Raw genomic sequence first — 222692 nt, 5'->3', positions numbered from 1 at the left:
ACAGGGAAACATCGACCAGATACCCGAAGTGGACGTCACCGAGGAGGATCTCGCGCAGACGGGCGAGGAGCCGACCAACTGGCTCATCATGGGCGGCTCGTACGAAGCCCAGCGCCACACGACGGCCGACGTGATAACGCCGGAGAACGTCGATCAGCTCGAGGCCGAGTATCGACTCGAGGTTGCGGACGATCCGAACGACTTCCAGGGCTCGCCGATCGTCGTGGACGGCGACCCGCCGACCATGTACACGACGGTCGGCCCGGACATGCTGTACGCGATCAACGCGCGAACGGGGGAACTCCTGTGGACGCACTTCTACGAACCCCTCGTGGGTGCGTCCGACGCGACGCCGCCCGCTGAACGTGGGCCCGCGGTCCTCGGAGACACGGTCTACAAGAGCACGCTCGATCTGGGCGTCATCGCGATCAATCGGTACACCGGCGAAGAGCAGTGGTATTACAACGGCGCGGCCGCCTATCGCGGCGAAGTCGCCGATGATCTCATGCACGAGGAACTGATGTGGGAGCGATCCCGGGGGACCACGTCGTCGTTCCCGCCGCTGATCTACGACGGCATGCTCATGAAGGGCAGCTTCGGCGGCGAGTTCGGCGTCAGCGGCTTCTTCGACGCGATCAGCCTCGAGGACGGGAGCCCGCAGTGGCGCGTCAACATGACGCCGGAACACGAGTGGGTCGGCGACTCGTGGCAACACGGCGGTGCGACCGCCTGGGCGTCGGGCGCGATCGATCCTGACGCCGGATCGGTCGTTATCCCGTCGGCGAATCCGGGACCGTGGTACGGCACCGTTCGACCGGGATACAACCCCTACTCCTGTGGCAAAGTCGCCGTCAACGCCGCGGACGGCGAGTATCAGTGGCACCATCAGGACTCCCCCCACGACTGGTGGGACTACGACTCGCCGAGTCCGCCGGTCGTCTTCGAGGCGGACGTCGACGGCGAGACGCGAAAATTCGCGACGTGGCCCGGCAAGACGGGCTGGGTGTACACGGTCGATATGGAGACCGGGCAGCTCCACCAGCGTAGCGACGAGTACGTCCAGCACCTCAATATGTACAGTCTGCCGCCGTACGACGACCTCGAGAGCGCGCCCTGGATCATGCCGGATCTCATCGGCGGGACCAATCCGCAGCCCAGCGCGTACGATCCCGAGACGCAGACGTTAGTCGTCAAAGGGACCAACTACCCGATCAAGTTCTCCTGGTTCGAGGTGGAGTACGAGGCGGGAGAGACCTACATCGGGATGGACACCGTGCGGCGGACGGAACCGGTTAACGTGGGAGAGGAAGACCCGGAGGACACCACGGACGTCGCCGAAGAGGGCGAACAGCGGGAGAGCGGTGCAGCACCCGGCGAGGAAGACGGCGAGAACGGGGTTGAAGTCGGCGAGCAGCGAGAAGGCGACGAGACGCCCGGAAACGAGACGGCAGCGATCGGTAACGAAACGGCGGCCGTCGGTAACGAAACGGACGGCGACGCTGGCGACGAATTACACGAGGCACGGGAACGGGATGACGGAGACGACGAAGACGAAGAGGCGGCCGAAGAAGAGGAAGCGGCCGAAGACGAGGACGCACAGGAGGAGGTGCTACCGCAGTTCGACGACGAACCGGTGGAGGAGTGGAATCAGATGGCCGGCGTCGTCGCCGGAATCGATCCGATCACCGGCGAGGTGAAGTGGCAGAACTGGTTCAGCTGGGAGGCCGGGCCGCCGTGGGGCGGCTCGCTGACGACCGCGACGGGCGTGACCTTCGCCGGCGGTCCGCTTGGCCACCTCCACGCCTTCGATACCGAGACGGGCGAACGGCTGGCCGCGCTCACGGTCGGCGATCACGGCGTCGACGGTGCACCGATGAGCTGGTACGACCCGACCGAAGGGAAACAGTACGTCGCGATTCCCGGCGGTGGCGGGAATCAGGTCGAAGAAGAGGGCAATACGATCGCCGTCTTCTCGCTCGAGGAGTAACGCTGTCGAACCGCCGAGAGAAATTTTTTGCGTCGAACGCCGCCACGGGAAGCGTTCGGATCCGAGTCCGAGACCGTCACGGTCAGAGTCAGCGGCCCGAGAGCCGGCGGCGAGGCGGTTACTCCCCGGCCGTCTCGTTGCCGTCCGCTGCTCCGTCGCTAACCGTTTCGTTATCAACCGCCGCCGTCTTGTTGTCGGCGGCTGCCGCCCCATCGTCGGTCGTTTCGTTGCCGGCAGCCGTCTCGTTGCCCGTTTCCGCGTCGGCTTCGGCCGCCATTTCGCCGCCGTCGCCGTCCTCGGCCGGGACGAGCCGGTGGACCGCACCGTCGCCCTCCACCGTCGACGTGGTGGTGGTGAGAACGTAAATCTCGCCGTCAGCGCCCTCGCCGAAGGCGTAGACGAATCCGGACGGACGACCGTTCTCTGCGGCCTCGCCCTGGAGTTGGATCTGTGCGATTGGCCACAGCCCCCGCTGGGTAGTTCCCTGAGCGCCGTCGCTGTCCCCGCCATCGCCGTCGGTCTCGTTTCCGTCGCCTTCATCGTCACCGTCCGTCGGTGGATCGAGGAAGAGGTCCTCGGGACCACCGCCGTCGGCGTCCTCGGGCCAGCTCTCGGGCGGACGGGCGAGGAAGACCGTGCCCGGACTCTCGCCGTCGAGGCTCCAGTCGCCGAAGATATACGCCCCCTCGAGTGCGTCTATTTCGCCGCCCTCGTAGAGGTAGCCGCCGGTGATCGAGACGCCGATCTGGTCGCCGACGACGCCGCCGTTGGCGCGAGTTCCGTTGACTGCCGTTTCGTTGCCGCCATCGCCACCGCCCTCAGTCATATTGCCGCCAGCGTTGCTATCGTCTTCGGTCATTTCGGTGGTGGTATTGCCGCCGTTCTCGGTCGTATTTCCGGCGCCGTCACCACCGTTGGTCCCGTTCCCGGCGGCGTCGTTCGGGGACTGGATGATCCCGAGCTCGTGAGGATACTCCAGCACCGGGTCGAGCAACGGTTCGCCCCCGCGGACGTCGTCCGGAGTGGTGTTCGGGCACTCGTCCGGCGGTGTCGTCGGCGTTTCCGTGCTGAAGCAGTAGGTTCCCTCCTTGACGTTCCAGCTGTAGTTGCCACCCGCCCGGACGTGGTTGACGCTCTCGATGAGGTTCTGACCGACGTCAGCAGCGAGGAGTTCGCCGTCGTCCGTGAACGACATTCCCCAGGGGTTCCGGAAGCCCCAGGCGTAGTGTTCGCCGCGGTGGCCCTCCTGATCGACGAGCGGGTTGTCGTCGGGAATCCCGTACGGTTGCTCGTCTGACTCCACGTCGATGTCGAGTCGCAGGATTCCGCCGAGGAGGTTCTCCTCCGTATCCTGCCCGTTGCCGCCGTCGTTGTCGTCGTACCAGTCGTCGACGTGACCCAATCCGGTGTCGTTCGCACCGCCGCCGTCGCCGGATCCCACGTAGAGGTAGCCGTCGGGACCGAAAGCGATCGAACCGGAGTTGTGATTGAACTGCGGCTCCGGAATCTCGAGGATCCGCCGCTCGGACTCGGGATCGGCCGTCTCGTTGTCGTCGCTCGCGGTCCGGAACTCCGAGAGGACGAACGTGTGATCGTAGTCCTCCGGCATGTCCTCCTGTAACGGCGCGCTGTAGCGGACGAAGAACCGTCCGTTCTCCTCGAAATCGGGGTGGAAGGCGAGCCCGAGCAGTCCGCGTTCGTCGAACTCCATGAGCTCGACGATCCGGTCCGAAATGTCGAGGAACGGCTCATCCTGAAGGCCGTCCGGGCCGTGGACATAGATCTGCCCCGTCTGATCGGTGACGAACCGTCGGTCGGCGTCCTCGTCGGGAACCGTGAGGCTCGTCGGCGCAGTTAGTTCCCCTTCAGCGACCGTCTCGAGGCCGACGGTCGGTCCTTCGCCGATGTATTGCCCGGGTTGCTCGGCACCGCCGGCGGCCGTCTCGTCGACGAACTCGATGTCGCCGCGCATCGAGACCGGATGCGGGCCGCAGTAGTACTGCGCCATCCCTTCCTGCGCCTCGAACTCGACCGTCTGCGTCTCGCCGCTCTGCGAGACGATCTCGGTCGAGACGAACTGCTCGTCGCCGCCCTCGCTCTCGATGTTGAAGTTGTGGGGTGCACCGTCGAGGTTCTCCCACGTGAGCGTGTAGGTCTCGCCCTGCTCGAGCTGGAGGGTCGGATTTCGTTCGTCCGCGATGGCGTCCGGCGCGAGCCCGACCCAGGCGCTTATTCGCCCTCCGAGTTCGATCTCGCCGGTGATGGTGTCTTCCTGGGCCGTCGCCGGCAGCGCGAGGCCCGCGACGGAGAGCGCCGCGGTCGAGCGGAGGATCGTCCGCCTCGATGTCGCCGTTTTGGAGTCGTCGTTCCGTGTCATAGTGGTCCAGTACGCCGTGTCGGACCGCGGGGACCACGGTTCGGTTCGCCACGCGAATCCGCCCGCGTACTGGATAGCGTCGTGTCGATATATCGCAATAAACTGACTCGATCGTTCCCCGCGCAAGATCAACTTGGTCTATAGCCCGACGGATAATCCCCCGTTAGTACGTCCTAAGGACGTTTTTCCACACGGATTATCGATCCGTACCGCTCGAATCCCCCGCTCGATTCATTTCGAACCCATGGGTCAATTTCCCTCGAGTCAGAGAGACTGGGTTCCATCCGCGAACCGACTCGAGACGGGACTATCGTCGTTGGCTACAGGTAGTTTGCAACCCAGTAGGCGATATAGAGTCCGAACAGGGCGACACCGCCGACCCGGGTGACACGGCCTCGCGCGAGCATGAGCGTCACGACGAGCACGCAGCCGGCGAGAAACGGCCAGTGAACCGCCAGGACGTCCCCGCCCGTACTGATCGGATGGAGCAATGCGATGATCCCGACGTTGGCCGTCATGTAGAAGACCGTGCTCCCGACGACGTTCCCGATGGCGAGTTCCGGTTGATTCCGTCGAACCGGTTCGACGGTGAGGGCCAGTTCCTCGATCGAGGCGATGAAACTCAGTACCGTGGCACCGAACGCGAGCCCCGAGATACCGAACGCGACGAAAATTCCTTCGGCGCTGACCACCGTGATACCCGAGCCGATCGTCAGTCCGATCACGGCGAGGACGGCGATGCCGAGATTGAAGAGCCCGCTTCGATGCTCGAACGATGGCACGAACTCGTCGATATCGAGGTCGAAATCCGGGCCGTTCGATCGGTCTCCGCGCGCTCTCGAGTCGTCGCCGTTCGATGTGGCCGGACTCCGATCCGTACTCGCGTCCGGTTCGGCATCGAAGTCGACTACTTCCTGCAGTTCCGTCGAAAGCAGATACGTCGTTTCGGCGCGGCGTTCGTGCCAGAAGATGTAGGCGAGCAGCGGGACGAACAGCCCGAGGAGGGCCGCTCCCTCGAGCGGGCCGATCGTTCCTCCGAGCGACAGCGCGAACGCGGGAACGGGTACGAGAACCAGCATCACGAGATAGGTCCGGGGAACGTCCATCCGAAACGGGACGAGGATCCCCGCGAGCCCGACGGCGACGGCGAGGACGAACAGCGACTCCCCGAAGACCGTCCCGAGCGCGAGCCCCGGAAGGTCGACGAACGCCGCGGTGACGCCGAGGACGGCGTTCTCGAGGTCGACGCCGGCCAGTACGACCGCGAGAAAGAAGCCGGAAACGCCGAGCGAGACGGCGCTCTGGGCGACGGCTTCGATGAAGATCTCGACGCACCAGATCACCAGCACGACGCCGACGAGAAACAGGCCGAGGAGGGCCGCCGTCGAACTCGGAACGACCATGTCCGTGAATCTACACCACGGTCGTACTTAATTGTCGACTGCGGTCACGACGAAATGCGACGGAGCGGCTGGAGACGGTCTGCGGGTGGGGAAATCGCCAGTTCAGCGCCCCAATTGCCGTGGTCGTCGTAGCGCTGCCAGCGAAGGCGGTTCCGCGAACTCACCGCGGATCAGCCACTGATCGGAACGCCACCGAAGACGACGATCGCGATCAGCCAGTAGGCGACGTAGAGCCCGCCGAGGAGGAAGCCGTGCCACCGCTTCAGTTTCCCCTGAGAGAGGAAGTACGCGGCGAGGGCGGTCACGACGATCACCGTCGGGAGATGGAACGTGAGCACGGATCGAGAGATCTCGAGGTCGCTGAGGAGCATGATGACGCCGACGTTGCCCGTCACCGAGAAGAGGACGCTCCCGATGACGTTTCCGACGCCGATCTCGGGGACGCCCCGTCGGACCGGCTCGATCGTCAGCATGACGTCTTCGAAGGTGAGGATCACCGTTAGCACTGTCGCCCCGAAAACGGTCTCCTCGAGGCCGAACCCGTCGATAACGACCTCAGACCCGGCCTCGAGCAACATCGACGAGAACACGATGCCGATCAGTGCGAGGACGGAGAGGGAGAGCCAGAGCCACCCGGACGCGGAGCGACCGCCGACGAGTCGGTCCTCGGAGATCTCCGAGAACTCCGCCGGCAACGCGACGCCGCCGTCGGCCTGTATCTCCTCGCCGAGTTCGGTGGTCCGGAACACCGGCGTGTCGCGCTGGTACTCTCGAGCGACGATGTACCCGAACGAGAGGACGAACGCGCCGAGGAGCAGCAGTCCGTGGACGAACGTCAGCGTTCCGACGAGAACGAACGGAATCAACAACAGCGGTGCCAGCGCGAAGAGGGCGATGTAATCGGCCGGAAGATCGACCGGGAAGGGGCTGATGATCGCGGCGAGCGCGAGCGTCACGCCGATGATCGCCAGTCCGGTTCCGAGCGCCGTCCCGAGGGCGGCACCCTCGAGGTCGCCGGCCGACAGAACGAGCGCGAGAATCGTGTCGTCGAACTCGAATCCGGTGAAGAGTATCGCGAGCGCGAACAGCGATATCTTCAGTTTCAGCGCCGCTCGCGTGAGATAACTGATCAGCTTTTCGACGCAGACCGTCAAGAGGACGCCACCGATGACGAGGACGAGCACCGCACCGAGGAGCCCCTGTGCCCCGACGAATCCCTCGATCGTCCCCTCGAGACCGCCTTCGTTCTCCGCCGCGTCGCCGTCTTCACCCGTACTTCCGTCGTCCTGGGCGACTACCGGTGCGACCGGAACTGCGACGAGCATCGCGGTTACCAGGAGAGCGGCGATGATTCGTCGGATCGATCGACGAGAGGGACGGCGTCTCGTACCGATCGAGCGCACCGCAGTCACGACCCTCGGTTGCCGCGAAGCGGTGGCGCTCTCGACGAGGACCTCGAGCATGTGGGTTCCGCATGCGAACCAGTGCCATATAGCTATCAGGCCGGGGGGATCAGTTCAGTGGAAATTTCTACACGGAATCCGTGGGAGATCTCTACACGGGCCTGTTGAATACCACTGTCTGGCCCGCGCACGGACACGATGTGGCTTTCACGACGACTCCGATTCAGACTCGCTCTCGTCGTCGAGCGGATCGGCCTGCAAGACGAACGCTCGCTCCGGCGGCGGGGCGATGCGCAACTCGATGCGCCGAGCGAGTTCGTAGTACTTCCGATTCCCGCGCCTGTAGTGTTCGACCAGCCCGGCGTCCTCGAGCGTCGAGAGGTGGTGGACGGCGGTTTTCCCGTCCATTCCGATCTCCGTTGCGAGTTCCGAGACGTACATCGGTTCCCGCGAGAGTTCCCTGAGAATCGCCAACCGCGTTCCGTTTCCCAGGGCGTCGATCAGTGTCACGCACGTCCGTACGACATCCCGCATCAAGAAGGGTGTCGCCGATTCTCACCGCACTCGCGGCCGAGGCTGGGGGGAAGCATGCCATCGATCCGATCTGTCGAAACGCGTGGACGCAGCTTTATCGGCGTCGTCGTGGGACGACTACTATGAGCGACCGTGTCGACTTCCCCGACGACAGAACCGGCGACCGACGGACGATCACGAGCGGCTTCTTCGAACAGGAGGTGTACCTCTCCAGCGAGGAGACGGCCGCGTTCCTCCACGACCTCGCCGATCAGCTCGAGGCCGGATCGTCGTTTACGATCTCCGCGTCGGAGTGGGAGATCCCCTTCGACTACAGTGATCCCGTCGAGGTCGAGATCGAGTTCTCCGAGCAGCGAGAGCGGGAACTCGAGATCGAACTCGAGTTCACGGAGCCGACGGAGGGCGGTGACCTGTCCGTTCGGTAAGCGGTGGCGAACTCCGTCGACTCGAGATGCGGTTCGTCGCGGTCCGACACGGTAACCGCAGTCCGACGCGGGAGCCGCGAACGGCGGTCCGATCCGGTAGCGGTCGGTATCGGTGCACACGGCTGCAGCTCTCGTGCGTTCAGCGACGACCATCGTCAGGGCGGTCCGATCTCGGCTCGACCGACGTAATGGATCGTGAACGCGAGCCAACACGAATTTTCGCCCCTGAAACTCGCGACAACCGGTCGATTTGGCGGGAAACGGTGTGCGCGATTTACGCGATTTCGGCCGGTCGGTCTCGTCGTCGTAGTCATGACTATTGACAACACGACCGAGCCGACGACCGGTACCGCCTCCCGAGCGAGTGTTTCCCGACGATTCGTCCTGGGGAGCATCGCCGCGGCGAGCACGCTCGCGAGTCTCCCCACGGCCGCGTTCGGACGACAAGACGACACGGTGGGCGACCTCGAGACGGTGGCCGAGTTCGAGCCGCCTGCACTCCCGGAGAATCTCGCGATCGACGAGCGGGGAACCGTCTACCTGAGTATGGGGCCAGCCGGCGAGATTCGTGCCGTCGATTCCGAGGGGAATCAGTCGTCGGTCGCAACGCTCGAGACCGGCGAGCAGGGGCTCCTACTCGGTATTACCGTCCTCGACGGCGTGCTCTACGCCGCGAACGCGTCGGGCCAGCCGGAGACGCACGGCATCTGGCGCGTCGATCCGGACGGTGGCGATCCCGAGCGGATCGCGTCGCTGTCGCCCGACGAATCGACGCCGAACGGGATCATCCCCGATCCGACGACGTCGGACGCGCTGCTCGTCTCCGATCACCTCGGCGGCGCGATCTGGCGCGTGACGATCGGCGGCGAGGCCGAGCCGTGGGTTTCGGATCCGTTGCTCGAGCCGGACATGGACGCCCAGACGCCGGTCGGCGCTGACGGGCTGGCCGTCCACCCGGACGGTGACGTCTACGTCGATAATCTCAACGCGGGATCGGTCATGCGAGTCCCGGTCGCGGACGACGGGAGCGCCGGGCAAGTAGAGCAGGTCGTCCAGGACGAGGGCCTGATCGGCGCGGACGGCATGACGTTCGACGAGGGCGGGACCCTGTACGTCGCGGTGAACGCGGCGAACGAGGTCGTCCGTATCACGGACGATCAGGAGATCGAGACGCTTGCCAGCGGTGACCCCCTCGATTTCCCCGCGGACGTCCACTTCGGCACGACCGAAGAAACCGCGACGTCGCTGTACATCGCGAACTTCGCCTACGGGACCTTCCTCGAGGACGCGGAAGCCGCTGAACCGAGCCTCGCGAGAGTCGATGTCGGAACGGCCGGTTACTTCCCGGAGACCGCCGGCGAAACGCCCGGTACGGCCAAGGAGGACGGCAGCGCTGACGACGATCGGCCCGGAGACGACGCGAACGAGACGGCCAACGACGAGTGACTCCGTAAACGCGCTCGGTCAGTGGTCGATCGAAAGCAGGATTCCTCCCGTCGGCTGACAGGATGTCATCACGGCGGCTGACAGAGCGGCGGCACTCTAGTCCCAACTGCAACGATTTCCACACCGATCGCACAATCAGCGGTTCTCGCTCACGGTGCACTTCGAACTCGAGCGACCAGCGCACGGATATTACGATTGGAAATAACTACAATGAATCAATGCTTCGAAAATTATTAATGGAGTGGTGTGGCGGTAGATTGCAATGGAACAAACCCTCGCGTTCGATACCGACGAGATACACGAGCGGATCGTTACCGGGGTAGCAGCGCTCGAAGGGACCGATCCCATGGAATTACCGCCGCTCTTTGACGCGGTCGATCCCGATGCACTCAACGCAGTGTTCGCAGCCACGGAGTCCGGCGAACGGCGGTCGGGATACGTCGGATTTCCGTACGCCGGTCATCAGGTTCGAGTGGAGTTCGACGAGACCGGGAACCCGGTCGTGACGATCGATTAAGTCGAAACACGCCGTCGTCCATCGGCGAGTTCGTTCTCGCGATTCGATCACACATCCTGACCCGGCAGCGTCCCGTCATCGTTCACGTGGTCCGCGACTGTCGCCACTGACAGCCTGTGGGAACCCGGTCAGATGACGGCTGTGCGATCAGCGCGCACCACGTTTCGGTCGCTAGTATAATGGATCACCGACCGGTACGGTTCACCAATGGCACGACTCGAGGGGCTGCGGGTGTATCCGGTGAAGGGACTCGACGGTATCGATCTCGAGGCGGCCGAGGTACTCGAGGGCGGGACCGTCGCTCACGACCGGGAGTTCGCGCTGTTCGACGCTGACGGCGACGTACTCAACGGGAAGCGGACCGATCGAGTGCACGACCTCGACACGAATTTCGATCCCGAAACGCGTGAGCTTGCGATCGAGACGACCGACGGCGAACGACAGCGATTCGACCTCGAGTCCGATCGCGAGACCGCAGCGGCCTGGTTGAGCGAGTTCTTCGATGTGGAGCTGTCGCTCGAGCGGGATCGATCGCTGGGATTCGTGGATCGACGCGAGATGGGACCGTCGGTGATCAGCACGGCGACGCTTCGCACCGTCGCCGACTGGTTCGACGAATTGACCGTCGAGGGCGTGCGGCGGCGGCTCCGGGCGAACGTCGAGGTCGGCGGCGTGGAGCCGTTCTGGGAGGACCGATTCGTCGGCGCGGACGCGCCGGCGTTCGAAGTCGGCGGGGTCCGGTTCGAGGGAGTGACGCCCTGTGGTAGATGCGTCGTTCCCCAGCGCGATCCCGACACCGGCGACCCGACTCCGGGGTTTCGAGAGCAGTTCGTTCGCCGCCGCGAGGAAACCTTCCCCGACTGGGCGGACGCGGACGCGTTCGACCACTACTATTCGCTAATGCTTATCGCGCGCGTCCCCGAACGCGACCGCGGCGAGACCCTTCGAGTCGACGATCCGGTCGCGATAGTCGACGACTGACGAGAGGGGGATACCGCCGACCGACTCAGTGATCGATTCCGGGCCGCTGAAACGTGGTTTCCGCCCCAGATCGCTCGTCGTCGGATTTCTCCAGCGCCCGTTCGAGTTCCGGCGCGGCCAGCACCTCGTTTCGGTCGGGCTCCTCCGGCCGCCGGAAATAGTACGTCTCCGCACAGCCGGCGACTAACTCCGAAAGCGGTCGGTCTTCGTCGTGGACGATCGAGACGAGATCACCCGTCACTGCGACGAGCACTGCGTCGTCCGGTTTGTACAGGGCGTCCCGGAGTTCGCAGACGGTACAGTCGGCCGGTAACTCGAGGGTGACGCCGTCGACGAGCGCCCATCGCGTCTCCATAGCCGATCCTTCGGGCAAGAGCCTCTATACGGTTGTGCCCGCAGACACATGCCGGCCGAGCGGCCCACCGCTACCGTTCGGATCCTGCGGCTATCGACCAGTCGACCGTCCTTGGCGACGAGACCGCGCCGGCCTCGAGCGGACGGTCGGCCGGCGACCACGTCAGGAAACGCTTAGGGTGTCTCGTCCGAAAATTCGAGTGTGAGCGAGAATCGCGTCGTTCAGGGACGAATGGTGACGGCCAAAAAACTCGCCGAGATCGTCGAGGGCGACTCCGTCATGGAGGTCGACTCGATCGAGGAGGCCGACGAGGAGTGTCCGGCGTGTGGCGGCTCCGTCCTCACGGTGACCTACATGCCGTCGGTGACTGAACTGGTCACCGGTCGGAAGTGCCAGGACTGTGACTGGAGCGAGACGGATCGGGACTGATCGGAATCGGAAGCGTCGTCCGCGTTCGTTTCGAGTCCGTTCTGATCCTCTCGAGTTACGAGGGAACGGGTGGGAGCGTCGCTTCGTCGATCCAGAACGCTTCGACGGCACGACCGAGTTCGGCGAACTCGGCCGGATCGCTCGGCTTGGTGAGATAGGCGTTCGCGCACAGTTCGTAACTCCTGACGATGTCTTCGGTCGCCTCCGAACTCGTGAGGACGATGACCGGGAGCGACGTGAGATTCGACTCGTTTTTGAGCGTCTCGAGCACCTCGAATCCGCTCGTTCTGGGAAGGTTTAGATCGAGTAACATGAGATCCACGTCGGGACCGCCCGCGGACAGCACCTGCTCATAGAGGAAGTCGAGGGCGGATCCACCGTCCGTGAACGTGTGAAAGACCGTCTCGAATCCCGCCGTTTTGAACGCCTCCTCTATCAGGCGAACGTCGCCGGGATTGTCTTCGACGAGAAGGATGGAAACGGGGTCGGGAGAGGACTGATGGGACACTAGATATATCTCGAGAGGGGAGGCGGGGGCTTAAGGCTGATGACAAAGCACGTTGGGTTCGCCTCACCGATCCGTAAAACCGGCCGCTGCTGCGTTGCTACAAGTGAGCGAGCACCGTGAGCGAAAACCGCGGACTGTGCGATCCGTGTGGACTTCGTTGCAGTCGGTACTACAGTCGTTCGACGCGCAGGGTCGGCCGTTACCGCTCGACGAGCGTCCCCCCGGCCAGCCCCTCCCACTCGACGCGATAGCCGAGTTGTGAGAGGATCGCACTAGAGTCGGAGAGATCGACCGCCTCGAGGATCGCTTCGGCGTCCGTGAGTGCTATCCCCGCCTCGATTTCGTCCGCTACCGACTCGAGAACGGCGGGGCGAACCAGCGTCCGACCGACCCATTCGTGGTCGGGGAAGTCCTTGTCCGCGAGCGCGTCCGGGCTCGCGCCGTGACGATCCGCCAGCTCGTCCACCGTGACGGCGTCATCCGCCGGCCGCAGCACATCGGGAAGGCGGGCCGCGCTCTCGGCGACCAGTTGGCGTTCGTACTCCCGGAGGACGTCGGCGACGTCTTTGACCCTGACCGTTCCCGAGTAAGGGATCGCTCGATGGTCGCGGGCGGCGATCTCCTCGCCGACGCCCAGCGATTCGTCGACGGCGACCAGCATGGCCACGTCCTCGAGATCGGCGAGCTGAGCGAGCTTCTTCTCGACGTATTCGGGCGTCCAGAACCCCATGATCTCGAAATAGACGCGGAAATCACCGCGGTCGCCGTCGAACTCGTCCGACGCGTCCCCGCGGGGACGACCCGCGGGAGCGTATTCGAACGCGAAATCGGGGATCATCACCCCCGTTCCCGTCGCGAGGGGCTCGGGTTCGCGGACGAGGTCCCAGTCCAGATCCAGATTCGTAAAGCGAGCCGCGAAATCGGCTTCCACACCGCTGTCGAAGGACACCTCCGCGATCGGCTCCGCGTCGGGTACCCGGACGGGATCCTCGTGGGACAGTTCGAGGGTTCGTTCGGTGCCGCGGTCGTCGATCGTCGCCTCGAGGTGCCACCGATCGGCCGTCGCGACGCTTCGAAGGAGGCGTGCGAAGCGAGTCCCGTACCGCCGGGTCGCGCGAAAGAGGTGGGTCGGGCCCGTGACGACGACCTCGCGGTCGGATATCCCCTCGACTCCGCCTGCGGATTCGGCGTCGACCCGGTGGATCTCGTACATCAGCCGCAACCGCTTGATCGCCGAAATCAACGCCTTCGGATCGCTCGAGCGCACTCGAACCTCGGTCGCGTCGAAGAGCGCCGTCTGCGCGAGCGAGAGGTTGTACTGGGCGATCAGACCGTCCGGGTCCCAACGTGACTCGACCGCGGTCACGACCTGTCGCTCCTCGAGATCGGCGTACAGCGCGGCCTCGAGGTCGTCCGCCGACACGTCGAGCGATTCGCTCGCGCGGATGAACGCCATCGCGCGCTCGTCCTCGGTGACGACGCCGACGGCCTCGGCCGCCTCGAACACCGCCGCCCGGGCCCGCTCGGGCTCGATCGCCGTCTCCGTCTCCGCGACGGTCTCGCGTTCGACCAGCGCCGCGAGGCCGCGTGCGAGTTTGAAGTCCTCGGCCTCGCGCTCGAGTGCGGTCAGCGCGTTCTCGAGCGTCGCCCGCGGTTCGCCGACGTGGCCCTGATACGTGCCGATGATGCGGGCGGCGAGCGGCCGGTGTTCGCGGTCGGCGAACTGGGGGTGGTAGCCGCCGCCGGCCCGCGAGACGCGAAGCAGGTCCTTCGTCAGCATCTGTCTCGAGTCGGCGCGGCATCGTCAAAAGTCACCCGGACGGTGGCAGGTCCGAGTAACGTTCAAGTAGCGCGGCTACAGCCGTCGATCTCCGTCTCGTTACTCCTGTCCGGGTGCCTCGCCGTTCTCACAGTCCGTGATATATCCCTTGGCCTGTGGATGGTCAGGATGGAGCTCTAGGACGGTCTCCATCTTTGCCGTCCCCGTCTCGCAGTCGCCACGCCAGTAGGCCTCGAGGCCGTCTTCGTAGGCACGCTGCATCTCGCCGGTGGTGTTCTCCACGTCGAGTTCGCTCAGGAACCCCTTCGCGACCTCGATCGGGAGACCGAACTGGATGTCCTGAATGTCGACGTTGGGTGGACTGAACGTCGCAACGCCGACGACCTCCCCGTCGCTGTTGTACATGGGGCCGCCGCTGTTGCCGCTATTGATCGCTGCGTCGGTCTGGATCGAATCGACGCCGGAGTTGAGCGTCCGCCGCGCGCTGACGATCCCGGTCGTCATCGTCGGCTCGAGGGTGGTGTTCCTGTCGTCGAACACCTCGTCGATGCCGATGTCGGGATAGCCGATGACGTAGAGTTCCTCGCCGGTACCGACGTCGGTCGCGCTTCCGAGCGTCACCGTCGGGAGGTTCTCACCGTCGATGTCCAGGATCGCGATGTCACGACCCATCGACGGCTCGCCGCCGACCTCCGTGTAGACCGTCCCCTCCGTCTCGATATCCGCGGACCAGCTCTCGACCTCGAGGTCGTCGTCGGGGGTTGCCTTCCCGTTCAGGACGTTCACTTCCTCGGAGACGCTTCCGAGGCTGCCGTTCTCCCGGTAGTAGTCCATGATCTCTTCGTAGAGTATCTGACCGGCCTCGTCTCGCTGCTCTTCGGAGAGGTTCCCGCTCGAGGCCAGCTCTTGTCGGATCGCTTCGCTCTTGTTCACCGCGAACCGCTGAAAGACCGTTTCTTTGGGATTCTGATGCGTTCCGACGACGTGTGCGTTCGTAACGACGGTGCCGTCAGGCGAGACGATGAAGCCAGACCCCATCGCCCCGCTCCGGACAGATTCGCGTTTCGTGGTGCTGTTTTGCTCGCGAACGGCGATCAGACTCTCGGCAGTCTCGATGGGGCCCCGTTGGTCGGATTCCGTCGTTGTCTGTTCGTACGAGCCCTGGTACGCTCCGTTCTGGTAGATCTCGAGAACCGGTCGCGAGCTTTCGGTCTGGATTTGGTAGCCCAGATTCTCCGTGGCTCCCGACTCGTATTCGAGAAAGAGTTGGTTGTCTCGCGTTGCCCATTCGCCGTACTGTGTCCTCGAGGTTTCTAGTACGAACGTACGGTCGGAAGAGAAGTAGACTCGACTGTTCCCCGTTTCCCAGGTACCGAGGAGAGTCGGGTCGACGACGTCAACCCAGCGAGCCGACGGCCACGTCATCGTTCCGTCGACGACGTGGCGAACGTTCGTTATCGCGGCCTTATCCCGCTGGATGATCTGACTCTCGACGTTCGGCGGATCCGGCACTTCTTCCGGTTCCGACTCGCCGTCGTCCGTTTCGTTCCCGTTCGTTTCCTCCCCGTCCGTCTCGCTGTCAGTCCCCGGATCACTCGTCTCCTCAGAAGATCCGCTACAGCCCGCGATGGCGACGGTTCCAGCCGCCGAAGCGGCTTGCAACATTCGACGCCGTGTGACGATTTCGTCCTCCCAATCCATAAGATATGCTGACTTCCGAATTGGGCCATAAGTGTCCTTTGGCCGATGGGTTTGGTCCCTGCTAACACAGATTAGCCGACTGCCTCGAGTCGGTAGCGGTCTCGGTGCGGACTCGGGACTTCACTTTCACCGCGCTACGCGAGCCCTTTTCACCGATCGTCCCCTTCTCGTCACATGGTCCTCGCGAAAAATAGAACGGGACTCACAGTCACAGAAACCGAGACGAGAGCGGCGTCGCGCCCCGGACGCGACCGGAACGAGGTGACCGGCGATGTCGCGTAGTCCGCCGTCCGACGACATCGTCGCCGACCCCGACCACTCCCGGCTGGTGGATGGGCGGACGCTCGAGCGCGTGACGTTCCGGGCCACCGACGAACAGCTCGCCGCCCTCGAATCGCTCGTGGACGCCGACGTCTACCATTCCCGGAGCGAAGCGCTCCGGGCCGGAGTGCAACAGCTTCTCGAGCGGCACCGTTCGTCCGAGATCGATCCCGATGATCAGTAGCTCCGCCCCGAGATCGCACCTTTCGAACGGATCAGGCGTCGGCATCATCGAGCCGGCGGCCCTCGCTAACTACGGTCCCTGTGAATAGAGGACACGGCAGCCGTTGGCCGAGCCGAAGCGACTAATCCGGCTCGGCGACGTGCGTCTGCCATCCAACGATCGTCAGTCACGACGACGACCTGCGATCCGTTCCTCGCCGGTATTTTCGGAGATGACCTCGTAGAGGATCGCTCGTCCGCCGTCGGATTTCGGGCGAAGGATCCGTCCGAGTCGCTGGACGAACTCCCGCTCGCTGCCGCTGCCCGAGAGCACGACCGCCACGTTCGCGTCGGGGACGTCGACCCCCTCGTCTAACACGTTCGAGGTCGCGACCCGGGTGTATCTCCCCTCGCGGAACCGCTCGAGGATCTCCCGGCGCTCCGTCGTGCCGGTCTGGTGGGTGATCGTCGGGATCAGGAACCGTTCGCTGACGTCGTACGCGAGGTCGTTGTGCGCCGTGAAGACGATGATCCGCTCGCCGCGGTGGTCGTCGAGGATGTCCGCGAGCGCCGCGAGCTTCGCCTCGCTCCCGAACATGAGTTCCCGAGCGCGCTGGCGCGCGAGCAGCGCCTCCCGTGCGTCGGGATCGCTGCCCGATCGCTTGACGAGTTCCTGATAGTCCGAGCCGCTGCGCATCTCGATGTTCGAGCGCGCGAGATAGTCCGTGAACACGTCCTGATTCCGCTCGTATTCCTCGCGCTCGTCGGCGGTGAGCGAGACCTCGAGTCGCTTAACGTCGTAGTTCGCGAGATGATCGCCGGCGAGTTCGTCCACGTCGACGCGGTGGATCAGCGGACCGACGATTTCCTCGAGCACCTCGTGTGCGCCGTCGGGCCGCTCGAAGGTCGCAGTGAGCCCCAGCCGCGCGGGTGCGGCCAGCAGCCGCGCGATCTCGCGGTAGCCCTCGCCGCCGAGGTGGTGGACCTCGTCGAAGACCACGAGGCCGAACCGGTCGCCCACCGAATCGGCCTTCAGGTACGCCGAGTCGTAGGTCGAAACGGTGATCGCCTCGAGGCGCTGTTCGCCGCCGCCGAAGCGGCCGATCGGCCGATCGAATTCGCGCTCGAGTTCGCGCTGCCACTGCTCGAGCAGGTCGATCGTCGGTACGACGACGAGCGTCGGGACCGAGAGCCGCTCGATCGCTTTCAGCGCGATGACGGTCTTGCCGCTGCCAGTCGGGAGTTCGAGGACGCCGGCGGGCGCTCGACCGATCGACGCGAGGGTCGGGACGTCGCCCCAGCGATCGGTCTCGAGCCACCTCTCGAGCGCCGTCGTCTGATAGTCGCGCAGTTCGTACGCCGACTCGAGGGCGGGTACTGACTCGAGGTCGAGGACGCGATCGTCGACTGTGACATCCGTTTCCGCCAGCGCTGCACGGAGGGCGGCGTATCGAACGGCCGGGACGCGCCAGCCGTCAGTCCGCTGGTCGGTCTCGAGGTCGGGGACGGCCGTCCGAAGCGACGACGGCGAGATCGACGACTCCTCGAGGCCGTCGATCCGGATCGTCCCGTCCTCGTACCGGAGTTCGATCGCGGACGATTCGTCGGCCAGTGTCGGCGTCACGGGACACAATCGGGTGCAGACCCACATATACGGTCGGGTATTTCGCGACCTCGAGATCGATCGGTATCTATTGCTCGCTGATGTGGGCTCAGTACAGGGCAAAGAGATATCCGTAGTGAATTGAACGCTATTATAATAGATAATCCAAATTCCGCCAACGAGTGTGTTCTTTATCCGTTGGACGCGACCAACGACGAACTCGAAACGATGTGGATTCTCGCCAAGGAGGGAGATTATACCCATCTGGAGGATAGCCAATAAGGAATCAGCATAGAAGGGAAGAAGAGTCGGTGAGACGCAACTATGTATGTTTCAAGCTTATTTTCGTTCCTCACAAAAATTCAAATTCCTCTTCGTCACAATTCGGGCATGATGTGCCGTGATATGATACTGGTTCTGCACCCGGCCCAGCCATGAAGACAAACTCACAGTTCATACATTCAACATACTCTCCCACCATAGCAATCATACGTTCTCTCCCGCCGGCTGTTCGCAGATAATCACCCCGGTACTATCGACTGTTACATCGAAGTCGGCATACTGGAAAGAGACGTGGCACTCCTCTCGGGTTGCGGAGACCATCTGATTTAGAGCATCAGGGTCGATAGCCTGATACAATGGGTCCAGTTCTAGTGGATCCGTTTGGGTGAGAGAGCCGATTGCAGCGACGACAGCATGGCTCGGGTCGTCGAGAGCAAAATCGCATTCGACGCGATAGCGCCCATCATCACAGGGCTCGACATCAAGAGCAGTTGGCAGTGGCCCAGCGACGGAGTCCTCGGCGGGGATATTTTCTTGAGTCACAACATAGATAGGGGCGGAAGGTGAATGAAAATGACTTCTGCCTAGGCAATATCTTTATACGGTCATTCGGATGGCGAATGGATAATAGTACTGGAAACCAACCGCCTCATACCTCGTCGCAGTCGCGAAGCGAATGCTTGGCGGGTGATTCCAAGTTCATCAGCGACCTCATCTTGGGACGCATCCCGGGGAGAATCAAAGTACCCACGAGCGTACGCGAGCGTCAAGGCTTCCCGTTGTGCCTCCGTGAGGTCGTACTCGTTCCCCGAGTGCATCGGGGACAACGCGTGGAGTTGGACGAGTTCAATGGGAATATTGCACTCATTGCAATATGATTGGAAGTCCGAGATATCTTGCTGGTCCTCACCACGGACGTCAAATGTCCATTTATCCTCCTTGCCAATAGCTGACATGAGTGATACACCCGTTTCGAGGATTGCTTTGAGGACACTCTCGTAATCTAAATCCCACTCAATCCGAATAAGTGCCTCGTCCTCAACTCTATCAACTATTTTCAAGTCGTTGAGGCCGGGATGATTGATTCCATCCATAGAAACCTCTGAGCTATTGTCAAGTTGTAACCAAAAGTATGGAATTATTGCATGATTCGTTGGAACGACGCGGTCTAATTCAACTTTGGAGCTAGGGAACTTCTCGAAGACTTCCGCGAGAGGGAACTCGTCATTAGTGGATGTGAACGAGGCCTCAATTGCCATGCCACTATTTCTCGCGAATAGATAAAAACCCCACCTCTCGGGGACCGTGTCCAGTTCAAGAGCGTTTACCTCACAGACCCGTATGAAAAATACCGCTACTTGACCATGTGTAGTTGCTGTTCAGTACAGGCGAAGAACTTACTGCTGCGGTCGGATCGCAATCGTTGCACCCGCGAACGAGCGAAGCGAGTGAGCGGCCTTTTTAGCGTAGATTTTTGCGCCGAGAGGTGAGCGAGCAACGCGAGCGAACCCGAGGCGGAAAAAGGTACGTTCGCAGACGTAGTTATCGAACCGGACGATTCAGTTCGGATCTCACCCTGAATAAAGAAATGGCATTGCCAACTACTGTTATATGGATGGTAGTCCAATCTGGGACATGTTCTCTCATGACATATCAAGGTACCGTCTCTGTGGTCCCTCCGTGCGATTTCCGAACGAACAACTACAGGAAGCGAGGGACAACGCGTGACCAGGAACGCTGACAAACTGCAAAACGTTGCGCTCGGAACCGCTCCGGCCGATCTCGTCGTTACGAACGGGCGAGTACTGTTACCGGAATCCCGACGCATCGTCGATCGTGAGATTGCCGTCGAAACCGACCGGATTGCAGCAGTCACGACCGATGCGAGCGACGTAACGGGCCCGGAGACGACGGTTGTCGACGCCACGGGGAAAGTGGTTACCCCGGGATTCGTCAACGCGCACGTTCACGTCGACTCGTTCCAGCCGTTCGAACGGGCCTATCACCGCGTTCTTGCAACCGGAACCACGGCCGTCGTAACCGAAATCTGTGAATTCGGGAGCTGTTTCGGTGAACCCGGTGTCCGACAACTCCTCGAGGCGACGGCCGACCTCCCGATTCGGGTTTTCGGGACCGTTCCGCCGCAGGCGTTCCTCGATGCATTTAGCGTCGGGTACGACCAGTTCGACGATACCGATCGCGAGGAGCTGTCCGCCCTGCTCCAGGAGGATCGAATCGTCGGCATCGGCGAAATTCCCTGGATACAGCTCGTCGGGCGCTCATCGCCGGCTGAATCACTCGCTGCGCGGGCTCGAGCGCTCGGCAAAACGGTGAGCGGTCACGGAGCCGGTTGTTCGGGTCGTCGATTGACCGCTCTCGCCGCGACGATCACCGACGACCACGAGATGGTTTCGAGCGAGGAGGTCGCCGAGCGCCTCGAGAACGGGATTCACTCGATCGGGCGCTATGGGACGTTTCGCGACGATATCGACGCGCTCGCCGACGCCTACGAGCGGTTCGGGTCGGCGGAACTCTCGCTCTCGACGGACTGGATCTGGCCGACTGATATCGTTACGGAGGGGTACATGGACGCCGTCGTTCGACGGGCCATCGAAGCGGGAATTGACCCGGTCGACGCCGTTCGAATGGCGACGCTCAACCCCGCTCGTCACTTCGGTCTTCCAGATATCGGCTCGCTATCTCCCGGTTCGCGAGCCGATATCATCGTTCTCGACGATCTCGAAGATGTCGCCGTCGAGACGGTTATCAGCGGCGGCGAAATCGTGGTCGACGGCGGCACGCCGATCGTCGAGCCCCGCTCGCACACCTACCCCGAGTGGTTCCGCGATTCGATCTCACTGTCGCTGGACGAAGGGGCGTTGCGAGTCCCGACGGCCGACGGTTCCGACGGGACCGTCAGAGCGATCCACTGCGAGGGCGGAACAGTGACCAGCGAGGCGACCGTCGAACCGGCGATTGCGGACGGGGAATTCGTCGCGACCCCGGACCGCGACGCGCTCAAGGTCGGGCTCTTCGATCGCTCGCCGAGTGGAGTCGGGGATGGCTTTACCGGATTCCTCTCAGGTTTCGGACTCGAGGCGGGCGCGGTCGCGACGTCCCATACGTGGCAGACCCCCGGCGTGATCGCCGTCGGTGCGGACGAAGACGCGATGCGACGATCGATCGCGGACGTGATCGAGATGGGGGGCGGGTGGGCCGTTCGTGGCCACGAGACGACTCGCGTCACGTTCCCAACGCCGATCGGCGCCCGCTGTGCAGGCCGTGATATCTCCGAAACCGCCGAGAAGATGGCCGACGTGAGCTCGGCGCTCCGGGAGTTAGGGGCTCGTCTCGAGGAACCGGCACTCATCCTGCAAGCGCTGTCGTTCACCGGCGTTCCGTCGCTCAGGATGTCGTTTTCCGGCTACGAAGACGTGTTCGCACGAGAAACCGTCGGTACCGATCCGGCGTGTGACCGCTGACAAAATCGGTCAGCCCATTTCACATGGCGAGCGGCTTCGGTCACCCATCGGAACCGGCGCGACGGCACTTCCACCCGTTGAGGCGTGCATTTGTTCGGCTATGCCAGAAGCGCTACCGTTTCGAGGATAACAGGGGATTCGTCACGTCGCGAACCGGATTGTTTACGCCATTCGTTAGGCATTTACACGATATGCCACGGTATTACGAGGATTTGGAGATCGGTGAGACCTACGAGACCGGGGGATACACGGTCACCAAACAAGAGATCATCGAGTTCGCCGAGCAGTTCGACCCGCAGCCGTTCCATCTCGACGAGGAGGCCGCTCAGGATTCGATGTTCGGTGAACTGGTCGCCAGCGGCCTCCACACGCTCTGTTTGTCCGTCCGGTTGTTCGTCACGGAGATCGTCAACGGCGAGGTCGATATCGCAAATATGGGCGGCCTCGGGATGGACGATCTGCGCTGGCACGAGCCGGTCCGCCCCGGTGAGACGCTTCGCGTCCGGGTCGAGGTCGTCGGCAAGACACCCTCGACGAGCCGATCGGATCGCGGTTACGTTGATTTCCATCGCAGCGTCGTCAACGATGCCGATGAAGACGTGATGTCGATCCTCTCGCACAATATCGTCCGCCGAACAGACGCGGCAGACTAGCGTCACCCGCTCGCGTTCTAGCGCTGCCACAACGAGTTATCATTGACTGGCCATCCCGAGTGAGAGCGTCTCCGTTCCTCGTTTGGGATCGCTGCTCCGTCGCTGAGAGGCGCCCAACGGTATATGTGGGTAGCTCGGAATGACTGTGGTATGGGAACGTATGACTGTCTCGAGTACGCTGTAGACGAGGGCGTGGCCCGAATCGCACTGGATCGTCCCGAGGCTCTCAACGCGTTGAATCCGCCGTTACTGCGCGAACTCGAGGACGCGATCGGACGCGCTGCGGGCGCCGATGAGGTTCGAGTCGTCGTCCTGAGCGGCAACGGCCGCGCCTTTTCGTCGGGCTACGATATCAGCGAGGCCGAGACCGAGCAATCGACCGATGATCGCATCCTCGACCAGCGGACTCACCTCGAGGCGATCTTTTCGTCGCGGCTTCCGGTCATCGCGGCGGTCGACGGGCCCGCAGTCGCCGGTGGGTGCAACCTCGCGATCTGCTGTGATCTCACCTTCGCGACGGCGCCCTCCGAATTCGGCTATCCCGACATGCACTTCGGCGAACCCCCGCCGAAGTTCGTGCTGCCGTTCGTAACGAATTCCCTGAAAGACGCCCGGGAACTGCTCTATTCGGGGAAGACCGTCGACGCAGCCACTGCCGCCGAGATGGGACTCGTCAATCGGGCCGTCCCCGAAGGCGAACTGGACGCAACCGTCGAGACGGAAGTGGCCGCGATCAAGAAGACCCCGAGTACGGCCGTTGCTATCGCGAAAGACATGCTCAACGATGTGCAGGAGACGCAGGGGTTCAGACGGTACGGCCGCGTCGACGAGTACGTTGGTGCCCTCACCATGGAATCCACGTCTGCGGAACGGTTTCGCGAAATTCGGAACGAGGAGGGGCTGCAGGCTGCCCTCGAGTGGATGCACGAAACCGACAAAGCCTGAGCGGAGGGAGCGGGACGACCGCCCGTGTCCGCCAGTCGAATACCGAGCAGCAGGTGCTCGGCGTGGCGGCCGGCCGTTGGCGGTCCTGACCGATAAAGCTAGCATCTCAGGCCTGAAGCGTCACTAGTTCACGCTTTTGGACGGCTCAGCACCCGCTTTGAATTTGACCACGTTCTTCGTCGCGATCTTGATTTCCTTCCCTGTCTGCGGGTTGCGCCCCGTTCGGGCAGACCGCTTCGAGATACTGAACGAGCCGAACCCGATCAGCGACACGGTTTTACCCCTATCAGATATTCAAACGGCGGGTAGAATCTTAAGCAATCTATACTTATTTTCTGCACTATATTACATTCGAACTTATATTACTGTCTCTAAACACCAGTCCCCCTGGCGGGTGTGGGTCATCGGCCCACTATGTAATTGGGAGGAATCTCAGCGGTCAGTTCGCATCTGTCGTGATCGGTTCACGGTTTCGCTCCATCCGGCGCGAGTCGCCGTACCTCAACCCTTTTATTACCGCTGTTCGTTGACTGGCACATGAGCGAAGACGAGGGCACGAACACGTCCGCCCAGGGTGTCCCGTCCGAGGAGGAATCCGACGACGGCGAAACGGCCGACGTGGATCCTGACGAGTCGACGGACGGGGAATCGGAACCGGCTCCTGACTCGGACGACGCCGAATCGGAATTTACGGCTACGGACGACGACTCGAGCGCTGACGCGGTCGACGAGACAGCCACAGCGGGGACCGCGACGACCGCGGACGAGGATGCAGCCGAGGCAACAGCGACTGAACCGGCCAGGGAGGATGTCGGCGAAGACGGGGAGGCACCCGAAACGAGCGAGGACGTTCAGCGCATGCTCGATCGGGTCACCGAGTACGACGACGAACTCGCCCACAAGGTCAACTCGATCGTCGAGGAGGCCCGCGACCTCAACGGGACCGTCAAACACCAGCGCGAGGAACTCGAGGATCTCTCCGAGCGCATCGAGTCCCAGGCCGAGACCATCGGCGAACTCCAGACCGAACTCGACGAGTACGAGGCTGCCCTGAACGAGCGCGACGAGCAAATAGCGGAGTACGAGGAGGAGATAGAGGACCTGAAGAGCCGGCTCAAGCGCAAACAGGCGGACTTCCAGAACTACAAGAAACGCGCCAAGAAGCGCCAACAGCAGATCAAGGATCGCGCCGCCGAGGACCTCGTCGAACGGCTCATCGGCGTCCGGGACAACCTCAAACGCGCGCTCGAAGAGGAGAGCGGCGACGTCGAAACGCTCCGAGACGGCGTCGATATGACGCTGCGCGAGTTCGATCGCATTCTCGAGGACGAGAACGTTTCGGAGATCGATCCCGACCCGGGTACCGAGGCCGATCCGCAGCGCCACGAGGTCATGATGCAGGTCGACAGCGACCAGCCCGAGGGGACCATCGCCGACGTCTACACGCCCGGTTACGAGATGGGGGAGAAGGTCATCCAGAGCGCCCAGGTGACAGTCTCGAACGGCGAATTCGCGGATGCGGACGAAGAAGACGGGGCAGACGAGAGCGAGGAGGAGGGAGCAGCCGACGAATCGGACGAGCGACGCGACGCGACTGAGGCTGACGAGGCGGGCGGCGGGTCCGATGCAGATGCCGACACGACCGCAGACGACGAAGCGGCCGAGGCCGACGAGTCGTCGGCGAACGACGCTAATGACGGTGATGAAGCGATCGAACTCGGCGGCGAAGTCGCCGAGGACGACCGCGAGGACACGTCGACGGACGCCGCAGCAAACGAATCGAACGAATAAGGCGAGCGGACCCGCTTGAGCCGTCGGCGAATCACCGGCGGACCGAGACGTGAATCGCCGCTCGAGCCGACGCGGATCGTGTGAGGCCGAATTTGACGCCCGTTTTTACTGGACCCCGACTGTCTCGAGCGAGGCTGAGAGCCGCGGTATCCGGATTTTATTCGGTTCCTCCGTCTGCCTAGTAACCTTTAAAACAAAGTGCGCACAATACCCGGCCACTATGGCAAGCAACAAGATTCTCGGAATCGACCTCGGGACGACGAACAGCGCGTTCGCGGTGATGGAAGGCGGCGATCCGGAGATTATCGTCAACGCCGAAGGCGAACGGACGACGCCCTCCGTCGTCGCCTTCACGGACGACGACGAGCGCCTCGTCGGCAAACCCGCGAAGAATCAGGCGATTCAGAACCCCGAAAAGACGATCGCCTCGATCAAGCGCCACATCGGCGAGGACGACTACACCGTCGAGATCGAGGGCGAGGAGTATACGCCCGAGGAGATCTCGGCGATGATCCTCCAGAAGATCAAACGCGATGCCGAAGACTATCTGGGCGACGAAGTAGAGAAAGCCGTCATCACGGTCCCCGCGTACTTCTCCGACCGACAGCGCCAGGCGACCAAGGACGCCGGCGAGATCGCCGGCTTCGAGGTCGAACGCATCATCAACGAGCCGACGGCTGCGTCGATGGCCTACGGGTTAGACGACGACTCCGACCAGACCGTTCTGGTTTACGACCTCGGCGGCGGCACCTTCGACGTCTCCATTCTCGATCTCGGCGGCGGCGTCTACGAGGTCGTCGCGACCAACGGTGACAACGACCTCGGTGGCGACGACTGGGACGAGGCCATTATCGACTGGCTCGCCGACGAGTTCGAGGAGGAACACGGGATGGACCTCCGCGACGACCGTCAGGCCCTCCAGCGGCTCAAGGACGCCGCCGAGGAGGCCAAGATCGAACTCAGTAGTCGGAAGGAGACCGAGATCAACCTGCCCTTCATCACGGCGACCGACGACGGCCCGATCCACCTCGAGGAGTCCATGACTCGAGCCAAGTTCGAGTCGCTGACGCAGGATCTGATCGATCGCACCGTCGACCCGACAGAGCAGGCGCTCGAGGACGCGGGCTACGATGCAGACGAGATCGACGAAGTCCTCCTCGTCGGCGGCTCGACCCGGATGCCACAGGTCGCCGAGAAGGTCGAAGAGTTGACCGGCAAGGCACCCCAGAAGAACGTCAACCCCGACGAGGCCGTCGCGCTGGGCGCGGCGATCCAGGGCGGCGTACTGGGCGGCGAGGTCGACGATATCGTCCTGCTGGACGTGACGCCTCTCTCGCTGGGTATCGAGGTCAAGGGCGGCCTCTTCGAGCGACTCATCGAGAAGAACACGACGATTCCGACCGAAGAGTCGAAGATCTTCACCACCGCGGCGGACAACCAGACCACGGTGCAGGTCCGGGTCTTCCAGGGCGAGCGCGAACTGGCCGCGGAGAACGAGATGCTCGGCGAGTTCCACCTGACCGGCATCCCGCCGGCCCCCGCCGGAACGCCACAGATCGAAGTCACGTTCTCGATCGACGAGAACGGCATCGTCAACGTGAGCGCGGAGGACAAGGGCAGCGGCACCACCGAGGAGATCACCATCGAGGGCGGTGCCGGGCTCTCCGACTCCGAGATCGAGAAGATGCAGCGCGAAGCCGAGAAACACGCCGAAGAGGACCAGCAAAAGCGCCAGCGCATCGAGGCCCGCAACAACGCCGAGGCCACGATCCAGCGCGCCGAAACGCTGCTCGAGGAGAACGACGAGCAGGTCGACGACGACCTTCGCGCGGACATCGAGGACGCGATCGAGGACCTCGAGGCGACGATCGACGACGACGAAGCCGACGCCGACGACATCGAGGCGGCGACCGAGAACCTGAGCGAAGAACTTCAGGAGATCGGCAAGCAGATCTACCAGGAAGCCGGTGCCGCGGACGCCGGTGCGGCCGGCGGCGCAGCGGGTGCCGGAGCGGCGGGCGCTGGCGGTGCTGCGGGCGCAGGCCCCGGCGGCATGGGCGGCGGTCCGAACCCCGGTCCCGACGCGGGCGCTGCCGGTGACGAGGACGAGGAGTTCGTCGACGCCGACTTCGAGGACGTCGACTTCGAGGAAGACGACGAGGAGTAACGCGAGCAGTCGTCCCCTTGGGCTCGATGGGCGAGCGTAGCGAGTCCATCGTCGTTTCGAAACCGACAGTGATTTTCGAAGTTGGTATTGGGATCCCCTAACAGTGGTCCATATCCCGGTAGCTCTCCTCCACAATTGATCCGAGCGGCGGAGTCCTCGGCTTTCCGTTGGGCTTCATAGACGATGGAAAAGGGACGATCTTCTCGGCAGCCAGACGTTCCGACTTCAAGGTAACTGATGTCGGGACACTCTCTGAGGATTAGATGTGGTGGTTCCAGATGGAAACGCCGAGCGTACTCAACGGTTTGTCGACGAGTACGTCGGAGAGAAATACGGAGACTGGGTCTCTGTCCGATAATGATACTTCAGGAAATTACACAGAGATCGAAGTGAGTCGACAAGAAATATTGAGTCTGGCAAGTGGAAATGCGCCTAGTGATAATGAACTTCCGGAGTGGGTGTCCGAAACATCCGCAAACGAAGTAGAACTCAAATCAGCAGAGCGTATCGATCAACCGTCTGCTAGAGACTATGGAGTCACGACTCAGTCTGCTACCCCTGACGCACAGTGGGGGTTTGACTTCGAATTTAAAGGTAGAGAATTCGAAGCCACGCTATCAATTTACGATCGAGATGATCCGCTCTGTAATTACGGAGTTTCATTTTCGACCGGCGTTTATTCCGCTACTAGGAAACGGATTGACTGTGAAGGATCGAGATCACTCGGTGTTGATCTTGTAGTTGCTAACCTTGAAGTTACTATTGAACCAATCGATGGGATTATGTTCACTAATGGAGTGCATCTGACTGGAGAGGTCTGCGTAGGCGGCTGGCGATTCGAAGAGTGTGGTTCGCTGAGTTATGAATTCGAATACTGAGAATAGATCACCCTGCATATTCACTATCCTCAATCTAAATTTCTAATTTAGTTATTACTTTTTGAAGACAGTAGGTACTGACCGTCTAATTGAGGCTGCCAGTGATGAGAAAGAATACCGATCAGGGATTCTTGTTGAACAATTATACACGCATCACGAGAAATTGCGTGGGTGATCCAGATTACAAAAACCGATGGGGTTCGACCGTACCACAAGATCAGGAGAAATAAAACAATTGATATATAATTTAATACTATTGAGGTATTTATAATAGTTATATTTATATTAGTATATACAATAACAAGTAATTTTAAGTATCATGTCCGACAAGGTATTATTATGCCCTAGTTTCGCTCTATATCGCGAAAAGCCCGACTAGAGCCCCCTACGTGACGGCCCACCCAAACTGAGACACAAGTTGATACCCCGCTCTCTACACGTCATGAACACTCCATCCACTACATCCGACTCAGAACCGATTGACGAACGATCCCTCGGTGGCATCCTCGTTCACCCGCTGGCACTTTTCACCGCGTTCGTCGGTCCCGCGGTCATGTACGCCGTCTCGGACGACGAGTTCACCCGAGAGAACGCTCGCCACGCGTTCAATTGGCACGTCACCGTCGTCGTGCTGGCGGCCATCGCGTTCCCGATAGCCCTCCTCGGTGCCGACGAGGCTACCATCGGCGGAGAATCGATCGATCCGTCGTTGCTTCCCTCACCGCTTGAGCCGGTGTTCATGGTCGTCGGTATACTACTGCTGCTCGTGACGACCATTGCGGTGCTTCTCACGTTCGCGTATGCCATCGTCGCGACCCTGAAAGCGGTCTCCGGATCGGTGTGGTCCTACCCCGGTGCAATCGATATCGTCGGTCGTAATCGGTAGTCACCGGATCCGCCGCAGTCGGTTCCAGCACGTGGCGATTTTCCCCTTTCGCAGCTTTTGAGTTACCGCTGCGGTGAAGGCGAAGCACTGCACCCGCGAGCGACCACCGGGAGCGAGCGGCCTTTTTGGCGTAGATTTTTGCGCCGAGTGGTTCCGAACGAAGTGAGGAATCCCGAGGCGGAAAAGGTACGTCCGGAACGTTCGTTTCAAGTGTCTCAACCGACTATCGGGTGAACAACGAATGAGCGAGGACTTCTACGACGTTCTCGGCGTGAGCTCCGACGCGTCTGCCGAGGAGATCAAACAGGCGTATCGGTCGAAGGCCACCGAGTACCATCCGGACGTCAGCGACGACCCCGATGCCGAGGAGAAGTTCAAAAAGATCCAGAAGGCCAAACAGGTGTTGACCGACGAGGAGAAGCGCGAGGCCTACGATCAGATGGGTCACGACCGCTACGAGCAGGCCGAGAAACACGGCTTCGACGCCGGCGACGCGGGCGGTGCTGGGGGAATGGGCGGCGGCCCGTTCGGCGGGATGGGCGGCGGTGGCATGGGCGGCGGTGGCGGCCTCGGCGACCTCTTCGAGCAGGTCTTCGGCGGCGGTGGCGGCGGTGGACGCGGCCGCCGTCGACCCCGCAAGGGTCGCGACCTGCGAACCGAACTCGAGATCGACCTCGAGGAGGCCTACGAGGGGGCCCAAAAGCAGTTCACCGTCGAGCGGCCCGAGGAGTGCGAGGTCTGCGAGGGCGAGGGCCATCCACCGGAAGCGGACGCCGAAACCTGTCCGCAGTGTCAGGGCCAGGGTCAGGTGACCCAGGTCCAGCAGACGCCGCTGGGCCGGGTCCAGCAGACGACGGCCTGTCCCCGCTGCGAGGGAGAGGGGACGCTGTACTCCGAGACGTGCGGGGAGTGTCGCGGCGAGGGCTACGTCCGAAACGAGGCGACGCTGACCGTCGAGGTCCCGGCCGGCATTCAGGAAGGCCAGACCCTTCGGATGGAAGGCGAGGGCGCACCGAGCCCCGAGGGCGGTCCCCACGGGGACCTGCTGATCGACGTCTCGATCCGCGAGCACGAGGAGTTCGAGCGCGAGGGCGACGACCTCCAGTACCGGCTGCCGATATCGTTCCCGCAGGCCACCTTCGGCGACACCGTCGAAGTGCCGACGCTCGAGGGCGCAGCCGAATTCGAGATTCCGACGGGGACCCAGAGCGGCGAGACGTTCCGCCTCGAGGGGAAGGGCATGCCCCGGCTTCGCGGTCGCGGACAGGGCGACCTCTTCGTGAAGGTACAGGTCGTCACCCCCGAGAGCCTGAACGAGGAGCAACGCGATGCGCTCGAGGAGTTCGCGGCAGCCGGCGGCGACGAAATCGAGGTGAAGGAGGGCTTCTTCGAGAAGATCAAGCGGGCGTTCTAGCGAGCGGGACAGTTCCTTACAGCGGGCACGACCGTTATCTCACCGGTAAATATGGGGCACGCCCCATCAGTCATCGGTGATGAACATCGCTCGAACGTACCAATCTGTGAATCAGGTGCGCAAGCTACTTCGGACGGAACGACGGACCGGGTCGTCGTTCGACCTCCCGGCCCGTCGCCGACTCTGGCGCTTTCACGCGTTCGATCCGGCCGCCGACCCGACGCCACTGACCGACGGTGGAATCGAACTCGAGCACCGGACCGGGTCGGAAACGATGCGGCCGACCGAGGAACCGATCGACTGGCTCGACGACGCTCTCTCGGACGGGGACCGGCTCGTGTTGAAGTGGTTCAGCGGCGGCGGCGGAAACAACGTCCACTTCCTCGAGCGAGTGGACGGCGAGTACCGGTTCGACGGCGAGTTGACGAGCGAGTCCGACCTCGTCGAGACGCTCGCTGGCCTCGAGAACTACCTCGTCTGCGAGTTCATCGAACAGGCCGACTACGCGGACGAGTTGTTCCCCGACACGGCGAACACGCTCCGGGTCCTGACGATGTACGACGAGCGGGCGGGAGAAGCGTTCATCCCGATCGCGATTCACCGGATCGGGACTGGGGACTCCGTCCCCGTGGACAACTTCTCGAACGGTGGACTGAGCGCAGAGATCGATCCCGAGACCGGCGCTCTCAGTGCGGGTGCAGAGTATCCACACGACGGTGTCGTCGACTGGCACGAGAGTCACCCCGAGACCGGCGCTCGTATCGAGGGGACAGCGATTCCCGGCTGGGAGCAAACTCGAGACCGCTTGCTCGAGATCGCGGAGACGCTCTCCCACGTTCCCTACGTCGGCTGGGATCTGGTCGTCACCGACGACGGCGAGTTCCAGATCATCGAGGCCAACAGCTATCCGGGCGTCGCCTCGCTTCAGGTGCACCGACCGCTGCTCGCTGATGGTCGAACGCGACGGTTTTACCGGGATCACGGCGTCATCTGAGGCAACTGACGGCGCTCGAGCAATTCTCCTCAGCGGACACCCATCACGTAATTGCTCTCGAGCAGACGCCTTCAAGCAGACATCCTCGAGCGGTCGCCGGAGCGGTTCGGCTACTGCTATGAGTGTCACGGTATCGTACAGCATAGATTATGGCTGTTGCGACCGAACGGTTAGACGGAGATACCCATGTCAGCACAACAGATACTGCTCCTCGCCGGTGACTTCGTCGAGGACTACGAGATCATGGTCCCGTTTCAGGCGCTCCAGATGGTCGGCCACGAGGTCCATGCCGTCTGCCCCGAAAAGGAGACCGGCGACACCTGTCCGACGGCCATCCACGATTTCGAGGGAGATCAGACGTACACCGAGAAGCCGGGCCACAACTTCGAAGTAAACTACGACTTCGATGCCGTCGATCCCGCCGACTACGACGCGCTCGTCGTTCCGGGCGGGCGCGCACCCGAGTACCTCCGAACGTACGACGAGGTGCTCGAGATAACCCGCCACTTCTTCGAGGCGGACAAACCGGTCGCGGCGCTGTGTCACGGCGTCCAGATCCTCGCTGCCGCGGACGTCCTTGAGGGCCGCACCTGTACCGGCTATCCGGCGCTCGAAGCGGACGTCCGGATCTCGGGGGGCACCTGGAAAGACGGCGTCACGCGCGACGGCAATCTCGTGACGGGCCAGGCGTGGCCGGACCACCCCGAGTGGCTCGCGCAGTTCCTCGAGTGTCTCGGGACGGACATCGACCACGCCGCGCCGGCGGCAGCGGACGACTGATACGGTCTGCTGTAACGATTTACCGTCGCGACCGCAGGTCGGATCACGGTCGCGCCGAAAATGACTTACAGCAGTCCGTATGGACTCACCCCGCCGTATGGCGGGCCACGACGGCGACGCCGGCGATGCGAGTCGGCGTCCTTTTTCCGCCCCGGTTCCCAGTCTCGAGTATGAACGCTGGGACGGTCGACGAGCTGTTTACCCGGGAGCTCCGCGACGACCGGATCGGGCTCGTCGACGCGACGGGTCGGGAGTACGACTACCACTGGCTGTGTACCTCCTCGTGGCAGGCCGGGAACTTCCTGCGCCACGCGGGCGTTCGCGAGGATGTCACCGTCGGCGTCGTCGGTGACGGCCCGCTCGCACTGCTCGCTTTCTTCGGGACGACGCTACTCGAGGGAACCACCCGTTTCGAGCCGCCGACCGACCTCGCGGACGCGGACGACTTTCGGGCCCTCGTCGCACCCGTTTCGGACCTCGAGGAGTACGACCTCCCGCGGGGCGCACAGCGCGTCGGCTACGGCTCGAAACCCGAAGCGCCGGACGTCCACCACTTCGACGCCGGCATCTGGACCGAAAACCCGTCGTTTCCGCCGCTAGCTATCGATCCCGAGACCGCCGTCCTGACCGACGGCGAGCGGACCGTCGCTCACGACGGGCTGCTCGAGGCCGCACGCGAGGTGGTCGCGGAGAACGGCCTCGAAGCGGACGATCGGGTCGTCGTTCGCGCGCCGCTGTCCGATCCGCGAGCCGTCGCGGCCGGCGTGATCGCACCGCTGCTCGTCCGGGGCGTGATCGTGCTTCCGGACGACGAAGACGGGGCCGCGGTCGACCGGGGAACGTCCGCCGTCTCGAGCGAGTCGGTTCCCGAATCGAACCGGATCGATCTCGACGCGGTGTCGCTTCCCTGAAGGCGGTTACTTCTCGCAGTTTTGATTACAACTCTCGGTACAGCAGGCCCTCGACGGCGGGGCCCGACAGTACTTCGCCCTCGTGAGTGAACCGCGAGCCGTGACAGGGACAGTCCCAGGTCTCCTCGGCGTCGTTCCAGCGGACCAGACAGCCCATATGCGGACAGGTCGCCGACACGGCGTGGGTCGTTCCGTCCGCCTCGCGGTAGAGGCCGACCGGCTGGCTCGCGTGTCGAACGACGCGGGCGTCACCGGGCGGAATGTCGGTCGCACCGTCGGCCCCGAGCGCGGCGAGCACCGATTTGATCCGGTCGCCGACGAAACTGCCGCCGACTTTGGCGTTCTCCTCGAGGAAGCTCTTCGCGGACGCGCCGGGCGTGAGCCGCTGGGGATCGAAGATATCGGCCCAGGGGTTCGATCCCTCGACTATCAGATCGGCGAGGATCATCCCCGCAGCGGTCCCGCCGGTCATCCCCCAGCCGTTGAAGCCGGTGCCGACGTAGACGTGCTTCGACAGCGGATCGATCCGTCCGATGAAGGGGACGTCGTCCACGGTCGAGTAGTCCATCGTCGACCAGCGGTACTCGATCGATTCGACGTCGAAGTGCTCGCGGGCGAACGCCTCGCAGCGTCGATACCGTTCGGAGGTCGGCGGGCCATCGATTCCGGGCTTGTGACTCTGGCCACCCACCAGGAGGAGTTCGCCGTCGTCGGAGCCGCCGCCATCGGAACCGCTACCGGCCGACGCGCTCGGCGAATACGTTCGCATCGTCGCCGGCGGCGAATCGGTGCTGTAGAACATCCCCTCGAGGGGCGTTGCCGCGACCCGAACGGCGAGCAGATACGCGCGGTGGGGATGCATCCGCGCGAAGTAGCCGGCGCGGTCGAGGACGGGAAAGTGCGTCGCGACCACCACGTCGTCGGCGACGACCTCGCCGTGCTCGGTTTCGACGCGACACGGCGAGCCGGGATCGACCTCGAGCGCGCGCGTCTCCTCGAACACGTAGCTCCCGTCACCGTGGACCGCTTCTGCGATCGCCAGCAGGTACTTCCGCGGATGGAACTCGGCCTGCTCGTCGAAACGGACCGCGCCGGCGGTGTCGAACGGCAGCGGCGTCTCGTCGACGAGGGAGGCGGGGAGACCGACTTGCTGAGCGGCCGAGACCTCGTCTCGGATCGTCCCCCGGTCGTCCGGCGATGCAGCGTACGTGTACGCTTCCGTCCGCCGAAAGTCGCAGTCGATATTCTCGTTTTCGACGCGCCGTTCGACCGCGTCGATCGCCGCTTCGTTCGCGTCGGCGTACTGTCGCGCCTTCCCCTCGCCGAACTGGGAAACGAGCGTGTCGTAGATCAGTCCGTGCTGGGAGGTGAGTTTGGCCGTCGTGTGACCGGTCGTGCTCTCGACGATCCGATCGGACTCGACGACCGCGACGGATCGTCCCGCCTCCTTCAGTTCGATCGCGGCGGTCAGACCGGTGATACCGCCGCCGACGACCGCAACGTCGACTTCGAGGCCGTCCTCGAGCGGTTCGTACTCGGTCGTCGGCGTCGTGGCCAGCCACAGCGACTCTTCGCGCGGGGATTCGGGTGGGGTGTGGTCCGACATTGGAATCAGCGGCTCTCGCTATCCACGGTCGGGGCAAAAGGCCTCAGGGGTAAGAGTTCCCGAAACGGCCGTTCAGACGCGGCTGTGGCTCAGTAATGCGTGTCTGTCACCACGACTGACGAAATTGAAACTCGTTTGGCTTTATTTGGCATTCGTCGGCGTTCGGGAGGGTGATACCGTCCGACAGCGCCGCACCTGCGTGTTCGGGGCGCACGACTAAGCGACTGGTTGGTGGTAATTCACCCGTATGACAATGAACGATCTCCAGGAGCTGTTCGTCCACAAGCTCGCCCAACAGTACTACGTCGAACGGGAACTCGTCGAGGCGCTCGACGAGATGGCCCGACACACGACCAACGACCGAATGAGTCAGGGCTTCGCCGATCACCGCGAGGAAACGCGCACGCAGGTCCAGCGCCTCGAGGAGGTCTTCGCGGCCCTGGACAGACCCGCGGAAGCGCGAAACTCCTCCGTCCTCGAGGGGCTCGAGGAGGATCGGCGGGAACTCGAGTCCCGGATCGAGGACGACGAACTGCTCAACATGGTCTACCTGAACGCGGGAATGATGACCGAGCGCGTCGAGATGACGGCCTACGAGGGACTGACGACGCTCGGGGAGCAACTCGAACTCGGCAACGACGTCCAGACTCCCCTCGAATCGAACTACGAGGAGGAGAAATCCGCATTCCGCGAACTCGAAACCCTGGCGACCGCGAAGGACTTGAAATCCCTGTGGGAACAGCTGACCCCGTCGTAACTCGCGAGACGTAGCGACACCGGGGAACTCCGGCCGGCGACTACCGCTCGCCTCCCCGCTCTGTCAACAGGAGTCCATCGAACCCACGGCTACAAGAGCGAACGCGTCGAACGTCGCGGTGTGCAACTCGAGTGCGTCTTCTTCGGCCCCTTCCGCGATGCGGTCGGCGAAAAGACGGTTTTCTACGAGACTGACGCCGAAACGGTCGGCGAACTCCTGGTCGAACTCGAGGCCGCGTACCCGCTCGAGGGAGAGCTCGTGGCCGACGACGGCGAAGGGTTGGCTGGAGACACGGTCGTCACCAGGGACACGAAGAACGTCGTCCACATCGACGGCCTCGAGACGGAACTGACGGACGATTCCGTGATTCGGCTGGTTCCGTCAGTCTACGGCGGCTGACCGCACGGTTTCGGTCCGGCCTCGCTCTCTCCCACCTTCAGTCCGCCGACGGTGCGACCGTCTCGAGCGCCACGTCCGGAACCGTTCCGTCGTTGGTCCAGCCCCGCGCCGCGTAGTACTCGTCGATCGCTCCCTCGAGGTCGGGAATCTCGTACGGTAACCCGTCGTCGGCGCGGTCGAAGCCGCGCTGATTGTTGAAGTGACGCTCGAGGCGAACGGTTCGGGCTCCGATTTCCATGAGGTCCGCATAGTCGGCGTCGAACAGCGTCTCGAGTCGGTCGTCGGTGACGTAGTCGCTGCCGAACGCACAGACGATGCCCGTATCACGGAACGCCGCCGCGTTCTCCTCCTGGACGAGCCGCTCGGCCTTCCCGAGGGTGCCCTCCGGATCGAGTTCGCCGCTGTACTCGAGGGTCAACATGCCGGCGTACATGTGGTCCGCGCCGCGATTCGCGACGGCGTAGGAGAGCCCCTGTCCGTGAAGGACGCGTCCGTCGTGGGCGGCGAACTCCATTCCCTTGACGGTGTAGTTGTCGACGCCGAGTTCGTCGTGACAGCGATCGACTCCCTCGGCGAGGGCGTCTCCGATCCCCTCGCGGTACGCGATCCGCTCGGTGACCTCCCGTGCGAGTTCCGCGTTTCCGAACTCGTCCTCGCTCGCGAGGTAGGCCGCGACGGTGACGCCGGCGGAAATGGTGTCCATCCCGAGGGAGTCACAGCACTCGTTCGCCCGCATCACGTCGACGATGTCGCCGACGCCCTGGCTCGAGCCGAACGCGTAGACGGTTTCGAACTCAGGCCCTTCGGTTTCGACGCCGGTCTCCTCGTCCCGCGTCGGGAGCTTGCAGGCGTAGGCGCAGGCCGAGCACGCGCCCTTCTTGTACTTCTTTTCCTCGACGGCGTTGCCGCCGATCCGATCCGCGTGTTCGAACTCGTACTCGCTGAAGTACCGGGTTGGAAGCGCGAAGTTGTCGTTGATGAACTCGGTGCTGCCCGTCGTCCCCTGTCGCCGCATCAGGTCGTCCGACTGCGCCGCCTCCCGGTGGACGTCCATCTCGGGCGGATCCGGAATCTCGACGGTCGGCGCGGCGTCGCCCTCGAAGGTGACGCATTTGACGTTCTTCGATCCCAGGACGGCACCCAGTCCGCCGCGACCGAACGCTCGCGAGTCGAACGTCATCACCGAGGCGAACCGAACCCGATTCTCGCCGGCCGGCCCGATCGCGATGCAGTTGTCCGCGCCGAGGTCGTGGTGTTCGGTCACGTATTCGGAGGTCTCCGGCACCGTCGCCCCCTCGAGCTCCGGCACCGCTTCGAACTCGACGCCCTGATCCGTCACGTGAACGGCCAATAGCTCGTCGCTCTGTCCGACAACCTCGAGGACGCTGATTCCCGTCCCGACGAAGTTCCGCGAGAGGTAGCCCCCCGCGTTGGTCGAGACCAGGCCGTCGGTCAGCGGCGAGAGCCCGGTCATGTTCATTCGACCGGTAAAGGACATGCCGGACTGCTGGAGGGGTCCCGTGGCGAGATACGCGCGATTCTCGGGACCGAACGGATCCGCGTCGAACGGAATTCGTTCGTGGGCCAGCGCGGTCGCGACTGCTCGCCCGCCGACGTTCGTCTCGAGCACGTCGTCGATGGCCGTTTCGGCTGCCGATCGCTCACCGACGTCGACGGTGAGGAGCGGGCCTTCTGCGTGGAGCATGAGGCGGAATAGCACCCGGGGGCCCTTAGCTCTGGGTCCCCGTTCGACGGCAGCTATCGGATTCGCAGTGCCAGCCGACTCGATCAACAGGAGTATGATTCTGCTCGGAAGCCGGAACGTCACTCGTCGCCTCGAGACCGATCGACACTCTGCCCCCGGTCGTCGAGACGGGTGGCAGATTCGTGGTCGCGCTTTTTCCGCCCGCTCGCCGTAGGCTCCGTATGGAACCCGACGATACCTGGACGACCCTCAGAAAACAGTGTGAGGCCCTCGAGCCGGGTGCGGAACTGCTCACGCCGGTCTCCAAACGGCCGTTCGGAATCGAGCGGACCGCCGAGGATCGAATCGTGGTCCGGTTCGGCGACAGCGGCGAGCGGCGGCCGCTCTGGCGCGAGCAGTTCGTCGTCCTCCTCGAGCGACTCGACGAGGGCTCGGTCGCCATCGAGCAACTACAGCCGGGCGTCGAGCCGTACGCCAGCATCGTGACGCTGGCCGACACGTACGCGACCGACGACGAGACGATCGGGTACGACCCCGACGCCGTCGGCGGGGAGACGCCGTTTCTCGTCCCGGCGGCGGACGCGCGGGACCCGCCCGAGCGCGTTCACGACGATGCGATGCTGCTCGCGGCGCTGCTCGAGGAGATCGACGCCGACGGACCGTCGGCGCTCGACACCGACTCGCTGACCGATCTCTACGTGCTCGCGTCGGACGTCCAGCACGGATCCGACAGGCTGCGCCGGTCGGCCCGCGAGCCGCTGCTCGACCGACTCGGTCCCGATCAGCGGCTTCACGGGCGGTACGGCACCGTGAGACGGACGACGCGGGAGCGCCGCCGGCCGAAGGACGCCGAAACCGTGTTCGCCGCCCTCGACGAGCGCGGCATCCCCCGCGAGTGGGTCACCGGCATCGATCGGGACAAGATGGACGTGGTCCTCGCGGTGACCGATCTCGAGGAGAGCGAGGTCTACGACGTCGACGAGGACGTGTACGTGCAGAAGACCGGCGTCGACGAGGACGAGAAGTACTCGCGGCTGCAGGGGATCGCCGACCGGATCGACGACCTCGAGGACGCCGAGGGCGAGGCCCTGCGCGAGGAACTGGACGATATCGAAGACCGGCTCGATGAGGCATTATCGGCCGGGTAAACGGTGGTACCGGTCTCGTACTACGGCGGTCCGTACGTGATACTGGCAACTCACAAACGCTTTTGGCCACACGCCGCCTACGTCGATTCATGTACGTCCGGGACGCGAAAAACAGGGAAGAGGTCTGGTTGCTGGATCACATCGAGTCGATGGGCCTCGACGAGACGGCGTTTCGCTCGCGTGATTACGTCGTCGCGGTCGACGAGGAATCCGGCGAAAAAGCCGGGTTCGGCCGTATCCGCGTCCACAAGCCCGACGAAAGCGAGGACGTCTGCGAACTGACCAGCATCGGCGTCCTCGAGGACTGGCGCGGACAGGGCGTCGGAGCCCACGTCGTCGAACGGCTCGTGGAGTACGCGAGCGACGAGGGGTTCGATACCGTCTACACCCTGACCGGCGAGGGTGCCTATCTCGCGCAGTTCGGCTTCCAGCGGATCGACGAATCCGACCTGCCGTCCGTGCTGCAGGACCGGCTCGCGGCCAAACGCGACGGCGTCGATCCGGATGCGGTGGCGCTTTCGATCGACGTCGCCGAGTTCCGAATGCCCGACCGGCTCCGGGACGCGTTCAAGAACGCCCCGGAGGGGCGCGACGACGCGGACGACGAGGAGTTACCGGAAGACTTCGGCATCGACCCCGAATCGGCGACGTACAAGTACGATACGGGACGCTAACCGTGAGGTCATCGTCACTGCGGTCACCGGTTCGGGCCCGCTCCGGCCGATCGCTCCGGGAAGCCGTGGCGGAACGCAATCCAGCCGATCCCGGAGAGAAACGCCATCGGAGGAACGACGGCAAAGGCCCACAGCGGATCCAGCCCCCAGCGGAGCAAGAGACCGAGATTCACCAGTCCGAGCACGAGAAACGGCGCGACGTAGCGGGCGGCGCGGCGACGATCGCCCGCGTCGTCGGACCCGCCCGTCGGTTCCGTTGCCATGACCGAGGCGTCGACGGCGCGAGACATAAGCGGTTGTTACGGTCGAAGTGATAGTCATGAATTCGAACCAGTCAGATTCGGCTGCTGCACGGATCGATTCCGACGACAGCAATGGCAGCGATGGCAGTGACGACAGCGACGACGGCGAAAGCGACGAGGTCCGCGTCTGGCTCGTCGAGCGAACGTACGGCGACGACGAACTCAATCTCATCATCCTCGTGTACGCGACCGAGGACGGCCGGCGGTACCACCGCCGCGAGCGCGCACTGACGAGCTTTACCGGGCCCGCTCGAGAGACGAAAGCCGGGTTACTCGTCTCGTCCGATGCGCTCGGGAGCGTCGACGATTCGACGACTCGAGAGCGATACGCCGACGAAGCATCGCGGATGGCGGCGCAACACGATCCGACCGATAGCGTTTGAAACGGTCGGAACGCGGGTCTGCTGGACGGACGCGCAAACGCGGCGCGTTCATCAAAGTTCAAGCCCCGTCCGGTCCACGATAACCATAATGTTCGATCCCGACGAACTCGAGGAGATCCGTGCCAGCAAAGCGGAGTGGCACGAGGCGGAAGTCGAACCCGTCCTCGAGCGGTTCGGCGAGCGCAGGGAAACGTTTACCACTGATACGGGCGGTCAGGAGGTCGATCGACTCTACACGCCGGCGGACGTCGACGACCTCGAGTACGAGGCGGATCTGGGGAATCCCGGCGAGCCGCCGTACACGCGCGGTATCTACTCGACCGGCTACCGCGGTCGGCTGTGGACGATGCGCCAGTACGCGGGGTTCTCGACGCCCGAGGACACCAACGAGCGGTATCACTATCTGCTCGACGAGGGCCAGACCGGACTGTCGATGGCCTTCGACCTGCCGACGCAGATGGGGTACGATTCGGACGCGGCGATGGCCGCCGGCGAGGTCGGCAAGGCCGGAGTCGCGATCGACTCGCTCGACGACATGGAGACCGTCTTCGACGGCATCCCGCTCGACGAGGTCTCGACCTCGATGACGATCAACGCGCCGGCATCGGTGCTGCTGGCGATGTACATCGCGGTGGGTGACCAGCAGGGCGTCGACCGCGAGGAACTTCGGGGTACAATCCAGAACGATATTCTGAAGGAGTACATCGCGCGCAACACGTACATCTACCCGCCCGAGCCGTCGATGCGGATCATCACGGACATCTTCGACTTCTGTGCCGAGGAGACGCCCAAGTTCAACACGATCTCGATCTCGGGCTACCACATCCGCGAGGCCGGCTCGACGGCCGCCCAGGAACTCGCCTTCACGCTGGGAGACGGCATCGAGTACGTCGAGACGGCGATCGAGGCCGGCCTCGACGTCGACGACTTTGCACCGCAGCTCTCCTTCTTCTTCAACGGCCACAACAACATCTTCGAGGAGGTCGCCAAGTTCCGCGCGGCCCGCCGGATGTGGCACGACATCATCGACGAGCGCTTCGACGCGGACGATCCGAAGTCCAAACAGCTCAAGTTCCACACTCAGACGGCCGGCTCGATGCTGACCGCTCAGCAGATCGAGAACAACGTCGTCCGCGTCGCCTATCAGGCGCTCGCGGCCGTCCTCGGCGGCACCCAGAGTCTCCACACCAACGGCAAGGACGAGGCCCTCGCGCTGCCGACCGAGGAGTCCGTCCGAACGGCACTGCGCACCCAACAGATCCTCGGCCACGAGTCCGGCGCGGCCGACACCATCGACCCGCTCGCTGGCAGTTACTACGTCGAATCCCTGACCGACGAGGTCGAAGAAGAGGCCTACGAGATCTTAGAGGAGGTCGACGACCGTGGTGGCATGCGCGATGCCGTCGAACAGCAGTGGGTTCAGCGCCAGATTCAGGATACGGCCTTCGACCGCCAGAAGGAGATCGAAGACAAAGAGCGGATCATCGTCGGCGTCAACGAGTTCGAGGTCGACGAAGATCCCCAGATGGACGTCGAAGAGGTCACGGCCGAGGACCAACAGCGCCAGATCGATAGTCTCTCGAACGTCCGCGCGGAGCGCGACGACGAAGCGGTCGACGCGACCCTCGAGGCGCTGCGCGACGCGGCGCGGAGCGACCAGAATCTGATGCCTTACATCATCGACGCGGTCAAGGCGTACGCGACGGTCGGCGAGATCTGCAACGTCATGCGCGACGAGTTCGGAGAGTACCAGCCTGGCGGCGCGATGTGAGCGGTTGAACATCGGATTAGCGTCGGAGAAGATCGTCCATTCGGCTCGAGTAATACCCTTTTACAGCCCTTCCCGTCGGGCGATTCGAAGACAACGTTCGATTGAGCGATGAAATCGGAGGAACGGTCGGATCTGTTTATCCTCGTCTCGGGCAACCGCCTGTCGTGAGCGCACTATGAGCGACCAACCCAACGAGCGATCGACCCCGGTATCGGAGTCGTCCGACAACTATCCATCAGCGTCCCGTCGTCGCGTGCTGCAGGCGGCCGCGGCCGCGGGCGGTGTCGTCGGTCTGAGTGGGATCGGTGCCGCCCAGTTCGATACCCAAACGATCGAACTCGGCGGCGAAACGAGCGGCTGGCAAGGCGTTTCGCCCGAACCGATTTCGGGTGAGACGAACCCGACGCTGGAACTGCAGGAGGGAACGACGTACGAGGTGACGTGGGAGAACCTCGACGGCGCGCCGCACAACTTCGTCATCGAGAGCGAGGAGGGCGAGGAACTCGAGTCGACCGAAATCCTGAGTTCCGAGGGCGAGACGCAGACCCTCGAGTTCGAGGCGACGAGCGAGATGGCAACGTACTTCTGTCAGCCCCACCGCGCGTCGATGAACGGCGACATCGAGGTCGGCGGCGGTGGCGGGGGTCAACAGGAGGCCGCCGGCCAGATGCAGGGCTTCTTCCGCGAGGGGACGGAGATCGGCGTCCAGACGATCGCGGAGGGCATGACCGCGCCGACGGACATGGCGGTCGCCGGCGAGGCGGGCCGGTACTTCGTTACCGACCAGACCGGCGAGCTGTGGGTCGTCACCGGCGACGGGTTGCAGGACGAGCCGTTCCTCGACGTCAGTGATCGGATGGTCGAACTCGGGACCTTCGAGGGCGACTACGCGAGTCAGGGCCAGGACTACGACGAGCGCGGATTGCTCGGCGTCCAGCCCCATCCTGACTATTCCGAAAACGGCCGCTTATTCGTCCACTACAGTAGGCCCCCGAACGACGAGACGCCCGACGGCTGGAGTCACGTCGAGGTCGTCTCCGAGTTCCAGGCCAACGAGGATATGAGCGCCGCCGATCCCGAGTCCGAGCAGGTCATTATGGAGTTCCAGAAGCCCCAGTACAACCACAACTCGGGACCGATGGCGTTCGGACCCGACGGCTACCTCTACGTCCCGATGGGCGACGGCGGCGGTGCCAACGACTCCATGCTGGGACACGTCCAGGACTGGTATAGCGACAACGAAGGCGGCAACGGACAGGACGTCGGCGAGAACCTGCTCGGCAGCATCCTCCGCGTCGACGTCGACAGCGAGGGCGAAGACCGGCCCTACGGCATTCCGGACGACAACCCGCTCGCCGACTCCGACGAGGCGCTGCCCGAACACTACGCGTGGGGCCTCCGGAACCCGTACGGCATCTCGTTCGACAGCGACGGCCGACTGTTCGTCGCAGACCTCGGACAGGACCTCTACGAGGAGGTCAACATCGTCGAGTCGGGCGGCAACTACGGCTGGAACGTCAAGGAGGGCACCCACTGCTTCAGCCCGGAGACGCCGGGCGAGCCGCCCGAGGAGTGCCCGAACTCGGCTCCCGACGAGCCGCCGTACGACGGCCAGGAGTTCCAGGACCCGATCGTCGAGTACCCCCACGTCTATCAGGGTGAGGTCGTCGGCATCGCGGTCGTCGGCGGTCACGTCTACGAGGCCGACGCCGTACAGGAACTGAACGGCAAGTACATCTTCGGCGACTGGACGGCGGACGCGGCGCGGCAGTCTCCCCAGGGGCGGCTCCTCGCCGCAACGGAACCCAGCGGCGGAGCCGGACAGATGGCCGGTAACGGCGGCGGGAACCAGTCGGAAAACGCCAGCCTCGAGAACGTGACTGCCGGCGAGGGCGGTATCGAAGACGAGGGATTCGAGAACGCGACGAACGAGACCAACGCGACGAACGAGACCAACGCGACGAACGAGACCAACGCGACGAACGAGACCAACGCGACGAACGAGAGCGAGGCAGGCGGCGCGGCCGACCTCGAGTCCGAAGGCTTCGAGAACGAGACTGCCGGCAACGCGACGGCCGGCAACGAGACCGCCGCCGACGGCGCGGCAGAGGCCGGCGGTGCCGGTCAGGAGCAAGTCGTCCCGCGGGACGAACTCTGGGAGATGGAAGAGCTTCAGGTCGCAGGCACCGAAGACGGCTCGTTCCCCTACTTCGTCCGGCAGTTCGGCCAGGACTCCAACGGCAACGTGTACGTCCTCGCGAACCAGGTTGGCGTCCCCGAAGGAGACACGGGCGCGGTCATGCAGATCGTTCCACCGGGCGAGGGAGATTCCCTGACTCCGCCCGAAACGGGCGCTGGTATGGCGGAATCGGCTGGCAACGAGACGGCAGGAAACGAAACGGCTGGCAACGAAACCACTGCGAACGCGACGGCCGACAACGAAACCGCTGAGAACGTGACATCTGACGAGAACTGACGACGCGTAACGTCTCGAGCGACGAGACGCTCGACTCGCGGCCATCGACTTTTTTTGGATCCGACGAACCCGTCCAGTCGCTCGTCATTCGCCGGGTCCGGCTTGAATAGCCAGTATCGAACGGTGAGCCGTGAGCACTGATTCCACGAGCGGGACGGTCGTCGCACAGGGAGCTGAGATACCCGTGCTCGGGCTCGGTACCGCTGGTATGATCGGCGACGACTGCCAGCGAGCCGTCGAAACCGCTCGAACTCGACGGTGGGCTTTCGGATCGGCTGGCCGACCAGTTGCATCTGGAGTGTCGGCCGTCGCGAGGCGGTGGGCCCGCTCCTCGAGTGCGACTCGAACACCACGAAAAATCATAACAGTAACACGGCCCCATCGTGCAGTACAATCCGATGCACTTCGACCACGCCGGGATCGCGACCGACGACGCACAGGCTCTCGCAGCGCTGTACGACGACCTCTTCGGTCTCGAGGCGGTCCACGAGGAGGTGTTCGACGGAATGCGCGTCGTCTTCCTCGACTGCGGTGACGGCTACTTCGAGCTGCTCGAACCCATCGAGGACGGAACGATTTCGCGGTATCTCGAGGACAACGGAGCGGGAATTCACCATCTCGCGCTCGCGACCGACGACATCGAGGGGGCCCTCGAGACGATTCGCGACCACGACGTGACGCTAATCGACGAGGAGCCGCGGCCGGGCGCGTGGGGTCACTCGGTTGCGTTCTTGCATCCCAAGGACACCGGTGGTATCCTGATCGAACTCGTCGAACACTGATCGTCTCGACTCTCGTTTTACCCGCCCGTCGAATAATCGTACTCAGCCGCAGTGATCCGCTGACCCTCGTCGCCGGTCTCGTGGTGGACTTCAACGCGCTCCGGATACCGCCCCTCGAGGTCGATCCGAGCCTCGTAATCGACGGTTCCGAGACAGTCGGTACAGGTGTCGCTCTCCTGCTCGCCGACGGCGACGGTGATCGCGAGGACACCTCGTCGCTCGTCGTACTCCGTCTCGGCCAGCGAGAGGCCGTGACACGGTGTTGGCGTCGTGATATCGCCGTCGACGATCACGGTTTCGTCCGCGAACTCGACGGTCGCACCGTCCTCGTCCGTCCCGCCTGCACACTCTCGCTCGCCGACCTCGAGGGACGCGTCTGCAACCGCCGGCGTCGGACAGGATATCGAGGTCGAGGTCGACTCCGTCCGCGTGCCGGTATCGCTAAGTGTCAGAGTCGTTCGAGAGCGGGTGCAGTCGAAGGGGCTGCGGTCGATCCCGTCGGTGACGGTCGCCTCGCTCGTGCCGTCGTCGCTGCTCGTCGTGACGGTGATGACGTACGACCGCGGTTCGAAAAGGACGAGCGTGATCGCATCGCCCGCCGCGAGATCGAGATCGCGCTCGAGTAGCGTGTCGCGATCGCTCCCGTCAGCGTCGTCTCCGTCGCCCTCGTCGGTTCCCTCGGCTCTGACCGTCACGGAGATCGTCCGAGCCGCCTCGCCCTCGTTTCGGAGTTCGAACTCGTGTGGTGGGTGCGCATCGAGGAACGGCACCTCGTCGGGGTCCCCGACCTCGATCGTGTCGTCCGATTGCGATTCGCTGTCGGTCCGATCGGTGTCGGCGCTCGAGTCGGTAGCGGACTCGTCACCGTCGGTACCGGGACGGTCCGACTGGAGTCGGTCGATCGTCGAACCCGTGCAGCCGGCCAGTCCACAGACCGCGCCGGTCGTGCCGGCGAGGAGGTCTCGTCGTCGCATACGCGTTCCCACCACGATATGGAATAAACACCTTTGTCAAGCGCTCTAACCTGTTCACTGGAGCGACAGTCAGCGCTCCCGAAACAGGCAAATGTCACGGTCGGACTGAAACCCGCCGCGCGTATACGCGAGCGTATGAGTATAAGCAAGCTTCTGCAACGCGAGACACAGCGCGACAGTACGAGCGAGACTCGCCGACGGTCGGAGACGGACGCTAGTTCGATAACCGAAAGCGGGCTGTTTCGGATCGCACGCGTCCTGTTCGGTGCCGTCCTCGCGTTCATGGCGACGGACAACCTCCGAAACCTCGAGGGGCGAGTCCAGTACGCCGAGATGAAAAACGCGCCGGCACCGTCGTTTTCGGTTCCAGCGATAAGCGGCGGCCTCCTGTTCGGCGGTATCGGCATCGCGCTGTGGCGGGTGCCGGCCGCCTCCGCCGCCGCGGTCGCCGGATTCTTCGTCACCACCACGCCGCTGATGCACGACTTCTGGAACATCGACGACCCGGAAGCAAAACAACAACAGCTCAACGATTTCTCGAAGAACACCGCCCTGCTGGGAGCGGCGCTCGCGTTCGTGCAACTGGGCCGATCTACGGAATCCGACGCGTGAGTTCGCCGGCCGGCACCTCGAGACCGGCCCCGCGGTCCGCCAGCCAATGACGCCGATCGTCAGCCGAAGTTCTCGATCAACGCTTCATCCGGGTCGCCGCCGGCGTCGTCGATCGCCTCGGCGACGAACGTGACGAAGTCGTCGAAGCCGAACGCGTACAGCTGGCCGTCCTCGCGGTGCGTGGCGATCGCGTCCGTCAGGTCGTCGTCATCGTCCACGTCGACGTACCGAATCGTTGCACCGGCGCTCTCGAGCGCCTCGAGGCGGTCGGTGTGAGCGGGTTCGTCCGCTCGGTAGATTACGACGGCGTCGTGACCCGCGTCGTGGGCCGCTTCGGCGACCGCCACCGAGGGACCGATTCCCGGCCCGCCGGCGACCGCGACGATGTCGCCCGCACCGTCGTACGTAATCCTGCCGAACGGTCCCTCGATGTGGACGGTTTCACCGGCCTCGAGGTCGGCGAGCCACGGCGAGAGGTCGCCGTCGGGATCGATGCCGACCGTGAGTTCGAACGTCGCTCCGACGTCCGGCGACGAGAGCGTGTAGTGACGCGAAAGAACCTCGTCGTCGGGGCTGGCCCGGAGCAAGACGAACTGGCCCGGCAGAGCGTCGAACCCGTCGGGCGTTTCGAGTTCGAGTGCGACGGTGTCCGGACCGACTTCGGTGACCGATGCGACGGTGACTGGCGTCCCTTCCATGATGAGTCCGTTCGGGGGCGGGTCGAAAAGTCGTTCCGTTCCATCGCCGCCGCCGGTTCGACTCGATTCCGGTCCTGATCCGGGATCGTGTTGCGGGCACGGACGGTGAAACTGACCGTGCACTTCGATACCACATTCACTGCGTTACCCGTTTCTTTCCGTTGGTAACCGTCACCGGCGCAATTTGTAACGATTAATGAAAACTGTCCATGGCTATCGAACATATCACCCACCGTTGCGGTTGTCCGGTTGGGGTTTCAGAAGCCTTTTCATTTATGGGGGGCAAGGCTCAGCATAACATGGCTGAGGATCTCAACTGGGCGGTCGGAGGCGAGGCCGGCGACGGTATCGACTCCACGGGTAAAATCTTCGCTCAGGCCCTTTCCCGAGCCGGACGGCACGTATTCACGTCGAAAGACTTCGCGTCCCGGATCCGCGGCGGGTACACTGCCTACAAGATTCGGACGTCGGTCGAGCAGGTCCAGAGCGTCGTCGACCGACTGGACATCCTCGTCGCGCTCACACAGCGGACGATCGACGAGAACCTCGACGAACTACACGAGGGCAGCGCCATCATCTACGACGGCGAGCGCTCGTGGGAAGCCGAGATTCCCGACGAAATGACCGCAGTCGACGTCCCGCTGAAGACGCTGGCCGAGGAGGCCGGCGGCGCGATCATGCGCAACATCGTCGCGCTCGGTGCCGCGTGCGAAATCACCGGCTTCGACGTCGAGTACCTGGACGAAGCCCTCGAGAAGCGCTTCGGCGGGAAGGGCTCGAAGATCGTCGAGAACAACAAGGCGGCCGCCCGGGCGGGGCAGGAGTACGTCCAGGAGAACTACGACCTGGACCACCTCGGCTACAACATCGACACGACCGACAACGACTACGTCTTACTCAACGGCAACGAGGCGATCGGCATGGGTGCCATCGCCGCTGGCTGCCGGTTCTACGCCGGCTATCCGATCACGCCCGCGACGTCGATCATGGAGTATCTGACGGAACGCATCGAAGACTACGGCGGTCACGTCGTGCAGGCGGAAGACGAGTTATCGGCGATCAACATGTCTCTCGGGGCCGCACGTGCCGGTGCCCGATCGATGACCGCGACGTCTGGGGCCGGGATCGACCTCATGACCGAGACCTTCGGCCTGGTCGCGACCAGCGAGACCCCGCTGGTCATCGCCGACGTGCAGCGGTCCGGTCCCTCGACTGGGATGCCGACCAAACAGGAACAGGGAGATCTCGACATGGCGCTGTACGCCGGCCACGGTGAAGTCCCGCGGTTCGTCGTCGCCCCCACGTCGATCACCGAGTGTTTCTGGAAGACCGTCGAGGCGTTCAATCTCGCAGAGAAGTACCAGACGCCGGTCTTCCTGGTCTCCGATCTGGCGATGTCGGTCACCGAACAGACGTTCCCGCCGGAGGTCTTCGACATGGACGACGTCGAGATCGATCGCGGCAAGCTCGTCGACGAAGACGAGGTCGACGAGTGGCTCGACGCACAGGGTCACTTCCGCGCCCACGCCGTCACCGAAGACGGAGTCAGCCCGCGCGCTATCCCCGGGACGACCGATGCCGCACACATGTCCACCGGCCTCGAGCACGACGAGCTCGGCCGCCGGACGGAGGAAGAAGACGAGCGCGTCCACCAGGTCGACAAGCGATACCGCAAGGTCGAGACCGCCCGGAACGAGGAGGAGTGGGACTACCGCGAGTTCGGGAACCCGGACGCCGACAACCTCGTCATCTCGTGGGGGTCCAACGAGGGCGCGCTCATCGAAGCGCTCGACTACCTCGAGGCGGACGGCATCGACGTCCGCGTCATCTCGGTGCCGTACATCTTCCCGCGGCCGGACCTGACCGAGGAGATCGAGGCCGCCGACGAGACGATCGTCGTCGAGTGTAACGCGACCGGACAGTTCGCCGACGTGATCGAACACGACGTGCTTACCCGCGTGAAGCGCATCAACAAGTACACGGGCGTTCGATTCAAGGCCGACGAACTCGCAGACGATATCACCGACAAACTCTCCGAGGAGGTACCAGCATAATGAGCTCCGACGTACGATTCACCGACTTCAAATCCGACAAGCAGCCGACGTGGTGTCCCGGATGCGGCGACTTCGGGACGATGAACGGCATGATGAAAGCCCTCGCGAACACCGGCAACGACCCCGATAACACCTTCGTGGTGGCGGGGATCGGCTGTTCCGGCAAGATCGGGACGTACATGCACAGCTACGCCCTTCACGGGGTCCACGGCCGTGCGCTCCCGGTCGGCACCGGCGTCAAGATGGCCCGTCCCGATATCGAGGTCATGGTCGCCGGCGGCGACGGTGACGGCTACTCGATCGGTGCCGGTCACTTCGTCCACGCCGTTCGCCGGAACGTCGACATGACCTACGTGGTCATGGACAACCGCATCTACGGGCTGACGAAGGGGCAGGCCTCGCCGACCTCGCGGTCGGACTTCGAGACCAGCACGACCCCCGAAGGGCCCAAGCAGCCGCCGGTCAACCCGCTCGCCCTGGCGATGGCCTCCGGCGCGAGCTTCATCGCGCAGTCGTTCAGTTCGGACGCGATGCGCCACGCGGAGATCATCGAGCAGGCCATCGAACACGACGGCTTCGGCTTCGTCAACGTCTTCAGTCCGTGCGTCACGTTCAACGACGTCGACACCTACGACTACTTCCGCGACAGTCTCGTCGACCTGCAGGAGGACGAGGATCACGATCCGAACGACTACGAGGCCGCAAAGAAAGTCATCCTCGACAGCGACAAGGAGTACCAGGGAGTCATGTACCAGAACGAAAACTCCGTGCCGTACCACGAACAACACGGCGTCACCGAGGACATGTCCGAGATCCCCGACGGCGCGCCCGAGGACGCGATGGATCTCGTCCGCGAGTTCTACTGACGCCGCCGTTCGCTGCTCGCTTTCCGTTCTGTGCGCACGACCCCTGCTGTGCGCAGATCGTTTGTACCGATCTCGTTTCGTGTGCTAGCTTCCCACACACTGTTTATCCATACACTCTTCATTCTGTTCACTGTTAGTAAGTCAGCCAGTTTAATCGAAAATGCGGTCGTCTGTAGTTCGGCTAAAACCGGCCGACCCGACCGATTTGTGCCCCGTTCCGTAACTCGAGACTGCGAATCGAACCCTACTCCTCGAAGGGGTGTTCGACGGACTCCATCAGTTTCTCGACGTTCGCGGCTTCGGCAGTGAGCAGCTTCGGGTAAGTCCCGAGCAACACGAGCAGATCGCCCTCGTGCTCGAACGACGTGATCTTGATCTCGATATCGATCGTCTCGCCCTCGAGTTCGCTCTGGCCGACGAACAGGTCGACCTCGCGTCCGTCGCCGAGGATATCGAGACCGAACGAATCCTCGCGTTGAACGTTCGAAATATCGCCGTGATCGCTGGGAACCTCGCTCAGAAACCGCTCGAGGAGTTCCCCGTTCGACATATCGTCGAGCGGGTTGAGCGATCGGCCGGCGACCTTCATGCCGGGAATCGAGACGCCCGCGAAGGCGGCTCCCTCGCGCGTCTCGCCCAGATAGTCGACCTCCTTCGTGTAAACCGAACGCCAGACGCCGGCCCGGACGTCGCGTTCGATGCCGCCCGGGAGGTCGACCGTCCGCTCGATCGCGTCGTTATTGACGCCGCTTTCCTCGTAGCCGGCCTCCTCGAGCGCGCCCTCGGTCGGGGCGACGCGGTCGGATTCGAACTCGAGGGGCCCGTTACCGAGAACGACGTCGAGACAGCCTGCCGTCAGTGCGAGGGCTCCGGTCGCGCCCGCGGCGAGCACCGATCGGCGAGTGAGAGTCATTGAAAGAGAGATTCGCTACGAGCGGCATATCCCTTGTGGCTACTTCAGGACCGCTGACAAGACCGTTTACGGGGCGAGAGGGTTTGGGGTCGAGACGGTTCGGAGTTCGGGACCGTTCGGGCGATGAGCCCGGACCGACGAACACATGAAGAGTTATCGGGATCGGCCGCCCCCATGTAGCCATGACCGACTTCGCAGCGCGAGTCGAGCAGGTGTCGATCAGCGGGATTCGCGAGGTCTTCGAGGCCGCCGGCGACGACGCGATCAACCTCGGCCTCGGCCAACCGGACTTCCCGACGCCCGCCCACGCCCGTCGCGGGGCGATCGAAGCGATCGAGGCCGGGCGGGCCGACGCCTACACCTCGAACAAGGGCACCCCGCAGCTTCGAGAGGCGATTTCGGCGAAGTACGACCGGGACTACGGCCTCGAGATCTACCCCGAAGACGTGATCGCCACCTCCGGCGGCAGCGAGGCGCTCCATCTCGCGCTCGAGGCCCACGTCGATCCCGGCGAGGAAGTGATCTTCCCGGATCCGGGTTTCGTCTCCTACGACGCGCTGACCCACATCGCCGACGGCACGCCGAAGCCCGTTGGGTTGCGAGAGGATCTGACGCTCGATCCCGCGACGGTCGAGGACGCCATTACCCCGGAGACGGCCGCGTTCGTCGTCAATAGCCCCGCGAACCCGACGGGAGCCGTCCAGAGCGAGGACGACATGCGCGAGTTCGCCCGCATCGCGGACGAGCACGACGTGCTCTGCATCTCCGACGAGGTCTACGAGCACATCGTGTTCGAGGGCGAGCACCACTCGCCCCTCGAGTTCGCCGAGACGGACAACGTCCTCGTCGTCAGCGCCTGCTCGAAGACCTACTCGATGACCGGCTGGCGACTCGGCTGGGTCGTCGCATCGAATCGGCGCATCGAGCGCATGCTTCGCGTCCACCAGTACGGGCAGGCCTGTGCCTCCGCGCCCGCACAGTACGCCGCCGAGGCCGCCCTGACGGGGCCCCAGGATCGGGTTCGGGAGATGGTCGACACCTTCGAGCAGCGGCGGGACCTCGTGCTCGACGGGCTCACCGACGCCGGCCTCGAGGTGCCGACCCCCGAAGGGGCCTTCTACGCGATGCCGAAGGTCCCCGACGGCTGGTGTGAAGAGGTGCTCGAGCGCGGCGTCGTCGTCGTCCCCGGCGACGCATTCGGCGCGAACGGCGCGGGCTACGCTCGGCTCTCGTATGCGACCGGAACGGAGGAACTGAAGGAGGCGCTCGAAATTATGGACGACGCGACTCGAGCCGTTCGATAGGTCGCTCTCGAGCCCCTACTGTTGGTACTGCTGTCGCGTCGACCGTATTCCGTTACTCGGGGAGCAGAGGGTCTCTGTGGATCGGTCCTTTCTCGTCGTGTCTTCCATCGAACGAGACGGGGAGACGATCCGTGTTTTCACTTCGGACTCGCGAACCGATATGCGGTGGCGCGCGCTGTCGGCCGAGCGAGCGTCGCGAGGCGCGAACACAGTGAGCGCCTCGGATAGCGAACGGTGACCGCAGGGAACCGTGAGCACAGCGAGAGCGACCGACAAGGCCGTGCGAGGGATGAGGACCGCAGCGACCCGTGGGAGCGAGGACCGCAATCGGCTGGGGAGGGCGAGGCAACTCCGTGCCGCCACGATACGCAGGAACTCCGCGTTGTTCTCCTCGAGTCGAACAGTCCACTTGCGAACGTATCGAAACGGGTTCGGAGACTTTGTTCGATGGATGCACAAACTGAACCGGGTCAAAATTTCGTTTCTAGATAATCGAACCCGCCTCTGTACGTGAGAATATACGAAATGACAGTGGCGAGAAACAGCAGTGGAATCGCATACAGAATCTGTGTGAAGGGGTCTGGTGGGGAAACCACCGCTGAGATCACGATCACGAGTAGCCAGAGAACGACTGTTGTCCTCAAAAAACGAAAGAGTGTTTTATATTCCATAATTTATACTACTTAGTATAAAATATATGTCTTGCGGTACGTCGCATCTTTTCTATCAAACTCCCGATCTCCCGTGAATGCGGCACGCATATTCCCAGATGAACTCGACCTCTTCGGTGCCTTCCGACGCGAGGAAGAGGGCGACGATGGTGTCCTCGAGCAGTTGCTGGTCAGATTCGCTCATACTGAAAGCGAGGGGACTCGTTCGGACGGGGGTTGTACCTGCTGGTGCAAAACGGCCTGACAGCACTCTGATGCGCACGTCCCGCTCGAGTAGCAGAGATACCGCTCCGAGGGAGCCGTCTCCCCTGCCGTCACGTGTACCATTTTACGGCCCCGATCCGTGGTCTCGAACGATATGCGCGCTGTACGCCTCCACGAACACGGCGATGCGGACGTACTACAGGTAGACGAAATCGATCGACCGGAGCCGGCCGCGGACGAACTCCTGATCGAGGTCGCCGCTGCGGGCGTCAACCCCGTCGATACCTACTTCCGGGACGGATCGTACACGCCGGTCGACGTGCCGTTTACGCCCGGCGTCGATTTCTCGGGCGTCGTCGCCGAGGTTGGCGAGTCCGTCGACGGCTTCGCGGAAGGCGACCGCGTCTACGGCACCGGTATCGGCGGGGCCGCCGCGCAGGGTGCCTACGCGGAGTTCGCGACGGTTCCTACCGACCGCGTCGTCCACCTCCCCGACGGCGCGGATCTGACCGAGGCCGGTGGCGCGGGCGTCGCCGCCGTCACCGCCTGGCGCGCGTTGATCGACCACGCCGACCTCGAGCCCGCCGAACACTGCTTAATCCACGGCGGCTCGGGCGGCGTCGGCCACGCGGCCGTTCAGATCGCGGCCGCCGTGAGCGCGCGGGTGATCACGACCGCGTCCGAGGAGTACCACGACGCCCTCGCCGACTACGGAGCCGAAACGGTGCTGGACTACGGCCGCGACGATCTGGCTGACGCCGTGCTCGAGGCGTCCGAGGGCGGCGTCGACGCCGTACTCGATCACCGCCTCGACGACTACCTGCAGTTCGACGCGGACGTGGCCGCAGACGGTGCTCGAGTCGTCGGTATCGGCGAGAACAGTCCCGATCCGGGCTTTACGAACGACGGGGCCGCCCGGTCGAAGGACGTCTCCTACCAGTTCATGAGTATGTTCAATACGCCGGACCTGCGCGTGCCGCTGCGAGGCGTCGCTCACCTCATGACTAGCGAGAGCCTCTCGGTCGACGTAGCGCGGACGTACGACCTCGAGGAGGCAGCCGACGCCCAGCGGGCCGTCATGTCGGATAGCTTCCTCGGAAAACTCGTCATCGAGCCGTAACGAGCAGCCGAATACCGAGCTGCGATCCAATCGTGTGCCGAGCAGGACCGCCCGGCGGTCGACCAGCAGGATCCGACTCCTATCGGAATCCCTGTGGAGCGCCGTCGACGGCTTCTTGCCGGGAGAGCAGCGCCCGTCCGCGATCGCGGAGCGTGACCGTCTCCGTCGCAGTATCGTAGTCGACGACCTCCGCGGCCGCCAACTTCGGGATCTGCGTGTGGTGGAGCGATAGTCGAACGGCGCGTCGATCCCTCGCGGAGAGATCTCCGTGATCCGAGATTGCGTTCGGTTCCGATTTGGCCTCTCGAGTCGCGATCTCCACCGCGAGTTCCGTGAGGGTGGCGGAGCCGCCGCGCTCCTCGAGATACTGCAACACCGCACGCCGTCGGCGATTCGCCAACAGATCCATCGCCGTATCCACGGCGTCGGCGTTCGAATCGCCGAACGCGGTGAGACTCTCGGGTGAATTCAGTAGCGGGATCATACCCCCCGTAGGAGCCAGACGGTATATATGCGACGTGTGAGTCCGATCGAAACACTACCGTGTTTCTCGAGACGAGGTCGTCGCCGACTACGCGAGGTCGGCGACCGCTTCCATCGTCGTCCGCTTGTCGTCCTCGGACATCCCGTTGACGAACCCGAGCCGAACGGCGTCGACGCCCTCGATCTCGCTGTACGCCTCGATCCAGTCGCGAACCTCGCCGGGGGTACCCGCGGGAGCCAACTCGTCGAGCACGTCTTCGGGGAGCGCCTGAGCCATCGCGTCGGTATCTCTCTCCTCCCAGGCGGCGCGGATCTCCTCGACGACGTCGGGATAGCCCTGCTCGGCGACCGAGTTCCCGTAGTAGGGGCCGTACGCCCCGAGCAGGAAGGCGACGGTGCTGCGAGCCTTCGCGCGTGCTTCCTCGCGGTCCTCGGCTGCGATCCCGCGAACGATCGGAGCCACCCGCAGGTCCGAGAGACTCTTCTCCCCTAACTCGGCACCGCGTTCCAGATCCTCGAGGCGGTCTCGAAGCCCGTCTGTCGTGAATAGCTGGGGGGCCCATCCGTCGCCGAAGCGCCCGGCCATCTCGGTGGCCTTGGGTCCGAGGGTCCCGACGTCGATCGGTGGCGGGTTCTCGTGGGGCCCCCGCTCGTAGCCCAATCCGGGAATGTCGAATATTTCGCCGTCGTACGAGGGATTGCCCTCCTCGTAGACGTTTCGCAGCACGTCGATCACTTCGCGGGTCCGGCGCAGCGGTCGGTCGAACTCCTGGCCGTGCCAACGCTCGGTGATCGCGGGCGAACTCGGGCCGATTCCGAATCGGAACCGGCCGTCCGCCACGTCCTGCATCGTGAGCGCCGTCTGGGCGAGCATCGACGGCGTTCGCCCGTACGGCGAAATCACGTCGTTGGAGATACCGAGTTCTTCGGTCCGCTCGGCTGCCAGCGTCAGCGGCGGCACGATGTTCCAGCCGGTCGTCTCGCCGACCGTGATCCGGTCGAAACCCAGTTCCTCGGCCTGAACGGCCCGCTCGGCGACGCCCTGGGGCCGATCGTAGTCGCCGAGTCGCACTAGCAGATCTAGTTCAGCGTTCATAGTGCTCCCCTCCACGTCTGCCGTCGGATCGCTCGTCGTACTGCCATCACCACACACCGCGTCACCCATTCACATAAATTTGTAGCGTTTCCATCTAGTCACCCGGGACGAACGGTTGCCGCGACAATCGGTCGCCGCGGTCACCGATCCAGGATTTCGGTATACGGCTGCCGGACCGCCTCGAGGTGATCGCGCGCCAAGTCGTGAACCGGCTCATCGTCTTCCGCGAGGTGGTGTCGGACGCGTTTGACCCGTTCGACTTCCGCTCCCTTCGAAACGGTGGGAAACGTTGATATCGGTAGTGACTAACGTGGGCGTATGACATACGACTGTGCGTTTCTCGAGACGCTCGATCTCGCAGAGGATCAGCTCTCGTTCGCGAACGGACGACGCGAATCGCACGCTACGGACTTCGGAACGGAGCAAAACGACGGTGGCGGCGTTCTCCCGGACGCCGTCGTCTGGCCCGAGTGTACGGACGACGTCTCGGCCGTGCTCGCCGCTGCGACCGATCGCGGCGTCCCCGTGACACCCTACGCCGCTGGGACGGGACTCGAGGGCAACGCCGTCCCGGCCCACGGCGGCATCAGCCTCGATCTCACGCGGATGGACGCAGTCGCCGACTACCGGCCCGACGACTTCCAGATCGATGTCGGGCCGGGGATCATCGGCTCCGACGTCGACGAGCGCGTCGCCGGTGACGGCCTGTTCTTCCCGCCGTTGCCCTCCTCCGGCGACATCTCGACGATCGGTGGAATGATCGCGACCGACGCCAGCGGCATGCAGACCGTCCGGTACGGCGAGGTCGCCGATTGGGTACTCGGCCTCGAGGCCGTTCTCGCCGACGGCACCGTCGTCCGAACGGGCTCGCGCGCCATCAAAACCTCGAGCGGCTACAACCTGACCGACCTCATCGTCGGCAGCGAGGGGACGCTGGCCGTCGTCACCGAGGCGACGCTGGAACTGGCGGGCCGCCCCGAGCAGATCCGCGGCGGCCGAGCGATCTTCGAGACGCTCGACGACGCGACCGAAGCAGTGTTCGACGCGGTTCGAACAGACGTCGGCGTCGCCCGAATCGAACTCGTCGACGGGCTGAGCGCGACGATGGCCAACGAGTATCTCGGCAGCGAGCTCCCCGACGCGCCGATGGTCTTCCTCGAGTTTCACGCCAATCACGGCATCGAGGAAGAGATCGACCTCTGCCGGACGATCTTCGAAGATCACGACGTCGCCCGATTCGAGATGAGCGACGACGATGACGAGATGGACGCCCTCTGGCGGGCGCGGAGGGAACTGGCCTACGCCGTCGCGAGCTACGATCCCACCCTCGAGCCGCTCCACCCCGGCGACGTGACGGTGCCGATCAGTTCCTATCCGACGGTCGTCCGGGAGGCGAAACGGCTGGCCGACGAGTACGACCTCCTCGTCCCCTGTTTCGGCCACGCGGGCGACGGCAACCTCCACTACAGCGTCCTCGTCGACCCCGACGATCCCGAGCAGGTCGAACGCGGCGAAGAGTGTTATCGAGAGATAGTGGAGCTCGCGATCGAACTGGGCGGAACCGCAACGGGAGAGCACGGTATCGGACAGGGGAAACGGGAATACCTCGAGCCCGAACACGGGGCCGGCGCGGTCGAGGCCATGCGGACGATCAAGCGGGCGCTCGATCCGACCGATACGCTCAACCCCGGGAAGATATTCCCCGAAACGGCCGCCGGCGAACGGATCAACGGTCGGGACCGTTAGACGCGGTCGCCTCGCTCGGCGGTGACCTCGCAGTCAACCGGAATCACGATGTCTGGTCGTTGGCGTGACCGTTGCTGTCGGCCGGAAGGACGATATGAGTGGTCTGTCTTTTCTCTCGGAAGGGATTGCATTCGATCATGACTCCGATGGATCACCGGCGGCCCACACTCGACCGCCGCCGATTTCTCACGTGTGCGTGTACCGCAGTCGCCGGGACGGTCGTCGCATCGGGAGCCGGCTCTGCGGCCGTCGGTGACGGCGATCTGACGATCGAAGTCGTCCGCCACGACTCCGTCGAGCCGACCGACGACGCGCTCGAGTCCGTCTTCGAGGGCGTCGAGCTGTTCGCCGAGGCGTGGAGGGACGCGACGCCGGGGGTAGCCGAGGTGACGACGGACGAATCCTCGGTCGCGACGTTCGACGTGTCTCCGTCGCACGGTGAAACTCTCGATGCGATCGAAACCGACGACGCGCTCCGGTCCGATCGGACGCCGGAAACGGTGACGCTGTTCGTCGTCGAAGACGGAACGACGACCGCGGGTGCGATGCGTGCGTACGCGGGACACGACGGGAGCGAATACGCGGCGCCCGGCGCGTACGGCTACGTCAATACCGAACTCGTCGACCTGCTGGGCTGGCGATTCAGGACGCCGCGGGAACTCGTTCGGAACTTCGCGGCCCACGAGTGCGGGCACGCCGTCATCGGTTGGGCCGACTTTCCGTACTATCCGTCCGACGAACCCGACCGCGACCGCTCACCGGTGGTTCGCGCACACAGCTGTGGCGCTCAGGACCATCCCGCAGCCAGCGGCTGGTTCGTCCGACACGGGATCACGCCGATGGCCACGGGCTACTCGGCGATGGAAAGTCGGAACACGCCGCGAAATCACCAGTTTGCGACCGAAACCGATGCGATCGACGTCTACGCGGATCCCGCCGACGAGGCCTGGTCGTACTTCAACATGGACTATATCGCCGCGTTCTCGGAAACGTCTCGAGCGGCAATGGCCGAACACCACCAGCAGTTCTTTTCGTGACGCCCGTGGACTTCCCCGTTTCTCGGCCGAGGCGGTCTCGAGACACAGTTTTTATTGCTGTACATCGAATCTGTCGGAGGTAGTTACGTTCGGTCGAGCGAGAAGCGCGCCTCGCTTCCACCAGGTTGATATTTAGAATGAGAGGAAGGATTCACGTCGACGTCCGGTCCAGTTTGAGTCTCCTCGGCACGGTGCTGAAGTATCTCTCGCTTTCCCTGCTGTTTCCGACGGCCGTCGCACTGTTCTACCGGGAGAGTCCGCTTCCGTTTCTCGTCGCACTCGTCGTCGCCGTCGCCGTCGGGACGGGTCTCGAGCGCCTCGAGCCCGATCCGGACCTCGAGCACCGCGAAGCGTTCTTGCTCGTCGCACTGACGTGGTTAGTGCTCCCGCTCGTCGGGATGATCCCGTATCTCGTCGCCGGGACGGGGACGATCGCACATCCCGTCAACGCGCTGTTCGAAAGCATGAGCGGGTTCACGACGACCGGCGCGACGGTCATGGGCGAGATTTCCGTCGAGACCCACTCGCGGTCGATCATGCTGTGGCGACAGCTCACCCAGTGGCTCGGCGGGATGGGAATCATCGTGCTCATGGTCGCGATCCTCTCTGAGCTCTCCGTCGGTGGCACGCAGCTCATTCGGGAGGAATCACCGGGGCTACAGGTCGAGAAGTTAACGCCGCGAATCAGGCAAACGGCGCGAGCGCTCTGGCTGATCTACGCCTGGTTCACGCTCGCAGCGGTGGCCGTCTACTACGGGCTCCATCTCGCCGGGCTGGCCCCGAACATGACGTTTTACAACGCCGTCTCCCACGCGCTCACGTCGCTGCCGACCGGCGGGTTCTCGCCGGAGGGACGTAGCGTCGAGGCGTTCGAACCAATCGTCCAGTGGGCGGTCATGGTCTTCATGATCGTCGCCGGGGCGAACTTCGCGCTCTACTGGTACGCCTGGCGCGGCCACCCCGAACGCCTGACGAGCAACGCCGAGTTCCGATCGTATATTCTGTCGATGGGTGTCATCGGCGGTCTCCTCTCCCTGCTCCTCTTTCTCGGAGTCGGCCTCGAGACAGTGCCGGAGAACGTCGCCGCGATTCCGGGAAGTCTCGAGCGCTCGCTGCGCCACGGACTCTTCCAGACGCTCGCGATCGTGACGACGACGGGCTACGCCAGCATGGACTTCAACGCGTGGAGCGAGTCGACGCAGGTGATTCTCCTGTTCGCGATGTTCCTCGGCGGGTCGGCGGGATCCGCGGCCGGATCGATCAAGATCATCCGCTGGTACGTCGTCGGGAAGTCCATTCAGCGAGAACTGTTTACGACCGTCCACCCGCAGGCGATTCGGCCGGTTCGGATGGGTGACACGGGCGACGTTATCGGCGAGGAAGCGATCCACGGCATCTTCGTCTTCGTGCTCCTCTTTCTAACGCTGTTCGCCGTCTCGACCGTCCTGCTCTTTCTCGATGCGCACCGAACACCCGGCCTCTCGCTGTCGGGACTCGAGGCCACGAGCGCGACGATCGCGACGCTCGGGAACATCGGCCCGGGCGTCGGCGTCGTCGGACCGATGAACAGCTACGAGCCGTTCTCGCGGCTCTCGAAGCTGTACATGATCTTCCTGATGTGGATCGGCCGGCTCGAGATCCTCTCCGTGCTGGTGATCCTGACGCCGGCGTACTGGCGTTCGTAGCGGCCGCCGAGGCTCAGTCCTGGACCAGCACGTCCAGCACGTCCGGTCCCTCGCGGGTCAGCGCGTCCTCGAGCGCGCCCTCGATACCGTCCGGCGTCTCGATACGTTCGGCGCGCGCGCCGTGACTTTCGGCGTTTTTCACGAGGTCGACCGCCGGCTCGAAGTCCATTCCAACGAACTCGTAGTCGTCTTCCTCCCCGCCCATGAGGTGGAGCGTATTGTCCTTCAGGATCCGGTAGTTGCGGTTGTCCGAGATGACGACCGTCAGGTCCAGATCGTATCGGGCGGCGCTGTAGATCGAGTGGGGGTAGTACTGGTAGGAGCCGTCGCCGATGAAGCCGACCACGTCCCGCGGATCCTCTCGCTGTTCCTCGGCGACGGCGGCACCGACCGCTGCTGGCAGCCCGTAGCCGAGTCCACCCCCCTTGTTCGACATGTACTGTTCGGGCGCGAGATCCCAGCGCGTTAGCATGGCGTACTTCGAGGTGACGCCCTCGTCGACGATGGCCGCGTCGCCGGCCACGCGCTCCATGGCGTCGACCAGTTCGGCCTTCGACGACCGCGGATCGTCTCCGTCGGCCTCGCCGTAGCCGGCCATCTGGGACTCGACGGTTTCCTTGACCTCGGCGACCGCCTCGAGTCGGTCCGCCACGATATCGTCCGAGAGCTTCCCGCGAACGCGCTCGGTGAGACCCTGCAAAACGAGCCCCGGATCGCCGATCACTGCCGCGTCGGCGGGCTGATTCTTGCCGACCTGCCAGGCGTCGTCGCTCAGGTGGATGCAGGTCGTGTCGGGGTCGACCAGCGCCTCCTCGTGGCGCGTCAGCGTCGTGTTCGTCGAACAGCCCGCGAACATGATCGTATCGGTGTCCATCAACATCGCAGCCAGGCTCTCGCTGGTCGGCAGGTAGGAGACCCACTGCTCGTGATCGGTGGGGAAGTCCACCTCGCAGGAGAGGATCTCCCCGTGGACGCGAGCGCCCGTCGCCTCCGCGAGTTCGACGGCCGCGGCGACGGCGTCGGCTCCGGAGCGGGCGACGTGGTCCCCGACGACCATCACCGGATCCTCTGCGTCGGCCAGCAGGTCGGCGGCGTGCTCGAGTTGTGACGGATCGCCGCTGCCCGCGTTCGGAATCGGGCCGAGTCGTTCCGGCTCGGCGTCGGTTTCCTCGAGCATCACGTCGAGGGGCAGCCCGAGGAAGACGGGGCCGGTCGGGGGCGTCATCGCGATCCGGAACGCCCGGCGGAGCATCGTCGGCAGCGCCGAGACGTCCAGTACCTCGTCGGACCACTTGCAGAACTGGTCGGCCATGTCGACCAGATCGCCCGAGAGGATCGGCTCCTCGTGGCGGAAGTCCGTGCTGTGATTCCCCGCCGTCACGACCAGCGGCGCGCCGGCGATTTTGGCCGCGTAGAGGTTCCCAAGCCCGTGGGCCAGTCCGGGAGCGATGTGGAGGTTCGCCACGCCGACCGGGGTGATCGAGTCGTCGTGGTGGGCGTGGTACCGTCGCCGCTGGGCGTAACCGCCGGCCATCCCCACCGCGATGTCCTCGTGGAGTCCGAGCCGGTACTCGAGATCGCTTCGACTGATCGCGTCCATGATCGGCAGTTCGGTCGTTCCCGGATTGCCGAAGACGTAGTTGACGCCGTACGACTCGAGAGCGTCGGTGAAGAGATCCGCACCCGTATAGCTATCTGCCATGCTCCCTCGTGGCACGCCATCTCACATCAAATTGTGTGTTCCGGCGGGTTGGTTCCAGCTCGTGCGGCCCCGGCCCGGGTATTATACTTCAGTTCGTTGTCGCTCGCATATGGCCCTCGCGAGGGACGCCACCGGAGTCGACGCGACCGCTCGAGCGCTCTGGTCGCAGGTTCATCCCGTCTTCATGACGCCGCCGCTCGCGGCCTCGCTGTTCGGCGCGATCCTCGCCGGAACCGTCGACCCGCTGACCGCGGCGGTTCACGTCGTCGCGATGTTCGCCGCGGTCTACACGGCGCACGTGAAAGACGGCTACGTCGATTTCCACGTCCGCGGCGAGGACGACGACCATCCGTTGACCGAACGCGGCTGTCGGATCGCACTCGGGCTGTCGACGGCGGTGTTCGTGCTGTGTTGCGTGGTCCTGGGAATTCTCGTCGGTCCGGTCGCGGTCGCGCTGGTCGTTCCAACGTGGCTGATCGCCTACCACCACGCGCCGCAACTCGACACGAACCCGGTGACGGCGACGACCGGCTACCCCCTGGGTATCGCCCTCTCCGTGCTCGGGGGGTTCTACGTGCAGGCAGGGACTATCGGGCTCATTCCGCTCGGTTTCGCCGTCGTCTTCCTCACGCTCCTCTCCGGGATCAAGGTGATCGACGACACGCAGGACTACGCGTACGACCGGTCGATCGAGAAACGGACCGTCGCGGTCGCCGTCGGTCCCGACCGGGCCCACGACGTCGCCTACGGGCTGATGATCGCTGCGGTCGTGACCGTCGCCGCGTTGGCCCTCGTTCGCATCTTTCCCCTCACGTCGCTGCTCGCGGCGCTCGCGTTCGCCGCCGTCGCAATCGTCGCGCGACGGGCGGACCCCGAACTCGCGACCATGCTCCTCATCCGCGGCTCCTACGTCTTCCTCGCGGTCCTCGTGGCCGCGGTTCGGTTCGATCCGCTCGGTACTCTGGTGTGAGCGACCCCGGTCCGACGTTCGGGTACTCGAGGCGGCCTACACCGATCGCCGGTAGCCACACCTCGGACAGTACATCGTGCCGTCTTTGATGAGCGTGTGGCTCTCGTCGCAGTGCCCGCATACACAGCCGACGGAGACGCCGACTTCCCGGGCGAGCCCGGCCAGCGTGTTCTGTAACTGCTGCTGGCGACGTTCCGTCGCCTCGAGTCGATCGGTGAGGACGGCCAACTGAGCCGTCGTTCGCTCGCGACGGGGGTCGGGAACGCGGGTTGAACGGGGCGTCATGGTCGGTGTAGGTCGCCAGTGAGCAAATACTCATCTCTACCCGACAGCCGTCGTGAGACTCCTGCCGGCAGGCTATCGGTTTTCGACTGCGATTCCTGCTCCGATATCGGGTAGCGCAACTGAATCCACGTGTTGTCAATGAGTGCAGCGCCGCTATGGGTCCGATAGCAATCGCTCGAGTGTATTACAGAGAGGAGATAGTTCGACAAATACGGTTTTCAGTTGGTGCTCACGATCTTGATCACGTCGCCCTCCTCGAGTTCGTACTCCTCGCTGATCTCTCGATTCGACTTCGCGTTCACCGCGTGCAGGTAGCCGTCGCCGATGTCGGAGTGAACGGTGTACGCCAGATCGACCGGCGTCGATCCGTCGGGCAGGAGGAAGGCGTCCGGCAGGACGTTGCCGCTGCCGTCGGACCACTTCGCGGCGTCCTCGACCGGGTAGGCGGTGAGGTGCTCGAGCAGGTCGTAGACCGCGTAATCGAGCGCCGCCTGAACGCCGGTGCCGTCCCACTCGGCCATGGTATCCGCGAGCCCCTCGAGCGCCTCGCGCTGGGCGTCGTTGACGTCGTCGCCGATCGCGATCGTCTCGTCGCCGGGATCGTACTCGATCAGTCCGTTGTCGGCGGCCCGGCGGAGCGCGAGTTCGCCCTCCGCGGTGGTGGGGATCACCGGTTTGTCAAGCTCGAGCAACCGTTCGACGTTCTCCTCGGGTGCGACGTCGATCTTGTTCGCCGCGACGACGATCGGTTTGGTCCGCTGGCGGACGTCGCGCGCGAGCGCCTCGCGGTGCTCGTCCTCCCACTGGATCGGGTCGTCGGGGTAGTCCAGATCGCGGAGGACGATGGCGATCTGTTTTGGCGACGCGCCGAAGCCCGAGAGCATGTCCGCCAGCACGTCGTCGATGTCGAAATCGGGCGAGCGGGACTTGCGCTCGACGGACTCCCAGTTGTTCTCGATGATGCCGGCCAGCCAGAGGTCCATCTCCTCCTCGACGAAATCGATGTCCTCGAGCGGATCGTGGTCGCCGATGTCGACGGGCTCGCCCTTTTCGTTGGTCCCGCCGGAGGCGTCGACGACGTTGACGATCACGTCCGCGTTCGTGAGTTCGTCGAGGAACTGGTTGCCCAGCCCCTTCCCCTCGTGCGCGCCCGGGACGAGCCCCGCCACGTCCAGGAGTTCGATCGGGACGTAGCGCTTGCCGTCCTCGCAGTTGTCGGCGGTACAGCGCTCGTCGCGCTCGAGGCAGGGACAGTCGGTCCGGACGTAGCTCACCCCGCGGTTGGCGTCGATCGTGGTGAACGGATAGTTGGCGACGTCGACCTCCGCCATCGTCGCCGCTGTGTAGAACGTGGACTTGCCGGCGTTGGGCTTTCCGGCAAGCGCGATCGAAAGCATGGCTCAGCGTAGCAGGGTCCGGGAAAACTACCTTTCGATTCCGTCACTACGGACGGGTGGGAACGAGTCGGCCGTCTCCGCTTCGGGCACCGCGGTGACCGGCGTTCCCCGCGGGGGCTGGATTTCCGGATCCCAGTTCCGGCGTCCCGCATCGCCACCCGAATAGCGGGCGGTCCCGGCTATCTCGTTCCCGGTTCGAACGCCTCGAGGAGGATCGACGCCTCGCGAACCCCCTCTTCGAAGACGGCGTGGTCGGATTCCGAGACGAGATCCGTGTGGGGGTCCCAGTCGATCGCTCGGATCGCCGCCAGTTCCGGGAGGGTAGCGTGTCGGAGCACGGCTGCGACGGCGTCGACGGAATCGTCCGTGTGCGAAGCGACCGCGCGAGCGAGGTCGTCGACCGACCGGGTCTCGCCGTTCCATTCGTGATAGAGCACGGCAAGTGCGACTCGAGCGCGCTCGTTCTGGAGTACGTCGAGGACCGTTTCCGCCGTCGACGGGACGGCTGCCACGGTATCGACGCCCGGATCCCGCGCTGGCAGTGGCGGTGCGTCGGACTCTTCGGACGTTTGGTCCCCGCTCGAATCGACAAAATGTGTCGGATCGCCGGGACCAGCGGCGGTGTCGGCGTCCGGGGAGACGCCAGCACGTGACGGCGTCTCCGCTATTGTCGACGCAGTGCTGGCTGACGGTGCAGTGGTGGCGGCCGACGCAGTGGCGGCTGTCGACGCATCGGTGGCTGTCGACGCACTAGAAGTCGCTGTCTCGTCAGTAGATTCCACCGCGTCCGAAATCCGCTCGTCTGTCGGTGCCGTCGTTTCGGTAGTGGCCGCTGTCGATTCTTCGGCGGTCGATTTCGTATCGGCGGCGGCCGCGGTTGGCGACGGTGCCGACTCCGTGTCTCCGTCGACCGCACAGTCACACATCGAACTGGACTCGTCTGGCAGCGGTTCTTGGATGGCACTGGCGAAGCCGGTCGCACCGCCGACCGCAGCGAGGACCGTCACCAGCGACAGCGGATCCCGGATCGCTCCGCCCTCGAGCGTGACGTAGCCGATCAGCCAGACGCCGAGCGCGCACGCGACGACGATCCCGATCGAGACCCTGGTCGCGGCTCGCCAGCGGACGTCCGGCGAGACGTTCCGACTGGCCAGCCAGTAGCCGCCGGTGGCCAGTCCGGTCGGCACGAGCAGCGAGACGAACAGTTCGAACGCGACGACCGGCTGCGAGACCGGCGTCTCGAGCGTCTGAACGATTCCGGCGACCGCGAGCGCGAGCCCCATCGCGACGATTACGGCGGTCGATTCCCCCCATCCCTCCCACTCGCATTGTGCGGGGGTGGCAAAACGCATACCTCTCCGTTCCAGAGATGGTTATATAAAATGGATTGGTTAGAAAACGACACGTTTTCCGAATCGAACGCGACCGTGGCTACAGATCGACGGCCATCATCACCTCGTCGACGTAGTGGCCGTTGAGTTTGTAGTGATCCTCGCGGACCGCTTCGGTCTCCCAGTCGTGCATCTCGAGGAACGCGATCGCCTCCTCGTTGGTCGACGGCACGCTCTGGTAGACCCGTTCGTAGCCGTTGGAGCCGGCCCACTCGAGACCGCGCGAAAGGAGATGCGAACCGATGCCGTGATCGCGGTACTCCTCGAGAACGCCGACGGTGAGTTCGGCGGTGTGGCTCAACTTCTCTAACTCCGGGGCGTGAAGGTGGACCCAGCCGACGACATCCTGGTCGACCGTGGCGACGAAGAACATCCGGGACTGGAGTTCGTTGTGTCGGAGCAGCGCGCTCTCGTGGTCGATCTCGTCGGCGACGCTCTCCGCTTCGATGTACGTTTTCTCCTCGGCGACCTGCCGGATCGCACCGACGATCCCCGTCAGGTCCTCCTGGCGCGCCGGCCGGATGTGAAACTCGAGCGCTTCGGAGACGTACTCCTCTTCCGCGCCCGCGTCGATCGTGACTCTGAGCGTGCCGTCTTCCTCGTCGATTCGGCCGTCTCGCTTGAGGATCGCGACGTGGTGGCGGAAGCCGCCGGGATCGAGGCCCAGCTGATCTCGAGTCTCTTCGGGCTCGACCGCTCCGCGGCGCTCGACGTACTCGTATATCTCTTTGCGGTCCGCGTGGCCGAACTCGAGCGTTTCTGTCGACTTCATGGGATTAGTTACCACGGGGCGATACTTAATTGTTGGCCGAACGGGTTTCGACCGTACGGTCCACCGCCGGACGACAAGTTAGTCTGAGGGCGGGTCGACCCTTAAGACGGCAACTGGTACAGCCGGACGGCCTTCCACCGGTAGCGCCTCGACTCGGACGCGTGAGACGCCTCCGCTACGGGGGCACCAGCCATGGTATGCATCTCACGCATCCTATGATCGGCACAAACGTGGTGGTTGCTGGCTGTGCGCTCGCCCTCGCGGTCGCGATCGGACTGGTGGCCCACGAGTGGGCACACGCGACGGTTCTTCGACTCGCTCGCGTCGAGTACTCCGTCTCCTATTTCCCCGGCCGTCCCGACGGGATCGTCGCGCTGGTAACGACTCGTCCGTGGGCCGCTGTCCATCCTCGGCCGACCGGGAACGAATCGCCCTGGGCACTGCGCCTCGCCGCACTCGCACCCGCCCTCCTCGCGATCCCGGCCTTCGGACTGGCCGCTGCCGGCTACGTGACGAGCGACACGCCGATCGTCGCCGCCGCGGCCATCGGCTGGCTCGCCTGCGCGCTGCCCAGCCCGCAGGACTTTTCGGTCGCGTTCCACGTCCACCGGCTCCTCGAGCGGTCCCGCGAAACGAACGCGATCGCGCCGTCCCGCGCCGATTGACGGTCGTCGCTCGACCATCGCGTTCGGAGAACACCGGAGCGGTATCGTCGGAACGTACCTGCCGAAACGCTATCGACGGAACGCGCCGGTCGACCACGCGTGTATACCCGTCACGGTGGCGAACGCGACGAGAACGAGTCCCGCACCGACGAGTCCGGAAACCGGAACGATCCCCGCCGCGATGGTCCCGAGAAGTAGCCCACAGAGGGCGATTGTCGCCGCGTACCGTCGCGGCCACCGTTCGGATGACGGGGTCCGATGCGGGGGCTCGAGATAGGGATACAGCCGTGCCACGAGTGGCGTCGGCTCAACCCAACCGCGGTCTTTGTCGTACGTGACGATCCCGTGATTGTCGAGTTTCGGCAAGTGAGATTGATACAGCGAAATATAGACCCGCTGTCGCTCGCTGGAACTCAGGTTCTCGATGGCTGTCTCTTGCTCCCAGGCGGCGACCTGTTCGGCGAGGTCTCGTAACCGGACCCGTCCGCCCTCGTGGTGGAGGTACCGGAGCACGTCCCGACGGCGCTTCGTCTGCAAGAGGTGGTAAATATCGTCGAGTGACAGATCAGCCGGACTGTCGATGGTGTCAGATACGTGCGGTGATTCACCGACGGCATCCGCCTGGCTGCGTTCGATCACTCGAATTCACGACTGACAGTATTATCGTTCGACAGATAAAACTACGCACTCATTGACCTGCAGGATCAGTCGTTCGGCGATGAAAACGGTGTGTGGGTCGTGAGACGACCCGTCACGGATCCGGTACCAGCGCGGTCACACAGCCACGAATGACCGCGCGTCTTGATTGAGCACGGGTGGTTTACCGGCGTCACAGCGCTTCTCGGTGTTTCGGCCGGTCGGCATCACGCCGACACCCTATTGTTTCACTGTCCAATATTAAAGCTATCTATTGGGACAAATACGCCGATATCCGGGTCGGGAAAAGAAGATTATGAGAAATATCCCCGGTATTTGGATAGAAAGACAATAGTATCAATGTGGGGCGATGAATTCACCGCAGTCGTGTACTCGAGCAACGGGCGAACCGATCAGGGATCGATCTCCATCGGTGCAGTTCGCTCGGACAGTTCAGCGCTGACGAGGGCGGCGTGACTCCGCCGGAGCCGTTCGGAGAGCGCCTGGTGTGAGACGTCGAGTTCCGCGGCCAACTCCTTGAGCGTCACCCCCCTCGGGACGTCGAAGTAGCCGAGTTCGTGCGCCTTGCAGATCGTCTCGTACTGCGTTTCGGTCAGGGGTGTTTGCGCGCTCGCGAGATCGTCGATACCGCTGATTCGGGTGACGGCGGCCTGGTACTCGTATTGCTCGAACAACTCGTGACACGCCGACACCGACTCCCGATCGTCGAACAGCAACTTCAGCATCCAACGCCCGTTCGCTCCTCGAGCCGTCAGGATCGCGCCGTCGGTCTCGGTGACGATCTGTTCGAGCAGTTTCACGCCGTCTCCGAATTCGAGTCGGAACAACCAGCGATCGTTCTGACGGGCCGTCACTCCGTCGTCCGCCGAGGACTCATCAGCGTCGTCGGCGATGCTCGCGATCACTTCGACCGACGGATCCGCCTCGAGCGCCTGCTTGACCGTCTCGCGGTCCGGGCCGTTCGTCCAGACGAGCGGCGACGAGCCACCGATCATCCCGCCGACCTGAAACTCGAACGTCGACACTCGATCGAACGTCCGGGCGAAGCCGAGTCGCGCAGCCGGAATCTCGAGTTCGACGACTGTGGTCATCACCGAAGTCCACCACGAAGACGTATAGACGGGTTTGGTTTCCGGTAGCCTTTCCCGCCACCCATTTCCGATGACTGTCAATTCTGTCGGACTCTCTAGCCAACTAATTAGTTGTTGTTGCGGGGAATGCGCGTGTAATCAGTCGATTTCACAACCGTCACGCCCGATTCACGAGACGAGGACTACCGCCTCGGTGCCGAATTTTCGGACCGATGAAACGGTCCAACGGGATCGAGGCGGATTCCGAGAGGATTCTCAGTTCCTGTAATTCCCGGATAGCTACAAGTATCATAGCACCGTCGTTTCACCCGGCCAACGGGAAACGCTGGCCGACAGGGAATGCAGGCTGTCCGGCATTATTCTCCACGTGAGGCGCGCTCTACCGCCGAAGCCGTGCGATAGGAGTGCCACCGTCGCGATCGAACTCGACCAGTCCGTCCGACTCGAGATCGGTTACTATCCCCTCGAGCCACTCCCGTCCGTACTCGCCGTCGGGGGTGTAGTCGACGCGGATGCGGTGACCGAGGGTATCCACCTCGAGTTCGTCGTACTCTCGGAGAGTGGCGATCACGCGGCCGCGGAACTGCCGGCGGCTCCCCTCGAAACTCGGCTGGGTGGGGACGTCCGGAGCGGTGAAGTCGCCGCTCGCGTAGGCCCCACACCACTCGCGCCACGGACAGCCCGCCTCGTCACAGCGGGGTGTCTGCTCGCAAGCGACGCCGCCGAGTTCCATGATCGCGTTGTTCCAGACTCGAGACTTGCCGTCGGGCATGAGTTCGCTCGCGGCCTCCTCGAAGGCCGCGTCGTCGTCCGGGACGTCGAAGGCCCGATAGAGGACGCGTTTGACGTTCGTGTCGACGACCGCGTCGCCGGTATTGAACGCGAAGCTCGCGACCGCATTGGCGGTGTACGGACCGACGCCCATCAGTTCCTGCAGTTCCTCGGGAGTCTCGGGAAAGTCGCCGTCGTACTCTTCTTGAATCTGACCGGCAGCCTCGTGCAGGTACTTCGCCCGGTTGTTGTACCCGAGACTGTGGTCCGTCCAGAAGCCCACGACTTCGGCGCGATCGGCGTCCACCAACTCGGCGGTCGTCGGCCAGCGCTCGAGGAACTCCTCCCAGGCCTCGACGACGCGGCCCAGTTGGGTCTGCTGACTCATCACCTCGCTGACGAGGATTTCGTAGGGATCGTCGGTCCGCCGCCACGGGAAGTCGCGGTAGTCGTCCTCGTACCACCCGATCAGCGCCTCGCGAACGGCCGCTGGATCGTCGGGCAACGCCCACTCCTGGGCCTCTGCTGTCATCGACGGGGGTTATACTGTTGGCTGTAAGTCAGTGTCGCAATTCACCGACGCTCTCGACGGATCCACAACCAGTCACAGTCGACGGTCGCGGGAAGCGATGGAGTATCGACGAGAGGCAAAGCCGAAATTACCCGCATATTTTTCTCCGGAGAGACGATAGTTCGCAATCATGAATTCGGAGTCGCTCGGCCCCACACTGATCGGTGTCGGGTTCGCAGTGATCGTCGTTCCGTTCGTCGTCCTGTTCTTTCTGGCGATCGGCCCCGCCGGATGGGTGATCGTCGGTGGGTCGCTCATCGTGATCGGGATCGCGGTCTCTCTGCGTGCCGCTCCCGGGTACGACGATGGCGCCCATCTCGAGCGGACGAACTGCGTCGATTGCGGTGCGCGAATCGATGCCGACGCTGACGCCTGTGACCACTGCGGAGCCGTCCGCTGAGTGAACGGAGCGGATTCGGAGTGCCAGTTTCCGAGTCGAAGCGACCACGAAAGGTCTATCCGACGCGCTCGAGTCCCCTCCCGTATGAGCCTCGACGACCTCACCGACGAAGTCACGGACTCCTATACGGATATCGGCGACGACCTCACCGTCTCGCTCGATCGCGAAACGCGCAACGAACTCGCACTGCTCGAGACCGCCTTAGAGCCCGAAGAGACGGACGAACTGGTCCGCCGGGCGATCCACATGCTCTTTCAGTCGACCGTCGACACCGGTAAACTCGACTTCCAGCTGCGGTCGGCCTACGACGTGACCTACGACGAGTACCTCTCGGGCATGACGTTCGAGGAGATGACGGGTGCGGATCAGTATCCCTCGATGGACGACGAGCGCCGCTATCAGTTCTGACGGTCCACGGCCGTCTCACTAGGTACGGACCCACCAGCGATCCTAGTACGTGTTCTAGTACCACTGCATTGTTCTACCGTCATAATAGGCGAGCTTATATTCGTCCAGATCTTCGCCTCGAGTATGGCAGTAACCCAACGTTCGCTCGAAACTGACTATCAGTGCCCCGATTGTTCAGGAACGCTCGCGGCCCGGTACGAATCGCTTGTCTGTAACGACTGCGGCTACATGCCGCGCCACGGTGCCGACTGATCTGGCTGTCATAGTGTCGCAGTCGAATCGACGATCGAGCGCCCGCTTTTCACGTTCTATCGGCTCTCGATGAAAAATATGAATTCAAGCGATGCGTCCCCGCCGTCATCCTAACTGCTTGACGAACTGCCGGCCGAGCCGCTCTCGTCCGCTTTCTCGGCCGCCTTCTCGCCGGCCTGTTCGGTTTTTTCGGCCGCGCTCTCGCCCGTCTGCTGGACCTGCTCGCCGGCTTTCTGCGACCCCTCCTCGACGCGATCGGCCATCGTCTCGCCGCCCTCTTGAATCGTATCGGCGGCCTGTTCGGTCATCTGCTTGGTCCGGTCAGCGGTCTCACTCGCCACGCTCTGGAGCTTCTGTGTCGCTTTCTGCGACTTACGGAGCCAGTAGCCGGCCGCGAACGCGCCGCCGATGAGCACCAGTAGCGGGAGCATCTTTCGACCGCTCGACTCGTTCGCCGGCTTGATCTCGACGGTCTTGTCGTTCGATTCCCTGATCGTATCGACCACCGCCTCCTGAACCTGTTCGTCTATGTCGGTCTCCGAGGACCCGAGCGAGCCGCTGAGAAGTGAGCGTTTCATTATGTCCGGATGTACCTAGAACCTCGCTGTCAAAAACAGTTCTACCGGCGTTTGCGGGCAGGGGAACGCTTCCAGAAGAGAGACAGTCCGTTCACGCCAACCGACATCCGACGGAATCCTGCCGAATGTCGGCGCTATCGAGAGGCGATCCACAGCCGATCGCACGACGGCGGTGCGTGATCGCGGTAGACATCGTGTCTCCTCCGAGCGACACTGGATATCGAGTGCTGTTTCGCGCGTCAGCGGTTCCACGGCGCATCGGCGGGATCGACGATGCGTCGGCGCTCCTCGATGGCGTCCAGTGTCGCCACGTCTTCGTCGTCGAGGTCCACGCCGAGACTGAGCCAGTTCTCCCGGAGGTGCGCCGTGCTCGTAGCCCTCGGAACGGCGCTTACCCCCTTCTCGCGGAGCCACGCGAGACTGACCTGTTCGGGGCTCGCCCCGTGCTTGGCAGCCACTTCTCGGATCTCGTCTACGTCCTCGATGGCGCCGCGGGCGAGCGGCGAGTACGCGACGAGCTCCACGTCGATGTCGTCTCGAGCACAGAACGCCTGGAGTTCCTCCTGCGGGAACAGGGGATGCATCTCGACTTGGTTGGCGAAGATCGGTTTTTCGGACACCTCGAGGGCTTCCTCGAGGAGGTCGACGGTGAAGTTACTCACGCCGATCCGTTCGACGAGTCCCTCTTCGTGGAGGGTCCCGAAGGCCGCCAGCGTCTCGGCGGCCTCGTACTCCTCGGTCGGCCAGCGGGGGTACAGTATGTCGACGTACTCCATTCCGAGTCGGTCGAGACTCTCCTCGACGCTGATCCGGATGCGCCTGGCGTCCAGGTCGGCGGGGTCGACTTTCGTTGCCACGAAGAGGTCCTCGCGGTCGACCTCGGCCGCGGCGACGGCGTCGCCGACGGCGGACTCGTTGTGATAGGCTTCGCGCCGGACGGTCGTGTCGATGTGGCGGTAGCCCGTCCGAAGCGCCTGTCGGACGTTCTCGCGGCACTCGTCGTACGACGCGTGGTAGTGGGTACCGACGCCGAGCATCGGCATTCCACGAGCTGTCGGCGCGGAAAGGGAAGTAATTGCCTGCTCAATGTCGGCGATCCCAACATCAGCTGGATTTATGGCCTGGGAAGAGTCTGCCTCTGACTCGTCCGGGGTGCTTTCCGTGGACACTATTCCGTCGATTGGCACCGTAGTAGCAGCTACTTCACTGCGAATAAACGCTTTCCTTTGGCGTACCTGCGACACGATTTCGGCCAGTCCGCCGTGATCGATGTCCGACTTCTCAGCTTCCCCGGCATTGTCGAGTCGCCGCCGGAGCAGATAGCCCGCGATGAACGCAGCTGCGAGAGGTAAGCCCTTCCGCAGCTGGCTGGCGCTTCGGCCTCGTTCGTTCCCCCGTCGGTTGTTAGTCCTCGTCTCTTGTCGGAGCATTCTGCATTGCTATCATCGACGTATCCTTCAACGTTAGGCCTGAAACGCCGGTATACATGCCAATTAGCGGAAAGTGTCGAATCGCGTGAGGGCGAGTTTCAGAATTTCTGCTACCGGCGCCTACATAAACCTCACATGGAGCGGACCGCCAATAGCTACTGGACTATCTCGAGAGACTCTATTGACATCTACTTTTTCAGACATAATTGCGAGCGAACTAGCTGTTCAGGAGACATGCCAACATTTTGCCGAGCGACCGAGCGCTAGCGAGGGAGCGCAGAGCAAAATGTTGATTAAAAACACTCCACCCTCCCCTACGGGTCGGTCGTCGGCCCGCTCGCTCACTCGGTTCGCTCGCGGTGAGTGTACACGTCTCCGCCTGTGCTTATCGCGAGTTATACTGGACCGAATACAGGCGCTTGCTATCGCGATTCGTCAGTCGTCGATCGGGGCCGCACTCGAGAGCGCTTCGTCGATGTCGGCCTCGGCCATCTTCTCGACCAGAGCGTCGATCACTTCCTCGCGCTTCCCGGTGACGAACTTGATCGAGCCGACGACGAGGTGGCCGCCGCCGGAGACGCCGCCGCCCGCGATTTCGGCCTCGAGTTCGGAGACCATGTTCGGAATGTCCAGTCGAACCCCATCGGAGCGCAGGACGGCGAAGTCCGGGCCGTAGCCGACCGTAATGACCGGGTCGCCGGTCTCCTCGATCTTGCGGTCGTGGATCTCGCCCGTGGTCTTCCCCGGTGCAGGGTAGGTAAAGCGGTGGGCGTAGTTCTCGACGTCGATCCGGTAGAGGTGGGCTCCGTTCGCGAGCGTTTCGTGCTCGAGATGGGGCATCGCGGCGTCGAGTTGTTCGTCGACTTCCTCGCGGCCGCGGTCGGCGAAGAAATCGACGAGGTCGCGGTGACGCTGTTCGTCGTCGCTGTCGACCTGTAGCAGGTTCTGGATCAGCTGGTCGCCGGAGTTGTAGCGCAGCCAGAAGGCGGCGTAGTCGAGTGCCTCGCTGACGTCCTGGAGGCGGTCCTCGTCGTAGCCTTCCTCGCCGGCAAGCTCGATGTAGTCGTCCATCGCGTCGGCCTTCGATCGGTCGGAGAGGCCGGCGACGGCGGGGACGTGGCGGAGTTCGTCGCCCAGGTCCGGGTAGATCATCCGCGCGAGTTCGACGCAGAGCATTCCCGTCGTGATCCGATAGTCCTCGTCGTGGAGGTACGGATTGACGTGGGCGTCGAGCAGGTCCTCGACCGCGTCCGGATCGGGGTGGTGGTGGTCGACCGTGACGATCGGGATGTCGTAGTGGGCAAGCGTCTCGTAGGCCGGGACGTCCTCGGCCGTCGAGCCGTTGTCCAGCATGAGGAGAAGCGGCAGTTGCTGGCCGTGTTTCTCGCGGTCCTCGAGCGCGAAGTTCAGGTCCCGCGTGGCGTCTTCCATCTCGTAGAAGGGAGCCTTCGCGGGGAGGCGCTTGATGAGGTGGCGCGGCGCGTTCTCGTCCTCGTGAACCTCGGCGATGAACCGCTGGAGCGCGATCTGGACGGGGACGGCGGCGCACATCCCGTCGCCGTCGGCGTGGTGGCGCACGCGGATCGGACGCCCCTCGAGCACCGTCCGGCGGAGCAGCCGGGCGACTTCCTCGAGGTCGGGCCGGAGTTTCTCGAACGCCGGCCAGTCGATCAGCGGTTCGACGTCGTGGGGTTCGGCGCGGGTTTCGAGGGCGACCTCGAGGCGGTCGCGAGCCTCGGCGGCGTCCTCGCCCTCGAGTTTCGAGAGGCCGTCGACCTCGATCTGGACCGAGCCGTCGCGGTGTTCCGGCGTTCCCGTTACGCGGACGACGTCGCCGACTTCGATGGTGGGATAGGCGCGGACGCCGGCCTCCTCGAAGGCGGCGCAGGGAACGACGCCGTTCTCGTCGGCGACGTGGAAAATCGTCGGTCCGCCGGTCTGTTTGACCTGCGTCACCACGCCCTCGAGGTGGATCTGTTCGCCCACGGTCGCCTCGAGACGGTCGGTTCCGGTCAGGGAGTAGTCGTGAGAGACCGTCTCGAGAGCGTAGTCGTCGATGTCGGCCGGCTCGAAGGCGAGGTCACCGTTCTCGCGGACGCTTTCGAGGGTAACGACGAGTTCATCGCCGACGCCGTAGGTGCCCTCGAGAACCGATTCGTGGACGAGTCCGGAGACTGAGTCAGAGAGATCGACGAAGACGCCGTAGTCGACGATACCGTTGATCTCGGCGAGATAGGAGCGGCCGGTCTCAACGTCTTCGGCGGTACAATCGGGAGCGAGATCGTAAACGACGGAATCCCCGTCGTCTGCGCCGGGTTCCCCGGCGGAGTCACGCGTCATCTTGAGTCGCAGTTTGGGGGTGGTCGCGTATAACCCTTGTCAAGAAGGGATGTCGACTCGAGTCGGTAACCGAGCGCGACGGCTCCGACGACGTGGGGAGTGCAGCGATCTGTGAGAACGAGGGCGGTGCGGTCGTCATGCGAGCCGAGATCGACGGCCGCATTCCGATAGATGCGATTTCGGCCGGCGAATGGGGGTGTACTGGAGGCTCGAGGCGAACCGGTGCATCGGAACGTTTAGCAACCGCAAGGCCGCAGGTGGGTGTATGGGGCTGTTCGACGCGCTGTTCCGCTCGAGCGAGATTCTCGGTATCGCCGAGGAGACCCTCGAGTTCGCCCTCGAGTCCTCGGAGGCGTCCCACCCGAACGAGTATATGGGGTTTCTCCGGGGGACCGAGGCCGAGCGTCTGGATCTGGACCGGGAAGGCCTGGTCATCACGGATATCCTCGTGGTGCCCGGCACCGAGTCCAACAGCGTCAGTGCGACCGTCAAGACGAGCCAGATCCCCAATGACGTGAAGGCGCTGGGGAGCATCCACTCCCACCCGAACGGCGTGATCAGCCCGAGCAACGCGGATCTGGACACGTTCGGTCGCGGGAGCGTCCACGTCATCATCGGGGCGCCCTACCGCCGAACGGACTGGAAGGCGTTCGACTCACAGGGCAAGCCGACGCAGCTCACGGTGATCGACGTCGACCTCCCCGAGACCGAGGACTTCTTCGATTTCACGCAGGCGGATATCGACGAGGAACTTCGACGATGAGACTCGCTATACTCGAGACGATGCAATCAGTGACTACCGCACCGATTACGACGGGATCGACACGGAAGGCGTCCGCCGCCGAACGGGGGGCGCTGGACCGATGACGCGGACGGTCATCGCCCAGGGAACGTTCGACATCCTCCATCCCGGCCACGTCCACTATCTCGAGGCGGCCGCCGAGATGGGCGACGAGCTGTACGTCATCGTCGCCCGCAAGACGAACGTCGATCACAAGGAGGCGCCGATCTGCCCCGCGACGCAACGGCGTGACGTCGTCGGTGCGCTCGAGGCCGTCGACGAAGCGATACTCGGCCACGAGGAGGACATCTTCGTCCCGATCGAGGAGATCGATCCCGACGTGATCGCGCTCGGCCACGACCAGCACCACGACGACGAGGCCATCGCGGCCGAACTCGAGCGCCGCGGGATCGACTGTTCGGTCCGCCGGGCGAGTGCGCTGGAACCGAACGACGACGAGCAACTGCTCTCGACTCGGCTGATCATCGATCGGATTCTCGAACGACGCACGTAAGCGGTCGCTCGAGCGGAATCGGTCGTCCGATCGAACGGGGACGGCCGTCTCGAGTCGCCGCCTGTGCGCCGATCCCGTTCAGTTTTCGAGGATGATCGGCGGCGGGAGACGGAGCGAATCGACCGTGTGTCCCGTCTCCACGAAGTGTTCGATCGCCTTTTCCGAGACCTCCGCTTCCGTGTAGCCGTCGGCGGTGCTGATCTGCCAGTCGCACTCGAGACAGTACTTACTCATTAGTCGGTCTAGCTGGTAATCGATCACAAAGGCGGGAAAGACTCGTGCAGGAAAGCGAAGGGAGTGGTGTCGCGAACCCGTCACCCGGGCGGGTGAGCCGATGCGGCCGGCCGGGCACGTCCCCCGATCAGTCCTCTTTGACGCCGGGGTTGGTCACGGCACCGTTGGCGGCCGACCCGAAGTCACGGCCGAACTTCGCCAGGACGCCGGTCTCGTAGTTGGGTTCGGGCTGCTCCCACTCCTCGCGGCGCGCCTCGAGTTCCTCGTCGCTGACGTCGACCGCGAGGGTGCGATCCGCGATGTCGATGGTGATCACGTCGCCGTCCTCGATGAGACCGATGGGGCCGCCGGCGAACGCTTCGGGGGCGACGTGGCCGATCGAGAATCCGCGCGTCGCGCCGGAGAAGCGACCGTCGGTGATGAGCGCGACGTCTTCGGCGTGGCCCTGACCGGCGACCGCGCTCGTGACGCCCAGCATCTCGCGCATGCCGGGCCCGCCCTGTGGCCCCTCGTTGCGGATGACGATCACGTCGCCGCTCTCGACGCGTCCCTCCTGGACGTACGCCATGGCGTTTTCCTCGTCCTCGAAGACGCGGACCGGTCCCTCGTGGTGGAGTTCGTCGTCGCCGGTGACCTTGAGGACCGAGCCGCCGGGCGCGAGGTTCCCCGTCAGGATCCGAATGGCACCCTGCTCGTTCTTCGGCTCGTCGACGGTGTAGAGGAAGTCGGCGTCGAGGTCCTCGATCGCCGGCGGGTCGATCCGCTCGAGTTCCTCGCCGATCGTGTTCCCCGTGACCGTCAGCGCGTCGCCGTGGAGCAGGTCCGCCTCGTAGAGAGCGTTCAGGACGACCGGGATGCCGCCGACCTCGTGGAGGTCCTGCATGACCCGCGTGCCGCCGGGCTGTAGGTTTGCGATCTTCGGTGTCCGCCGGCTAACCTCGTCGAATTCCTCGATGGAGAGGTCGACGCCGGCTTCGGCGGCCATCGCCAGCAGGTGGAGGACGGCGTTGGTCGAGCCGCCGATGGCGACCTGCAGCGCGATAGCGTTTTCGAACGACTCCTTGCTGAGGAAGTCGGAGGGTTTGCGCTGTGCGTCGACGACTTCGACGGCGAGTTCGCCGGCCTCGCGGGCGACCTCGTAGCGCGCGTCGTCCTCGGCGAGCGGACCGGCACTACCCAGCGGCGCGAACCCGATCGCCTCGGAGATTGAGGCCATCGTGTTGGCGGTGAACATCCCGCCACAGGAGCCGGCGCCGGGACAGGCGTTGCGCTCCATCTCGTCGAGTTCCTCGCTTTCCATCTCGCCGTCCGCCACGGCACCGACGCCCTCGAAGAGGTTCTGGACGGTGATCTCTCGGCCCTCGTGCTCGCCGGGCATGATAGAGCCGCCGTACAGGAAGACGGAGGGCAGATCCGTCCGGATCGAGGCCATCATCATTCCGGGCATGTTCTTGTCACAGCCGCCGATGGTGACCAGCCCGTCCATGCGCTCGCCGAAGGAGACGAGTTCGACGGAGTCGGCGATGAGTTCCCGGGAGATCAGGGATGCCTTCATCCCCTCGGTCCCCATCGAGATGGCGTCGGAGATGGTGATCGTCCCGAACTCGATGGGCATCCCGCCGGCCTCGTCGACGCCCTCGAGCGCCGCACCGGCGACGTCGTCCAGGTGGACGTTACACGGCGTGATGTCGGCCGCCGGATTCGGGACGCCGATCATCGGCGCGCCGAAGTCCTCGTCGTCGAACCCCATGGCCCGGAACATCGCGCGGTGTGGGGCCTTGTCCGGTCCCTCCGTCACTTCCCGACTCCGCAACTGCTCGTCTTTCCCGTAGTCGAACCGATCGTCGCTGCTCATGCCCGTCCCTTGACTCGGAACCCGTATAAGTCGTCCTTTCTCGGTCAATCGTTCGTCCGAGCCCGCGCCGTGCGAACATATTCGCCGACGAACGCCGATAGTCGACCCGAGATGGAGTCCACGCCGCGCGGCAGCGTTCCCCCTCGCCCGAGGTCAGAAGTACTCCCGCGTCGGCGACTGGCCGGGTACCACGTACTTCAGGTAGCCGACGAGATACGTCCAGCAGAGCCGCGCGTAGCCGACTCGCCCCTGCCGGCGAGTCGACGTGTCGACGGGACAGGTGTGGTCGTACGCGACGGTCCCCTCGCGGCGCAATCGCAGCGAGAGGTCCGTGTCCTCGAGAAATTCCAGGGAGTCGTCGAAGCCGCCGACCGACCCGAACGTCGTCCGCCGAACGCTACAGTTACAGCCGGGCTGCTGGACGAAGCCGACCGGCCAACACGCGCGATACCACCAGTCCGAGAGGAGTCGAAAGCACGCTCGGTGTCGGAGTCCGGCCTCGAGCGGCCGGAGCGGTCCGCCGACGCCGACGACAATGGGGGTGGCGTAGTGTCGGTAGTGGCGGCGAACCCACGACGGCGGGACGACCGTATCGGCATCGGTGAACAGGAGGATATCGCCACCAGCGACGGCTGCACCTCGATTTCTGGCCGCCCCGGGCCCCTCCCTGCGGTCGTCGGCGAGCACCCGATCGACGACCGAATGGGCTCGAGCGACCCGAAGCGTCTCCGCACCGCTCGCGACGGTTATCACCTCGAGATCGCCGTCGAACCGTTGGGCGGCGAGCGAGTCCAGGGTTCGCTCGAGCCGCTCCCCTTCGTCGCGGGCGGGGACGACGACCGAGGCGTCGACTGTCCGCATCGTCGGTGACTGTCGGCGGCAACGACATAACCGCTGTGCCCCGTCGACCCGATCGCGTGGGCAGCGGTGACACTGTCGCGACGGTCCCAGTCGTTGCCACCGTCGAAACCCCCTTCCCGGGGGCTTTCGTAGCGATGGATATCATCATGGCGACCGCGACCGTCAGCGCGGGTGCGCGACTCCACGTCGGCTTTCAGAACCTCTCGCTCGCTCGCGAGCGGCTCTACGGCGGCATCGGCGTCGGGCTCGCGACCCCTCGAGTCACCGTCACGGCCGAGCCGGCCCCGACCGTCCGGGCCGACGATTCGCTCGTCCGGACGTACGCGAGCCGCGCCGCCGACGTTCTCGATGTCCCCGGCGTCGCGGTCGACGCCGAGGAGTCCCTGCCGCGCCACGTCGGCCTCGGCAGCGGGACCCAGATCGCACTGGCCGTGCTCGCGGCGACCGCGCGGGCCCACGGCCTCGAGCCTCGAGTTCGGACCCGCGCGCCGGCGATGGGCCGGGGTGGTCGCAGCGGCGTCGGCGTCGCGACTTTCGAGCGCGGCGGGTTCGCCGTCGACGCCGGCCACCCGACGAACCGCTTTACGACCGAGCCGCCGGCGGAAGGCGACTGGACGGTGCCGCCGGTCGTCGCCCGCCACGACCTGCCCGCGAACTGGCGGTTTCTCGTCGTCGTCCCCGACGCGGATCCCGGCCGCAGCGGCGACGACGAGGACGCGAGCATGCGCGCGGTCGTCGAGCGGGCCGATCCCGCTATCGCCGACGAGATCGCCGGCGTCGTCACCCGCAAATTGCTGCCGGCCGCGGCCGCGGGTCGACTCGAGCCGTTCGGCGAGGCCGTCGCCGAAATCGGCCGGAAAAACGGTGCCTGGTACGCCGACGCGCAGGGCGGCGTCTTCCGGCCACCCGCGGGCGAACTCGTCGAAGCCCTCGAGGAGTGTCAGGTCCTCTCCGGCGTCGGCCAGTCGTCGTGGGGACCGGTCGTCTACGGCGTGACCGATACCGGACACGCCGACGAGGCCGAAGCCGCGGCCGAGGACGCGCTCGCCGATCGCGGGCTCGAAGGCCGGGTTATCCTCGCGGAGCCGGCGGAGGGTGGGGCTCGAGTTCGAGTGGACGACGACGACCGGTAGGCGGGAGGATGGCCCACAATACGTAAGCCCCTCGGTCAGAACGGACAGGTATGGAGCGGATGCCGCTCGGAATCTCACGGCTCGACCGAACGATCGGCGGCGGTGCGCCGACCGGGAGCGTCGTCCTCCTGGCCGGCGAATCCGGTGCCGGGGCGCGGGAGTTCTGTTACACGAGCGCCGCGATGAACGGGCTCGTCGACGCCGATCCCGAACTGTTCGACCTCTACTACGGCGACCTCGAGCCGGAGACGACGGTCCCCGAGGCCGTTCACTACGTCTCGTTTACGGACGAGCGAAGCGCCATCGTCAGCGAGATGGAGTTCGTCATGGACGACGAACTCGTCCGGGCGGGGACGGACGACGTCTCGTTCGTCGAACTCGCCGAGGAGTACTTCCAGCTGACGCCGGTACCGACCGCCTGGTACGCCGAGGGGATGGCCGACATCACCGAACTCGGGTCGCACAACGAGCGAACCGACGTCCTCGAGGCGCTGGGCGAGTACCTGACCGAGCACGCGACGGGAAACCTCGTCGTGATCGACTCGCTGACCGACCTGGTCGCGGTGGCCGACGACCGATTCGGGCTGTCGGACCTGACCGTCCTACTGAAGGGACTCAAACGGGCGTCACACCGCTGGGGCGGCGTGATTCTGTTGCTCATCAACTCGGACCTCCTCGAGCCCACGGAGCTCGGCCGAATCAAGGAGGCCACCGACGGCACGCTGCTGTTCGAGTGGGAGAGCGGCGGCTCGGAGCGGGCTCGCACGCTCGTCGTCGAGCAGTTCCGCGGCGTGCTCTCCCGGCTCGAGGACGAGGACATCGTCCGGTTCGAGACCGAGATCCACGACGGCGGGTTCGATATCAGCAACGTCAGGAAGATTCGGTAGCGGTCGACCGGCTCAGCAACTGAGTTCGAACCAACGCTTATCCGACTGATGGCCCTACTACGAGCAGATGTCGAGCCAGGACCACGACGAGGGCGGTTTCTCGTTTCCGCTGCCCCCCGACGTCGACGACTGGCTAACCACTGAGGCGGCTCGACGCGACGAGAGCCGAGACGAGGTCTGTCGCCGGCTGCTGACCGCAGCGCACACCGCCGCGACGGATGACAACTTGGAGGTGGCCGACCCCGACGAGCTGTCGGCCGTCCGGAGCCGACTCGAGACCCAGCGCGAGGAGTTCACGGACCTCCTCGAGGACGTCCGCTCCCGCGTGATTCAGGTCAAACGGGAGGCCGACGGAAAGGCACCGATCGATCACGATCACCCCACCGCCGCGACTGCTGACGATCTCGCGGCGATTCGCGAGGATCTCGCCGCGCTCGAGGAAACCGTCGATCGCGGGTTCGATAACTACGAGGCGATTCTCGAGGGGCTCTTCGAAGACGCCGACGAACTCGAGGACAGATCGACGCTGCTCGCGCGGGCGGTGATCGAACTTCGGGAGCAGCGGGATGCGATCGCGGACGAACGGCGGCAGCGAGCGGCGACCGAGCGACTCCAGCGTACGGCGAACCAGCTGGGAGTTCGAACGGCGACCTGCGCCGACTGTGGCTCGAGCGTCGACCTCGCGCTATTGACCGCCCCCGCGTGTCCGCACTGTAAATGCCTGTTTTCGGACGTCGTGAAACGCTCGTCGATCTTCGGCTCCCACCGGCTCGAGACCGATGAGCCGCCGGCGCTCGAGGGCCGTAGCGAGGGGCTGGTGGACTCGACGACTGACGCAGTCTTCGAGGCGCTCGAGTCGGAGGCGGAATCCGAAATGAGGAACCGTGACGACGGAGACGGGACCGATATGACCGAGACCGACTCCGGAGCGACCGATCGATGACCGACGACGCGAGTCGTGACGAGGGAGACGGCGACGACGCGACCGGAACGGAATTTACCCACGACGAGAACGGAGAGCCGACGATCGACGCCGATGACGACGGGTCTCGAACGGTCGATGCCGGCGAAGAGGGCGACCAGTCGGACGACGACGGCGAGGACGCGAACGGCCGATCGGATCCGCTCGAGGATCTCGCCGCGACGGTCTCCGACGACGACCGCGAGCGCTCGAGTACGCCCGATTTCGACGACCTGTTCGATCGACACGACGCCGCCGATATCGACGGCGACCGCCTCTGGGAGCGACTCGAGGCCGATCGTGCGGAGGTGTCGAGCGGGACGGGCGAGCCGTCCGACTCGGCCGAGTCGGGCGGTGCGCTCCGGCTGGCTGACCGGGAAATACGGGAGGTCGAGAAACGCTCGTACTGCCAGGGGTGCGAGCACTTCACCGAGCCGCCCGACGTCGACTGCACTCGCGACGGAACTGCTATCCTCGCCGTCACGACGATGGGGACGTTCCGGGTCGCGGACTGTCCGTTCGTCCTCGAGGACGAAGCGCTCGAGAACCGGCACTGATACGGTCTGCTGTAAGTCATTTCCGGCGCGACCGCAGGCCGGATCGCGGTCGCGCCGGTAAATCGTTACAGCAAACCGTATGACGACGCGGATCGAGCGAAGTGGTGTCTTTTTGCGTGCCGAGTTCGTAGCCGACTGATATGCAGTTTTGCGACGATTGCGGTTCGATGATGAAAGCCCGCGACGACCGCATGGTCTGTACGAACGACGACTGCGGGGCCTCGAGCGAACGGGACCGCGAGCAGGAAGACGCATTCGTCACGACGGAATCACAGACCGACGGCGACGTGATCGAATCCAGCGAAGAGGCCAACTTCGAGGGGAAACCGAAAGCGACTGACGTCATCTGCGACGAGTGCGGTGCCGAGGAAGCGTGGTACACGCTCAAGCAGACCGCCTCGGCCGACGAGCCGCCGACGCGCTTTTTCAAGTGTACGGAATGCGGGAATCGATGGCGGGAGTATAATTAGACGGGACGAACGTGGAATACGAGCCGTAGTCGGGTCGATACCACGAACTCCCCGTCGGCCGACGTGTCGGTATCCGTCGGATCCGACAGACTATGATGAATATATACTAAACAATAGCACTATTAGCGGAGTACTTGTATTTCTCCTGCTCGGTATCGATTATGTCACGAGCCGGTCTTTTTCGGTTTCCGGTCCGTCACTCCGGTCGCGCTTTCGGAGGTAACGGCGACGACTGCTCGAACGGGAAGCGACAACCGGCCGCTACTGTCTACCCGCGTAGTCACCGTCCCGACGGAAGTTCGGTCCGGTGGTTCGAGGGGAACACAGCGATCCGGTGTGAGGTGATTCTGTGAGCGACAGCGACCTGACGGACCCCGAGTACTACCTGAACCGGGAACTGTCGGAGCTCGCGTTTCAAGAGCGCGTTCTTCGGGAGGGGATGGACGACCGAAATCCACCGCTCGAGCGGCTCCGGTTTCTCGCGTTCTTCACGAAGAACACCGACGAGTTCTTCATGAAGCGCGTCGGCGGGCTCAAACAACAGATCGACGCCGACGTGACCGAGACGACGCCGGACGGTCGGACGCCGAAACAACAGTGGCGCGACGTGCTCGATACCGCACGCCCTCTCTTTCGCCGGCAGTCCGAATACTGGCAAACGACGCTCGAGCCGACGCTTGCGGATGCGGGCATCGAGATCCGTCGCCCCGACGAGCTACCGGCGGACGAGCGCGAGACGTTACGGACGTACTTCGAGGAGTCGATACTCCCGACCCTGACGCCGCTCGCCTTCGATCCGGCCCACCCGTTCCCGTTCATTTCGAACCTCTCGCTTTCCCTCGCCGTGCTTTCGTCGAACGGGACCGACGAGCCGACGTTCACTCGTATCAAAGTGCCCTCGAATCAGCCCCGACTGATAGCGGTCGCCGGCGGGACGGACCAGTACGTCCTCATCGAAGATCTCATCGAGGCCAACCTCGATCTACTGCTTCCGGATCTCGACATTCGCGACGTGTCGAAGTTCAAAGTCACCCGGAACGCCGAGGTACGGCGCGACGAAGAAGTCGCCGAGGACCTCACCGATATGGTCGAAGACGTTCTCGAACAGCGCCGCTTCGCGACGGTCGTCCGACTCGAAGTCGACGCCGACATGCCCGACGAGTCGGTCTCGATCCTGAGAGAGCAACTCGACTTGCACGAGCGGGAAGTGTTCTATCGGGAGGGGCCGATCGATTTCGAGGACTTCTTCGAACTTATCGAGCTCGAGCGTCCCGACCTCAAACCGTCCTCGTGGACGCCCCGCGTCCACCCGCGATTGGGACCGGTGACCGATGACACGAAAGACGGGGCGACGGATATATTCGACGAGATTCGGGAGGGAGACATCCTCGCACACCATCCCTACCACTCCTTCGAGGGGACGGTACAACGGTTCCTCGACGCGGCGGCGAACGACCCTGACGTGCTCGCGGTGAAAGCGGCGATCTATCGGACGGCGAGCGACTCGAAGGTAATTCAGAGCCTCATCGACGCCGCCGACAACGGCAAACAGGTGGCCGTGATGGTCGAACTCAAGGCCCGATTCGACGAGAAGAACAACCTCGAGTGGACTCGTCAGCTCGAGGAGGAGGGGATCCACGTCGCCTACGGGACCGTCGGCCTGAAAACGCACACCAAGACGGCGCTCGTCGTCCGCCAAGAGGATGACGGCGTTCAACTCTACTCACACGTCGGGACGGGAAATTATCATTCGGGGACAGCGAAGGGATACTCCGATCTGGGACTGTTGACCGCCGATCGGGATATCGGCCACGACCTCACGAAGGTATTCAACTTCTTTACGGGGCCGACGCTCGACGACCGTTTCCGGAAGCTCCTCATCGCACCCGTGACGATGCGCGAGCGATTCACGGAGATGGTCAGACGAGAGGCTGAGCACGCCCGTGCCGGTCGCAGTGGGCGGATCATCGTGAAGGTGAATGGGCTCGAAGACCCGTCGATGGTCGAGGAGCTGTACCGTGCCTCGATGGCCGGGGTCGAGATCGATCTGATCGTCCGGGACATCTGCCGACTCCGCCCCGGTATCGAGGGGGTGAGCGAGAACATCACGGTGCATTCGATCGTCGGCCGGTTTCTCGAACACGCTCGAATCTTCTACTTCGAGAACGGCGGCAAACCCGAGTGGTACATCGGATCGGCTGACTGGATGACGCGGAACCTCGACTATCGGGTCGAGGCCGTCACGCCCGTCGAGGCCACACAACTGCGCGAACAGCTCCGGTTCATCCTGGAGGCATCGCTGACGGATACCCGTCGTCGGTGGGTGATGCAACGCGACGGAAGCTACGAGCGAGTCCCGGGTGACGAGCCCGTCCGGGATATCCAGGAGCTACTGATGGCAGCCACGGAGGCAGCCCTCGAGCGCGGCTACGGGCCGGGGATGGTGGTCGATACCGATCTCATCGAGGGAGACCTCCTCGTCGAAGACGTTGCGAAGAACGGCACGGACGACGGGTGCGAGGCGTCGGACGGCGCTGCGGACGCCGATACCGTCGAACTGACCTATTCGAACGGCGGGGATATGTCCGTGTTCGACTCATATTCCGAGCACTGGTACCGTCCTGACAGCGGGACGTACGACTGGGCAGTTCGAACGACTGACGGCGAGCGCAGATACTTCAAGACGCGCGACGGAGCGCGTGATCGCCTTCGATCGGAGTACGAGTGAACCGTCTTCGACTCCTTTCCGATTCCTCGCGATAGTCCCAACTGAAACGGTTTACACACCGATCGCACAGTCCGCGGTGCTCGCTCACGGCTCGCATCCCTGCGGTTCTCGCTCACGGCTCGCTACGCTCACCGTTCGCATCCCCGCGGTTCTCGCTCACTGCGTTCGCTCCGAACCGCGCTCTCGTCGTGCGATCGGATATGCGTTGACTTTCAGTGGCTACAATACTCACTCGGGGCACCGGCGATCACGAGGGACTTTGCAGCGCCGGACTCGACGAGCGCCGAAATCGAGCGACGGGTCTCGCTTCAGATCGGAGTAACGATTTTCGAATCGTCGCGATCCTGATGGGTCGTTGTCTGGTCGACGGTAACAAATTCGTCGCGCCGGTAGTCGTAAGCGGTGAGCGTTCCGCCGTAGACACAGCCGGTGGCGAGGCCGACGGCGTGTTTCCGTTCGACCGGAGAGTCGTGAACGGTGTGACCGAAGAATACGCGGTACGGACCGTCGTACTCGTCGTACCAGAACGGACCGTCGTACCCATCACCGTGTGGTGCACGCATCGTCAATAGCTCTTCGACGGTGTGGTTCTCGAGCGCTCGCTCGGGATCGACGCCACCGTGGACGACGAGCGCGTCTCCGAAGGAGATCGCGACGGGAAGCGACTCGAAATATGCACGGTCCCCGTCGCGGAGCCAATCGGGGTCCTTGTCGCCGCGAACGATTTTTTGCTCGTTGTTCCCACGGACACTGACGAGGCGGTCGTCGTCGCGGACACGGTCGATGACGCCGGGACTGTCCGGTCCCTTTCGCACGAGATCACCGACGAAGACGACGAGGTCGTCGTCGGTTAGCTCGAGGTCAGCGAGGAGCGCCTCGAGAGTGGCCCGGCTTCCGTGGACGTCACCGACGACGTACACCTCACCGTAGTCATCGACGTCGATCCGTTCGTGGCGTGCTTCGATATCGTCGCTGAACTGGGGGGTCGTATTCATACACTAGGTTTTGGAATTCCGCTCTCCTCGAGCGATAGTAACACCCGAAACAATTCACACACCGATCGCACGGCGGCTGTACGATCAGGCGTGTATTGACGTTCGGTGGCTAGTCTAGTACTGGCGTTCAGATGTGGCTACCCCGGAACGAGGTAAAGACGTTTCTAATAGGAAACTATACGGCTATGTATCTCTCGTCACCGATAGACTCCCTCGTAACTGGGTACTCGAGCGATAGTTCGACGATTCGAACGACGTTGCCGGTCATACGAAGGCGGATCCGATCCTCGACTCGTACGGGACGACAGTCCCGACCCGGTCACAGGGAGCCGGAAACACCGGCAGATCGCTCCCTATCTGGTGGCGTTTTCCGGGGTGTCGACCAGGTGATGATGGCCTACGAGCTGTAACCGCTACCGGTGCGGGGCGTCGGCCGACCGCCGAAGCGGGGCGCAACGTTCACATCGGTTCGGACGAATCGATCGATAGACGAATGTCCGACGGGCCGCGGCTACCGGGCGTCGACGGCGAGGACGACGAGGATCGGATCGTCTGCCACGTCGACGCCGACTGCTTCTACGCCTCCTGCGAGCGACTGCGCGAGCCCGAGCTCCGCGGCGAGCCCCTCGTCGTCGGGATGGGCTACGAGGCGGGCGACACCATCGGCGCGGTCGCCACCGCGAGCTACGAGGCCCGCGAGTTCGGCGTCGAGAGCGCCCAGGCCATCTCGACGGCCCTCGAGCGTCTCCCCAGACGCACGGCATACGAGGCCGGCGAAACGGACGACGACGTCGAGCGCGAGGAGACCGGCTACTACCGGCCCGTCGACATGGACTACTACGAGTCGGTCGCAAGCGAGGTCCGGGAGATCCTCCACGATTGCGCCGACACGGTCCGCGAGGTCAGCATCGACGAGGCCTACCTCGACGTGACCGAGCGGACCGCCTGGGAGGTTGCGGACGGCTTCGCTCGCCACATCCGAGACCGCATCCGCCGGGAGATCGGCGTCACCGTCAGCGTCGGCGTCGCACCGACGATGAGCACCGCCAAGATCGCCAGCGATTTCGACAAGCCAGACGGGCTCACGGTCGTCGAACCCGGCGAAATCCGGGAGTTTCTCGCACCGCTCGAGGTCGATCTGCTCCACGGCGTCGGCCCCGTGACCGCGCGCGAGCTTCGGGAGATGGGTCTCGAGACCGCGGGCGACGTCGCCGCGACCGATCCGGAGCCGCTGGTCGAACGATTCGGCGAGCGCGGTCAGGAACTGTACGATCGTGCCCGCGGGGAGGACGACCGCCGTGTCGAGCCGAAAGGCGACCCCAAGAGCTTCTCTCGGGAATCCGCGTTCGCCGAGCCCGTCGAAGCGCCCGATCCGAAGTACGAACTGATCGACACCCTCGCGGCTGCCGTCGCGGATCGCGCACAGCGGGAAGGGGCGCTGTACCGGACCATCGGCGTCAAAGCCGTCACGCCGCCGTACGACGTCAACACGCGCGAACGCTCCCTTTCCGGGCCGATCGACGACCCGGAACTCGTCGACCGCATCGCTCGAGACCTGTTCACCGAGTTCGAGTCCGACCCCGTGCGCAAACTCGGCGTCCGGGTGGCCAACCTCGAGTTCGTCGCCGCCGATCAGGCTAGCCTCGAGAGCTGGGAGCGGAGCGAGGACGGTTCCGAGACCGACGCGAGCGACGAGTTATCCGACGCGGAACCGGACTCGGAACCGGAGCCAGCCGGCGACGAGCGAGCGTCCGGTCAGTCGTCGCTCGCGGATTTCTCGTGAGCCGTCTCTCGTGGTGACGGCCGAAATACCCACGGTACTCGAGCGAGGAAGATTCGGACGGAAACCGGAAAGAACACTGAAATTATAACCCCTCCCCCACAATCCCACTCACAGACGATACCATCTCCACGCTCACATGACAGATGACTTTTACGACCTTCTCGAGATCTCCCCCGACGCCTCCAAGGACGAGATCAAGGACGCGTACCGCGAACAGGTCCGGGTCTACCACCCCGACCTGAACGACGACGACCGCGCGCAGGCCCAGTTCACCGCGGTCAAGACGGCCTACGACATTCTCGGCGATCCGGTCGAGCGCCAGGCCTACGATCGACTCGGTCACAAGGACTACGTCGCGAAACGGACTAGCGGCCTCCCCTCGCCCGACGTCTGGCAGAGCGACGAGGACGACGAGACGGCAGACGGGACGGAGCTGAACTATTCGGAATCGGAGACGGAATCCGCATCCGCGTCGACCGCGTCGTCGGCGACGGCCGGCTCCGAGACGGCCGGTTCGAGCGGGACGGGCTCGAGTCGGTCCTCGGCAACAGCGGGTGCTACCGGGGCGACGTCGACGGCCGGCACGGCCTCGGCTGGGACCGCCGGAAGCGCCTCGAGCGCGACCGGGGCCGGCAGTGCGACGGGAACCGGCACCGGGGCCGGAACGGGTGCGGGAACTCCCGGCGGGAGCGCTTCGGAGACGACGGGTGGAGCCGGTGGAACGGCTCACGGAACCGGTCAGTCGAGCGGAACCGGTCAGTCGAGCGGAACCGGTCAGTCGAGCGGAACCGGGACTGCGTCCGGCTCTCGATCGGAACCGACGGCTCCCAATCCGCTCGTTCGCTGGTGGCGGCGACAGAACTTCTCGCTGCCGTTGATCTGGCTGTCAGTGATCGTCTACACCGTCGGTCTCGGACACTTCGCTCTCGAGAACGGCGAGCCACTCGAATCGCTCTGGGCCGACGTCCGCGCCACGGGCGCGGATCCGTCGGGGATCTGGTCACTGCTTTCGGAGAGCCGCCACGGAATCGAGACGGTGACGACGTTCGTCGGGGGCGTCGAGTTCGTGACTCCGCCGCTCGAGCCGACGCTGTGGTACGGCGCGCTGGCCGGTGTCGTCGCGCTCGCGCTGAGTGCCCTGCTGGTGACTCGCGCCGTCCGCCGGGAGGAGACGTGGGGGGCAGTGACGATCAACGAGACGATCGTCGTCGCCCTCGCGGTAGCAGCCACGACGACGCTAATCGGCGGTCCCCTGCTCGCGGGGGCGGTGCTCATGCCGCTCCTGTTCGCCGTGATCATCCGCCACACGAAGCGCTTGCCCGGCTGGGCACCGTCGTATCTGTACGTGGTTCCCGTGCTCGCGCCGGTCGCCGGCTTCGGCGCTGCGGTGGCCGGTGCTGCCACGCTTCCCGTCGATCTCGCCGCGTTCGTGATCTTGCCGCTGCTCGGCGGACTGGCGCTACCCCTGCGGACGACCGTCCGGAAACACTTCGGCCGGTGAGTTCAGGCCCCGAACGAATTTCTTCGAACGAATCCCCCTCGAGCCGGTACCGTCCGCCATCCCCCGTACCGAACGGTTAAAATGCGCCAGTAGCCAATGTGTCGCATGGCCAAATACTCGACCGGTTCGTCCGGCGGCGGTGGCGGGACGAACTGCGAACTCTGTGGTGCCGAGAGCAACTCGCTCAGGCTCGCGTCGGTCGCCGGGGCCGAACTCGAGGTCTGTCCGGACTGCGCGCCACACGACGATTCGCAGACCCACGGCCGGGATCGGAACCGAGGCGGCGGAAACTCGAGCGGGAGCGGCTCGAGCGGCGGCGGTTCCAGCGGCGGACCCAGCCGCAAACAGAAAGCGGCCCAGAACGTCGCGAAGGCGAACCCGGTCTGGGACGGCGACTCCGAACACTGGGAGAGCGAGGGAGCCAACTACGACGACGATCAGCTGCCGTATCTCGTCTCGGACTACGGCGAGACGCTCGTCGAGGCCCGACGGGACGCCGGTCTCCAGCGCGAGGAACTCGCCGACGAACTCGGCGCACCGGAGAAGGACCTTCTCGCCGTCGAACAGGGACGCGCCACGCAGGCCGGCGTCGGCGGCGGCCTGATCGAGGCCCTCGAGGAGCGACTGGACGTGACGCTCGCAGAGTAATCGATCACGCTTCGAATTCGGCGACCGTCTCGGCGAGCAGACTTTTAGTGGCGGACGACAGACTCCAACCGATGACCGGGCAACGGGCGGCGGCGGAGCCGTACGCCACGCGGTTCGAGACCGAAGTGACGTCGATCGACGGGCGGCGGGTCTGGCTCGAGCGGAGTCACTTCTACGGCGCGAGCGGCGGCCAGCCGGCCGATCGCGGGACTATCGGCGATATCGCCGTGACCGACGTCGAACTGGTCGACGGCGAGCAGGTTCACGTGCTGGCCGAGGAGCCATCGTTTCGGCCGGGCCACCGCGTGCTGTGTTCGGTCGACTGGTCGTTCCGGATGTACTGCATGCGGGCCCACACCGCCAGCCACATCCTCGCGGGGGCCGCGCGGCGCCTGCTCGAGGAGGGTTCCTACGTCGACCTGGATATCGGCCCGGAGACCGTCCGAGTCGACCTCGAAACGAACGCGACCATCGACGACGAGACGCTGATCGAACTGGACGAGACGGTCAACCGCGTCATCTGGGAGTCACGGCCGGTGTCGTGGGACGACGTCCCGATCTCGGAGGCGCGCGAGCGCGATACGCTTGCGTTCAACGCCGAGTCCGACGCGGGTGCCGTCGAGAAGGGCCGGGTTCGAGTGGTCACGATCGAGGACGAGAACGACAACCGAAGCGGGAATCGGCTCTCCGGGATAACCGGTCCGACGAATCCGTGGGACGTGACGGCCTGCGGCGGGACCCACGTCCGGAACACCCGCGAGGTCGGCCCCGTCACCGTGTTGGGTCACTCGAGTCCGTCGGAAGATATCTGCCGGATCGAGTTCGCCGTCGGTCCGCGGGCGATCGATCGTCGAACGGCCGAGAAGCGGGCCGCCTTCGCTGCGACCGCGGCACTGGATGTCGACCTCGAGGACGTGAGCGACGAACTCGAGCGCGCGTAAGGGTGACGGCGATTGGTAATTCTCGCTCGGGCGCGCAATAGTACTTGTTGCAAGCAGCGGGTTCTTTATTCTCGGTTCCGAGTCATTGGCTACGCGCGCGCCGACCCTCGATCACGGAAGGTAGAAACTATTACTATCATTGGAGTGAAAATCATCTCTATGGGAATCGATTACTCACAGCTGCACGATCCGAACGCCGAGTATACGATGCGTGACCTCTCGAGCGAGACGATGGGGGTCACCCGCGAACGCGGCGGCGGCCGGGACGTCGAGATCACCGATATCCAGACGACGATGATCGACGGCAACTTCCCGTGGACCCTCGTCCGAATCTACACCGACGAGGGGATTACCGGCACCGGTGAGGCCTATTGGGGAGCCGGCGTGCCGGAACTGATCGAGCGGATGACGCCCTTCCTGCAGGGCGAGAACCCGCTGGACATCGACCGGCTGACCGAGCACCTCGTCCAGAAGATGTCCGGCGAGGGCTCGATCGGCGGCGTCACGGTCACCGCGATCTCGGGGATCGAGGTCGCGTTGCACGACCTCGCCGGAAAAATCCTCGACGTCCCGGCCTATCAGCTGCTGGGCGGCAAGTACCGAGACGAGGTTCGGGTCTACTGCGATTGTCACACCGAGGAGGAAGCCGATCCCGACGCCTGCGCCGACGAAGCCGAGCGCGTCGTCGAGGAACTGGGGTACGACGCCCTCAAGTTCGATCTCGACGTTCCCAGCGGTCACGAGAAAGACCGCGCGAACCGGCACCTCCGCGACCCCGAGATCGAACACAAGGCCGAAATCGTCGAGAAGGTCACGGAGCGCGTCGGCTCCCGAGCCGACGTCGCCTTCGACTGTCACTGGACCTTCTCCGGCGGCAGCGCGAAGCGACTCGCGAAGCGTCTCGAGGAGTACGATATCTGGTGGCTCGAGGACCCCGTCCCGCCGGAGAACCACGACGTCCAGCGGGAGGTCACGCAGTCGACGTCGACGCCGATCACGGTCGGCGAGAACGTCTACCGGAAACACGGTCAGCGCCGCCTGCTCGAGGAGCAGGCTGTCGACATTATCGCGCCGGACATGCCCAAGGTCGGCGGGATGCGCGAGACGCGGAAGATCGCCGATCTCGCGGACATGTACTACGTCCCGGTCGCGATGCACAACGTCTCCTCGCCGGTCGCGACGGTCGCCAGCGCACACGTCGGCGCGGCCATCCCGAACTCGCTCGCGGTGGAGTACCACTCCTACGAACTCGGTTGGTGGTCGGACCTCGTCGAGGAGGACGTCATCGAGGACGGCTACATCGAGATTCCGGAGGAACCCGGTCTGGGCGTCACGCTCGACATGGACGCCGTCGAGGCGCACATGATCGAGGGTGAGGAGTTGTTCGACGAAGCGTAAGCCGCGTCGAGCCAGCAACTCTCCGATTTACGTCGTTCGGCGAGGTGCGGATCGATGGAGCAGCATTTCAGCACGGCTGACAGTGTGAGCGACCGAGAACCGATCGCGTTCGAACTCGAGGTCGACGGCGACCGGTACACCACCGGCAGCACGGGCGCGTTCCTCGAGGACTACGAGGCGGCGTCCGTCACGATTCGCCCGCTGGAGGAGTGATCGATGCCGCGATTCAGATTATTCCGATTATGAGTGAATTTATGTGTTCCAGGGGCGAACGCTCATCCATGACGGATCGTCTCAGCAGCGGCGGGATCGCGACCGGGGATCGAACGGCGACTGCGGGAGGGTTGCACGGATGACCGAGAAACGGGTCGTCAGGGAACGGATCGTCGACGGCGGCGTCATCGCGGTCCTTCGTGGTATCGATGAGAACCAAATCGTCCCGGTCGCTCGCGCGATTAACGACGCCGGGGTCGACGCGCTCGAGATCACGGCGGACGGGACGCGCGCGGCCGAACAGATCGCGGCCGTCGACCGGGAACTCGCGGATACCGACGCGGTCGTCGGCGCGGGAACCGTCCTCGACGCGCCGACCGCACAGTCGGTGATCGACGCGGGCGCGTCGTTCGTCGTCTCGCCCCACACCGATGCGGACGTGATCAGAACCTGCAACCGACACGGCGTCCTCGTCGCACCCGGTGTGATGACTCCCACCGAGGCCGTGACGGCGATGGAAGCCGGCGCGGCTCTCCTCAAGATGTTCCCCGCGTCGACGGTCGGCCCGGGCCACATCGGTGCGCTCGCGGGGCCGCTCGGCGACGTCGACATCGTTCCGACGGGTGGCGTCTCGCGCGACAACGTCGCGGACTTCTTCGACGCCGGCGCCGTGGCCGTCGGTGCCGGCGGCGCGATCGTGGACGACGCGGCCATCGCCGACGGCGACATGGATCGGGTTCGAGCGACGGCGGCGTCGTTCGTCGACGCGGTCCAGGCGGCGCGCGACGAGTAATCGAACGGTGGCGCTCTCGGCGTGTCGCGTCCCGTGGGCGATCGCAGTACGACCGTCTGAGTGTGCTGGTTACTGTTTTATGCCACTCGTCGGGGTCGCTATGGGCGTGACTCCAGATCAGCGCACGCGTAGACGAGTCCTGCGCACGGTCGGGACCACTGTAGCGATCGGCAGCCTCGGGGTCGGCTCGAGTGCTGCACAGAACGGGCAGGACGGGCAGGAAGGCCAGAACGGGGACGGTGTCGACAGTCCGTATACGGCGACGTATCGCAACACCATCGACTCAGTCGTACTGGTCACCGTCTCCGGTCCTCGCGGCAGTGGCGGACTGGGATCGGGGTTCGTCATCGACGATCAGCACGTCGTAACTAACAACCACGTCATCCAGAGCGCGGCCGAGGGCGGAGTCGAACTGCAGTTCAGTACTGAGGAGTGGCGGACCGCGTCGATCGTCGGCACCGATCCCTACAGCGATCTCGCCGTCCTTCGCGTCGAGGAGATGCCGGACGTTGCGACCGGGTTGTCGATCGTCGATCGAGAGCCCGCTATCGGCCGGGAAGTACTCGTTCTCGGCAATCCGCTCGGGCTGGATGCCTCGATCTCACAGGGAATCGTCAGCGGCGTCGATCGAGTGCTACCCAGTCCGGCCGGCTTCTCGATTCCGGCCGCGATCCAGACAGACGCATCGGTCAATCCCGGCAACAGCGGCGGCCCGCTGGTGAGCCTCGAGGGGGAGGTGTTCGGCGTCGTCTTCGCCGGAGCCGACCAGACGATCGGCTTCGCGATCTCCCCGCGCCTCGCGAATCGGGTCATCCCCGCGCTCATCGAGGACGGCACGTACGAACACCCGTTCATGGGCGTCGCCGTTCAGCCTGTGGGACCGGACATCGCCGAGGCGGTCGGACTCGAGGAGGCCACGGGCGTCCTCGTCACGGAAGTCGTCCCGAACGCGCCCGCCGACGGCGTTCTCCAGCCGGCGGTTCCCACCCAGCCCGGTAGCGGCGACGTGATCGTCGCCATCGACGGCGAGGAAATCCAGAATCAGTCGCAGCTGCTCTCCTATCTCGCGCTCGAGACGTCGCCCGGCGACACGGTCGAACTCACGGTCATCCGGAACGGTGAACGGGGATCGGTCGAAGTGACGCTGGAAGCGCGGCCGGAACTCCAGCTACCACAGACACCGATTCCGGGAAGACCGGGCGAACGACCCCCGATAGGTCCGTAACCGATACCGGCCACTAACAGTTCGCTTCGGGACGAATCGGTTCGGCCGGCTCCATCAATATGCGGAAAGCCAGTTTGCTCGTCGTTCTGCCGAGCGTCGTTAGCGTTCGTCGGACGCTTCTTCTCGCCCCTCGAGGTCCTCGAGATCGTCCGCCTCCTCGCGGGGTGCGTTCTGGGTCCCGAGGTCGTCGCCCTCATCGACCTCCTCGGGGTCGCGGTCGATCCGATCGAGTTCGTCGGTGATCTCTGCTTCCCGTTCCGCCTCGTACTCGTTCGCTCTGTCGGTGTCGTCTTCTGCCATGTTTCCTGATCGGTATTCGAACGGTTTGGGCGTGGGGCCGTCGACTGCAACGCCGCCGCTGGACCCGATCGAATGCTATTTCGACACCGGAACGGGCACGATCCGTCGGCGGACACGAAAGACAGATAAAAGACCCCGCGCTGTGAACAGACAGACATGGACGTTCCGTACGACCTCACCTCGTACGTTCGGGTGTTGAAAATGGCGACGACACCCACTACCGAGGAGTTCCTCCAGGTGTCGAAGATTGCCGGTGCAGGAGTCCTGCTGATCGGGCTTGTCGGATTCCTCATCGGCACGATCATGGTGTTCCTGACCAGCGGTGGTGGCCTCTAATGGGCATCTTCGCTGTCAAAACGACGGCGAGCCAGGAGCGAACCGTCGCTGACATGATCATCAACCGCGAAGAGCCGGATATTCACGCCGCGCTCGCCCCCGACTCGCTGACCTCCTACGTGATGGTCGAGGCCGAAGGCGACGCGGTCCTCAACCGGGTCCTCGAGGATATCCCGCACGCGCGGAGCATCGTTCCCGGCGAGTCCGACATCTCTGAGGTCGAACACTTCCTCTCTCCGAAGCCGGATGTCGAGGGAATCGCCGAGGGCGACATCGTCGAACTCATCGCTGGCCCGTTCAAGGGCGAGAAGGCCCAGGTCCAGCGCATCGACGAGGGGAAGGATCAGGTGACGGTCGAACTGTACGAGGCGACGGTTCCGATTCCGGTGACGGTTCGTGGCGACCAGATTCGCGTGCTGGACAGTGACGAGCGCTAACGCGCTCGTCAGGCAGTCAGCGCGGCGGGGCCGCGCTGAATATAGCGACGAACGATAGTTCGTCGGACCATGCGAGCGGTGCGCGGTTCGGAGCCCCGAAGGGGCGAGAACCGCGGTGTGAACGGGGAACGAAGTGACCCATGAACGCCCACGAAGTGGCCGCGAGCAGACCGTGACGAGCGCTAACCCGCGTGTCAACTAGTTGCTGCCACTACTATTCCGAACGGACGGTATCGCGCGACCCACGGCGTTCCGATCGATTGCGGTCGCTGATTATCCGAGCACACTACGCCGGCCAGCGACGCGAACATCGACGTGATCCCTCGCTGTCAGGGCTACCGCCTCTACCTCTCCGAGAAGAGTGCGATCAGTTCGTATGAGAGCGGAACGCGATGCCGCTAGGCGTCAGCGGTCCGCTGGGCCCGATATAGCCGGTTTTCAACGGGTATCGTCGCCGTTCGTTACCGCTTCAACTCCGTGGCGATCGTTTGCATATCCGCGACGGACTCGATCTCCTCGAGCAACTCCTCGCGCTCCCGGACCGCTTCGGAGCTGGCCCCGTAGGCGCGGACGTATTCGGCGCGGCTGTGTTCGGTGAAGGCGTGGCGAATCGCGAGATAGCCGTCCGGAATAATGGTCCCGCAGACTTTACACTCGCGGCGCTGGTGGTCCGTCGCCTGATGGACGACGGCAGACTCGACGTCTTCGAACACCGAACCGCAGCCGTCGATCCCGCATTTCCAGGCCATTCGATACGGTCACTCGGACGGCCGCCCTAATCATCCTTTCGCAGCGGAGGTCATCGGCCAGAAACATGTGCCCGACAGACCTTCGGCCGTCGAGTTCCTCCACTCGAGGTATGCCGGCGACTAACAGGTCGGAGCTGTCGGCGTTCGATGCCGATCGCGTCCGTCAGGTCGTTCAGGAGACGGTCTCCGGACCGTTGTACGCGTTCTGTGAGTACGACACGGAGTCGTTTCGGCCGCTCTACCTCAGCGACGAGACCGTCTCGATGTACGAGAGTCGAGACGCGATGCTCGAGCACTTCGAGACGATCCACACGAACGTCCACATGGACTTCATGCAGAGCAAGCTCTTCCGAAACACGTTGTTTCCGGACGCCGAGCGCGTGGAGTACATCACGACGTCGATGGACTTCCTGAAGATCCTCCGCGTCTACGTCGGCGACGATGGTCTCTTCATCTCGGTCGATCCGGCGGAACCGGTCGTCCCGATCGTCGACGCGATCAAGGCCACTGTCGAGTGGCCGGAAAATCAGAATTCATAACTCGGCGCTGACGAAAGTGAGCGGCGTGACCGACGGATGACGTTCCGAGTCGACTGCCACGTGAAGGTGCTTAACGACCGCGTGGTCGAACGGGCGAAGCGAGCCGGCCTCGACGCGATCGTCTACGCGCCTCACTTCACCCGCCTCCCGGAGATCCGCGAGCACGCGGCGGAGTACGCCGACGACGAGCTGCTGGTGATCCCCGCCCGCGAGGTGTTTACCGGGTCGTGGCGACAGCGCCGACACGTCCTCGCCATCGGTCTCGAGGATCCCGTTCCGGATTATATCCCGCTCGAGACGGCGATGGCCGAGTTCGATCGACAGGACGCGGCGGTGCTCGTCCCGCATCCGACCTTCGCAAACGTGAGCTTCGAAGAAGCCGATCTGAAAGCGCATGCGGAGACGATCGACGCGATCGAGATCTTCAACCCGAAGCACTTTCGATTGCACAATCGCCGCGCGCGCACTCTCGCCGAGTCGCTCTCGATCCCGCCGTTTACCTCCTCGTACGCCCACCTCCCGCGAACGGTTGGCACCGCCTACACCGCCTTCGAAGCAGCCATCGAGCGCGAGGCGGATCTGGTTACTGCGCTCAGGGACGGGATCGCACGCCGGGTCGTCTACGACAACGGCCTCGATCGGTTGACGACGACGGCGTCGGAACTCGCACACCTCGTCTACGAAAACACCTGGAAGAAGGTCGATCGACTCTTCCTGTCGGGAACCGAACCGACCCATCCCACCCATATCGCGTACGACGGTCGATTCGACGACGTGTCCGTCTATTAGGGACACTCCGGCTGAACGCTGCCCCACCTACCGAGACGATAGCTATACGTGCCAACGCATACCACTACGAGTATCAATGCGCTCGAACCGTCTGTCCTCGAACCCGTTTGATCGAAGAGCAGCCGCCGTCTCCGGAGTCGATCGTCGATGAGGGATTTTTCGAACCACGCGTCCGATCGACCCGCGGGCCACGATGTCGAAATCACCGGGATCGAAGCGGCGGTCGTCGAGGGAAACTTCGAATGGAATCTCGTGAGAGTCCACACGGATGCGGGCGTAACGGGAATCGGGGAGGCCTACCGTGGCGGTGGCGTTCCCGAACTGGTCGAGTACGCGAACCGATTTCTTGTCGGCGAGAATCCGCTCGATGTCGAGCGGCTGTTCCGGCGCCTCGTTCAGGAGATGTCGGGCCACGGCGGCACGACGGGGAAGGTCGTCACCGCCGCCTCCGGGATCGAAATCGCGCTGTGGGACGCCGCCGGCAAAATTCTGGACCTGCCGGTCTACCAACTGCTCGGATCGCGCTACCGCGACCGGGTCCGGATCTATTGCGACTGTCACGCCGGCGAGGCGTACGCAGTCGACGACGGCGGAGCCACGGAGTACGCCGACGTGGACGCGTATATGCCCGAGGCGTACGCCGCCGAGGCCGAGCGCGTCGTCGACATGGGATTCGACGCGATCAAGTTCGACCTCGACACGCCGCGGGATACCGATCCGGATCCGTACAACGGTCGCCTGACCAACGCCGCCTTAAACCACAAGGTCGCGGTCGTCGAGGCCGTCCGGAATGCCGTCGGCGACGAGATCGATCTCGCCTTCGACTGCCACTGGGACTACACGGTCGAGAGCGCAAGCCGCCTGGCGCGCAAACTCGAGCCGTACGATCTGATGTGGCTCGAGGACGTCGTCCCGCCGGAGGAGACGGCCGCCCAGCGCGAGGTCGCCCGGCGGACGGCGACGCCGCTCGCGACCGGCGAGAATCGGTTCCGCATTCACGAACTGAGCGACCTGATCGACGACTACGCGGTCGACGTGATCACGCCCGATCCGACGACCTGCGGCGGGCTCGCCGAGTCCAAGCGGATCGCCGAACGCGCCGAGGAACGCTATATTCCGTTCTCACCGCACAACGTCTGTAGCCCCGTTGGGACGATGGCCTGCGTCCATCTCTGTGCGGCCGTCCCCAACGCCGACGTGCTCGAGTATCACGCGCTCGCGGTCGACTGGTGGGACGACCTGCTCGTGCGCGACGAGCCGCTCATCGCGGACGGTTTCATCGACGTGCCGACCGAGCCGGGCCTGGGCATCGAACTGGACGAAGCGGTCGTCGAGGAACACGTACTGCCCGGGACCGACGGTTTCGACTGAGACACACGCAGCCTCGGTTTCTGTCAGTAGTTGGTACTACGATTTCTTCAGTCAAAGTGTGATGTGAAACTCGTGTTCAGTACAGCCCAAGGAGTTACCGCTGCGGTCGGATCGCAATCGTAGCACCCGCGAACGAGCGAAGCGAGTGAGCGGCCTTTTTAGCGTAGATTTTTGCGCCCAACGAGGGACGCTTCGCGTCCCTCGAGCCGTGCGAGCGGGCCTTCGGCCCGCGAGCAGAGAGCGGTGAGCGAGCGCTGCGAGCGAACCCGAGGCGGAAAACGGTACTTCTGCATCTGTACTTACCGATCTGCTCGACTCAGTTTCGACCCGTGCCGAGTAGAGAACGTATACTACTCTTCTTCGGCTGATTCGCGGACTCGAGACAGCGTCTCCGCGACCCGGTCCCAGTGGCTCCCGCGCCAGAAGTGCTGACCGCAGTCCCGACAGATCCACGTCGCGAACTCGGTCGGATCGGGCGCGTACGCCGGCGTCGACGCCGTCGAACCGACGGGCTCGAGCGGGCCGTTACACCGCCCGCAGAACCGGGGCTCGTCCGCGAGCGTCAGCTCGATTCCGGCAGCGTCGAGTGCCGCGAGCTGGGCCTCAACGTCGCGGGACTCGAGCAGGATCGACTCGTCGGCCCGCCCCGCCAGTTCGACGTCTCGAGTGACGACCGTCCGCTTTTCGTCCCGAGCGGCGGCGAGGAGGGCGTCGTCGGCCTCGAGTCCGCGGTCGCCGGCGTACGCGGTGTCGTGATTGCACATTCGTAGATAGGGGATAATTCCGCCACACATGACGTCGACGAGCAAGCGCATGAGAGGAAGTCGGTGCCGTTCGTCAGTGGAGGAACTCGCGGAGGGCCGCGAGCTCCCACGTGTTAATCACGTCGGCCGGTTCGGCCCAGCCGCGGCGCGCGGTGTGGACGCCCCAGCGCATGTACTCGAGTGTAGACGGTCGATGGGAGTCCGTGTTGATCGCGATGGCTGCCCCCTCCTCGAGAGCGGCCTGGACGGCGCTGCCCCAGAGATCCAGCCGACGAGGATTGCTGTTGACCTCGAGGGCGGTATCGTGTTCGGCAGCGGCCCGTCCGAGCGCGGTCGCGTCGAACTCGAGGCCGGAGCGCTCGTTGATCAGCCGACCGCTGGGGTGGCCGAGCACGTCGATCGCCGGATTCTCGAGGGCGTGAACGAGCCGCTTCGTGGCGGTCTCGGCGTCTTGTCCGAGTGCACTGTGCGGCGAGGCGACGATCACGTCCAGGGCCTCGATCACCGCCTCGGAGAGGTCGATCTCGCCGTCGGCGTCGACGTTCGCTTCGATTCCCGCGAAGACCTCGATATCGGCCTCGTCGCCGACCGCGCGGATCTCCTCGACCTGCTCGAGGATCTCGGTATCGGAGAGTCCCATGCCGCCGACGATTCCGGGGCCCTCTGCGTGGTCGGCGATTCCGAAGTAGTCGTACCCTCGCTCGGCGGCGGCCTCGATCATCGCTGAGATGGGCGTGGCACCGTCGGACCACTCGGTGTGGGTGTGCAGGTCGCCGCGGATGTCGTCGCGCGTGATGAGTTCCGGTAGCTCCCCGTTTTCCGCGGCGGCGATTTCGCCCCGATCCGTCCTGAGCTCCGGCGGAATCCACGGCAGTCCGAGCGCTTCGTACATTCCCGCTTCGGTTTCGCCGGCGACGCGGTCGCCGACTCGCTGCCCGTCTTCCGCGTCCGGGACCTCGCTCACGTCGAAGGCACCGTACTCGTTTAACTTCATCTCGCGGTCGATCGCGTAGTTGCGCAGGCTGACGTTGTGGTCCTTGCTCCCGGTGAAGTACTGGAGCGCGGAGCCGAACTCCGCGGGAACGACGACGCGTAAATCCACGCGGATTTCCCCGACGCGGATGCTCGCCTTCTCCGGGCCGGATTCGATCTCGTCGTCGGCCGACTCCCACTCCACGAAGCGTTCGATCACGGCCTCGTTCGCCTCGGTCGCCGCGAGAACGTCCACGTCGCCGATCGTCTCGCGCCACCGGCGGATCGAGCCCGCCACTTCGCAGCGCTCGACCGCGGCGATCGACTCGAGGAAGGCGAGCACGTCGTCGGCGAGCGGTCGCGCCTCGCCGAGGAGCTGGCGCTGACCGATGGTCCGGGCGAACTCCACGTTCTCGAGGATATTTTGCTCCGTTTTCGGCCCGAATCCCTTCACGGACTGTATCTCCTCGGCTTCTGCCGCCTCCTCGAGGTCGTCCAGCGTTTGAATCCCGAGTTCGCGATAGAGCGTTCCCGCGGTCTTGGGGCCGACCCCCTCGATACGGGTGATGTCGGCGATATCGATCGGGAGTTCCTCCCGGAGCGCCTCGAGTTCGTCGATCTCACCGGTTTCGACGTACTCGATGATCTTCGAGGAGATGGCGTCGCCGACGCCCTCGATGTTCTCGACAGCCTCGTGATCGCCGGACTCGACTCGATCGGCGATCGGCGACGGATGGGCGCGAATGTTCTCGGCCGCCCGGCGGTAGGCGCGGGGTTTGTACTCGACGTCGTCGGCCTCGAGCAGGTCCGCGAACTCCTCGAAGCGAGCGGCGAGTTCCGCGTTGGTCGTCATCGGCCCCTCCGCGCGCTGGCGTCGTCCTCCTGTCCCAGCGCCTTCTTCAGGAACGACATCCAGCGTTTGCGATCCTGCGCTTGCTGAACTTTCTGCTCGCGCTCGAGATCCGTCGGCCCCAGGCTCTCGAGGGCGTTCAGTGCCCGGTCGATCCCGATGATGCTGCCGGCGAGTTCCTCGCCCTCGCCCCACGTGATATCGCCCTCCTCGATCCGCTCGAGTCGCTCGAGCCGCTCGCGTCGCAGGTTCTTCTTGGCCTGCTCGACGCGATCGCGTTCGCCGGACGGGACCGTCTCGCGGCGCTTGATCTCGAAGACGAACGTCCGGAGGTCGATCTCCTCCCCCTGTATCTCGATCGTCTCCGGAATGTCCGCGCCGACGGTCGCGCCCTCGCGCTCGACGCGCTCGAGCAGTTGCTTGCGCTCGTACTCTTGCACAGTCGGATATGGGGGCGGGGAGCCAAAAATGTACAGTCCACGCTGTCCGTTTTTACGGAACCAGCCCGTTTCGTGAACTTCAATCGGCCGGTAGGGAGGGAGAAACGAACCGTACACGGTGCCTACTGATCGGGTCGACCGCGCCGAAATAATCCGGCGAAAACCCCAAATCCCTTAGCGACTCCGCACATACCCCCGGTTAATGGCCAAGTGCGACGTGTGTGGGAAAGACGAAAACATGCCGTACAACTGTCGGCACTGCGGTGGCACGTACTGTGGCGACCATCGGCTCCCCGAGAATCACAACTGCACGGGACTCGAGAACTGGAACGACCCGAAGGGCGTCTTCGACAGCGGCTTCGACGACAACGTCAATTCGGGCGGGAGTTCATCTCGTGCCTCGAGTCTCGCGGACAAGATTCCGATTAATACGGGCACTGGTGGGCCGCTGGCGTACTTCCGCGGGAACGCGACCTACACGTTCCTCGCGCTGATGTGGATCACATTCCTCGCACAACTGGTCGTTGGATCGTTCGGCGGCCGAGTTCTCTACGAGTCACTGTTCATGCTGACGTCGTGGAACGTCGAGTACGTCTGGACGTGGTTCACCTCGATCTTCGCCCACAGCACGGGCAACTTCATGCACATCGTCGGGAACAGCATCGTGATTTTCTTCTTCGGACCCCTCGTCGAGCGGTACGTCGGCTCGAGGAAGTTCGCGATCCTGTTCCTCGTCAGCGGCGCGCTCGCCGGGCTGGGTCAGGTCGCGATTTCGATCGCGCAGGGGGCCCCAACTGCCGTCCTCGGAGCCAGCGGGGCCGCACTCGCCATCATGGGCGTCCTGACGGTTCTCAACCCCGGCCTCAAGGTGTACCTCTACTTCATCCTCCCCGTCCCGATCTGGCTGCTCACCGCCGGCTACGCCGTGCTTAGCATCACTTTCCTCTCCGGTGTCGTCGGCGGTGGCGGTGGTATCGCCCACGGGGCTCATCTCATCGGCCTCGTGATCGGCCTCGCCTACGGCCAGTATCTCAAGCAAAACCGGAACGTCAGCGCACCGAACAGTCTCGAGTTCGGCGGTGGCGGCCCCGGTGGACCCGGCGGGCCGGGCGGTCCCGGCGGCCCCGGACGCGGCCGGTTCTGATCACATCGCCGACGGTCTCTCGCAACCCCCGCAACTGATTTTCGTCCGCCGTCTATCACCGCGACACCGATGAGCAATCCCCGCCCCGATCTCGCACCCGGCTCCGGTCTCTCGCGCGAGGAGATGGAGGCCCTCCAGCGCGAAATCGCGTCCGTCGCCGTTTTCGACGACGAGTTCGCGTTCGATCCCGCCGCGGTCTCGAATCCGCTCGCGACGACCGCGAGCGCCGGCGACCCGCCGGTCGTCGTCGGCGTCGATCAGTCGTTCCTTACGAACGAGGACGGCGACCAGGACCGCGCCCTGAGCGCCGTCGTCGCGATGCGCGGGGGCGAGGTCGTCGAGCGCGTCCACGCGGTGACGCCTCTCGAGATCCCCTACATCCCCGGCCTCCTCTCCTTTCGCGAGGGCGGGCCGATTCTCGCGGCGCTCGAAGAGCTATCAGTCGACCCCGATCTCTTGCTGTTCGACGGCAGCGGCCGGATTCACTTCCGACAGGCCGGGATCGCGACGCACATGGGCGTCGTCCGGGACGTGCCGAGCATCGGGGTCGCGAAGAGCCTGCTCTGTGGCACGCCGCGAGCGGACACCGACGACCTTCCCGAGGGATCGACGGTCGCCATCGAATCGAACTCGAGAGTCGACGCGCCCGACGGAACGCTGATCGGCTACGCCGTCCAAACGCGCCAGTACGACTCCCCGAACCAGTACATCAATCCGCTGTACGTCAGCTCCGGCCACCGCGTCGGCCCCGAAACGGCGGCCGAAATCGTCCTCGAGCTCGCCTCGTCGTACAAACTCCCCGAGCCGGTCCGACTCGCGGACAAGTACGCGGACGAAGCGAAGAAATCGCTCCTCGAGTAGACCTCGTCACCGTCCACCGGCTACAGACGGCCGTTCAACCGCCAGCGGGAGGTGGGACTTTCGTGCTGTTTGATATCTCGGAACGATCGGTCGAGTCGATCGAAACTCGTCCGAACCTGAAAATTACGATGAGCGCGACAAACCGTCGATACTTAGGTATCGTCTCTCGAACCGGTCACGTATGGCTACCGCTGAGGACGTCGAAGGGACAGACGACGACGAGCCGGCCGGGACCGTCGTCGAGGACGACCGCGGTCGCGAGACCGCGACGACCGACGAGGACCGCTATACACGCAAGAAATCGGTCCTCATCACCGGCTGCTCCTCGGGGATCGGCCGGGCGACCGCTCGAGCCTTCCTCGCCGAGGACTGGCAGGTCTTCGCGACGGCGCGCAACGTCGACGACATCGACGACCTCGAGGAGGCGGGCTGCGAGACGCTCGCGCTCGACGTCACCGACCCCGAGCAAGTCGCATCCGTCGTCGAGGAAACCGTCGACATCGCGGGATCGATCGACTGCGTCGTCAACAACGCCGGCTACGCCCAGATGGGGCCCCTCGAGGACGTCGCCACGGTCGACCTCCACCGGCAGTTCGACGTCAACGTCTACGGCCCTCATCGACTCACTCGCGCCGCCCTGCCGCACATGCGCGCCCAGGGAGAGGGGTGTATCGTCAACGTTTCGAGCGTCATCGGCCGGATCTCGATGCCCGGCGCGGGTGCCTACGCCGGCTCGAAACACGCGCTCGAGGCGATGAGCGACGCCCTGCGCGGGGAAGTCGACGAGTTCGGGATCGACGTCGTCGTGATCGAACCCGGGCCGGTCGAGACGAACTTCTCCGACCGGGTCGACGACGAACTCCCGGAAGACGAGCGGACGCCGGCCTACGAGTCGCTGTACGAACTGTACGACGACGCGCAGCTAATCGGCGGCGGGAGCGGCGGCCCCTTCGCCTCCGATCCCGAGGACGTGGCGGAAGCGATCCTCGAGTCGGCGACCAGCCCTGACCCGCCGGCGCGGTACCCGGTCGGCCCGCTGGCGCAGTACGGACTCTACGCTCGCTATCTGCCGGATCGGCTGCGCGATGCGGTGTACGGTCTCCTGCGAAAACTCGCGTAGGCTCGGTGCTCGCATCGAGCGAAATCGATCCTCGAGGTGCCCGATTTTCGAGACAGAGCCTATCGCTTCTCGTTATCGTCGTAGCGCTCTGCGGCCGACTCGAATCCCAGTTCCGATTGCTCGCGACCCCGGCGCTCCTCGAGCGCCGCGATCGCCTCGGGATCGAGCGCGGCGTCGTCCGTGATCCGCGCCCAGGAGTTGTGAACTTTGGCGTGACACCACCGACAGAGGTAGATCGTGATCTCGTGGGAGAGGGTCTCGCCGTCGCGAGCGTACGAGAGGTGGTGTTCCTCGAGCAGCGGCCGCTCGTCGTCGTGTGCGATTCGTTTTTCCTCGAGCCCGCAGCGGACGCACTCGCGGTCGCGGTTGCGCGACCGGAAGTGGGGGCAGTCGGCCCACGACCAGTCCGATTCGGGGTTCACGACGGGACACTCGTAGTCCTCGTCCGCGCGCTCGCGAGCGAACTCGGGGTCGTGCTCGTAGTGGTCGAAGGCGTACCGGCACTGTCCCTCGCCGGTGAGGTGGTCGCAGACGCCCGCGAACTCGTAGGGGTCGTCGACGCCGACCGAGGTTCCCTGCGGGGTTTTCTCCATGTGCGCGTACGGCGGGTTACGCGCGAGCCGATTTGAATGCTCTGGCGCGCGTGCTCGAGTCGACGGGCCGGGTGGCCGGTATCGACTCGAAAAGCGACGCGGCGAGAACACTTTTTGCGTCCGGCTTCGCACTCGAGGGCGTGCGACTCGTCCACGATCCGGTTACCGATAGTCCGTCCGACGACGGGACCGACCGCGAGATCCTGGCGACGACGGTCGATCTCGCGGATTCGATCGTCAGCCAGACCCGCGGGCTCATGTTTCGCCGATCGATTCCGGACGACTACGCGCTGGCCTTTCAGTTCGGTTCGACCAAAACCCGCGACCTCCACATGCTGTTCGTCCTCTTCCCGATCGACGCCGTCTGGATCGTCGACGGCGTCGTCCAACGCGTCGAGACCCTGCGGCCGTGGCGGGGCTTCGCTCGCGAAGAGGCCAATCTGATCGTCGAACTCCCAGCCGGCGCTGCGGCCGACGTCGAGCCCGGCGATCGGCTGGTTCTCGAGGCCGAGTAGAACCGAGAGCGACCGATCGAGCCGCGACCGGCGGATTTAAGTCGGCATGATACGATAGCACACAGTACAATGGCACGAGATTCCGTCTCAACGCCGCATTCCGAGGATAGAGGAAGTCGGGGCGACCCGGCTGGATGCGAAATTCTCCGACGAACGTAACCGCAGTACTCGCAACTCACCACTCTTGCCTGTAACTCACTCCCCCGAACAGACGGTAGAATCGGACCGTACAGTGCGCCTTCTCGACACGACGCTTCGCGACGGCGAGCAAGCCCCGGGCGTCTCGCTCTCGCCCGACGAGAAAGTCGAGATCGCTCGCTCTCTCGAGCGCGCCGGCGTCTCCGTGATCGAAGCCGGCAGCGCCTGTACCGGTGCGGGTGAGCGACAGGCGATTTCGCGGGTAACCGACCTCGATCTGGACGCCCGCGTCACCAGCTTCTGTCGCGGGATCACGAACGACATCGACCTCGCGCTCGAGTGCGACGTCGACGGCGTCCACATCGTCGTTCCCGCCAGCGACCGCCACGTCGAGGGCAAGGTCGGTACTTCTCGCGCGGACAACCTCGAGAAGACCGCCGAACTTGTCGCCTACGCGAAAGACCACGGCCTCTGGGTCGAGGTCATCGGCGAGGACGGCTCCCGAGCCGATCTCGACTACCTCGAGGAACTGGCGGAAACGTCCCTCGAGGCGGGCGCGGATCGCTTTTGCTTCGCGGATACCGTCGGTCACACCGGGCCGGAACACACCCACGAGGCCGTCTCTCGGCTCGCCGAACTCGGGCCCGTCAGCGCTCACACGCACGACGACCTCGGCCTAGGCGTGACCAACGCGCTCGCGGCCGTCTCGGCGGGGGCCGACCTCGTCCACTGTACAGTCGACGGGCTCGGCGAACGCGCCGGCAACGTCGCCCTCGAGGAGGTCGCGATCGCGCTCGATCACGTCTACGACGTCGAGACGCTCGACCTCGAGGAGCTGTACGACCTCGCACAGATCGTCTCTCGGGCGACGGGCGTTCAGCTCCCGCCGAACAAGGCCGTCATCGGCGAGAACGCCTTTACCCACGAGAGTGGGATCCACACCGACGGCACGCTCAAAGACGACAAGATGTACGAGCCCTACGCGCCCGAAACCGTCGGCCGCGAGCGTCGGCTCGCACTCGGCAAGCATACCGGTCGCGCAGGTGTCGCGGCGACGCTCGAGGAACACGGCGTCGAGGCCGACGACGACGAGGTCGCGGAAATCGCGACCCGCGTCACAGAACTCGGCGATCGCGGTCGCCGAGTGACGGACGCCGACCTGCTGGCCATCGCCGAGGATGTCACCGGCGAGGATCGCGAGCGCGTCGTCGACCTGCTCGATCTCACCGCCACCAGCGGCGGAGCGGTCCCGACCGCCAGCATCCGACTCGACGTCGACGGCGAGGAACGCGTCGCCAGCGGCACCGGGTCCGGCCCCGTCGACGCCGCCGTCTCCGCCGTCCGCGAGGCGCTGGGCTCGATGGCCGACGCCGAACTCGAGTCCTATCACGTCGACGCGGTCACGGGCGGCACCGACGCCGTCGTTACCGTCGAGGTGACGATGGCGCGCAACGATCGCTCGGTGACGGTCGCCCGAAGCGAAGCCGACATCACCCGCGCGAGCGTAGAAGCGATGGTCGACGCGCTGGATCGACTGCTCGCGGCCGATCAACAGCCGCTCGCGCCGGCCGACGACTGAGACGATCTGCCGTCCCGACGCACAGGAGCGACCGCATGACGGATCGCAGTAGCTCCGGAACTGATTGACGACAGTCGTACGAGCCAGAGACGCGACCGATTTTCGGGGCGCTGAATAACGGTGTGACTGTCGTCATCTCGATCCCACCGCCGACGATTACCTAACCGCAGGCGCTAAGGCCCCTTCCTCAACGAGCGACCGGAGGGAGCGAGTAGGGAGGGGATACAGCGCCGTCATCATCTTTCATCAATACGATACTGCTGGCCCGCAGGCCCACGCTATCGGTAGCGTTATGCGTATCTACCTCGTATATACGCTCAATGGATCGGTACGAGGTCGAAGGACACGAAGTTCTCGAAGCACAAGCCAAACGATCCGGCAACGGAGCGCATGTTTACGTGCCGAAAACGTGGGCCGGCGCGACCGTCAAAGTCGTCCGCGTCACCGATCCATCCGACGAGTAGACCATGCGCTACAACTACCGGTACAGGCTCAAACCGACCGACGAACTCCACGAGCGGTTAGCGTGGACCGTCGATACCTGCCGGCAGGTCTATAACCACTTCCTTCACCGACTCAACAGAGTGGACGGAACCTCCGCCTACTCCGAGCAGAAGCTCCTCCCGGACCTCAAATGCGAGTGGACAGACCTGCAGGACGTTCACTCGAAGGTGCTTCAGAAAGTCGTACAACGTCTGTACGACAACCTTTCGACACTGAAGGGGCGGAAGGACAACGGCTACCGCGTCGGAGAGCTTCGGTGGAAAGCCCCGCAGGAATACCGTTCGATCAAGTACAGTCAAACCGGCTTCAAGCTCAACAACACGAGCGGTCGGCCTGTACTCTCTCTCTTTCCAAGATCGGCGACGTTCCGATGGTCTATCACCGCGAGGTCCCGGACGACGCCACGATCAAGGAGGTCGTCGTCAAGCAGGAACCGACCGGCGAGTGGTTCGCCGTCCTCGGAATCGAAACCGAGAACGACGCGCCACCGAAGCCCGAGAATCCCGAGAAATGCATCGGAATCGACGTGGGTATCCTGAAGTACGCTCACGACAGCAACGGGACCGCCGTCGAAGGCCCCGACCTAACCGACGAACGCGAGCGGTTAGAACGCGAACAACGCAAGCTCTCGCGGAAGGAACACGGCTCGGCGAACTACCGCACGCAACAGCGCATCGTCGCCCGACGCCACGCCGACCTGAAGCGGAAGCGTCGGGACTTCCTGCACAAGCTCTCGAACTACTACGCTCGGGAATACGACCTCGTAGCGGTCGAAGACCTCGACGCGAAGGGGTTGATGGAACTCCCCTCGAACAGCCGCAACCGCGCCGGAGCGGCGTGGGGAACGTTCCTTCGGATGCTCGAATACAAGTGCGACCGCGAAGGGACGCACTTCGTGGCCGTCGAACCGGCTGGAACGACCAAAGAGTGTTCCAACTGTGGCGTTGCGACCGACAAACCGCTGTGGGTACGCGAACACTCGTGCCCTTCATGCGGATTCGAGGCGGACCGCGACCTCAACGCCGCCTACAACATCCTTTCTCGCGGACTCACCGAAGTAGGGGTGGTTCACCCCGATTCAATGCCTGCGGAGACTGCGCTCCCTACGGGAATCGATTCGGTTCCTGCAAAGCGCGTCTTAGAAACAGGAAGCCCCGTCCTCAGCGAGGCCGTCAGGCCGAACAGGGCGGGGTAGTTCACTCCTGGCGGAAGGGATCGCTAACGAGATCCCACGGATCGAGCAGATAGACGCTCGCCAGGAAGAGGGCGACGATGATGACGAACAGCCGTGCGATCTCGCCCACCGACGACGGGACCCCGAGGTCGAGGGTCGTCGCCATTACCGCTGCGACCCCGACCCAGAGACACCCGACGATCAGCCGCTTCCGACGGTCCATAATCGATACTTCGACTCGAGTCGCTTGAATACATGTGGTTTCGGACAGGTCTCGACGGGAAGGCCACTTCCGATCTGGCGTAGGCGGATCACGATTAGGATCGATTATAGTCAGTAGTTTCCCGGGGACGGCGTCGTGATTGATCGCCCGCGATATGCGTGGGCCTACTGATCGTCTCCGGGACGATTGCAGGAAGAAAACTGATCCGCGGCCGCTTGCAGTTGTGAAATTATCAGTAGATTGGGTATAACAAATTCGGGAATTCGTGACTGTGAATTCGTGATGGAAACCGACCATCAGCATGACGGATCGACTGGCACTACTGGAGACACGACACGTCGTTCGTACATCCGATCGCTCGCCGCGATAGGGCTCGGCAGTGTCGTTACCGGCACGGCCGCATCAGGATCGCAGGGCACCGGCGTCGCTGCAGCACAAACTGATGCGTCCGCACGCGGGATAACTGTGACCGACTCGGGAACGACGATCGCCGATACCGTGTCGCAGTTGAATTTCGACGGCTCGCTCTCGGCGACCCAATCCGCTCCGAACACCGTTAGCGTTCGTGGGGATACGAACCCGAACATCGTCGACGTTCGCGACGATCTCGGGGTGGAACCCGAGGGAGATGACCTCTGGGCCGCGATCGAGGACCACTACACCTCGTTCAAACCGACGGAGCGAAACCACCGATACGAGATACCCGCCGGGACGTGGCACGTCGAGACCGACAACATCCACTTCGACGCCCACGAGTACCTGGGCATCGTCGGCGATCCGTTCGCAGTCTTGAGAGTGACCGATCAGGACGTCGACCGCCTGATGACCGTCGGATCGCTGGACGCGTCGCTCCCGCACGCCCAGCGGACCGTCATGCGAGACCTACAGGTCGACATTCGGGGCGAGTACGACGCCGGTATCGCTCGCTGGTTCACCTACCGGTACGGGCACATGGAGAACGTCTCGATGCGGGGGACGCGTGACAGGCTCAATCTCGAGTACGGCGGCGACCGACACACGATCCTGGTCGACGGGGTTCGGTCCTCGACGACCAACGTCATCAGCGGCTGCCACCTCGGTAACGGTGATACGGCGTCCGACCGATCGACTCACGTCGGCCACGCGATCCCCTTCAGTTCGGACGTTTACAATCACGGTACGAACTTCTGGGAGGGTTGTCAGGTGTCGGGCTACATCGATAACGGAATCTACGTCTCGGGAGACGACGGCCGAAATATCATTACCGGTTGTCACGTCCGCAACTGTGCCGGTGCGGGCATCCGAATCGGCCCCAACGACTACGTACAGGACTGCCAGATCACGATGACCGAACACCCCGGCTTCCCGTGGTCCGGTCTCTGGATCGAGAGCGGCGGCGGTCAGCTGGTCTCCCAGTTGCTGGTGAACAACCAGATCAAGAAAGACACCGAAATCATTCGTCTGACCCAGGACGGACCCGCCAGACTAACCGACGTACACATCGGGGACGAGGGAACCGACGGCCGAGCGATCCGGATCAACGACAACGACCACGCACCGACCCTTTTCGAGGGCTGTACGATAACCGACCGCTCGAGTCCGACGATTTCCGATTACGCGGTCTACGTCCGATCGTCGAACGTCACGTTCAACGACTGCGAGTTCGACATCGGACCGCAGTCCTCGACTGATCGACACGGCGTCTTCGTCACGAACGGCGGTGAGGACATCAACCGACTCGAGCTCGATAGCTGTACGGTCGAAGCCGACGGCGCGAGCCTCCGATTCGCCGAGAGCGGTGCGGACCACACCGTCGAAAGCTCGTTCTTCGAGGGACTCGTGATGAGCGACCCCGAGACGACGCTCTCGTCGGTACTGTGGGTCGGCAATCGGCACTACGGTGAAACCAACTTCGCCGGGGAACGAGCGGAGTGGCAGGGCGACTTCAACTTCGGCTTCGACGTGTAGTCAACTCGTTTGACTCGCTTACGGTACGCGTCGTTCGCTCCGTGAGGACGGGGTCGTGCCCACGGCGTTAGTGGGACGAATTCGACTCCTCGCCCACGCCTAAGTCTACGTCTCGGTCGAAGATGCTGACGGTTTCGTCGGCGAGGGCCTTCTGTCGCACGTTGAGCATGCCGACCTCCTCGTAGGACGTCGGTCCGGGGACCTGATGGGCGTTCGGTCCGGGCTGTTTTCCGAGATAGGTGACGTTCGGGTTCGTTCCGACGTCCGCGAGGAGTTCGAACTCCTCCTCGGGCGCATCGATGTAGTCCTCGAACCGTTCCTGAGCAACGTCCTCCCGATCGGAGACATCGACGTCTCCCGTCGGTGCATCGAACTGGTCTACCGTGAGACCGAGCCGAGCGAGCACCTCCTGACTGGTGAGAGCGAGCCCGTGATTCTGGAGGATCGAGACGACGTCGAGAATCGTTTGCTCCTGTTCCACGAGCGTATCGCCCGGCGGAGCCTCTTCCTCGTACTCCACGTTCGTGAGCTGGACCGCCACCGCGAGCGCGATCGACGCCTCCGTGAGACCGTCAACGGCACTCGTGACCGCGTCCAGGGTCGAGTCGACCCCCTCGAGCATCGACGGGAGTTCGTCCGGCGACGGCAGCCCCGTGCTCAGCCGGATCAGGGTCCGTGCTCTGGCGGGATTGTCCTTGTAGCGCTCCGGATCGCTATTCGGATTGTTCTTGTCGCCGAACTGAATGACGCTCGGCGGACAGGCCGTCTCGCACGCGGTCGTCCCGACCAGTTCCTCGCCGTGATTGCCGTCCTGCCGGGCCGGATCGAAGACGCACTTCGACATGACGCCCCGGGGAGCGCGCCGGCTAACGGGTCGGTCGCGATAATCGTAGACACCCTCCTCGCTGAGTTCCTCCCGTTCCACGTCCGGTTCCCCCCACTGGAAGTAGTTGACGCCGTACGGACAGGCGACCTGACAGTACCGACAGCCGATGCAGACCTCGTAGTCGGTCAACACGAGACCACCCCTGTCGCGCGTGTGACGTGCCGTCGTCGGACACACCTTCTCGCAGGGCGCGTCGGTACAGTGTTGACACGGCCGGACGAGGAAGTTGAAATCGTGGACGCTCTCGTAATTGTCGGGTTCGGGCGACTCGACGTTGCCGTCCTCGAAGGCGAGGACGTACATCCAGTTCGCCCCTTCGTCCCACTGGTGTTCCGCGTTACAGGCGGTCACGCAGGAGAGACAGCCGTCACAGTGCTCGAGGTCGATCGTCATCCCCCACTGCGTCGCGTCCTCGTCGGGGTGTACTTCCCCCGGTTCTTCGACGGCCTCCTGTGGCTCCTCCGGCTCCTGCTGGTCGACCGCACCCCACCCGAGAGTGGCGAACCCTGCACCGGCAGCCCCCTTCTTGAGTACCTCGCGACGGGACTCGTCGCCGGCAAGCGACGAGAGTAGCGATCCCGACCCCTCGTCGTCGGCGTCGTCCGGGCTGGCGATCGTGCGCCCGTCCTCGCCGAACTCCTCCATGACGTCATCGTGATACCGCTCGTGGAACTCCTCTTCGGAGAGTTCCCCTTTCGTGACCCGCATCGCGTCTCGTCCCATCTCCATCCCGAGTTCCGTGTCGTACTCGGTGTCGTCGAGCACGTCCTCGAGGTCGTCCTGCCACGTCTCGCCGAGTGGATGAAACGTCTCGTCGCTCGCGGCAGTCTCATCGGTCGGTTCGTCGGAACTCATCGCACCCACCTCGTCGGAACGGCCTGCGCTATGGTTGCGTACATTGGTGACTTGTGACATTGAATATACGACCAGAATTTGCATAGTGGTCCTCCTTGCGAGTGATGGGGTTTCGGTCGGTTTGACGTGTCAGGAAGCCATCGAGCGACTACAACGCACCGCAATCGCAGCTCCGCACCGATTTCCGATCACCGGTGCATCGAACCCGATGACCGGTCACTCACGCGTCTCGAGGCGGTTCTGCTCGAGGATAATCGGATTCATACACGCACCGCTCACCGTCGTTGTCGTCGCGAAAACGCCGAGAGGGAGAGTTGAACAACGCCAAGACGTTCTTGCTCGCTCCCGTTGGTCGCTGTGCGAGCTGCGACTTGTCTCGTTCAAATCACCCGTTTACCACTTTGCAGTAACAGAAGTTGATTCGCGCCGCTACGCGGCGCTCACCAGTTTGTTGCTGCAAAAGCGCCGAGAGGGAGATTTGAACCACGGTCGTTCCGCGTCGCTTCACTCCCTGATTCAAATCTCCGTATGGGTTTCACGATGACGGACGGTTCGCTCCGCTCACCGTCGTTGTCGTCGTGAAAACGCCGAGAGGGAGATTTGAACTCCCGAGTCCGTGAGGACAGTAGATTTCGAATCTACCGCCTTGGCCGGGCTAGGCTATCTCGGCTCACTACTCCCTACTCGAGAGACGTTTTTACCCGTTTCGATCCGTGGCGCTCCCTGTGATCGATTCACGTCCGAGAAACACGACGGAATCGATCGACTCGAGCGGCCGAACACGGACCGGTACCCGCTGGCGTCACGCTCGATCCCTCCGTCTCGATCAGCCAGTGTTCTTCATTCCGGCCGCGATCCCCTTGACCGTCAGCCGCAGCGTCCGTTCCTCGATGTCCGTTCGATGGGTCCGGTTGAGCAAGTAAACCTGCAGCATGTTCAGCGGATCCACGTAGGGGTTTCGACGCTCGAGGTTCTCGCCGAGCCAGTCGCGGGTGTGTAGCTGATCGCGCTGCCCGATTTCCGTAACGAGGTCGGCGGTCTGCTCGTACTCGTCGGTCACGCGCGGGAAGAACCGATCGCGAAGGTCCGGTTCGGCCATCTCGGCGTAGCGCTCGGCGATCTCGAGTTCGGTTCGGGACAGCGAGAGCGCCGCGTTGTCGAGCGTCGTTCGGAAGAACGGCCACTCCTCGTACATCGTCTGGAGGGTTTCCATCGATCCGCCGTCGTCGAGATAGGCCTCGACGCCGCTCGCGATCGCGTACCAGCCGGGCAGGATACACCGCGACTGGGTCCACGAGAACACCCACGGGATCGCGCGCAGGTCCTCGACGGTACGCTCGCCCGATCGAGAGGCCGGACGGGAGCCCAGATCGAGATCCTCGATGACCGTGATCGGCGTCGCCTGCTCGAAGTACTGGACGAACCCCTCGCTCTCGAGGAGGTCGCGGTACTCGCGTCGAGCGGCGTCCGCCATCGTCTCCATCGCGTTGACCCACTCGTCGCGAACTTCCTCCTCCGGTTGATCCAACGCCCCCTTGCGCGCCCGGAGCTGGGCGTTGAGCATCTGCTCGATGTTGCGCTCGGCGATGCGCGGGTTGGCGTACTTCTCGGCGATGGCCTCGCCCTGTTCCGTGAACTTGACCTGGCCCGTCACGGTCGAATTCGGCAAAGCGAGCAGCGCTTCGTTCATCGGGCCGCCGCCCCGGGAAATCGAGCCGCCGCGGCCGTGGAACAGCCGCATCGTCACGTCGTGGTCGTCGCAAATCTCGCCGAGCCGGCGCTGGTTCTTGTACAGCGACCAGTTCGCGGCGAGGAAGCCGTTCTCCTTGTTCGAGTCCGAGTAGCCGAGCATGATCTCCTGGGTCTGGCCCCGCGCCTCGAGGACCTGCGAATACGCGTCGTTCTCGAACAGCGAGCCCATGATCCGCCGGGCACCCGAGAGGGCGTACTCGGTCTCGAGCAGCGGCACGATGTCGATCCCGGCGTGTTCGGGCAGGGCGATGACGTCGGCCTGATCGGCCAGGAAGAGCACTTCGAGGACGTGGCTGGGCTCCTCGGTCATCGAGATGGCGTAGGTGTCGATGGCGTGGCTGCCGTACTCGGTCTGCCAGTCGGCGAGGCTGTCGAATAACTCGAGGACGCGCGCCGAATCGTCCGAGAGTTCCGCGGTATCGCCGAGGTCGATCACCGGCTCGTCCTGCAGGACGGCGTCGGTCAGGAACTCGACGCGCTCGGCTTCCGAGAGCTCGTGGTAGTCGATCCCCTCGGCCTCGAGCGCCTCGGCGATGGCGTCGGTGTGTTTCTGCTGGTGTTCCCTGAGGTCGAGACTCGCGAGCGAGAAGCCGAAGGTGGCGACCTGTCGGCGGATCGGGTCGACGTGCGCGTCGACGACGCTCTCGGCCCCGTTGTTGCGCAGGCTCTTTGAGATGACCGCGAGATCGTCGAGAAGGTCGTCGACCTCGTCGTAGCCGCCCGGTCGAACGTCGCCGACGCGGCGGAGTCGCTCGCGCATGAGCTTGAGCTTCTGGCGGTAGGGTTCGCCGGGGTAGCGTTCCTCGGCGGTACGGGCGCTACCGGGGAGCCGTTCGCGATCGCGCTCGAGGGTGGCCTGGAACTCCGAGCCGGCGTCGATCCGACTCCCGTCCTGACTCAGAACGCCCGAGAGCCGTTTGAGCTGCTCGCGATACTGCTCGAGAACGACCGATCGCTGGCGCTCTAAGGTGTTCGCGGTCACCTCGGGGGTCACGTACGGGTTGCCGTCGCGGTCGCTACCCGCCCAGGAACGGAACTCGAAGAGCTTCGGGATCTCGAGGTTCCCGGGGACCTCCTCGTCGATCGCGTCATCGAGTTCGTCGTACACCTCGCCGACCACGTCGAACAGCGTGTTCTCGAGGTACCACTGGACGTTACGCGCCTCGTCCTCGGGTTCGGGCTGGCGATTGCGTACCTGCGGGGTCTGCCAGAGGCTCGTCACCTCGGCGTCGATATCCCGCCAGACCTGTCCCGTTTCCTTGTCGGTCAACAGTCGTTCGTCCAGCGTCTCGAGGTACGTCGATATCTCTCGCAGTTTGGATTTGACGGTCTTGCGCCGAGCTTCGGTCGGATGGGCGGTGAACGTCGGTTCGATCAACACGTCGTCCAGGATCTGTCTGACGGTCTCGACGTCCGCCTCACCGAGTTCTTCGGCCGCGGTCTCGAGGCTGTCGTCGAGGGTTCCCTCCTGGGAGGCCGTGCGGATCGTCCGGACCCGCTCGCGCTCCTCGGCGAGGTTGATCAACTCGAAGTAGGTTGTGAACGCGCGGGCGACGATCCGTTGCTGGTGGGGCGACAAGTTCTCGAGTTCCGTCACGAGCGGCTCGCGGGACTCGAGCTCTCCGGACCGGTAGTCGATGGCTGCCCGCCGACACGATTCGACCGTTTCGAACGACCTGCGGGACGTCTGGTCCTCGAGGACGTCTCCGAGCAACGCGCCGAGTTCGCGGACGTCTTGTCTGACGTCCCTGTTGTGAAGTCGCATATCGTGTGGATGTGCGTGCCGTGGTAAAAACCCCTTGCAGGTACGCTGATCCGCTTATACATCGTTTTCCGTGATAGTTACCGGAGCCGGTAGTCGACCGTTGGACGAGCGCTGTCGATCTGTCCGCACAGCAGTCCGTCGACTAGCAGTATCGACACTACCGAAGTGAAAATCACTACGATTGTAAATAATATCTAATTTGTTCGGAGAGGGGGCGAGATATACTCGCGGTGGCGGCATTCAATTTCGAACGGTGGCAGTTTGCGACCCTCGATTATCTCACTGAAAGTTCGCTCGCACGGAAGTCGATAGTATCCCGAAATTCCGATGTGGGCTCAACCCGGGCTCGAGCCGGCGGTATCGGCCCGGCTATCTACGACACTGGGCCGGCTATCTACGACACCGGCCCAGCTATCTGCAACACTGGGCCGGCTATCAGCGCTATCGACCGGAGTATCATCTGTCCGGATCGTGGTAGTACATCGACGGCGCTCGCGCTCCGTTCGGTTCTCGGACCCGGATTCGAAAAATCGCCGCTACTCCGCTCCGTGAGCGTCGACGCGGAATAGCGCTACCGGTCCGTGTACTGCGCACAGACGCGCCGAATGCCCTCCTCGAAGTCGATCCGCGGTTCCCAGCCGGTCTCCGCTCGGATCTTCGACGCGTCGGCACAGGTGTCGTGAACGTAGACCGAGTCGGGAATCGGGTTCTCGACGTACTCCGCTTCCACGTCGGTACCGAGTTCGTCGTTGATCATCTCGACGACGGTCTCGAAATCGTACGCCTCTCCGGTCCCCAGGTTGTAGATTCCGTCGAGTTCGTGGACTGCGGCCTGCTCGAGGCCGCGAACGATATCGGAGACGTGCGTGAAGTCCCGCGTCTGGGTGCCGTCGCCGTAGAGAACGGGTGACTCGCCGTCGGCGATGTCGTCGGCGAACTGGGCGATCACGTTGGCGTACTCGCCCTTGTGTTCCTCAGCACCGCCGTAGCCCTGATACACCGAGAAAAAGCGCATGCCGGCCGCAGACATGTCGTAGTGATTCGAGAAGTACTCGCCGTAGCGTTCCCGCGCGAGCTTCGAGGCCTCGTAGCCGGTGTTGACGCTCACCGGCATGTCCTCGGGCGACGGCTCCGTCCGACTGCCGTAGATCGACGACGTCGAGGCGTAGACCACCGTCTCGCAGCCGTCCCGCCTGGCCTGTTCGACCACGTTGACGAAGCCTTCGACGTTGACTCTGGCACCCGTCGTGGGGTCCTCCTCGTGCATCGCGTACGACGACAGCGCCGCGAGGTGAAAGACGACGTCGACGTCCGTCGGCAGATCGTCATCGAGGACGCTCGCGTCGACGAATTCGACGTCACCGGACAGGTTTTCGGGCGTTCCCAGATAACAGTCGTCGACGACGGTCACGTCGTTCGGCTCGGCGAGGTGATTCGCCAGGTTCGATCCGATAAATCCCGCACCGCCGGTGACGAGGACGGTTTGTTCCTCGAGGTTCATACCGAAACAGCCCATTCGGTGACGCAAAGGTGTTTGGAAGTTTCCGTACCGATGAGGGCGGGTATTCTCGGCGTCGCTTCTCGTCCTCGACGGAGTACTCCGCCGGTGGGTTAATGTGACCACATCACAAATCCCAGCAGGTGAATCCGCTCTCGAATCCGTATCATCGCCGATGGCTCGGCTGGTGTGTACTCGTCTCGGGGTTCTTTCTCGTCAGTCTCCACCGATCGTCGACCGCGGTCCTTTCGGAACAGTTGATGCGCTCGTTCGAGACGACGGGAACGAGTCTCGGATTGCTCCACTCGTCGTTTTTCTACCTCTACGCGGTGTTCCAGATTCCGGCCGGCCTGCTGACGGACCGGTACGGCGTTCGCGCGATCGCCACGGCGGGAACCGCAGCGATGAGCCTCGGAGCGCTCGCGTTCGGGCTGGCGCCGACGTACGCGCTGGCGTTCGTCGGCCGGCTGCTGGTCGGGCTCGGGGCGAGCGTCCTGTTCGTCGCGGCGTTGCGGTTCTGTGCGAACTGGTTCCGTCCCGACGAGTTCGGGACGATGACGGGCGTGACCTTCAGCGTCGGCATTCTCGGCGGGCTGGCGGCGACGACGCCCCTGGCGATCGCCGCCTCGAGCGTCGGGTGGCGCGCCTCAATGCTCGGCCTGGGGGCGTTCGGGATCGCGGTCGCGGTCGGTATCGGCCTCTTCTCGCACGACTCGCCGTCCGACGCCGGCCTCCCGCCGATCGACGACGTTCCCGACAGACCGGACGTGACCTCGGCGGCGGCGCTGAAGCGATACGTCTCCGATGCGATCCGAGAGCCCGAGACCTGGCTGTTGGGCGTCATGCTCTTTTTCATGACCGGCATCGGGATCACGATCTTCGGTCTGTGGGGGATCCCCTATCTCGTCCAGACCCACGACATTTCCGTGACGGAAGCGTCGGTCTACCTCCTCGTCGGAAACGTCGGCGGGATGATCGGCCCGACGCTGTTCGGCTGGCTCTCGGACCGGTCGGGGAACCGGACCGGGCTCATCGTCCTCTCGACCGTCGTCTTCGGGCTGACCTGGGGCATCTTCGCCGCCTTCGGCACCATTCCGCTGTTGCTCGTCGGCGCGATCTTCCTCTTCTCCCGAATCCTGCGCGGCGGGATCCCGCTCGCGTTTACCGTCATCAAGGAGCGCCACCCCGAGGAGGCGAGCGGGACCGTGATCGGCCTGATCAACACGATGGGATGGATCGGGGCGGCCGTTTTCCCGGTCGTTCTCGGTGCCGCACTCGATGCGTACTGGACCGGCGAGACGGTCAACGGCGCTCGCGTCTACACGGAATTCGGCTATCGCGTAGCGTTTACCATCGCCGCAGCCGCCGGCCTGCTCGCCGCGACCTGTGCCGTCGTGCTGTCCCTCCGGACGCGAGACGAGCACTCCCTCGAGTCGGACGCTGACGTGGAACGGTCGACGGGATGAGACGGATTGCAGTCCCGATTTCTCGATAAACTGCGATCGTCTCGATCGCGCCGAAACCGACTGACAGCAGTCCGTATGACCCTCACGAGCAAAGGGAGGGATCGTTCGAGTTCGGCCTCGCACGTTCGATCGATGCCGCCTCGCCGTCCACACTGCCTCGTTCCACAGGTTCTTGCCGATACGTAACACATGACAGGGCAATGCGTTACTACGAGGACATCGAGATCGGCGACACCGAGGAGTTCGGCGAGTATCAGGTTACGAAAGCGGAGATTCTCGAGTTCGCCGAGCGGTACGACCCCCAGCCGTTCCACACCGACGAGGACGCCGCCGAGGACTCGGCCTTCGGCGAACTGGTCGCCTCCGGATGGCACACCGCGGCGATCTGTATGCGAATGCTCGTCGATGGTCCGATACAGGACCGCGCCAGCATGGGCGCTCGCGGCGTGGACGAACTCCGGTGGAAGCAGCCCGTCAGGCCCGGTGACACGCTCTCGATCCGGACCGAAATCGTGGACAAGCGCGTCTCGGAGAGCGCTCCCGAACGAGGCTACGTCGATAGCCTCCTCGAGGGAGTCAATCAGGATGGCGACGTCGTTATCTCCTGGATCGGACTCGGCATGATCGCGCGTCGGAACCCGGGGGACGACTGAGTCCCCATGGCTCGCGTTCCGCTCCTCGAGGCCGCGGACCTGCCCGAGGAGTACCGGTACCTGTTCACCGAGAACGACGTGGGCGACGCCCACATCTTTCGGGCGATGGCGAACGCGCCCGAACTCATGCAGTGGTACATGCGCTACTCGACGCGCCTCTGGGACGTGCTTCCCGAGCGGGAGCGAGAGTTCGTCATCCTCGCAACCGCTCGTGCCCTCGAGCACGCCTACGAGTGGCACCAGCACGTTCGACTCGGCCGCGAGGCGGGCGTCACCGATGCGGAGATCACTGCCATTACCGACGACGATCTCGCGGCCCTCGACGACCGGGACGGCGCACTTGTCGCCTACGCCCGCGGCGTCGCACTGGGTGATCCCCGCGATGCGGATCACGACCGGCTTCGGGCGCACTACGACGTCGGGACCGTCGTCGGCGTCGCCATGCTCGTCAGCCACTACGTCGCGACGGCGCGAACGCTGGACGCCGTCGACGTCGAACCCGAAACGGCGTTCGTCGGTTGGACGCCGTAGGCCGCGTTCGCATCGCTCCTCGAGATGGCCCGAATATCGTCGGTCATCGGCTCGAGGTCGGCGAATCCGACCCGCGCTCCGTTCGCGCCGGGGAGCGACAGTGGACGAACCATAAAGCGTATTTCACTGCTCCCGAACCCCCGAGCAACGGTGACTCGAACGGGACTCGATTCCGACGAATCGGACCGCAACGTCGCTGAATCCGGCCGGGAGGAGCGACCGCTCCTCGAGTCACGACGCCGCCGATTGATCGCGTACTGCCGACACAACGGGGAACGGATCTGTCGCGATACGGCCGTACTCGTGGCCTGGGCGCTCGTGATGACGACCTGGATACAAAGGTTCGGCCTGCCGCGCTGGCTGTGTTACGTCGTTACCTTCGTGGGTGTCGTCGGCTACACGCAGGCGACGACCTCGTGGACGCGCCCGTACGTGAGCCCCGACGGTTTCGGGGGGCAGTCCGCGGACGGGCGACCGCTACAGGAATCGGAGCAGCGGCACGAGTAGCGTGACGCCCCAGAGGAGCGCCCCCATTCGCAGGAAGCCGTGATCTTCCGGATCGATTCGTTCCGCGTGCGACGCGCCGACGGCGATGAAGCCGAGCGCGATCGCCGTCGAGAACCGGTGGACGAAGACGGTGACCGGCAATCGAGCCACGCCCAGGGCGGTGTAATCGAGCAGGATCGCCGTCGCGAAGCCGACCGACCCGGCGGCGAAGGCCGTCGGCCGATCGAGCGGGCGGGCGAAGTAGTACGTACAGACTGGTAATCCGACCACGAGCAGCGGGTAGAACGCGCCCGCGACGACCCGCGGATCGAGATCACCGAGCCGTGCTTCGACGGCGATCGCGCCGAACCGGACGAAGAGGTAGAGCCCGATCAGCGCGCCGGCCAGCACGAACGCGTGTCGAACGCGCGCGGAAACCAGCGCTCGAGGTGCGGTCCGCGATGCGACGCGACCCACGAGCATTGCGCCCGGAAGGAGCCCGAGCATCGCGAGATGAGTTGGCGGACCGTCCTCGTCTCCGTGGTCGCTATCGTCGCCGCTATCCAGCTCGATACTCGTCACCCAGCCGTCGGAATCGAAGCCGCGATCGTTTCCAAGGTAGTCGCGTGAAACGTCCGAAACGTATCGACGGCCCATGAACTCGCGTTCGACGTATCGCTGTGAATCCTCCGCGCTGGTGACCGTGTGGCTGAGTCGAAACCAGTCCCAGTGTTCCCGATGGGCCTGTATCGCCGTCCACTCGTCGTCGGGGGACGCATAGGCCCGAATATGATGGCGCGAGCCGAGATACTCGCCGTCGTGTAACTGGTAGCTCTCGTCGAGCCACGTGCCGCCGGTCGGATCGTCACTCGTGGCAACGTAAGCGTACCGCGTCGAACCGTCGGCGCTCCCCCAGGCCGTCTCCGTTCCGACGACATCTTCGGCCGCCGTGGCGCCGACGTCTTCCTGTTCGGATGCCGTTTCGTTCCAGCCGCCGCGGCTTCGCTCCTCGAGATGCCGACGCGTCTCCGCCGGGTCGCCGGCGACCACCACGTTGATCGCGAGCGTCCGCTCCTCGAACGTCGTCGCGCTGCTCGTGTACGGCCACAGCGAGGACTCCTCGTCCACCGTCACCAACTGCTCCTGTCGGTCGACCGCGGTGTCGCTCGAGGGCGAGGTCGCGGCCGATCCGAGGACGAGCACGACGAGTACGAGGGCTAACGCTCCCAGCGCGATCAGCGTCCGTCGATCGATGGCCGGTCACCTCCGTCGGTACGTGTTCGAGTTGACATCGGAGCGAGCGACGGGTTCGGTCCCGTCCGTTGCGTTACGTGCCACCCTGTCCGTTTCGCATATAGTTCTTCTCGTCCGCCTCGTCAGTGGCGCTATCGATGAAATTCACGGTTTCAGACTGATCGACAGAACCGTACAAACTGGCAAAACCGAGCTGGAAGCGACCGCTTTAGCTCCGCTCTTCCTCGGATAACCGCCACGGGCTCTCGACGTCCGTCGCGGCCTCGTCCTTCGAGAGCGGGACGTTGTGGTAGAGCTGCTCGAGGTGATCCATCGTGTACTCGACCGCGTAGCGTTCGACGCCCGCTCTGGTCTCGCGGTCGGTCGCCAGACAGGTCTCGATGGCGTCGACCATCGACTCGAGGTCGCCGTATTCGAACCGCTCGCCGTTGTCGGACCCGATCGTGTGATCGAACGGCGGAACGTCGGCGGCGGCGACGGGCGTCCCGCAGGCGTTGGCCTCGAGCGTCGAGAGACCGAGCGTGTCCGCGGTCGAGGCGGTCAGGAAGGTATCGATCGAGGAGTAGAAAGTGGGCAGCTCCTCGCGGGGGAGGAACCCCTGGATCTCGACGTTTTCCGGCGCGTCTCGCTCGAGACAGTCGCGGTAGGGCCCCTCACCGACGATGACGAAGTCGTACTCCGGTAGCTCCTCGGCGGCACGCAGGATCTCGCTGACGTTCTTCTCCATGCTGAGCCGGCCGCTGTAGCCGATCACCGTTCGGTCGGCGTACCACTCTTCGACGGTCGGCTGGAAGAACTCCATGTCGATACCCACGGGGAGCTGGACGTGTTCGACGTCTCGATCGATCCGTTCGGTCGAAGCGGTCACCACGTCGAAGCTCTCGAGGAACGCGTTCTCGACGGGAACGTACAGTTTCGAGAGCAATCCCGCGACCGACTCGAGTTTGACGTTCTGGTGGAAGTACTCCTCGAGCGGGGTATGGTGCGTGTAGATCGTCGGGAGGTCGTGTTTCCAGGCGTAGTACCGTCCGAGGACGCCGATCGGTGCGGGGCCGTGGCAGTGAACGACGTCGAGTTCGGGGAGCGTCGACGGCCGCCGAGTGAGCGGGATCCGATACCCGGCGTAAAACGGGTTCGGCAACGATCTGACCGGGACCTCCCGATCCCCGGGCTCGTAGTCGCCGTCGGGGTAGACGACGTACACCTCGTGGCCCTTTCGTTCTAACTCCTCGCGCCAGAGCTTGATCGTGTACGTTACGCCGTCGATCTCGGGGAAATAACTGTCCGTGAAGAATCCGATTTTCATTCAGGCCACCTCCTGGTACAGCGACTGGTATTGCGTCGCGACCGTCTCGAGCGAGAACTCCTCGCTCCGTCCGGCCGCGTTCGATCCGAGCCGATCTCGGAGTTCGGCGTCTTTGAGCCGCTCGAGGGCCGCCTCGAAGGCGTCTACGCCCGCCCCCGAGACCTTCAGGCAGTCTTCGCCGTCCACGAGCCACGAGAACGTCTCGATGTCGCGGACGAGCACCGGTTTCCCGGCGGCCATCGCCTCGAGCAACGCGATCCCCTCGTTTTCTTCGTGCGTGGGGAAACAGAAAATGTCGCCCGCCGCGAACGCGCCGCGGATGTCGTCGACGTAGCCGGTGAACGTACAGTTCGCCGGGGACTCCTCGATCAACCGCGTCGTCTCCCGACCCTTCAGGGAGAGGTCCAGCGGGCCGAACCACGCGAAATCCAGTTCGGGCAGCCGGCGGGCCAGTTCGACGAACGTCTCGAGGCCCTTGCGCTTGATGACGTGGCCGACGAGAAAGACGGTCGGCGACTCGAGGTCGTAGCGCTCGCGGTACTCGGCCTCGAGCGATTCGAACCCCGCGAGTTTCTCGCGGTCGACGCCGTTCGAGATGACCGTCGTCGGCGCGTCGGTGTACGTCTCGAGCAGCCGCCGGTTGTACTCCGACGGACAGACGAGCGCGTCGGCCAGTCCGTAGGCCCGCTCGAGATACGGCTTGAGCGGCTTGGCGAGGGCGTTCGTGAACCGAAAGCTCTCCCCGAAATCCTCGGCGGTTACGTGCGTGTGTGCGATGACGGGGACGTTTCGTCGCCGCGCTCGCGTCGCGTACCAGACCGAGCGCGGTCCCATGAGGTTGCAGTGAAAGACGTCGGCCTCGAGCGTCGGCTCGGTCGTGTACGTGAGGTCCAGTCGGTCCAGCATCTTCCGCTGGTGGACGACGGACTCGTGAATGCCGCCGGTGACGTGCGCTTCGAGTTCGAAGTAGTGGCTGATCTTCATACCGGATTCCCCCTGATCGGTGCGGTTACAGTCGACCCCTCGAGACCGTCGCCGCGAACCGGCGAGCGGTGTCCTCGTCGCCGTCCGAGCGCGGCGTTACTCGACTTCGAGCCACGGCACCTCCATGAGCGCCGGGATGTGCGTCTCGATGTGGTGTTCCCAGATGCCCTCCTCGCCGAAGGCTTCCCCGTGGTCCGCGGTCACGACGACATTGCCGTCCAGCTCCGAAGCCACGTCGGCGACGGACTCGAGGGCGATCCGCAGGTTCTCCTCGTAGAGTTCCATGGCGGCCTCCCGAGTGCCGTTCTTGACGAGGTCGGCTGGGTCGAGTTCGAGCCAGAGGCCCGCCTTCTGGGCGAGTTCGCTGCCCTCGAGTGTGTTCTCCACCTTCGGGCGGATCGTATCGCCGAGCGATGAGAGGGCACCGCCACCGCCGTCGGGTTCCGTTTCGGCTTCCTCCTGTTTCCGGATTCCCTTCTGGATCTGTTTGAGCTTCTGACCCTTCCCGCGGGAGAGGTATGGCGCGTGTGGCTGCATGTAGTGGAGTACCGTCCGATCCGTCGTCTCGACCGCGTCCTGATTGTCGTAGTACGCCTCCGCCAGACTGTCCGGGGGGACCGTCCCGAGGTCGTCGTCCCAGCCGGACTTCCACACGTCGAAGACGTCGCTGATGTGGTCCGAGGCGGTCCACTCGTAGTCGCAACTGGCCCCCCACTTCAGTTCGTTCAGCGGAATCCCCAGGTTGTTGATGAAGGGGTTCCCCGAGAAGTACGCGATATCGTGTTCGTCGGTAAATGTCCGATAGGCCCACTCCGGAGTCGACGAGCCGGTGCTCCAGCGCTTCTCCAACGTCCCGTCGAGGTACTCGTCGTATACGTCGCTGAACACGTCGTACCGGCACGCATCCAGCACCAGACAGTAATCCCAATCCGACTCGAGGAAGTGCTGGTCCTGCATTAGTTGGCGCTACCTTTTGAGTCGACCTACGTATTCTTATTGGTTCCCGGAAAGTCACCGAAACCGGCCCTATTCTCCCGGTACACACCGGTTTCGTTCCGCCGTGTCGATCCGCGCGCTCGTCGAGCCGAGGCGTTACTCGAGATAGCCGAGCTCCCGCAGCCGATCGCGGGTCTCCTCGTCGGCCTCGTCGAGAGCGTCGGCCGCGTCGTCGGTCTCCGTCGGGTCGTCCCACGCGCCGCCGACTTCCCCCTCGAAGCGAGCCAGCGCCCGTTCGGTCGCAGCGACGATATCGTCGTCGGCCGGATCGACCGACGTTCGCTCCGCGGGATCCTCGTCGAGCCGGTACCCTTCGTCGGGGATGCGGTCCGCGCGGACGTACTTCGCGTCCGTGCTCCGGGCGGCGCGCAACCGCGAGTAGGCGCGGTGATCGTCCGGCAGGTCGATGCCGGCCTCGCTCGCTTTCTCCTCCAAGTGATGCAGTTCGATGACCGGCTGGGCGTACTCGACGAACGCGTAGTCGTCCCCCTCGCCCTCGAGGACGGCGCGCTGGCCGGCGTCGGGATCCGCAACCCCGTCGAACGCGCGATACTCCCTCGAGAGCAACGAGCGCGTCGAGTCGCGAGCGACGACGCGGTCGGAGTGGCCGTCACCGTCCGTCCGTCCGATTGCATCGGGATCGACGTCCAGTACGTCGAGCACCGTGTGATAACAATCGAGCAACTCGACGAGGTCGTCGCGCCGGTCGGCCTCGAGATCGGGATGTTTGACCAGCAGCGGGACGTTGATGAGCTGGTCGTAGAGGGCGAACTCGTGGCCGTAGAGGTCGTGTTCGCCGTGGAGTTCGCCGTGGTCGGCCGCAACGACGACGGTCGTCTCCTCCCACTGGCCGGTCTCGCGGAGCCAGTCGAACAGGCGGCCGAGTTCGGCGTCCATGTGGGCGATTTCGGCGTCGTAGAGGCCGCGAATGTCCTCCCATTCGTCGTCGTCGATCTCCCGCGCGCCGGAGTTGTACTCCTTGGAGTTCTGGCAGACATCGTCGGGGTCGACGCCGGGCGCGAACTCCTCGCGGTACTCCTCGGGCGGGTAGTACGGCAGGTGGGCGTCCATTAGATTGACGAAGGTGAACCAGCCGTCGTCGCTCTCGCTGTCGTCGATGAAGGACCTGGTCCGATCGATCACCGTCGGCGTCTTCGAGTCCGCCCCCTCGCCGCTGGCGAGTTTGGAGTGAGCCATCGCGCCGACGTGGACGAGCTTCGACGCCAGATCGCGGAGGTAGTCGTTGTCGTTGACGGTCTGCCACACGCTGGCCAGCGGCCCGGAGAGCACGTCGCCGGGGAGAACCTCGAAGAACGAGTCCTGATCGTCGAACCCGTCGGTGAGGCCGGTGTAGGGGGTGATCCAGGCGTTGGAGGAGTAACAGGCCGTGTCGTAGCCGGCCGTCGAGAGGATCGACGCGAGGGTCGTCTCGTCGTCGAGATACGGACTCCCCTGGTCGGCCCCGTGCTGGCTCGGATACCGACCGGTAAACAGCGAGGCGTGAACCGGAAGCGTCCACGGTGCGGGCGCGACCGCCGATTCGAAGACGGTCGCCTCCTCGGCGAACCGGGACAGCTCGGGCGTGGTCTCCCGCTCGTACCCGTAGGGCTCGAGACGATCCTTCCGGACCGTATCCAGAACGACGAAGAGGACGTTCGATTGCGGTGTCCTATCCATTACTGGCCTCACTTTTCTCCATGCCAATAAAACGATTGAAGGGACGAACGGCCACCCGTCACGGCCGCGCTCTCCGGTCAGCGATGATCAGATGTTTCAAGGTAACTGACGATTCATACCAGCCATGGACGAGCGAAATCGGCGGGCGTTCATCATCGGGGCCATCGGCACGATCGCGGTCTTTGCCGTCCTCTTTTTCGTCGTCGGCGCGCGCGACATCCTCGATTCGTTGCTGTCGGCCGAGCCGTCGCTGGTCGCCGCGACGTTCGCGCTCGCGCTCTGCTGGCTGGCCGCCTGGAGCCTGATGCTCCGGACCGTCCTCGCCGCGCTCGGCATCGGAATCCCGGTCGGGAAGTCGTTTTTCATCTACGCCGGTGCCGTCTTCGCCAACAACGTCACCCCGTTCGGACAGGCCGGCGGCGAACCGGTCGCGGCGCTGCTCATCTCGAAAACCTCCGACGCCCGCTACGAGACCAGCCTCGTCGGCATCGCGAGCGTCGACGTCCTCAACGTCGTTCCCTCGGTCTCGCTCATCCTCGTCGGCGTCGGCTACTACGCGACCACCGCCGCGCTCGGCGATCGCCTCGTGACGGCGGTCGGGTCGGCGGTCGTGCTGATCGCGGGAATCGTCATCGGCATGGGGCTCGTCTGGCGGTACCACCAGGCGATCGTCGACCGGCTCCCCGGGATCGTCGCCCCCCGACTCAACCGGCTGGGGCTCGAGCGCTTCGAGTCCGAGACGCTCGAGGAGGACATCGCCGACCGACTGGGGCGATTCTTCGAGAACATCGAACGCGTGGCGACGGACCGGTGGCGACTGTCCGCCGTCATCGGACTGTCGCTCTGTGGCTGGCTCTTTCAGGTCGCCGCGCTCATGGCCGCGTTCGCCGCGCTGGGCTCCCCCGTCCCGCCGTACGTCCTGCTCTTCGTCATCCCGCTGGCGAACCTCGCCGGCGCTGCGCCCCTTCCGGGGGGACTCGGCGGGATCGAGGCCGCGTTCGTCACGCTGCTCGTTCCGACGACCGGAATCCAGGCATCGGTCATCACCGCGGCCGTCCTCATCTTCCGCGGTGCGATCTACTGGATGCCGATCCTGATCGGCGGCCTGGCCGTGTCGGCGTTCGGCGTCCGGGCGGTGCGGTGACTCCGAACAGCGGACGATCGGACGTTGTAGCGACTCCCTGCCCGCCGGAGCGACCGAGCAGTTAATTTCCGTCCGGCTCCGATGAACGGTCGGTCGGTCGGTATGTACCGAGACGGACACGCCGGATTCAACGCCCTGCTGTACGCGCCGTTTCTGCCCCTGGTGAGCCGCGTCTGGTCGCTCGAGCTAGCGCTGGTCGGGGCGCTCGTGGCCGTCGGCGTGGCCAACCTCCCGGATATGGATGAGCCGCTGCCGTGGCTCCGACACCGCGGGCCGACGCACACTGTCTGGTTCGCCGTCCTCGTCGGGCTGATCGCCGGCGTCGGGACCGCCATCGCGGTCCCCTCGACGCCGGACGCGTTCGCGTTCGGGTTCGTCGTCGGCACCGGCGGTATCCTCGCCCACCTCGCCGGTGACGTCGTGACGCCGATGGGAATCAGTCCGTTCGCCCCCGTCTGGCGGGTTCACGTCACGCTCGACTGGTTCAAATCAAAGAACGGCCGGATCAATCGCGCGTTCCTGCTCGCCGGTTCGGCCGCCCTGTTCACGTCACTGCTTCTAACGGTGTGGCTGCCGATAGCGGCGGTTCCGACGGGGTAACCGACCGCACAGCTCCTGTGGTCACGGCTGCCGCGCGTCGCGTCTCCGACTCGAGGCCTCACCGAATCGACGGGAGTTCGTCCGCGCCCCACGCGAGGATACCGATCGATGCGGCCCAGAGCAGTACCGTCGCGGTTGGACTATGAACCGCCAGTCCGGGGCTCCAGCTCGTCCGGAGGGGGAACAGCCAGTCGATCCCCTTCGGCGAGAGCGAGTCGATCGCGAGGTGCGAGCCGATCGCCAGCCCGACGGCGACCGCCAGACCCCGGCCGCGCCAGTCCTCTCGATTCAGCCGTCGGCCGACCGCGTAGCCGCCGATGACGATTGTGAGCGCGAACAGTGGCGTGTGGGTTACGCCGCGGTGGACGAACGGCCATCCCCATCCCGCGGGAAAGAGAAAGTCAGCGTCAGGGAGAAGGCCGAAGATGAGCCCGATCCGCGGGTCTTCGTCGGTGAGTCCGCGGACGAGGGCGTAACCGACGAACGCGTGAGTCGCGAACGCGCCCGCGAGAAACAATCCGCGTTCGAGTTCCATCGCGTACGGGTTCGATCGATCCCACCACGTAACTTATGGTTTCGGTCGCCGAATGGACTCGGACGAACGCGGTCGAGGCTGCTGGCGAATCAACAGTGCTTACATTCAGGACCGAATACGAACCGGGCATGGATCCGTTGCAAACCGAGGGACTACCGCCCTGGCTCGAGTCGATGTTCACGTCGGAGCTCGCGTTAGCGGTGTTCTTCGGTATCTGCGTTCTCGAGGGAGCGATGCTCCTGCGGTTTATGCCGAGCGAACTCGTCGTCCCGGCCGCGCTGGCACTGATCGGGTCGTCGATCCCGGAGGTGATCGTGATCGTCGCCATCGCGGTCGTCGGAACGACGGTCGGCCAGTTCTGTCTCTTCTGTCTCGTCCGTCGCGCCGGTCGGGAGTACGTCCTGCAAAAGCGATGGTTTCCCATCACCGAATCGCGACTCGAGCGCTTCGACGGCTGGTTCGATCGGTGGGGCGGCCTGGCCGTTCCCGTGAGCAATACGATGCTATTCGTTCGCGGACTGCTGACGATCCCCGCCGGGCTCTCGGAGATGGACGGCCGCTCGTTCGTCGCGCTGTCGGCGATCGGTTCGCTGTCCTTCCAGACGATCCTCGCGACCCTCTACCTCGCCGGCGGCCATCTGTTGGCGTGACCGAGCGACGGATTCGGCCCCCGTAGACGGTGCTTCTCAGTACAGTTTCGCGTTCCTGATTTACCGAACCGCAAAATCGAAAATCGCTTTCGCGACGGCTCAGTTTCCGCCCTGTCGGTAGACCGGGATGCGGAACCTGACGCCTCTGTCGCGGAGCTGCCACCTGGTCTCGGTGCCGATCCACGTCAGGCCGGTCAGGAGCGCGACGCCGATGGCGGCGAACTCCGAGGACCCCATCCAGACCGGACTGACGAAGAGGAGGGCGTTGTAGATCCGGTGTGGGAGGATCGACTCGATGAGATCACCGAGGAATCCGAGCGGGCTGAAGCTGAAGCCCCCTCCGCCACCGCCGCCGCCACCGCTGCTCTCGGCTTCAGTTCGGTTTTCGAGGCCGAGTGCCTGGGCGCTCTGGCCGCCCTCGCTTTCGTCACCGGTCTCGAGGCGCTCGGATTCGTAGGGGAGGCTGGAACCGACCTCCCAGACGATCTCGCCGGACTGATTGACCTCAATGACCCGGTTGCCGTGGGTGTCGGAGATCAGCGTGTTCCCGTTCGGAAGTCGGTCGGCGTCCCGGGGCCACTGGATCTGATCGTCTTCCCAGAGCCAGGTCTGGGTCCACTCGCCGTCCTCGCGCTGGAACTCTTTGATCTGAGCGTTCTCGGAGTCAGCGACGAGGATGGCCGGGCCGCCCTGACTCTCGGGAATGAAATCGGGGTTGTGCTGTTCGTGGAGGACGTCGTGCTCGTTTTCGCTCCCGAGCGTCCAGTCCTCGAGCAGCCCCTCCTCCCGATCGAGGAAGACGACCTGGTCCTGATTGCGCAGACTGGCCATGATTCGGCCTTCCATCTGGCCCTCCTCGATGTACTCGACGTCGTTGATGTGGGCCCAGTCGCGGGGCCAGGAGTGACCGCCCTCGAGCGGGAAGTCGCTCTGGGCGTCCCAGAGCCAGTTGACGACCTCCGTCTCGGTGTTGACGATGAACACCTGGTCAGCGACCATGTCGGCGACGACGAAGTGGGTCTCGTTGATGCGATCGACGTCGTGCCACTCGCCGGCGTACTCCTTGTAGTCGTATCGCTCGTAGAGGACCTCGACCTCGCCGGTCTCGAGGTCGGCTCGCTCGATGACGTTGCGGGTACACGGCGGCGCGCCGCAGTTGGAGCCTTCCGTGTGAATCGTGTCCGTCGCGGCGTACTCGACGGTCAGCGGGTCACCCTCGACAGGGTCAGCGTCGAAGTACTTGGTCCGCGAGTTGTTGTAGTAGAGGACCTCGCCGTTGGGCTGGTAGGCCGTAATCGTCCCCGCGCGGCCCGATTCGGTGACGACGGTGTGATTATCCGTCTCCGGCGCGTCCGGAACGTCTTCTTTCGACGCCGTCGAAATCCCGCCCGAGGCAGCCGCGCTGGCGACGACGGCGGCCGAGACGAGGATAAGCACGGCGAACGCGGCCCGGAGTCTATTTCTCGTGATCTCCGAACGGACGCGCTCGAGCGAGGGGAGCGATCGGTCGGTCACGGTACGGTCACCATCTCGTTTCGGAGCGCCGGTTGGGGAACCATCGTCCTTCGTTTCCGAATCGAGGTACTAGTACTTTTTCTAACCGGACCGCGCCTCGAGGACCCGATCGCACGGTCGCGCTGAGCGAGGGAAACGCCGGACGAGACAGGCCGAGGGCCGGCTCGGACGACCGATTCGGCTCACTGGTCTGTGGGTCACGCGTCATCGTGGGCCTGCGTGGTGAGGACGGGAACCGGCGAGGTACGGATCACGCGCTCGGTGAAGCTCCCGAGCAGGTGCCGGTCGAGGCCGGTGTGGCCGTGCGTTCCCATCACGACGAGATCGATATCCTGCTCGTCGGCGTAGGTCGTGATCTCTCGGGACACCGACCCCGCGGCGATAGTAGTCGTGATGTCGTCGACGCCCGCTTGCGTAGCGGTCGTCGCCGCGTCGTCCAGGACCGCCTGGACGTTTTCCTCGAGCTGCTCGGGAAGTTCGGCCGACTCCGCGTCGATCACCTCCGGGAGTTCGTCGACGACGGACAGTAGGTGGAGTCGCGCGCCGTGTCGCTCGGCGACCGTCGACGCTAGTTCGAGCGCTGCCGTCGCGTGATCGCTCCCGTCGGTCGGTACGAGAACGTCCGTGTAGGGAAACGTCGGGGACACCTCGTCGGCGGCGCGGACGGTCAACACCGGAACGGTGCTCCTGTTCACGACGTGATCCGTGACGCTCCCGAGGACGTACTCCCCCAGTCCGCGCCGTCCGTGGGCCCCCATCGCGACGAGATCGAACTCGTCGGCGGTGGCGCGCTCGACGATCACTTTTCGCGGATCGCCCTGAACGACGTTCGCCACCACGGATACGCCGCGGTCCTCTGCCATCGCCGCGGCATCAGAAAGGATGTCGTTTCCCTCTCCCTCGAGCACGTCGACGATGTCGTCGCCGAGGCGCGTGAGGCTCGGTTCGTTCGTGTCGGCGACGTTGAGCAGGTGAACGGTCGCCTCCCGATCGGCGGCGACGTCGAGTACGTGCTCGAGGGCGGCCGTCGCGGAATCGCTCCCGTCGGTCGGGACGAGGATACGAGTGGACATGGCCGAGCGTTCGGGACGGATCCGCTTATCAGTTGTTGGTAGTATGGTCTCTTTATTTAGAGTTGGCCGCGAAACTCGCGCTCAGTATAGGCGGAGAAGTGTACACTCACCGCGAGCGAACCGAGTGAGCGAGCGGGCCGACGACCGACCCGTAGGGGAGGGAGGAGTGCTTTTAATCAACATTTTGCCGAGCGACCGAGCGCTAGCGAGGGAGCGCAGAGCAAAATGTTGGCATCTGTAGTTGCCGAAACTCCTCATTCAGTTTCAGGAACGATTCTGAATAAAGAAAGCGTGCTACTGTATCTATCCGTAGCGGAGTCAGAGCGACGAGCGAGGTGCTCGCGCTCGGCCTCAGTAGTCGAAGAACGAATGCGGGATCACGCCGATCCCCCACCCCAAGTCGAGCGGCTAGCTGGAGTCGATGCGAATCTCACCGTCAGCGGTGACGGTCACCAGGCAATCGCTGTACTCGAACGTTACCGATCCGCCGGACCGAAGCCCGTCCGCACGGGGTTCGAACAGTCGCTCGAGCGCGTCGGCGTTGATCGAGTAATGGAGCGGTTCGAGTTCGGTCACGTCCTCGTTCTGGAATGTTGCGACGGCATCCGCCACGGCAACGCTGAGCGGTTCGTCGTCGAGTCTATCGTATTGCACGGAATAGTGATCTCCCATCGCGGTCGACGGTGATCGTGAACTCATCTCGGTCATGGATTAGTACGTACCCCCAGTACGCAGGTGGGAAGTCGTCCCTTGGTTCACGAGTCGTTGCAAAGAGCCTGATCGTTAACTGTGTAACGCTCCCTCCGACCGACGGTTAATCAATTAACCTCGGAAGCGGTCGCCCCCTCGAACAGGGCCGCGAACAGCTTTCGTTCGGCGGATCGAATGTGCTTATGAAAGGCGGGCGAGGAGATGTCCAGCGAGCCGGCGATCTCCTCGCCGTTCGCTCGGCGGGGCCACTCGAAGAAGCCGCCGTGATAGGCCGTCTGGACTACCTCGCGTTGGCGGTCGGTGAACGTCTCGAGAAGCGCGCTCCGCGCTGGACCGCTGACCGTGGATCGGTCGTCGGTTTCCCCCTCGCGTCGGGCCACCATCGACACCGAGGGCCCGCTTCGGCTGATACCGGACAACACGTCGCGAATCTCGACGGCATCCGGCACGTCGACGATCGCGCGGCCGCCCGACGCGTTGGCCACGAACTCGCGCAACCGCGCGCCGTGGGTATCGGTGATCGAACCCAGGAAGGAATCGGTGACCCGGAGCTGAAGCAACGTCTCGTCCTCGTGGTCGGCGATCGTGGTGATCTCGCTGATTCCCTCGATAGCAGTGTATTCGGCAGCCGTGAGCGATTCGTCGACCGGCTCTTCGACGGCCGCGAACACGAACTGGGCGCCGTCGGCTCGCGCCGTCGCACCCTCGTACGTCACGGGCCCGCCAAGGTACTCGGCGAGCCGACACAGCGTCGCGTCCGCCGCGACCTCGAGTTCCACTTCGGTGAGACCGTCACCGAACAGCGCGTTCTTCCGTTTGACGGCGTCGATCGCGTACGCAATCGTTTCGCCGAGTTCCGCGAGCGTCGACCGTAGCGTCTCGTCGAACGCGCCCCGTTGCTCCCCGTAGATCGAGAGGACGCCGTAGAGAAATCCGTCGTAGACCAGCGGGATCGCGTACGCGGACTGGAAGTTTCGCGAGAGCGCTTCACCCCGCCATTCGCCGTCGTGAACCGATTCAGCGACGTTCTCGACGTGGACCGGGCTCCGCGTTCGAGCCGCTCGACCAGCCGGTTCGGCGGCCGATTCGTCCACCGTCGTTATCGGTACCGCGTCGAGATATCCCCGTTCGAATCCGGCGTGGTATCGCGACTCGAGGCTGTTCCCGCTCGGGTCGGGTTCGCCGAACCAGGCCAGCGAACACGACTCGAGTTCGGCCAGACACTCGGGGACCCCACGTTCGATCTCGCTCCGAGAGTCGGCCATCAAGAGGAGCTGTTCGGCCTCTTGGCGCACCTCGTTGGCGGCGTTGAGCCGCTCGAGGTGTCGGTTCTGCTTCTTGAGTTCGCGTTCGCGTTCGCGGAGCCGGCGGCTCCGGCCGATCCGGTCGAGGGCGGCTTCCGCCGTCGTCGCGAACAGTTCGGCGAGTTCGACGGTCTCGTCAGTGTACGCGTCCGGTTCGGTCGACAGCGCGACGAGAACGCCGTGTTCGCCGAGCGGAACGGAGAGGCCGCTTCGAACGTCCGGCGCCTCACCGCGGACGATCCGGGCCGCTCCGTCGTCGTGGACCGTCGGTTCGCCGGCGACGAACGCCTGCCACGGATCGCCGGCGTCGGGCTGGAGCGGGTGTGGCGAACCGAACGTCGACTCGATGGCCGGCGAGTACGCCGCTGGCAGCAGTTCGTTCGTTTCCTCGTCGAATCGGTAGACGACGGTTTCGAGGTCGAGCACTTCGGTCGCGATGTCGACGATGTACTCGCAGGCGCCCCCCTTCGAGTCGACCGTCAACAGGTGACTGGTCGCCTCGTGGAGCGCGTTGAGCGCCTCCTGATACTGGACCCGTTCGGTGATATCGTTGGCGACACCGATGACGCGATCGACGGAACCGTCATCCGCGACCGGGCGGAGGGATGTCTCGAAAATACGGTCTCCGAGCCGTCTCCGCGTGTTGACTGCCACCCCATCGAGCGCGTCTCTCGCGTCGGCGCGGGCCGCGGGGTAGTCCTCGAGCAGGTCGAAGAACGATCGGCCGACGACTTCGTCGGATTCGAAGCCGAGGTTCGCGAGCCCCTGCCCTTCCGAGAGCGTAAAGGTCCCGTCGTCGTCGAGGACGAACAACACGACGGGCGCGTTCTCGACCAGCGTCTGTAATCGCTCCGTCCACTCAGTCAAATCCCGTTTGCGCTCGACGCGCTCGGTCACGTTCCGCCAGTAGACGGAGATTCCGGACGGCGATGGGTAAATCCGAGACTCGATCCACGCGTCGTAGGGCTCCAGGTAGGCTTCGACCGTCCGCGCCTCCTGCGTTTCCATCGCCTCGATGGCGGCGTCCTGAAACGGGGTCCCCGCTATCTCCGGGAAGACATCGAGGATGGGGTTCCCGACCAGGTCGGATCGCTCGAGATCGAGTACTTCGAGCGCGCGGTCGTTGACGTAGGTAAACCGCCAGTCCGCGTCGAGGGCGTAGAACGAGTCGGTGACGCGTTTGAACGACTCGCTCAACTCCCGTTCGATGCGGTGGAACTCCGTGATGTCCCGTACCGACGCGATGATGCCGTCGATGGTGTTGTCGTCGAGTCGGTTCGTGAGAACGGCCTCGTGGACGTACCAGCACCCGTCCGCGTGTTTGCACGTGTATTCGACGGTCCGCGTGGTGCCGAGTTCCCCCTCGCAAACGGCGTCGAACTCGTCTTTGACTGTCTGCACATCGTCGGAGTGGACGAAGTCGAGCATGTTCGTCCCGGACATTTCATCCGAGGTGAATCCCCCGACGCGTTCGACTGCCGGACTCACGTCGGTGACCGCTCCCTCTTCGTCGAGGACGATCAACAGATCTGACGACTGTTCGATCAACGTCCGATACAATTCCACCCGCCGGTCGGCCGATCGCTCCATCGCGGTGAACTCCACCGTCCGCCGGAGCCGGTGGGTCAGCAACGGCGGCTCCTGGATGGTCGTCTTGGCGACGATTTCGGCCGCACCCTCGTCTCGGAGTCGGTCGATCGACTCGTTCGCGGCCGGATCGACCGCGTAGACGACCGGACACGAGCCGTCGACGGCCGCGAGGACGTCCCGGTCGTCGGTCAGGACGCAATCGACCGTCTCGAGCCGGTCGTCCGTGAGGTCGGACGCGTTCGGAACGGATTCCGCGACGGCCACCGCTTCGTCCGCGAGCCCCGCCGTCGCCGTCCGGATCCACTCGGACGAGCCGACGGAAAGGGCGTGGACGGGCGTCGTCTCGGATTCCTCGAGACTTCGAACCATACCCCTGCTGGGGGCGGAGGAGGGAAAAAGCTCGCGTCGATTCCGGCTCCGAGAGGCGGCCTACTCGAGGACGAGCGGGCCGTGATCGACCAGGTACCCGTCGTTGCGTTCATCGATAGCACGGGCTTCTCGGAGTCGGATTCCCCGTTCCATATCGGTCATGACCGGCGTCTCGTAGTAGTCCGCCTCGTACTCGAACGCCCCACCCTCCTCGCGACGGCGCTCGACAAACGCGCGGTGACGCTCGAGGCGAGCGCGGCCGACCGACCGCGACAGCGCCGGCACGTCGTCGATCCGGTCGTCGAACACCTCGAGGAAGGCGTCCTCGAGTTCGAACCCGATCGAGTTGCGGCCGGCACAGATCGCCGCGAGCGAGGTCGTACCGGTGCCCCAGAAGGGATCGAGAACGGTGTCGCCGTAGGCGGAGTACATACAGATCAGCCGGTAGGGAATCACCAGCGGGTAGGCCGCCGACCGCTGGCGGAGTTCGTCGTCGGCCTCCTCGAGGGACTGCAACTCCCCCGTGACGTCCGTCCAGACGTCCGAGAACCAGCGGTTGCGCTCCTCCCAGAAGAACGCGGCCTCGTAGCGCCGGTCGGCTCCCGGCTCGAACGCGCGGCGCTGGTCTCCCTTTCGGAAGACTAGGATGTACTCGTGTTCCAGCGTCACGTAAGCGTTCGGCGGGATCATCCCGCTACCCATGAACTTGGCCGCGCTGTTCGCTGGTTTGCGCCAGAGCACGTCCGGCAACGGATCGAATCCCCGTTCCTCGAACGCCGCGAGCACGCGAGCGTGGTTCGGATAGACCCGAAAGCTCCCGTCGACCGATCGGGTCGCATCGCCCACGTTGATGCAGGCGATGCCGCCGTCGACGAGCACCCGCTCGAGTTCGTCCCAGACTGCCTCGAGTTGATCGTGCATCCCGTCGAAGGCGGCCCGGCCGTCGCCGTCGTCCAGCGCGTCGCCGATCGCGGGATCGAGGTCGGTAAAGAGGTCGTCCCACATCTCGATCATCGGATACGGCGGCGACGTGACGACGAGTTCGACCGACTCGTCCGCCACGCGCGAGAGATCGCGCGAATCACCGGCGAAAACGCGGTGGGTCGTCTCCATTGACCGTATACTGTCTGCGTCGGTCCCTTAGCTCCTTCGTCAGGGCGACGACACGGATTCGAAAAAACTGGTCCGAGCCACCGGTCGGCTCAGCGGAGCACTGGCCGAACCGGAGGGGCGTCGTTCGACTCGGAGAGACGCTGTTTAGATCGGCGGGGCCTGTTCGGATCGAAGAGCGGCGGTTCGAATCCACGAACTCGGTCGTTCGAGCGGCTCGCGACACTTCGCTTATTTCGCTTTCCTCACCCTATTCCTCGCCTTCCTCGCCGGTCTCCTCGGCCTCGGCCTCCTCCATCTCTTCCGACTCATCGTCCGAATCGCCGCTTGTCGCCGGTTCGAACTCCTCGATCGGCTCCCACTCCTCTTCCTCGTCCGAGGCGAGGCGGCGACGGAGGAACGCGGCCCCGGCGAGCACGCCCACGGCGAGCAGCAGTCGGGGGAGCCGCGATGTCGAGCCGGTACCCGATTCCTCCTCCGTCTCGTCGGTCATTTCGGTCGACTCCATGACGTCCTCGATGATCTCCGGCTCCTCGAGGTCCTCGATCGGTGACCCCTCGAATTCGGGCGATTGACGACCCACGAGAAAGCCCACAGCTGCGCCGAGGCCGAACAGGGCCCCCGCGAGCGGTAGCCGTCCGCCCGATCGCGATCCTTCAGACTCTTCGACAGCTTCGAGAATCGACTCGCGCATCGGCGAGTCCATTCCTTTGTTGATTGCTTCCTTGACGATGAGCTCGGACAACGTTTTGTCTTGTTGTTCCATCTCGGGCATAATTCGCTCCGACCACACCACCGTACATAGTTCTGTTCACCGTTTCCGTCGTCGGACCCACCGGTCCCGCTCGTTTCAGGGACCGATTTCGAAAGACAAACTGTTTAATTAGTTGTTTACCGGCTTGGCGACCGACTGCTCACCGGCCATCGCGGTCGGTCGCTGTCGACTTGGATTCGCATCACGGTCGACAGAACCGGCCCGAGAGCCGATATATGCGGGATTTCGTCGGGGAAATCGCTTCCTACGTTCGCTTTCGGCGGGCCTTGAGCACGTGTCGGTCGCGCGTGCGCTGACGGCTGCCGAGTAGGCCTTCGATCGACGGGCGACGCGAGGACTCCGCCCGCCGCTCGGATCGCGCCGTCGATCGAGAAACCGACTGCTTCCCGTGCTATAAGGTTTCATCGGCGCGACGAGGGCGAAAGGAGGTGTAGAACGCCTTCCATAACGAAAGGGATTCGCTCGAAACGGATCTGGGTATGAGCGTTTTCCGCCAGCCCGGGGTTCTCGGCCGATCGACGCGGCGACGCGTGGTGGGCGTCACCGCGGCGCTCTCGGCCGCGGCCGTCGAAATGCTCGCGGTCGGGTCCTGGTTCGTCCTCGTCGTCGATTCGCGAACGACGTTGACAGCACTCGCGGGGCTCGGGGTGCTCTTTTGCGGGTCACTGCTCAGGGCGGGCGTCTTCGGCGCGACGGTCAGCGATATCGACGACCTCCTGCAACCGCGGCGACTCGGCGTGACGGTCGTGCTCACGACCGGGTGGATCGTCTGGCTGCTCGTGGCCGAACTGATCGGAGCCGTTCCCGGCGTCGTCGTCGCGACCGTCGTCCTCACCGGGATCCTCACCGGGCAGTTCCTCCTCGAGCGACGCGTCTTCAGACGACACGCGTCAACGCGCGTGACGTTCACGCCGGTGGTCCCGGGACTCCTGATGGCCGTCGGCGCGTCGGCGCTACTCGCGACCGCCTGGTTTACGGACTGGGCCCTCTCCTCACCACCGATCTCGCTCGGGGTCACGACGGTCGTTCTCGAGATCGAGGCGCTTCACGTCGGTGTGCTCGTTTTCGGACTGTTCGCGTTTCTCGCCCACCAGTACCGATTCCAGCGGGTTCTCGACCCCTGAGACGGTCTGTTGTAACCGTGTCCGGGCCCACCGCATGGCGGATCGGGGGTGCGCCAGAACTGACTGACCGACAGTAGTCCGTGTGACGCGTGCGCCTCGAGCGGGAATCCCGCTTACTTCCCCGCTGCACCCACGTTCTGATCGCTCTCGAAGGAGTCCGGATCCGGCTCGATCGCCGCGTACTGCACCGCCCGCCGACCCAGTGTCGTGACCCGCTTCTCGAGTTTCGGATCGACGAACTCGCCGTCCTCGAAGGCGGCGCTCGCGTTCGGAATCGCCGACTCGTGGGGGATCACCCACGCGTTCAGCGCCCGGCAGACCGATCGCATGTGCTCCAGGGTCGTCACGGGAAAGGCACCGCCCGAAACGGCGAGGAGTCCGACGGTCTTGTCCGCGAACTCGTCGAACCCGCAGTAGTCGATCGCGGTCTTCAGCGGCGAGGCGTACGATCCGTGATACATCGGCGAGCCGAGAATGATCGTATCGGCGTCGCGAACCCGGGTTGCCAGCGCTTCGGCATCGCCCGCGTCCTCGCGGTCCCGGTCGGCGTCGAATATCGGGAGGTCGTACTCCCGGAGGTCGAGTAACTCGGTCGTCGCGCCGGCCCGTTCGGCGGCCGAGAGGGTGGCTTCGAGTGCGGTCCGTGTGTGACTTTCCTCGCGGAGACTGCCACAGAGCGCTGCTATGTGGACATCGCTGTCGCTCATGCCTATTCGGACGACCGGAAGCGGGAAAAGCCGCCCGAACGTGACCGTTTTTGACACGATTCGGTCGGAACGACGCCCATCATGTGACGGCCATCGTAGCACAGGACCGATTTACGCGCTGATTGCATCGTTCTCATGCGATCAGGTTCGATGTTGTACTCTCGTACTCCTTCGAGCGGAAGATCATGCCGAACCGCTCGCGACTGGCAGCTTCGTTGTCACTCGAGCGTAGTAGAACGGACAGCCGCGAAACGGGTACATTCGAGTCAGGCGGTCGTCGCGGTCGTGTCCGTCGTTCGGACGCTTCCGTACACACCGACGAGCGAGAGAATCGCGATGATCGTCCCACCGAGGCTATTGATTCCGACCACCAGTTCTCGCTCGATTCCGAAAACGAACGGCGACGCCGCGATCCAGATTCCGAGCACCACGAGGACCGCGGCGAGGGCGATGCTCTGGGTACGGCTTTCGCCGGTTCGGTACGCGTGTACCGAGGCGACGAGTGCGGTCACAGCGCCCACGAGGACGTTGTGGATCCCCATGTTGCCCGTGATCGTGAAGACGACCGTCGATGCCATGATGAACGCACCGAGTACCGCCGTTAATCCGGCCGTTCGTTCGACCAGTACCGACGAGTCGTCCGCGGATCGCGTTTGGCTCATATGCAATGCAACGTGAGCTTCGTATTTGAGGGCACCGATAATATATTTGAGCTGATAAGTAACTGTAGTTGATGAGTGGATCCGTCGAACGAGCGGGGAAGCGATAGTCAGCACGGACCCGATCGGACGACGGCCGTGGAATCGGTGTCTTCCCGTTCAGCTGATATTCCGCCGACCCGTCGTCCCGCCGGAATGCGACGCCGTTCGGCGATCGACCGCCAACGACTGAATCTCCCCGAAGCCGTTCACGGTTCAGTCGCTGCCGGAAGCGTCAACGAGAACGTCGTTCCCTCGCCGGGCTCGGAGTCGACCCAGATCGCTCCGCCGTGGCGTTCGACGATCCGTCGACAGAGCGCCAGCCCGATTCCCGTCCCCTCGTACTCCTCGCGGCTGTGCAGGCGATCGAAGACCGTGAACACGCGATCCTGCTTATCCGGATCGATGCCGATCCCCTCGTCGCGAACCGAGAGAACCCACTCTCGGTCTCGGCGCTCGGCGGTGACGTCCACCCGCGGCGGGCCGTCCGCGTGATACGTCAGCGCGTTATCGAGGAGGTTCTGGAAGACCTGCCGCAACTGACTCGCGTCGCCTTCGACGACGGGAAGATCGCCGACCGCGATCTCGGCGTCGGCCTCTTCGATCTGTAACTGGAGATCGTCGATCACGTCCTCGAGCACGGCGTCGAGATCGATCGGTTCGAGCGGATCGCCCCGCGTCTCGACGCGGGAGTATTCGAGCAGGCCGTCGATCATCTCGCTCATGCGGTTCGCGCCGTCGACCGCAAACTCGAGGAACTCCCGCCCGTCCTCGTCGAAGGCGTCACCGTACCGGGTGTCGAGCAACTGGAGGTAGCTCGTGACCATGCGAAGGGGCTCCTGGAGGTCGTGCGAGGCGGCGTAGGCGAACTGCTCGAGTCGCTCGTTCGACGCCTCGAGCTTCTCGACCGTCTCTTCGAGTTTCCGCTGTGACTCGCGCCGTTCGGTGATGTCCGTAAGCGTGACGAGGGCGCGACTAACGTTCCCGTCATCGTCCCGGACCGGCATCCCGTGTTCCATGATGATTCGTCGGTCCCCCTCGAACGGCTCGATCTCGTAGACGTTCGGCTCCGCGACTTCCTCGCCCTGCAGTACCTGCGCCATCGTCCAATCATCGGGTCCGACCGGTTCGCCGCGCTCCGCCCACACCGCCGAATACTTCTCGTAGTCCGCGACCGACTCCGCGTCGAAGACGTCGCCGCCCCAGATCTCCTTCGCCGTCTCGTTCGCTCTGAGCAGCGATCCGTCCGCGTTCGCCACGACCGCACCGACGGGTAACACCTGGAAGAGCGTCTCGAGTTCCTTTCGCTGCCGTTCGACCTCGAGTTCGGCCCGCTTTCGGTCCGTGATGTCCGTGAGCGCGCCGGGGAACGTGACGGGATCGCCGTCCTCGTCGCTCTCGACGTGGCCGCGGGCGACGACCCACCGGAGTTCGTCGTCCGCATTCCAGACGCGATACTCCGCCTCGTACTCACTGCAGCGTTCGACGGCGTCCTCGACTTGCGCTTCGACGCGGTCGCGATCGTCCTCGTGGATCGCAGCAGTGAACCGTCCGAGTGGAACGCCGTCGCGAGCGTCGTCAGGGTCGATACCGAACGTTTTGGCGAACGACGCTCCGACGGTCATCTGATCTTCGGGAATCTTCCATTCCCACGTCCCGACCGCACCGGCTTCGGTCGCGGCCTCGAACTGTGCCTTCGCGTCGCGAAGGTACCGTTCGTGCTCCTTGCGTTCGGTGATATCGCGATCGGAGACGATGATCGACACGACGTCTCCCTCGTCGTTCGTGACGGGTCTGAAGACGCCGCTGACCGTGAATTGCTGCGCATTTCGTCCGACGATATCGGTCTCGAACTCGACGTACTCGCCGGCCGCCGCTCGCTCGGTCCACTCTTTCACGTCGGACTGAACGCCCTCTCCGTCCCCCCACCACGGCGTCTCCCAGAAGGGCTCGTCGATCACGTCCGCGAGGTCGGCGTCGATGTAGTCCATCGCCGTCCGGTTGATATCCAGCACCGTCCCGTCCGGCTCGAGCAGGCCGACGAGGATGTTCGGGTCGTCGAAAACCGCCTCGAACCGACGCTCCGTCCGTTCGTTCTCGACGGCCATCGCGAGGATGTTCGACACGCTCCGGATGAAATTCGCGTCGTGTTCCGCGAACTCCCGCCGTTCGGTCGGGTGGGCTGCCAGGACGCCCCACGGCTCCTCGCCCGAGCCGATACTGACGCTGATCCCGCTGACGATGCCGTGATCGGTGAAGAGGTCGGGATCGGAAAACCGCTCGTCGGTTCGCAGATCGTCCACGACGACCGGCCCGTCGGCGCGCAGCGCGCGGCCGGCCTGCGAGTCGGGAGTCGCCGACACCGTCGCGGTCCCGACGCACCCGTCGCGCCAGCCCACGCCCTGCCGAAGGACGCACTCGTCAGTCGCCGGCAGCGACTCGAGCACCGCCACGAACTCGGTCTCGAGCGTCTCGGCGATCGTCGCTGTCGCCTCTCGAAGCAAACGCGTGAGATCGTCGATCTCGAGGGCGCGCTGTCCGAGTTCGGCGACGGCCTCCTGTTGGCGGATGCGGGCTCGTGTCGAGGGATCGAGATCCGCTCGAGGAGATGAAGTCATTCGTGGTACATTTCGTGGGGCAGAGGATAAGAGCTTCCCCGGACGATTAACCGTCAGACCCGTCGGGTACCGCGGCTGAACGCTCGCTTCCTCGTAGGGGGACCGAGGGATCATTCCGAGAAGTCACAGCGTACTCGGCAGGTCGTCCGGCGTCCTCGAGCGTCGGTGACGTTCGTTCTATCAGTCAGATGCGGAACACTAATGACCGACGGTGACCGTGCATCTCGTGTAGAGGTGGCAATATGATGACATCAGGTGCCCGGATTCGAGCGTCACTGCTCTGGCGGATGGTCGTCGCTCTGGCCGTACTGACGGTCGTCTCGATACTCATCGCCGCGACGGCGATCGTCGTCGGCGGCTCGCTCGCGTGGCTCGGGATCCTCCTCGTCCTCTACGTGCTCGAGACGCTGCTCCTGCCGTTTTCCGGGGGCTACGTCGGAGTGGTGCAGTGGACGTTCACGCATCCCCTCCGCGTCGCGGTCGCGAGCGGGATTCCCCTGCTCCCGGTCCTCTACTACTGGCCGGTCCGGGACGAAATCCGGGAGTTCCAGGCGGAACTCGGGAAAGCGGGCGCGCCGGCGTCCGAAACCCATCCCGAACTGGCGGCGATGGCCCGTCGGCTCGCCCAGCAGGGAGACGTTCCGGAGCCGGATGTCTACGTCGCCGATCGCCGACGGCCGGCGTCGTACGCCGTCGGCGGCCGCTCGAGCGGGACCGTCATCGTCACCACGGGGCTCGTAAATCGGCTCTCGACGGGGGAACTGGAGGCGGTGCTCGCACACGAGATCAGCCACCTCGCGAACGGCGACAGCCGCATCATGAATCTCGTGCTCGTTCCGATGCTGGTCGCCGAACACGTGGGGTCGGACGATCCGCCGTCCCGGAAACTGTTGGTCTCTCAGCCCCTGGCCTATCTGGCCCGGCTCGTCCTGTGGGCGCTCCTGACGGTCGTCACGACGGGACAGCGACTGTGCTGTCAGTTCGGGATCGCCGTCCTCTCGCGCGGTCGGGAGTTCGCGGCCGACAGGGGGGCCGCGGAACTGACGGGCGCGCCGAGCGACCTCGCCAGCGCGCTCGAGACGCTCTCGGACGACCGCTCGCGGCCGAGCGAGGACAAGCGTACCTGGGCGAAGTCGGCGAGCGCGCTGGATATTCTCCCGCGCGAGGCGGCGGTCGCGTCGCCGGGCCCGTTTCGGACCCATCCGAGCACCGAGCGGCGGATCGAGCGCCTCGAGCGGCTGGTCGTCGAGCGAGTGACGGGAGCCGGCGGCCGCGAGTAGCGATTCCGCGTTCCCGCAGTTGGCGGCGGGCGGCTGGTCCGCCGAACGGGGGACGCAGCCCTGAGAGACGCTGAAACGACTACTTGACAGTAATCGGGCCAGAGAGTTGCAGTTTTATTCTTGCGGTTGTATAGCCACGTATGGCTTCGGCAGACGAAACCGGCGAAACTGATCTGGGGGAGGTGGTCGACATTTTACTGGTCGAGCCGAATCACGGCGACGTGCGGCTCTTCGAGGAGAACTTCGAGGAGGGGAAAATCGCGAACGCCGTTCACACGGTCTCCGACGGCGAGGCGGCGCTCGAGTTCGTGCATCAACGCGGTGACTACGCGGATGTCCCGCAGCCGGATCTGATCCTGCTCGAGCCCCAGCTCCCCGGCAAGAGCGGGATGGAGGTGCTCGCGGAACTGAAGGGCGAACCGGTGTTGAGCGAGATTCCCGTCGTCGTCCTCACGAGTTCGAAGATGGGCGAAGACATCGTGCGATCCCACGACCTCGAGGCCGACGAGTACATCCAAAAACCGGTCGAGACCGACGAGTTCGTCGAGTTCGTCCAGTCGATCGAGGACTTCTGGTTCGCGATCATCAAAACCGACGGCGAGGAGTGACCGGCGAAGGGGGTTTCCGTGGCGTGAGTTTCCGCTCTGTCTCTGCGGCGTACCTTTCTGCGCTGGCTCGAGGGGGCGGTCTCACCATCGGCTCGAGTCACGTCATCCGTTCGCCGGCATCGGTGACCGCGATCGCGCAGTCGTCACAGAGCCACCAGCCCACCAGCGGATCGCGTTCGGGAATCGCCGCGTCGCAGTTCGGGCACCGCGTCGGAGCCCCGTCGCTCGAGTCGGTCATCCGTTCCCCTCGCCGCGCTCGCGAGCGCTCGCGTCGACCGCGTCGGAATCGGTCGCGCCGATCTCGCAGGCGAGCGCGAGGCGTTCGGCGCGCTGGATGAGGAGGGCGCGCCCGTCGTCGGTGAGGGGATACACGTACCGATGGGCCCCGAGTCGCCGCTTCTCGAGCAGGCCGTGACCCACGAGCACGTGCAGGTTCGGATCGAGTCTGGTGCGGGTGACGCTGGGGTAGGCGCGCTCGAGTTCGTCGATGATCGCGGGTTCGCGGGCGGGGATGTGGGTTCGCTCGAGGCGGGTGACGGCCTCGAGACAGTCGCGCTGGAAGGCGGTGAGTTCGATCCACGCGGTTCGGCCGTCGGGCGCGGGGTAGTTTCGGGGTGGTTCGGTCGCTCGAGCGGGCCGGTCATGGTTCTGTGGGGTTTCGTCGTGCATGGGTTTCGGAGGGTGGTTTCGGGAGCTTGTGGTGGAGCCGGTGTCTGAAGTACCGGGTTGGATTTTCGATTTGGACTCAACAGGTAGTGAGCCACTGCGATGCTCGTATTTGCTTACTCCCGCGTCTATCACAATAAGCCCTTCTACGATATCGTAGGATTTTATCCACAGTATCGTCTAACCACTCGAGCGTTTCGAACGATGTAAGAAGCCGGTCAGAAACGCGTAACTGATGAGGAAACCCGGTGATTGGATGCAGAATCCGACAGACGAGCGGATTCTGGAGGTGCTGAATACCGGGTTAGAGCTTGGTCCGACGACGATCGGGAGAAACATCGATCGTGACCGGACTGGCGTCAGTCGACGGCTCTCCGTGTTGGTTGAGTATGGTCTCGTGGCTCGAGTCGATGAGGGATACTACGTTATCACTGCTCTCGGGGAGCAGTATCTCAATGGGGAACTTGATGCGGACGAGCTCGAGCCGGACAGTCGCTAACTGAAACACGAATTACGTCGTGACCGCTTCTCGAGGGCCTCCCTCGCGAGCGTCCGGCTTGTCTCGAACTGGTCCGGCTTCAGCCGGGAGAGAATCGATCCGCGTTCCTCGGGGTTCGCTCTGGCCGTCGGCCTCGAGAATAGCAGCCGATAGTACCGTGGGTTCGGTAGTCGGAGCACTCGCAAAACTCGAGACGAGTACAGGCAGCGTCGGTATCACGCTGCCGGCTCCGACGGGAAGTCACTCGTACAGAACCGCTTTCGCAGCGTCTGCACCATCTACATCGGGGTGGTTTGGCCACTCGGTCATCTTTTCGGCACAACAATCTAGACAAAACAGATGATACGAATTCGGGTTTTGCCAGTTTTCGCGCTCCAACCAGTATCCCTCAGTTTCATCGCCATCGATACGCGTCTCACACTCGAGGCATGCCTTCGGCTTGCAAGGCGGGTTCGGCTCGGGCCAATAACACCTCATTGTACCGTCTATACAGATGACAGCCTAATAATTGTATTCTAACAACATCTAAATTACCAGTTGCGATTAGAACTGGTAGTGGATTCTTAGAAAAAAGACATCTGATCAATACGCCCGTGTACCGGCCGAAGCGGGTGTTTCAGTTTCCCACGCCGGTCGGAATATAGTTCCAACTGAAACGGTTCACACATCGATCGCGCAGCCGTCGTGCGATCGAGTGTGCAGTGACTTTCAGTGGCTACTATACCGAACTCGGATCTCCGACTACCGAGAGACTGCACACGAGTTCGGTGCCAGAAGAACGCACAATCGAATCAGAGAGGGATTTGAACCACGGTCGCAGCGAAGTTGCTCCCTGATTCAAATCCCTCCTCTTGCATACCTGCCGCTCGCGAGTTTGCGAGCGGCGAGGATGGGGTCGGAGGGATTTGAACCCCCGATCTACTGATATCTCCGGTGCGCCTCGGAACTCCAGAGGGTCATCACACGGACACTGATCAGGTGTCCGATCAGTATATCAGTCTGGAGTGTCGTCCCGGGCGCGTTGCCTCTGGAGTCAGCCGCCATGCCTGGCTTGGCCACGACCCCTCGAGTCTTCGTTGGGCGATCCACCCTAAAGTGGTTTCGATTCGGTACTGAAACCGCACTACAGCCACGGAGCCCGTCCCGCGGTGTCCGTCCCGTCGTCGCCCGGATACGCGTTCGACTCCTCCTCGCTCTCCTCGACCGGCGGCTCGCTCGAGTCCTCGACGTCCCCGCCGTCGGCCACCGCACCCATCTGGGCGGCCGCAGAGCCCGAATCGGCACCCGAACTCGAGTCCGCGTCGGAGCCGCCCCACGGAATGTCGACGGCGAACAGGGCGGCGACGAGCAACGCAGCCAGCGGGGCCTGTCCGAAGGCCATCCCGAGCAGGGACAGCGGCAGCAATCCGAGCGCGACCGCGCTCCCGAAGCGGAACCGGTCGATGTCCATGTACTCCCGCAGGTACGGTCCGGTGAGGGCGATGGTCAGCGCGAACGCCACGCCGACGGCCGCCGCCAGCGTCGCGTGGACGACGAGGACGGGATCGGTCATCACGACGAACGTCGCCCCCGAGGGGTCGATGCTCGCGACCAGCCCCAGCCCGATCACGACGATCGGGTTGGGGAGGTAGTCTCCGATGGTCGCGCTGGCGGTCTTCGCCGCGATGGCGGCGATCACCAGTGCCGCGAACCGCTCGAAGATGACGATGTCGAGCACGCTCTCGATCGCCGGCGCGAGTGCGGCCTGGACCGCCGCGAGCAGTATCAGCGGGATCCCAACGAGCAAGACGACGGTCGCCTGCTCTCGAGGCGTGCCGTCCATCTCCGCCAGGATCACGGCGACGGTGGCGCTCCCGCCGAAAATCAGCAGGCCGACCTGGAACGCGCCCAGCGGCTCGTCGAGCGCGCCGGCCAGGATCAACGCGGGGAAGACGCCGTCGACTAACGGCAGCATCATCACCAGCGCGAGGAGCCTCGCGTCACCCCCGACGATGCGCTCCATCTGGAGCGCGACTGGGTGTTGTGACGTACTCATCGGTCAGGGCCGATGGCCGTGACCCGAGGCCTGTGGGCGATATGACGGGCGATCCCGTACCGACCGGTCCGCACACCAGTCGATCGCATTAGGATTGGGGCCTCGTGCTGTGAGTTTCGGTGTAAAATTCCCGAACTGGGCGGCGACGAAGTCGGAACTCGTCCGGCCATCGGTTCGGGCGGCGGCTGCACTCACAGCGTACATACCCGATGACACGAGCGGACTGTCAATAAACGTTGTGTGGGACTGCATTTCACGATTCGGCAGTGTTTCAGCAGTAGCGGCCAGATCCGTACGGAAACGCACAGATCTGGTACGGATGTAGGCACTCGTCGCTGGAATCGCCGCGATTTGTGACACTGACCACGACTCTCGCGCCGCCAAAAAGTTCGGACAAGAACCCGACGACTCGAGGACGGGAGGGGACGGCTCGAACGGAGAGCGAGGCGTCGCCTGACGAACGTCTGACCGGCCGGACGATTCGCCCACTGAGGCCTCCGTCAACCGTTCGCACCCGAATAAATCTCGCAACTCTTTTTGCTCGGGGGTCCGGACGGTTTACATGGCGAACGACGTTCCAGAGCAAGAGCCCTATTCTTCGAAACTGCAGGTACCGGAAGCGCTAACGTTCGACGATGTCCTTCTCCGCCCGAAGGAGAGCCGCGTCGAACCCGACGACGCGGACCTCACGTCCAACGTCTCGAAAAACGTCGAGGTCTCGGTCCCGATCCTCTCGGCGGCGATGGACACCGTCACCGAAAGCGGGATGGCGATCTCGATGGCCCGCCACGGCGGCCTCGGCGTCCTCCACCGCAACATGAACATCGACGAGATGGTCGAGGAGATAGACCGCGTCAAGAGCGCCGACGAACTCATCATCCCCCTCGACTCGGTCGTCACCGCCGATCCCGAAATGTCCGTGCGCGAGGTCGACGAGCGAATGGCCCGTCAGGGCGTCGGCGGCGCGCCCGTCGTCAACACCAACGGCGAAGTCCTGGGGATCATCTCGAGTACGGACATCCGACCCCACCTCGAGGTCAACGAGGACGACCCGGTCACGGAGGCGATGACCGACGAGGTCATCACGGCCCACGAGGACATCGACTCCCGCGAGGCCTTCGAGATGATGTACGAGCACAAGATCGAGCGGGTCCCGGTCGTCGACGACGAGAACCTCCTCGTCGGCCTCGTGACGATGCAGGGAATCCTCCAGCGCCGCGAGTACAAGGAGGCCGTCCGCGACGAGGACGGTCGCCTCCGCTGTGGCGTCGCCGTCAGCCCGTTCGAGCACGACCGCGCGACGGCCGCCGACGAGGCCGGTGCCGATGTCCTCTTCATCGACACCGCGCACGCACACAACCTGAACGTCGTCGAGGGCGCTCGAGACATCAAAGAATCCGTCGACGCGGACGTCGTCGTGGGGAACATCGGCACCCGCGAGGCGGCCGAGGATCTGGTCGGCTTCGCGGACGGCCTCAAGGTCGGCATCGGCCCGGGATCCATCTGTACCACCCGCGTCGTCTCCGGGTCCGGCATGCCCCAGATCACGGCCGTCGCCCAGGTTGCAGACGTCGCGAACGACCACGACGTACCGGTGATCGCCGACGGCGGCATCCGCTACTCCGGCGACGCGATCAAGGCGGTTGCCGCCGGCGCTGATGCGGTCATGCTCGGCTCCTACTTCGCCGGCACCGACGAGGCGCCGGGCCGCGTCGTGACGATGAACGGGAAGAAGTACAAGCAGTACCGCGGCATGGGCTCCGTCGGCGCGATGAAGTCCGGCGACAGCGACCGATACCTCAAGGACGAACCCGACGAGGACGACGAGTACGTTCCGGAGGGCGTCGAGGCCGCGACGCCGTACAAGGGGACGCTCAAGTCCGAACTCCACCAGCTCGCCGGCGGCATGCAGTCGGGCATGGGCTACGTCGGCGCGGAAACCGTCCCCGAATTCAAGGAGCGCTCGGAGTTCGTCCGCGTCTCCGCGGCCGGACAGGCCGAGAGCCACGCTCACGACGTCGTCATCACCGACGAGGCGCCGAACTACTCGCCCGACGGCGAGTAGCCCGGACGAAGCTCCGTCGTTCGGACGTCGACCCCCGCGCTCGCGGTGTCGGATCGAACGGATTTTCGGCAGATCGGCGTTCTTTTCCCCGATTTCGGTAGTAGGCGAGAGTGCCCCTTCGAGAGCGTTTCGAAACGCGCACGGTCCCTCGAACCGGACGAGTCGGAGGAGACCGTGCGACGAGCGGTGTCCGCCACGGACCACCGGTCCGTCTCCGTCACTCCGCTTTCAACTCCGTTCGCCGGATCTTCCCGGTCGTCGTCTGGGGGAGTTCGTCGCGGAACTCGATTACCCGGGGATACTCGTACTCGGCGAGTCGGTCTCGGACGAGATCGCGTATATCCGCGCGTAGTCCGTCGGCGTCGTCCTCGGCGGAGATCGCGCCGTCCGCTGGTTCGACGACCGCTTTGATGAGCTCACCTCGCGTCTGGTCCGGTACGCCAACGACGCCCACCTGGGCGACCGCCTCGTGTTCCAAGATCGCCTCCTCGACCTCGCGCGGGCCGACGCGGTAGCCGCTGGTGATGATGAGGTCGTCGTCCCGGGAGACGAACCAGCAGTAGCCCTCCTCGTCGCGCTCGGCGAGGTCGCCCGTGAGATGCCAGCGCTCGCCGTCGACTTCGAGCGTAACTGACTCGGTCTTCTCCGGGGCGTTCCAGTACTCCTCGAAGACGACGGGGTCGTCCCCCCGGCGGACGGCGACCTCGCCGATCTCGCCAGACTCGACGCGCTCGCCCGTCTCCGAATCGAGGACCGCCACGTCGTGGCCGGGCACGGGCTTTCCCATGCTGCCGGCCTTGGCGGGGAACCACTCCCGGCAGTTCGTCACGAGCAGGTTCGCCTCCGTCTGGCCGTAGAGTTCGTTGACGACCGTTCCCTCGAGTTCCGCGTCGGCCCACTCGAGGATTTCGGCGGTGAGGGGTTCGCCGCCCGAGCAGATGGCGCGCAGCGAGAGGTCGTACGCCTCGGTCGGGTCGTCGACCTCCATCAGCATCCGGATCGCCGTCGGCGGGAGGAACGCGTGGGTGACGTCGAACTCCGCCATGATCTCGAAGGCGCTGTCGGCGTCGAACGAGCCCATGGGATAGCCGACGACGGGCCGGCCGTAGTGCCACGCGGGGAAGACGAGGTCGCCCAGCGCCCCGATCCAGGCCCAGTCGGCGGGCGTCCAGAAGACGGCGTCGTCGTCACGGATATCCCGCTCGAAGTACATCTGGAACGCCGGACAGTGGCCGAGCCAGACGCCGTGGGTGTGGAGGACGCCCTTCGGCGACCCCGTCGATCCGCTCGTGTACATGACGATCGCCGGCGTGTCGACATCCGTCTCGGCGCGGTCGTAGTCGGTGATCCCCCAGTCGATCGCGTCGTCGAAGCGCCCCGCGGTCGCCTCGCCCATCTCGTCCGTCTCGGTGTCGCCGTCGACCACGAGCACGTGCTCGAGGTCGGGGCAATCGGGCGCGACGGCGCGGATCGTCTCGCGCTGGGAGTCGTCCACGACGGCGACGCGGGCGCCGCTATCCGTGAGCCGGTACCTGAGCGCGTCGTCGCCGAACAGCACCGACAGCGGTAGCGAGGTCGCACCCAGCTTCCAGCAGGCGAGGTGGGTCAGAACGTTCGCCGGTTTCTGCGGGACGACGACCGCGACGCGGTCGCCGCGCTCGACGCCGCGGGACGCGAGGGCGGCCGCGACCGCGTTCGATCTTTCGTCGAGGTCGTCGAAGGTGTACCGCTCGCGGCGGCCGTCCGAGTGCGCTTGATAGAGCGCGACCCGGTCGCCGCCCTCGTGTTTCGAGACGAGGTCGGCCGCGGCGTTGAACGCATCGGGGACGTCCCACGCGAACGATTCTCGGGCGTCGTCGTACGAGTCGTGGTCGAGGGTGATGTGCCAGGTCATGGGTCCGTGCCCGTATCGTGGTGCACGACGGGAGGGGTATTCGAAGTCGGGGCCGGATTCAGGGTGACGGCTGTCAGCGAAACGGCCACCCCCGCGATTCGACGGAGACGTCGACGTGGTCGAGTCGGGGATCCTCGGCGAGCTCCGCGACGAGGTCTGCGTGGGACGCGGCGTCTCCGGTCGCGACGAGGGTCATCTCGCCGCCGTAGCGGTCCGCGTCGCCGTGCTCGCCGCCCGCTCGCCAGCGCAGGTCGAGTTGCGCCCGCCGAAACCGCGTCCCCTCGAGCAGGCTGATCTCCTCGAGGTCCGAAAGCGGGACGGCGAAGTTCACCTCGGCGAGCGAGAGGAGGTCCTCGAGCGGCCGGTCGTCGACGAGGGCGCGGTCGCGTTCGCCCATGTCCGCCCGCAGGAGCATGGATCGGTAGGACTGGCCGACGTAACACCAGACGAGGCGCTCGTCGGTGAGCACCAGTTCCCAGAACTCGATCGAGTTCGGTCGCTGGCGGAGCCACCGCGTGAAGCGGGCGACCTGTTTCTCGGCGCTCGTCATCATCGTTCGAACAGCGTGTTGAGGTCGGCGGGGAACCGCTCGCCGTCCTGGGTCGCGACGGAGACGAAGACGAAGACGACCATCACGACCAGCAGGATGATCGCCTCGGCCGGGACCTCCGGCGGGTAGGGGTAGAGCGTTCCCGAGATCAGTTCGACGAGCCACTCGTCGCCCGTGACGGACGCGGCCTCCGGGATCACGTTGTACACGATGTTCAACCCCATCCCGAGGACCAGTGAAGCGATCGCACCCCACTTCGTCGCGCCCTTCCAGTTCATCCCGAGCACCACGACGGGGACGAACGCCGCGGCGAAGAAGCCCCAACTGATTGCCCCGAGGATGCCCACCAGCGCGTCAGAGTAGAAGACGACGACCGTCGAGAGGACGGTGATCGTCGCCAGCGCCGCCTGGGTGACGCGAAGTTCCGTCTTGTCGTCCGTGATCGGACGACCGAGCGCCCGCGGGATGTCTCGGGAGACGGCGGCCGCACCGATGTTGAGGAACGAGTCGCTGGTGGACATGATCGCCGCCAACAGCGCCGCCAGGATCAACCCGGCCAGAACGTCCGGCGTGTGCTCGAGGACGAACACCGGGCCGACCTCACTCGCGCTGAACGTCTCCTCGATCTCGCCGGCCTCGACCATCGCGCGCATCGAGAGGCCGGCTGAGAAGGCGATCATGCTCGAGATGGCGTAGGAGATGGCCGCGATCGGGGCGCCCCATTTGAGGATCGTGAGGTTCCGACTCATGTAGAACTTCGTGATGAGGTGGGGCTGGCCGGCCGACCCGACCGAGAAGAGGATCCACCAGGCGAGGCCGACGAGGATGGCGGTCTCCGCGCCGCCCAGCGCGCCGAACGGCGAGATCAGCGCGGGATCGGCGCTCGCTAGGTTGCGAGAGATGTTCTCCATACCGCCGCCGAAGGACATCGCGTAGACGAAGACGAACACCGCACCGGTGATCATGGTGATCGCCTGGACGAAGTCTGTCCAGACGCCGGCGATCATTCCGCCGAGCATGCTGTAGAGCAGCAGGATGAACGCGCCCCCGACCAGGCCCCAGAAGAGGGGAATCCCGAAGATGGCGCGCATGACGAACTGGAGTGCGGCCAGGTTCACCGCAAGGTACGCGATCACGCCGAGGAAGACCGCCAGGCCGCCGAGTCCCCGGACCCACTCGCTCTCGTAGCGAACGAACATCGCGTCGGGCAGGGTCAGGACGTTGCGCACGTCGGCGAGCACGCGGAGTCGCTTCGCGAGCACCACCCACGTGAGCAGGAACCCGATGGGTGCCGAGAAAAAGATCCACAGCGAAGTCGTCCCGAAGGCGTAGACGAGTTCGGGACCGCCGACGAATCCGAACCCCGACTGAATCACCGAGAAGGCGGTCATCGCGAGCACCCACGTGCCGATGCTCTTGCCGGTGATCAGGAAGTCGTCGGTCGTGTTCGTCTGTCGCCAGCCCCAGACGCCGATCGCGACGACGAGCAGCAGATACACCCCACCGAAGGCGACGATGATCGGTTCGTTCGCGACCGGTATCCCCCCCTGTAGCGGCGCGAGCACTGCGAGGGTCGCGAGGAGGGCGACGCTACTCATCGCTCACCTCCACGAGATCGGAGTCACTCGTCTCTCGATCGGACTGGTTCGGCGCCAGCGGATACACCCGCTCCTCCTGCTGCCGCCGCGCGTCGCGAACGATCTCCTCGACGATCTCTTCGCTGCCGATCCGATCGAAGATCAGCGAGTAGTAGATCGCGATTCCCAGCGGGAGGAACCAGATGAAGGTGAAGTAGAGCAGCGTGGGGACCGGCAGACCGAGGACGTACTCGTACTCGGTGACCGTCGGATCCCACGTCAGCCAGACTCCGGTCAGACCGATTAGGAAGAGGACTCCCATTCCAGCGACGATACCCGTGTACGGTTCCAGGGAGAGTTCGCGTTCGTTCTGTTCGGTCGCCGCGGCGGCGATGACGGCGAGGATGATGCCCGCCGCCAGGTACGAGAACGGACGGTACAGTTCGAGCGCGGCCGCGATCAAGGCGGCGAGACTGAGCACGCCGATCGCGATCATGATCGTGTTACGCGACATGGTTGTGGCCAAATTGCTTCCGGTGTGCGTCTTCGAGGTCTACAGACCCTGTACCGTCCGGGCGGTTTCCGTTTGGTTCGTCGACGACCGGTCCACGGTGATGGCGCTTGGTGATGTCGCCCATCGTGTGAGATGGTACCATGTTACGTAAAAAGAAAAGATTTCGGTTAATATATCGATATTAACCGTTAAGATGGCCGATACATTCCGCAATATTGTCGTGTTACTCCGCGGGAATGTTTTCCGAAAGCCGAACAACGAGCCTCCTCGTCAACGCTCGACGCACCGTTCTCTGCGAGACGTGGTCCGCCGCGAGTCGACGCCGACGATGCGCGGGCGGAACGTGCGACCGACCGACACCGACCGATCCGCCGTCGAACCGATCGAGGCGCGGCGGGACTACGAGAGCGAAAACGAGGTCCCACACTCGGTGCGTTCGGACCGGCCATCGTCGGTGAGGTCGAGTCCGGTCACCCCTCTGCTCCCGAGAGTCGAGGCGGCGAGAGAAACGCTCCGATCTGAACGGTGATCGGTTACTGCAGTTAGACCAGATCCTTCCATCTCGGACGCGTCCACCGACATCTACTCGAAGAATCGGGTGTCGCGAGCGAGTGAGAACGACTTCTCGCTACGCCGCCCGGTTCGTTCGGCGAAATCGACACGTTATGACGCCGCCGACGAGGGATGCCGGAGCGGGCCGATCGTGCGTCCGTGCTCGACGGGACGTCCGGTCGATCCCGGCCGCTCAGGGATCGAGTTCGGGAGTCGTGAACGCACCCTCGTCCGTTTCGGGATCGTACTCCTCGATGGCCGTTCGGACGAGCGAGAACACGCCTTGCTTGCTCCAGCGGGCGGTGTTGATGTGGAGGTCGTAGAACGTCTGATTGCCGATATCGATCTCGTAGTAGGACTGATAGCGGCCGGCTTCGCTCACCTCGCGGACGAGCATCTCGGCGTCGGTTTCGCCGCGTTCGTCGATCCGCTCGAGGCGGACGTCTTCGGGCGCGTCGAGCCAGATCCGCAGGTCGGCGCGCTCGCCGGCCAGCCAGCCCGCGAGCCGGGACTCGAGGATAAACGGTTTGTTGGCCATCCCCCACTTCTCGGCGATCTGCTGGAGCCGTCGGTCGAGCGCGCGGTCGATGTCGGCGGAGCCGTCGGCCTCCGCGGTGAGCTGGTTGAGACTCATATCGCGGTCGTCGGCGAGTTCGCGGAAGATGTCGCCGCCGGAGACGTAGGGACAGCCCATCGCGTCGGCGAGGCGTTGACAGAGCGTCGTCGCCCCGCAGCCCGGCGGCCCGGAAACGGTGATGAACAGTCTCGTGTCGATCTCCGCGTTCGAACCGTCTGCTGTGGCCATACGTTGATCCACTCGGTCCCCCCTGAAAAGGTTCCGGCCGCGATCGAATCCGATCGTCGCTCGCGGGAACGATAGCTCGGCGGCGGACGCGGGTCGCGTTCGGACTCCTCGGGTCCGTCCCTCCGGTATCAGGGCGTAAACGAGTTGCCACACTCGGTACACGTCAGCCGGAAGTCACCGTCGTCCGTCAGTTCGAGGCCGTGCCCGAGCTCGTCCTCGCAGTCCTGACAGTAGATTATCGACTCGATCTGGTCCCAGTCGTGTTTCGACTTGGGCGCACCGAAGGCGAAGCCGACGACCCGCTCGTCGGTGTCGTTGTAGCCGTGCTGGAAGTCACCGGGCGCGAACCGAATCACCTCGTCCTCGGCCACCGTCACCTCCTCGTCCCCGCTCGCGTCGGCCGCGTCGCGTTGCGACGCGCGCGTCTCGAACGTCGCGGTCCCCTGCTGGACGTAGAAGACCTCCTCCTGATCGTGATGGGTGTGTAGGCCGCCCGAAAAGGACTCTCCCGGCTCGAGTTCGAAGTAGTTCATCGCGAAGTCCGAAAATCCGAGCGCGTCCGAAACCGGCCGTCTGATCGAGTGAACATCCATCGGGTTGGTTTCGATGTCGACGTCGTCGATAGCGACTTTCTCCATGCCTCGTCGTTCGGTTCGGGATGCAAAAATCCCGTGGATGATGATCTCTACCGAGGCCGGTCCCCTGGTCCGATCGATTGGCCGCCGAGTCAGCGGTGCACCGGGGCGACCGAAGAGTAACGCATACGGTCGTTCGACACTGACGAGTACACGTGAACCGCCGGACGGTACTTCGAACCGCTGGGGTGGCCGCGACGATCGGACTCTCAGGCTGTGCCGACGCGCTCCAGGAGCACTACGAGGGCACGTTCCAGGGCCTGGTCCCGATCGAGATCCACAGCGAAGCCGAGAGTCACTACGATGTCACGCTCGAGGCGTACAAGCCGGGAACGAACCGCCAGACCTACGACGAGAGTTATACGATCACGGCCAACCAGTCGGCCACGCCGCCGCATCTCGAGGCGACCGAGCAACACCTCCGCGTGACCAAGTTCGAACGGCAGAGCGAGGAACAGACCACCGAGGAGGCGACGATCACGCCGAACACCAAGTCGGTGATCGTCAGGATCACCGACGACGATCTGATACTAGAAATCACCCGCGACGACGGCGAATCGTCCGGGCCGGCCGCTGAACCCGGAACGGACGGTCCCGGGACGGATGAACCGGAGACGAGTGCTTCCGAACCGAACGACTCCGCGCGGAGCGACGGCGGACCGAACGAGACGGACTCCGCGGCGGACACCGACGAATAAGACTGATTCTGCGGCGGATACCGACGAAAAACGCGATTCGACATTCGACGCCGACGAGCGACCGCTCCGCGATCAGGGATACGGATGAAACGCCCGCTCGAGGCGCGGTTCGAAGCCCAGTTCGTCCGGTATCGTCCGCGCGCGCTCGCCGAAGAACGGCTCGTCGGTGAACAGCGGCTGGGCACCGGGGACGACGACTCGGACCGCCTCGAAGCCGATCGATTCGACGTCGCGCGTCGTCAGGCGCGCCGCAAACGGCGTCAGCCCCGCGTCGGCCGTCCGCGAACACAGCGTCTCGAGGCGGTCGAGACCGGTCGGGACGGAGTCGGGACCGACGCTTGCTACGGGAATCGTCCGGTCGGCGTCGACGAACTCTCGCGCGCGCTTGGGGAACGACGCGTACTCCCCGATCGCGCCGCCGGCATCGGCCGCCTCGTCGGGGCCGAGACTGCGCAGTTCCATCCAGTTCTGTAGCGCCTCCTCGAGCGCCGCGGTCGCGGCCGCCGCGGCGTCGAGGCCGGCCGCCGAGCCGACCGCGAAGTCCGGCCACGCGTCGTCAGTCGCTGAAATCGGCTCGTCGCCCTCGAGCGCGTCCGGCTCGCGATGGACGGCCACGGTGACGACGGGCACGTCGATGTCCTGCGTGACGAGCAGCGGCGTCACCGACAGCCCCTCGCTCCGGGCGCGGCGCTCGAGCGTCGCGAAGGCGTCCGTCTCGACCGACAGCCCGAGCGGCTCGAACGTCGAGTACCAGGCGAGCATCGTCGCGTCGCGTTCGATCACCTCGGTCAGCCCGGACACGAGCGCGTCGACCGTCGAGGAGCCCAGCCCCAGCCCGGTCGTGATCGCCGGGACCAGCGACTCGCCCGGCTGGGGGAACTGGACCGCCGCGGCGGGCAGGTGCGTCGGGTCGCCGGTCTCGAGGGCCTCGCCCGGCACCCAGCGGTGTTCCTCGCCGGAGTCGTACGCCGGTGCGTCGGCCGGCCGCACGAGGGCCGTCGGCGCGACAGCGTTCTCGAGGTCGTCCTCGCTCGCGTGGACGAACTCCGAGTCGCGATAGACGCCGGCGCAGTATCGCTCGAGGCCCTCGCCGACCGCTTTCATCAGCGCGCCGTTCCAGTCGTCGGCGACGCCGGCGGCCTGCCGGGGCGCGCTCGCGTCGCTGTAGGCGGTCGTCTCCGCCACGGTCGCCAGATAGTAGGGGGCCGGGAACGACTCCACCTCGGCGATACTCGAGACGGGGCCGACCCGGTCGTCGATCGCCCGTTCGGCGCGTTCGACCGCTTCGTCGAGGGCGAGCGTTTCGGCGTCGCGCTCGAGCGATCGATCCCGATCCGCATCGGCGCACACACAGCCCGGAACGGGCAGGAACTCCCGGCGGGCGTGAGGCACTTCGCGAACCCGTCCGATGATCGAGCGCTCGTCGCCCGAGAGGACGCGAACGCACTCCCGACCGGCGATCGCACCGGCCAATCGTGCCCCAGCGCGATCGGCTTGCGGGGCGTCGGCTCGCTCCTCGAGATTCGACGCAACCCGCGTGCGGAGACAGTCGAAACAGCCGGTGGCGGGAGCGAACCCCGAAATAGCGGCGTCGACAGCCGGAATCGGGTGGCCGCCGATCCCGCCGATCTCGACGGCGATCCAGGGTGTTCCGCCCGAACGGGCGGCCTCGTTCGCCCGATCGAACGTCGCCGAGCCGGCGACGTCGCTGACGACGGCGAAGCGGGCATCGGTGAGGGACGACGGCTCGGCGTCACGGACGCCGATATCGACGTCATCGAGCGCGGCGACGACCGCCTCGCGAACGGGATCGTCACCCACGACGTGAACTTGCATACCTCTCCCTGTTGGCGCGGGCGGCAAAAACGCCCCGCTCGAGAGTTGCCGTGGCGATGCTCGAGTAGCTCTCTCGAACGCGGTTCGGACGGGCTGCTATCACTGTGTCCCGGCGTATCCGCATGGCGGGTCGCTGATGCGCCGGAAAGAGTTGACTGACGGGGGTCCGATTCAGTCCTCGGTCGCGAGCGCCGAATCGACGTAGACCAGTTCGTCCGCCGACTCGAGCAGGCGCACGCCCCAGGTGACGGTCACGGGGACGAGCGCGGTCGTGAAGACCGCGATAAAGACGAGAATCGAGAACAGTTCCGCGTCGATAACGCCGGCCTCGTAGGCGACCTGTGCGATGATGATCTCGACGGTCCCGCGACCGTTCATGCCGAAGCCGACGACCAGCCCCTCGCGTGAGGTGAGCGACGTCGGGAGCGAGAACAGCCAGGATCCGATGATCTTCCCGAGGAACGCGATGGCGACCAGTACGGCGAGCACGGCGAACGAGTCGAAGAAGACGTCGAACGTGATCTGGAAGCCGACCGTGACGAAGAAGACCGGTGCGAACAACCCCATCGCGAGGTCGTACATGACCGTGTGCATGTGCTCGTACAGGGCCGGTTCGACGTCGGACTGCCGGAGGAACATTCCCGCCATGAAGCCGCCGATGATCATGTGCAGATCCGCGAGCGTCGCGAGCTGTGCGAACAGCAAGGAGACGAGCAGCGCGAACGTGAACGCCGTCGTCCGATCGACGAACCCGTACCGCTCGCGCTGACGCTCGATATACCGCCACGCGATCGGCAGGAACCGATAGCCGATCAGTAGCGTCACTGCGAAGAATCCGAACGCCTGCAGGAGGATCACGCCGATCTCGTTCGGATCGAGTCCGCCGGCGGTGACGTAGCTATCGACGCCCGCGTACGCGATGAGCACGCCAACGTCGGAGGCGAGCGCGCCGCCGAGCAACACGTTCGCGATCCGAGTGTCCAGTAGCTCGAGGTCGGCGAGGATTCGGGACTTCGTCGCGAGCGACGTGGCGGCCATGGCGAGTCCGAGGAAGAGCGCCGCGCCAACGGAGATCCCGAGCCAGACGCCGGCCGCGTAGCCGAGTCCGAACGGGATGACGAACGCGCCGAAGGCGATCAGCAGCGACTGGGGACCGAGCCCGAACAGTTCGCGGAGGTCGACCTCCATCCCGACGTAGACCATGAGGAGGAAGACGCCGAGCTCCGATAGGACCGACAGCAGTTCGGAGGGATGCAAGAGACCGAGTAGGGCGGGACCGAAAGCGATGCCGGCGAACAGCTCCCCCATCATCGTCGGGTAGCCGAGGCGCTCGGCGAGCGCGCCGAACACCCACGCGACCGACAGGACGAGCAGGAGGCTCAGAATGTCGATACTGACGGTCTCGACCATCGGCTACCTCCGCGCAGCGCGACTCGAGCGGTTCGCTCGCTGTGCTCGGTCGTCGAGCCGCCAGTACGAACTATCGAGGGGGAATCGCATAGTGATTCGGCTCGTGAGTTCGTCACCTCACGGGCACTTCACTGAATGGGGTGGCCCGCTAGTCGTTCGTGCTCGCGTCCGTCTCACCGACCTCGAGGTCGTCGCCGAGACCGGGAGCCGGCGGCCCGTCGGTCACGTCGGCGTCGCGCCAAGTTCCTCTGCGGTACCAGCCGTAGGCGAGGCCGGCACCGACGGCGTTCGAGGCGGCGAAGGCGAGCCAGATTCCGCGGTACTCCATCGTCGTTTGCGAGAGGACGTAGGCGATCGGGAGTCGGATGACCGCGTAGGTCACGAGAACGATCGCCGCGGCGGTGAGCGTCTTCCCGGTGCCGCGGAAGCTTCCGTTGTAGGCTCGCATCACGCCGATGAAGCCGAACGACGGCGCGACGTACCGGAGGAACGTGACCCCGACCTCGATGACCGCGGGATCGTCGGTGAACACGGCGGTGATGGGCCGTGCGCCGAGCCACGCCACGACGCCGAGCGCGCCGAGAATAACGAACATGGTTTTGGCGGCGAAGTCGGCGGCCGCTTCCGCACGCTCGGGTTTGCCCGCTCCGACGTTCTGTCCGGTCATCGTCTCGACGCCGCGGGCGACTGCAATCGCCGGCAGGAAGATGACCGAGAACACGCGGGTACCGATGCCGTAGGCCGCGACGACGTAAGTTGGGAACAGGCCGACGATCACCAGCAGGAGGTTGATCGACAGGGCTCTGCCCATGCCCTCGATCGACGCCGGAAATCCGATTCCGACGAGCTTCTTGGCGAAGGAGAGGTCCGGACGCATCTGGCGGAGTCGAATTCGGACGCCGCGCGCCCCGCGGAACATGATCGCCAGTCCGACGACGAGCGCGAGGGCGCGGGAGAAGACCGTGGCGATCGCCGCACCCTCGATGCCGAGTTCGGGGAACGGCCCCCAGCCGAAGATCAGGAACGGGTCGAGGACGACGTTGAGAAGAACGGAGCCGAGCATCACCAGCATCGGCGTGATCGTGTCGCCGTAGCCCCGCATCAGCGCGATGAAGACGAAGAATCCGAACATGAAGGGCATCCCGAGCGAGATGACCTCCATGTAGTCGGTCGCCAGCGGCAACACGTCCGGCGACGCACCGAGGAGTCCGAGCAGTCCGTCGACGAAGACGTAGCCGATCAGTCCGAGGGCCATCGCACCGAGCAACGACAGGGCGACGGTCTGCGAGGCGGCGTACTCCGCCTCGCTCTCCTCGTCCGCGCCGATGTGCTGGGCGACGAGCACGCTCCCGGCGACGGACAGCCCCATGCCGACGGAGATGAGCAGGAAGACCATCGGGAACGCGAAGCTGATCGCCGCGAGCGCGTCGGTGCTATACTGACCGAGCCAGAACGTGTCGATGAGGTTGTAGGCCGTCTGCAACAGGTTGGTGACGATGATCGGCAACGAGAGGTAGAACAGCGGACCAGCGATATCGCCCGAGGTCAGATCGAACTCGTCGCGGCCCTTGAACAGTCCGGAGAGTCGATCGAGACGGCTCGAGAGCCAGCCCACGAGGCGATCGATGAGGCTCATTCGCCGGCCTCTCCGTCCTCGTCAGTCGTCGCCGCGTCTCGCTCGGTGGCCTCGTCCAGCCGCAGGGTTTCGTCGATGTACTCGTGGACGTACTGGCGCGTCCGTTCGGGTGGGCGATCGACCGCGGCCGCTCGCGTCTGTGCGCCGTGAAACAGCGTGACGAGGAAGTCGGCCGTTTCGTCCGGATCGATATCCGCACGGAACTCCCCCGCCTCGAGGCCGTCCGCGACGAGGGTCGCGATGCGCGCCTGGAGCGCGCGGTCGAACGCACTCAGTTTCTCCCGATAAACCTCGTTGTACGGCGCTTGCGCCTTGATCTCGAGGATCGCCGTCCGGAACTCCTCGGCGGACTCCTCGTCCGTCGTCGTCAGCAGTTCCTCGAGGAATTCGTGGAGTCGTTCGGCCGGCGTCTCGCCCGGAATCATCTCGGTTCGCTCCTCGAACCGGTTCAGGAGAAACTCCAGAAACGACTCGAGGAGGTCCTGCTTGCCCTCGAAGTGATAGTGGAGTGTCCCCTTGCTTTTGGTCGAATCCTCGGCGATATCCTGCATCGTCAGCTCCGCGTAGCCGTGCGTACAGAGCGCTCGATACGTCGCCTCCATAATATCGTCGATCGTCTCGTCAGTCATTCAGTGCGTATCGAAACTTACTGACTGGCCAGTCAAAAGTCCTTCGTACCCGGTGAACCGCGTTCGGCCGGATCGATGAGTCGTGCCCGACGGATCGCGTTCGGTCGGATCGGCGCGTTCCGCTGGCGGATGAGTGCGACGGGACACGGCAGGCCGGCTGCCGCCGCTGAACGGTAGCAACCGGCCGAAAACAGCGTCTGATACTAAGAGGTCAGCGACCGACAGCGAGAACGGTTACTCCCGTTCGCGCAGCCGCTCGAGGACTTCCTCGGCGTTTTCGACGGCCCGTTCCTTCTTCGCCGGGTAGGCCTCGACCTTTCCGCGGAAGGTGATTCCCTCTCCGAGGCGGACGTCGCCCGCGAAGGCCGCTTGCTTGTCGAGTCGGAGAAACAGTTCGGTGTTCTCGGTAACCCGCTCGTCGAGTTCGTCGATCAGCGCGTCGAAGGACTCGAGGTCGGCCAGCCGCGAGAGAACGTGGCGGACCTCGTCTGCTCTCTCGACGCGTGCCGAGAGGACGAGGATGCGGTCGCCGTAGTGACCCTCGCTCTCGGCGCGTTCGATCTCGAACGGCTCGTCGTCGCCGTCGGGGAGGAACGTTCGGAGCGCCTCCTCGACGCGTTTTTCGTCCTCGGTGGCGTAGCAAAACGTCCGTAAATCGACGTAGTGAAGCGGGATCTGTGGCATCTGCGATTCGAAGTGTGGTGTGGTCTGCGGGCGCGGTGTCGTCAGTGGCGTGACAGTCGGCGAGTAGACTCGAGGGGAGAACCGGCCCGCGAGTGGTAGTTATTCTTCGTCTTCGTCGACGTCGTCGGCTTTCTCGAGGTCGTCTTCGGGGACGCCGGCCTCCTGGCCGTCGTCGAAGCTGATAGTGTAGGTAACGTCGCCGAACATCGATTCCATCGTCTGGGAGACGGTGCCGGTTTCGCCGTCGAACTCGCTGTGCTCGTCGTGGAGGACCACGCGGTCGTCTTCCTCGAAGCTCATAGGTGGTGATTCCCCGTCTGCGTGTAAAAAGGGACTGATTCGTTGCAACAGGAACCGTCACGCGCGACCGTCCATCTCTCGCGGTCGAAACGCCCTCCGTTTCAGATCGATTGCGGTCGAAACCCGTCCGTTACAATCGCTCGCTCGAGTCACCATCCCTCCGATCGCGCCACCACTCGTAGCCGGAGCCGACGACGGCGGCGATGCCGGCGGTACCGCCGAGGAACGGCACCCAGTAGACCCAGAAATCGAGGCGCGGCGCGATGACGTTGCCGATCGCAGTTCCGATGGTGAAAATCAGGTAGCCCGGCAGTGCGAGCGGCGAGAAGAGCCGCGTCTCGAGCGCGCCCAGTCCGAACGGAACGACCAGGAGCGTGAACGTGACGAGCGTCACCGGACTCGTCGCGATCCGACGGAGCGACACGGGCAATAGACCGCTGTGCTCACCGTCGCTGCCCGCACGTGGAGTTTCGCCAGTCATGCGCCACCTCCGACCTCGAGCAAGCCGTGTAGCTCGAGGACGTGTGCGGCCGCCAGTCGCGACATTTCGACCATCGTGGAGTGATCGAGCAGGAACTCGGTGGTCTCGAAGAGGTAGGCGGTCGCATCGAGTTCGCGCGCGGCGTGCTGGAAGAGCAACGGTCCGGTGAGGGAGGTCTCCCCGGCCGTGAATTTGTGGAACGGCAGATACCACGGGACGGCGTCCTCGTCGAGGCGGTCGGCGAGCCGCTCGCCGTGGGCGTCGGGCGAGTGGAAGATCGCCTGTCCGACGAACTCCTGATGAAGGCCGTAGATTCCGAGCGACCGATGGAGGTCGAGCACGACGTCCGGCTGGTGGGCCTCGACGGCGTCCCAGATGCCCGCTGCGAGTTCGCTCTGGGGCTCGCGATCGGCCGGAAACTGTCGATTCAGATCGCCGTCGACGCCGCGACGCTCGTTGTTTTCGACGGCCACGCGATTGGTCTCGGGAACGACGACGAGCGTCCCCGCGTCGGGACGCCAGTCGGAGATTTCGCGAGCGGCCTCGATCCCGCTCCGTTCGTCGCCGTGGACACCGCCGAAAATCATCGCGGTCGGGCCGTCGTTCGGCGCGTCGATTTCGTACAGCGGCGTCTCGTGGTCGGTTCCCGAAAGGATCGGTTCCGTGTTCGAATTGACTTCACCGGTATCGGGAGACTCGCGAGCCGCCTCGAGCAGGCGCTCGTTACCAGCTGGCTGACTCACGATTCCTGACACGGCAATCGACGCGAGCACGCTCGCACCGCCGGCCAGATACGTCCGACGTCTCATTGGATGGGAGAAGCACGGACGAGCTAAAGCCCCTTCTCATTCGTGACGCGAACAGTGTCACTGCGGTCTCAGGTCAGTACAGGGCGGTCGTCACTTACCGAACGTTTTCGAGCGCGACGGCGGTGTCCGACATGAGCCACGCGTCCTCGCTGTCGACGCGTTCGATACTGAGCGCGAAAAACGACTCCCGGCCGTTATCGACGGTGATGCGGTAGCTGCGACTTCGTACCGGCCCGGTCTGTACAGCGGTATTCGATTCAGCGGGAACCACAGGTGCCCCTGGGACGGCGCGCGTATAACGGACTCGGATCGAGCGGGCCGCCGAATCCGATCAGACGCTCAGTTCCTCGAGCAGGGTCTCGGCCGCGGCGCTCGAGGAGCCGGGGCCGCGGGCGGTGACGAGGTCGCCGTCGACGGTGACGCTCGTCTCGGAATCGAGTTCGGCGTCCCAGTTGCCGCCCGCTTCTTTTACTTCGTCCTCGACCCAGTAGGGTAGCTTACGGCCGTCGGGCATGCGATCGGCCTCGTCGACGATGCCCTCCTCCCACTCGTTGGGAAAGCCGGTCACGTCGCGACCGTTGACGATGAACGCACCGTGGCTGTCGCGAGCGAAGCCGAGCATGCCGACGGCGTGGCAGACGACCAGCGCCTTGCCGTCGCCCTCGACGATGTCACGGAGGAGCTCGCGGGCGTGTTTGTCCTGATTGATGTCCCACTCGGTGCCGTGGCCGCCGGGGAAGACGACGGCGTCGTACCCCTCGGCGTCGGCCTGTGCGACCGGGATCGGATCGTTCAGCCGCTCGTCGGTCTCGGCGACCTCGCGGACGTGCTCGGCGGTCTCCTCGCCGACCTGTTCCGGATCGAGCGATCGCTCGTCGACGACCGGCGGATCGCCCGACGGCGTTGCCACCGTGATCTCGACGCCCGCCTCGGTGAGCGTCTCGAGGGGCTCGACGCATTCCTCTCCCCAGTACCCTTCTTCGCTGACGACGAATAGTGCGTCCGTCATATCCGTCCCTAGGACGGGCAGCGTAAAAACGGCCAGCCCACCCCTCGGTTCTGCCGCAATCCCTGCAAACACGTTCGTCGAGGAGACAATCACTCCGACCGAGGGTGGCCTTTTTCGCCGTCGATCGTCTACGTTCGATAGGTGACACCATGGCAGATCGACCGCGTCCGTTCGACGGTATCGACGACCTGCTCCGCCGACTGAACCGCCAGATCGAGACGGCGGCGCGCTCGTGGGAAACGCAGGTCGACAACCGGAGCAAGCTCGACCTCTCGACGGGCGGCTCGACGACGAGTCTGGACCTCGCCGACGAGGGCGACGAGTTCGTCGTCACCGTCGACGTCCCCGGCTACGAGAGCGACGACCTCGAGTTGCGCCTCTCCGGCGAGTCGCTGGCCGTCTCCGGGCAGCGAGAACACAGTCAGGAGATGGGCGGCGACGAAGAGAATTACATCCGTCGAGAACGGAAGACCGAATCGTTCAGTCGGCAGATTCGGATTCCCGAACCGGTCGACGCCGACGCCGTTCAGGCCAGCGTCAACAACGGCATCCTGACGGTGCGGCTGCCAAAGCGCGAGGCGGACGAGGAGGCGCACTCGATCGACATCGACTGAAACGGACTGCTGTACAGCAGCCCACTGACCATTCGTGCGTCGATCGGACGCCAAGTCGACGAGCCGGGCCGTTCGTCGGTTTCGGCATCAATCGTCGAGGTTCAACGCGTCGAAGAACCGACGGGTGAGCCGCCCGCCGACGAACTCGAGGAGTGCTCTGTCGTCATCGTCCTCGTCAGCGAAGAGCCCGAGTTCGATCCGGCCGCCGGCCATGTCGTGGTGGCCGCCGACCGCACCGAGTTCGTCGAACCCCTCCTCCAGCGTCTCGCCCATGTTAACTCGCGGATCGATCGAGCGGCCGCTCAACCGAATCGCGTCGCCGACGACGCCGTAGACCAACACGGTGTCCACTCCTTCGAGGTTGAGCAGGTAGTCCGCCGCCTGCGGAAGCGCGTCGGTCTCGCCGGTCTTGCCGACGCTCGCGACGAGGGACGAGCCCCGACGCTCTCGGCTGGCGATCGCCCGACCGATCGCGTCGAGCGTCCCCGGAGAGAACGCGCTGCCGTACAGCTGGTCGAGGATCTCGAGGTCGGCGTCGGGATAGACGGCGAGCGCGGCCTCGTACTCGCGTCGAGTGGGTTCGCGGACGAAATCCAGCCGCTCGCGGTGGAGCGCGAAGAGGAGCGCGGAGGCGAGCCGCGTCGTCAGGTCGACCTCGAGTTCCTGCAGATACTCGATGAAGATGGTCGCGGTCGCACCGTATTCGTCACGAACGTCCTCGAACGCTGCGCCGGCCGACTCGCCCGGATGGTGATCGACGACGACGTCGGGAGTGACATCCGCCGGCACTTCGGTGTTCGCCCCCGGTCTGGTGTGGTCGACGAAGCTCACGCTGTCGTACTCCTCGATCGCGGTCCTCGAAAGCGTCTGGAGACTGATCTCGAGGAGGTTGACGAACGCGCGGTTTTGCTGGTGGGAGATCTCGCCGCCGTAGGTGATCGTCACCTCCTCGACGTCGTGATCTCGCGCGATCGCTTCGAGCGCGAGCGCGCTGGCGAGACAGTCCGGATCCGGATTGTCGTGACAGACGATCGCCAGCGAGTCCGTCGCCTCGAGGACGGACACGAGCTCGGCCGCGCGTGACATACCGGAGATACGGTGACGAGACGCTTGAATCCCGCGTCGAGTCTCACGGAGTACGACTGGCCGCCGGCTCGAGGTGCGAATGCGTATTCGTGATCATCGATCGTCACAAAGCGTACAGTTATTTCACACCGGGCGCCCGAAGAACGAGTATGCGAGACGCGTACCTCGTCGGTGCGGGGCAGTCGGATTACGGGGCTTTCCCATCGGAAAGCTACCGATCACTGTTCCGGACGGCGTTCGATGCGGCGACGGACAGCGTACCGAAGGGACTCGAGGCCGACGACGTCGACGAGGCGTTCGTCGGTAACCTCGGCGTCGGCGGCCGCCAGCTCGGCCTCTCCGGACCCGCGGTAACCGAACACGTCGGCCTCGACGGCGTCCCCTGTACCCGGGTCGAGAACGCCTGCGCGGCCAGCGGCTTTGCGGTCCGACAGGCCGTCCAGGCCGTCAAATCGGGAATGGCGGACGTCGTCCTCGCGGGCGGCTTCGAGATCATGTCGGATATGAGCTCGGACGCGACGAAGTACTGGCTCGGCGTCTCGGGTGAGACCGAGTGGGAACGCCTCTCCGGCACCACGTTCTCCGGCGTCTACGCCCAGATGGCCAGCGTCCACATGGAACGGTACGGGACCACGCGCGAACACCTCTCCCGGGTCGCCGTCAAGAACCACTCGAACGGCGCGAAGAATCCCCACGCCCAGTTGGGATTCGAGTGCTCGCTCGAGGACGCCCAGTCCGCGCCGGTCGTTGCGGACCCGCTCAACCTCTATCACTGCTGTCCGACTTCGGACGGCGCGGCCTGTGCGCTGATTGTCAGCGAGGACGTCGTCGACGACTACACGGACGACCCGATCCGGGTCGCCGGCGTCGGCGCCGGCAGCGACACCGTCGGCCTCTTTCAGCGAGATACGTACACCGGCGTGCCGGCGAGCCAGCGGGCGGCCGAATCGGCCTACGAGATGGCCGACGTCGAGCCCGACGAGCTCGACTTCGCGGAGGTCCACGACTGCTTTGCGATCGCCGAACTGCTGGCCTACGAGGATCTCGGATTCTGTGAGAAAGGCGAGGCCGGACAGCTCATCGAGTCCGGCGCGACCGAACTCGGCGGCGAGTTGCCGGTCAACACCTCGGGCGGCCTCAAGTCGAAGGGCCATCCCATCGGCGCGACCGGTGCCGGCCAGGTCGTCGAGGCCTACAAACAGCTCTCCGGCACGGCCGGCGAGCGACAGGTCGAAAACCCCGCACGCGGGCTGACTCACAACGTCGGCGGCAGCGGCGGTGCGTCCGTGATTCACATCTTCGAGAAGGAACGGGAGGTGAGCGCGTGATGGCGGCCGCAATCACCGGTGTCGGCGCGTACGCGCCGCGGTTCCGCATCAGCAGCGAGGCCTTCGAGGAGGCGTGGGGCCAGTTCCACGCCGCCGGCGTCACCGAGAAGGCCGTCCCCTCGGCCGACGAGGACGCCTTGACGATGGCCTACGAGGCCGCGACGCGAGCGCTCGAGGCGGCGGCGACCGACCCCGCCGACATCGACTGGCTGGGCGTCGCGTCCTCGCGACCGCCGGCGGCAGAGGAGGACCTGACCGTCCGGCTCGGGGCGATGGTGGCCCTCCCCGAGTCGGCGACCGGGCAGCTCTTCACCGGCAGCACCCGTTCCGGCACCCGCGCGCTCTGGGCCGGCATGGACGCGCTCGAGGCCGACTCGACGACCGCACTCGTCGTCGCAGCCGACGCGCCGAAGGGCGACCCCGACGACGGGATGGATCACGCCGCCGGAGCCGGCAGTGCTGCGTTCGTCCTCGAGCGCGACGGGCCGGCCGAGATCACCGACCGCGCCGAGTACTCCGCGCCGTATCCGGGCACCCGATTCCGCAACAGCGGCGAAGACGAGACGCAGGGACTGGGTATCACCCAGTACGACCGGCAGGCGTTCACCGAGACGATCGGCGGTGCCGTCGGCGCCCTCGAGGTCGAGCCGGACCCCGAAGCGGCCGCGATTCAGGCCCCCGACGGAAAGCTTCCCTACCGCGCAGCGGGCGCGGCCGGCGTCAGCACGGACGAGATTCAGGCCGCCGCGACGGTCCACGAACTGGGCGACCTCGGTGCCGCGAGCGTCCCGATGTCGCTCGCGCGGGCACTCGAGGACGGCTACGAATCGGTCCTGTCGGTCTCCCACGGTAGCGGCGCGGGCGCGGACGCGTTCACCGTCGAGGCCGCGGGTGACGTGCCGGCCGTGACCGCGCTCGAGGGCGACGATCCGCTCACGTACGCCGAGTACCTCCGCCAGCGCGGCATCGTGACCACGGGGCCGCCGTCGGGCGGCGGCGCGTACGTCAGCGTCCCCTCCTGGCGGCGCTCGATTCCCCAGCGCTATCGGCTCGAGGCCGGTCGCTGTTCGGAGTGCGGTGCCCTTTCCTTCCCGCCGGAAGGGGCCTGTAACGACTGCGGCGCGCTCGCCGAGTACGAGCCGGTCGAACTCGCCGGCGAGGGAACGATCGAAGCCGTGACGACCATCTCGCAGGGCGGCGCGCCGCCGGAGTTCGCCGAACAGCAGGCCCGCTCGGGCGACTACGCGGCCGCGATCGTCGCGCTCGAAACGAGCGTTGCGTCGGAGACGCAACGAAAAGACGGTGAAGCCGTCGACAGCGGCGACGAGACCGTCAGCGCCCCGGCGATGGGGACCGACGCCGATCCAGCCGACTTCTCGGTCGGCGACCGAATCGAGACGACGATCCGCCGGATCTACACGCAGGAAGGCGTCACCCGGTACGGGTTCAAGATCCGGCCCGCGGGCGAGTAGCGACCTCGATCTACAGTCGGTTTGAGGGGGATACACCCGCGATATGCGGGTCGTCGACGTTCCGTGGTGGGAGTTGCAGCTCACCTTGCAGCTGGCAGTCGACGCCCCGTGAAAAATTCGCCGTCCGTTTCAGTGCGGAGCCTACTCCGCGACGAGTCGAACGTCGTCGAAGAACCGTCGAATACCGGTCTCCCAGACGACGTTCATGCCGACGGCGAGCGTCACGACCCCCTCGAGATCGCTCACCGAATACGAGTACGTCTTCCATCCCGCGTGGTCTTCGATGTCCTTCTCGCGGTTGAAGTCTCCCTCCGAGAGCCCGTCGCGTGGCTTCTTCCCGGCGAAAAATGCCACCTGCGACATGCGGTTGAACGACTTCTGTCGACTGTAGACGTCGACGGTCACCGCGTCGACGGGCGTGATGTTCACCGGCTGTTCGACCCAGATCGTTCCGTCATCGGCGACGCCGTCGATGAACAGCGCCATCGAGCGGTCGCCGTCCGCCGCGCGTTCGGAGGTGATCGCGACGGAATGGTCGACCGGATCGGTCGATTCCCCGGGAACCGTCGGGAGATCCGTGCCGACGCTCCACCCGTCGAGGTATTCCTCGAACGACGGGTTTTGCAGACACGCCGGGGACGGCGTCGGCTGCGTGATTCCCGAAGCCGGTTCCGAGTCGTCGGATTCGTTTCGCTGGTCCGTTCCATCGTTCGGGTCGCCGCGACCGAACGGTACGACGTGGGCGAGACCGACTGCGATGGCACCGCCGAAACCTGTCATGTATGATCGTCGTCGCATCATCTACTCCTAATTCGGCGAGGCGCAGTAAATGTCACACAAGCTGAAATACGGATTTGAGTAACCGGTCGAACCGTCTTCCCTCTGCGCCAGGCACACCGACCGTCCCGATCGACTCTCGAGCGCTCAGTTCCCAGTCAAGGCCTCGCTCGCCGGCGAAAACTCGATTTCGGTGCCGAGTCCTTCCTCCCGTGCTCGCTCGTAGAGCAGGTACGCCGCCGCGACCGTCTCGATACCCGTTCCACCGCTATCGAAGACCGTGATCTCGTCGTCGCTCGTTCGACCGGGCGCGTTCCCGGCGACGATCTCGCCCAGTTCCGCGTGAATGTGATCCTCCGTGACGGCTCCCTCCTCGAGCGCCTGTATGAACGATCCGGCGTCGAACGTCGCCCGCTCGCGGAGGTCCGGGACGTAGGTCGCGCGCTCGATCGTCGTCGTGTCCAGTTCGCGCTTGTCCGGCGAGTACTGCCCCATCGCGGTGACGTGCGTGCCGGACTCGAGGTCGTCGCCGTCGAAGACTGGCTCGCTGGCCCGCGTCGCGGTGATGACTACGTCCGCGCCGGTGACGGCGGCCTCGCTCGAGTCGACCGCATCGACCGAGGCCTCGAGGTCGTCATCGAAGTCGGCCGCGAAGGCCTCGCGGTTGTCGGGCGTCGGCGAATAGACGCGGACCTCGTCGAAGTCGCGAACCGTGGCGGTCGCGCGGAGCTGTCCGCGTGCCTGGGCACCGCTGCCGATGACCGCGAGCGTCTCGGCGTCTGCGCGGGCGAGTTCGTCGACACCGACGGCACCGGCCGCACCGGTTTTGAACGGGTTCATGCTGGCACCGTCGAGCAGGGCGAGGGGCGCACCGCTGTCGGCGTCAAACAGCGGTGTCATGAACCAGGCGTCGGTGGCACCGAACCCGGCACTGTACATGTACCCGCCCATCGCTCCCGTCTCCGGAAGGATGGCGGCGTAACTCGTGAACATCCCGTCCGGGTCGCCGCGGAAGAACTTCGATCGCGGCTGTGCCGCTGCGCCGTTTCCGCGCTGTCGATAGCCGTCGCGAACGGCGTCGACGTATTCGGTCGGAGTCGCGAGGTCTGCGACGGCATCGCTGGTCAGAAACAGGGTCTCTGTCATGACCGATACGAGGGAACGAAGCGACGAAAAGGAACCGGAAGCGGGTATAGAGGGAAAACGAGAGAAGGAAGACGACCGGAATTCGTTAGTCCGCGTGCGGGGGACGCGCAGACCGGGGCTCGTCGGCGACCTCGGCCGGCGTGTTGACGAACATCGCGTGCCCGATGATCGTCATCGCGACGAGCGACCCGATCGGCACCGCCGCAGTCAACGAGATTCCCACGACGGTCAGGGCTGCGGTAATACCGAGCAGTGCGACTGGGATGAGGCCGAGAACAATGTCGTAATATCCAGTCATAATGTATCCTGTAGTATGGGGAATTACCACATAAGTGTTTCCCATAATTAGCTCGTGGTGGATCCGTTCCCAATCGATATCCATGGAATTGGATTCTAATAACTTATAGATTGGTTATAAATCCTGCATTTTCCGTCGAGTACGCCTCTACCCAATTACTACGCAAGACATTTCATATCTGAAGCCGCTATATTCGCCGCCAAAACGGGAATACCAGCCAGCATCGACAGTTAATCATGAACGTTCAAATACTCTACGTCGGCCCGCTTCGGTGACTCAGTTAGAAGGAGCGTGACTTACCGCTATCGTGAGAGGAAGAAGGCGTATCCGAGCCGCCAACCGAGCAGGGCGACGAGCACGATACCGGTAATGACGACCGGAAACGGCCAGGTCGTGCCGCCCTCGAACAGCGGCGACCCACGAAGCATGAGCCCGACGTTCGCCGCCGCGATCCACGCGATCGCCGTCAGACGAACGCCGTCGGTCCCGGTGAGAGTGTCGCGCGTGTACACGCCTGCGAGCGCTGCGACGGCAACCCACCCGATCACGAACGGGGCGACCGTCTCGAGCGATGCGAGCGGTTCGGCGATCGGGTTGCCGCCGTGTTCGACGTTCCCGAAGAGAACGAGGCCGACGACGATACCCAGGTCGACGACGCCGATACCGACCCGTTCGCGGTCGATCGATCCGTCCCGGGAGCCGGTCTGAACTGCCGTGTCCATACCGGTACTCGGCATCGGAGTCATATCGGTTTCCCGATTCTGATCGGCGCGAACGGACCTGACAGGAGAGGAGGAACCCGGCGACTGCGAGCCGCCGAGTACCGTCCAACGGACGGAGCGTCTCCGTGCGAGGGGTGCCTCGCACGATCTAGCGATCGGCGGATGGCCACTTTGTTATCGATCCCGTTCAGGGTCGGTCGCCGGACGGCCCGAGGGAGGTGCCACGAGTAATTAGTCGCTACGCGGACCGATTCCGACGGGGGTCCGCCTGAGACGACGCCGCGAACCGACGCCGATCGTGACTGTCAGCAAAAGAACTAATAAAGGACGAACGCGAATCGATGGCGTAATGGCTGTCGTCGGCGACGAACCGGCCGGCTGTGATGGCTGCGGTCGAACGGTTCCGCTCGAGGAACTAACGACAGTGACGATGCCGGACGGCGAACAGGTCGTCTGCTGTCAGCGCTGTGAGCCACACGCCAGAGCGGCCGCCGAAAACGGCGGGTCGCTCGACCAGCGTCGGGACGCGTGCGACGGCTGTACCGGCACGTTCCTTCTGGCCGAACTCGAGGACGTGGTGCTCGACGACGGAACCGTGGTGACCTGCTGTCCGTCGTGTGTCGCCGAGGCCCCGAGTCGCGACGGTGGTGGAACGTCCGGTACTGACGGCACTGCTGACGGGACCACGGAGGAACCCACAGCCGTGACCGACTCCGAGCGTTCCACCGAAGCGGGTCCGGACGAGGACCGACGCCGCTGTAGTCAGTGTCGCGAACAGGTCTCCGCAGAACGCTTTCGCGTTACCACGATCGACGAGCGCACGGAACGGTTGTGTGCCGACTGCAAGTCCGACGCCGAGGAGCGCGGCATCGTCGCGGCCGTCGAGATGCGAAAGACGAGGGCTCGCGAGGTTCTCGGCGTGGACGCCGGCGCGAGCGACGAGACGCTCCGCGATGCGTATCACGAACAGGTCAAACGCGCCCATCCCGACCGCTCGAGCGGTAGTCGATCCGCCTTCGAGCTCGTCACGGACGCTTACGAGCGGCTTCGGGACGGCGATTGACGTTCGATTCCGTCCTCGCGGCCCAGAAACCCGATCGTCGCCGGGTTGAAGTAGTACGTCGACTCACAGACCGCACACGACGTCGTCAGGTGTTTCCCGTGGCTGTGGAGTTTCCAGAGTTTCGTCTGTCCCTGCTCGAGTTCGAGCGTGACCGGGTGGCCGCAGTCGGGGATCGTACACGGGAATCGGATGTACCAGTTCGGTACCGAGAGCGCCCCCAGCGGTGCGAGTTCGCTCCGGAGCCGGGAAAGCAGGTTGAAGATCGTCACCGAGAGGTCTCCCCGATCGATCGTCAGTCCGTCGACGTCGCCGACGTATCCGCGACGGCTGACTCCCTCGTCGCGAAGCGGTACGACGGGGATCCCTTTGGCCACCGCGTAGCCGATTTCCTGATCGATCCACGTAGTATCGGCCGCGTTCTCGGTCAGCACCGCGACGACGACGTCGCTGTTGGCGAGACGCCCCTCGAGTCGCTTTCGTGATCGACCGGACTCGATCTCCTCGAGCGCGAGGTGGACGCCGAACGGGAAGTTCTTGACCGTCGAGAACAGGTCCTGGACGAGCTCGAGGTTGCCTGGCGCGTGTGAAACGTACACCTGTTCTCCGGTCATTGAATCGTCTACGACAAGAAGGCGCGTGAATCATTATTAATCTATCTCCGCGATGTGGTCAACGTCCGTCGTGTTCGCTTCGGTAATTTTTTATGGTTTTCAGCACGCGCTGGGAAAATTCGAGTTGCGAAAGATCCGAGCCGAGGCGCTCGAACCACTCGCGTTCGACGTACCACCAGCCGCGGGTCTCCCCATCGGTCGTCAGTGACGTGACCTCGAGGCGTCCCGGCGTCCACTCTCGTTCGTCGCCGATGGTCAGCAGCGCCCGCACCACCGCGCCGACTTCGTCTCTCGTGATCGCGGGCGATTCGGACACGGTCTCGTACTCGAGTTCGATCCCGGCCCCGTCGTCGGCTGGCGGTTCGCTCGCGTCCATCCACGCGAACGAAGTCACATAGATTCCGTGGCTCATCAACCGATTCTCGAGTGCGACGGCTACGGGTCGCTCCCCGGTCGCCGGATCAGCCACGGACTCGGACCCGTCGTCGGTCATACCCCCGCTACGACGGACGGGGAGAAAAGTCGGTCGGCGACGTGCGTTCGTCGATCGGTCTCCAGTTCCCGATCCGATTCAGAGCGGCGCGACGAGGTCCTCGAGGGCCGCCTTCGGATCGTCGGCCTTCGCGACGCCGCTGGCCAGGAGGACGCCCCCGGCACCGAGATCGCCCGCCGCGACGACGTCGTCGCCCGTACTGATGCCCGCGCCACAGAGGACCGAGACGTCGGGATCGACGTTCGCGGCGGCGGCGACGGCGTCCTCGACGACGTCGGGATCGGCCTGACTGACCGGTGTTCCGGTTCCAATGAGTGCTGGCGGCTCCACGGCGACCGCGTCCGGCCCTAGCGCGGCGGCAGCGCCGATCTGGGCCGGGTTGTTCGCACAGACGATCGTCTCGAGGTCCGCCCGCTCGGCCGCCCGGACGGCACCGTCGATATCGGCCAGTTTCAGTCGCCGTTCGGAGTGGTTGAGCAGCGTCCCGACCGCGCCCGCGTCGGCGACGCTCTCGGCGAGCGTCTGCCCGGTGTTGCTCCCGTGTTCGATCGAGCCGACGTGCTGGGCCCACGTCTCCGCGCCCGTTTCCGCGACCCGCTCGAGGTGGGTCGCCTGTGGCGCGACGGCGAGTCGGGCGTCAGTGGTCTCGTCGACGTCACGGACGGCTTCTGCGACGGCGATCGGATCGCACGGATATGTCTTCAGGTTAACGAGGACGAACATATCGGCAACCCCACCCGCCCGAAGGAAATAGCTTGCGAGTCCGCGACGGTATCGAGAGCGGAAGCGAAAACCCGTTTCAGTCCTTGCGCTTGACCACGTCGCCCAGCGTGTAACTCCCCGTCGAGGAGCCGCCGGACCACTCCGAGTCCTCTCCGGAACTCCCCTCGGCGTTCAGATCGATCTCGAGGAAGTTCTCGAGTTTCGACTGGACGCGATCGCTCGGGAGGGTGTCGCCGCGCTCGATCTTGCGAATCAGGCTGGCCTTCTCGTTGAGTTCGTTCGCGAGATCGGACTGGCTCAGTCCGTTGCTTTCGCGAGCGTTGCGGACTCGCTCGTCGTAATCGGTCGCCAGTTCGTCCATGTCGTCGAACATGTCCGACCGGCGCTGACTCGAGCCACCCGAACTCGAGGAACTCGCGCTGGAACCGGTGGACTGGCTACCGCTCGACGAGGACGAACTCGAGTCGGTCGAGTACTTCGTCGACGAACCCGAACTCGAGGTCTGTTTGACTTCAGTGCCGAAGTCCGTGCAGTCCGAACACACGTCTAGCTTCGCGCCCTCGACTTTGATGGTTTTCGGGGACGACGTCTCGGCCCCACACATCTCGCACTGAACCATGTCAGTCCCTATATCGCGGTAAGGGATAAAGGATGCGACGCGGCTTCATTCAGTCAGACGCCCCGGTCAGCGGGTTGAAACGGCTATCGCTCGAGGGCGATCCACGAGTAGTAAAACCGCTGCAACGCCGTCAGGTGGCCGACGACCGCGAGGAAGACGAGCAGCAAGCCGACGAGGGTGAAATCGCCGACGATCGGCCCGGAGAGCGGGTAGGCGAGGAAGCCGGCGATGCCGATGATCGCCAGCCGGTCGGCCCGACCGACGAGTCCGCCGTAGACCCGATCGAGACCGACGGCCTGTGCCTGCGTTCCGAGGTAGGAGGTCATCACGACTCCCGTGACGGCGGCGAAGCCCAGCAGGTAGTCCTCGAGCCCTGCGGCCAATCCGGCGATGACGACGATATCCGCGTACCGATCGAGGACGTGATCCAGCAGGTCGCCGCCGGCGGAGGCGACCTCCTGTTCGCGTGCGAGCGCGCCGTCGATGATATCCAACCAGCCGTTCAGAAAGACCAGCGTCGCCGCGACGGCGTACCAGATCGGATCCTCGAGCCCGCCGAGTGCGAACGCCACCGCGGCAAGAATCGCCATCCCGAACGCGACCACGCTCACGCCGTTGGGTGTCATTCCGACGCGGTCGAACCCCTTGACGAACGGGTCGAGGAACCGAGAGACGTACGGACGGAACTTGTCGAGCGTCATGTCAGGTACCCCATGTAGTCGACCTCGCCAGCAGTTGGTTCGCGTTCCCCTTCTGTGACCGCTGCGAGTTCGTCCGCGACACCGGCGGGATCGCGCTCGGTCGTGTCGATCTCGTAGACCGACTCGAGGCCGTGTTTCTCGACGGCTTCGGACAGGATGACATCCAGAGCCTCGCTCTCGGCGTTTTCCGCCGCCTTCGCCTCGGTCTCTCCCCGCTCGAGCAGGCGCTCCTCGAGCGTCGCTGGTTCACACCGCAACACGGCGACCCGATCGGCGTCGACGTGGTGGGAGAGATGCGATTCGATCACGACGTCGTCGCGACCGTCGAGCCACTCGCTCAGCGCCTCGAGGTCGGCGACCTTGCTCTCGCGGTCGGCGTCGACCTCGGTGTAGAGCTCTTCGTCCTCGAGCACTCGGTTGAGGTGGATCACCTCGAGATCGGGCATCGACGCGTCGTCCGCTGCGGCATCGGAATCGGCCAGCCGGGACTCGAGCAACTCGGTCGCGGTCGTCTTCCCGGTCCCGGGAGTGCCGGTGACGGCGACTCTCATGAATCGGCCACCTCCGCGTCCGGATCGTGGGCCTCGTCTGATGGGTCCGTCTCGAGTCCGAGATCAGCGAGGACGTCGTTGAGCGTCGCGACCGCCCGCTCGGTCTCCTCCTCGGTGCCGCAGGTGATCCGGATACAGCCCGGAAGGCCGAAACTCGAGCAGTCGCGAACGATGACGCCGCGCTCCTGCATTTCCGCGGCGACCGCCGAGGCGTCGCCGACGTCGACGAGCGCGAAGTTACCCTCGCTCTCCCAGACGTGGGTTTCGATCGCGTCTCGCATGTATGCACGCGACTCGCGGGCCGTCTCGACGGTTCGCTCGACGTGTTCCTCGTCGTCGACGGCGGCGAGACCGGCTCGGCAGGCGAGTTCGCTCGCCGCAAAGGGAGTGTTCACGCGGGCGTAGGCATCGCCCCACTCGTCGGGGACGACGGCGTAGCCGAGTCGGACCCCGGCCAGCCCGTAGGCCTTCGAGAACGTCCGCAGGACGGCGACGTCGTCGCGAGCGTCGAACCCGTCGCGGCCCTCGACCAGGGCGACGGCGCTGTCCCGGTCGGCGAACTCGCCGTAGGCCTCGTCGACGACGACCAGGGTTTCGTCGTCGGTTTCGTCGGCGAGGCGGTCGATTTCCTCGAGCGGCATCGTCGACCCGGTCGGGTTGTGTGGACTGGTGACGAAGAGCAATCGATCACCGTCGTAGGACTCGAGAACGGTCTCAGCGTTCTGGGCGAAGTCGTCGGCCCTCGAGAGTTCGTACTCGGAGACATCGCCGTGGTGGAACCGAGAACTCATCCCGTAGTAAGCGAAGCCGGGCGAGGGGACGAGGACGGTGTCGCCGGGTTCGATGACGGCCCGATGGAGGTAATCGATCGCCCCGTCGCCGCCGTTGGCCAGCCAGACTTGCTCGTCGGTGACGTCCCAGCGGTCGGCGACGGCGCTCGTGAGGTCGGCGTGAGCGGCCTTCGGGTAGGAACTCACGCTCGAGGCCGTCTCGCGGATGGCCACGGCGGCGGCCGGCGAGGGGCCGTGCGGGTTCTCGTTCGAGGCGAGTTTGACGAACTCCGAGGGGTCGCGCCCGAGCTCGCGGGCGACCTCCTCGATGCCTCGACCCGCCTCGTATGCGACGTGATCGGACAGGTCGCGCGGTTGCATACGGGAATCCTGTTTCCCGTGGCTCTTAAGGGTGCTTACATGTGGTCAGTCGCGAGCGACTGACTGTCCACAAACTACCGTGCTTGCTTTCGTCCGACGACAATTCCCTCACCCGGTCGCGTCGATTCGCGGCCGCGTTAGCCCGCCCGTTTCAGTATTTGCGGGATGACCGTAATCTCGAGAACTGCGAGACCGAGCACGAGCCATCGCATCGTTCCGTCGAGGAAGGCGAGGGCGACGACCGTCAGTATCGCGGCACTGCTGAGGCCCATACCGTAGCGGATCGCTGGACTGTCGAACGCGGAGGACATACACGGTAATAATCATCCCCATCTGCTATATTATTTTATATTCAACACTCGCCAACAGGTAGGCTCCGTGAGCCGCGATCACTGTTCCTGCAACCGCTCGAGGCGCTCGAGCGAATCCGCATCCCCCGGGCTCTTGTCGGAGCGAACACCCACGAATCGCGGGAATCGCAGCGCGTAGCCCGACGAGTAGGTCGGCGAGGACTGGATCTCCTCGTAGCCGACCTCGAAGACGACCGCTGGCTCGAGGTCCACCTCCTGGCCCGCTTCGGCCGCGATGTGGGGCTCGAGCAGTTTCGTTAGCTCCGCCAATTTCTCGTCAGTGATTCCGGTCGCGACCTTGCCGACGGTCTCGAGGTTCTGCGGTTCCACCGTAGAGCCGGCGGAACGCCGTTCCTCGCTGTCGTCCCCGGACCGAACGGACAGCTCGAAGGTCCCGAGGAACGTGGCACGGCGCCCCTCTCCCCACTCCGCGCCAGTCACCACGCAGTCGAGCGTCTCCACGTCGGGCTTGCGCTTGCGCCAGTGCTTCCCGCGCCGGCCCGGCGAGTACGTGGAGTCGGGGTTTTTGAGCATGATCCCCTCGTGGCCCGCCTCGAGCGCGTCGGCGTCGATGCTCTCGATCTCGTCGGGATCGTCGGTGCGCCAGAGCAGGGAGAGCCCCTCGACGTCAGCGTCGTCTACGCGGTCGGCGTCGGAATCGGAACCGGCGTCCACCAGCACCGATCGAAGCCTGTCGTGGCGCGTCGTCAGCGGCTCTGCGAGTAGGTCCTCCCCCGCCGCGTGCAGACAGTCGAAGAACACTGGCCGGACCGTCACGTCCTCGCGGGCCTTCGCCACGTCGTGTTTCCGCCGGAACCGCTTGAGCACCTCCTGGAAGGGCAGCGGAGAGCCGTCGTCGTCGATCGCGACGACTTCGCCATCGAGGATTGCGGGCACCTCGAGGTGTGACTCCGCGAATTCGACCACTTCCGGAAGCGCGTTCGTCACGTCCTCCATGTTCCGCGAGAAAACGCGAGTCTCCGTCTCACCGTTCCGATCGGCACCGGCGGGATCATAGTGCAACTGAACCCGCGCTCCGTCGTACTTCCATTCCACGCCGGCCTCCTCCCACTCCTCGAGCGCGTCGGTCACCGTCCCCGCCTGGGCGAGCATCGCCTGAACGGGCCGGCCGACCGCGAGGTCCAGCGCGTCGAGCCCCTCGACTCCCTCGTCGCGGGCGATCCGGGCGACCTGCCCGTAGTCATTCGAGACCTGCAGCGCGCGCTCGACTCGGTCCTCGGGAACGCCGAAGGCCTCCGAGATCGCGTCTCGCACCGTCCCCTCGCCGACGCCGATGCGCATTTCCGAGAGGACGATGCGGGCGAGGTAGCGCGCCTCCTCGCTCGAGCAGCGATTGAACAGCCCGAAGAGCAGATCGACCTTGCGATCCTGACTGCCCGAGCCTTCGGCGGCGGCCAGTTCCTCGAGAGTGTCGGAGACCTCGCGAACGGTGAGGCCACCGCTACTATCGCCGCTGGAATCGGCAGCTTCTCCGCCGGTGAACGCACCCAACCCCTGCTGGCCGCCGAACTCGTAGCTCGCCGCCACGTCGCCGATCTCGCCGATCTCCGCGAGTCGATCCTCGACGTCGTCGCTGCTCACGTTCGTCCCCGCCGCGCGGGCGATCGCCTCGTAACACGCACGCGGTCCGATATCGAGCGTCGTCGAGTCCCAGGCCGGAAACACTCGTCCCTGTGCGAAGCGCGCGACGATTTCCAAATTGTCGCCGGCATCGACAAGCAGTTCCCGAACGTGGGCCACGATCTCGAGGTCGGCGGGTTCGGCGTCGATCGTCCCGGCGCGGTCGGCGAACGTGGCGAACTCCATCGGCCGTGTGTACCGGTGCGGGGAGTAAAACGGTTCTGAGACCGAGCCGGAACCGCGACTCGAGAAACGTGCTTTCAAGACGTTTGCGCGCAGAGCCCGAGGTATGCCAGAGGAGGAACTCGCCGCACGGGTCGCTGACGTCCTGCGGGTCGATCCCGACGATTTCCGGGAGCGGGCCGAAGCGGACGCCGAGGTGATCAAAGACGCCGTCGAGGAGGGTGTGTTCGACAACCCGCAGGCAATCGTCGGCCTCGAATACGAGTTCTACGCCGTCAAGGCCGACGACTGTACGCTACGGCGAGTCCCGCGCCGACTGCTCGAGCTGATCGGCTTCGAGAAGGAGCTCGGGCTGCACAACGCCGAGATGACGACGAGCCCGCAGCCGTTGAACGCCCACGGACTGACGGCCCAGGAATCGGAGGTGAAGTCCAGGTTACGGACGGCGCTGGACGTGACCCAGTCCGAGCGGATGCGGCTGGTGAGCGACGCGCTCTGGACGATCCCGCCGGAGGGCGAGTCGGCGAGTACCTATCTCACCGACAGCGTCGAACGGACGGCGACCGCGCCGGACGGGACGAAACGGACCGTCCGCATCGCGACGAACATGAGCGATTCGGCCCGCTATCACGCGATGGCCAACACGGCCCAGGCCGACTCCGCGGGGATGTGCATCGACGCGCCACACGTCTCGCTGCAGGACAATACCGTCATGCCCGAGAGCCTCATCACGTCGATCCAGCCCCATTACCAGGTTTCACACGCTCCCGACCTCCCCGAGTACTTCAACTACGCCCTCCGAGTCGCGGGACCGCTGCTCGCACTCGGCGTCAACTCCCCGTTCTTCCCTGCCGATCTGTACGACGAGGATGCGACCGCCGAAGACGTCCTCCGAGACGGCTGGATGGAACACCGCATCAGCGTCTTCGAAACCGTGCTCAACGATCCCACCACGGGGGAGGGAAAGGTCCGCTTCCCGCGCGATCTCGCGGACGTCGACGAAGCGGTCGACCGGATCGCCGCCGACGATACGATCGTCCCGATGCCTGTCGGGTCGGGCGACCGCTTCGACGACCAGTTCCCCCACTTCAGCCGCAAACACGGCACCTACTGGCGCTGGGTCCGTCCGGTTTTCGGCGGGCCGACGCGCTCGGCCGCCAACGCCCGCATCGAGTTCCGGCCGATCCCGGCTCAGCCCACGGTCCGCGATTCGGTCTCCTTCCTCGCCGCGTTCGCCGGCCTGATGGAGAGCCTGACCCGCCTCGAGCACCCCGTCGTCGAACTCGACTGGCAGATCGCCCGCGAGAACTTCTACGATGCGATGGTCGACGGCCTCTCGGCCGACCTGAACTGGATCACCAACGACGGCAAGGAGACTACCGACTGCCTCGCGCTCTACGAGGACCTGCTGGCCCACGCCGAGGACGGGCTGACCAACCGCGGGCTGAGCGAGGAGGAGGCCGCGAAGTACCTCTACCCGCTCCGGCGGCGCGTCCGCCAGCGGGTGACGCCGGCCAGCTGGAAGCGCGAGCAGGTGCAGGCGGCGCTCGAGGACGGTGACGACCTCGCCGGAGCCATCGAGGGAATGCAACAGCGGTACGTCGCTCGGCAGTCGGAGACGCTGCTCGAGGGGAGCTTCGCGGACTGGATCGGCGACTAACGCGTCAGTAGCAACGTGATGCGTGAAACGGTTACATAATTACGTGTAACTGACTAGTACGGTATGATGAAGATCGGGATATACTCGAGAGACGGTACGTCGACTGCCGAAACGAGAGTGACCAGTTCACAACTATCTCTCCCTCGATGACCACTCCGGAGACTGATTCAATCGGTGAACTTCCGACATATCTGCCGGATGGATCGTCGTGTTGGATTGACTACTGGTTTATCTCCGGCGAACGCGTACGTTGCTATATGGGTTCACTACACAAACACCGCGGCGAGGTGGCGCTCGAGGCGCTTCCGGACGACGCTGTTCGATCCCTCGTCACGCGATTCCACGGTGACGTACTGCGCCCGTCCGACGAGGGCTACGAAGACGCTCGAGCGGTCTGGAACGGCATGATCGATCGGTATCCCGCGCTCGTCGCGCGCTGTGCCGGCGTCGCCGACGTCGTCGCGGCCGTGAACTTCGCCCGCGACCACGACCTGCCCCTCGCGGTGCGGGGCGGCGGGCACAACGTCGCCGGGACGGCCGTCTGCGACGGCGGTGTCGTCGTCGATCTCGCGGAGATGAACGGCGTCCGGGTCGACCGCGAGGAGGGGACCGTCCGCGCCGAAGGCGGGGCGACGCTTGGCGACGTCGATCGGGAGACGCAGCGCTTCGGCCTCGCGACCGCCCTCGGCGCGGTATCGCAGACGGGGATCGCCGGGCTCACGCTCAACGGCGGCTACGGCCACCTGAGCCGCGAGCACGGGCTGGCGCTGGATAATTTGGTCAGCGTCGATATCGTGACGGCCGACGGACAGGTGCGAACCGCCAGCGAAAAGCGGAACGAAGACCTGTTCTGGGCGGTCCGCGGCGGAGGCGGCAACCTCGGCGTCGTCAGCGCGTTCGAGTACGATCTCCACGAGGTCGGCCCGGAAGTGTACGCGTTCTTCGTCTGGTTCCACGGCGACGACGCCGACGCGGCGCTGGCGGCCTTCCGCGAGTGGACCGAGACCGCGCCCCGGAACGCGGGCGTCCTCGCCTTTACCGCCCACGTCCCCGAACTCGAGGAGTTCCCCGAGAGGACGTGGGGCGAGCCGGCGGTCGCGTTCCTCGGCTCCGCTCGCGGCGACCTCGAGGAGGCGCCAGCCGTCTACGACCCGCTCCGCGAGGTCGCGACGCCCATCGCCGACATGAGCGGGACGATAGCCTACGTCGACCTTCAGTCGATGCTCGACGAGGACTACCCGGACGGGCTGCGGTACTACTGGAAGTCCGTCTTTCTCGAGGAACTCACCGACGAGGTGTTCGACCTCATGGTCCGGTACAACGACTCGGCCCCGTCGGGGCTCTCGACGATCGACTGTTGGCATCTCGGCGACGCGGTCGCCGACGTTCCGCGGGACGCGACCGCGTTCTGGCACCGGGACAAGCCGTACATGCTCACCGTCGAGGCGAACTGGGAGGAGCCCGATGACGACGACGCGAACGTGAACTGGGCCCGCGAGGTGTTCGCCGACGTGCAGTCACTGCCGATCGCCTCGGGCCGCTACGGCAACTTCCCGGGAATGAACGAAGACCCCGTGAAACTGCTCTACGGCGATAACTACGACCGACTGGTCGCGGTCAAGACGACATACGACCCGGAGAACCTGTTCCGATCGAACGCGAACGTCGCGCCGCGAACGACCGGTGCCTGACGGCACCGGCCACCGCGAGCGGCCGAAAGCGATTAAGTAGCCTCGCTCGAGAGTTGTGCGTATGGTAACCTTCCTCTCCGGGGGCACCGGAACGCCGAAGCTGTTAGACGGCGCCGCTGCCGCGTTCTCGCCGGAGGAGACCACGGTCGTCGCCAACACGGGCGACGACATCGAGCTCGGTGGGCTCTTCGTCTCGCCGGACGTCGATACGCTGCTGTTCCAGGGTGGTGGGATCCTCGACCGCGAGACGTGGTGGGGAATCGAGGGCGACACGCATCGGACGAACTCGGCGCTGCTGGACATCGCGTCGGCCGCCGGACTGCCGGAGGGACCGCAATACCTCTCCGAGGAGAAACAGACCGACGGCCGACGGCTCGCGAACTGGCGGCGCTTTTCGGGGGTCGCGGAGTTCATGACGATCGGCGACCGCGACCGGGCCGTTCACATCACGCGGACGAGTCTCCTCGACGAGGGGAAGACGTTGAGCGAGGCGACCGAGCGGCTCGCGAGCGCGTTCGGACTCACGATCGATCTCCTCCCGATGAGCGACGATCCGGTCGCCAGCCTCGTTCATACTGACGAGGGGCTCATGCACTTTCAGGAGTTCTGGGTCGCCCACCGGGGCGAGCCGACCGTCGACACCGTCGAGTTCCGCGGCTCCTCGAAGGCCGAGCCGGCGCCGGGCGTGCTCGAGTCGCTCGACGACACCATCGTCATCGGCCCCTCGAACCCGGTCACCAGCATCGGTCCGATGCTCTCGTTGCCGGGCGTGGCGGACGCGCTCGCCCAGACGACGGTCGTCGCCGTCTCGCCGTTCCTCGGCGACGACGCCTTCTCCGGACCCGCCGGCGACCTCATGGCGGCCGTCAACGCGGAGCCGAGCACCGAGGGACTCGCGACCGCCTACCCGTTCGCGGACGCATTCGTGGTCGACGCCGAGGACGACGCCGACTTCGACCGGCCGACGATCCGAACCGATATCAAAATCGACTCCCGCGAGGACGCCGTGCGCGTGATCCGGGCGGTCGACGACGCGATCGATCGCGTGAGCTGAGATGACCGGACATGCCTCGTTCGCGCCGCCGCTCGCGCTCGCGAGCCTCAGCGGTGAGGCCGACGCCGACTGGGCGCGGGCCGGTGCGGCGGACGCGGGTGCCGCGTTCCTCGGCGGGATCGCTCTCGACGCCGACTCGAGAGCGGCCGCGCGCGACCTCGTCGACCGGGATCGGAACGAGTTCCTGCCGGACGATCCGCTGGCGTTCATCGACCGCGAACTCGAGGCGCTGGCCGACGTTCCGATCCAGCCGGCGTTCAACGTCCGGAGTGCGACCGCCGAGCCGATCGCGGCGGCCGCTCGCGTCTGCCGGGACCGGGACGCCTTCCTCGAGATCAACGCTCACTGCCGACAGGACGAACTCTGCGCCGTCGGCTGCGGCGAGACGCTCCTGCGGGACGGCGACCGGCTCGCGAGATACGTCGACCGAGCGACCGAGACGGGCGTGACCGTCGGCGTGAAAGTCCGCGCCGAGGTTCCCGGCGTCGACCTGCCGGCACTGGCTCGAGACCTCGAGCATGCGGGGGCCGACTTCGTCCACGTCGACGCGATGGACAGCGAATCGGTAATCGCCGACGTGGTCGACGCGACCGACCTGTTCGTAATCGCCAACAACGGCGTCCGCGACGACGAGACCGTCCGCGAGTACGTCGAGTACGGTGCCGACGCGGTCAGCGTCGGTCGACCCAGCGACGATCCGAGAGTGCTCGAGCGAGTTCGCGCGGCCGTGGATCGGCAGTTCGGGCTCGAGACGGTTCACTAGTCGAGTTCGCCGGAACTGCTACGCGTCGGTCAGCTCCGGCCGAAGTTCGAGAACGAGTCCGACCGCGCCGACGAGCAACGCGAAGACCATGATCGCACCGCCGGTTCCGTCGACGCTGAGCTCGAAAATGCCGCCCATCAGCATCACCAGTATCGCGAACCGCTGGAGCGCAGCGCCGATCATGACGGTACGAAACGAAGATCCGATCAAATACCTTGTGATTCTAACGTGTCCGATCGATCGTTCCAGTCAAATGGCGTTCCGGTCAAAGGGCGCGAGCGAGCAGTTCGACGGGATGTGCCGGCCGATCGTACCCCTCGAAGTCGCCGATCTGCGTCCGGCAGGAGGTTCCGGGAGCCACGACCGTCGTTCCGCCGCGTTCGCCCGTCTCTGCCCCATCGCGCGTAGAGCCGCGGTCCCGACTCTCCTCGAGTTGGTCCCGCAGTAACGAGCCGATCGCCTTCGAGAGGTCGTAGTGTTCGGCTTCGTAGCCGAAACTGCCGGCCATACCACAGCAGCCGGAGTCGACGGGATCGACGGCGTAGCCCGCGCGCCGAAGCACACCGACAGCGTGGTGGTCCGCGCCACGAGCCTTCTGGTGGCAGTGGCCGTGGAACGTCAACTGCGCCGCTGTAGTCTCGGCCTGGTCGAACGACAACTCCTCGTCCAGCCGGTTCCGATCGAGGTACTCGCAGACGCCGAAGGCGTTCGCCGCGAGCGTATCGACCCGGTCATCCGCGAGCAGCGAGCGGTACTCGTCGACGACCATCGCGGCGTCGGAGGGTTCGACGAACAGCACCGACCAGCCGCGCTCGAGATAGGGCTCGAGGTCCTCGAGTAGCGTCTCACCCTGTTCCGCGGCGACGTCGAGCATCCCCGTGGAGTACGCCGCGCGCCCAGTCGGCCCGAGATCGGGAATCGCGACGCGGATGTTCGCGGCTTCCAGCACCTCGACGGCGGCCTTCCCGAGCGCCGGATTGGAGTAGTTGGTGTCCGTGTCGGGGAAGAGGACGACGCCCGCAGTAGCCGACTCGGAATCGACGCGGGGGCCTCGCTTCGCGAACCAGTCGACCAGCGACTCCCGCTGAAACGTCGGTAGCGTCCGGTCGGCTGCGATCCTGGCCGTCTTCTCGAGTATCGTCCGCGCACCCGGCAGTTTCGTGGCGCGGTTCGCCAGCGGCGCGAATGTACTCCCCAGCGCTGCCAGCCGGTCGATATCCGCGAACAGCCGCTCCCGGTGGCTCGTCCCCTCGCGGTCGTGGTACTGGTGTTTAACTTCGGCCTTGAGCTTCGCGAGGTCGACACCCGTGGGACAGTCGCTCTGACATCCCTTGCAGCCGATACAGAGGTCGAGCACCTCCTCCTGGAACCGCTCGCCGTACAGCTCCTCTGGCTCGATCTCGCCGCTGATGGCCGCCCGGAGCAGGTTGGCCCGCCCGCGCGTCGTCGCGATCTCCTCCTCGGTCGCCCGATACGTGGGACACATCACGTCGCCGTCGGTCTGCCGGCAGGTGCCACAGCCGTTACAGAGTTCGACGAGGTGCGAGAAGCCGCCTTCGTCGTCGAAGTCGAGGGTCGTCCGCGGCTCGAGAGAGGCGTAGTCCGGGCCGTATCGCAGGTGTTCGCGGATGTCCGTCGGATCCTCTTCCCGGTAGACGACCTTGCCGGGGTTCATTCGCCAGTCCGGGTCGAAGGCAGCCTTGAGGTCCTGAAAGGCAGTCCAGAGGTCGGGGCCGTACAGCTTCGGGTTGAACTCCGTCCGCGCGAGGCCGTCGCCGTGCTCCCCGGAAAAGGAACCGTTGTGCTCGGAGACGAGGTCGGTGACGTCGTCGGCGATCGCGCGCATCTTCTCGACGTCGCTTCCCTCCTTGAGGTTCAGGACCGGCCGGATGTGGAGCGTGCCGACTCCCGCGTGTGCGAAGTACGCCGCCGTGGTGTCGTGGGCCTCGAGGATCTCCTGAAATCCCGCGACGTACTCGGCGAGTTCCTCGGGCGGGACGGACGCGTCCTCGACGAAGGGGTACGGCTTCGGATCGCCCTCCATGCTCATCAACAGCGGAATCGCGGCCTTCCGAAGCTTCCAGAGTCGGTCCTGCTCCGCGGGGGCAAACGCCTCGAGCGAGTCGAACGCCGCTCCGTCGTTCACAAGCCGGGTCGTCGCTCCAGCGATCGCTTTCGGGAGGTCGTCGACGACCTCGGAGTCGAACTCGAGCATCAGCGCCGCTTCGGTCCCCTGGGGAATCGGTTCGGCGTACTCTGCGTACTCCGCCGACTCGGCGGCCAGCCGGAACACCTCCCGGTCCATCAGTTCCACCGCGCTGGCCCGACGTTCGAGGGCTTCGGGAACGGCAGCCAGCGCCTCGAGCAGATCGTCGTAACAGCAGACGGTGAGCGCGGTCTCATCCGGTCGGGTCACCAGCGACAGCGTCGCTTCGACGACGACGCCGAGCGTCCCTTCGGCCCCCACGAGCAGTTTAGAGAGGTTGATGATCCTGTCGCTCCCCTCGCGGGCGTCGCTCGCTCCGGTTTCCGAGGCGTCGACGGCCGCCTCGCCCGCCGGTTCGGTGCGGATCACTTTCTGCAAATTGTACCCGCTGACGCTGCGTTTGAGCTTCGGATACCGCGCCTCGATCTCCTCCGCGTTGTCCTCGACGAGCGCTCGTACCGTCCGGTAGATCGCGGCCTCGCGGTCGTCTTTCGAGACGATTCGCTCCCACTTCGGTCCGTCGAGGACGACGTCTCGAGTCCGGATCAGGGAGCCGTCGGCGAGGACGACTTCGCACTCCTCGACGGAGGCGTCCGTGATACCGTAGCGCACCGAGTGTGCGCCCGTCGAGTTGTTTCCGATCCCGCCGCCGATCGTGGCCCGGTTCGAGGAGGCCGGATCCGGAGGGAATTTGAGGCCGTGGGGCTCGAGCGCGGCGTCGAGATCGTCCTGTACGACGCCGGGCTGGACGACGGCGGTCCGCTCGTCAGGGTCGATACGCCGGACGTCGTCCATGTGTCGCGACAGATCGAGGACGACACAGCCCGGGCCGACGGCCTGCCCCGCGAGCGACGAGCCGGCTCCGCGCGGCAGAACTGGCGCGTCGTGGTCGGCCGCAACACGCATCGCTGCGCGAACGTCGGCAGTGTCTCGCGGGAAGACGACGCCCGCGGGCTGTGCGCCGTAGATGCTGCCGTCCGTCGCGTAGAGGACACGCGTGTACTCGTCGAATCGCACGTCGCCGTCGCAGGCGGCCCGAAGGTCGGCCGCGAGGGCCGTTTCGGGTTCTCGTTCCGTCTCGAGCGCCGATCCCCATCGCTTTCGGTCTCGATCCTCGACCGTCGTACCGATGCTGCGATCCTCGGCGACCATGTGGGATGTGAGATCGTCCCGCACGAAGTTAAACGATGGTAGTCACTCACAGGACGTGCGGGGCAGGCGGTCGCGAGAATCTGACGGGCTGCGGGACTCGAACGAGCTGCTCGACGGAGAGCGACCGCTGTCGGTCACTGTTCACCGAGAAAATTCCGGGTTGACTGGCTCGTCTTCTGGCCGACTGCCCTACTCGAAGTGGCCGAGACAGGTCTGGTACTCCTCTTCGGCCTTCTCCCAGTTGACGACGTCGAAGAAGGCGTCGATGAAGTCTCCGCGGTCCGGTCCGTAGTCGTAGTAGTAGGAGTGTTCCCAGACGTCCAGCGCGAGGATGGGGTGAGAGCCCCAGAGTGCACCCTGGTCGTGCTTGTCGACCGCGACGTTGCGAAGCTGCTTGGAAACCGGGTCGTACACGAGCAGTGCCCAGCCACCGGCGGCACCGGCGGCGGCCTCGAACTCGCCCTTCCAGCCCTCGTAGGAACCGAAGTCCTCCTCGATGCGGTCGGCGAGGTCACCCTCCGGCTCGCCGCCGCCGTTCGGGGACATGTTCTCCCAGAACAGCGTGTGGAGATAGTGTCCACAGCCGTTGTGGGTGACGTTCTTGAGGGCTCCAGGCGTGGAGCCGAAGTCGCCCTCTTCGCGGTTTTCCGCGAGGGTCTCCTCGGCGGAGTTCAGGCCGTTTACGTAGCCCTGATGGTGGGTGTCGTGATGCCAGGTCAGTACCTGTTCGGACAGTGCCGGTTCGAGTGCGTCGTAATCGTACGGAAGCGGTGGAAGTTCGTGATCAGCCATAGTATGCACCTCACGTTTTGTATCGGTATCTCGCCTGTTAAGTTTTGAGGAGTGAGACGATATCACACCTCATCGACCGACGGCCTCTGCGTCGTGCGATTTACCGACACCTCAGTCGATTCACAACGAATGGGTTATTAAAGCTTTCAGCGATCGGTGGCTGCCCACTCCCCCAGTTGTCGTTCGTGGCTGCCGGTCAGTTCGGTATCCCCGCGACTACGCCGTTTCCTTGTGCTCTGCATGCTCGAGCCACTCCTCGACCGACGGCTGGCTCCAGTAACGTACCGTCTCGCTCCGTGTATCGTGCTCTAGGATTCCCGCATCCTCGAGTTTCGGAAGGTGGATGTGCTGGAGTTCCATTCGCACGCTCGCTCGTTGGTCCGCCGAGCCGTCCTCCGGATCGTGACCGGATACCGTCCCCGTCTTAGCCGTCATCTCCTCGTCGGTGCCAGTCGATCGTTCGAGGGCGATAACGTTCTTCGTGAGCTTTTCGATCGTCGCGACGCCGTCCGGCTGATCGTTCAGATAGTACAGCGCGTATCGCCGTCGGCTGTCGGAGAGGAGATCGAAAACGAGATCCAGCGACGGTGTCGCGTCCGGCGCCATTGCTGTCGCCTCTCCCTTCGTTTCACGCATCCACGAACCACCTACCGTGTGTTACCATTCGAAACCACCATGGGCCTCTACTACAGCCGACACATTAGATGTTACGTCTACCTAGAAAAATAGATGTATTAAATACATCATTTTTTCATAATAGGATAATAGGAATGATGACGGAACGGGATCTGCTGATACACGTTTCGACCGTCACCGAACGATGGCAGTCACCGATCGGTCGGAGCACATTCAGTTGAGCGGACCGACACGATCAGGACTCGTCGACCGATCGAGACCGGTTACTCGTAGAGCCACTCGGCGTCGTGTTGATCGTAGTCGATCAACTCGTCGTCGTCGAAGTGGATCCCGATTTCGCGCTCGTTCGCACCCTCGTCCTCGTGGTCTGCGGCGTGAACGACGTTCCGACCGAGATCGAGCGCGTAGTCGCCTCGAATCGTTCCAGGAGCGGCCTCGAGCGGATCGGTCTCACCGATCATCTGGCGGACCTGTCGAGTCGCGTCCTGTCCCTCCCAGACCATCGGGACGACCGGCCCCGAGGTGATGAAGTCGACGAGGTCGTCGTAGAACGGCTTGTCCTCGTGTTCGCCGTAGTGTTCTTCCGCCCGCTCGCGGGGCATCGTTTCGACTTTGATACCGACGAGCTTGAGCCCGCGGTCCTCGAGTCGAGAGACGACAGTTCCCACGAGTCCGCGTGCGAACGCGTCGGGCTTGACCATCACGAACGTACGCTCGTGATCGCTCATGCTTCCTCGGCCTCGGTCTCTTCAGCGTCGGTTTCCTCGGCTTCGGCGTCGGTCTCCTCGGTTTCGTCGTCGGCTTCGTCCCCAGCGGGCACGTCCGCCGCCGCTTCGTCGTCGGCTTCCGTCTCGAGGTCCTCGTCTTCGTCGGCTGGAACCTGCTCGGCCTCCTCGTCGGCAGGTGCGTCTTCCTGCGTGGGACCCTTGCCGCGACGACCGTCTTCGGTCCACTCGAGGTCGCGCGGTTCGCGCCCGAGCTTGAAGTTTTTCTCCGCCTTGGAGTCGACGAAGTGGAGCACGGTACCGTTCGTCTGGACGTACATAATGCCCGTGCCGGGTTCGATCTCTTCGCCAGTGTAGTCGCAGGTACGTTTCTCGACCATTGGTTATTGTCCTCCGATGGAGTCCGCCTCACGAGCGGTCTCGCGAAGCTGGAGTACGTCCCCTTCGCGGACCGGCCCGAGGCAGTTTCGGGTGATGATTCGTCCCTGATTCTCGCCCTCCTTGATCCGGCACTTGACCTGCATGGCTTCGCCGTGCATGCCGGTCTTACCGACGACCTCGATGACCTCGGCGGGCGTAGAGCCGCTTTCTTCCTCTTCAGCGCTCATCTCTGATCACCTCAGTCGAGGTCCTCGACCTTGTCGGCGATGTCCTCGACGTCGTCTTCGGCTTCGCCGGCGTCGACGATCGCCGCGGCGGCCGAGCCGACCTCGAGGCCGGCGGCGTGGCCGACGTCGTCCTGCGTCTCGATAAAGACGACAGGAATACCCTTCTCGTCTGCGAGTTCAGGGAGATGCATGACGATCTCCTCGGGGGAGACGTCTTCGGCGACGTAGACGAGCTCGGCGTTGCCGCGCTCGATCGCCTTCGTCGTTTCGTTCGTTCCTTTCTTTACTCGACCGGTGTCTCGTGCGACCTCGAGCGCCTCAAGGGCGTCGTCGGCGAGGTCGGCTGGGATGTCCGTAGTTACGTAAACTGACATTGGTTGTTCACCTCTCCTACACGTGGGCTCGCGCTCCCCTGCCGTCCGGGCACTGGGTACCCGTGCCGGGCGGATCCCGGCGGAAGTCCTGTGAAGCTAGGAGCATCATCAACCCCGCGTAGGGTGTACACTCGAATAGCGCTGCCCCCCTTAAAAGCGTGTTCAAACACGTGAGGCTGTGGGACGCCACCGCACGGATCGTTCGACCTCGTGAATCCTCCACTGCAAACGTCCGTACATCAATCTAAACTGACAACCACACGGCTGGCCGTCCCGGGTCGGAGCCTATTACTCCCGAGGCACCAAGCCGAACGCATGAACGTCGATCTCGTCGGACTCGCCGAGTCGCTCGCCGAGGAGGCGACACGGGCGAACGAACGACGGCTGCTGGTGCTCGCGGGCGATCGCGAGCGGGGGTACGACGCGCTCGAGTCGATCCTCGATACGCTCCCGGTCGGGATCACCGAGACGACGCTCGTCGGTCCCGACGACCGACTTCGCTGCGAACGGATTCCGCAAGTCAACGCGGGTGACCTCCTCGGGACCACGCGGGACGTAATCGCTATCGACGCTCACGAGGAACTTCAGCCGAACGCGCTCGGGAAAGTCGTCGGCGCGGTCGACGGCGGGGGACTTCTTTTCTTGCTCACCCCGCCGCTCGAGGCGTGGCCGGACCGCCGCGACGGATTCGACGCTTCCCTCGCCGTCCCGCCGTTCGAACTGGACGACGTTACCGGTCGGTTCAGACGCCGTCTCGTCGAGACGCTGCGGGAACACCGCGGGATCGCCATCGTCGACCTTGATAGTGATCGGCTCGAGGTCGACGGATTGACCGACCCGGCCCCGCGGCTGGCACCGAAGACGCCGACTACGCCTCCGGACCACCGGTTTCCGGCTGCCGCCTACGAGGCCTGTCTCACGGCGGATCAGGCCCATGCCGTCGCCGCGTTCGAGTCGCTGTTCGAACGGGGGCAGGCCGTCGTCCTCGAGGCCGACCGCGGCCGCGGCAAGTCCAGCGCGGCGGGCTTGGCCGCGGGCGCATTTGCTATCGCCGGCGAGGACGTCCTGGTAACCGCTCCCGCAGCGCGTAACACGTCGGAACTGTTCGACCGAGCGGGCGAACTCTGCGAACGCCTCGAGGACGATACCACGACCGTTGAACCTCGCCGAATCGAGACGGGTGTCGGTGGCTCGGTCGAATTCCGCGAGCCCCCCGACGCGATCGCGGAACTCGAGTCGGCGGACGTCGTCGTCGTCGACGAAGCCGCTGCGCTCCCGGTCGCCACCCTCGAGTCGCTACTGACGGCCGATCGCATCGCGTTCGCCACGACGATTCACGGCTACGAGGGAGCCGGTCGGGGGTTCTCGGTCCGATTCCGGGATCGGCTCGCCGAGAGCGACCACGCCGTTACCGACTGCACGCTCGTGGAACCCATCCGGTACGCGGCGGGCGATCCGATCGAGGTGTGGGCCTTCCGTGCGCTGTTGCTCGACGCCCGCCCACCGGTCGAGCCGCTCGTGGCCGACGCCGCACCCGAGACCGTCGACTACCGGCGACTCGAGCCCGAGAACCTGCTCGCGGACGAACGCCTGCTTCGGGAAGCCTTCGGGCTGCTCGTCCTCGCACACTACCGGACCGAGCCGAACGACCTCGCTCGATTGCTCGACGCGCCGAACCTCGAGGCCCGCGCGCTCACCCACGACGGTCGCGTCGTCAGCGTCGCGCTGCTCGCACGCGAGGGGGACCTTCCGGCGGAGACCCGCGCGATGATGTACGAGGGCGGCCGCGTCCGCGGAAACATGCTGCCCGACATCCTGACGAGTCAGCTTCGGGACGAGGCGGCGAGCGAGCCGGCGGGACTCCGCATCGTCCGCATCGCGACCCACCACACAGCGCGCTCGCGGGGGCTCGGCTCACGGTTGCTCGAGCGCGTTCGCGAGGAGTTTACCGAAAGCGCTGAGAACGACGGTCGAGATCGCAGCGAGGGTGGCGACGACGCCGCAATCGACTGGCTCGGGACCGGCTTCGGCGCGACCCCCGGCCTCCTCGAGTTCTGGCGCGAGAACGGCTACCGGACGGTCCACGTCTCCACGACGCGCAACGCCGCCAGCGGCGAGTACTCCGTGCTCATGCTCGCGCCGACCAGCGACGCGGGCCGGGCGTTACGCGACCGCCACGCTGACTGGTTCGTCCGGCGGTTCGCTGCGCTCAGTTCGGACGCACTCGAGGACCTCGAGCCCGATATCGCCCGCGCGGTGCTCGGAAGCGTCGACGACGCCGGACCGCCGCTCGCGCTGACCGACCACGAGTGGCGCGTCGTCGCGGGTGCCGCCTACGGACCGGGCCTGTTCGACGTCGATCCCGGCCCGTTCAGACGCCTCGTCGTGCGGTATTTCGTCGACGACCCCGCTACCGTCGACCTGACCGGTCGCGAGGAACGACTGCTCGTCTCGCGCGTCCTCCAGGGACGGGACGCGGAGAGCATCGCCGAACGGCTCGAGTACCACTCCTCGGGACAGTGTATGCGGGCGCTCGGCGACGCGTTCCGTCCGCTCGTCGATCAGTACGGGACGGACGCGGCGCTCGAGGTTCGGGAGCGATTTGACGATGCGTGATTTCGATCCCGCTGCGATCGATGAGAGAAACGGAGGGGAGACGCTCAATATACCGTACCGTCGTATCGCACCAAACTGATCAACTGCCATGCGGTGGCGCACGCTGTGCCGCGGTGAACTGCGAGGCCTGAACGAAGTGAGGGCCTCGATGGTGTGAGCAGTGACCGCAGGGAACCGCGAACCACTGTGAACCGCGGCTCGAAGCCGTGCGAGGTCTTCGCGAACTCGTGAGCGAAGGCTTGTCAGAGCTTGCTCTGACAGTGGATGAGCGAAGGAACGAAGTGACTGAGCGTTAGCGCGGAACCGAAGGTTCCGCGAACCATACGAACGGGCAGAGCGCGGCGCTACGCGCCGCGACCGTCGAGGCGGTTTCACCGCCTCGCAGCGCCCGTGAGTAGAAATCGGCTGGGGAGGGTGTGGCGATTCCCTGTTGCCACGATAGCAGGACGCTTCGTCGCCCATAATCCTATCAGAACCCACTGGTCTATTCACTGGGACACTGAACGCGCCTCGAGCATCGAACTCACAATGCCTCGAGCGTCGGTCTCACAACAGCCGTCGAAGCAGCCGTTCCGGAGCCAGATCGAGAACCCACGCAATAGCTCGCCAGCGCCGAGTGACGTAGGCGTGGGTTCGTTTCTTCGCTATCGCTCGAGCGATCTGTTCGGCCGCCGTCTCGGGCGAACACTCCCAGAACCCGCCCATCGAGAGCTCGGTGTCGACGAACCCCGGTTCGATGGTCGTGATCGTCACGTCGGCGTCGCGGTCGGTTTGTCGGTACCGCAGCCCCTCGAGGTAAGTCGACACGAACGCCTTCGAGGCGTTGTACGCCGGTGCGTCGTCATTGCCGACGTGAGCCGCGACTGAGGAAAGTCCCACGAGGTGGCCGTCCGCCTCGCTCGCGTGGTCCGGGTTGCGCTCGAAGTATTCCATCGCGGCCGTCGCGACGGCCGTACAGCCCCGGACGTTGACGTCGATCGTTCGCTCCTCGGGTTCCCACTCGAGGTCGCGATTGCGGGCCGCGGTCCCGGCGCTGATGACGACGAGGTCGACCGACGGCATCGCCTCGGCGAGTTCGAAAAAGCCCGCTCGAGCGTCCTCGGTCGCGGTGACGTCCATCGTCGCGACGTACGATTTCGTCGGGAGGTCCGCGCCGATCCGCTGCATCCGTTCCGTTCGCCGGGCCGCCATGCCGATCTCGTAGCCGTCGTCAGCGAGTCGACGGGCCAGCGCCTCGCCGATACCCGACGACGCCCCGACGATGATGGCTCCGCGTTGGTGGGTCATATCCCACACGTTCGGTCCTCGATACGTATACTGTTCGCTGTCTGCCCACAACCGACTCCCGACGACCGGCTCCCAACGACCGACTCCGCTGGCACCCCGTGGACCCGTGAAATCGTTTGAGTAACTGACATACCAGTACCGAAGGCAGTACGCCTTTGTTGCGGTCCGTTGTCACCGCCGGTATGGTCGACGTCGTCACCGTCGTCGCGGTCGCGTTGCTCGTGGGTGCCATCGTCGGAGCCGCCGTCCCGATGGTCCCGAGCGGCCTCCTTTCGCTCGCCGGACTCGGCGTCTACTGGTGGGGTGCCGGACTCGAGGAACTGAGCGTTCTCACCTTCGCCGTCCTCATCTTCATCGCCGTTATCACGACGCTCGTCGATTTCTTCGGCGGCTCGATCGCCGCCCGGGCCGGCGGCGCGTCCTGGCTGACGACCGCAGCCGCGGCTATCGTCGGTATCGTCCTCATGATCGTCACCGGCCCGCTGGGACTGTTGGTCGGCCTCTTCGGCACCGTCTTCGTCCTCGAGTTCGTTCGCAACGGCGAACTCGAGGGGAGCACGCGATCGGCGGTCTATACGACGATCGGCGTCCTCGCGTCGACGGCGGTGCAGGTCCTGCTGACGGTATCAATCTTGCTCGGATTCCTCGCGGCCGTCTTCCTCCTGTAATCCCGGGGAAACACTGAAGCCGTGGGTGTCGTTGACACGACTAGATGAATTGCGCCGAGGCCGACTGCGAGCGCCCCGCCGCGGTCGAGTTGCATATCCCCTGGGACGAGAACCGACTCGTCTGCGCCGCCCACGCTCGCGTGCTGGGGCGTCAGGACGGCGTCGTGGCCGATCCGGATCCCGAGCGGGGCGACGATCTGCTCGAGGAAGGGTAATCCGCCGACTTTCGATGTGAGAGCACCAAAACGGGAACCGATCGGTTCGGGGGCGGTCGCTCGACGAGCGACGGACCCGTTCAGGGATGCGCGTAGTACGCGACCGTCTCCTCGTCCTCCTCGTCGTGCCGATCAATTCTCGCGAACCCAACCCGTTCGAACTGCACCATCTCGTCGCTCTCGAGATCGCCGACGCCCGGTTCCGCGTGCCCCCGAACGTCGCCCTCCATCGTCCGCATGCGGACGGGGACGCGCTCGTCGGCCGGCACCCAGTGGACGACGTCCACGTCGCCCTCGCGGACGACCTCGATGTCCTCGCCCGTATACTGGAGGACGTCGCGGGTGAACTGGAAACATCCCAGCCCCTTGAGCCAGATGCGCTCCTCGCGCCCGGGGAGGTCGTCGGGCTCGAGCATGACCGAATCGCCGACGGGGATCTCGCGAACGCCGCGCTCCTCGTGGTTGGGATGGAGCGGCGGCGTCCCCACCTCGGGCGGGCTCCCGCCGAGGGGGATCTGGTTGCCGTCGCGAACGAGGAATCGGCGGTCGGTCTCCTCGTCGATCAGGTCGCGGTTGTTTGCGTAGATCGAACTCATCGCGAGATCGACATCGGTGGTCGAGGTGCCGAGCCCGGTCATCGCCTCGACGATGGCTTCGCCGCGGATGCCGCGCCGGCGAAGGCTCTGCAGCGTCGGCGCACGCGGGTCGTCCCAGCCGTCGAGTTCGTCATCGTCGATCAGCGCCGAAATCGTCGACGTGCTCATCTTCACGTCGTAGTCGTCGAGTTGGACGTGGCCCCAGTGGATGACCTCGGGGTAATCCCAGCCGAAGTAGTCGTAGACGAACTGCTGTCGTTTGGCCGAATCCTGCAGGTCGATCCCGCGGATGATGTGCGTGATCTCGAGCAGGTGGTCGTCGACCCCCGACTGGAAGTCGAGCATCGGCCAGCAGCGGTAGTCGCTGGCCTCCTCGCGGGGGTGTGGCGTGTCGATCATCCGGAAGGCGACCCAATCGCGCAGCGCCGGGTTCTTGTGTTCGATGTCGGTCTTGACCCGCAGGACCATCTCGCCGCTGCTGTACTCGCCTTCGAGCATGGCCTCGAACTCCTCGAGGACTGTTTCAGCGTCCTTGTCGCGGTGGGGACAGGCTTCGGCCGAGTTCTTCAGGTCCGAGAACGCCTCGCCCGAACACGAGCAGGTGTAGGCCCCGCCCATCTCGATCAGGTCGCGGGCGTGGTCGTAGTAAGTCTCGAGGCGGTCGCTCGCCCTGTAGGTCGCGTCCGGCTCGAAGCCGAGGTAGTCGAGGTCCTCGAGGATCGCGTCGTAAGCCTCGAGATCCGGCCGCTTGGTCTCGGGATCGGTGTCGTCGAAGCGCACGCAGAACCAGCCGTCGTAGCGCTCGCGGTAGGTGCCGATGACGGCGGGCATCCGGGCGTGGCCGACGTGCCACGGGCCGTTCGGATTCGGTGCACACCGCATCCGGATCTCGTCGTCGTCCGCCTTCGGCAGCTCCGGCAGGTCGTGTTCGTCTTCCTCCTCCTCGGCCTCGATTTCGGCGAGTTCCTCGGGTGCGAGTTCCTCGAGCCGTTCGCGTTTGTCCTCGTAGTCGAGGTCGTTCATTCGACCCACGACGCCGCCGGCGATGCCCGGAATCTCGTCGCCGTGCTCGCGAAACTCGGGGTTGTCGCCCATCAGCGGCCCCATGATGGCACCGACGTCGGCGTCGCTCTCGTGTTTGACGGCGTTCAACAGCGCGTGTTTTTCGACCTCGCGTTCGACGCGCTCGCGTAACTCGTCGTTCATTACCGGGCGGTAGTCGCGCCCGTCCCAAAACCTTCGCGATTCGCCGTCTCGTCCGGTTCGGTCCGGTCAGGTCTTCGGATCCGGCATTCGTGGGCCGCCGATCCGGTTTCGGCTCAGTTCTCGACGTCGTCCTCGTACACCCGCGTGTTGAGGACGTTGCTCATGAGGACCATCGCGGCCCGGCTCACCGAGGACGTGCCATCCTCGGTACCGCTGGCGTCACTATCAGTTGTGTCGGTACTGTTACCGTCACTATCAGTTGTGTCGGTACTGTTACCGTCACTATCAGTTGTGTCGGTACTGTTACCGTCACTATCAGTTGTGTCGGTACTGTTACCGTCGCTTTCGGTTTCGTTGGAGCCGTCGGACTCCTCGGTGTCGCCCTCCGAATCGGTCGACCCATCGTCATCACTGCCGGTCTCGTTGTCGCCGCCCTCGCTGTCGGCGACGGCCGCATTATACTGCTTGCACCACTCGGTCTTGACGCCCCAGCCGTAGGCCTGCCCGTCGAACGGCTCCGTGACCTCCGCGTAGAGCATGTCGACCTCGGCGTCGTTTTTCACGAGGTTCTCGTTGTAGACGGTCGTGATGACCTCGATCTCCGTCGTCGATTCCGATTCGGTCGAGGCACTCGAGTCATATCGGAGGACCAGATCCGAGCCGTCCCACCGGAGCGATTCGACCGGGATGTCGTTTCGCTCGACGAGCGTGTAGAACTCGCCGGGCGTCCCCTTTCGGGGCTCGCTGGGCTCTTCGGGTTCGATCTCGTTCGAATCGGACGTATCGAGTAGCGATCCGACACAGCCAGCGACTGCGGTCGTGCCGACGGTCGCGGCCGCGCCGAGAAACCGTCGTCGAGAGGAGGGTCCGGTAGTTACGTCGGGGGCGTCGACAGTCATGTCCTCCGCTCGGTGTGGGACCCGCAAAAAGACCCGGACGATATCGAACACTGAGTTCGGCCGAGAACGGACCCGTTCCGCCCGGCTCGAGCGGGAAGCGCACGAAACACGACTCGAGCGATGAGTACGCAGAAAATCCGCGAAACAGGGCCGCGGCTTCGTTCAGTAGCCGCGTTCGATCAGATAATGGGCGATTTCACAGAGGAGTTCACGGGCCTCATTGTCCGGCACGACCTCGAGTCGATCCTTCCCCCGCTCGACCAGTTCTTGGGCGGTTTCGTTCGCGTAAGCGATCGAGCCTGCCGCCTCGAGTTCGGCGACCGCCTCGTCGATCTCGGCCTCCGTGACCGCGTCGACGTCATCGGTGTCGACCAGTCCGTCGATGTCGACGCCCTGCTTGCGAGCGTGGACGGTGATCAACGTCTGTTTGTTCTCGACGAGGTCGCTCCCTCGCTGTTTGCCGAGTTCCTCGCTGGGGACCGTCAGATCGAGCACGTCGTCCTGAATCTGGAATGCGCGGCCGATGTCGAGTCCGTAGCCGTAGAGTTCGTCGATCGTTTCGTCGTCGGCCCCGAGCAAGATTGCCGGAAGACAGGCCGAAGCCGCGTACAAAACGGCCGTCTTCTGTTCGACCATCTCCAGGTACTCGTCGGGGGTGACGTCGGTGCGCTGCTCGAAGGTGACGTCCAGCGACTGGCCCTCGCAGATGTCCGTGCAGGTGGTGGCGAGGACGGAGAGCGCATCGACGATGCGGTCGGACTTCGCTCCCGTCTCGAGCATGATCTCGAAGGCCTTCGAGTAGAGCGTATCTCCAGCGAGAATGGCCGTCTCGAGGTCGTACGCCTTGTGAACAGCTGGGACGCCGCGGCGAAGGTCGTCGTCGTCCATGATGTCGTCGTGGATCAGGGTGAACGACTGGATGACCTCGACGCTGACTGCGGCGGCCATCATGTCGACCGGACCGCTCTCGTCGAGCGGAGGGAACGACCGGTACTCCGCCGAGAGCGGCTCGGTGTCGGTCAGCGCCTCCGCCGTCGTCAGGAGGACGGTCGGGCGGAGCCGCTTGCCGCCCGCGTCCAGCAGGTATCTGGATGCCTCGTAGAGCCGTTCGGGCCGCTGGATCGGTAGCTCCTCGGGAATCGCGTCGTTGACCAGCTCGCGGCGCTGCCGGACCGCCTCGAGCACCGCCTCTTCGCGTGCCTCGGGACTCGTCATATCAGTCGACTAATTGGATGAGGTTCCCGTTGCGCGTGACGTGGAGGTCTCGTCCCATCTTGTATCCCTCGCCCTCACAGAGATTGACGTAGCTCGAGAAGCCGCTCATGTCCTGGTGGGCTGGGATGATGTTCTGCGGTTGTAGTGCGTCGAGCATCTCGTAGTGACCCTCCTGATTGAGGTGGCCCGAGACGTGGATGTCGTCGTAGACCCGCGCGCCCTGCATGCCGAGCAGTTTCTCGGCCTGGTAGCGCTGGCCCTCGTTGGTCGGCTCCGGAATCACGCGGGCGGAGAAGACGACCTTGTCGCCGTCTTCCAGTTCGTACGGCGTCTCGCCGCGGGCCATCCGGGTGAGCATCGCGCGAGGCTCGCCCTGGTGGCCGGTGACGATCGGCAGGTAGTCGCCCTTGCCATCGTTCATAATCCGCTTGAACGTGCGGTCGACGGACTTTCGGTGGCCGAACATCCCCAGATCGGAGGGGAAGTCGATGAAGTCGAGCCGTTCTGCGGTGCCCGAATACTTCTCCATCGACCGACCCAGCAACACGGGCTGGCGGCCGATGTCGTCGGCGAACTCCACCAGCGACTTCACGCGAGCGATGTGGCTCGAGAAGGTGGTGGCGACGATGCCGCCGTCGTAGTCCTCCATGCTGTAGAGCACGTCCCGGAGGTGTTCACGGGCAACGTTCTCGGAGGGTGTTCGACCCTTCTTGTTCGCGTTGGTACAGTCCTCGATGTAACAGAGGACCCCCTCGCCCTCGCGACCGATCTCGCGGAAGCGCTCCATGTCGATCGGATCGCCGATGACCGGCGTGTGATCCATGCGCTTGTCGAGCCCGTAGACGATCGCACCTTCGGGCGTGTGGAGAACGGGGTTGATCGCGTCGATGATCGAGTGCGTGACGTTGACGAACTCGAGGTCGACCTTGCCGGAGTCGCCGATCGACATCGTCTCGCCGGCCTCCATCTTGACGAGATCGTTTTCGACGCCGAACTTCTGTTCACCCTCGATCTGCTGTTTGACCAGCTCGATCGTAAAGGGCGACGCGACGACCGGCGCGTTGTACCGGTGGGCCAGCTTCGAGATGGCACCGATGTGGTCGAGGTGGCCGTGTGTCGGCACGATAGCCTTCACGTCGCCCTCGAGGTCGCTCATGACCCGATCGTCGGGGATCGCGCCCATATCGATCAGGTCGAGACTGTGCATCCGTTCGGTTTCGACGTTGTCGTGGATCAGAACCTGCGAGAGGTTCAGCCCCATGTCGAAAATGACGACGTCGTCGCCTGCGCGGACGGCAGTCATCTGCCGTCCGACTTCTTCGTAGCCGCCGATGGTTGCGATTTCGATTTCCATGGTTCCTCGTACTGAAAGTCGCTGCCTGGACTCTCGTCGAAACGGTCCGCGGACTCCCGGTTGTACGGCCCCGGCGTCTTACAGCACGTCGGCCATCCCGCTATGCGCTCGGTGCGACGGCGGTTCCGTCTTCGATAGCTCGCGACATCGCAAGCCCCGAACGCACTTGCCCGCGGGTTTCGCTAGTGCCTCCTACACGGCCGGGTGTTAAAAACGCAGTGGGTTGGCTCGCCCGTCGTCGCATCGCCCCTACCGCCCACTGAGGGCACCTTCCGGGGAACTGGCAGGCGCTTTCAGGCACCGAAATCCATTTCCCCGTCGCCTCGAAACGGATCCCAATAACTATGATTTCGGAGGGACCGTCGTGTACGTAATCATCGTCGGGGCCGGCGAAGTCGGTCGATCGATCGCCGCCAACCTGGAGGACACCCACGACGTTGCCCTGGTCGATCGCGACGGCGACGTCACCGAGGAACTCACGTACTCGCTCGACGTGCTCACGATCCGCGGTGACGGAACCGACCTCGAGACGCTGCGCGAGGCCGGACTCGAGCAGGCGGGTCTCGTCATCGCCTGTACCGACAACGACGAGACGAACGCGGTCGTCTGCGGCGCGGCGAAAGCTGCGGGCGACGTCTTTACCATCGCACGAGTGCGTCGCCGGACGTTGCTCGAGACGTGGCAGGGCTCGAAGGGGGCCTTCGGCGTCGATTTCATGGTCTGTACCGACCTCTTGACCGCCCAGGCGATCTTCCGGATTTCGGGACTGCCGAGCGCGCACGACGTCGATACGTTCGCTGGCGGGCTCATTCGCATGGCCGAGTTCGACATCCCGGTGGACAGCCCGATCGCAGATCGGACCGTCAGGGAAGCTGACTGTTACGATTCGCTCACGTTCGCCGCGATCTTCCGGGACGACGAGATGGTCGTCACCAGAGGTGACACCGTTATTCAGGCCGGGGATCGGGTCGTCGTGATCGGGAGTCCAACTTCGATCAACGACTTCGCCAACGAAGTCGCTATGACGCCCGAGGAAGCGGAGGAAGTCGTCATCGTCGGTGCCAGCGAGATCGGATTTCAGACCGCCCGGGAGTTCGAGGATCACGGCTTTCGTCCGCGGCTGATCGAACGCGATCACGAACGGGCTCGCGAGGTCGCCGAGTCGCTCCCGAACACGATGGTCATGGAGAGCGACGCGACCAATCAGGAGTTCCTCGCCCGCGAGCACGTCGGCGAGGCCGACGTCGTGATCGCCGCCCTCGACAGCGACGAGAAGAACCTCCTCGTCTCCCTGCTCGCCGACCGCCTCGGCGTCGACCGTACCGTCGCGATCATCGAGAACCCCCAGTACGCCGACCTCTTCGAGACCGTCGGCGTCGACGTCGCGATCAATCCTCGAGAGGAAACCGCGGAGGAAATCATCCGGTTCACCCGGACGGACAACACCGAGAAGATAGCGATGCTCGAGCACGATCGCGCGGAGGTCATCGAGATCGAGGTCGGCCCGGAGAGCGTTCTCGTCGGCCGAGAGATCGTCGATGCGACGAACGACCTCCCGGAGGGCGTCGTCATCGGTGCCATCTCGCGGGACGGTGAGCACATCACGCCGCGCGGCGAGACGGTCGTTCAGTCCGGCGACCACGTGATCATCTTCGTCGCCGCGGACGCTCTCGACGAGGTCATCGAACTGATATAGGAGTCGAGGTAATCGCTCGAGTTCTCCCTTCCGAAGGCAGTCGAACGGCCCTTAGCCGCGGACACCGCGGTAGAGGACGTATGCGGTGAAGAAAACGACATAGGAGAGTGCGAGTCCGGTAGTAAGGGTCGATCGTCCAACGAGGGCGATGAAGAGGATCAGAAGCGGGCCGACGAGCAAGAGCGAATCGAAGACCCGATCTTCGGCACCCGATTCGAGCAGCTCACCGACGATCGGGAGGTTGCTGGCCCTCATCGGTAGATCCCTCCGCGGCGGAAGACCGCTCGCACCGTCACGAGGACCGGAATAATCTCGAGGCGACCGATCCACATGTTAAAGAGGAACATGATCTTACCGAGCGTCGGTAGCGATTTCGGACCGGTGATCCCCGCGGAGAGACCGACGTTCCCCTGTGCGCTGGCGACTTCGAAAATAACGTTCTCGAGCGTGTACGCTCCCTCCGGGAGTAACAAGAGGAGAACGAACGTGCCGATACCGAGGAAGACGAACCAGAGGAACGCGATGATCGCTGCTTCCTCGAACTCTTGGCGCATCTCTCGTTCGTTGAGGCGACGACCGTTGATTTTCAGCCGTCGGACGGCCGTTTCGGGGTAGAACACGTCCGAAATCCGGAACCTGATCCCCTTTAACAGCGTGAGAGCCCGGATCAGCTTGATTCCGCCGACCGTCGATCCGGCTGCACCGCCGACGATCATGCCGAACGTCACGGTGAGCTGGGCCTGAGCCGTCCAGCTTCCCAGTGCCACGTTGGTCGAGTCGACGGCGGTCTGGAAACCGGCACAGGTGGCGGCAGAGACGAACTGGAACGATCCGTATCGGAACGCCGTGAACAGGGAATCGTACGTGTCGCCGACGTACACTAATGCGGTGAGAGCGAGCGTTCCGAGGCTCATGTAAATGAACACCCACCGGGTCTGCAGGTCTGCGTAGAGGTTACGCAGATCGCCCTGCAGAATGAGATAGTGGATCGGGAACGCGATACTGCCGAGCAGCATGACTGGCAGCAGCGCAAAGTCGATAGCCGCACTGTCGTAGGTGGCGATCGAGTTGTCGGTGATCGAGAACCCGCCGGTTGCCAGACCCGTCATCCCGTGGTTGATCGCACCCCAGATCGGCATTCCGACGGTCCAGAGGAGCAAGATTGAGACGAACGTAAAGAGGATGAAGATCCACCAGATCGTCTGGACGGTAGAGACGATGCTCGGATGGATCCGTTCCGAGCGGGCCTCGCTCTCGTACAGGGTCAACGAACCGCTCCCGGGACGCGCGAGAATCGCCGTCGTAAGGACGATCACGCCCACGCCGCCGATCCACTCGATGAACGAACGCCACCACTGGAGGGTCCGTGGCAGGACCTCCTCGTTGTCGGTCATCGTCAGCCCCGTGCCGGTAAAGCCGCTCATGCTCTCGAACAGCGCGTTGAGCGGATCGGTAAACGCCGCGAGCGTCGTCGTCTGGGAGGGTGTCTCCATGAGCGTCGGCGAGAACTCGACGGTCCACGCGATGAAATAGAAGGGCAACGACCCGAAGACCGCGACGCAGAACCACCCTGCCGCGGCGATGATCATCCCGTGTAGCTTCCCGGGTTTGGTCGCCTCTCGAAATCTAGTCGTGAAGAAATAACCGATGGCCAACGGAACCAATCCGGAGACGATCAGTGCAGGAATCGCGTAGTATTCGCGCCAGACGATCGGAATGAGAAGGGAGACGAACATCAGGCCGGCCAGCGCCTCGAGAATTCGCCCCAGGTCTCGACCGATCGTTTCTATCGCCTCGTTCATGTGTCGCTCACTGCCCGACCCGGGGCCATATACGCGTTGAAATCCTGCCGGTACAGTCGAATTCTGGCATCCGATACCGACCGGTGTGACCGACGGTTACGGAGCCGTCGTTCGCTCGATTCAGTCGTCATCGTAACTGGTCTTCTGGATGGCCGAACACGTCCGTGAGCGACGGTTCTGCCCCAAATGCCGAATACACAGTGAGTAAATCGTCGGCCTCGATACGCGTATTCCCCCGCGGCGTAATCGGCGGATCTTCCCCTTCGCGTTCGATAGCAACGATCAGGACGTCCTCGGGGAGGAGGTCTTCGTTCGCCGCCTCGATGAGGTTCTTCCCGTCGATCGGCGCGTTTTCCGTGACGCGGATCTCGAACACCTCCGCTTCCTCTCCGATTCGCATGTAGTCGACGATCGCCGGGCGAGCCACCGATCGGTAGAGGTACTCGGCGATGAGCTCCTGGGGATTTTCCATCGTGTTAACGCCGATCTGGCTGAACACGTTCATGTGCTGGGGGTCGTGAACGACCGAAACGATATTGGGGACTTCGTGTTCCTGCGCGAGCAGACAGACCATGATGTTGGTCGCGTCCCGGTCGGTCGTACTGATCATGGCGTCCGCGTTCTCGATTCCAGCATCCATCAGCGCGTTGTGGGCCGTCGCATCGTCGTTGAGAACCAGACAGTCGTATTCACCGGCGATCTCGTCCGCTCGTTCGGGATCGTTTTCGATGACGACGACCTCGTTTCCCGACCGGGTCGCGATGTCGATGAGCGGCATCCCGATATCGCCCGCACCGACGATGACGATATACATTGCGTCGGTGTTCTTGCCTGGCCATTGAAAATATATCGTTTCAGTGACCTCGACCGTCCCTCGTTATCTCGTGACGGGAGCGAAGCGTCCGTCGATCGCCCGTCGATGCCGAATTACGGATGACGGGGACGTTCTCGCGGGGATATTCATTTCCACGGTGGCCGCCGCCGCTGTCGCCGTCTCGATCGTTCTCTGGATTCCGCCAGAATTCGTTCGATCGCCCAGCCAGCCCACAGGAAGACGATCGTCATGAAAACGGCTATTTCTAACCGAATGATCGATCCGTACCAAACGGCGAGAACGATGGCTGTGATCGCCACCGCAGTGATGACGACGCCGAATACGTCGTAAAACGAGTGTGGATGACGAACGCTCGGTAACCGAACGCTCATAGGTAACTATACGCACAATTTGTATATAATTCCTCGGATCAGCGTTGCGTAGCGTCTTACGATGGATTAATACGATCCAATCAAAATGCCATTAGATACTGTGTCCAGACGTGACTGCGCAACTGGGGTGTTCGATGCGGCTCCGAACTGACTGGCGCGCCAGTTTCGCCCTCGTCGGGATCGTCCTCAAATATCTCGCCGTCCCACTGGTGATTCCGCTCATCGTGGCGCTCATCTACAACGATCCCGTCTTCCCGTTCGTCGCGACGATCGCCCTCACGATCGCCGTCGGCCACGGCCTCGAGCGGCTCAGTCCCGATCCGGACCTGCAGGTCCGGGAGGCGATGCTGTTCGTCGCGATCACGTGGCTGGCAGTGGCGATCATCGGTGCGGTGCCGTACGTGCTCGCGGGTTGGGGGACCGAATCGACGCTCGCCCACCCCGTCAACGCCTTGTTCGAGTCGATGTCCGGGTTCACGACGACCGGGGCGACGGTTCTCGGGGAGATTTCGACCGACCGCCACTCACACGCGATAATGATGTGGCGGCAACTGACCCAGTGGCTCGGCGGGATGGGTATCATCGTCCTGATGGTCGCGATCTTGCCGGAGCTCGCGGTCAGCGGCGCACAGCTCGTCGAGTCTGAAGCACCGGGACCGCAGCTACAGAAACTCACGCCGCGAATCGCCGAGACGGCACGCATTCTCTGGCTCGTCTACTTCGCGTTCACCATCGTTTACATCGCCATTCTCTACGGCTTCCACCTCGCCGGGATGGCTCCCAACATGGGCCTTTACAATGCCATCGCCCACGGGTTCACGACGCTTCCCACGGGCGGTTTCTCGCCCGAGGCCGACAGCGTCGCGGCGTTCTCCGCGGTCGTTCAGTGGACCGCCATCCCGTTCATGATTATCGCCGGCACCAACTTCGCTCTGTTTTGGCACGTCTTCAGCGGCGAGCGACAGCGCTTCGTCCGCAACTCCGAGTTTCGTGCCTACATCGGTGCGATCGTGGCATTGACGGCCGTGCTCACTGGCATTCTCTATACCGGTGGTGCCCCGGCACTGGCAGATCTCGGCGGCGTGACGGACGGTGTCTTCGAGAACTCGCTGCGTCAGAGCGCCTTCCAGATCGCGTCGCTGCTGACTTCGACCGGCTACGCGACCAGCGACTTCGTCGAATGGACCTCGACGGGTAAAATCGTGCTCCTCTTCGCGATGCTCGTCGGCGGCTGTGCCGGATCGACCGGCGGCGGCGTCAAGGTCGTCCGGTGGCTAATCGTGTTCAAGATCCTGCGGCGGGAGCTGTTTACGGCCTCCCATCCCGAGGCCGTTCGACCGATCCGCCTCGGTGGCAACGTCGTCGACGAGGACGCGATTCGCGGCGTGCTCGGCTTCACCTTTCTGTACCTCCTGATCTTCGCCATCGCCACCCTGCTCATCGCGCTCGACGCCAATCACCTCGTGGAAACCCCGCTCGAGGCGTTCAGCGCCAGCCTCGCGACGATCGGAAACATCGGCCCCGGCTTCGGGTTCCTCGGCCCCTTCGGTAGTTACACCGACTTCCCGATCCTCTCGAAGCTCTTGATGATCTTCCTCATGTGGATCGGTCGATTGGAGATTATCCCCGTGCTCGTCATGTTCACCGGCGGATTCTGGACCCGTTAAAATCGTCTGTCAGCTCTCCGTTGCGTCCGAATTCAGTCGATCGTCGTCCCCGGATTCGCACCGTCGAGGAACGACTCGAGCGCGTCGAGGCCGAAAATCGACGCTTCGGCCTCGAGATCCAGCAACGTTCGGACCTTTCCGGCCATCCCGCCGGTCACGTCGGTCGCCTCGCTAGCTCCGAGCACCGCAGCCACCGCGTCGAAGTCGTCGATCCGGTCGATCACCGCGTCGTCTTCGTCCAGTACGCCGGGAACTGTCGAACAGAGGCCGACCCGATCCGCGGCGAGATCGCGGGCGAGTACCGCCACGAGCTCGTCGCCGCTGATCACCGTCGCACCCGCGCCGGCGTGGGCGATCACGTCACCGTGGAGGACGGGAACGAACCCCTCCTCGAGCATCGTTTCGATCTGATCCGTTGCCAACTCGAGTTGCCCCTCGCGATCGCGATGCGCCGCCGAAAACGGATGGACCGGGACCGCGTTGACATCCCGCTCGAGAAGTCGAGTCAGAACGAACTGGTTCAGCGTTTTCATCGCCCCGTGGATGTCCAGCACTGCGCTCGCATCGTGCGTTCCTTCGGTCGTACTGACGCCGTGTTCGCTGGCGTTGTAGTGGCCGAAGCTCCCACCGCCGTGGACGACGACGAGGTCGTCGAGCCCCGCCTCGAGCGCCGCCGCGATGGCGTCCGCCGCTCGCTCGAGCGCGTCGCCGTCGAGCGTCTCCGCACGATCCTTCTCGGTGATGACGCTCCCGCCGAGTTTCAGGACGATCATTCGAGCCGCGTCACCCCCTCGTCGGCGAGTTCAGCGCGGAACGCCTCCTCACATCCCGGTGTAAAGGAGAGGGCCGTTTCGGTCTCGGGCGTCGGATCCAGCGCGACGATGCAGCCGCCGCCGCCGGCACCGGTCAGCTTCGCGCCGTGTGCGCCCGCGTCGCGGGCCGCCCAGACCATCGTATCGAGCGAGCGCGAGGAGACGCCCAACGCGGAGAGCAGGCCGTGATTGAAGTCCATCAGCCGCCCGAGCTCCTCGATGTCGCCGTCGGCGAGCGCTTCCTCGCCCTTCCGGACGATATCGCCGATCGCTTCGACCGTGTCGGCCGCGAAATCGTACTCCGCGCGGAGATCTCGAACGCCCGCGACCAGCTGCCCGGTATCCCCCGCGCCGCCGTCGAATCCGATCACGATCGGCAGATCGGGTGCCTCGAGCGTGCGACAGTCCTCGCCCTCGACGCGGACCGCACCGCCGGTCGCGGAACAGAACGTGTCGGCCCGGGAGGCCTGGCCGTCCTGAACCCGGGACTCCGTCTGATAGGCCCGCTCGGCGAGTTCGGCGGGCTCGAGGGTGACGCCGAGTTCTCGAGTCGCGGCGTCGATCGCGGCGACGACGACGGCCGCCGAGGAGCCGAGCCCCGCACCCAGCGGGATGTCGCTCTCGATCGTCACGTCGAAGCCGGCGTCGTCCTCGCCGGTGACCTCGCGGACCTGTTCGATCGCGCCGTCGACGTACCCCATCGCCGCGCTGACGAGCGATTCCGAGACGTCGATGTCGGGTCCGGCCTCCGTCGTCCCGTCGTACTCGACCGTGAATCCGTCCAGACTGAGATCGTCCGCCTGAACGCGGAGCTTGCCGTCGTCGCGTCGTTGCACGCCGACCCGTGCCCGCCGTTCGATCGCACACGGGACGGCGGGCTCGCCGTAAACGACCGCGTGCTCCCCGAACAGGTACACCTTCCCGGGAGCGCTCGAGAGTGTCATGCCCGGCCGTTCGTCCGAGGACAAGTAATACCTGTCTGTGTCGTCGCTGTCGTCCGCGGTGATACGGTCTGCTGTAACGATGTACCGGTGCGACCACAGGCCGGATCACGGTCGCGCCGGAAATGACTTACAGCAGACCGTATGAGCCGTCGACCGTTCGATCGGAGTCGGACTTATGCCCCTGCAGTCGAACGTCGGTCGTATGTCGCTCGTTCTCCCGAGTGAGCTCGTCGTCGAACGGTTCCTACCGACCGTGCGGGCGATGTTAGCCACCCGACTCGCCGACCGCGGGATGACACAACAGGAGATCGCCGCCGAACTCGGCGTGACCCAGGCCGCGGTCAGCAAGTACATCACCGGTACCGGCGGCGGTGACGATCGATTTCGCGACGACCCCGAAACCGTCGCCACCGTCGATCACATCGCGGACGGACTGGCCGGCGGCGAGCTGGACGCCTACGACGCGCTCGCCGAACTCCTCTCGCTGGTCCGGAGCCTCGAGGACCGGGGCCCAATCTGCGAACTTCACGAAGAAGCGATGCCGGAGCTGCAGGGACTCAGCTGCGACCTCTGCGTCCGCGGGGTCGATCCCGACGTCCGTGCCGAACGGGACGTTCTCGCGAACGTCCGCACCGCCGCGCGGACGCTCGCCTCGATCCCCGGTATGGCCGACTCCGTCCCGAACGTCGGGACGAACGTCGGCATGTGCTTGCCCGAGCCGCGCGACGAGACCGATGTCGCCGCGGTTCCCGGCCGGATCTACGCGATAGGCGGCCGGATCGAAATTCCGGCCAACCCCGAGTTCGGCGCCTCGAAACACGTTTCGACGGCGATACTCGCCGCCAACGACGCCGATCCGTCCGTTCGCGGCGCGATCAACGTCGCCACCGACGACGACGTACTCGAGGCCGCGGCGGCGACGGGGATCGATCCGCTCGAGTTCGATGCCGACTACGAGGACCGGGGGGACCACCTCCGAAATCGGTTCGCGGACCGCGGCGAGGTTCCCCGCGTCGCATACCATCGGGGCGCGTTCGGGATCGAACCCGCGACCTACGTCTTCGGTGCGACGGCCACCGACGCCGCCGAACTGATCGAGGCGGTGCTGGATGCGGCGTCTTCGTCGTGAAACTCTCGAGCCATCCTCGGACGCTCAGGAGCGGTTCGCGTCGATCGTCACCGTGATGGCGTCGATGACGGTCGCGTTTGCCCCGCGTTCGACCCGGATCTGATACGTCGGGTCTGGTTCGTCCGGGAGCGGCGACCCGACGGAGAATTCGGTGTGATACCTGTTCGGATCGAGGCTGTAGGTCCCGTCCCATTCGAACGAGTCGTTCCGGCGCTCGTACACGACGAGGGAGTAGGTCTCGTTCGCGGTCGCGTCGATGGAGTAGTCCACGTCGAAGCGAGCGCCGTTTTGCTGGTCGATGGTCTCGACGGAGACGTTGTCGATCACGTCACCGGTCGACGGGTCGCTGATCGTCGAACTGTACTCCTTACTCGTATCGGAACAGCCGGCAACGAGAAGCGCGCCGACGACCATCACGGCCGCGACGACGGCTCGCCAGTCCCGGTCGGAGGGTGCCGAGGACATTGTCACTTTTTTCTACCAGTTGTGTATAAGTCTTGTCATACAGTTGACTTCTTTGAAGTGGTCCGAACGCCGACGGGGAGTGCCCGTCGAGTTGCCCAGAAGAAGTCTCATCGATCACACGCCGTTCGAGCGTAGTGACAGTCCGTCGCCACACTCTCGGAGATCGCGCTCGAGCGATAGTCGGCGAGAAAACGAACAGCGTCGATATCTACAGCGTTAGACCGTGCTTTCGAAGTCCTCGAGCGAGTAGGACGGTTCGGCACCGCGTCGATCGAGGACCTCGTTGGCGAGGAGCCAGTAGACGACCGAAAGGGCCTTTCGACCCTTGTTGTTCGTCGGGACGACGAGGTCGACGTTACTGACCTGGTTGTTCGAGTCACACATCGCGATGACCGGGATGCCGACCGTGATGGCTTCCTTGACGGCCTGCGCGTCGCCGATCGGGTCGGTGACGACCAGCACGTCCGGCTCGATGTAGCCGTCGTACTTCGGGTTCGTCAGCGTGCCCGGGATGAAGCGACCGGTACGGGCGCGAGCGCCCACGGCATCGGCGAACTTCTCGGCCGGGAACCGACCGTACTGACGGCTCGAGGTGACCAGGATCTGCTCCGGGTCGTAGTTCGCGAGGAAGTCCGCGGCCGTGCGGATGCGGCCGTCGGTCTTCGAGACGTCGAGCACGTAGAGACCGTCGGTTCGAACGCGGTGGATGAACCGACCCATGTCCTCGGTCTTCTGTTGGGTCCCGATGTGGACGCCAGCGCCGAGGTAGTCCTCGACGGGGATCAACAGGTCCGCCTCTTCGTCGGGCATGACATCGTCGTCGAGGGTCGGACCGGCGTCTTCTTCCTCGGCGTCGTCGTCGGCTGGTTCTGCGTCGGCCGCGGGGGCTCCCTCGGCGTCGGCGGGCTGTTCGTCTACTGGCTCGACATCCTCCTCGGCGGCGGGGCCAGCCCCTTCGGCTGGCTCCTCGTCGATTTCCTCCTCGGCGGCGTCGAGCCCTTCCTGGGTTGCGTCGTTTTCTGTCATGTCGCGTCGTCTGCGATTCGAATGAGCTCGTTGAGCTTTGCGGTTCGCTCGCCGCCGACGGTTCCCGTCTTGATGAAGGGAGCGTCGGTCGCAACGGCGAGGTGTGCGATCGTCGCGTCTTCGGTCTCGCCCGACCGGTGGGAGACGACCGAGTCGTAACCGTTCTCCGTCGCGAGTTCGATCGCGTCGAACGCGTCCGACAGCGTCCCGATCTGGTTCGGCTTGATCAGGATGCTGTTGGCCGCGCCGCGGTCGATCCCCTCGATGAGTCGGTCGGTGTTGGTGACGAACAGGTCGTCACCGCAGATCAGCGTCTGGTCGCCGACTTCGTCCGTGAGGTCGGCGAAGGCGTCGTAATCGTCCTCGTCGAGAGGATCCTCGACGTAGACGAGGTCGTACTCCTCGACGAGGTCGGCGATGTACGCGATCTGCTCGTCCGTATCGCGGCTCCGGTCGCTGTACTCGTACGTTTCCGACTCGGAATCGTACAGTTCAGCACCGGCGACGTCCAGCCCGAAGCCGATATTGAAGCCGACCTCGTCTTGGACCAGCGAGACCGCCTCGGCGACGATTTCGAAGGCCCCGCCGTCGTCGATCGACGGTGCCCACGCGCCCTCGTCGCCCTTGCCGCAGGGAACGCCGCGTTCCTCGAGCAGTTCGGCGACGGCGGCGTGGACGGCCGCGTTCGCGAAGACCGCATCTTCGACGCTCGGTGCGCCGACGGGTGCGGCCAGGAACTCCTGAATGTCGGTCGCGTCGGCGGCGTGTTCGCCGCCGCCAACGACGTTACCGAGCGGAATCGGGAAGCCCTCGCCGCGGAACGTACCACCGAGGTGCTGAAAGAGCGGTGCACCGAGCACGTCGGCACCGGCTTTCGCAGCGGCCATCGAGATCGCGACCGCGCTGTTTGCGCCGATCTCCGAGAAGTCGTCCGTGCCGTCGGCAGCGTGGAGCGCGGCATCGACATCGCGCTGGTTGCCCGCGTAGATCTCGCCGACGAGCCGGGGAACGGCGCGTTCCCGAGCCGCAGCGATCGCCTCGCCCGGGGGTCGTTCGACGGCTTCGTACTCGCCCGTGCTGGCCCCGCTAGGTGCCGCGGCACGGCCGAAGCCGCCACTCTCGGTCACGACATCCGCCTCGACCGTCGGGTTCCCTCGCGAGTCGAGGATCCGACGCAGCCGGATGTCGGTGATGAGCGTCATTTCCGGTCGTACCCCCGCTTGACGGTAAAGGGCAACACACCGGCGTCGTACTCCTCTGCGGCGATGAGGATCGGTTGGGTCTGCTCCGTCTCGATCAACACCGGCGCACCGTAGGAGACCTGCAGCGCTCGAGCGCCGAGGATGCGTGCCTTCTCGTAGCGGTTGTGCTGTTGTTGTTGCATTGTTACTGGTACGGGGAGACGATGTCGACGAGGTCCTTGTGACTGACGAGCATGCGCCGACAGCAGTAGCGCTCGACGCCGAGTTCGTCGAGGACCTTCTCGGGATCCTCGTCGCCCTCGTTCGCTCGCTCGTCGAACGCTTCCCAGTGTTCGGCGACGACGTTGCCACAGGTGAAACACCGGACCGGTACCATCATACTTGAATCACCTTAGCGGTAGGATTTCTGGTAGCGCGCCCGAGCGCCCGGGCCGCCCCACTTCTTCGGTTCGGACTGGCGAACGTCGTTGACCAGCAGCGAACGGTCGAACTCCATGAACGCGTCGCGGAGTTCGGCGTCGTTCGAGTGCTGGACGATCCCGCGTGCGACGGCGGTACGGACGGCGTCTGCCTGTCCGCTGATACCGCCACCTTCGACGCGGACATCGATGTCCATCTCGCCGCGCAGGTCGTCGCCGACGATGCGGAACGGCTCGAGCATCTTGAGTCGGGACGTCTCCGGTTCGACCAGTTCGACCGGTTGCGAATTGATTCGAACGCGACCCTCACCCTCGCGCACCGTGGCGCGGGCGACGGCCGTCTTTTTCTTGCCACTCGTGTTGGTTACCATGTGACGTTAGCACCTAACTGTTCGGACACTTCGCGTAGGTGGACGAAGCGGATGTTCGACAGCCGATCCAGCGACGTCCCCTCGAGCACTTCCGTCTCGTGATCGTCGTCGTCCTCGTAGGGGTTGCCGACGTAGACGCGGACGCTGTCGAGTGCCTCGCGGCCACGGGTTTTCTTGTACGGCAGCATCCCGCGAACGGACCGCTTGAAGATCGTGTCCGGTCGCTTGGGGTAGTAGGGTCCGCGGTCCGAACCCAGCTGCAGCCGCGTGCGGTACGTCTCGAAGATGTCTTCCTCGTCGCCGGTGATGACCGCGTCCTCGGCGTTGACGATCGCGACGCGATCGCCGTCCAGCGCGCGCTGGGCGACCTCGCTCGCGACCCGACCGAGAATACAGTCCTGTGCGTCGACGACGAGATCTGCGTCGAACTCTGCGAGACTCATCGAATCACCCGGACATCCGATCCGTCGGGGTTCTCTTCGAGCACTTGCTCGAGCGGTACCGGATCACCGACCTGGTCGATCTTCGTCTCTGCGGACGAAGAGAACTTGACGGCGGCGACGGTGACGTTCTTCTGTAGTGCGCCGGATCCCAGCACTTTGCCGGGAACGACGACAGTCTCTTCTTCGCGTGCGTACCGCTCGATGCGGCCCAGATTTACCTCAGCGTGGGTGCGTCGGGGCTTCTCGAGTCGATCCGCAACGTCTCGCCAGACGTCGGCGTCCGTTTCGCGGGACGTCGACTTCAGCTCGGCGATGAGATCGTTGAGCCTCGGATTAGTCTTGCTACTCATTGGTTTCCTCCAAATACTGCAACTGCCGGCACGTCGGCGGCGCGGGATACTGCGCCGTCGACGGTGGAATCGAGTTTAGAGAAGTGATGCAGGGAGCAGGATTTGAACCTGCGGACTCCTACGAGACAGCGCCCTGAACGCTGCGCCGTTGGCCTAACTTGGCTATCCCTGCTCGCACTTCCGTCTACCCGTCGCCCCTTCAAACCCCTTTCGATTCCAGCAGGAACGCGATCGCCGGTCTCGTCGCTCACGGCGTCGGCGAACGGCGTTCCTTGATCGGGTCGGGGGCGTCGGTTCATATCTATAGCTGTACTGCGTCTTCGAGTTCGGTCGCGCGTTCGGCGAGCGTCTCCGCTGCTCGCGTCACGAGCTCCTCGATGGGGAACGAGCCGTCGGTCTCCACGTGGAAGACGAAGGCGTTCGGCACGTCCTCGACCCGGACCTCCTTGCCCGGGTAGCGATTCGAGAGGTCGTGGTCGAACTCGCTCGTCGACACGAGTTCGCCGTCGTCTTCGATGACGCCGCGGATAATCCGGCTCTCTTCGTCCTCGAACTCGGGAAGATCACCGTCGACCGCCACGCGCTGGAGGTGCCGGTACCCGACCGCGACCCCGCCCTGATGCTTGGCGTGGTTTTTCCCGCGGTCGATGATGGTATCGGCCTCGGCCTCGAGACGCTGGCCGTCATTGAGATCGATGATCGGGATGTTATCGTCCGCGGGTTGGACGAGGTCGTCGCTCGAGACGAGATCGCCGGAGTAGGCGGTCGCCGGCCCTTCGACGTCGATCGAGAGCGTAACGGTGTCGTCCTCGGTGAACTCGCCGACCGGCGGGGTCGTCAGCGGGACGAGCCCGAGTCGGAGCGCGAGTTGCTCGTCGAACATGACCGACGAGTTCTCGACGAACCGGACGGTGTCGATCGCCATCGTGGGTACGTCGGCGACCATCGCGCGGCGGATGCCGTTAGCGAACGCGGGCGTTACGCCGCGAACGAGGAACCGTGCCTCACGATCCTCGCGTTCGACGAACTCGACGTCGTACTCCTCTGTCATGGTCTAGTAGCCGCCCTTGCCTTTCGGTGCGCGCGATCCGTCGTGGGGGATCGGCGTAACGTCCTCGATTCGCCCGATCTCGATGCCCGAGCGGGCGAGCGCGCGAATCGTCGCCTGCGCGCCGGGACCGGGGGACTTCTGGAGGTTGCCGCCGGGGCCGCGCACGCGAACGTGGAGGCCCGTGATACCGGCCGCTTTGACCTCTTCGGCGACGGACTCGGCCATCTGCATGGCCGCGTACGGCGACGCTTCGTCGCGGTTTTGCTTGACCGCCGTCCCACCGGAGGACTTGGCGATCGTCTCCGCGCCCGTGAGGTCGGTCACGGTCATGACGGTGTTGTTGAACGATGCGTGTACGTGGGCGATTCCCCATTTGTCGTCGTTCTGGCTCATTGGTTACCCTCCGCGCGTTCGGGGTGGAGTTCGTCCGCGAGCGGACTGTTCTCGTCGAAGGCCACCAGATCCTCCTCGTCGGTGTCGACGACGTAGGACGGAACGAGGTGGCGCTGCCCGTCGACCACGACGTGGCCGTGGACGATGAACTGGCGGGCCTGCTGGGGCGTGTTCGCCAGTCCCGTCCGGTAGACGACCGTCTGGAGTCGGCGCTCGAGGATGTCCTCGACCTCGAGCGACAGGATGTCGCCGAGTTCGTCCGTCTCGTTGAGGATGCCGACGCGTTTGAGTCGGTTGAGGAACTCCTCGGAGCGTCGGATGACGGTTTCGTCGTCCTGGGCCTGGCCGAGCAGTTCTCGAGCCTCGCGCCGGTAGGAGCGAAGTTCGGACTGCGCTCGCCAGAGCTCTTCTTTGTTCGAGAGCCCGTAGCGGTCGACGAGGGAGTGTTCGGAGGCAATGCGCTCACCCTGGTAGGGGTGGTTCGGCGTCTCGTATTGCTTGGTGTCAGTGCCGAGTGGCATTATTCACCCTCGTCCTCTTCTTCTTCTTCGGCGGCTGCGGCCTCTTCGGCCTGTTCTTCGC

The 222692-nt window shown here is 64.5% G+C and carries 218 protein-coding genes, 3 tRNA genes and 2 pseudogenes (2 of these 223 only partly in view); 95 read left to right on the top strand and 128 right to left on the bottom strand.

Going from position 1 to position 222692, the window contains the following annotated elements:
- Positions 1-1987: the 3' portion of a PQQ-binding-like beta-propeller repeat protein gene (locus LDH74_RS08340; RefSeq protein ID WP_226042047.1), read on the top strand. The gene continues 77 nt to the left of window position 1, outside the view; the window shows 1987 of its 2064 coding nt (coding positions 78-2064); its start codon lies off the left edge, out of view; the stop codon is at positions 1985-1987.
- Between the two features lie 118 nt (positions 1988-2105).
- Here LDH74_RS08340 and LDH74_RS08335 read toward each other — a convergent pair whose 3' ends face one another.
- The 4 genes from LDH74_RS08335 to LDH74_RS08320 form a co-directional block, all read right to left on the bottom strand.
- Positions 2106-4364: a PQQ-dependent sugar dehydrogenase gene (locus LDH74_RS08335; protein ID WP_226042046.1), complete on the bottom strand. Its 2259-nt coding sequence runs from the start codon at positions 4362-4364 to the stop codon at positions 2106-2108.
- A gap of 320 nt (positions 4365-4684) precedes the next feature.
- Positions 4685-5767 (bottom strand): sodium:calcium antiporter, encoded by a 1083-nt coding sequence (locus tag LDH74_RS08330; RefSeq protein WP_226042045.1) that lies wholly within the window; start codon positions 5765-5767, stop codon positions 4685-4687.
- A gap of 170 nt (positions 5768-5937) precedes the next feature.
- A complete protein-coding gene (locus LDH74_RS08325) occupies positions 5938-7092 on the bottom strand; it encodes a sodium:proton exchanger (protein WP_345778550.1) in 1155 nt (384 codons plus the stop codon).
- A 285-nt stretch (positions 7093-7377) separates the two neighbouring features.
- Entirely contained in the window at positions 7378-7680 is a 303-nt protein-coding gene (locus LDH74_RS08320; protein WP_226042043.1) for a winged helix-turn-helix domain-containing protein, read from the bottom strand.
- A 146-nt stretch (positions 7681-7826) separates the two neighbouring features.
- Between LDH74_RS08320 and LDH74_RS08315 the strand changes: the two genes are divergently transcribed.
- From LDH74_RS08315 to LDH74_RS08300, 4 genes are all read left to right on the top strand, one after another.
- Positions 7827-8129, top strand: coding sequence for an amphi-Trp domain-containing protein (locus LDH74_RS08315; protein WP_226042042.1), 303 nt, complete (start codon positions 7827-7829; stop codon positions 8127-8129).
- A gap of 312 nt (positions 8130-8441) precedes the next feature.
- Positions 8442-9575, top strand: a complete 1134-nt coding sequence (locus LDH74_RS08310) for a hypothetical protein (protein ID WP_226042041.1) — start codon at positions 8442-8444, stop codon at positions 9573-9575.
- A 262-nt stretch (positions 9576-9837) separates the two neighbouring features.
- Entirely contained in the window at positions 9838-10092 is a 255-nt protein-coding gene (locus LDH74_RS08305) for a HalOD1 output domain-containing protein (protein WP_226042040.1), read from the top strand.
- A 207-nt stretch (positions 10093-10299) separates the two neighbouring features.
- A complete protein-coding gene (locus tag LDH74_RS08300; RefSeq protein ID WP_226042039.1) occupies positions 10300-11073 on the top strand; it encodes an MOSC N-terminal beta barrel domain-containing protein in 774 nt (257 codons plus the stop codon).
- Between the two features lie 25 nt (positions 11074-11098).
- Here LDH74_RS08300 and LDH74_RS08295 read toward each other — a convergent pair whose 3' ends face one another.
- Positions 11099-11428, bottom strand: a complete 330-nt coding sequence (locus tag LDH74_RS08295; protein ID WP_226042038.1) for a hypothetical protein — start codon at positions 11426-11428, stop codon at positions 11099-11101.
- Between the two features lie 201 nt (positions 11429-11629).
- Here LDH74_RS08295 and LDH74_RS08290 point away from each other — a divergent pair, with 201 nt between their 5' ends.
- On the top strand, positions 11630-11857 hold the full coding sequence (locus tag LDH74_RS08290) for a DUF5795 family protein (protein WP_226042037.1): 228 nt from the start codon (positions 11630-11632) through the stop codon (positions 11855-11857).
- Positions 11858-11912: 55 nt separating this feature from the next.
- On the opposite strand, the gene LDH74_RS08285 is transcribed toward LDH74_RS08290, so the two are convergent.
- From LDH74_RS08285 to LDH74_RS08275, 3 genes are all read right to left on the bottom strand, one after another.
- Positions 11913-12365, bottom strand: coding sequence for a response regulator (locus tag LDH74_RS08285; RefSeq protein ID WP_226042036.1), 453 nt, complete (start codon positions 12363-12365; stop codon positions 11913-11915).
- 199 nt (positions 12366-12564) lie between these two features.
- The gene (locus LDH74_RS08280; RefSeq protein ID WP_226042035.1) at positions 12565-14145 is read right to left on the bottom strand and encodes a DUF790 family protein; all 1581 of its coding nucleotides are present in this window, start codon (positions 14143-14145) and stop codon (positions 12565-12567) included.
- Positions 14146-14244: 99 nt separating this feature from the next.
- Positions 14245-15846 carry a trypsin-like peptidase domain-containing protein gene (locus LDH74_RS08275; RefSeq protein WP_226042034.1) on the bottom strand — a complete coding sequence of 534 codons (1602 nt, stop codon included), beginning with the start codon at positions 15844-15846 and terminating at the stop codon, positions 14245-14247.
- Positions 15847-16117: 271 nt separating this feature from the next.
- Between LDH74_RS08275 and LDH74_RS08270 the strand changes: the two genes are divergently transcribed.
- On the top strand, positions 16118-16351 hold the full coding sequence (locus tag LDH74_RS08270; RefSeq protein ID WP_226042033.1) for a ribbon-helix-helix domain-containing protein: 234 nt from the start codon (positions 16118-16120) through the stop codon (positions 16349-16351).
- A gap of 162 nt (positions 16352-16513) precedes the next feature.
- Here LDH74_RS08270 and LDH74_RS08265 read toward each other — a convergent pair whose 3' ends face one another.
- The 3 genes from LDH74_RS08265 to LDH74_RS08255 form a co-directional block, all read right to left on the bottom strand.
- The gene (locus tag LDH74_RS08265) at positions 16514-17980 is read right to left on the bottom strand and encodes a DEAD/DEAH box helicase family protein (protein ID WP_226042032.1); all 1467 of its coding nucleotides are present in this window, start codon (positions 17978-17980) and stop codon (positions 16514-16516) included.
- Between the two features lie 438 nt (positions 17981-18418).
- On the bottom strand, positions 18419-18757 hold the full coding sequence (locus LDH74_RS08260; protein WP_226042031.1) for a HalOD1 output domain-containing protein: 339 nt from the start codon (positions 18755-18757) through the stop codon (positions 18419-18421).
- Positions 18758-18819: 62 nt separating this feature from the next.
- Complete coding sequence (locus tag LDH74_RS08255) at positions 18820-19473, bottom strand: helix-turn-helix domain-containing protein (protein ID WP_226042030.1); 654 nt, start codon at positions 19471-19473, stop codon at positions 18820-18822.
- 465 nt (positions 19474-19938) lie between these two features.
- Here LDH74_RS08255 and LDH74_RS08250 point away from each other — a divergent pair, with 465 nt between their 5' ends.
- The 3 genes from LDH74_RS08250 (at position 19939) to LDH74_RS08240 (ending at position 23294) form a co-directional block, all read left to right on the top strand.
- Complete coding sequence (locus LDH74_RS08250) at positions 19939-21696, top strand: adenine deaminase C-terminal domain-containing protein (protein WP_226042029.1); 1758 nt, start codon at positions 19939-19941, stop codon at positions 21694-21696.
- Between the two features lie 191 nt (positions 21697-21887).
- Positions 21888-22349 carry a MaoC family dehydratase gene (locus tag LDH74_RS08245; RefSeq protein WP_226042028.1) on the top strand — a complete coding sequence of 154 codons (462 nt, stop codon included), beginning with the start codon at positions 21888-21890 and terminating at the stop codon, positions 22347-22349.
- Positions 22350-22499: 150 nt separating this feature from the next.
- Complete coding sequence (locus LDH74_RS08240) at positions 22500-23294, top strand: enoyl-CoA hydratase/isomerase family protein (RefSeq protein ID WP_226042027.1); 795 nt, start codon at positions 22500-22502, stop codon at positions 23292-23294.
- 123 nt (positions 23295-23417) lie between these two features.
- Here LDH74_RS08240 and LDH74_RS26640 read toward each other — a convergent pair.
- Positions 23418-23576: pseudogene (locus LDH74_RS26640) on the bottom strand (HU family DNA-binding protein); the annotation flags it as partial.
- A gap of 255 nt (positions 23577-23831) precedes the next feature.
- On the opposite strand from LDH74_RS26640, the gene grpE reads away from it, so the two are divergent.
- The 8 genes from grpE to LDH74_RS08195 all read left to right on the top strand — a co-directional run bounded on the left by grpE (position 23832) and on the right by LDH74_RS08195 (position 33115).
- Complete coding sequence (gene grpE / locus LDH74_RS08230; RefSeq protein ID WP_226042026.1) at positions 23832-25085, top strand: nucleotide exchange factor GrpE; 1254 nt, start codon at positions 23832-23834, stop codon at positions 25083-25085.
- A 220-nt stretch (positions 25086-25305) separates the two neighbouring features.
- Positions 25306-27252 carry a molecular chaperone DnaK gene (gene dnaK, locus LDH74_RS08225; RefSeq protein ID WP_226042025.1) on the top strand — a complete coding sequence of 649 codons (1947 nt, stop codon included), beginning with the start codon at positions 25306-25308 and terminating at the stop codon, positions 27250-27252.
- A 278-nt stretch (positions 27253-27530) separates the two neighbouring features.
- The gene (locus LDH74_RS08220; RefSeq protein ID WP_226042024.1) at positions 27531-28130 is read left to right on the top strand and encodes a hypothetical protein; all 600 of its coding nucleotides are present in this window, start codon (positions 27531-27533) and stop codon (positions 28128-28130) included.
- 442 nt (positions 28131-28572) lie between these two features.
- Positions 28573-29016 (top strand): DUF4870 domain-containing protein, encoded by a 444-nt coding sequence (locus LDH74_RS08215; RefSeq protein WP_226042023.1) that lies wholly within the window; start codon positions 28573-28575, stop codon positions 29014-29016.
- A 241-nt stretch (positions 29017-29257) separates the two neighbouring features.
- Complete coding sequence (gene dnaJ, locus LDH74_RS08210) at positions 29258-30430, top strand: molecular chaperone DnaJ (protein WP_226042022.1); 1173 nt, start codon at positions 29258-29260, stop codon at positions 30428-30430.
- 106 nt (positions 30431-30536) lie between these two features.
- On the top strand, positions 30537-31424 hold the full coding sequence (locus LDH74_RS08205) for a sugar-transfer associated ATP-grasp domain-containing protein (protein WP_226042021.1): 888 nt from the start codon (positions 30537-30539) through the stop codon (positions 31422-31424).
- Between the two features lie 186 nt (positions 31425-31610).
- Positions 31611-32204 (top strand): DJ-1/PfpI family protein, encoded by a 594-nt coding sequence (locus LDH74_RS08200; protein WP_226042020.1) that lies wholly within the window; start codon positions 31611-31613, stop codon positions 32202-32204.
- 170 nt (positions 32205-32374) lie between these two features.
- Complete coding sequence (locus tag LDH74_RS08195; protein WP_226042019.1) at positions 32375-33115, top strand: hypothetical protein; 741 nt, start codon at positions 32375-32377, stop codon at positions 33113-33115.
- A 25-nt stretch (positions 33116-33140) separates the two neighbouring features.
- Here the strand turns inward: LDH74_RS08195 and LDH74_RS08190 are convergent, their stop codons facing one another.
- Positions 33141-34721 (bottom strand): FAD-dependent oxidoreductase, encoded by a 1581-nt coding sequence (locus LDH74_RS08190; RefSeq protein ID WP_226042018.1) that lies wholly within the window; start codon positions 34719-34721, stop codon positions 33141-33143.
- Between the two features lie 247 nt (positions 34722-34968).
- Here LDH74_RS08190 and LDH74_RS08185 point away from each other — a divergent pair, with 247 nt between their 5' ends.
- Together LDH74_RS08185 and LDH74_RS08180 are read left to right on the top strand one after the other, a co-directional pair.
- Entirely contained in the window at positions 34969-35478 is a 510-nt protein-coding gene (locus tag LDH74_RS08185; RefSeq protein WP_226042017.1) for a DUF892 family protein, read from the top strand.
- A gap of 120 nt (positions 35479-35598) precedes the next feature.
- Positions 35599-35877 carry a MoaD/ThiS family protein gene (locus tag LDH74_RS08180; RefSeq protein WP_226042016.1) on the top strand — a complete coding sequence of 93 codons (279 nt, stop codon included), beginning with the start codon at positions 35599-35601 and terminating at the stop codon, positions 35875-35877.
- Positions 35878-35914: 37 nt separating this feature from the next.
- Here LDH74_RS08180 and LDH74_RS08175 read toward each other — a convergent pair whose 3' ends face one another.
- Positions 35915-37582 carry an aldehyde ferredoxin oxidoreductase C-terminal domain-containing protein gene (locus tag LDH74_RS08175; RefSeq protein WP_226042015.1) on the bottom strand — a complete coding sequence of 556 codons (1668 nt, stop codon included), beginning with the start codon at positions 37580-37582 and terminating at the stop codon, positions 35915-35917.
- A gap of 221 nt (positions 37583-37803) precedes the next feature.
- Here LDH74_RS08175 and LDH74_RS08170 point away from each other — a divergent pair, with 221 nt between their 5' ends.
- Both LDH74_RS08170 and LDH74_RS08165 read left to right on the top strand, forming a co-directional pair.
- Positions 37804-38730, top strand: a complete 927-nt coding sequence (locus LDH74_RS08170) for a hypothetical protein (protein WP_226042014.1) — start codon at positions 37804-37806, stop codon at positions 38728-38730.
- A gap of 89 nt (positions 38731-38819) precedes the next feature.
- Complete coding sequence (locus LDH74_RS08165) at positions 38820-39404, top strand: GNAT family N-acetyltransferase (RefSeq protein WP_226042013.1); 585 nt, start codon at positions 38820-38822, stop codon at positions 39402-39404.
- Between the two features lie 23 nt (positions 39405-39427).
- Here LDH74_RS08165 and LDH74_RS08160 read toward each other — a convergent pair whose 3' ends face one another.
- Positions 39428-39667, bottom strand: coding sequence for a hypothetical protein (locus LDH74_RS08160; protein WP_226042012.1), 240 nt, complete (start codon positions 39665-39667; stop codon positions 39428-39430).
- A gap of 56 nt (positions 39668-39723) precedes the next feature.
- Between LDH74_RS08160 and LDH74_RS08155 the strand changes: the two genes are divergently transcribed.
- From LDH74_RS08155 to mce, 4 genes are all read left to right on the top strand, one after another.
- Positions 39724-40089, top strand: coding sequence for a hypothetical protein (locus tag LDH74_RS08155; RefSeq protein WP_226042011.1), 366 nt, complete (start codon positions 39724-39726; stop codon positions 40087-40089).
- Between the two features lie 88 nt (positions 40090-40177).
- Positions 40178-41860: a methylmalonyl-CoA mutase family protein gene (locus LDH74_RS08150; protein ID WP_226042010.1), complete on the top strand. Its 1683-nt coding sequence runs from the start codon at positions 40178-40180 to the stop codon at positions 41858-41860.
- A 175-nt stretch (positions 41861-42035) separates the two neighbouring features.
- Entirely contained in the window at positions 42036-44336 is a 2301-nt protein-coding gene (locus LDH74_RS08145) for a PQQ-dependent sugar dehydrogenase (protein WP_226042009.1), read from the top strand.
- Positions 44337-44734: 398 nt separating this feature from the next.
- Positions 44735-45118 carry a methylmalonyl-CoA epimerase gene (gene mce, locus LDH74_RS08135; protein ID WP_226042008.1) on the top strand — a complete coding sequence of 128 codons (384 nt, stop codon included), beginning with the start codon at positions 44735-44737 and terminating at the stop codon, positions 45116-45118.
- 17 nt (positions 45119-45135) lie between these two features.
- Here mce and LDH74_RS08130 read toward each other — a convergent pair whose 3' ends face one another.
- Complete coding sequence (locus tag LDH74_RS08130) at positions 45136-46092, bottom strand: hypothetical protein (protein WP_226042007.1); 957 nt, start codon at positions 46090-46092, stop codon at positions 45136-45138.
- A 135-nt stretch (positions 46093-46227) separates the two neighbouring features.
- Here LDH74_RS08130 and LDH74_RS08125 point away from each other — a divergent pair, with 135 nt between their 5' ends.
- Positions 46228-46704, top strand: coding sequence for a DoxX family membrane protein (locus LDH74_RS08125; protein WP_226042006.1), 477 nt, complete (start codon positions 46228-46230; stop codon positions 46702-46704).
- 59 nt (positions 46705-46763) lie between these two features.
- On the opposite strand, the gene LDH74_RS08120 is transcribed toward LDH74_RS08125, so the two are convergent.
- Positions 46764-47402: an FAD-dependent oxidoreductase gene (locus tag LDH74_RS08120; RefSeq protein WP_226042005.1), complete on the bottom strand. Its 639-nt coding sequence runs from the start codon at positions 47400-47402 to the stop codon at positions 46764-46766.
- Positions 47403-47701: 299 nt separating this feature from the next.
- On the opposite strand from LDH74_RS08120, the gene LDH74_RS08115 reads away from it, so the two are divergent.
- Together LDH74_RS08115 and LDH74_RS08110 are read left to right on the top strand one after the other, a co-directional pair.
- The gene (locus LDH74_RS08115; protein ID WP_226042004.1) at positions 47702-49456 is read left to right on the top strand and encodes a 2-oxoacid:acceptor oxidoreductase subunit alpha; all 1755 of its coding nucleotides are present in this window, start codon (positions 47702-47704) and stop codon (positions 49454-49456) included.
- On the top strand, positions 49456-50322 hold the full coding sequence (locus LDH74_RS08110) for a 2-oxoacid:ferredoxin oxidoreductase subunit beta (protein ID WP_226042003.1): 867 nt from the start codon (positions 49456-49458) through the stop codon (positions 50320-50322). Before LDH74_RS08115 ends, LDH74_RS08110 begins: the two co-directional genes overlap by 1 nt.
- A gap of 244 nt (positions 50323-50566) precedes the next feature.
- Here LDH74_RS08110 and LDH74_RS08105 read toward each other — a convergent pair whose 3' ends face one another.
- Positions 50567-51235, bottom strand: coding sequence for a DUF6517 family protein (locus LDH74_RS08105; protein WP_226042002.1), 669 nt, complete (start codon positions 51233-51235; stop codon positions 50567-50569).
- A gap of 182 nt (positions 51236-51417) precedes the next feature.
- Here LDH74_RS08105 and LDH74_RS08100 point away from each other — a divergent pair, with 182 nt between their 5' ends.
- Positions 51418-52539, top strand: coding sequence for a pyridoxal phosphate-dependent aminotransferase (locus tag LDH74_RS08100; RefSeq protein ID WP_226042001.1), 1122 nt, complete (start codon positions 51418-51420; stop codon positions 52537-52539).
- 726 nt (positions 52540-53265) lie between these two features.
- Here LDH74_RS08100 and LDH74_RS26450 read toward each other — a convergent pair.
- On the bottom strand, positions 53266-53394 hold the full coding sequence (locus LDH74_RS26450; RefSeq protein ID WP_255680961.1) for a hypothetical protein: 129 nt from the start codon (positions 53392-53394) through the stop codon (positions 53266-53268).
- A 174-nt stretch (positions 53395-53568) separates the two neighbouring features.
- Between LDH74_RS26450 and LDH74_RS08095 the strand changes: the two genes are divergently transcribed.
- Positions 53569-54534, top strand: a complete 966-nt coding sequence (locus LDH74_RS08095; RefSeq protein WP_226042000.1) for an NADPH:quinone reductase — start codon at positions 53569-53571, stop codon at positions 54532-54534.
- Between the two features lie 79 nt (positions 54535-54613).
- Here LDH74_RS08095 and LDH74_RS08090 read toward each other — a convergent pair whose 3' ends face one another.
- Positions 54614-55018, bottom strand: a complete 405-nt coding sequence (locus tag LDH74_RS08090) for a hypothetical protein (protein ID WP_226041999.1) — start codon at positions 55016-55018, stop codon at positions 54614-54616.
- A gap of 87 nt (positions 55019-55105) precedes the next feature.
- Entirely contained in the window at positions 55106-56113 is a 1008-nt protein-coding gene (locus LDH74_RS08085; RefSeq protein ID WP_226041998.1) for a TIGR04024 family LLM class F420-dependent oxidoreductase, read from the bottom strand.
- 318 nt (positions 56114-56431) lie between these two features.
- Here LDH74_RS08085 and LDH74_RS08080 point away from each other — a divergent pair, with 318 nt between their 5' ends.
- The 3 genes from LDH74_RS08080 (at position 56432) to LDH74_RS08070 (ending at position 60581) form a co-directional block, all read left to right on the top strand.
- Positions 56432-57859, top strand: a complete 1428-nt coding sequence (locus tag LDH74_RS08080; protein WP_226041997.1) for an FAD-linked oxidase C-terminal domain-containing protein — start codon at positions 56432-56434, stop codon at positions 57857-57859.
- Between the two features lie 137 nt (positions 57860-57996).
- Positions 57997-58896: a hypothetical protein gene (locus LDH74_RS08075; protein WP_226041996.1), complete on the top strand. Its 900-nt coding sequence runs from the start codon at positions 57997-57999 to the stop codon at positions 58894-58896.
- Between the two features lie 137 nt (positions 58897-59033).
- A complete protein-coding gene (locus LDH74_RS08070; RefSeq protein ID WP_226041995.1) occupies positions 59034-60581 on the top strand; it encodes a TrkH family potassium uptake protein in 1548 nt (515 codons plus the stop codon).
- A 13-nt stretch (positions 60582-60594) separates the two neighbouring features.
- Here the strand turns inward: LDH74_RS08070 and LDH74_RS08065 are convergent, their stop codons facing one another.
- Complete coding sequence (locus LDH74_RS08065; RefSeq protein ID WP_226041994.1) at positions 60595-62283, bottom strand: thiamine pyrophosphate-binding protein; 1689 nt, start codon at positions 62281-62283, stop codon at positions 60595-60597.
- Positions 62284-62392: 109 nt separating this feature from the next.
- Here LDH74_RS08065 and LDH74_RS08060 point away from each other — a divergent pair, with 109 nt between their 5' ends.
- Positions 62393-63253 carry a UbiA family prenyltransferase gene (locus tag LDH74_RS08060; protein ID WP_226041993.1) on the top strand — a complete coding sequence of 287 codons (861 nt, stop codon included), beginning with the start codon at positions 62393-62395 and terminating at the stop codon, positions 63251-63253.
- 36 nt (positions 63254-63289) lie between these two features.
- Here the strand turns inward: LDH74_RS08060 and LDH74_RS08055 are convergent, their stop codons facing one another.
- From LDH74_RS08055 to LDH74_RS08040, 4 genes are all read right to left on the bottom strand, one after another.
- Positions 63290-63538, bottom strand: a complete 249-nt coding sequence (locus LDH74_RS08055) for a hypothetical protein (RefSeq protein WP_226041992.1) — start codon at positions 63536-63538, stop codon at positions 63290-63292.
- Between the two features lie 218 nt (positions 63539-63756).
- On the bottom strand, positions 63757-64935 hold the full coding sequence (locus tag LDH74_RS08050) for a redox-regulated ATPase YchF (RefSeq protein ID WP_226041991.1): 1179 nt from the start codon (positions 64933-64935) through the stop codon (positions 63757-63759).
- Positions 64936-65114: 179 nt separating this feature from the next.
- Positions 65115-66287, bottom strand: coding sequence for a hypothetical protein (locus LDH74_RS08045; protein ID WP_226041990.1), 1173 nt, complete (start codon positions 66285-66287; stop codon positions 65115-65117).
- 79 nt (positions 66288-66366) lie between these two features.
- The gene (locus LDH74_RS08040) at positions 66367-67098 is read right to left on the bottom strand and encodes a GNAT family N-acetyltransferase (RefSeq protein ID WP_226041989.1); all 732 of its coding nucleotides are present in this window, start codon (positions 67096-67098) and stop codon (positions 66367-66369) included.
- Positions 67099-67313: 215 nt separating this feature from the next.
- Here LDH74_RS08040 and LDH74_RS08035 point away from each other — a divergent pair, with 215 nt between their 5' ends.
- The gene (locus LDH74_RS08035) at positions 67314-67763 is read left to right on the top strand and encodes a hypothetical protein (RefSeq protein ID WP_226041988.1); all 450 of its coding nucleotides are present in this window, start codon (positions 67314-67316) and stop codon (positions 67761-67763) included.
- Positions 67764-67832: 69 nt separating this feature from the next.
- Here LDH74_RS08035 and LDH74_RS08030 read toward each other — a convergent pair whose 3' ends face one another.
- The 3 genes from LDH74_RS08030 to LDH74_RS08020 all read right to left on the bottom strand — a co-directional run bounded on the left by LDH74_RS08030 (position 67833) and on the right by LDH74_RS08020 (position 70814).
- Entirely contained in the window at positions 67833-68402 is a 570-nt protein-coding gene (locus LDH74_RS08030) for a hypothetical protein (RefSeq protein WP_226041987.1), read from the bottom strand.
- A gap of 410 nt (positions 68403-68812) precedes the next feature.
- Positions 68813-69511: a helix-turn-helix domain-containing protein gene (locus tag LDH74_RS08025; RefSeq protein ID WP_226041986.1), complete on the bottom strand. Its 699-nt coding sequence runs from the start codon at positions 69509-69511 to the stop codon at positions 68813-68815.
- Positions 69512-69890: 379 nt separating this feature from the next.
- Positions 69891-70814: an A/G-specific adenine glycosylase gene (locus LDH74_RS08020; protein WP_226041985.1), complete on the bottom strand. Its 924-nt coding sequence runs from the start codon at positions 70812-70814 to the stop codon at positions 69891-69893.
- 169 nt (positions 70815-70983) lie between these two features.
- On the opposite strand from LDH74_RS08020, the gene LDH74_RS08015 reads away from it, so the two are divergent.
- From LDH74_RS08015 to LDH74_RS26445, 3 genes are all read left to right on the top strand, one after another.
- A complete protein-coding gene (locus LDH74_RS08015; RefSeq protein ID WP_226041984.1) occupies positions 70984-71253 on the top strand; it encodes a hypothetical protein in 270 nt (89 codons plus the stop codon).
- 84 nt (positions 71254-71337) lie between these two features.
- Positions 71338-71661 carry a hypothetical protein gene (locus LDH74_RS08010; protein WP_226041983.1) on the top strand — a complete coding sequence of 108 codons (324 nt, stop codon included), beginning with the start codon at positions 71338-71340 and terminating at the stop codon, positions 71659-71661.
- 123 nt (positions 71662-71784) lie between these two features.
- Positions 71785-71913: a hypothetical protein gene (locus LDH74_RS26445; protein ID WP_255680960.1), complete on the top strand. Its 129-nt coding sequence runs from the start codon at positions 71785-71787 to the stop codon at positions 71911-71913.
- Positions 71914-72023: 110 nt separating this feature from the next.
- Here LDH74_RS26445 and LDH74_RS08005 read toward each other — a convergent pair whose 3' ends face one another.
- The 3 genes from LDH74_RS08005 to LDH74_RS07995 form a co-directional block, all read right to left on the bottom strand.
- A complete protein-coding gene (locus LDH74_RS08005; RefSeq protein ID WP_226041982.1) occupies positions 72024-72491 on the bottom strand; it encodes a hypothetical protein in 468 nt (155 codons plus the stop codon).
- Between the two features lie 239 nt (positions 72492-72730).
- Positions 72731-73528, bottom strand: a complete 798-nt coding sequence (locus LDH74_RS08000; protein ID WP_226041981.1) for an aldo/keto reductase — start codon at positions 73526-73528, stop codon at positions 72731-72733.
- A gap of 828 nt (positions 73529-74356) precedes the next feature.
- Entirely contained in the window at positions 74357-76261 is a 1905-nt protein-coding gene (locus LDH74_RS07995; RefSeq protein WP_226041980.1) for an OB-fold nucleic acid binding domain-containing protein, read from the bottom strand.
- Between the two features lie 265 nt (positions 76262-76526).
- On the opposite strand from LDH74_RS07995, the gene LDH74_RS07990 reads away from it, so the two are divergent.
- Together LDH74_RS07990 and LDH74_RS07985 are read left to right on the top strand one after the other, a co-directional pair.
- The gene (locus LDH74_RS07990; RefSeq protein WP_226041979.1) at positions 76527-77024 is read left to right on the top strand and encodes a Mov34/MPN/PAD-1 family protein; all 498 of its coding nucleotides are present in this window, start codon (positions 76527-76529) and stop codon (positions 77022-77024) included.
- Positions 77025-77124: 100 nt separating this feature from the next.
- Entirely contained in the window at positions 77125-77556 is a 432-nt protein-coding gene (locus LDH74_RS07985) for an FAD synthase (protein ID WP_226041978.1), read from the top strand.
- A gap of 78 nt (positions 77557-77634) precedes the next feature.
- Here the strand turns inward: LDH74_RS07985 and LDH74_RS07980 are convergent, their stop codons facing one another.
- The 3 genes from LDH74_RS07980 to LDH74_RS07970 form a co-directional block, all read right to left on the bottom strand.
- Positions 77635-77790 carry a hypothetical protein gene (locus tag LDH74_RS07980; RefSeq protein ID WP_226041977.1) on the bottom strand — a complete coding sequence of 52 codons (156 nt, stop codon included), beginning with the start codon at positions 77788-77790 and terminating at the stop codon, positions 77635-77637.
- Between the two features lie 127 nt (positions 77791-77917).
- A complete protein-coding gene (ilvD, locus tag LDH74_RS07975) occupies positions 77918-79645 on the bottom strand; it encodes a dihydroxy-acid dehydratase (RefSeq protein WP_226041976.1) in 1728 nt (575 codons plus the stop codon).
- 153 nt (positions 79646-79798) lie between these two features.
- The gene (locus LDH74_RS07970; RefSeq protein ID WP_226041975.1) at positions 79799-80506 is read right to left on the bottom strand and encodes a glycosyltransferase; all 708 of its coding nucleotides are present in this window, start codon (positions 80504-80506) and stop codon (positions 79799-79801) included.
- 146 nt (positions 80507-80652) lie between these two features.
- Between LDH74_RS07970 and LDH74_RS07965 the strand changes: the two genes are divergently transcribed.
- From LDH74_RS07965 to ppk1, 6 genes are all read left to right on the top strand, one after another.
- Positions 80653-81639 (top strand): beta-ribofuranosylaminobenzene 5'-phosphate synthase family protein, encoded by a 987-nt coding sequence (locus LDH74_RS07965; RefSeq protein WP_226042510.1) that lies wholly within the window; start codon positions 80653-80655, stop codon positions 81637-81639.
- A gap of 50 nt (positions 81640-81689) precedes the next feature.
- Positions 81690-82526, top strand: a complete 837-nt coding sequence (locus LDH74_RS07960) for an HTR-like protein (RefSeq protein WP_226041974.1) — start codon at positions 81690-81692, stop codon at positions 82524-82526.
- Between the two features lie 67 nt (positions 82527-82593).
- Positions 82594-83469: a hypothetical protein gene (locus LDH74_RS07955; protein ID WP_226041973.1), complete on the top strand. Its 876-nt coding sequence runs from the start codon at positions 82594-82596 to the stop codon at positions 83467-83469.
- Positions 83466-84044 carry a hypothetical protein gene (locus LDH74_RS07950; RefSeq protein WP_226041972.1) on the top strand — a complete coding sequence of 193 codons (579 nt, stop codon included), beginning with the start codon at positions 83466-83468 and terminating at the stop codon, positions 84042-84044. The genes LDH74_RS07955 and LDH74_RS07950 overlap by 4 nt, the downstream gene beginning before the upstream one ends.
- A 140-nt stretch (positions 84045-84184) precedes the next feature.
- Positions 84185-84514 (top strand): transcription factor S, encoded by a 330-nt coding sequence (locus LDH74_RS07945; protein WP_226041971.1) that lies wholly within the window; start codon positions 84185-84187, stop codon positions 84512-84514.
- Positions 84515-84863: 349 nt separating this feature from the next.
- A complete protein-coding gene (gene ppk1 / locus LDH74_RS07940) occupies positions 84864-87242 on the top strand; it encodes a polyphosphate kinase 1 (protein ID WP_226041970.1) in 2379 nt (792 codons plus the stop codon).
- A 308-nt stretch (positions 87243-87550) separates the two neighbouring features.
- Here the strand turns inward: ppk1 and LDH74_RS07935 are convergent, their stop codons facing one another.
- On the bottom strand, positions 87551-88237 hold the full coding sequence (locus LDH74_RS07935) for a metallophosphoesterase family protein (RefSeq protein WP_226041969.1): 687 nt from the start codon (positions 88235-88237) through the stop codon (positions 87551-87553).
- Between the two features lie 493 nt (positions 88238-88730).
- Between LDH74_RS07935 and dinB the strand changes: the two genes are divergently transcribed.
- The 8 genes from dinB (at position 88731) to LDH74_RS07895 (ending at position 96739) form a co-directional block, all read left to right on the top strand.
- Positions 88731-90020, top strand: coding sequence for a DNA polymerase IV (gene dinB / locus LDH74_RS07930; RefSeq protein ID WP_226041968.1), 1290 nt, complete (start codon positions 88731-88733; stop codon positions 90018-90020).
- A gap of 136 nt (positions 90021-90156) precedes the next feature.
- Positions 90157-91521 (top strand): DnaJ domain-containing protein, encoded by a 1365-nt coding sequence (locus LDH74_RS07925; RefSeq protein ID WP_226041967.1) that lies wholly within the window; start codon positions 90157-90159, stop codon positions 91519-91521.
- Positions 91522-91626: 105 nt separating this feature from the next.
- Complete coding sequence (locus LDH74_RS07920) at positions 91627-92169, top strand: multiprotein-bridging factor 1 family protein (RefSeq protein WP_226041966.1); 543 nt, start codon at positions 91627-91629, stop codon at positions 92167-92169.
- Positions 92170-92240: 71 nt separating this feature from the next.
- Positions 92241-93110 (top strand): alanyl-tRNA editing protein, encoded by an 870-nt coding sequence (locus LDH74_RS07915; protein ID WP_226041965.1) that lies wholly within the window; start codon positions 92241-92243, stop codon positions 93108-93110.
- A gap of 159 nt (positions 93111-93269) precedes the next feature.
- Positions 93270-94508: a mandelate racemase/muconate lactonizing enzyme family protein gene (locus LDH74_RS07910; protein WP_226041964.1), complete on the top strand. Its 1239-nt coding sequence runs from the start codon at positions 93270-93272 to the stop codon at positions 94506-94508.
- Between the two features lie 54 nt (positions 94509-94562).
- Positions 94563-94721, top strand: a complete 159-nt coding sequence (locus LDH74_RS07905; RefSeq protein ID WP_226042593.1) for a hypothetical protein — start codon at positions 94563-94565, stop codon at positions 94719-94721.
- Positions 94722-94860: 139 nt separating this feature from the next.
- On the top strand, positions 94861-95514 hold the full coding sequence (locus tag LDH74_RS07900) for a bifunctional 4-hydroxy-2-oxoglutarate aldolase/2-dehydro-3-deoxy-phosphogluconate aldolase (RefSeq protein WP_226041963.1): 654 nt from the start codon (positions 94861-94863) through the stop codon (positions 95512-95514).
- A 100-nt stretch (positions 95515-95614) separates the two neighbouring features.
- Positions 95615-96739 carry a trypsin-like peptidase domain-containing protein gene (locus tag LDH74_RS07895; RefSeq protein ID WP_226041962.1) on the top strand — a complete coding sequence of 375 codons (1125 nt, stop codon included), beginning with the start codon at positions 95615-95617 and terminating at the stop codon, positions 96737-96739.
- A gap of 99 nt (positions 96740-96838) precedes the next feature.
- On the opposite strand, the gene LDH74_RS07890 is transcribed toward LDH74_RS07895, so the two are convergent.
- Complete coding sequence (locus LDH74_RS07890; RefSeq protein ID WP_226041961.1) at positions 96839-97039, bottom strand: hypothetical protein; 201 nt, start codon at positions 97037-97039, stop codon at positions 96839-96841.
- Between the two features lie 156 nt (positions 97040-97195).
- On the opposite strand from LDH74_RS07890, the gene LDH74_RS07885 reads away from it, so the two are divergent.
- Positions 97196-97375 carry a protein translocase SEC61 complex subunit gamma gene (locus LDH74_RS07885; protein WP_098726634.1) on the top strand — a complete coding sequence of 60 codons (180 nt, stop codon included), beginning with the start codon at positions 97196-97198 and terminating at the stop codon, positions 97373-97375.
- A complete protein-coding gene (locus LDH74_RS07880; protein ID WP_098726635.1) occupies positions 97375-97812 on the top strand; it encodes a transcription elongation factor Spt5 in 438 nt (145 codons plus the stop codon). Before LDH74_RS07885 ends, LDH74_RS07880 begins: the two co-directional genes overlap by 1 nt.
- A 461-nt stretch (positions 97813-98273) precedes the next feature.
- Here LDH74_RS07880 and LDH74_RS07875 read toward each other — a convergent pair whose 3' ends face one another.
- Positions 98274-98561: a hypothetical protein gene (locus LDH74_RS07875; protein ID WP_098726636.1), complete on the bottom strand. Its 288-nt coding sequence runs from the start codon at positions 98559-98561 to the stop codon at positions 98274-98276.
- A 110-nt stretch (positions 98562-98671) separates the two neighbouring features.
- Between LDH74_RS07875 and LDH74_RS07870 the strand changes: the two genes are divergently transcribed.
- From LDH74_RS07870 to LDH74_RS07860, 3 genes are all read left to right on the top strand, one after another.
- Complete coding sequence (locus LDH74_RS07870) at positions 98672-99100, top strand: hypothetical protein (protein ID WP_226041960.1); 429 nt, start codon at positions 98672-98674, stop codon at positions 99098-99100.
- A 36-nt stretch (positions 99101-99136) separates the two neighbouring features.
- Complete coding sequence (locus LDH74_RS07865) at positions 99137-99889, top strand: PHP-associated domain-containing protein (RefSeq protein WP_226041959.1); 753 nt, start codon at positions 99137-99139, stop codon at positions 99887-99889.
- 147 nt (positions 99890-100036) lie between these two features.
- Positions 100037-101260 (top strand): mandelate racemase/muconate lactonizing enzyme family protein, encoded by a 1224-nt coding sequence (locus LDH74_RS07860; RefSeq protein ID WP_226041958.1) that lies wholly within the window; start codon positions 100037-100039, stop codon positions 101258-101260.
- A gap of 350 nt (positions 101261-101610) precedes the next feature.
- Here the strand turns inward: LDH74_RS07860 and LDH74_RS07855 are convergent, their stop codons facing one another.
- The 3 genes from LDH74_RS07855 to LDH74_RS07845 are packed head-to-tail and all read right to left on the bottom strand — an operon-like array spanning position 101611 to position 104286.
- The gene (locus LDH74_RS07855) at positions 101611-102075 is read right to left on the bottom strand and encodes a Mut7-C RNAse domain-containing protein (RefSeq protein WP_226041957.1); all 465 of its coding nucleotides are present in this window, start codon (positions 102073-102075) and stop codon (positions 101611-101613) included.
- 22 nt (positions 102076-102097) lie between these two features.
- The gene (gene polX / locus LDH74_RS07850; RefSeq protein WP_226041956.1) at positions 102098-103849 is read right to left on the bottom strand and encodes a DNA polymerase/3'-5' exonuclease PolX; all 1752 of its coding nucleotides are present in this window, start codon (positions 103847-103849) and stop codon (positions 102098-102100) included.
- A complete protein-coding gene (locus tag LDH74_RS07845; protein ID WP_226041955.1) occupies positions 103846-104286 on the bottom strand; it encodes a DUF5788 family protein in 441 nt (146 codons plus the stop codon). Before LDH74_RS07845 ends, polX begins: the two co-directional genes overlap by 4 nt.
- Positions 104287-104488: 202 nt before the next feature.
- On the opposite strand from LDH74_RS07845, the gene LDH74_RS07840 reads away from it, so the two are divergent.
- The 3 genes from LDH74_RS07840 to LDH74_RS07830 all read left to right on the top strand — a co-directional run bounded on the left by LDH74_RS07840 (position 104489) and on the right by LDH74_RS07830 (position 107411).
- On the top strand, positions 104489-105430 hold the full coding sequence (locus LDH74_RS07840; protein WP_226041954.1) for a rhomboid family intramembrane serine protease: 942 nt from the start codon (positions 104489-104491) through the stop codon (positions 105428-105430).
- 69 nt (positions 105431-105499) lie between these two features.
- Complete coding sequence (locus LDH74_RS07835) at positions 105500-106291, top strand: endonuclease V (RefSeq protein ID WP_226041953.1); 792 nt, start codon at positions 105500-105502, stop codon at positions 106289-106291.
- A 181-nt stretch (positions 106292-106472) separates the two neighbouring features.
- Positions 106473-107411, top strand: coding sequence for an SDR family oxidoreductase (locus LDH74_RS07830; RefSeq protein WP_226041952.1), 939 nt, complete (start codon positions 106473-106475; stop codon positions 107409-107411).
- A gap of 59 nt (positions 107412-107470) precedes the next feature.
- Here the strand turns inward: LDH74_RS07830 and LDH74_RS07825 are convergent, their stop codons facing one another.
- Positions 107471-108004, bottom strand: coding sequence for a hypothetical protein (locus LDH74_RS07825; RefSeq protein ID WP_226041951.1), 534 nt, complete (start codon positions 108002-108004; stop codon positions 107471-107473).
- Positions 108005-108144: 140 nt separating this feature from the next.
- Between LDH74_RS07825 and LDH74_RS07820 the strand changes: the two genes are divergently transcribed.
- From LDH74_RS07820 to LDH74_RS07805, 4 genes and pseudogenes are all read left to right on the top strand, one after another.
- Entirely contained in the window at positions 108145-108519 is a 375-nt protein-coding gene (locus LDH74_RS07820) for a DUF192 domain-containing protein (RefSeq protein WP_226042509.1), read from the top strand.
- A 184-nt stretch (positions 108520-108703) separates the two neighbouring features.
- Positions 108704-110236: a (R)-citramalate synthase gene (locus LDH74_RS07815; RefSeq protein WP_226041950.1), complete on the top strand. Its 1533-nt coding sequence runs from the start codon at positions 108704-108706 to the stop codon at positions 110234-110236.
- Positions 110237-110556: 320 nt separating this feature from the next.
- Positions 110557-110700 (top strand): DUF2080 family transposase-associated protein, encoded by a 144-nt coding sequence (locus LDH74_RS07810; protein WP_226041949.1) that lies wholly within the window; start codon positions 110557-110559, stop codon positions 110698-110700.
- Between the two features lie 3 nt (positions 110701-110703).
- Positions 110704-111935 (top strand): annotated as a pseudogene (locus LDH74_RS07805) (transposase).
- Between the two features lies 1 nt (position 111936).
- Here LDH74_RS07805 and LDH74_RS07800 read toward each other — a convergent pair.
- Positions 111937-112137: a hypothetical protein gene (locus LDH74_RS07800; protein ID WP_226041948.1), complete on the bottom strand. Its 201-nt coding sequence runs from the start codon at positions 112135-112137 to the stop codon at positions 111937-111939.
- A gap of 282 nt (positions 112138-112419) precedes the next feature.
- Here LDH74_RS07800 and LDH74_RS07795 point away from each other — a divergent pair, with 282 nt between their 5' ends.
- Entirely contained in the window at positions 112420-114084 is a 1665-nt protein-coding gene (locus LDH74_RS07795) for a right-handed parallel beta-helix repeat-containing protein (protein WP_226041947.1), read from the top strand.
- A gap of 67 nt (positions 114085-114151) precedes the next feature.
- Here the strand turns inward: LDH74_RS07795 and LDH74_RS07790 are convergent, their stop codons facing one another.
- The 4 genes from LDH74_RS07790 to LDH74_RS07775 all read right to left on the bottom strand — a co-directional run bounded on the left by LDH74_RS07790 (position 114152) and on the right by LDH74_RS07775 (position 120843).
- The gene (locus tag LDH74_RS07790; RefSeq protein WP_226041946.1) at positions 114152-115825 is read right to left on the bottom strand and encodes a 4Fe-4S ferredoxin N-terminal domain-containing protein; all 1674 of its coding nucleotides are present in this window, start codon (positions 115823-115825) and stop codon (positions 114152-114154) included.
- Positions 115826-116410: 585 nt separating this feature from the next.
- Positions 116411-116495: transfer RNA gene (locus LDH74_RS07785), tRNA-Ser, on the bottom strand.
- A 156-nt stretch (positions 116496-116651) separates the two neighbouring features.
- Positions 116652-119342: a phosphoenolpyruvate carboxylase gene (gene ppc / locus LDH74_RS07780; protein WP_226041945.1), complete on the bottom strand. Its 2691-nt coding sequence runs from the start codon at positions 119340-119342 to the stop codon at positions 116652-116654.
- A 571-nt stretch (positions 119343-119913) separates the two neighbouring features.
- On the bottom strand, positions 119914-120843 hold the full coding sequence (locus LDH74_RS07775) for an NAD-dependent epimerase/dehydratase family protein (protein WP_226041944.1): 930 nt from the start codon (positions 120841-120843) through the stop codon (positions 119914-119916).
- Positions 120844-120983: 140 nt separating this feature from the next.
- Here LDH74_RS07775 and LDH74_RS07770 point away from each other — a divergent pair, with 140 nt between their 5' ends.
- The 4 genes from LDH74_RS07770 (at position 120984) to LDH74_RS07755 (ending at position 123997) form a co-directional block, all read left to right on the top strand.
- Entirely contained in the window at positions 120984-122306 is a 1323-nt protein-coding gene (locus LDH74_RS07770; RefSeq protein WP_226041943.1) for an MFS transporter, read from the top strand.
- Positions 122307-122506: 200 nt separating this feature from the next.
- Positions 122507-122959 carry a MaoC family dehydratase gene (locus LDH74_RS07765; protein ID WP_226041942.1) on the top strand — a complete coding sequence of 151 codons (453 nt, stop codon included), beginning with the start codon at positions 122507-122509 and terminating at the stop codon, positions 122957-122959.
- Between the two features lie 6 nt (positions 122960-122965).
- Positions 122966-123490 (top strand): carboxymuconolactone decarboxylase family protein, encoded by a 525-nt coding sequence (locus LDH74_RS07760; RefSeq protein ID WP_226041941.1) that lies wholly within the window; start codon positions 122966-122968, stop codon positions 123488-123490.
- Positions 123491-123640: 150 nt separating this feature from the next.
- Positions 123641-123997: a hypothetical protein gene (locus LDH74_RS07755; RefSeq protein WP_226041940.1), complete on the top strand. Its 357-nt coding sequence runs from the start codon at positions 123641-123643 to the stop codon at positions 123995-123997.
- Here the strand turns inward: LDH74_RS07755 and LDH74_RS07750 are convergent.
- The 5 genes from LDH74_RS07750 to LDH74_RS07730 form a co-directional block, all read right to left on the bottom strand.
- Entirely contained in the window at positions 123968-125179 is a 1212-nt protein-coding gene (locus tag LDH74_RS07750; RefSeq protein ID WP_226041939.1) for a hypothetical protein, read from the bottom strand. The genes LDH74_RS07755 and LDH74_RS07750 overlap by 30 nt on opposite strands.
- Positions 125180-125438: 259 nt before the next feature.
- Complete coding sequence (locus LDH74_RS07745) at positions 125439-126536, bottom strand: glycosyltransferase (RefSeq protein ID WP_226041938.1); 1098 nt, start codon at positions 126534-126536, stop codon at positions 125439-125441.
- On the bottom strand, positions 126537-127520 hold the full coding sequence (locus LDH74_RS07740; RefSeq protein ID WP_226041937.1) for a glycosyltransferase family 4 protein: 984 nt from the start codon (positions 127518-127520) through the stop codon (positions 126537-126539).
- A 96-nt stretch (positions 127521-127616) separates the two neighbouring features.
- Positions 127617-128477, bottom strand: coding sequence for a hypothetical protein (locus LDH74_RS07735; protein ID WP_226041936.1), 861 nt, complete (start codon positions 128475-128477; stop codon positions 127617-127619).
- 135 nt (positions 128478-128612) lie between these two features.
- On the bottom strand, positions 128613-130193 hold the full coding sequence (locus LDH74_RS07730) for a sulfatase (RefSeq protein WP_226041935.1): 1581 nt from the start codon (positions 130191-130193) through the stop codon (positions 128613-128615).
- 124 nt (positions 130194-130317) lie between these two features.
- Between LDH74_RS07730 and LDH74_RS07725 the strand changes: the two genes are divergently transcribed.
- Together LDH74_RS07725 and LDH74_RS07720 are read left to right on the top strand one after the other, a co-directional pair.
- On the top strand, positions 130318-131337 hold the full coding sequence (locus tag LDH74_RS07725; RefSeq protein ID WP_226041934.1) for a lysylphosphatidylglycerol synthase transmembrane domain-containing protein: 1020 nt from the start codon (positions 130318-130320) through the stop codon (positions 131335-131337).
- A gap of 102 nt (positions 131338-131439) precedes the next feature.
- Positions 131440-131937 carry a metal-dependent hydrolase gene (locus LDH74_RS07720; protein ID WP_226041933.1) on the top strand — a complete coding sequence of 166 codons (498 nt, stop codon included), beginning with the start codon at positions 131440-131442 and terminating at the stop codon, positions 131935-131937.
- Positions 131938-131995: 58 nt separating this feature from the next.
- Here the strand turns inward: LDH74_RS07720 and LDH74_RS07715 are convergent, their stop codons facing one another.
- The gene (locus LDH74_RS07715) at positions 131996-132472 is read right to left on the bottom strand and encodes a metal-dependent hydrolase (protein ID WP_226041932.1); all 477 of its coding nucleotides are present in this window, start codon (positions 132470-132472) and stop codon (positions 131996-131998) included.
- Positions 132473-132600: 128 nt separating this feature from the next.
- Between LDH74_RS07715 and LDH74_RS07710 the strand changes: the two genes are divergently transcribed.
- Entirely contained in the window at positions 132601-133122 is a 522-nt protein-coding gene (locus LDH74_RS07710) for a VTT domain-containing protein (protein ID WP_226041931.1), read from the top strand.
- Between the two features lie 99 nt (positions 133123-133221).
- Here the strand turns inward: LDH74_RS07710 and LDH74_RS07705 are convergent, their stop codons facing one another.
- From LDH74_RS07705 to LDH74_RS07680, 6 genes are all read right to left on the bottom strand, one after another.
- A complete protein-coding gene (locus LDH74_RS07705) occupies positions 133222-134637 on the bottom strand; it encodes an aryl-sulfate sulfotransferase (protein ID WP_226041930.1) in 1416 nt (471 codons plus the stop codon).
- A 197-nt stretch (positions 134638-134834) separates the two neighbouring features.
- Entirely contained in the window at positions 134835-135710 is an 876-nt protein-coding gene (locus LDH74_RS07700) for a universal stress protein (RefSeq protein ID WP_226041929.1), read from the bottom strand.
- A 408-nt stretch (positions 135711-136118) separates the two neighbouring features.
- Positions 136119-136418, bottom strand: coding sequence for a HalOD1 output domain-containing protein (locus LDH74_RS07695; RefSeq protein ID WP_226041928.1), 300 nt, complete (start codon positions 136416-136418; stop codon positions 136119-136121).
- A 110-nt stretch (positions 136419-136528) separates the two neighbouring features.
- Positions 136529-139684 carry a PAS domain S-box protein gene (locus LDH74_RS07690; RefSeq protein ID WP_226041927.1) on the bottom strand — a complete coding sequence of 1052 codons (3156 nt, stop codon included), beginning with the start codon at positions 139682-139684 and terminating at the stop codon, positions 136529-136531.
- A 60-nt stretch (positions 139685-139744) separates the two neighbouring features.
- Positions 139745-140797 (bottom strand): site-specific DNA-methyltransferase, encoded by a 1053-nt coding sequence (locus tag LDH74_RS07685; RefSeq protein ID WP_226041926.1) that lies wholly within the window; start codon positions 140795-140797, stop codon positions 139745-139747.
- 247 nt (positions 140798-141044) lie between these two features.
- On the bottom strand, positions 141045-141569 hold the full coding sequence (locus LDH74_RS07680) for a hypothetical protein (RefSeq protein ID WP_226041925.1): 525 nt from the start codon (positions 141567-141569) through the stop codon (positions 141045-141047).
- A 479-nt stretch (positions 141570-142048) separates the two neighbouring features.
- Here LDH74_RS07680 and LDH74_RS07675 point away from each other — a divergent pair, with 479 nt between their 5' ends.
- A complete protein-coding gene (locus LDH74_RS07675) occupies positions 142049-142693 on the top strand; it encodes a hypothetical protein (RefSeq protein WP_226041924.1) in 645 nt (214 codons plus the stop codon).
- A gap of 113 nt (positions 142694-142806) precedes the next feature.
- Here the strand turns inward: LDH74_RS07675 and LDH74_RS07670 are convergent, their stop codons facing one another.
- The 3 genes from LDH74_RS07670 to LDH74_RS07660 form a co-directional block, all read right to left on the bottom strand.
- A complete protein-coding gene (locus LDH74_RS07670; protein ID WP_226041923.1) occupies positions 142807-143400 on the bottom strand; it encodes an NAD(P)H-dependent oxidoreductase in 594 nt (197 codons plus the stop codon).
- A gap of 266 nt (positions 143401-143666) precedes the next feature.
- The gene (locus tag LDH74_RS07665; protein ID WP_226041922.1) at positions 143667-144062 is read right to left on the bottom strand and encodes a hypothetical protein; all 396 of its coding nucleotides are present in this window, start codon (positions 144060-144062) and stop codon (positions 143667-143669) included.
- Between the two features lie 245 nt (positions 144063-144307).
- Entirely contained in the window at positions 144308-146716 is a 2409-nt protein-coding gene (locus LDH74_RS07660; protein ID WP_226041921.1) for an ATP-binding protein, read from the bottom strand.
- 245 nt (positions 146717-146961) lie between these two features.
- Between LDH74_RS07660 and LDH74_RS07655 the strand changes: the two genes are divergently transcribed.
- The gene (locus LDH74_RS07655) at positions 146962-147996 is read left to right on the top strand and encodes a M48 family metalloprotease (RefSeq protein WP_226041920.1); all 1035 of its coding nucleotides are present in this window, start codon (positions 146962-146964) and stop codon (positions 147994-147996) included.
- Positions 147997-148136: 140 nt separating this feature from the next.
- A complete protein-coding gene (locus LDH74_RS07650) occupies positions 148137-148604 on the top strand; it encodes a response regulator (RefSeq protein ID WP_226041919.1) in 468 nt (155 codons plus the stop codon).
- 97 nt (positions 148605-148701) lie between these two features.
- Here the strand turns inward: LDH74_RS07650 and LDH74_RS07645 are convergent, their stop codons facing one another.
- Positions 148702-148842 carry a hypothetical protein gene (locus LDH74_RS07645; RefSeq protein ID WP_226041918.1) on the bottom strand — a complete coding sequence of 47 codons (141 nt, stop codon included), beginning with the start codon at positions 148840-148842 and terminating at the stop codon, positions 148702-148704.
- A complete protein-coding gene (locus LDH74_RS07640; protein ID WP_226041917.1) occupies positions 148839-149273 on the bottom strand; it encodes a PadR family transcriptional regulator in 435 nt (144 codons plus the stop codon). Before LDH74_RS07640 ends, LDH74_RS07645 begins: the two co-directional genes overlap by 4 nt.
- Positions 149274-149505: 232 nt before the next feature.
- On the opposite strand from LDH74_RS07640, the gene LDH74_RS07635 reads away from it, so the two are divergent.
- The gene (locus tag LDH74_RS07635) at positions 149506-149769 is read left to right on the top strand and encodes a winged helix-turn-helix domain-containing protein (RefSeq protein WP_226041916.1); all 264 of its coding nucleotides are present in this window, start codon (positions 149506-149508) and stop codon (positions 149767-149769) included.
- Positions 149770-150659: 890 nt separating this feature from the next.
- Here LDH74_RS07635 and LDH74_RS07630 read toward each other — a convergent pair.
- Both LDH74_RS07630 and LDH74_RS07625 read right to left on the bottom strand, forming a co-directional pair.
- Positions 150660-150834, bottom strand: a tRNA-Trp gene (locus LDH74_RS07630).
- Positions 150835-150892: 58 nt separating this feature from the next.
- Positions 150893-151804: a DUF5794 domain-containing protein gene (locus LDH74_RS07625; RefSeq protein WP_226041915.1), complete on the bottom strand. Its 912-nt coding sequence runs from the start codon at positions 151802-151804 to the stop codon at positions 150893-150895.
- Positions 151805-152366: 562 nt separating this feature from the next.
- Here LDH74_RS07625 and guaB point away from each other — a divergent pair.
- Positions 152367-153869 carry an IMP dehydrogenase gene (guaB, locus tag LDH74_RS07620; protein ID WP_226041914.1) on the top strand — a complete coding sequence of 501 codons (1503 nt, stop codon included), beginning with the start codon at positions 152367-152369 and terminating at the stop codon, positions 153867-153869.
- A gap of 217 nt (positions 153870-154086) precedes the next feature.
- Here the strand turns inward: guaB and LDH74_RS07615 are convergent, their stop codons facing one another.
- The 6 genes from LDH74_RS07615 to LDH74_RS07590 form a co-directional block, all read right to left on the bottom strand.
- Positions 154087-155763, bottom strand: coding sequence for an AMP-binding protein (locus LDH74_RS07615; protein ID WP_226041913.1), 1677 nt, complete (start codon positions 155761-155763; stop codon positions 154087-154089).
- 73 nt (positions 155764-155836) lie between these two features.
- The gene (locus tag LDH74_RS07610; protein WP_226041912.1) at positions 155837-156316 is read right to left on the bottom strand and encodes a hypothetical protein; all 480 of its coding nucleotides are present in this window, start codon (positions 156314-156316) and stop codon (positions 155837-155839) included.
- Positions 156313-157911: a sodium/proline symporter gene (locus tag LDH74_RS07605; RefSeq protein WP_226041911.1), complete on the bottom strand. Its 1599-nt coding sequence runs from the start codon at positions 157909-157911 to the stop codon at positions 156313-156315. The genes LDH74_RS07610 and LDH74_RS07605 overlap by 4 nt, the downstream gene beginning before the upstream one ends.
- Positions 157904-158404 carry a hypothetical protein gene (locus LDH74_RS07600; RefSeq protein WP_226041910.1) on the bottom strand — a complete coding sequence of 167 codons (501 nt, stop codon included), beginning with the start codon at positions 158402-158404 and terminating at the stop codon, positions 157904-157906. Before LDH74_RS07600 ends, LDH74_RS07605 begins: the two co-directional genes overlap by 8 nt.
- Before the next feature lie 745 nt (positions 158405-159149).
- A complete protein-coding gene (gene cmk / locus LDH74_RS07595) occupies positions 159150-159761 on the bottom strand; it encodes a (d)CMP kinase (RefSeq protein WP_226041909.1) in 612 nt (203 codons plus the stop codon).
- Positions 159762-159889: 128 nt separating this feature from the next.
- On the bottom strand, positions 159890-160399 hold the full coding sequence (locus tag LDH74_RS07590) for a cupin domain-containing protein (protein ID WP_226041908.1): 510 nt from the start codon (positions 160397-160399) through the stop codon (positions 159890-159892).
- 185 nt (positions 160400-160584) lie between these two features.
- Between LDH74_RS07590 and LDH74_RS07585 the strand changes: the two genes are divergently transcribed.
- Entirely contained in the window at positions 160585-161094 is a 510-nt protein-coding gene (locus tag LDH74_RS07585; RefSeq protein WP_226042508.1) for a hypothetical protein, read from the top strand.
- A 72-nt stretch (positions 161095-161166) separates the two neighbouring features.
- Here LDH74_RS07585 and LDH74_RS07580 read toward each other — a convergent pair whose 3' ends face one another.
- From LDH74_RS07580 to LDH74_RS07535, 10 genes are all read right to left on the bottom strand, one after another.
- Complete coding sequence (locus LDH74_RS07580) at positions 161167-162930, bottom strand: YcaO-like family protein (RefSeq protein WP_226041907.1); 1764 nt, start codon at positions 162928-162930, stop codon at positions 161167-161169.
- A 171-nt stretch (positions 162931-163101) separates the two neighbouring features.
- Positions 163102-164340 (bottom strand): cation:proton antiporter, encoded by a 1239-nt coding sequence (locus tag LDH74_RS07575; RefSeq protein WP_226041906.1) that lies wholly within the window; start codon positions 164338-164340, stop codon positions 163102-163104.
- A gap of 148 nt (positions 164341-164488) precedes the next feature.
- Positions 164489-165976, bottom strand: coding sequence for an MATE family efflux transporter (locus tag LDH74_RS07570; RefSeq protein ID WP_226041905.1), 1488 nt, complete (start codon positions 165974-165976; stop codon positions 164489-164491).
- Positions 165973-166605, bottom strand: coding sequence for a TetR/AcrR family transcriptional regulator (locus tag LDH74_RS07565; protein WP_226041904.1), 633 nt, complete (start codon positions 166603-166605; stop codon positions 165973-165975). The genes LDH74_RS07570 and LDH74_RS07565 overlap by 4 nt, the downstream gene beginning before the upstream one ends.
- A 234-nt stretch (positions 166606-166839) precedes the next feature.
- Complete coding sequence (locus tag LDH74_RS07560) at positions 166840-167289, bottom strand: RNA-binding protein (protein WP_226041903.1); 450 nt, start codon at positions 167287-167289, stop codon at positions 166840-166842.
- Positions 167290-167388: 99 nt separating this feature from the next.
- Entirely contained in the window at positions 167389-167589 is a 201-nt protein-coding gene (locus LDH74_RS07555; protein ID WP_226041902.1) for a DUF1918 domain-containing protein, read from the bottom strand.
- A 130-nt stretch (positions 167590-167719) separates the two neighbouring features.
- Positions 167720-168070 (bottom strand): hypothetical protein, encoded by a 351-nt coding sequence (locus LDH74_RS07550; RefSeq protein WP_226041901.1) that lies wholly within the window; start codon positions 168068-168070, stop codon positions 167720-167722.
- The gene (locus LDH74_RS07545; RefSeq protein WP_226041900.1) at positions 168067-168879 is read right to left on the bottom strand and encodes a succinylglutamate desuccinylase/aspartoacylase family protein; all 813 of its coding nucleotides are present in this window, start codon (positions 168877-168879) and stop codon (positions 168067-168069) included. Before LDH74_RS07545 ends, LDH74_RS07550 begins: the two co-directional genes overlap by 4 nt.
- 94 nt (positions 168880-168973) lie before the next feature.
- Positions 168974-169150 (bottom strand): hypothetical protein, encoded by a 177-nt coding sequence (locus LDH74_RS07540; RefSeq protein ID WP_226041899.1) that lies wholly within the window; start codon positions 169148-169150, stop codon positions 168974-168976.
- 60 nt (positions 169151-169210) lie between these two features.
- Positions 169211-169888 carry a type 1 glutamine amidotransferase domain-containing protein gene (locus tag LDH74_RS07535; protein ID WP_226041898.1) on the bottom strand — a complete coding sequence of 226 codons (678 nt, stop codon included), beginning with the start codon at positions 169886-169888 and terminating at the stop codon, positions 169211-169213.
- A gap of 149 nt (positions 169889-170037) precedes the next feature.
- Between LDH74_RS07535 and LDH74_RS07530 the strand changes: the two genes are divergently transcribed.
- Complete coding sequence (locus LDH74_RS07530; protein WP_226041897.1) at positions 170038-170502, top strand: Hsp20/alpha crystallin family protein; 465 nt, start codon at positions 170038-170040, stop codon at positions 170500-170502.
- An 87-nt stretch (positions 170503-170589) separates the two neighbouring features.
- Here LDH74_RS07530 and LDH74_RS07525 read toward each other — a convergent pair whose 3' ends face one another.
- Complete coding sequence (locus LDH74_RS07525) at positions 170590-171588, bottom strand: bifunctional oligoribonuclease/PAP phosphatase NrnA (protein WP_226041896.1); 999 nt, start codon at positions 171586-171588, stop codon at positions 170590-170592.
- A 149-nt stretch (positions 171589-171737) separates the two neighbouring features.
- Here LDH74_RS07525 and LDH74_RS07520 point away from each other — a divergent pair, with 149 nt between their 5' ends.
- Both LDH74_RS07520 and LDH74_RS07515 read left to right on the top strand, forming a co-directional pair.
- Positions 171738-172916: a thiolase domain-containing protein gene (locus LDH74_RS07520; protein ID WP_226041895.1), complete on the top strand. Its 1179-nt coding sequence runs from the start codon at positions 171738-171740 to the stop codon at positions 172914-172916.
- Positions 172916-174388 (top strand): zinc ribbon domain-containing protein, encoded by a 1473-nt coding sequence (locus LDH74_RS07515; RefSeq protein WP_226041894.1) that lies wholly within the window; start codon positions 172916-172918, stop codon positions 174386-174388. The genes LDH74_RS07520 and LDH74_RS07515 overlap by 1 nt, the downstream gene beginning before the upstream one ends.
- A gap of 141 nt (positions 174389-174529) precedes the next feature.
- Here the strand turns inward: LDH74_RS07515 and LDH74_RS07510 are convergent, their stop codons facing one another.
- The 4 genes from LDH74_RS07510 to LDH74_RS07495 form a co-directional block, all read right to left on the bottom strand.
- Positions 174530-175168 (bottom strand): hypothetical protein, encoded by a 639-nt coding sequence (locus LDH74_RS07510; protein WP_226041893.1) that lies wholly within the window; start codon positions 175166-175168, stop codon positions 174530-174532.
- 144 nt (positions 175169-175312) lie between these two features.
- A complete protein-coding gene (locus LDH74_RS07505) occupies positions 175313-176311 on the bottom strand; it encodes an ornithine cyclodeaminase family protein (protein WP_226041892.1) in 999 nt (332 codons plus the stop codon).
- Between the two features lie 85 nt (positions 176312-176396).
- On the bottom strand, positions 176397-176609 hold the full coding sequence (locus tag LDH74_RS07500; RefSeq protein ID WP_226041891.1) for a hypothetical protein: 213 nt from the start codon (positions 176607-176609) through the stop codon (positions 176397-176399).
- A gap of 302 nt (positions 176610-176911) precedes the next feature.
- Positions 176912-177331 (bottom strand): DUF3054 domain-containing protein, encoded by a 420-nt coding sequence (locus LDH74_RS07495; protein ID WP_226041890.1) that lies wholly within the window; start codon positions 177329-177331, stop codon positions 176912-176914.
- A 349-nt stretch (positions 177332-177680) separates the two neighbouring features.
- Between LDH74_RS07495 and LDH74_RS07490 the strand changes: the two genes are divergently transcribed.
- Complete coding sequence (locus tag LDH74_RS07490; RefSeq protein ID WP_226041889.1) at positions 177681-178394, top strand: J domain-containing protein; 714 nt, start codon at positions 177681-177683, stop codon at positions 178392-178394.
- Here LDH74_RS07490 and LDH74_RS07485 read toward each other — a convergent pair.
- The 9 genes from LDH74_RS07485 to ligA form a co-directional block, all read right to left on the bottom strand.
- Positions 178367-179005, bottom strand: a complete 639-nt coding sequence (locus LDH74_RS07485) for a toll/interleukin-1 receptor domain-containing protein (RefSeq protein ID WP_226041888.1) — start codon at positions 179003-179005, stop codon at positions 178367-178369. The genes LDH74_RS07490 and LDH74_RS07485 overlap by 28 nt on opposite strands.
- Positions 179006-179063: 58 nt before the next feature.
- The gene (locus LDH74_RS07480) at positions 179064-179498 is read right to left on the bottom strand and encodes a hypothetical protein (RefSeq protein WP_226041887.1); all 435 of its coding nucleotides are present in this window, start codon (positions 179496-179498) and stop codon (positions 179064-179066) included.
- A gap of 78 nt (positions 179499-179576) precedes the next feature.
- Positions 179577-180221, bottom strand: coding sequence for a triose-phosphate isomerase (tpiA, locus tag LDH74_RS07475; protein ID WP_226041886.1), 645 nt, complete (start codon positions 180219-180221; stop codon positions 179577-179579).
- Positions 180222-180297: 76 nt separating this feature from the next.
- Positions 180298-180840: a multiprotein bridging factor aMBF1 gene (locus LDH74_RS07470; RefSeq protein ID WP_226041885.1), complete on the bottom strand. Its 543-nt coding sequence runs from the start codon at positions 180838-180840 to the stop codon at positions 180298-180300.
- An 83-nt stretch (positions 180841-180923) separates the two neighbouring features.
- Positions 180924-181541: a CDP-alcohol phosphatidyltransferase family protein gene (locus LDH74_RS07465; RefSeq protein ID WP_226041884.1), complete on the bottom strand. Its 618-nt coding sequence runs from the start codon at positions 181539-181541 to the stop codon at positions 180924-180926.
- On the bottom strand, positions 181538-182092 hold the full coding sequence (locus LDH74_RS07460; RefSeq protein WP_226041883.1) for an adenylate kinase family protein: 555 nt from the start codon (positions 182090-182092) through the stop codon (positions 181538-181540). The genes LDH74_RS07465 and LDH74_RS07460 overlap by 4 nt, the downstream gene beginning before the upstream one ends.
- Positions 182089-183243, bottom strand: a complete 1155-nt coding sequence (hisC, locus tag LDH74_RS07455) for a histidinol-phosphate transaminase (protein ID WP_226041882.1) — start codon at positions 183241-183243, stop codon at positions 182089-182091. Before hisC ends, LDH74_RS07460 begins: the two co-directional genes overlap by 4 nt.
- A 137-nt stretch (positions 183244-183380) precedes the next feature.
- Positions 183381-183554 (bottom strand): hypothetical protein, encoded by a 174-nt coding sequence (locus LDH74_RS07450; RefSeq protein WP_226041881.1) that lies wholly within the window; start codon positions 183552-183554, stop codon positions 183381-183383.
- 78 nt (positions 183555-183632) lie between these two features.
- Complete coding sequence (ligA, locus tag LDH74_RS07445) at positions 183633-185420, bottom strand: ATP-dependent DNA ligase LigA (RefSeq protein WP_226041880.1); 1788 nt, start codon at positions 185418-185420, stop codon at positions 183633-183635.
- A 103-nt stretch (positions 185421-185523) separates the two neighbouring features.
- On the opposite strand from ligA, the gene LDH74_RS07440 reads away from it, so the two are divergent.
- The 4 genes from LDH74_RS07440 (at position 185524) to LDH74_RS07425 (ending at position 190585) form a co-directional block, all read left to right on the top strand.
- Positions 185524-187077 (top strand): hypothetical protein, encoded by a 1554-nt coding sequence (locus tag LDH74_RS07440; protein WP_226041879.1) that lies wholly within the window; start codon positions 185524-185526, stop codon positions 187075-187077.
- 257 nt (positions 187078-187334) lie between these two features.
- On the top strand, positions 187335-188768 hold the full coding sequence (locus LDH74_RS07435; RefSeq protein ID WP_226041878.1) for an FAD-binding oxidoreductase: 1434 nt from the start codon (positions 187335-187337) through the stop codon (positions 188766-188768).
- A gap of 61 nt (positions 188769-188829) precedes the next feature.
- Positions 188830-189822: a 2-phospho-L-lactate transferase gene (gene cofD / locus LDH74_RS07430; protein ID WP_226041877.1), complete on the top strand. Its 993-nt coding sequence runs from the start codon at positions 188830-188832 to the stop codon at positions 189820-189822.
- A gap of 1 nt (position 189823) precedes the next feature.
- Entirely contained in the window at positions 189824-190585 is a 762-nt protein-coding gene (locus LDH74_RS07425; RefSeq protein ID WP_226041876.1) for a tRNA-dihydrouridine synthase, read from the top strand.
- Between the two features lie 18 nt (positions 190586-190603).
- On the opposite strand, the gene LDH74_RS07420 is transcribed toward LDH74_RS07425, so the two are convergent.
- The 8 genes from LDH74_RS07420 to rpl7ae form a co-directional block, all read right to left on the bottom strand.
- A complete protein-coding gene (locus LDH74_RS07420; RefSeq protein ID WP_226041875.1) occupies positions 190604-190768 on the bottom strand; it encodes a hypothetical protein in 165 nt (54 codons plus the stop codon).
- 82 nt (positions 190769-190850) lie between these two features.
- On the bottom strand, positions 190851-193943 hold the full coding sequence (locus LDH74_RS07415) for an FAD-binding and (Fe-S)-binding domain-containing protein (RefSeq protein ID WP_226041874.1): 3093 nt from the start codon (positions 193941-193943) through the stop codon (positions 190851-190853).
- A 189-nt stretch (positions 193944-194132) separates the two neighbouring features.
- A complete protein-coding gene (sod, locus tag LDH74_RS07410; RefSeq protein WP_098726846.1) occupies positions 194133-194735 on the bottom strand; it encodes a superoxide dismutase in 603 nt (200 codons plus the stop codon).
- Positions 194736-194951: 216 nt separating this feature from the next.
- Positions 194952-195371 (bottom strand): hypothetical protein, encoded by a 420-nt coding sequence (locus tag LDH74_RS07405; protein WP_226041873.1) that lies wholly within the window; start codon positions 195369-195371, stop codon positions 194952-194954.
- A 263-nt stretch (positions 195372-195634) separates the two neighbouring features.
- Positions 195635-196099: a nucleoside-diphosphate kinase gene (gene ndk, locus LDH74_RS07400; protein ID WP_098726848.1), complete on the bottom strand. Its 465-nt coding sequence runs from the start codon at positions 196097-196099 to the stop codon at positions 195635-195637.
- Positions 196096-196476, bottom strand: a complete 381-nt coding sequence (locus tag LDH74_RS07395; protein WP_226041872.1) for a 50S ribosomal protein L24e — start codon at positions 196474-196476, stop codon at positions 196096-196098. The genes ndk and LDH74_RS07395 overlap by 4 nt, the downstream gene beginning before the upstream one ends.
- Positions 196477-196479: 3 nt before the next feature.
- Positions 196480-196704 carry a 30S ribosomal protein S28e gene (locus LDH74_RS07390; RefSeq protein WP_006184658.1) on the bottom strand — a complete coding sequence of 75 codons (225 nt, stop codon included), beginning with the start codon at positions 196702-196704 and terminating at the stop codon, positions 196480-196482.
- A gap of 11 nt (positions 196705-196715) precedes the next feature.
- Positions 196716-197078 (bottom strand): 50S ribosomal protein L7Ae, encoded by a 363-nt coding sequence (gene rpl7ae, locus LDH74_RS07385; protein ID WP_098726850.1) that lies wholly within the window; start codon positions 197076-197078, stop codon positions 196716-196718.
- A 315-nt stretch (positions 197079-197393) separates the two neighbouring features.
- On the opposite strand from rpl7ae, the gene tmcA reads away from it, so the two are divergent.
- The gene (gene tmcA, locus LDH74_RS07380; RefSeq protein ID WP_226041871.1) at positions 197394-199694 is read left to right on the top strand and encodes a tRNA(Met) cytidine acetyltransferase TmcA; all 2301 of its coding nucleotides are present in this window, start codon (positions 197394-197396) and stop codon (positions 199692-199694) included.
- Between the two features lie 546 nt (positions 199695-200240).
- Here the strand turns inward: tmcA and LDH74_RS07375 are convergent.
- A complete protein-coding gene (locus LDH74_RS07375) occupies positions 200241-200981 on the bottom strand; it encodes an SDR family NAD(P)-dependent oxidoreductase (RefSeq protein WP_226041870.1) in 741 nt (246 codons plus the stop codon).
- A 182-nt stretch (positions 200982-201163) separates the two neighbouring features.
- On the opposite strand from LDH74_RS07375, the gene LDH74_RS07370 reads away from it, so the two are divergent.
- Both LDH74_RS07370 and LDH74_RS07365 read left to right on the top strand, forming a co-directional pair.
- On the top strand, positions 201164-201649 hold the full coding sequence (locus tag LDH74_RS07370) for a DUF456 domain-containing protein (RefSeq protein ID WP_226041869.1): 486 nt from the start codon (positions 201164-201166) through the stop codon (positions 201647-201649).
- A 44-nt stretch (positions 201650-201693) separates the two neighbouring features.
- On the top strand, positions 201694-201864 hold the full coding sequence (locus LDH74_RS07365; protein ID WP_226041868.1) for a hypothetical protein: 171 nt from the start codon (positions 201694-201696) through the stop codon (positions 201862-201864).
- An 80-nt stretch (positions 201865-201944) separates the two neighbouring features.
- Here LDH74_RS07365 and LDH74_RS07360 read toward each other — a convergent pair whose 3' ends face one another.
- The 4 genes from LDH74_RS07360 to LDH74_RS07345 form a co-directional block, all read right to left on the bottom strand.
- Positions 201945-203666 carry a glutamate--tRNA ligase gene (locus LDH74_RS07360; protein WP_226041867.1) on the bottom strand — a complete coding sequence of 574 codons (1722 nt, stop codon included), beginning with the start codon at positions 203664-203666 and terminating at the stop codon, positions 201945-201947.
- Positions 203667-203779: 113 nt separating this feature from the next.
- Positions 203780-204565 (bottom strand): twin-arginine translocation signal domain-containing protein, encoded by a 786-nt coding sequence (locus tag LDH74_RS07355; RefSeq protein ID WP_226041866.1) that lies wholly within the window; start codon positions 204563-204565, stop codon positions 203780-203782.
- Between the two features lie 162 nt (positions 204566-204727).
- Positions 204728-205780 carry a polyprenyl synthetase family protein gene (locus LDH74_RS07350; RefSeq protein ID WP_226041865.1) on the bottom strand — a complete coding sequence of 351 codons (1053 nt, stop codon included), beginning with the start codon at positions 205778-205780 and terminating at the stop codon, positions 204728-204730.
- Between the two features lies 1 nt (position 205781).
- Complete coding sequence (locus LDH74_RS07345; protein ID WP_226041864.1) at positions 205782-207134, bottom strand: ribonuclease J; 1353 nt, start codon at positions 207132-207134, stop codon at positions 205782-205784.
- Between the two features lie 364 nt (positions 207135-207498).
- On the opposite strand from LDH74_RS07345, the gene trkA reads away from it, so the two are divergent.
- Positions 207499-208830, top strand: coding sequence for a Trk system potassium transporter TrkA (trkA, locus tag LDH74_RS07340; RefSeq protein ID WP_226041863.1), 1332 nt, complete (start codon positions 207499-207501; stop codon positions 208828-208830).
- Between the two features lie 51 nt (positions 208831-208881).
- Here the strand turns inward: trkA and LDH74_RS07335 are convergent, their stop codons facing one another.
- From LDH74_RS07335 to LDH74_RS07320, 4 genes are all read right to left on the bottom strand, one after another.
- Positions 208882-209085 (bottom strand): hypothetical protein, encoded by a 204-nt coding sequence (locus LDH74_RS07335; RefSeq protein WP_226041862.1) that lies wholly within the window; start codon positions 209083-209085, stop codon positions 208882-208884.
- The gene (locus LDH74_RS07330) at positions 209082-210632 is read right to left on the bottom strand and encodes a TrkH family potassium uptake protein (RefSeq protein ID WP_226041861.1); all 1551 of its coding nucleotides are present in this window, start codon (positions 210630-210632) and stop codon (positions 209082-209084) included. The genes LDH74_RS07335 and LDH74_RS07330 overlap by 4 nt, the downstream gene beginning before the upstream one ends.
- Positions 210633-210759: 127 nt before the next feature.
- Positions 210760-211446 (bottom strand): TrkA family potassium uptake protein, encoded by a 687-nt coding sequence (locus LDH74_RS07325; protein WP_226041860.1) that lies wholly within the window; start codon positions 211444-211446, stop codon positions 210760-210762.
- Between the two features lie 146 nt (positions 211447-211592).
- On the bottom strand, positions 211593-211838 hold the full coding sequence (locus LDH74_RS07320; protein WP_226041859.1) for a hypothetical protein: 246 nt from the start codon (positions 211836-211838) through the stop codon (positions 211593-211595).
- A gap of 134 nt (positions 211839-211972) precedes the next feature.
- Here LDH74_RS07320 and LDH74_RS07315 point away from each other — a divergent pair, with 134 nt between their 5' ends.
- Positions 211973-213505, top strand: a complete 1533-nt coding sequence (locus LDH74_RS07315; RefSeq protein WP_226041858.1) for a TrkH family potassium uptake protein — start codon at positions 211973-211975, stop codon at positions 213503-213505.
- A gap of 32 nt (positions 213506-213537) precedes the next feature.
- On the opposite strand, the gene LDH74_RS07310 is transcribed toward LDH74_RS07315, so the two are convergent.
- A complete protein-coding gene (locus LDH74_RS07310; RefSeq protein ID WP_226041857.1) occupies positions 213538-214278 on the bottom strand; it encodes an isopentenyl phosphate kinase in 741 nt (246 codons plus the stop codon).
- Positions 214275-215261 (bottom strand): mevalonate kinase, encoded by a 987-nt coding sequence (gene mvk / locus LDH74_RS07305; protein WP_226041856.1) that lies wholly within the window; start codon positions 215259-215261, stop codon positions 214275-214277. Before mvk ends, LDH74_RS07310 begins: the two co-directional genes overlap by 4 nt.
- A gap of 202 nt (positions 215262-215463) precedes the next feature.
- On the opposite strand from mvk, the gene LDH74_RS07300 reads away from it, so the two are divergent.
- Positions 215464-216390 (top strand): thiamine-phosphate synthase family protein, encoded by a 927-nt coding sequence (locus LDH74_RS07300; protein WP_226041855.1) that lies wholly within the window; start codon positions 215464-215466, stop codon positions 216388-216390.
- 24 nt (positions 216391-216414) lie between these two features.
- On the opposite strand, the gene LDH74_RS07295 is transcribed toward LDH74_RS07300, so the two are convergent.
- The 13 genes from LDH74_RS07295 to LDH74_RS07235 all read right to left on the bottom strand — a co-directional run.
- Positions 216415-216855, bottom strand: coding sequence for a hypothetical protein (locus LDH74_RS07295; RefSeq protein ID WP_226041854.1), 441 nt, complete (start codon positions 216853-216855; stop codon positions 216415-216417).
- Between the two features lie 216 nt (positions 216856-217071).
- Positions 217072-217881, bottom strand: coding sequence for a 30S ribosomal protein S2 (gene rpsB / locus LDH74_RS07290; protein WP_226041853.1), 810 nt, complete (start codon positions 217879-217881; stop codon positions 217072-217074).
- The gene (gene eno, locus LDH74_RS07285; protein ID WP_226041852.1) at positions 217878-219083 is read right to left on the bottom strand and encodes a phosphopyruvate hydratase; all 1206 of its coding nucleotides are present in this window, start codon (positions 219081-219083) and stop codon (positions 217878-217880) included. The genes rpsB and eno overlap by 4 nt, the downstream gene beginning before the upstream one ends.
- On the bottom strand, positions 219080-219265 hold the full coding sequence (locus LDH74_RS07280; RefSeq protein ID WP_006184680.1) for a DNA-directed RNA polymerase subunit K: 186 nt from the start codon (positions 219263-219265) through the stop codon (positions 219080-219082). The genes eno and LDH74_RS07280 overlap by 4 nt, the downstream gene beginning before the upstream one ends.
- A 2-nt stretch (positions 219266-219267) precedes the next feature.
- Complete coding sequence (locus tag LDH74_RS07275) at positions 219268-219462, bottom strand: DNA-directed RNA polymerase subunit N (protein WP_226041851.1); 195 nt, start codon at positions 219460-219462, stop codon at positions 219268-219270.
- A 12-nt stretch (positions 219463-219474) separates the two neighbouring features.
- Entirely contained in the window at positions 219475-219873 is a 399-nt protein-coding gene (locus tag LDH74_RS07270) for a 30S ribosomal protein S9 (RefSeq protein WP_098726866.1), read from the bottom strand.
- Positions 219867-220316, bottom strand: coding sequence for a 50S ribosomal protein L13 (locus LDH74_RS07265; RefSeq protein ID WP_226041850.1), 450 nt, complete (start codon positions 220314-220316; stop codon positions 219867-219869). Before LDH74_RS07265 ends, LDH74_RS07270 begins: the two co-directional genes overlap by 7 nt.
- Positions 220313-220666, bottom strand: a complete 354-nt coding sequence (locus LDH74_RS07260; RefSeq protein WP_226041849.1) for a 50S ribosomal protein L18e — start codon at positions 220664-220666, stop codon at positions 220313-220315. The genes LDH74_RS07265 and LDH74_RS07260 overlap by 4 nt, the downstream gene beginning before the upstream one ends.
- 87 nt (positions 220667-220753) lie before the next feature.
- A tRNA-Leu gene (locus LDH74_RS07255) sits at positions 220754-220838 on the bottom strand.
- A 129-nt stretch (positions 220839-220967) separates the two neighbouring features.
- The gene (locus LDH74_RS07250; RefSeq protein WP_226041848.1) at positions 220968-221717 is read right to left on the bottom strand and encodes a DNA-directed RNA polymerase subunit D; all 750 of its coding nucleotides are present in this window, start codon (positions 221715-221717) and stop codon (positions 220968-220970) included.
- Positions 221718-221720: 3 nt separating this feature from the next.
- Complete coding sequence (locus LDH74_RS07245) at positions 221721-222110, bottom strand: 30S ribosomal protein S11 (protein ID WP_226041847.1); 390 nt, start codon at positions 222108-222110, stop codon at positions 221721-221723.
- Positions 222107-222631: a 30S ribosomal protein S4 gene (locus tag LDH74_RS07240; protein WP_226041846.1), complete on the bottom strand. Its 525-nt coding sequence runs from the start codon at positions 222629-222631 to the stop codon at positions 222107-222109. The genes LDH74_RS07245 and LDH74_RS07240 overlap by 4 nt, the downstream gene beginning before the upstream one ends.
- A protein-coding gene (locus tag LDH74_RS07235) for a 30S ribosomal protein S13 (RefSeq protein ID WP_226041845.1) crosses the window boundary here: on the bottom strand, positions 222631-222692 show its 3' portion. Its footprint extends 475 nt past the window's final position; the window shows 62 of its 537 coding nt (coding positions 476-537); its start codon lies beyond the right edge, outside the window; its stop codon occupies positions 222631-222633. Before LDH74_RS07235 ends, LDH74_RS07240 begins: the two co-directional genes overlap by 1 nt.

It is taken from the genome of Natrinema sp. DC36, from assembly GCF_020405225.1.
Lineage (GTDB): Archaea > Halobacteriota > Halobacteria > Halobacteriales > Natrialbaceae > Natrinema.
This window is presented reverse-complemented; position numbering and strand designations above follow the sequence as displayed.

What these genes read in the sequence shown, in the direction of transcription:
- LDH74_RS08335 (WP_226042046.1), bottom strand. Translation starts at nt 4,364, where the DNA reads ATGACACGGAACGACGACTCCAAAACGGCGACATCGAGGCGGACGATC.
- LDH74_RS08330 (WP_226042045.1), bottom strand. Translation starts at nt 5,767, where the DNA reads ATGGTCGTTCCGAGTTCGACGGCGGCCCTCCTCGGCCTGTTTCTCGTC.
- LDH74_RS08325 (WP_345778550.1), bottom strand. Translation starts at nt 7,092, where the DNA reads ATGCTCGTCGCAGTTCCGGTCGCACCGGTAGTCGCCCAGGACGACGGA.
- LDH74_RS08315 (WP_226042042.1), top strand. Translation starts at nt 7,827, where the DNA reads ATGAGCGACCGTGTCGACTTCCCCGACGACAGAACCGGCGACCGACGG.
- LDH74_RS08310 (WP_226042041.1), top strand. Translation starts at nt 8,442, where the DNA reads ATGACTATTGACAACACGACCGAGCCGACGACCGGTACCGCCTCCCGA.
- LDH74_RS08305 (WP_226042040.1), top strand. Translation starts at nt 9,838, where the DNA reads ATGGAACAAACCCTCGCGTTCGATACCGACGAGATACACGAGCGGATC.
- LDH74_RS08300 (WP_226042039.1), top strand. Translation starts at nt 10,300, where the DNA reads ATGGCACGACTCGAGGGGCTGCGGGTGTATCCGGTGAAGGGACTCGAC.
- LDH74_RS08295 (WP_226042038.1), bottom strand. Translation starts at nt 11,428, where the DNA reads ATGGAGACGCGATGGGCGCTCGTCGACGGCGTCACCCTCGAGTTACCG.
- LDH74_RS08280 (WP_226042035.1), bottom strand. Translation starts at nt 14,145, where the DNA reads ATGCTGACGAAGGACCTGCTTCGCGTCTCGCGGGCCGGCGGCGGCTAC.
- LDH74_RS08275 (WP_226042034.1), bottom strand. Translation starts at nt 15,846, where the DNA reads ATGGATTGGGAGGACGAAATCGTCACACGGCGTCGAATGTTGCAAGCC.
- LDH74_RS08270 (WP_226042033.1), top strand. Translation starts at nt 16,118, where the DNA reads ATGTCGCGTAGTCCGCCGTCCGACGACATCGTCGCCGACCCCGACCAC.
- LDH74_RS08265 (WP_226042032.1), bottom strand. Translation starts at nt 17,980, where the DNA reads ATGTGGGTCTGCACCCGATTGTGTCCCGTGACGCCGACACTGGCCGAC.
- LDH74_RS08255 (WP_226042030.1), bottom strand. Translation starts at nt 19,473, where the DNA reads ATGGCAATTGAGGCCTCGTTCACATCCACTAATGACGAGTTCCCTCTC.
- LDH74_RS08245 (WP_226042028.1), top strand. Translation starts at nt 21,888, where the DNA reads ATGCCACGGTATTACGAGGATTTGGAGATCGGTGAGACCTACGAGACC.
- LDH74_RS08240 (WP_226042027.1), top strand. Translation starts at nt 22,500, where the DNA reads ATGGGAACGTATGACTGTCTCGAGTACGCTGTAGACGAGGGCGTGGCC.
- grpE (WP_226042026.1), top strand. Translation starts at nt 23,832, where the DNA reads ATGAGCGAAGACGAGGGCACGAACACGTCCGCCCAGGGTGTCCCGTCC.
- dnaK (WP_226042025.1), top strand. Translation starts at nt 25,306, where the DNA reads ATGGCAAGCAACAAGATTCTCGGAATCGACCTCGGGACGACGAACAGC.
- LDH74_RS08220 (WP_226042024.1), top strand. Translation starts at nt 27,531, where the DNA reads ATGGAAACGCCGAGCGTACTCAACGGTTTGTCGACGAGTACGTCGGAG.
- LDH74_RS08215 (WP_226042023.1), top strand. Translation starts at nt 28,573, where the DNA reads ATGAACACTCCATCCACTACATCCGACTCAGAACCGATTGACGAACGA.
- dnaJ (WP_226042022.1), top strand. Translation starts at nt 29,258, where the DNA reads ATGAGCGAGGACTTCTACGACGTTCTCGGCGTGAGCTCCGACGCGTCT.
- LDH74_RS08200 (WP_226042020.1), top strand. Translation starts at nt 31,611, where the DNA reads ATGTCAGCACAACAGATACTGCTCCTCGCCGGTGACTTCGTCGAGGAC.
- LDH74_RS08195 (WP_226042019.1), top strand. Translation starts at nt 32,375, where the DNA reads ATGAACGCTGGGACGGTCGACGAGCTGTTTACCCGGGAGCTCCGCGAC.
- LDH74_RS08190 (WP_226042018.1), bottom strand. Translation starts at nt 34,721, where the DNA reads ATGTCGGACCACACCCCACCCGAATCCCCGCGCGAAGAGTCGCTGTGG.
- LDH74_RS08185 (WP_226042017.1), top strand. Translation starts at nt 34,969, where the DNA reads ATGACAATGAACGATCTCCAGGAGCTGTTCGTCCACAAGCTCGCCCAA.
- LDH74_RS08175 (WP_226042015.1), bottom strand. Translation starts at nt 37,582, where the DNA reads ATGCTCCACGCAGAAGGCCCGCTCCTCACCGTCGACGTCGGTGAGCGA.
- LDH74_RS08170 (WP_226042014.1), top strand. Translation starts at nt 37,804, where the DNA reads ATGGAACCCGACGATACCTGGACGACCCTCAGAAAACAGTGTGAGGCC.
- LDH74_RS08165 (WP_226042013.1), top strand. Translation starts at nt 38,820, where the DNA reads ATGTACGTCCGGGACGCGAAAAACAGGGAAGAGGTCTGGTTGCTGGAT.
- LDH74_RS08160 (WP_226042012.1), bottom strand. Translation starts at nt 39,667, where the DNA reads ATGGCAACGGAACCGACGGGCGGGTCCGACGACGCGGGCGATCGTCGC.
- LDH74_RS08155 (WP_226042011.1), top strand. Translation starts at nt 39,724, where the DNA reads ATGAATTCGAACCAGTCAGATTCGGCTGCTGCACGGATCGATTCCGAC.
- LDH74_RS08150 (WP_226042010.1), top strand. Translation starts at nt 40,178, where the DNA reads ATGTTCGATCCCGACGAACTCGAGGAGATCCGTGCCAGCAAAGCGGAG.
- LDH74_RS08145 (WP_226042009.1), top strand. Translation starts at nt 42,036, where the DNA reads ATGAGCGACCAACCCAACGAGCGATCGACCCCGGTATCGGAGTCGTCC.
- mce (WP_226042008.1), top strand. Translation starts at nt 44,735, where the DNA reads ATGCACTTCGACCACGCCGGGATCGCGACCGACGACGCACAGGCTCTC.
- LDH74_RS08130 (WP_226042007.1), bottom strand. Translation starts at nt 46,092, where the DNA reads ATGCGACGACGAGACCTCCTCGCCGGCACGACCGGCGCGGTCTGTGGA.
- LDH74_RS08125 (WP_226042006.1), top strand. Translation starts at nt 46,228, where the DNA reads ATGAGTATAAGCAAGCTTCTGCAACGCGAGACACAGCGCGACAGTACG.
- LDH74_RS08120 (WP_226042005.1), bottom strand. Translation starts at nt 47,402, where the DNA reads ATGGAAGGGACGCCAGTCACCGTCGCATCGGTCACCGAAGTCGGTCCG.
- LDH74_RS08115 (WP_226042004.1), top strand. Translation starts at nt 47,702, where the DNA reads ATGGCTGAGGATCTCAACTGGGCGGTCGGAGGCGAGGCCGGCGACGGT.
- LDH74_RS08110 (WP_226042003.1), top strand. Translation starts at nt 49,456, where the DNA reads ATGAGCTCCGACGTACGATTCACCGACTTCAAATCCGACAAGCAGCCG.
- LDH74_RS08105 (WP_226042002.1), bottom strand. Translation starts at nt 51,235, where the DNA reads ATGACTCTCACTCGCCGATCGGTGCTCGCCGCGGGCGCGACCGGAGCC.
- LDH74_RS08100 (WP_226042001.1), top strand. Translation starts at nt 51,418, where the DNA reads ATGACCGACTTCGCAGCGCGAGTCGAGCAGGTGTCGATCAGCGGGATT.
- LDH74_RS26450 (WP_255680961.1), bottom strand. Translation starts at nt 53,394, where the DNA reads ATGAGCGAATCTGACCAGCAACTGCTCGAGGACACCATCGTCGCCCTC.
- LDH74_RS08095 (WP_226042000.1), top strand. Translation starts at nt 53,569, where the DNA reads ATGCGCGCTGTACGCCTCCACGAACACGGCGATGCGGACGTACTACAG.
- LDH74_RS08090 (WP_226041999.1), bottom strand. Translation starts at nt 55,018, where the DNA reads ATGATCCCGCTACTGAATTCACCCGAGAGTCTCACCGCGTTCGGCGAT.
- LDH74_RS08085 (WP_226041998.1), bottom strand. Translation starts at nt 56,113, where the DNA reads ATGAACGCTGAACTAGATCTGCTAGTGCGACTCGGCGACTACGATCGG.
- LDH74_RS08080 (WP_226041997.1), top strand. Translation starts at nt 56,432, where the DNA reads ATGACATACGACTGTGCGTTTCTCGAGACGCTCGATCTCGCAGAGGAT.
- LDH74_RS08075 (WP_226041996.1), top strand. Translation starts at nt 57,997, where the DNA reads ATGACTCCGATGGATCACCGGCGGCCCACACTCGACCGCCGCCGATTT.
- LDH74_RS08070 (WP_226041995.1), top strand. Translation starts at nt 59,034, where the DNA reads ATGAGAGGAAGGATTCACGTCGACGTCCGGTCCAGTTTGAGTCTCCTC.
- LDH74_RS08065 (WP_226041994.1), bottom strand. Translation starts at nt 62,283, where the DNA reads ATGGCAGATAGCTATACGGGTGCGGATCTCTTCACCGACGCTCTCGAG.
- LDH74_RS08060 (WP_226041993.1), top strand. Translation starts at nt 62,393, where the DNA reads ATGGCCCTCGCGAGGGACGCCACCGGAGTCGACGCGACCGCTCGAGCG.
- LDH74_RS08055 (WP_226041992.1), bottom strand. Translation starts at nt 63,538, where the DNA reads ATGACGCCCCGTTCAACCCGCGTTCCCGACCCCCGTCGCGAGCGAACG.
- LDH74_RS08050 (WP_226041991.1), bottom strand. Translation starts at nt 64,935, where the DNA reads ATGCTTTCGATCGCGCTTGCCGGAAAGCCCAACGCCGGCAAGTCCACG.
- LDH74_RS08045 (WP_226041990.1), bottom strand. Translation starts at nt 66,287, where the DNA reads ATGCGTTTTGCCACCCCCGCACAATGCGAGTGGGAGGGATGGGGGGAA.
- LDH74_RS08040 (WP_226041989.1), bottom strand. Translation starts at nt 67,098, where the DNA reads ATGAAGTCGACAGAAACGCTCGAGTTCGGCCACGCGGACCGCAAAGAG.
- LDH74_RS08035 (WP_226041988.1), top strand. Translation starts at nt 67,314, where the DNA reads ATGATCGGCACAAACGTGGTGGTTGCTGGCTGTGCGCTCGCCCTCGCG.
- LDH74_RS08025 (WP_226041986.1), bottom strand. Translation starts at nt 69,511, where the DNA reads ATGACCACAGTCGTCGAACTCGAGATTCCGGCTGCGCGACTCGGCTTC.
- LDH74_RS08020 (WP_226041985.1), bottom strand. Translation starts at nt 70,814, where the DNA reads ATGACAGCAGAGGCCCAGGAGTGGGCGTTGCCCGACGATCCAGCGGCC.
- LDH74_RS08015 (WP_226041984.1), top strand. Translation starts at nt 70,984, where the DNA reads ATGAATTCGGAGTCGCTCGGCCCCACACTGATCGGTGTCGGGTTCGCA.
- LDH74_RS08010 (WP_226041983.1), top strand. Translation starts at nt 71,338, where the DNA reads ATGAGCCTCGACGACCTCACCGACGAAGTCACGGACTCCTATACGGAT.
- LDH74_RS26445 (WP_255680960.1), top strand. Translation starts at nt 71,785, where the DNA reads ATGGCAGTAACCCAACGTTCGCTCGAAACTGACTATCAGTGCCCCGAT.
- LDH74_RS08005 (WP_226041982.1), bottom strand. Translation starts at nt 72,491, where the DNA reads ATGAAACGCTCACTTCTCAGCGGCTCGCTCGGGTCCTCGGAGACCGAC.
- LDH74_RS08000 (WP_226041981.1), bottom strand. Translation starts at nt 73,528, where the DNA reads ATGCTCGGCGTCGGTACCCACTACCACGCGTCGTACGACGAGTGCCGC.
- LDH74_RS07995 (WP_226041980.1), bottom strand. Translation starts at nt 76,261, where the DNA reads ATGACGCGTGACTCCGCCGGGGAACCCGGCGCAGACGACGGGGATTCC.
- LDH74_RS07990 (WP_226041979.1), top strand. Translation starts at nt 76,527, where the DNA reads ATGGGGCTGTTCGACGCGCTGTTCCGCTCGAGCGAGATTCTCGGTATC.
- LDH74_RS07985 (WP_226041978.1), top strand. Translation starts at nt 77,125, where the DNA reads ATGACGCGGACGGTCATCGCCCAGGGAACGTTCGACATCCTCCATCCC.
- LDH74_RS07980 (WP_226041977.1), bottom strand. Translation starts at nt 77,790, where the DNA reads ATGAGTAAGTACTGTCTCGAGTGCGACTGGCAGATCAGCACCGCCGAC.
- ilvD (WP_226041976.1), bottom strand. Translation starts at nt 79,645, where the DNA reads ATGAGCAGCGACGATCGGTTCGACTACGGGAAAGACGAGCAGTTGCGG.
- LDH74_RS07970 (WP_226041975.1), bottom strand. Translation starts at nt 80,506, where the DNA reads ATGCGGACAGTCGACGCCTCGGTCGTCGTCCCCGCCCGCGACGAAGGG.
- LDH74_RS07965 (WP_226042510.1), top strand. Translation starts at nt 80,653, where the DNA reads ATGGCGACCGCGACCGTCAGCGCGGGTGCGCGACTCCACGTCGGCTTT.
- LDH74_RS07960 (WP_226041974.1), top strand. Translation starts at nt 81,690, where the DNA reads ATGGAGCGGATGCCGCTCGGAATCTCACGGCTCGACCGAACGATCGGC.
- LDH74_RS07955 (WP_226041973.1), top strand. Translation starts at nt 82,594, where the DNA reads ATGTCGAGCCAGGACCACGACGAGGGCGGTTTCTCGTTTCCGCTGCCC.
- LDH74_RS07950 (WP_226041972.1), top strand. Translation starts at nt 83,466, where the DNA reads ATGACCGACGACGCGAGTCGTGACGAGGGAGACGGCGACGACGCGACC.
- LDH74_RS07945 (WP_226041971.1), top strand. Translation starts at nt 84,185, where the DNA reads ATGCAGTTTTGCGACGATTGCGGTTCGATGATGAAAGCCCGCGACGAC.
- LDH74_RS07935 (WP_226041969.1), bottom strand. Translation starts at nt 88,237, where the DNA reads ATGAATACGACCCCCCAGTTCAGCGACGATATCGAAGCACGCCACGAA.
- dinB (WP_226041968.1), top strand. Translation starts at nt 88,731, where the DNA reads ATGTCCGACGGGCCGCGGCTACCGGGCGTCGACGGCGAGGACGACGAG.
- LDH74_RS07925 (WP_226041967.1), top strand. Translation starts at nt 90,157, where the DNA reads ATGACAGATGACTTTTACGACCTTCTCGAGATCTCCCCCGACGCCTCC.
- LDH74_RS07920 (WP_226041966.1), top strand. Translation starts at nt 91,627, where the DNA reads ATGGCCAAATACTCGACCGGTTCGTCCGGCGGCGGTGGCGGGACGAAC.
- LDH74_RS07915 (WP_226041965.1), top strand. Translation starts at nt 92,241, where the DNA reads ATGACCGGGCAACGGGCGGCGGCGGAGCCGTACGCCACGCGGTTCGAG.
- LDH74_RS07910 (WP_226041964.1), top strand. Translation starts at nt 93,270, where the DNA reads ATGGGAATCGATTACTCACAGCTGCACGATCCGAACGCCGAGTATACG.
- LDH74_RS07905 (WP_226042593.1), top strand. Translation starts at nt 94,563, where the DNA reads ATGGAGCAGCATTTCAGCACGGCTGACAGTGTGAGCGACCGAGAACCG.
- LDH74_RS07900 (WP_226041963.1), top strand. Translation starts at nt 94,861, where the DNA reads ATGACCGAGAAACGGGTCGTCAGGGAACGGATCGTCGACGGCGGCGTC.
- LDH74_RS07895 (WP_226041962.1), top strand. Translation starts at nt 95,615, where the DNA reads ATGGGCGTGACTCCAGATCAGCGCACGCGTAGACGAGTCCTGCGCACG.
- LDH74_RS07890 (WP_226041961.1), bottom strand. Translation starts at nt 97,039, where the DNA reads ATGGCAGAAGACGACACCGACAGAGCGAACGAGTACGAGGCGGAACGG.
- LDH74_RS07885 (WP_098726634.1), top strand. Translation starts at nt 97,196, where the DNA reads ATGGACGTTCCGTACGACCTCACCTCGTACGTTCGGGTGTTGAAAATG.
- LDH74_RS07880 (WP_098726635.1), top strand. Translation starts at nt 97,375, where the DNA reads ATGGGCATCTTCGCTGTCAAAACGACGGCGAGCCAGGAGCGAACCGTC.
- LDH74_RS07875 (WP_098726636.1), bottom strand. Translation starts at nt 98,561, where the DNA reads ATGGCCTGGAAATGCGGGATCGACGGCTGCGGTTCGGTGTTCGAAGAC.
- LDH74_RS07870 (WP_226041960.1), top strand. Translation starts at nt 98,672, where the DNA reads ATGCCGGCGACTAACAGGTCGGAGCTGTCGGCGTTCGATGCCGATCGC.
- LDH74_RS07865 (WP_226041959.1), top strand. Translation starts at nt 99,137, where the DNA reads ATGACGTTCCGAGTCGACTGCCACGTGAAGGTGCTTAACGACCGCGTG.
- LDH74_RS07860 (WP_226041958.1), top strand. Translation starts at nt 100,037, where the DNA reads ATGAGGGATTTTTCGAACCACGCGTCCGATCGACCCGCGGGCCACGAT.
- LDH74_RS07855 (WP_226041957.1), bottom strand. Translation starts at nt 102,075, where the DNA reads ATGCGCTTGCTCGTCGACGTCATGTGTGGCGGAATTATCCCCTATCTA.
- polX (WP_226041956.1), bottom strand. Translation starts at nt 103,849, where the DNA reads ATGACGACCAACGCGGAACTCGCCGCTCGCTTCGAGGAGTTCGCGGAC.
- LDH74_RS07840 (WP_226041954.1), top strand. Translation starts at nt 104,489, where the DNA reads ATGGCCAAGTGCGACGTGTGTGGGAAAGACGAAAACATGCCGTACAAC.
- LDH74_RS07835 (WP_226041953.1), top strand. Translation starts at nt 105,500, where the DNA reads ATGAGCAATCCCCGCCCCGATCTCGCACCCGGCTCCGGTCTCTCGCGC.
- LDH74_RS07830 (WP_226041952.1), top strand. Translation starts at nt 106,473, where the DNA reads ATGGCTACCGCTGAGGACGTCGAAGGGACAGACGACGACGAGCCGGCC.
- LDH74_RS07825 (WP_226041951.1), bottom strand. Translation starts at nt 108,004, where the DNA reads ATGGAGAAAACCCCGCAGGGAACCTCGGTCGGCGTCGACGACCCCTAC.
- LDH74_RS07810 (WP_226041949.1), top strand. Translation starts at nt 110,557, where the DNA reads ATGGATCGGTACGAGGTCGAAGGACACGAAGTTCTCGAAGCACAAGCC.
- LDH74_RS07800 (WP_226041948.1), bottom strand. Translation starts at nt 112,137, where the DNA reads ATGGACCGTCGGAAGCGGCTGATCGTCGGGTGTCTCTGGGTCGGGGTC.
- LDH74_RS07795 (WP_226041947.1), top strand. Translation starts at nt 112,420, where the DNA reads ATGGAAACCGACCATCAGCATGACGGATCGACTGGCACTACTGGAGAC.
- LDH74_RS07790 (WP_226041946.1), bottom strand. Translation starts at nt 115,825, where the DNA reads ATGAGTTCCGACGAACCGACCGATGAGACTGCCGCGAGCGACGAGACG.
- ppc (WP_226041945.1), bottom strand. Translation starts at nt 119,342, where the DNA reads ATGCGACTTCACAACAGGGACGTCAGACAAGACGTCCGCGAACTCGGC.
- LDH74_RS07775 (WP_226041944.1), bottom strand. Translation starts at nt 120,843, where the DNA reads ATGAACCTCGAGGAACAAACCGTCCTCGTCACCGGCGGTGCGGGATTT.
- LDH74_RS07765 (WP_226041942.1), top strand. Translation starts at nt 122,507, where the DNA reads ATGCGTTACTACGAGGACATCGAGATCGGCGACACCGAGGAGTTCGGC.
- LDH74_RS07760 (WP_226041941.1), top strand. Translation starts at nt 122,966, where the DNA reads ATGGCTCGCGTTCCGCTCCTCGAGGCCGCGGACCTGCCCGAGGAGTAC.
- LDH74_RS07745 (WP_226041938.1), bottom strand. Translation starts at nt 126,536, where the DNA reads ATGAAAATCGGATTCTTCACGGACAGTTATTTCCCCGAGATCGACGGC.
- LDH74_RS07740 (WP_226041937.1), bottom strand. Translation starts at nt 127,520, where the DNA reads ATGAAGATCAGCCACTACTTCGAACTCGAAGCGCACGTCACCGGCGGC.
- LDH74_RS07735 (WP_226041936.1), bottom strand. Translation starts at nt 128,477, where the DNA reads ATGCAGGACCAGCACTTCCTCGAGTCGGATTGGGATTACTGTCTGGTG.
- LDH74_RS07730 (WP_226041935.1), bottom strand. Translation starts at nt 130,193, where the DNA reads ATGGATAGGACACCGCAATCGAACGTCCTCTTCGTCGTTCTGGATACG.
- LDH74_RS07725 (WP_226041934.1), top strand. Translation starts at nt 130,318, where the DNA reads ATGGACGAGCGAAATCGGCGGGCGTTCATCATCGGGGCCATCGGCACG.
- LDH74_RS07720 (WP_226041933.1), top strand. Translation starts at nt 131,440, where the DNA reads ATGTACCGAGACGGACACGCCGGATTCAACGCCCTGCTGTACGCGCCG.
- LDH74_RS07715 (WP_226041932.1), bottom strand. Translation starts at nt 132,472, where the DNA reads ATGGAACTCGAACGCGGATTGTTTCTCGCGGGCGCGTTCGCGACTCAC.
- LDH74_RS07710 (WP_226041931.1), top strand. Translation starts at nt 132,601, where the DNA reads ATGGATCCGTTGCAAACCGAGGGACTACCGCCCTGGCTCGAGTCGATG.
- LDH74_RS07700 (WP_226041929.1), bottom strand. Translation starts at nt 135,710, where the DNA reads ATGTCCACTCGTATCCTCGTCCCGACCGACGGGAGCGATTCCGCGACG.
- LDH74_RS07695 (WP_226041928.1), bottom strand. Translation starts at nt 136,418, where the DNA reads ATGACCGAGATGAGTTCACGATCACCGTCGACCGCGATGGGAGATCAC.
- LDH74_RS07690 (WP_226041927.1), bottom strand. Translation starts at nt 139,684, where the DNA reads ATGGTTCGAAGTCTCGAGGAATCCGAGACGACGCCCGTCCACGCCCTT.
- LDH74_RS07685 (WP_226041926.1), bottom strand. Translation starts at nt 140,797, where the DNA reads ATGGAGACGACCCACCGCGTTTTCGCCGGTGATTCGCGCGATCTCTCG.
- LDH74_RS07680 (WP_226041925.1), bottom strand. Translation starts at nt 141,569, where the DNA reads ATGCCCGAGATGGAACAACAAGACAAAACGTTGTCCGAGCTCATCGTC.
- LDH74_RS07675 (WP_226041924.1), top strand. Translation starts at nt 142,049, where the DNA reads ATGAGCGTTTTCCGCCAGCCCGGGGTTCTCGGCCGATCGACGCGGCGA.
- LDH74_RS07670 (WP_226041923.1), bottom strand. Translation starts at nt 143,400, where the DNA reads ATGAGCGACAGCGATGTCCACATAGCAGCGCTCTGTGGCAGTCTCCGC.
- LDH74_RS07665 (WP_226041922.1), bottom strand. Translation starts at nt 144,062, where the DNA reads ATGAGCCAAACGCGATCCGCGGACGACTCGTCGGTACTGGTCGAACGA.
- LDH74_RS07660 (WP_226041921.1), bottom strand. Translation starts at nt 146,716, where the DNA reads ATGACTTCATCTCCTCGAGCGGATCTCGATCCCTCGACACGAGCCCGC.
- LDH74_RS07655 (WP_226041920.1), top strand. Translation starts at nt 146,962, where the DNA reads ATGACATCAGGTGCCCGGATTCGAGCGTCACTGCTCTGGCGGATGGTC.
- LDH74_RS07650 (WP_226041919.1), top strand. Translation starts at nt 148,137, where the DNA reads ATGGCTTCGGCAGACGAAACCGGCGAAACTGATCTGGGGGAGGTGGTC.
- LDH74_RS07645 (WP_226041918.1), bottom strand. Translation starts at nt 148,842, where the DNA reads ATGACCGACTCGAGCGACGGGGCTCCGACGCGGTGCCCGAACTGCGAC.
- LDH74_RS07640 (WP_226041917.1), bottom strand. Translation starts at nt 149,273, where the DNA reads ATGCACGACGAAACCCCACAGAACCATGACCGGCCCGCTCGAGCGACC.
- LDH74_RS07635 (WP_226041916.1), top strand. Translation starts at nt 149,506, where the DNA reads ATGAGGAAACCCGGTGATTGGATGCAGAATCCGACAGACGAGCGGATT.
- LDH74_RS07625 (WP_226041915.1), bottom strand. Translation starts at nt 151,804, where the DNA reads ATGAGTACGTCACAACACCCAGTCGCGCTCCAGATGGAGCGCATCGTC.
- guaB (WP_226041914.1), top strand. Translation starts at nt 152,367, where the DNA reads ATGGCGAACGACGTTCCAGAGCAAGAGCCCTATTCTTCGAAACTGCAG.
- LDH74_RS07615 (WP_226041913.1), bottom strand. Translation starts at nt 155,763, where the DNA reads ATGACCTGGCACATCACCCTCGACCACGACTCGTACGACGACGCCCGA.
- LDH74_RS07610 (WP_226041912.1), bottom strand. Translation starts at nt 156,316, where the DNA reads ATGATGACGAGCGCCGAGAAACAGGTCGCCCGCTTCACGCGGTGGCTC.
- LDH74_RS07605 (WP_226041911.1), bottom strand. Translation starts at nt 157,911, where the DNA reads ATGAGTAGCGTCGCCCTCCTCGCGACCCTCGCAGTGCTCGCGCCGCTA.
- LDH74_RS07600 (WP_226041910.1), bottom strand. Translation starts at nt 158,404, where the DNA reads ATGTCGCGTAACACGATCATGATCGCGATCGGCGTGCTCAGTCTCGCC.
- cmk (WP_226041909.1), bottom strand. Translation starts at nt 159,761, where the DNA reads ATGGCCACAGCAGACGGTTCGAACGCGGAGATCGACACGAGACTGTTC.
- LDH74_RS07590 (WP_226041908.1), bottom strand. Translation starts at nt 160,399, where the DNA reads ATGGAGAAAGTCGCTATCGACGACGTCGACATCGAAACCAACCCGATG.
- LDH74_RS07580 (WP_226041907.1), bottom strand. Translation starts at nt 162,930, where the DNA reads ATGCAAGTTCACGTCGTGGGTGACGATCCCGTTCGCGAGGCGGTCGTC.
- LDH74_RS07575 (WP_226041906.1), bottom strand. Translation starts at nt 164,340, where the DNA reads ATGGTCGAGACCGTCAGTATCGACATTCTGAGCCTCCTGCTCGTCCTG.
- LDH74_RS07570 (WP_226041905.1), bottom strand. Translation starts at nt 165,976, where the DNA reads ATGAGCCTCATCGATCGCCTCGTGGGCTGGCTCTCGAGCCGTCTCGAT.
- LDH74_RS07565 (WP_226041904.1), bottom strand. Translation starts at nt 166,605, where the DNA reads ATGACTGACGAGACGATCGACGATATTATGGAGGCGACGTATCGAGCG.
- LDH74_RS07560 (WP_226041903.1), bottom strand. Translation starts at nt 167,289, where the DNA reads ATGCCACAGATCCCGCTTCACTACGTCGATTTACGGACGTTTTGCTAC.
- LDH74_RS07555 (WP_226041902.1), bottom strand. Translation starts at nt 167,589, where the DNA reads ATGAGCTTCGAGGAAGACGACCGCGTGGTCCTCCACGACGAGCACAGC.
- LDH74_RS07550 (WP_226041901.1), bottom strand. Translation starts at nt 168,070, where the DNA reads ATGACTGGCGAAACTCCACGTGCGGGCAGCGACGGTGAGCACAGCGGT.
- LDH74_RS07545 (WP_226041900.1), bottom strand. Translation starts at nt 168,879, where the DNA reads ATGAGACGTCGGACGTATCTGGCCGGCGGTGCGAGCGTGCTCGCGTCG.
- LDH74_RS07535 (WP_226041898.1), bottom strand. Translation starts at nt 169,888, where the DNA reads ATGACGGACGCACTATTCGTCGTCAGCGAAGAAGGGTACTGGGGAGAG.
- LDH74_RS07530 (WP_226041897.1), top strand. Translation starts at nt 170,038, where the DNA reads ATGGCAGATCGACCGCGTCCGTTCGACGGTATCGACGACCTGCTCCGC.
- LDH74_RS07525 (WP_226041896.1), bottom strand. Translation starts at nt 171,588, where the DNA reads ATGTCACGCGCGGCCGAGCTCGTGTCCGTCCTCGAGGCGACGGACTCG.
- LDH74_RS07520 (WP_226041895.1), top strand. Translation starts at nt 171,738, where the DNA reads ATGCGAGACGCGTACCTCGTCGGTGCGGGGCAGTCGGATTACGGGGCT.
- LDH74_RS07515 (WP_226041894.1), top strand. Translation starts at nt 172,916, where the DNA reads ATGGCGGCCGCAATCACCGGTGTCGGCGCGTACGCGCCGCGGTTCCGC.
- LDH74_RS07510 (WP_226041893.1), bottom strand. Translation starts at nt 175,168, where the DNA reads ATGACAGGTTTCGGCGGTGCCATCGCAGTCGGTCTCGCCCACGTCGTA.
- LDH74_RS07505 (WP_226041892.1), bottom strand. Translation starts at nt 176,311, where the DNA reads ATGACAGAGACCCTGTTTCTGACCAGCGATGCCGTCGCAGACCTCGCG.
- LDH74_RS07500 (WP_226041891.1), bottom strand. Translation starts at nt 176,609, where the DNA reads ATGACTGGATATTACGACATTGTTCTCGGCCTCATCCCAGTCGCACTG.
- LDH74_RS07495 (WP_226041890.1), bottom strand. Translation starts at nt 177,331, where the DNA reads ATGGACACGGCAGTTCAGACCGGCTCCCGGGACGGATCGATCGACCGC.
- LDH74_RS07490 (WP_226041889.1), top strand. Translation starts at nt 177,681, where the DNA reads ATGGCTGTCGTCGGCGACGAACCGGCCGGCTGTGATGGCTGCGGTCGA.
- LDH74_RS07485 (WP_226041888.1), bottom strand. Translation starts at nt 179,005, where the DNA reads ATGACCGGAGAACAGGTGTACGTTTCACACGCGCCAGGCAACCTCGAG.
- LDH74_RS07480 (WP_226041887.1), bottom strand. Translation starts at nt 179,498, where the DNA reads ATGACCGACGACGGGTCCGAGTCCGTGGCTGATCCGGCGACCGGGGAG.
- tpiA (WP_226041886.1), bottom strand. Translation starts at nt 180,221, where the DNA reads ATGTTCGTCCTCGTTAACCTGAAGACATATCCGTGCGATCCGATCGCC.
- LDH74_RS07470 (WP_226041885.1), bottom strand. Translation starts at nt 180,840, where the DNA reads ATGGTTCAGTGCGAGATGTGTGGGGCCGAGACGTCGTCCCCGAAAACC.
- LDH74_RS07465 (WP_226041884.1), bottom strand. Translation starts at nt 181,541, where the DNA reads ATGACGCTCGACAAGTTCCGTCCGTACGTCTCTCGGTTCCTCGACCCG.
- LDH74_RS07460 (WP_226041883.1), bottom strand. Translation starts at nt 182,092, where the DNA reads ATGAGAGTCGCCGTCACCGGCACTCCCGGGACCGGGAAGACGACCGCG.
- hisC (WP_226041882.1), bottom strand. Translation starts at nt 183,243, where the DNA reads ATGCAACCGCGCGACCTGTCCGATCACGTCGCATACGAGGCGGGTCGA.
- LDH74_RS07450 (WP_226041881.1), bottom strand. Translation starts at nt 183,554, where the DNA reads ATGTCCTCCGCGTTCGACAGTCCAGCGATCCGCTACGGTATGGGCCTC.
- ligA (WP_226041880.1), bottom strand. Translation starts at nt 185,420, where the DNA reads ATGGAGTTCGCCACGTTCGCCGACCGCGCCGGGACGATCGACGCCGAA.
- LDH74_RS07440 (WP_226041879.1), top strand. Translation starts at nt 185,524, where the DNA reads ATGCCAGAGGAGGAACTCGCCGCACGGGTCGCTGACGTCCTGCGGGTC.
- LDH74_RS07435 (WP_226041878.1), top strand. Translation starts at nt 187,335, where the DNA reads ATGGGTTCACTACACAAACACCGCGGCGAGGTGGCGCTCGAGGCGCTT.
- cofD (WP_226041877.1), top strand. Translation starts at nt 188,830, where the DNA reads ATGGTAACCTTCCTCTCCGGGGGCACCGGAACGCCGAAGCTGTTAGAC.
- LDH74_RS07425 (WP_226041876.1), top strand. Translation starts at nt 189,824, where the DNA reads ATGACCGGACATGCCTCGTTCGCGCCGCCGCTCGCGCTCGCGAGCCTC.
- LDH74_RS07420 (WP_226041875.1), bottom strand. Translation starts at nt 190,768, where the DNA reads ATGATCGGCGCTGCGCTCCAGCGGTTCGCGATACTGGTGATGCTGATG.
- LDH74_RS07415 (WP_226041874.1), bottom strand. Translation starts at nt 193,943, where the DNA reads ATGGTCGCCGAGGATCGCAGCATCGGTACGACGGTCGAGGATCGAGAC.
- sod (WP_098726846.1), bottom strand. Translation starts at nt 194,735, where the DNA reads ATGGCTGATCACGAACTTCCACCGCTTCCGTACGATTACGACGCACTC.
- LDH74_RS07405 (WP_226041873.1), bottom strand. Translation starts at nt 195,371, where the DNA reads ATGCGTGAAACGAAGGGAGAGGCGACAGCAATGGCGCCGGACGCGACA.
- ndk (WP_098726848.1), bottom strand. Translation starts at nt 196,099, where the DNA reads ATGAGCGATCACGAGCGTACGTTCGTGATGGTCAAGCCCGACGCGTTC.
- LDH74_RS07395 (WP_226041872.1), bottom strand. Translation starts at nt 196,476, where the DNA reads ATGGTCGAGAAACGTACCTGCGACTACACTGGCGAAGAGATCGAACCC.
- LDH74_RS07390 (WP_006184658.1), bottom strand. Translation starts at nt 196,704, where the DNA reads ATGAGCGCTGAAGAGGAAGAAAGCGGCTCTACGCCCGCCGAGGTCATC.
- rpl7ae (WP_098726850.1), bottom strand. Translation starts at nt 197,078, where the DNA reads ATGTCAGTTTACGTAACTACGGACATCCCAGCCGACCTCGCCGACGAC.
- tmcA (WP_226041871.1), top strand. Translation starts at nt 197,394, where the DNA reads ATGAACGTCGATCTCGTCGGACTCGCCGAGTCGCTCGCCGAGGAGGCG.
- LDH74_RS07375 (WP_226041870.1), bottom strand. Translation starts at nt 200,981, where the DNA reads ATGACCCACCAACGCGGAGCCATCATCGTCGGGGCGTCGTCGGGTATC.
- LDH74_RS07370 (WP_226041869.1), top strand. Translation starts at nt 201,164, where the DNA reads ATGGTCGACGTCGTCACCGTCGTCGCGGTCGCGTTGCTCGTGGGTGCC.
- LDH74_RS07365 (WP_226041868.1), top strand. Translation starts at nt 201,694, where the DNA reads ATGAATTGCGCCGAGGCCGACTGCGAGCGCCCCGCCGCGGTCGAGTTG.
- LDH74_RS07360 (WP_226041867.1), bottom strand. Translation starts at nt 203,666, where the DNA reads ATGAACGACGAGTTACGCGAGCGCGTCGAACGCGAGGTCGAAAAACAC.
- LDH74_RS07355 (WP_226041866.1), bottom strand. Translation starts at nt 204,565, where the DNA reads ATGACTGTCGACGCCCCCGACGTAACTACCGGACCCTCCTCTCGACGA.
- LDH74_RS07350 (WP_226041865.1), bottom strand. Translation starts at nt 205,780, where the DNA reads ATGACGAGTCCCGAGGCACGCGAAGAGGCGGTGCTCGAGGCGGTCCGG.
- LDH74_RS07345 (WP_226041864.1), bottom strand. Translation starts at nt 207,134, where the DNA reads ATGGAAATCGAAATCGCAACCATCGGCGGCTACGAAGAAGTCGGACGG.
- LDH74_RS07335 (WP_226041862.1), bottom strand. Translation starts at nt 209,085, where the DNA reads ATGAGGGCCAGCAACCTCCCGATCGTCGGTGAGCTGCTCGAATCGGGT.
- LDH74_RS07330 (WP_226041861.1), bottom strand. Translation starts at nt 210,632, where the DNA reads ATGAACGAGGCGATAGAAACGATCGGTCGAGACCTGGGGCGAATTCTC.
- LDH74_RS07325 (WP_226041860.1), bottom strand. Translation starts at nt 211,446, where the DNA reads ATGTATATCGTCATCGTCGGTGCGGGCGATATCGGGATGCCGCTCATC.
- LDH74_RS07320 (WP_226041859.1), bottom strand. Translation starts at nt 211,838, where the DNA reads ATGAGCGTTCGGTTACCGAGCGTTCGTCATCCACACTCGTTTTACGAC.
- LDH74_RS07315 (WP_226041858.1), top strand. Translation starts at nt 211,973, where the DNA reads ATGCGGCTCCGAACTGACTGGCGCGCCAGTTTCGCCCTCGTCGGGATC.
- LDH74_RS07310 (WP_226041857.1), bottom strand. Translation starts at nt 214,278, where the DNA reads ATGATCGTCCTGAAACTCGGCGGGAGCGTCATCACCGAGAAGGATCGT.
- mvk (WP_226041856.1), bottom strand. Translation starts at nt 215,261, where the DNA reads ATGACACTCTCGAGCGCTCCCGGGAAGGTGTACCTGTTCGGGGAGCAC.
- LDH74_RS07300 (WP_226041855.1), top strand. Translation starts at nt 215,464, where the DNA reads ATGTCGCTCGTTCTCCCGAGTGAGCTCGTCGTCGAACGGTTCCTACCG.
- LDH74_RS07295 (WP_226041854.1), bottom strand. Translation starts at nt 216,855, where the DNA reads ATGTCCTCGGCACCCTCCGACCGGGACTGGCGAGCCGTCGTCGCGGCC.
- rpsB (WP_226041853.1), bottom strand. Translation starts at nt 217,881, where the DNA reads ATGACAGAAAACGACGCAACCCAGGAAGGGCTCGACGCCGCCGAGGAG.
- eno (WP_226041852.1), bottom strand. Translation starts at nt 219,083, where the DNA reads ATGACGCTCATCACCGACATCCGGCTGCGTCGGATCCTCGACTCGCGA.
- LDH74_RS07280 (WP_006184680.1), bottom strand. Translation starts at nt 219,265, where the DNA reads ATGCAACAACAACAGCACAACCGCTACGAGAAGGCACGCATCCTCGGC.
- LDH74_RS07275 (WP_226041851.1), bottom strand. Translation starts at nt 219,462, where the DNA reads ATGATGGTACCGGTCCGGTGTTTCACCTGTGGCAACGTCGTCGCCGAA.
- LDH74_RS07270 (WP_098726866.1), bottom strand. Translation starts at nt 219,873, where the DNA reads ATGGTAACCAACACGAGTGGCAAGAAAAAGACGGCCGTCGCCCGCGCC.
- LDH74_RS07265 (WP_226041850.1), bottom strand. Translation starts at nt 220,316, where the DNA reads ATGAGTCTCGCAGAGTTCGACGCAGATCTCGTCGTCGACGCACAGGAC.
- LDH74_RS07260 (WP_226041849.1), bottom strand. Translation starts at nt 220,666, where the DNA reads ATGAGTAGCAAGACTAATCCGAGGCTCAACGATCTCATCGCCGAGCTG.
- LDH74_RS07250 (WP_226041848.1), bottom strand. Translation starts at nt 221,717, where the DNA reads ATGACAGAGGAGTACGACGTCGAGTTCGTCGAACGCGAGGATCGTGAG.
- LDH74_RS07245 (WP_226041847.1), bottom strand. Translation starts at nt 222,110, where the DNA reads ATGAGCCAGAACGACGACAAATGGGGAATCGCCCACGTACACGCATCG.
- LDH74_RS07240 (WP_226041846.1), bottom strand. Translation starts at nt 222,631, where the DNA reads ATGCCACTCGGCACTGACACCAAGCAATACGAGACGCCGAACCACCCC.